215 protein-coding genes, 3 tRNA genes, 2 pseudogenes and 1 riboswitch (1 of these 221 only partly in view) are annotated in these 224,976 nt (G+C 61.2%); of the genes and pseudogenes, 89 read left to right on the top strand and 131 right to left on the bottom strand.

The genetic code is table 11. The annotated features are described in order from the left end of the window. Positions 1-660, bottom strand: the 5' portion of a protein-coding gene (locus H621_RS0112635; protein WP_028943756.1) for an ATP-binding protein. 231 nt of this gene lie to the left of the window's left edge; 660 of the gene's 891 nt are visible here — the first part of the coding sequence; the start codon lies at positions 658-660; the stop codon falls past the left edge of the window. An 82-nt stretch (positions 661-742) separates the two neighbouring features. On the opposite strand from H621_RS0112635, the gene H621_RS0112630 reads away from it, so the two are divergent. Continuing rightward, positions 743-3,103 (top strand): response regulator, encoded by a 2,361-nt coding sequence (locus H621_RS0112630; RefSeq protein ID WP_028943755.1) that lies wholly within the window; start codon positions 743-745, stop codon positions 3,101-3,103. Here H621_RS0112630 and H621_RS0112625 read toward each other — a convergent pair. Both H621_RS0112625 and msrB read right to left on the bottom strand, forming a co-directional pair. After that, entirely contained in the window at positions 3,096-3,581 is a 486-nt protein-coding gene (locus H621_RS0112625) for a glutathione peroxidase (protein WP_028943754.1), read from the bottom strand. The two genes, H621_RS0112630 and H621_RS0112625, sit on opposite strands and share 8 nt — an antisense overlap. A gap of 16 nt (positions 3,582-3,597) precedes the next feature. Continuing rightward, positions 3,598-3,990 (bottom strand): peptide-methionine (R)-S-oxide reductase MsrB, encoded by a 393-nt coding sequence (msrB, locus tag H621_RS0112620; protein ID WP_028943753.1) that lies wholly within the window; start codon positions 3,988-3,990, stop codon positions 3,598-3,600. Between the two features lie 167 nt (positions 3,991-4,157). Between msrB and H621_RS0112615 the strand changes: the two genes are divergently transcribed. Together H621_RS0112615 and htpX are read left to right on the top strand one after the other, a co-directional pair. Further along, the gene (locus H621_RS0112615; protein ID WP_028943752.1) at positions 4,158-5,369 is read left to right on the top strand and encodes a pyridoxal phosphate-dependent aminotransferase; all 1,212 of its coding nucleotides are present in this window, start codon (positions 4,158-4,160) and stop codon (positions 5,367-5,369) included. Positions 5,370-5,592: 223 nt separating this feature from the next. Then, positions 5,593-6,480: a protease HtpX gene (htpX, locus tag H621_RS0112610; protein WP_028943751.1), complete on the top strand. Its 888-nt coding sequence runs from the start codon at positions 5,593-5,595 to the stop codon at positions 6,478-6,480. A gap of 44 nt (positions 6,481-6,524) precedes the next feature. Here htpX and H621_RS0112605 read toward each other — a convergent pair whose 3' ends face one another. Beyond that, positions 6,525-7,175, bottom strand: a complete 651-nt coding sequence (locus H621_RS0112605; protein ID WP_028943750.1) for a thiopurine S-methyltransferase — start codon at positions 7,173-7,175, stop codon at positions 6,525-6,527. A 104-nt stretch (positions 7,176-7,279) separates the two neighbouring features. Here H621_RS0112605 and H621_RS0112600 point away from each other — a divergent pair, with 104 nt between their 5' ends. Continuing rightward, positions 7,280-8,047 (top strand): DODA-type extradiol aromatic ring-opening family dioxygenase, encoded by a 768-nt coding sequence (locus tag H621_RS0112600; protein ID WP_028943749.1) that lies wholly within the window; start codon positions 7,280-7,282, stop codon positions 8,045-8,047. Positions 8,048-8,146: 99 nt separating this feature from the next. Here the strand turns inward: H621_RS0112600 and H621_RS0112595 are convergent, their stop codons facing one another. Beyond that, positions 8,147-9,808 carry a DEAD/DEAH box helicase gene (locus tag H621_RS0112595; protein WP_028943748.1) on the bottom strand — a complete coding sequence of 554 codons (1,662 nt, stop codon included), beginning with the start codon at positions 9,806-9,808 and terminating at the stop codon, positions 8,147-8,149. A 357-nt stretch (positions 9,809-10,165) separates the two neighbouring features. Next, the gene (locus H621_RS0112590) at positions 10,166-10,921 is read right to left on the bottom strand and encodes a spermidine synthase (protein WP_028943747.1); all 756 of its coding nucleotides are present in this window, start codon (positions 10,919-10,921) and stop codon (positions 10,166-10,168) included. A 129-nt stretch (positions 10,922-11,050) separates the two neighbouring features. On the opposite strand from H621_RS0112590, the gene H621_RS0112585 reads away from it, so the two are divergent. After that, the gene (locus tag H621_RS0112585; protein WP_028943746.1) at positions 11,051-12,397 is read left to right on the top strand and encodes a class II 3-deoxy-7-phosphoheptulonate synthase; all 1,347 of its coding nucleotides are present in this window, start codon (positions 11,051-11,053) and stop codon (positions 12,395-12,397) included. Here the strand turns inward: H621_RS0112585 and H621_RS0112580 are convergent. Next, positions 12,378-13,619 (bottom strand): winged helix-turn-helix domain-containing protein, encoded by a 1,242-nt coding sequence (locus H621_RS0112580; protein WP_028943745.1) that lies wholly within the window; start codon positions 13,617-13,619, stop codon positions 12,378-12,380. The two genes, H621_RS0112585 and H621_RS0112580, sit on opposite strands and share 20 nt — an antisense overlap. Before the next feature lie 58 nt (positions 13,620-13,677). After that, the gene (locus H621_RS0112575) at positions 13,678-13,908 is read right to left on the bottom strand and encodes a DUF1127 domain-containing protein (protein ID WP_028943744.1); all 231 of its coding nucleotides are present in this window, start codon (positions 13,906-13,908) and stop codon (positions 13,678-13,680) included. 97 nt (positions 13,909-14,005) lie between these two features. On the opposite strand from H621_RS0112575, the gene H621_RS0112570 reads away from it, so the two are divergent. Further along, positions 14,006-14,860 (top strand): LysR substrate-binding domain-containing protein, encoded by an 855-nt coding sequence (locus H621_RS0112570; RefSeq protein ID WP_028943743.1) that lies wholly within the window; start codon positions 14,006-14,008, stop codon positions 14,858-14,860. Here H621_RS0112570 and H621_RS0112565 read toward each other — a convergent pair. After that, on the bottom strand, positions 14,850-15,599 hold the full coding sequence (locus H621_RS0112565) for a sulfite exporter TauE/SafE family protein (RefSeq protein ID WP_028943742.1): 750 nt from the start codon (positions 15,597-15,599) through the stop codon (positions 14,850-14,852). The two genes, H621_RS0112570 and H621_RS0112565, sit on opposite strands and share 11 nt — an antisense overlap. A gap of 111 nt (positions 15,600-15,710) precedes the next feature. Here H621_RS0112565 and H621_RS0112560 point away from each other — a divergent pair, with 111 nt between their 5' ends. The 3 genes from H621_RS0112560 to H621_RS0112550 all read left to right on the top strand — a co-directional run bounded on the left by H621_RS0112560 (position 15,711) and on the right by H621_RS0112550 (position 17,737). Then, positions 15,711-16,664, top strand: a complete 954-nt coding sequence (locus H621_RS0112560; protein ID WP_028943741.1) for a LysR family transcriptional regulator — start codon at positions 15,711-15,713, stop codon at positions 16,662-16,664. A 58-nt stretch (positions 16,665-16,722) separates the two neighbouring features. Next, positions 16,723-17,184, top strand: coding sequence for a MarR family winged helix-turn-helix transcriptional regulator (locus tag H621_RS0112555; protein WP_028943740.1), 462 nt, complete (start codon positions 16,723-16,725; stop codon positions 17,182-17,184). A 124-nt stretch (positions 17,185-17,308) separates the two neighbouring features. Beyond that, positions 17,309-17,737, top strand: coding sequence for an organic hydroperoxide resistance protein (locus H621_RS0112550; RefSeq protein WP_028943739.1), 429 nt, complete (start codon positions 17,309-17,311; stop codon positions 17,735-17,737). A gap of 85 nt (positions 17,738-17,822) precedes the next feature. Here H621_RS0112550 and ltrA read toward each other — a convergent pair whose 3' ends face one another. The 3 genes from ltrA to earP form a co-directional block, all read right to left on the bottom strand. Next, positions 17,823-19,244, bottom strand: a complete 1,422-nt coding sequence (gene ltrA / locus H621_RS0112545) for a group II intron reverse transcriptase/maturase (protein ID WP_028943738.1) — start codon at positions 19,242-19,244, stop codon at positions 17,823-17,825. Between the two features lie 471 nt (positions 19,245-19,715). Beyond that, entirely contained in the window at positions 19,716-20,285 is a 570-nt protein-coding gene (efp, locus tag H621_RS0112540; RefSeq protein WP_028943737.1) for an elongation factor P, read from the bottom strand. A 48-nt stretch (positions 20,286-20,333) separates the two neighbouring features. Further along, positions 20,334-21,467: an elongation factor P maturation arginine rhamnosyltransferase EarP gene (gene earP, locus H621_RS0112535; RefSeq protein ID WP_028943736.1), complete on the bottom strand. Its 1,134-nt coding sequence runs from the start codon at positions 21,465-21,467 to the stop codon at positions 20,334-20,336. Positions 21,468-21,588: 121 nt separating this feature from the next. On the opposite strand from earP, the gene H621_RS0112530 reads away from it, so the two are divergent. Both H621_RS0112530 and H621_RS0112525 read left to right on the top strand, forming a co-directional pair. After that, complete coding sequence (locus H621_RS0112530; protein WP_028943735.1) at positions 21,589-21,978, top strand: hypothetical protein; 390 nt, start codon at positions 21,589-21,591, stop codon at positions 21,976-21,978. 7 nt (positions 21,979-21,985) lie between these two features. Then, positions 21,986-22,468, top strand: a complete 483-nt coding sequence (locus tag H621_RS0112525) for a GreA/GreB family elongation factor (RefSeq protein WP_028943734.1) — start codon at positions 21,986-21,988, stop codon at positions 22,466-22,468. A gap of 19 nt (positions 22,469-22,487) precedes the next feature. On the opposite strand, the gene H621_RS0112520 is transcribed toward H621_RS0112525, so the two are convergent. Further along, positions 22,488-23,420 (bottom strand): LysR family transcriptional regulator, encoded by a 933-nt coding sequence (locus tag H621_RS0112520; RefSeq protein ID WP_028943733.1) that lies wholly within the window; start codon positions 23,418-23,420, stop codon positions 22,488-22,490. 123 nt (positions 23,421-23,543) lie between these two features. Between H621_RS0112520 and H621_RS0112515 the strand changes: the two genes are divergently transcribed. Further along, a complete protein-coding gene (locus tag H621_RS0112515; RefSeq protein ID WP_028943732.1) occupies positions 23,544-24,293 on the top strand; it encodes a 3-oxoacyl-ACP reductase family protein in 750 nt (249 codons plus the stop codon). 5 nt (positions 24,294-24,298) lie between these two features. Here the strand turns inward: H621_RS0112515 and H621_RS0112510 are convergent, their stop codons facing one another. Further along, on the bottom strand, positions 24,299-25,186 hold the full coding sequence (locus H621_RS0112510; RefSeq protein ID WP_028943731.1) for a LysR family transcriptional regulator: 888 nt from the start codon (positions 25,184-25,186) through the stop codon (positions 24,299-24,301). Positions 25,187-25,292: 106 nt separating this feature from the next. Between H621_RS0112510 and H621_RS0112505 the strand changes: the two genes are divergently transcribed. The 3 genes from H621_RS0112505 (at position 25,293) to H621_RS0112495 (ending at position 29,302) form a co-directional block, all read left to right on the top strand. Continuing rightward, the gene (locus H621_RS0112505) at positions 25,293-26,486 is read left to right on the top strand and encodes an MFS transporter (protein ID WP_028943730.1); all 1,194 of its coding nucleotides are present in this window, start codon (positions 25,293-25,295) and stop codon (positions 26,484-26,486) included. Between the two features lie 103 nt (positions 26,487-26,589). Continuing rightward, a complete protein-coding gene (locus tag H621_RS0112500; protein WP_028943729.1) occupies positions 26,590-26,970 on the top strand; it encodes a hypothetical protein in 381 nt (126 codons plus the stop codon). 202 nt (positions 26,971-27,172) lie between these two features. Beyond that, positions 27,173-29,302 (top strand): TonB-dependent siderophore receptor, encoded by a 2,130-nt coding sequence (locus H621_RS0112495; protein ID WP_028943728.1) that lies wholly within the window; start codon positions 27,173-27,175, stop codon positions 29,300-29,302. 163 nt (positions 29,303-29,465) lie between these two features. Here H621_RS0112495 and H621_RS0112490 read toward each other — a convergent pair. Next, positions 29,466-29,555, bottom strand: a tRNA-Ser gene (locus H621_RS0112490). Positions 29,556-29,844: 289 nt separating this feature from the next. On the opposite strand from H621_RS0112490, the gene H621_RS0112485 reads away from it, so the two are divergent. The 3 genes from H621_RS0112485 to H621_RS0112475 all read left to right on the top strand — a co-directional run bounded on the left by H621_RS0112485 (position 29,845) and on the right by H621_RS0112475 (position 32,418). Continuing rightward, positions 29,845-30,534 carry a crotonase/enoyl-CoA hydratase family protein gene (locus H621_RS0112485; protein ID WP_028943727.1) on the top strand — a complete coding sequence of 230 codons (690 nt, stop codon included), beginning with the start codon at positions 29,845-29,847 and terminating at the stop codon, positions 30,532-30,534. 124 nt (positions 30,535-30,658) lie between these two features. Continuing rightward, positions 30,659-31,381 carry a lysophospholipid acyltransferase family protein gene (locus tag H621_RS0112480; protein ID WP_028943726.1) on the top strand — a complete coding sequence of 241 codons (723 nt, stop codon included), beginning with the start codon at positions 30,659-30,661 and terminating at the stop codon, positions 31,379-31,381. Between the two features lie 65 nt (positions 31,382-31,446). Continuing rightward, positions 31,447-32,418: a magnesium and cobalt transport protein CorA gene (locus tag H621_RS0112475; protein ID WP_028943725.1), complete on the top strand. Its 972-nt coding sequence runs from the start codon at positions 31,447-31,449 to the stop codon at positions 32,416-32,418. Positions 32,419-32,427: 9 nt separating this feature from the next. Here H621_RS0112475 and H621_RS0112470 read toward each other — a convergent pair whose 3' ends face one another. Beyond that, positions 32,428-33,156 (bottom strand): amidotransferase, encoded by a 729-nt coding sequence (locus H621_RS0112470; protein ID WP_028943724.1) that lies wholly within the window; start codon positions 33,154-33,156, stop codon positions 32,428-32,430. Positions 33,157-33,680: 524 nt separating this feature from the next. Between H621_RS0112470 and H621_RS0112460 the strand changes: the two genes are divergently transcribed. Further along, complete coding sequence (locus tag H621_RS0112460; protein ID WP_028943723.1) at positions 33,681-34,484, top strand: cytochrome c; 804 nt, start codon at positions 33,681-33,683, stop codon at positions 34,482-34,484. A 3-nt stretch (positions 34,485-34,487) separates the two neighbouring features. Here the strand turns inward: H621_RS0112460 and H621_RS0112455 are convergent, their stop codons facing one another. The 6 genes from H621_RS0112455 to H621_RS0112430 form a co-directional block, all read right to left on the bottom strand. Continuing rightward, positions 34,488-35,285, bottom strand: a complete 798-nt coding sequence (locus H621_RS0112455) for a transglutaminase family protein (protein WP_028943722.1) — start codon at positions 35,283-35,285, stop codon at positions 34,488-34,490. Beyond that, positions 35,282-36,232, bottom strand: coding sequence for an alpha-E domain-containing protein (locus H621_RS0112450; protein ID WP_028943721.1), 951 nt, complete (start codon positions 36,230-36,232; stop codon positions 35,282-35,284). Before H621_RS0112450 ends, H621_RS0112455 begins: the two co-directional genes overlap by 4 nt. A 3-nt stretch (positions 36,233-36,235) precedes the next feature. Next, a complete protein-coding gene (locus H621_RS0112445) occupies positions 36,236-37,645 on the bottom strand; it encodes a circularly permuted type 2 ATP-grasp protein (protein WP_028943720.1) in 1,410 nt (469 codons plus the stop codon). Positions 37,646-37,809: 164 nt separating this feature from the next. Further along, positions 37,810-38,142, bottom strand: coding sequence for a ribonuclease E inhibitor RraB (locus tag H621_RS0112440; RefSeq protein ID WP_028943719.1), 333 nt, complete (start codon positions 38,140-38,142; stop codon positions 37,810-37,812). Between the two features lie 189 nt (positions 38,143-38,331). Continuing rightward, positions 38,332-38,568: a hypothetical protein gene (locus tag H621_RS0112435; RefSeq protein WP_028943718.1), complete on the bottom strand. Its 237-nt coding sequence runs from the start codon at positions 38,566-38,568 to the stop codon at positions 38,332-38,334. Between the two features lie 141 nt (positions 38,569-38,709). Beyond that, the gene (locus H621_RS0112430; RefSeq protein WP_028943717.1) at positions 38,710-40,794 is read right to left on the bottom strand and encodes an LTA synthase family protein; all 2,085 of its coding nucleotides are present in this window, start codon (positions 40,792-40,794) and stop codon (positions 38,710-38,712) included. 232 nt (positions 40,795-41,026) lie between these two features. Between H621_RS0112430 and H621_RS0112425 the strand changes: the two genes are divergently transcribed. Then, on the top strand, positions 41,027-41,500 hold the full coding sequence (locus H621_RS0112425) for a methylated-DNA--[protein]-cysteine S-methyltransferase (protein WP_028943716.1): 474 nt from the start codon (positions 41,027-41,029) through the stop codon (positions 41,498-41,500). Positions 41,501-41,559: 59 nt separating this feature from the next. Here the strand turns inward: H621_RS0112425 and H621_RS0112420 are convergent, their stop codons facing one another. After that, entirely contained in the window at positions 41,560-41,751 is a 192-nt protein-coding gene (locus H621_RS0112420; protein WP_028943715.1) for a PLDc N-terminal domain-containing protein, read from the bottom strand. 129 nt (positions 41,752-41,880) lie between these two features. Here H621_RS0112420 and H621_RS0112415 point away from each other — a divergent pair, with 129 nt between their 5' ends. Continuing rightward, entirely contained in the window at positions 41,881-42,822 is a 942-nt protein-coding gene (locus tag H621_RS0112415) for a ZIP family metal transporter (RefSeq protein WP_028943714.1), read from the top strand. Here the strand turns inward: H621_RS0112415 and H621_RS0112410 are convergent. Both H621_RS0112410 and H621_RS0112405 read right to left on the bottom strand, forming a co-directional pair. Then, entirely contained in the window at positions 42,819-43,349 is a 531-nt protein-coding gene (locus H621_RS0112410; RefSeq protein ID WP_028943713.1) for a hypothetical protein, read from the bottom strand. The genes H621_RS0112415 and H621_RS0112410 overlap by 4 nt on opposite strands. Before the next feature lie 60 nt (positions 43,350-43,409). Continuing rightward, positions 43,410-43,934, bottom strand: a complete 525-nt coding sequence (locus H621_RS0112405; RefSeq protein ID WP_028943712.1) for an ankyrin repeat domain-containing protein — start codon at positions 43,932-43,934, stop codon at positions 43,410-43,412. 274 nt (positions 43,935-44,208) lie between these two features. Here H621_RS0112405 and H621_RS0112400 point away from each other — a divergent pair, with 274 nt between their 5' ends. Beyond that, positions 44,209-44,481: a DUF3509 domain-containing protein gene (locus H621_RS0112400; protein WP_028943711.1), complete on the top strand. Its 273-nt coding sequence runs from the start codon at positions 44,209-44,211 to the stop codon at positions 44,479-44,481. A 43-nt stretch (positions 44,482-44,524) separates the two neighbouring features. Here H621_RS0112400 and H621_RS0112395 read toward each other — a convergent pair whose 3' ends face one another. The 3 genes from H621_RS0112395 to aroC are packed head-to-tail and all read right to left on the bottom strand — an operon-like array spanning position 44,525 to position 47,363. Further along, positions 44,525-45,043 carry a 1,2-dihydroxy-3-keto-5-methylthiopentene dioxygenase gene (locus tag H621_RS0112395; protein ID WP_028943710.1) on the bottom strand — a complete coding sequence of 173 codons (519 nt, stop codon included), beginning with the start codon at positions 45,041-45,043 and terminating at the stop codon, positions 44,525-44,527. Between the two features lie 41 nt (positions 45,044-45,084). Next, positions 45,085-46,233, bottom strand: coding sequence for an MFS transporter (locus H621_RS0112390; RefSeq protein ID WP_028943709.1), 1,149 nt, complete (start codon positions 46,231-46,233; stop codon positions 45,085-45,087). Positions 46,234-46,271: 38 nt separating this feature from the next. Beyond that, entirely contained in the window at positions 46,272-47,363 is a 1,092-nt protein-coding gene (gene aroC / locus H621_RS0112385) for a chorismate synthase (RefSeq protein WP_028943708.1), read from the bottom strand. A gap of 133 nt (positions 47,364-47,496) precedes the next feature. Here aroC and H621_RS0112380 point away from each other — a divergent pair, with 133 nt between their 5' ends. Further along, complete coding sequence (locus tag H621_RS0112380; protein WP_028943707.1) at positions 47,497-48,459, top strand: alpha/beta hydrolase; 963 nt, start codon at positions 47,497-47,499, stop codon at positions 48,457-48,459. A gap of 107 nt (positions 48,460-48,566) precedes the next feature. Beyond that, complete coding sequence (locus H621_RS0112375; protein WP_028943706.1) at positions 48,567-49,358, top strand: hypothetical protein; 792 nt, start codon at positions 48,567-48,569, stop codon at positions 49,356-49,358. Positions 49,359-49,413: 55 nt separating this feature from the next. On the opposite strand, the gene prmB is transcribed toward H621_RS0112375, so the two are convergent. After that, positions 49,414-50,322: a 50S ribosomal protein L3 N(5)-glutamine methyltransferase gene (gene prmB, locus H621_RS0112370; RefSeq protein WP_028943705.1), complete on the bottom strand. Its 909-nt coding sequence runs from the start codon at positions 50,320-50,322 to the stop codon at positions 49,414-49,416. Positions 50,323-50,511: 189 nt separating this feature from the next. Between prmB and H621_RS0112365 the strand changes: the two genes are divergently transcribed. From H621_RS0112365 to H621_RS0112345, 5 genes are all read left to right on the top strand, one after another. Further along, the gene (locus tag H621_RS0112365; RefSeq protein WP_028943704.1) at positions 50,512-51,102 is read left to right on the top strand and encodes a cysteine hydrolase family protein; all 591 of its coding nucleotides are present in this window, start codon (positions 50,512-50,514) and stop codon (positions 51,100-51,102) included. A gap of 75 nt (positions 51,103-51,177) precedes the next feature. Then, positions 51,178-51,498 carry a hypothetical protein gene (locus H621_RS0112360; RefSeq protein ID WP_028943703.1) on the top strand — a complete coding sequence of 107 codons (321 nt, stop codon included), beginning with the start codon at positions 51,178-51,180 and terminating at the stop codon, positions 51,496-51,498. 52 nt (positions 51,499-51,550) lie between these two features. Beyond that, positions 51,551-52,108 carry a Smr/MutS family protein gene (locus tag H621_RS0112355; protein ID WP_028943702.1) on the top strand — a complete coding sequence of 186 codons (558 nt, stop codon included), beginning with the start codon at positions 51,551-51,553 and terminating at the stop codon, positions 52,106-52,108. Positions 52,109-52,177: 69 nt separating this feature from the next. Then, entirely contained in the window at positions 52,178-52,723 is a 546-nt protein-coding gene (gene folE / locus H621_RS0112350) for a GTP cyclohydrolase I FolE (protein ID WP_028943701.1), read from the top strand. A 59-nt stretch (positions 52,724-52,782) separates the two neighbouring features. Continuing rightward, entirely contained in the window at positions 52,783-53,151 is a 369-nt protein-coding gene (locus tag H621_RS0112345; RefSeq protein WP_028943700.1) for a glutathione S-transferase N-terminal domain-containing protein, read from the top strand. Positions 53,152-53,168: 17 nt separating this feature from the next. Here the strand turns inward: H621_RS0112345 and H621_RS0112340 are convergent, their stop codons facing one another. After that, positions 53,169-53,771 carry a glutathione S-transferase family protein gene (locus H621_RS0112340; protein WP_028943699.1) on the bottom strand — a complete coding sequence of 201 codons (603 nt, stop codon included), beginning with the start codon at positions 53,769-53,771 and terminating at the stop codon, positions 53,169-53,171. Between the two features lie 145 nt (positions 53,772-53,916). Between H621_RS0112340 and H621_RS0112335 the strand changes: the two genes are divergently transcribed. Next, positions 53,917-55,110, top strand: coding sequence for a benzoate/H(+) symporter BenE family transporter (locus tag H621_RS0112335; protein WP_028943698.1), 1,194 nt, complete (start codon positions 53,917-53,919; stop codon positions 55,108-55,110). Positions 55,111-55,166: 56 nt separating this feature from the next. Here H621_RS0112335 and H621_RS0112330 read toward each other — a convergent pair whose 3' ends face one another. After that, positions 55,167-56,558 (bottom strand): aminotransferase-like domain-containing protein, encoded by a 1,392-nt coding sequence (locus tag H621_RS0112330; protein ID WP_028943697.1) that lies wholly within the window; start codon positions 56,556-56,558, stop codon positions 55,167-55,169. Positions 56,559-56,670: 112 nt separating this feature from the next. Between H621_RS0112330 and H621_RS0112325 the strand changes: the two genes are divergently transcribed. Then, positions 56,671-57,840, top strand: coding sequence for an MFS transporter (locus tag H621_RS0112325; RefSeq protein WP_028943696.1), 1,170 nt, complete (start codon positions 56,671-56,673; stop codon positions 57,838-57,840). On the opposite strand, the gene H621_RS0112320 is transcribed toward H621_RS0112325, so the two are convergent. Beyond that, positions 57,833-58,594, bottom strand: a complete 762-nt coding sequence (locus H621_RS0112320) for an SDR family oxidoreductase (RefSeq protein WP_028943695.1) — start codon at positions 58,592-58,594, stop codon at positions 57,833-57,835. The genes H621_RS0112325 and H621_RS0112320 overlap by 8 nt on opposite strands. A 230-nt stretch (positions 58,595-58,824) precedes the next feature. Between H621_RS0112320 and H621_RS0112315 the strand changes: the two genes are divergently transcribed. Beyond that, a complete protein-coding gene (locus H621_RS0112315; RefSeq protein WP_028943694.1) occupies positions 58,825-59,829 on the top strand; it encodes an NADP-dependent oxidoreductase in 1,005 nt (334 codons plus the stop codon). Here the strand turns inward: H621_RS0112315 and pyrF are convergent. Then, positions 59,819-60,520, bottom strand: a complete 702-nt coding sequence (pyrF, locus tag H621_RS0112310) for an orotidine-5'-phosphate decarboxylase (RefSeq protein WP_028943693.1) — start codon at positions 60,518-60,520, stop codon at positions 59,819-59,821. The two genes, H621_RS0112315 and pyrF, sit on opposite strands and share 11 nt — an antisense overlap. A gap of 178 nt (positions 60,521-60,698) precedes the next feature. On the opposite strand from pyrF, the gene H621_RS28045 reads away from it, so the two are divergent. Then, positions 60,699-60,866: a DUF2897 family protein gene (locus tag H621_RS28045; protein WP_010224101.1), complete on the top strand. Its 168-nt coding sequence runs from the start codon at positions 60,699-60,701 to the stop codon at positions 60,864-60,866. 31 nt (positions 60,867-60,897) lie between these two features. Here H621_RS28045 and H621_RS28955 read toward each other — a convergent pair. From H621_RS28955 to mtnA, 24 genes and pseudogenes are all read right to left on the bottom strand, one after another. Next, positions 60,898-61,146, bottom strand: a pseudogene (locus H621_RS28955) (SDR family NAD(P)-dependent oxidoreductase); the annotation flags it as partial. A 114-nt stretch (positions 61,147-61,260) separates the two neighbouring features. Further along, positions 61,261-61,587 (bottom strand): ComEA family DNA-binding protein, encoded by a 327-nt coding sequence (locus H621_RS0112300; protein ID WP_028943692.1) that lies wholly within the window; start codon positions 61,585-61,587, stop codon positions 61,261-61,263. A gap of 194 nt (positions 61,588-61,781) precedes the next feature. Then, on the bottom strand, positions 61,782-63,779 hold the full coding sequence (locus tag H621_RS0112295) for a polysaccharide biosynthesis protein (RefSeq protein ID WP_167332110.1): 1,998 nt from the start codon (positions 63,777-63,779) through the stop codon (positions 61,782-61,784). Positions 63,780-63,865: 86 nt separating this feature from the next. Beyond that, positions 63,866-65,041, bottom strand: a complete 1,176-nt coding sequence (locus H621_RS0112290) for a DegT/DnrJ/EryC1/StrS family aminotransferase (RefSeq protein ID WP_028943690.1) — start codon at positions 65,039-65,041, stop codon at positions 63,866-63,868. A gap of 100 nt (positions 65,042-65,141) precedes the next feature. Continuing rightward, on the bottom strand, positions 65,142-65,768 hold the full coding sequence (locus H621_RS0112285) for an acetyltransferase (RefSeq protein ID WP_028943689.1): 627 nt from the start codon (positions 65,766-65,768) through the stop codon (positions 65,142-65,144). After that, positions 65,765-66,361, bottom strand: coding sequence for a sugar transferase (locus tag H621_RS0112280; RefSeq protein WP_028943688.1), 597 nt, complete (start codon positions 66,359-66,361; stop codon positions 65,765-65,767). Before H621_RS0112280 ends, H621_RS0112285 begins: the two co-directional genes overlap by 4 nt. A gap of 47 nt (positions 66,362-66,408) precedes the next feature. Next, a complete protein-coding gene (locus H621_RS0112275) occupies positions 66,409-67,632 on the bottom strand; it encodes a glycosyltransferase family 4 protein (RefSeq protein WP_028943687.1) in 1,224 nt (407 codons plus the stop codon). 5 nt (positions 67,633-67,637) lie between these two features. Next, positions 67,638-68,768, bottom strand: coding sequence for a non-hydrolyzing UDP-N-acetylglucosamine 2-epimerase (gene wecB, locus H621_RS0112270; protein WP_028943686.1), 1,131 nt, complete (start codon positions 68,766-68,768; stop codon positions 67,638-67,640). 23 nt (positions 68,769-68,791) lie between these two features. Beyond that, complete coding sequence (gene wbjC, locus H621_RS0112265) at positions 68,792-69,910, bottom strand: UDP-2-acetamido-2,6-beta-L-arabino-hexul-4-ose reductase (RefSeq protein ID WP_028943685.1); 1,119 nt, start codon at positions 69,908-69,910, stop codon at positions 68,792-68,794. 3 nt (positions 69,911-69,913) lie between these two features. Continuing rightward, entirely contained in the window at positions 69,914-70,948 is a 1,035-nt protein-coding gene (locus tag H621_RS0112260) for a polysaccharide biosynthesis protein (protein ID WP_028943684.1), read from the bottom strand. Then, positions 70,941-72,152: a glycosyltransferase gene (locus tag H621_RS0112255; protein ID WP_028943683.1), complete on the bottom strand. Its 1,212-nt coding sequence runs from the start codon at positions 72,150-72,152 to the stop codon at positions 70,941-70,943. Before H621_RS0112255 ends, H621_RS0112260 begins: the two co-directional genes overlap by 8 nt. Before the next feature lie 90 nt (positions 72,153-72,242). After that, complete coding sequence (locus H621_RS0112250; RefSeq protein ID WP_245219061.1) at positions 72,243-73,229, bottom strand: EpsG family protein; 987 nt, start codon at positions 73,227-73,229, stop codon at positions 72,243-72,245. A gap of 37 nt (positions 73,230-73,266) precedes the next feature. Next, the gene (locus H621_RS0112245; RefSeq protein WP_028943681.1) at positions 73,267-74,268 is read right to left on the bottom strand and encodes a hypothetical protein; all 1,002 of its coding nucleotides are present in this window, start codon (positions 74,266-74,268) and stop codon (positions 73,267-73,269) included. Between the two features lie 79 nt (positions 74,269-74,347). Continuing rightward, positions 74,348-75,598: an oligosaccharide flippase family protein gene (locus H621_RS27070; protein WP_051270525.1), complete on the bottom strand. Its 1,251-nt coding sequence runs from the start codon at positions 75,596-75,598 to the stop codon at positions 74,348-74,350. Positions 75,599-75,671: 73 nt separating this feature from the next. Then, positions 75,672-76,724, bottom strand: coding sequence for an LPS O-antigen chain length determinant protein WzzB (locus H621_RS0112235; RefSeq protein ID WP_028943680.1), 1,053 nt, complete (start codon positions 76,722-76,724; stop codon positions 75,672-75,674). Between the two features lie 411 nt (positions 76,725-77,135). Further along, positions 77,136-77,402 (bottom strand): lipopolysaccharide assembly protein LapA domain-containing protein, encoded by a 267-nt coding sequence (locus tag H621_RS0112230; protein ID WP_036989753.1) that lies wholly within the window; start codon positions 77,400-77,402, stop codon positions 77,136-77,138. Further along, a complete protein-coding gene (ihfB, locus tag H621_RS0112225; RefSeq protein WP_028943678.1) occupies positions 77,380-77,697 on the bottom strand; it encodes an integration host factor subunit beta in 318 nt (105 codons plus the stop codon). The genes H621_RS0112230 and ihfB overlap by 23 nt, the downstream gene beginning before the upstream one ends. A gap of 261 nt (positions 77,698-77,958) precedes the next feature. Continuing rightward, the gene (rpsA, locus tag H621_RS0112220) at positions 77,959-79,638 is read right to left on the bottom strand and encodes a 30S ribosomal protein S1 (protein WP_028943677.1); all 1,680 of its coding nucleotides are present in this window, start codon (positions 79,636-79,638) and stop codon (positions 77,959-77,961) included. Positions 79,639-79,764: 126 nt separating this feature from the next. Continuing rightward, positions 79,765-80,451 (bottom strand): (d)CMP kinase, encoded by a 687-nt coding sequence (gene cmk / locus H621_RS0112215; RefSeq protein ID WP_028943676.1) that lies wholly within the window; start codon positions 80,449-80,451, stop codon positions 79,765-79,767. Further along, a complete protein-coding gene (locus H621_RS0112210; RefSeq protein WP_245219060.1) occupies positions 80,448-82,655 on the bottom strand; it encodes a bifunctional prephenate dehydrogenase/3-phosphoshikimate 1-carboxyvinyltransferase in 2,208 nt (735 codons plus the stop codon). Before H621_RS0112210 ends, cmk begins: the two co-directional genes overlap by 4 nt. 77 nt (positions 82,656-82,732) lie before the next feature. Further along, on the bottom strand, positions 82,733-83,827 hold the full coding sequence (pheA, locus tag H621_RS0112205; protein WP_028943674.1) for a prephenate dehydratase: 1,095 nt from the start codon (positions 83,825-83,827) through the stop codon (positions 82,733-82,735). Beyond that, positions 83,827-84,912: a 3-phosphoserine/phosphohydroxythreonine transaminase gene (gene serC, locus H621_RS0112200; protein WP_028943673.1), complete on the bottom strand. Its 1,086-nt coding sequence runs from the start codon at positions 84,910-84,912 to the stop codon at positions 83,827-83,829. The genes pheA and serC overlap by 1 nt, the downstream gene beginning before the upstream one ends. 99 nt (positions 84,913-85,011) lie before the next feature. Continuing rightward, positions 85,012-87,639 (bottom strand): DNA gyrase subunit A, encoded by a 2,628-nt coding sequence (gene gyrA, locus H621_RS0112195; protein ID WP_028943672.1) that lies wholly within the window; start codon positions 87,637-87,639, stop codon positions 85,012-85,014. Between the two features lie 278 nt (positions 87,640-87,917). Next, positions 87,918-88,994: an S-methyl-5-thioribose-1-phosphate isomerase gene (gene mtnA, locus H621_RS0112190; protein ID WP_028943671.1), complete on the bottom strand. Its 1,077-nt coding sequence runs from the start codon at positions 88,992-88,994 to the stop codon at positions 87,918-87,920. 109 nt (positions 88,995-89,103) lie between these two features. Here mtnA and H621_RS0112185 point away from each other — a divergent pair, with 109 nt between their 5' ends. From H621_RS0112185 to H621_RS0112170, 4 genes are all read left to right on the top strand, one after another. After that, a complete protein-coding gene (locus H621_RS0112185; protein ID WP_028943670.1) occupies positions 89,104-90,435 on the top strand; it encodes a TRZ/ATZ family hydrolase in 1,332 nt (443 codons plus the stop codon). Positions 90,436-90,497: 62 nt separating this feature from the next. Then, a complete protein-coding gene (gene ubiG / locus H621_RS0112180; protein WP_028943669.1) occupies positions 90,498-91,196 on the top strand; it encodes a bifunctional 2-polyprenyl-6-hydroxyphenol methylase/3-demethylubiquinol 3-O-methyltransferase UbiG in 699 nt (232 codons plus the stop codon). Positions 91,197-91,198: 2 nt separating this feature from the next. Further along, positions 91,199-91,870, top strand: a complete 672-nt coding sequence (gene mupP, locus H621_RS0112175; RefSeq protein WP_028943668.1) for an N-acetylmuramic acid 6-phosphate phosphatase MupP — start codon at positions 91,199-91,201, stop codon at positions 91,868-91,870. Positions 91,871-91,944: 74 nt separating this feature from the next. Then, positions 91,945-92,685 carry a YciK family oxidoreductase gene (locus H621_RS0112170; protein WP_028943667.1) on the top strand — a complete coding sequence of 247 codons (741 nt, stop codon included), beginning with the start codon at positions 91,945-91,947 and terminating at the stop codon, positions 92,683-92,685. Positions 92,686-92,687: 2 nt separating this feature from the next. Here H621_RS0112170 and H621_RS0112165 read toward each other — a convergent pair whose 3' ends face one another. The 7 genes from H621_RS0112165 to H621_RS0112135 form a co-directional block, all read right to left on the bottom strand. Then, the gene (locus H621_RS0112165; protein ID WP_028943666.1) at positions 92,688-93,473 is read right to left on the bottom strand and encodes an iron-containing redox enzyme family protein; all 786 of its coding nucleotides are present in this window, start codon (positions 93,471-93,473) and stop codon (positions 92,688-92,690) included. A gap of 37 nt (positions 93,474-93,510) precedes the next feature. Next, positions 93,511-95,967 (bottom strand): EAL domain-containing protein, encoded by a 2,457-nt coding sequence (locus tag H621_RS0112160; RefSeq protein ID WP_028943665.1) that lies wholly within the window; start codon positions 95,965-95,967, stop codon positions 93,511-93,513. A 107-nt stretch (positions 95,968-96,074) separates the two neighbouring features. Beyond that, positions 96,075-97,907, bottom strand: a complete 1,833-nt coding sequence (locus H621_RS0112155; RefSeq protein ID WP_028943664.1) for an ABC transporter ATP-binding protein — start codon at positions 97,905-97,907, stop codon at positions 96,075-96,077. Further along, positions 97,900-98,532, bottom strand: coding sequence for a DsbA family protein (locus H621_RS0112150; protein ID WP_028943663.1), 633 nt, complete (start codon positions 98,530-98,532; stop codon positions 97,900-97,902). Before H621_RS0112150 ends, H621_RS0112155 begins: the two co-directional genes overlap by 8 nt. A gap of 3 nt (positions 98,533-98,535) precedes the next feature. Further along, positions 98,536-99,474, bottom strand: a complete 939-nt coding sequence (trhO, locus tag H621_RS0112145) for an oxygen-dependent tRNA uridine(34) hydroxylase TrhO (protein WP_028943662.1) — start codon at positions 99,472-99,474, stop codon at positions 98,536-98,538. A 107-nt stretch (positions 99,475-99,581) separates the two neighbouring features. Continuing rightward, positions 99,582-99,881, bottom strand: coding sequence for a BolA family protein (locus tag H621_RS0112140; RefSeq protein WP_028943661.1), 300 nt, complete (start codon positions 99,879-99,881; stop codon positions 99,582-99,584). Between the two features lie 15 nt (positions 99,882-99,896). Beyond that, on the bottom strand, positions 99,897-100,421 hold the full coding sequence (locus H621_RS0112135) for a DUF2059 domain-containing protein (RefSeq protein WP_028943660.1): 525 nt from the start codon (positions 100,419-100,421) through the stop codon (positions 99,897-99,899). Between the two features lie 156 nt (positions 100,422-100,577). Between H621_RS0112135 and H621_RS0112130 the strand changes: the two genes are divergently transcribed. Continuing rightward, a complete protein-coding gene (locus H621_RS0112130) occupies positions 100,578-101,972 on the top strand; it encodes a class II fumarate hydratase (protein WP_028943659.1) in 1,395 nt (464 codons plus the stop codon). Position 101,973: 1 nt separating this feature from the next. On the opposite strand, the gene H621_RS0112125 is transcribed toward H621_RS0112130, so the two are convergent. Further along, complete coding sequence (locus tag H621_RS0112125) at positions 101,974-102,930, bottom strand: DMT family transporter (RefSeq protein WP_028943658.1); 957 nt, start codon at positions 102,928-102,930, stop codon at positions 101,974-101,976. A 230-nt stretch (positions 102,931-103,160) separates the two neighbouring features. After that, a complete protein-coding gene (gene pap, locus H621_RS0112120) occupies positions 103,161-104,654 on the bottom strand; it encodes a polyphosphate:AMP phosphotransferase (protein ID WP_028943657.1) in 1,494 nt (497 codons plus the stop codon). Positions 104,655-104,792: 138 nt separating this feature from the next. Here pap and mnmC point away from each other — a divergent pair, with 138 nt between their 5' ends. The 5 genes from mnmC to H621_RS0112095 all read left to right on the top strand — a co-directional run bounded on the left by mnmC (position 104,793) and on the right by H621_RS0112095 (position 111,985). Next, on the top strand, positions 104,793-106,793 hold the full coding sequence (mnmC, locus tag H621_RS0112115; protein ID WP_028943656.1) for a bifunctional tRNA (5-methylaminomethyl-2-thiouridine)(34)-methyltransferase MnmC2/FAD-dependent 5-carboxymethylaminomethyl-2-thiouridine(34) oxidoreductase MnmC1: 2,001 nt from the start codon (positions 104,793-104,795) through the stop codon (positions 106,791-106,793). Positions 106,794-106,954: 161 nt separating this feature from the next. Beyond that, entirely contained in the window at positions 106,955-108,742 is a 1,788-nt protein-coding gene (locus tag H621_RS0112110) for an N-acetylglutaminylglutamine amidotransferase (protein WP_028943655.1), read from the top strand. Positions 108,743-108,745: 3 nt separating this feature from the next. Continuing rightward, positions 108,746-110,491 (top strand): N-acetylglutaminylglutamine synthetase, encoded by a 1,746-nt coding sequence (ngg, locus tag H621_RS0112105; protein WP_028943654.1) that lies wholly within the window; start codon positions 108,746-108,748, stop codon positions 110,489-110,491. 14 nt (positions 110,492-110,505) lie between these two features. Then, entirely contained in the window at positions 110,506-111,690 is a 1,185-nt protein-coding gene (locus tag H621_RS0112100) for an osmoprotectant NAGGN system M42 family peptidase (RefSeq protein ID WP_028943653.1), read from the top strand. A 67-nt stretch (positions 111,691-111,757) separates the two neighbouring features. Further along, on the top strand, positions 111,758-111,985 hold the full coding sequence (locus H621_RS0112095; RefSeq protein WP_028943652.1) for a YheU family protein: 228 nt from the start codon (positions 111,758-111,760) through the stop codon (positions 111,983-111,985). Here H621_RS0112095 and csrA read toward each other — a convergent pair whose 3' ends face one another. The 3 genes from csrA to H621_RS0112080 all read right to left on the bottom strand — a co-directional run bounded on the left by csrA (position 111,986) and on the right by H621_RS0112080 (position 113,599). Continuing rightward, positions 111,986-112,168 (bottom strand): carbon storage regulator CsrA, encoded by a 183-nt coding sequence (gene csrA, locus H621_RS0112090; protein ID WP_028943651.1) that lies wholly within the window; start codon positions 112,166-112,168, stop codon positions 111,986-111,988. Positions 112,169-112,303: 135 nt separating this feature from the next. Next, positions 112,304-112,636 carry a YnfA family protein gene (locus H621_RS0112085; protein WP_028943650.1) on the bottom strand — a complete coding sequence of 111 codons (333 nt, stop codon included), beginning with the start codon at positions 112,634-112,636 and terminating at the stop codon, positions 112,304-112,306. A gap of 147 nt (positions 112,637-112,783) precedes the next feature. After that, positions 112,784-113,599 carry an SDR family oxidoreductase gene (locus tag H621_RS0112080; RefSeq protein WP_028943649.1) on the bottom strand — a complete coding sequence of 272 codons (816 nt, stop codon included), beginning with the start codon at positions 113,597-113,599 and terminating at the stop codon, positions 112,784-112,786. Between the two features lie 232 nt (positions 113,600-113,831). On the opposite strand from H621_RS0112080, the gene H621_RS28035 reads away from it, so the two are divergent. Beyond that, complete coding sequence (locus H621_RS28035; protein WP_010224169.1) at positions 113,832-113,984, top strand: DUF3309 family protein; 153 nt, start codon at positions 113,832-113,834, stop codon at positions 113,982-113,984. 50 nt (positions 113,985-114,034) lie between these two features. On the opposite strand, the gene H621_RS0112070 is transcribed toward H621_RS28035, so the two are convergent. The 3 genes from H621_RS0112070 to H621_RS0112060 all read right to left on the bottom strand — a co-directional run bounded on the left by H621_RS0112070 (position 114,035) and on the right by H621_RS0112060 (position 117,041). Continuing rightward, positions 114,035-115,693 carry a cation acetate symporter gene (locus H621_RS0112070; protein ID WP_028943648.1) on the bottom strand — a complete coding sequence of 553 codons (1,659 nt, stop codon included), beginning with the start codon at positions 115,691-115,693 and terminating at the stop codon, positions 114,035-114,037. Beyond that, entirely contained in the window at positions 115,690-116,001 is a 312-nt protein-coding gene (locus tag H621_RS0112065; protein WP_028943647.1) for a DUF485 domain-containing protein, read from the bottom strand. Before H621_RS0112065 ends, H621_RS0112070 begins: the two co-directional genes overlap by 4 nt. A 191-nt stretch (positions 116,002-116,192) precedes the next feature. Continuing rightward, positions 116,193-117,041 carry a glycine betaine ABC transporter substrate-binding protein gene (locus H621_RS0112060; RefSeq protein ID WP_028943646.1) on the bottom strand — a complete coding sequence of 283 codons (849 nt, stop codon included), beginning with the start codon at positions 117,039-117,041 and terminating at the stop codon, positions 116,193-116,195. A gap of 223 nt (positions 117,042-117,264) precedes the next feature. On the opposite strand from H621_RS0112060, the gene H621_RS0112050 reads away from it, so the two are divergent. Further along, complete coding sequence (locus H621_RS0112050; protein ID WP_028943645.1) at positions 117,265-118,821, top strand: glycoside hydrolase family 17 protein; 1,557 nt, start codon at positions 117,265-117,267, stop codon at positions 118,819-118,821. A 22-nt stretch (positions 118,822-118,843) separates the two neighbouring features. On the opposite strand, the gene H621_RS0112045 is transcribed toward H621_RS0112050, so the two are convergent. Then, positions 118,844-119,206, bottom strand: a complete 363-nt coding sequence (locus H621_RS0112045) for a hypothetical protein (protein ID WP_028943644.1) — start codon at positions 119,204-119,206, stop codon at positions 118,844-118,846. 242 nt (positions 119,207-119,448) lie between these two features. Here H621_RS0112045 and H621_RS0112040 point away from each other — a divergent pair, with 242 nt between their 5' ends. Beyond that, positions 119,449-120,747, top strand: coding sequence for an alpha/beta fold hydrolase family protein (locus tag H621_RS0112040; RefSeq protein WP_028943643.1), 1,299 nt, complete (start codon positions 119,449-119,451; stop codon positions 120,745-120,747). After that, entirely contained in the window at positions 120,740-121,525 is a 786-nt protein-coding gene (locus H621_RS0112035; RefSeq protein WP_028943642.1) for an MlaA family lipoprotein, read from the top strand. The genes H621_RS0112040 and H621_RS0112035 overlap by 8 nt, the downstream gene beginning before the upstream one ends. 126 nt (positions 121,526-121,651) lie before the next feature. On the opposite strand, the gene H621_RS0112030 is transcribed toward H621_RS0112035, so the two are convergent. After that, on the bottom strand, positions 121,652-122,797 hold the full coding sequence (locus H621_RS0112030; RefSeq protein ID WP_028943641.1) for a patatin-like phospholipase family protein: 1,146 nt from the start codon (positions 122,795-122,797) through the stop codon (positions 121,652-121,654). Positions 122,798-122,867: 70 nt separating this feature from the next. After that, positions 122,868-123,800 carry a lipid A biosynthesis lauroyl acyltransferase gene (locus H621_RS0112025; RefSeq protein ID WP_028943640.1) on the bottom strand — a complete coding sequence of 311 codons (933 nt, stop codon included), beginning with the start codon at positions 123,798-123,800 and terminating at the stop codon, positions 122,868-122,870. Between the two features lie 111 nt (positions 123,801-123,911). Between H621_RS0112025 and minC the strand changes: the two genes are divergently transcribed. The 7 genes from minC to H621_RS0111990 all read left to right on the top strand — a co-directional run bounded on the left by minC (position 123,912) and on the right by H621_RS0111990 (position 130,568). Further along, positions 123,912-124,670 (top strand): septum site-determining protein MinC, encoded by a 759-nt coding sequence (minC, locus tag H621_RS0112020; protein ID WP_028943639.1) that lies wholly within the window; start codon positions 123,912-123,914, stop codon positions 124,668-124,670. A gap of 95 nt (positions 124,671-124,765) precedes the next feature. Continuing rightward, positions 124,766-125,578 carry a septum site-determining protein MinD gene (gene minD / locus H621_RS0112015; protein ID WP_028943638.1) on the top strand — a complete coding sequence of 271 codons (813 nt, stop codon included), beginning with the start codon at positions 124,766-124,768 and terminating at the stop codon, positions 125,576-125,578. Between the two features lie 3 nt (positions 125,579-125,581). Beyond that, entirely contained in the window at positions 125,582-125,836 is a 255-nt protein-coding gene (minE, locus tag H621_RS0112010) for a cell division topological specificity factor MinE (RefSeq protein WP_010224188.1), read from the top strand. Between the two features lie 128 nt (positions 125,837-125,964). Then, positions 125,965-126,600 (top strand): RluA family pseudouridine synthase, encoded by a 636-nt coding sequence (locus H621_RS0112005; protein ID WP_028943637.1) that lies wholly within the window; start codon positions 125,965-125,967, stop codon positions 126,598-126,600. A gap of 127 nt (positions 126,601-126,727) precedes the next feature. Continuing rightward, on the top strand, positions 126,728-128,017 hold the full coding sequence (locus tag H621_RS0112000; protein ID WP_028943636.1) for a M18 family aminopeptidase: 1,290 nt from the start codon (positions 126,728-126,730) through the stop codon (positions 128,015-128,017). Between the two features lie 181 nt (positions 128,018-128,198). Continuing rightward, positions 128,199-128,363, top strand: coding sequence for a hypothetical protein (locus H621_RS28730; RefSeq protein WP_167332108.1), 165 nt, complete (start codon positions 128,199-128,201; stop codon positions 128,361-128,363). A 48-nt stretch (positions 128,364-128,411) separates the two neighbouring features. Continuing rightward, positions 128,412-130,568 carry a mechanosensitive ion channel family protein gene (locus H621_RS0111990; RefSeq protein WP_028943635.1) on the top strand — a complete coding sequence of 719 codons (2,157 nt, stop codon included), beginning with the start codon at positions 128,412-128,414 and terminating at the stop codon, positions 130,566-130,568. On the opposite strand, the gene phnR is transcribed toward H621_RS0111990, so the two are convergent. Then, a complete protein-coding gene (phnR, locus tag H621_RS0111985) occupies positions 130,565-131,278 on the bottom strand; it encodes a phosphonate utilization transcriptional regulator PhnR (protein ID WP_028943634.1) in 714 nt (237 codons plus the stop codon). The two genes, H621_RS0111990 and phnR, sit on opposite strands and share 4 nt — an antisense overlap. A gap of 293 nt (positions 131,279-131,571) precedes the next feature. Between phnR and H621_RS0111980 the strand changes: the two genes are divergently transcribed. The 6 genes from H621_RS0111980 (at position 131,572) to H621_RS0111955 (ending at position 136,818) form a co-directional block, all read left to right on the top strand. Then, the gene (locus H621_RS0111980; RefSeq protein WP_028943633.1) at positions 131,572-132,636 is read left to right on the top strand and encodes an ABC transporter substrate-binding protein; all 1,065 of its coding nucleotides are present in this window, start codon (positions 131,572-131,574) and stop codon (positions 132,634-132,636) included. Positions 132,637-132,718: 82 nt separating this feature from the next. Beyond that, a complete protein-coding gene (locus tag H621_RS0111975) occupies positions 132,719-133,525 on the top strand; it encodes an alkaline phosphatase family protein (RefSeq protein ID WP_028943632.1) in 807 nt (268 codons plus the stop codon). Between the two features lie 5 nt (positions 133,526-133,530). After that, on the top strand, positions 133,531-134,364 hold the full coding sequence (locus H621_RS0111970; protein WP_167332112.1) for an ABC transporter permease: 834 nt from the start codon (positions 133,531-133,533) through the stop codon (positions 134,362-134,364). Then, positions 134,351-135,148, top strand: coding sequence for an ABC transporter permease (locus tag H621_RS0111965; protein WP_028943630.1), 798 nt, complete (start codon positions 134,351-134,353; stop codon positions 135,146-135,148). The genes H621_RS0111970 and H621_RS0111965 overlap by 14 nt, the downstream gene beginning before the upstream one ends. Position 135,149: 1 nt before the next feature. After that, on the top strand, positions 135,150-136,139 hold the full coding sequence (locus H621_RS0111960; RefSeq protein WP_028943629.1) for an ABC transporter ATP-binding protein: 990 nt from the start codon (positions 135,150-135,152) through the stop codon (positions 136,137-136,139). 25 nt (positions 136,140-136,164) lie between these two features. After that, the gene (locus tag H621_RS0111955; RefSeq protein WP_028943628.1) at positions 136,165-136,818 is read left to right on the top strand and encodes an HAD family hydrolase; all 654 of its coding nucleotides are present in this window, start codon (positions 136,165-136,167) and stop codon (positions 136,816-136,818) included. Positions 136,819-136,884: 66 nt separating this feature from the next. Here H621_RS0111955 and H621_RS0111950 read toward each other — a convergent pair whose 3' ends face one another. Then, the gene (locus H621_RS0111950; RefSeq protein ID WP_028943627.1) at positions 136,885-137,847 is read right to left on the bottom strand and encodes an NAD(P)H-quinone oxidoreductase; all 963 of its coding nucleotides are present in this window, start codon (positions 137,845-137,847) and stop codon (positions 136,885-136,887) included. A 140-nt stretch (positions 137,848-137,987) separates the two neighbouring features. Between H621_RS0111950 and H621_RS0111945 the strand changes: the two genes are divergently transcribed. Both H621_RS0111945 and H621_RS0111940 read left to right on the top strand, forming a co-directional pair. Next, positions 137,988-140,075 carry a carboxy terminal-processing peptidase gene (locus H621_RS0111945; RefSeq protein WP_167332107.1) on the top strand — a complete coding sequence of 696 codons (2,088 nt, stop codon included), beginning with the start codon at positions 137,988-137,990 and terminating at the stop codon, positions 140,073-140,075. A 124-nt stretch (positions 140,076-140,199) separates the two neighbouring features. Further along, positions 140,200-141,972, top strand: coding sequence for a bifunctional diguanylate cyclase/phosphodiesterase (locus H621_RS0111940; protein WP_028943625.1), 1,773 nt, complete (start codon positions 140,200-140,202; stop codon positions 141,970-141,972). Here the strand turns inward: H621_RS0111940 and H621_RS0111935 are convergent. The 10 genes from H621_RS0111935 to H621_RS0111890 all read right to left on the bottom strand — a co-directional run bounded on the left by H621_RS0111935 (position 141,954) and on the right by H621_RS0111890 (position 152,900). Continuing rightward, positions 141,954-142,337 (bottom strand): hypothetical protein, encoded by a 384-nt coding sequence (locus H621_RS0111935; RefSeq protein WP_036989745.1) that lies wholly within the window; start codon positions 142,335-142,337, stop codon positions 141,954-141,956. The two genes, H621_RS0111940 and H621_RS0111935, sit on opposite strands and share 19 nt — an antisense overlap. Next, positions 142,319-142,657 carry a helix-turn-helix domain-containing protein gene (locus H621_RS0111930; RefSeq protein ID WP_028943623.1) on the bottom strand — a complete coding sequence of 113 codons (339 nt, stop codon included), beginning with the start codon at positions 142,655-142,657 and terminating at the stop codon, positions 142,319-142,321. Before H621_RS0111930 ends, H621_RS0111935 begins: the two co-directional genes overlap by 19 nt. Before the next feature lie 99 nt (positions 142,658-142,756). Next, on the bottom strand, positions 142,757-143,197 hold the full coding sequence (locus tag H621_RS0111925) for a YkvA family protein (protein ID WP_028943622.1): 441 nt from the start codon (positions 143,195-143,197) through the stop codon (positions 142,757-142,759). A gap of 282 nt (positions 143,198-143,479) precedes the next feature. After that, positions 143,480-144,202 (bottom strand): BamJ family beta-barrel-assembly machinery protein, encoded by a 723-nt coding sequence (gene bamJ, locus H621_RS0111920; RefSeq protein WP_028943621.1) that lies wholly within the window; start codon positions 144,200-144,202, stop codon positions 143,480-143,482. A 226-nt stretch (positions 144,203-144,428) separates the two neighbouring features. Further along, positions 144,429-145,361 carry a pca operon transcription factor PcaQ gene (gene pcaQ, locus H621_RS0111915; RefSeq protein ID WP_028943620.1) on the bottom strand — a complete coding sequence of 311 codons (933 nt, stop codon included), beginning with the start codon at positions 145,359-145,361 and terminating at the stop codon, positions 144,429-144,431. Between the two features lie 44 nt (positions 145,362-145,405). After that, positions 145,406-145,774: a nitrite reductase small subunit NirD gene (gene nirD / locus H621_RS0111910; RefSeq protein WP_028943619.1), complete on the bottom strand. Its 369-nt coding sequence runs from the start codon at positions 145,772-145,774 to the stop codon at positions 145,406-145,408. Further along, the gene (gene nirB / locus H621_RS0111905) at positions 145,774-148,332 is read right to left on the bottom strand and encodes a nitrite reductase large subunit NirB (RefSeq protein WP_028943618.1); all 2,559 of its coding nucleotides are present in this window, start codon (positions 148,330-148,332) and stop codon (positions 145,774-145,776) included. Before nirB ends, nirD begins: the two co-directional genes overlap by 1 nt. A 277-nt stretch (positions 148,333-148,609) precedes the next feature. Continuing rightward, a complete protein-coding gene (locus H621_RS0111900; protein WP_028943617.1) occupies positions 148,610-152,398 on the bottom strand; it encodes a bifunctional nitrate reductase/sulfite reductase flavoprotein subunit alpha in 3,789 nt (1,262 codons plus the stop codon). Between the two features lie 333 nt (positions 152,399-152,731). After that, positions 152,732-152,808: transfer RNA gene (locus H621_RS0111895), tRNA-Asp, on the bottom strand. A gap of 16 nt (positions 152,809-152,824) precedes the next feature. Then, positions 152,825-152,900, bottom strand: a tRNA-Val gene (locus tag H621_RS0111890). 159 nt (positions 152,901-153,059) lie between these two features. Between H621_RS0111890 and rdgC the strand changes: the two genes are divergently transcribed. Continuing rightward, complete coding sequence (gene rdgC / locus H621_RS0111885) at positions 153,060-153,980, top strand: recombination-associated protein RdgC (protein WP_028943616.1); 921 nt, start codon at positions 153,060-153,062, stop codon at positions 153,978-153,980. A 218-nt stretch (positions 153,981-154,198) separates the two neighbouring features. Further along, a complete protein-coding gene (gene sugE, locus H621_RS0111880) occupies positions 154,199-154,516 on the top strand; it encodes a quaternary ammonium compound efflux SMR transporter SugE (protein WP_028943615.1) in 318 nt (105 codons plus the stop codon). A 15-nt stretch (positions 154,517-154,531) separates the two neighbouring features. On the opposite strand, the gene H621_RS0111875 is transcribed toward sugE, so the two are convergent. Beyond that, the gene (locus H621_RS0111875) at positions 154,532-156,406 is read right to left on the bottom strand and encodes an MFS transporter (protein WP_028943614.1); all 1,875 of its coding nucleotides are present in this window, start codon (positions 156,404-156,406) and stop codon (positions 154,532-154,534) included. A gap of 79 nt (positions 156,407-156,485) precedes the next feature. Further along, positions 156,486-157,634, bottom strand: coding sequence for a TDT family transporter (locus tag H621_RS0111870; RefSeq protein ID WP_028943613.1), 1,149 nt, complete (start codon positions 157,632-157,634; stop codon positions 156,486-156,488). Between the two features lie 182 nt (positions 157,635-157,816). Here H621_RS0111870 and H621_RS0111865 point away from each other — a divergent pair, with 182 nt between their 5' ends. After that, positions 157,817-159,028 (top strand): MFS transporter, encoded by a 1,212-nt coding sequence (locus tag H621_RS0111865; protein ID WP_028943612.1) that lies wholly within the window; start codon positions 157,817-157,819, stop codon positions 159,026-159,028. Here H621_RS0111865 and H621_RS0111860 read toward each other — a convergent pair. Then, positions 158,998-160,194 carry an MFS transporter gene (locus H621_RS0111860; protein WP_028943611.1) on the bottom strand — a complete coding sequence of 399 codons (1,197 nt, stop codon included), beginning with the start codon at positions 160,192-160,194 and terminating at the stop codon, positions 158,998-159,000. The two genes, H621_RS0111865 and H621_RS0111860, sit on opposite strands and share 31 nt — an antisense overlap. Before the next feature lie 92 nt (positions 160,195-160,286). Here H621_RS0111860 and H621_RS0111855 point away from each other — a divergent pair, with 92 nt between their 5' ends. Further along, positions 160,287-160,829, top strand: coding sequence for a TetR/AcrR family transcriptional regulator (locus H621_RS0111855; protein WP_028943610.1), 543 nt, complete (start codon positions 160,287-160,289; stop codon positions 160,827-160,829). A gap of 140 nt (positions 160,830-160,969) precedes the next feature. Next, positions 160,970-164,446 carry a PAS domain-containing hybrid sensor histidine kinase/response regulator gene (locus H621_RS0111850; protein ID WP_028943609.1) on the top strand — a complete coding sequence of 1,159 codons (3,477 nt, stop codon included), beginning with the start codon at positions 160,970-160,972 and terminating at the stop codon, positions 164,444-164,446. Here the strand turns inward: H621_RS0111850 and H621_RS0111845 are convergent. Both H621_RS0111845 and H621_RS0111840 read right to left on the bottom strand, forming a co-directional pair. Continuing rightward, positions 164,418-165,806, bottom strand: a complete 1,389-nt coding sequence (locus H621_RS0111845) for a DNA recombination protein RmuC (protein ID WP_167332111.1) — start codon at positions 165,804-165,806, stop codon at positions 164,418-164,420. The genes H621_RS0111850 and H621_RS0111845 overlap by 29 nt on opposite strands. A gap of 179 nt (positions 165,807-165,985) precedes the next feature. Further along, positions 165,986-166,414, bottom strand: coding sequence for a tetratricopeptide repeat protein (locus H621_RS0111840; protein ID WP_028943607.1), 429 nt, complete (start codon positions 166,412-166,414; stop codon positions 165,986-165,988). Positions 166,415-167,373: 959 nt separating this feature from the next. Between H621_RS0111840 and H621_RS0111835 the strand changes: the two genes are divergently transcribed. The 3 genes from H621_RS0111835 to H621_RS0111825 all read left to right on the top strand — a co-directional run bounded on the left by H621_RS0111835 (position 167,374) and on the right by H621_RS0111825 (position 169,744). Continuing rightward, positions 167,374-167,598, top strand: a complete 225-nt coding sequence (locus H621_RS0111835; protein WP_028943606.1) for a hypothetical protein — start codon at positions 167,374-167,376, stop codon at positions 167,596-167,598. 257 nt (positions 167,599-167,855) lie between these two features. After that, complete coding sequence (locus tag H621_RS0111830; protein ID WP_028943605.1) at positions 167,856-168,338, top strand: hypothetical protein; 483 nt, start codon at positions 167,856-167,858, stop codon at positions 168,336-168,338. A 146-nt stretch (positions 168,339-168,484) separates the two neighbouring features. Next, positions 168,485-169,744 (top strand): OmpP1/FadL family transporter, encoded by a 1,260-nt coding sequence (locus H621_RS0111825; RefSeq protein ID WP_028943604.1) that lies wholly within the window; start codon positions 168,485-168,487, stop codon positions 169,742-169,744. Between the two features lie 45 nt (positions 169,745-169,789). Here the strand turns inward: H621_RS0111825 and H621_RS0111820 are convergent, their stop codons facing one another. Beyond that, positions 169,790-170,722 (bottom strand): LysR family transcriptional regulator, encoded by a 933-nt coding sequence (locus H621_RS0111820; protein WP_028943603.1) that lies wholly within the window; start codon positions 170,720-170,722, stop codon positions 169,790-169,792. A gap of 117 nt (positions 170,723-170,839) precedes the next feature. Between H621_RS0111820 and H621_RS0111815 the strand changes: the two genes are divergently transcribed. After that, complete coding sequence (locus H621_RS0111815; RefSeq protein WP_028943602.1) at positions 170,840-171,097, top strand: DUF2798 domain-containing protein; 258 nt, start codon at positions 170,840-170,842, stop codon at positions 171,095-171,097. A 9-nt stretch (positions 171,098-171,106) separates the two neighbouring features. Here H621_RS0111815 and H621_RS0111810 read toward each other — a convergent pair whose 3' ends face one another. The 14 genes from H621_RS0111810 to cobO form a co-directional block, all read right to left on the bottom strand. Continuing rightward, positions 171,107-171,658: a glutathione peroxidase gene (locus H621_RS0111810; RefSeq protein ID WP_028943601.1), complete on the bottom strand. Its 552-nt coding sequence runs from the start codon at positions 171,656-171,658 to the stop codon at positions 171,107-171,109. 43 nt (positions 171,659-171,701) lie between these two features. Next, positions 171,702-171,824, bottom strand: a complete 123-nt coding sequence (locus H621_RS29115; RefSeq protein WP_256585814.1) for a hypothetical protein — start codon at positions 171,822-171,824, stop codon at positions 171,702-171,704. Further along, the gene (locus tag H621_RS0111800) at positions 171,821-173,023 is read right to left on the bottom strand and encodes an MFS transporter (RefSeq protein ID WP_028943600.1); all 1,203 of its coding nucleotides are present in this window, start codon (positions 173,021-173,023) and stop codon (positions 171,821-171,823) included. The genes H621_RS29115 and H621_RS0111800 overlap by 4 nt, the downstream gene beginning before the upstream one ends. A 65-nt stretch (positions 173,024-173,088) precedes the next feature. Further along, positions 173,089-173,493 carry a MarR family winged helix-turn-helix transcriptional regulator gene (locus H621_RS0111795; RefSeq protein ID WP_028943599.1) on the bottom strand — a complete coding sequence of 135 codons (405 nt, stop codon included), beginning with the start codon at positions 173,491-173,493 and terminating at the stop codon, positions 173,089-173,091. A gap of 50 nt (positions 173,494-173,543) precedes the next feature. After that, positions 173,544-174,272, bottom strand: coding sequence for an adenosylcobinamide-GDP ribazoletransferase (locus H621_RS0111790; RefSeq protein WP_028943598.1), 729 nt, complete (start codon positions 174,270-174,272; stop codon positions 173,544-173,546). 1 nt (position 174,273) lies between these two features. Next, on the bottom strand, positions 174,274-174,843 hold the full coding sequence (gene cobC / locus H621_RS0111785) for an alpha-ribazole phosphatase family protein (RefSeq protein WP_028943597.1): 570 nt from the start codon (positions 174,841-174,843) through the stop codon (positions 174,274-174,276). Next, positions 174,840-175,895 (bottom strand): nicotinate-nucleotide--dimethylbenzimidazole phosphoribosyltransferase, encoded by a 1,056-nt coding sequence (gene cobT / locus H621_RS0111780; RefSeq protein ID WP_028943596.1) that lies wholly within the window; start codon positions 175,893-175,895, stop codon positions 174,840-174,842. Before cobT ends, cobC begins: the two co-directional genes overlap by 4 nt. After that, the gene (cobU, locus tag H621_RS0111775; RefSeq protein WP_028943595.1) at positions 175,892-176,413 is read right to left on the bottom strand and encodes a bifunctional adenosylcobinamide kinase/adenosylcobinamide-phosphate guanylyltransferase; all 522 of its coding nucleotides are present in this window, start codon (positions 176,411-176,413) and stop codon (positions 175,892-175,894) included. The genes cobT and cobU overlap by 4 nt, the downstream gene beginning before the upstream one ends. Position 176,414: 1 nt before the next feature. Further along, entirely contained in the window at positions 176,415-177,869 is a 1,455-nt protein-coding gene (locus H621_RS0111770; protein WP_028943594.1) for a cobyric acid synthase, read from the bottom strand. After that, complete coding sequence (gene cobD, locus H621_RS0111765) at positions 177,866-178,858, bottom strand: threonine-phosphate decarboxylase CobD (RefSeq protein WP_028943593.1); 993 nt, start codon at positions 178,856-178,858, stop codon at positions 177,866-177,868. The genes H621_RS0111770 and cobD overlap by 4 nt, the downstream gene beginning before the upstream one ends. Beyond that, positions 178,851-179,759, bottom strand: coding sequence for an adenosylcobinamide-phosphate synthase CbiB (cbiB, locus tag H621_RS0111760; RefSeq protein ID WP_028943592.1), 909 nt, complete (start codon positions 179,757-179,759; stop codon positions 178,851-178,853). Before cbiB ends, cobD begins: the two co-directional genes overlap by 8 nt. Further along, entirely contained in the window at positions 179,759-180,406 is a 648-nt protein-coding gene (gene bluB, locus H621_RS0111755; protein ID WP_028943591.1) for a 5,6-dimethylbenzimidazole synthase, read from the bottom strand. Before bluB ends, cbiB begins: the two co-directional genes overlap by 1 nt. Further along, positions 180,403-181,698, bottom strand: a complete 1,296-nt coding sequence (locus tag H621_RS0111750) for a cobyrinic acid a,c-diamide synthase CobB (RefSeq protein ID WP_028943590.1) — start codon at positions 181,696-181,698, stop codon at positions 180,403-180,405. Before H621_RS0111750 ends, bluB begins: the two co-directional genes overlap by 4 nt. After that, positions 181,695-182,306 carry a cob(I)yrinic acid a,c-diamide adenosyltransferase gene (gene cobO, locus H621_RS0111745; RefSeq protein WP_028943589.1) on the bottom strand — a complete coding sequence of 204 codons (612 nt, stop codon included), beginning with the start codon at positions 182,304-182,306 and terminating at the stop codon, positions 181,695-181,697. The genes H621_RS0111750 and cobO overlap by 4 nt, the downstream gene beginning before the upstream one ends. Before the next feature lie 163 nt (positions 182,307-182,469). Then, a riboswitch (cobalamin riboswitch) is annotated at positions 182,470-182,694 on the bottom strand. A 148-nt stretch (positions 182,695-182,842) separates the two neighbouring features. Here cobO and H621_RS0111740 point away from each other — a divergent pair. Then, entirely contained in the window at positions 182,843-183,421 is a 579-nt protein-coding gene (locus tag H621_RS0111740; RefSeq protein WP_028943588.1) for a hypothetical protein, read from the top strand. Positions 183,422-183,489: 68 nt separating this feature from the next. Next, a complete protein-coding gene (locus H621_RS0111735) occupies positions 183,490-184,806 on the top strand; it encodes a PQQ-dependent sugar dehydrogenase (protein WP_028943587.1) in 1,317 nt (438 codons plus the stop codon). 88 nt (positions 184,807-184,894) lie between these two features. Here H621_RS0111735 and H621_RS0111730 read toward each other — a convergent pair whose 3' ends face one another. From H621_RS0111730 to H621_RS0111710, 5 genes are all read right to left on the bottom strand, one after another. Next, positions 184,895-185,425 carry a C40 family peptidase gene (locus H621_RS0111730; RefSeq protein WP_028943586.1) on the bottom strand — a complete coding sequence of 177 codons (531 nt, stop codon included), beginning with the start codon at positions 185,423-185,425 and terminating at the stop codon, positions 184,895-184,897. 134 nt (positions 185,426-185,559) lie between these two features. Further along, positions 185,560-186,192, bottom strand: a complete 633-nt coding sequence (locus H621_RS0111725; protein ID WP_028943585.1) for a C40 family peptidase — start codon at positions 186,190-186,192, stop codon at positions 185,560-185,562. 127 nt (positions 186,193-186,319) lie between these two features. Next, positions 186,320-187,024: a DnaA regulatory inactivator Hda gene (gene hda, locus H621_RS0111720; protein ID WP_028943584.1), complete on the bottom strand. Its 705-nt coding sequence runs from the start codon at positions 187,022-187,024 to the stop codon at positions 186,320-186,322. A gap of 157 nt (positions 187,025-187,181) precedes the next feature. Next, the gene (locus H621_RS0111715; protein ID WP_028943583.1) at positions 187,182-188,255 is read right to left on the bottom strand and encodes an AI-2E family transporter; all 1,074 of its coding nucleotides are present in this window, start codon (positions 188,253-188,255) and stop codon (positions 187,182-187,184) included. Between the two features lie 25 nt (positions 188,256-188,280). Then, positions 188,281-189,348 carry a DUF2066 domain-containing protein gene (locus H621_RS0111710; RefSeq protein WP_028943582.1) on the bottom strand — a complete coding sequence of 356 codons (1,068 nt, stop codon included), beginning with the start codon at positions 189,346-189,348 and terminating at the stop codon, positions 188,281-188,283. 343 nt (positions 189,349-189,691) lie between these two features. Between H621_RS0111710 and purM the strand changes: the two genes are divergently transcribed. The 4 genes from purM to H621_RS0111690 all read left to right on the top strand — a co-directional run bounded on the left by purM (position 189,692) and on the right by H621_RS0111690 (position 192,537). Next, positions 189,692-190,750: a phosphoribosylformylglycinamidine cyclo-ligase gene (gene purM / locus H621_RS0111705; protein ID WP_028943581.1), complete on the top strand. Its 1,059-nt coding sequence runs from the start codon at positions 189,692-189,694 to the stop codon at positions 190,748-190,750. Then, positions 190,750-191,403 (top strand): phosphoribosylglycinamide formyltransferase, encoded by a 654-nt coding sequence (gene purN / locus H621_RS0111700; protein WP_028943580.1) that lies wholly within the window; start codon positions 190,750-190,752, stop codon positions 191,401-191,403. Before purM ends, purN begins: the two co-directional genes overlap by 1 nt. 8 nt (positions 191,404-191,411) lie before the next feature. Next, complete coding sequence (locus H621_RS0111695) at positions 191,412-192,122, top strand: DUF3108 domain-containing protein (RefSeq protein ID WP_028943579.1); 711 nt, start codon at positions 191,412-191,414, stop codon at positions 192,120-192,122. A 232-nt stretch (positions 192,123-192,354) separates the two neighbouring features. Further along, positions 192,355-192,537: a hypothetical protein gene (locus H621_RS0111690; RefSeq protein ID WP_028943578.1), complete on the top strand. Its 183-nt coding sequence runs from the start codon at positions 192,355-192,357 to the stop codon at positions 192,535-192,537. 46 nt (positions 192,538-192,583) lie between these two features. Here H621_RS0111690 and H621_RS0111685 read toward each other — a convergent pair whose 3' ends face one another. From H621_RS0111685 to H621_RS0111655, 7 genes are all read right to left on the bottom strand, one after another. Next, complete coding sequence (locus H621_RS0111685) at positions 192,584-193,123, bottom strand: DUF2058 domain-containing protein (protein WP_028943577.1); 540 nt, start codon at positions 193,121-193,123, stop codon at positions 192,584-192,586. Positions 193,124-193,148: 25 nt separating this feature from the next. Next, positions 193,149-193,979 carry a nucleoside triphosphate pyrophosphohydrolase gene (mazG, locus tag H621_RS0111680; protein WP_028943576.1) on the bottom strand — a complete coding sequence of 277 codons (831 nt, stop codon included), beginning with the start codon at positions 193,977-193,979 and terminating at the stop codon, positions 193,149-193,151. A 78-nt stretch (positions 193,980-194,057) separates the two neighbouring features. Then, positions 194,058-196,298 carry a GTP diphosphokinase gene (gene relA, locus H621_RS0111675; RefSeq protein WP_028943575.1) on the bottom strand — a complete coding sequence of 747 codons (2,241 nt, stop codon included), beginning with the start codon at positions 196,296-196,298 and terminating at the stop codon, positions 194,058-194,060. A gap of 99 nt (positions 196,299-196,397) precedes the next feature. Next, the gene (rlmD, locus tag H621_RS0111670) at positions 196,398-197,756 is read right to left on the bottom strand and encodes a 23S rRNA (uracil(1939)-C(5))-methyltransferase RlmD (protein WP_028943574.1); all 1,359 of its coding nucleotides are present in this window, start codon (positions 197,754-197,756) and stop codon (positions 196,398-196,400) included. Then, positions 197,756-198,658: a cysteine synthase CysM gene (gene cysM, locus H621_RS0111665; protein WP_028943573.1), complete on the bottom strand. Its 903-nt coding sequence runs from the start codon at positions 198,656-198,658 to the stop codon at positions 197,756-197,758. Before cysM ends, rlmD begins: the two co-directional genes overlap by 1 nt. Before the next feature lie 35 nt (positions 198,659-198,693). After that, a complete protein-coding gene (locus tag H621_RS27060; protein WP_245219058.1) occupies positions 198,694-200,112 on the bottom strand; it encodes a histidine kinase sensor domain-containing protein in 1,419 nt (472 codons plus the stop codon). A gap of 1 nt (position 200,113) precedes the next feature. After that, positions 200,114-200,827 (bottom strand): response regulator transcription factor, encoded by a 714-nt coding sequence (locus H621_RS0111655; RefSeq protein ID WP_028943572.1) that lies wholly within the window; start codon positions 200,825-200,827, stop codon positions 200,114-200,116. Positions 200,828-201,044: 217 nt separating this feature from the next. Here H621_RS0111655 and H621_RS27055 point away from each other — a divergent pair. The 4 genes and pseudogenes from H621_RS27055 (at position 201,045) to H621_RS0111635 (ending at position 205,731) form a co-directional block, all read left to right on the top strand. Then, positions 201,045-203,795 (top strand): annotated as a pseudogene (locus H621_RS27055) (response regulator). Positions 203,796-203,871: 76 nt separating this feature from the next. Further along, positions 203,872-204,861, top strand: a complete 990-nt coding sequence (locus H621_RS0111645; protein ID WP_028943571.1) for a 2-hydroxyacid dehydrogenase — start codon at positions 203,872-203,874, stop codon at positions 204,859-204,861. A 31-nt stretch (positions 204,862-204,892) separates the two neighbouring features. Beyond that, entirely contained in the window at positions 204,893-205,330 is a 438-nt protein-coding gene (locus H621_RS0111640; protein ID WP_028943570.1) for a hypothetical protein, read from the top strand. Next, the gene (locus H621_RS0111635; RefSeq protein WP_167332106.1) at positions 205,309-205,731 is read left to right on the top strand and encodes an META domain-containing protein; all 423 of its coding nucleotides are present in this window, start codon (positions 205,309-205,311) and stop codon (positions 205,729-205,731) included. The genes H621_RS0111640 and H621_RS0111635 overlap by 22 nt, the downstream gene beginning before the upstream one ends. A gap of 75 nt (positions 205,732-205,806) precedes the next feature. Here the strand turns inward: H621_RS0111635 and H621_RS0111630 are convergent, their stop codons facing one another. Further along, positions 205,807-206,271 (bottom strand): TlpA disulfide reductase family protein, encoded by a 465-nt coding sequence (locus tag H621_RS0111630; protein WP_028943568.1) that lies wholly within the window; start codon positions 206,269-206,271, stop codon positions 205,807-205,809. Between the two features lie 86 nt (positions 206,272-206,357). Between H621_RS0111630 and arsC the strand changes: the two genes are divergently transcribed. From arsC to H621_RS0111615, 3 genes are read left to right on the top strand one after another with little or no spacing between them, the layout of a single operon-like run. After that, complete coding sequence (arsC, locus tag H621_RS0111625) at positions 206,358-206,711, top strand: arsenate reductase (glutaredoxin) (RefSeq protein WP_028943567.1); 354 nt, start codon at positions 206,358-206,360, stop codon at positions 206,709-206,711. Continuing rightward, complete coding sequence (gene wrbA, locus H621_RS0111620; RefSeq protein WP_028943566.1) at positions 206,708-207,313, top strand: NAD(P)H:quinone oxidoreductase; 606 nt, start codon at positions 206,708-206,710, stop codon at positions 207,311-207,313. Before arsC ends, wrbA begins: the two co-directional genes overlap by 4 nt. Then, positions 207,306-207,716, top strand: a complete 411-nt coding sequence (locus H621_RS0111615) for a DUF2069 domain-containing protein (RefSeq protein WP_028943565.1) — start codon at positions 207,306-207,308, stop codon at positions 207,714-207,716. Before wrbA ends, H621_RS0111615 begins: the two co-directional genes overlap by 8 nt. A gap of 63 nt (positions 207,717-207,779) precedes the next feature. On the opposite strand, the gene H621_RS0111610 is transcribed toward H621_RS0111615, so the two are convergent. Beyond that, the gene (locus H621_RS0111610; protein ID WP_028943564.1) at positions 207,780-208,451 is read right to left on the bottom strand and encodes a DNA-3-methyladenine glycosylase I; all 672 of its coding nucleotides are present in this window, start codon (positions 208,449-208,451) and stop codon (positions 207,780-207,782) included. A 5-nt stretch (positions 208,452-208,456) separates the two neighbouring features. Next, positions 208,457-209,281, bottom strand: coding sequence for a tRNA 2-thiocytidine(32) synthetase TtcA (gene ttcA, locus H621_RS0111605; RefSeq protein WP_028943563.1), 825 nt, complete (start codon positions 209,279-209,281; stop codon positions 208,457-208,459). 271 nt (positions 209,282-209,552) lie between these two features. Between ttcA and H621_RS0111600 the strand changes: the two genes are divergently transcribed. Beyond that, positions 209,553-210,152 (top strand): Yip1 family protein, encoded by a 600-nt coding sequence (locus H621_RS0111600; RefSeq protein WP_028943562.1) that lies wholly within the window; start codon positions 209,553-209,555, stop codon positions 210,150-210,152. Positions 210,153-210,298: 146 nt separating this feature from the next. Next, positions 210,299-210,793: a SprT family zinc-dependent metalloprotease gene (locus tag H621_RS0111595; protein WP_028943561.1), complete on the top strand. Its 495-nt coding sequence runs from the start codon at positions 210,299-210,301 to the stop codon at positions 210,791-210,793. Positions 210,794-210,895: 102 nt separating this feature from the next. Here the strand turns inward: H621_RS0111595 and H621_RS0111590 are convergent, their stop codons facing one another. The 4 genes from H621_RS0111590 to H621_RS0111575 form a co-directional block, all read right to left on the bottom strand. Next, positions 210,896-212,218: a dicarboxylate/amino acid:cation symporter gene (locus H621_RS0111590; RefSeq protein WP_028943560.1), complete on the bottom strand. Its 1,323-nt coding sequence runs from the start codon at positions 212,216-212,218 to the stop codon at positions 210,896-210,898. Positions 212,219-212,506: 288 nt separating this feature from the next. Next, positions 212,507-213,853 carry an ATP-binding protein gene (locus H621_RS0111585; RefSeq protein ID WP_028943559.1) on the bottom strand — a complete coding sequence of 449 codons (1,347 nt, stop codon included), beginning with the start codon at positions 213,851-213,853 and terminating at the stop codon, positions 212,507-212,509. Continuing rightward, positions 213,850-214,527, bottom strand: a complete 678-nt coding sequence (locus tag H621_RS0111580) for a response regulator (RefSeq protein ID WP_028943558.1) — start codon at positions 214,525-214,527, stop codon at positions 213,850-213,852. The genes H621_RS0111585 and H621_RS0111580 overlap by 4 nt, the downstream gene beginning before the upstream one ends. A gap of 93 nt (positions 214,528-214,620) precedes the next feature. Continuing rightward, positions 214,621-215,223 carry an outer membrane beta-barrel protein gene (locus H621_RS0111575; RefSeq protein WP_028943557.1) on the bottom strand — a complete coding sequence of 201 codons (603 nt, stop codon included), beginning with the start codon at positions 215,221-215,223 and terminating at the stop codon, positions 214,621-214,623. Positions 215,224-215,363: 140 nt separating this feature from the next. On the opposite strand from H621_RS0111575, the gene H621_RS0111570 reads away from it, so the two are divergent. After that, positions 215,364-216,065 carry a 4'-phosphopantetheinyl transferase family protein gene (locus tag H621_RS0111570; RefSeq protein ID WP_028943556.1) on the top strand — a complete coding sequence of 234 codons (702 nt, stop codon included), beginning with the start codon at positions 215,364-215,366 and terminating at the stop codon, positions 216,063-216,065. A gap of 3 nt (positions 216,066-216,068) precedes the next feature. Here the strand turns inward: H621_RS0111570 and fhuF are convergent, their stop codons facing one another. The 3 genes from fhuF to H621_RS0111555 are packed head-to-tail and all read right to left on the bottom strand — an operon-like array spanning position 216,069 to position 218,949. Next, a complete protein-coding gene (gene fhuF, locus H621_RS0111565; protein WP_051270521.1) occupies positions 216,069-216,614 on the bottom strand; it encodes a siderophore-iron reductase FhuF in 546 nt (181 codons plus the stop codon). Then, positions 216,611-218,227: an ATP-binding protein gene (locus H621_RS0111560; protein ID WP_028943554.1), complete on the bottom strand. Its 1,617-nt coding sequence runs from the start codon at positions 218,225-218,227 to the stop codon at positions 216,611-216,613. Before H621_RS0111560 ends, fhuF begins: the two co-directional genes overlap by 4 nt. Next, a complete protein-coding gene (locus H621_RS0111555; RefSeq protein WP_028943553.1) occupies positions 218,224-218,949 on the bottom strand; it encodes a response regulator in 726 nt (241 codons plus the stop codon). The genes H621_RS0111560 and H621_RS0111555 overlap by 4 nt, the downstream gene beginning before the upstream one ends. 781 nt (positions 218,950-219,730) lie before the next feature. Here H621_RS0111555 and H621_RS0111550 point away from each other — a divergent pair. Beyond that, positions 219,731-222,613, top strand: a complete 2,883-nt coding sequence (locus tag H621_RS0111550) for a ribonucleoside-diphosphate reductase subunit alpha (protein ID WP_028943552.1) — start codon at positions 219,731-219,733, stop codon at positions 222,611-222,613. A 192-nt stretch (positions 222,614-222,805) separates the two neighbouring features. Further along, positions 222,806-224,053, top strand: a complete 1,248-nt coding sequence (locus tag H621_RS0111545; RefSeq protein WP_028943551.1) for a ribonucleotide-diphosphate reductase subunit beta — start codon at positions 222,806-222,808, stop codon at positions 224,051-224,053. A 174-nt stretch (positions 224,054-224,227) separates the two neighbouring features. Here the strand turns inward: H621_RS0111545 and H621_RS0111540 are convergent, their stop codons facing one another. Together H621_RS0111540 and H621_RS0111535 are read right to left on the bottom strand one after the other, a co-directional pair. Beyond that, positions 224,228-224,506 (bottom strand): helix-turn-helix domain-containing protein, encoded by a 279-nt coding sequence (locus H621_RS0111540; protein ID WP_028943550.1) that lies wholly within the window; start codon positions 224,504-224,506, stop codon positions 224,228-224,230. A 140-nt stretch (positions 224,507-224,646) separates the two neighbouring features. Next, on the bottom strand, positions 224,647-224,976 hold a 330-nt coding region (locus H621_RS0111535; RefSeq protein ID WP_028943549.1), incomplete at its 5' end, for an IS3 family transposase.

The raw sequence follows: 224,976 nt of genomic DNA, 5'->3' as shown, positions 1-224,976 counted from the left end.
ACGATCCGACAAGGCAATCTTGTCTTCTACCGCCTCGTTGGGGTGCAGCTCGCCGTCAACCATCTTCCAGTTTTCATTGTCGCTCTGCTTCTCCGGCACCAGGTGCCGGCGGTTCGAGGTGGCGTACAACAGCACGTTGTCCGGTGCTTGCTCAAGCGAACCGTCGAGCACGCTCTTGAGCACCCGATAATCACCTTCCCCGGCTTCAAACGACAGATCATCGCAGAACAGTACGAAGCGCTGAGGCAGCTTGCTCAGTTGCTCGACCACGCGCGGCAGGTCGGCCAGGTGATCGCGTTCGATCTCGATCAGGCGCAAGCCTGCCTCGGCGTGCTCAGCCAGCAAGGCGCGCACCAGCGAAGACTTGCCCGTGCCGCGCGAACCCCACAGCAACGCATGGTTGGCGGGCATCCCGTCGAGGAACTGACGCGTGTTGCGCCCCAACTGGTTGCGCTGCACGTCAACGCCAATCAGGTCCGACAGGCGCATATCCAGGCTGACCTCCAGCGGCAGCAAGTAGCCGCTGCGACCGTCGCGCTGCCAACGTGCAGCCAGGCAGTGGTTCCAGTCGATCTGCGGACGTGGTGCGGGCAGCAAGGGTTCGAGGCGAGCGAGCACCGTTTCGGCGCGCTCCAGAAAAGCATTCAAACGAGAGTCCACAACAGCTCCTCAAGACAAATTCAAGGACAACGGCGCAACTGAATGCGTGACAGGGCATGCCAGCAGCCGGGGTTGATCGGCTATGCTTGCGCAGCGCACGGAACGTGAAACTGGCTCGGGGCTCATGGATATAAAGTTCACCAATCGCCTGTCCTACAAGCAAGCCCGACTGACGGTCCTGGTCGGCTTCATCCTCGGGACCTTGCTCAGTCTCATCCAGATCGGTATGGATTATGCCAGTGAAGATGCCTCCATCAACCGTGAGATGCAGGCATTACTGAAAATCAGCCATAACCCGGCTTCACGCATTGCCTACAACATAGATGCCGAACTTGCCCAGGAGTTGACGGGCGGACTGCTGCAATCGCCAGCGATCACCCGGGCCTGGCTGATCGACAACAATGAAACCGTACTGGCCGACGTCCATCGACCACGCCAGGAAAGCAGCTACCGCTTTATCAGTGACTTTCTGTTCGGTGAAAGCCGACAGTTCCAGGACCCCTTGTTCTTCAGCCACATGCCAGACGAGTACCTGGGTACCTTGTACCTGGAGGTTGATACATTTGCCTTCGGCAATCGCTTTCTCGAACGGGCCGAAATCACCCTGCTCAATGGCTTCGTACGCAGCCTGGTCTTGACCTGCATCCTCCTTGCCCTGTTCTACTTCATGCTGACCCAACCGCTGGTGCGGGTGATCAGCGCCCTGGCCAAGAGTAATACCCGCCACCCCGCACAATCGAAACTGTCGTTTCCGCCGGGCCACGAACACGATGAGATTGGCGTACTGGTCAAAGTGGCCAATCAGCAATTCGTCAGCATGAGCACTGAAATCCAGCAGCGACGCAATGCCGAGAATCGCCTGACCGACTATCTCAACGAGCTGGAAAACATTGTCTCGGCGCGCACCCTCGAGCTCAAGGCCAGCAATACCCGCCTGAGCCAGTCCAACGAGGAGCTTGAACAGGCAAGGCGCCAGGCCCTGGATATGGCGCAAGCCCGGGCGGCTTTCCTGGCCAACATGAGCCATGAAATCCGCACCCCGCTCAATGGCCTGCTGGGCATGATCGCTCTGTGCCTGGACAGCCCGCTCAATGCCGAACAACGCCAGCAATTGTCCATCGCCCATGATTCAGGAAAAGTGCTGGTGGAACTGCTCAACGATATCCTCGACCTCTCCAAATTCGATGCAGGCCAGCTGGAGCTTGAACGCATACCGTTCGACATGGGCGCCCTGGTCGAAGACACCGCCAACCTGCTGTCACAAAATGCAGCGCCCAATGTCGAGCTCACTTGCCTCATCGACCCGCAGTTTCCCTCCATGGTCCTGGGCGATCCCACACGCGTGCGGCAGATAGTCAGCAACCTGCTGTCCAACGCACTCAAGTTCACCCGTTTCGGCCGTGTCGACGTGCGCCTGGGCGCCTATACCGGCGGTGTACGCCTGGAAGTGTGCGACACAGGCATCGGCATTCCGAGGGAAGCCCAGGTGCGCATTTTCCAACCATTCACCCAGGCCGGTGCCGGCATCACCCGCCAGTACGGTGGCACAGGCCTCGGCCTGGCACTGACCAACAACTTGTGTGAAGCCATGCAGGGGCGTCTTAGCATCAGCTCGGAAGCCGGCTTCGGCAGCCAGTTCTGTGCCGAGCTGCCCCTGCCCACCCACAGCCTGGCTGTACCGGCCGAGCGCTTGCGCGGTCGTATTGCCGCCATCAGCAATGCCGCCAGCGGCCTGGCCGAGTTGCTGGAAACCGTGCTACCCGACTGGGGACTGGATTATCAGCGCTACGACAGCCCCGACGAACTGAACAGTGCCGCACCCGATCTTCTGATCACCGATAACCTGGACTGTCTGTTCAGCCTGCGTCCGCAGATCACGACGCCGATTTTGCTGGTGACCGCCTACGGCAACTTTCTCCCCGGCGAACAGGCGGCGCAGCTGGCGCCGCTTCAACAACAAGCCCGTCCCCTGGCACGCAACGCCCTGTACCAGACCCTGCGACGCACTCTGATTGGCAATGACAGCACCCACCTGTCGGCACACGACGGTGCCCTGCTCAGCGAACGCCGCGCACGCATTCTGTTGGTGGAAGACAATCCGGTGAATCAATTGGTGGCCAAGGGCATGCTGGCCAAACTGGGTTGCGAAGTGAACATCGCCGCCCACGGCGCCGAGGCACTGGAGCAGTTGCATGCCACACCGTTCGACCTTGTCTTGATGGACTGCAACATGCCGGTCATGGACGGCTATGAGGCCAGCCGCAGAATCCGCCAGAGCGGACACTGGCCCGACCTCCCCATCGTCGCCCTGACCGCCAACGCCATGCCCGAAGAGCGCGAGCGTTGCCGGGCGGCGGGCATGAACGACTACCTGGCCAAGCCTTTTCGACGAGAAGAACTACTGGCCCTGATCGACCATTGGGTTCCCTTGACCGCTACCTGAGCAACTTCTCGATGGAGGCAGCCAAGGCCTCGGGCTTGGTACTGGGTGCATAGCGCGTGACACGACCGCTGGCCGGATCGACGAGGAACTTGGTGAAATTCCATTTGATCCTTTGCGAGCCGAGCAACCCTGGCGCGCGCTTTTTCAGCTCTACGAACAAGGGGTGCGCCTGGGCCCCGTTGACCTCGATCTTGCGAAACAGCGGAAAGCTCACACCGAAGTTCTTCTCGCAGAATTGGGCAATCTCCCGCGTATCGCCCGGCTCTTGCTTGCCAAACTGATTGCACGGGAACCCCAACACCACCAGGCCGCTGTCGCGATAGCGTTGCCAAAGCTGTTCGAGACCCTTGTATTGCGGGGTAAAACCGCACTGGCTGGCGGTGTTGACCACCAGTAGCACCTTGCCCTGGAAATCCCCCAGGACCTTCTGCTCACCGCCCAGGGTAATGCAGGGAAGGTTCAGCAACGCGTCGGCCATGGCCGCATCTCCTCAGTTAGCGTGGAACCAGGTCCAGACAGACCGAGTTGATGCAATAGCGTAGCCCGGTCGGCGGCGGCCCGTCGGGGAATACATGACCCAGATGGGCATCGCATTGGGCACAGGTCACTTCGGTGCGAATCATGCCGTGGGAAGTATCACGAATCTCGACCATCGCGCTGTCCTGGATGGGCGCGTAGAAGCTCGGCCAGCCACAACCGGAGTCGAACTTGGACTTTGAATCGAACAACGGGGCAGTGCAGCAGATGCAGTGGTAGACGCCGTCGGTCCTGGTCCCGTTGTATTTGCCGCTGAATGGGCGCTCCGTGCCTTTCAGGCGGCAGACGTTGTATTGCTCGGGGTCGAGCATTGCACGCCATTCATCCAGGGTTTTCTCGATCTTGTCCATTTGCAGGCCTCGGCAGACTAAAAACCCCGCGCTGCGTCTTTTCCACAACGCGGGCGGCACGTATATTATTGCGCCTCATCAGACATCAGTCTGGCACCCGCGTTACACGCATTTCAAACGTTTTCACAGCGCAGTGCGCGGCGATCTTTTCTAATCGGGATCACATCATGCAGGTCAGCAAATCGAACAAGCTCGCCAATGTCTGCTATGACATTCGCGGCCCGGTGCTCAAGCACGCCAAACGCCTGGAAGAGGAAGGCCACCGCATCCTCAAGCTGAACATCGGCAACCCGGCGCCCTTTGGTTTCGAGGCGCCGGATGAAATCCTCCAGGATGTCATCCGCAACCTGCCGACGGCCCAAGGCTACAGCGACTCCAAGGGCCTGTTCAGCGCGCGCAAGGCGGTAATGCAGTATTACCAGCAAAAGCAGGTTGAAGGCGTCGGCATCGAAGACATCTACCTGGGCAACGGTGTTTCCGAACTGATCGTGATGTCGATGCAGGCCCTGCTCAACAACGGCGATGAAGTACTGATCCCGGCTCCCGACTACCCGTTGTGGACCGCCGCCGTGAGCCTGGCTGGCGGCAACCCGGTGCACTACCTGTGCGACGAGCAGGCCGACTGGTTCCCCGACCTTGACGACATCAAGTCCAAGATCACCTCCAACACCAAGGCACTGGTGATCATCAACCCGAACAACCCGACGGGCGCCGTGTACTCGCGCGAACTGTTGCTGGGCATGCTCGAGCTAGCACGCCAGCACAACCTGGTGGTGTTCTCGGACGAGATCTACGACAAGATCCTCTACGACGAAGCCGTGCACATCAGCACCGCGTCGCTGGCCCCGGACCTGCTCTGCCTGACCTTCAACGGCCTGTCCAAATCCTACCGGGTGGCAGGCTTCCGTTCGGGTTGGCTGGCCATCTCCGGGCCCAAGCAACATGCCCAGAGCTACATCGAAGGCATCGACATGCTGGCCAACATGCGCCTGTGCGCCAACGTGCCGAGCCAGCACGCCATCCAGACTGCCCTGGGCGGCTACCAGAGCATCAATGACCTGGTCCTGCCGCCTGGGCGCCTGCTCGAGCAGCGCAACCGCACCTGGGAGCTGCTCAACGACATTCCCGGCGTCAGCTGCGTCAAACCGATGGGCGCGCTCTACGCCTTCCCACGGATCGACCCGAAAGTCTGCCCCATTCACAACGATGAGAAGTTCGTTCTCGACCTGCTGCTCTCGGAAAAGCTGCTGATTGTCCAGGGCACGGCGTTCAACTGGCCATGGCCGGATCACTTCCGCGTGGTCACCCTGCCAAGGGTCGACGACCTGGAGCAGGCCATTGGCCGTATCGGAAATTTCCTAAAGACATATCAGCAGTAATCTGCAAGCACATGGGAAGCGCCCGCGCCTTACGGCGTGGGCCTTTCAGATCAAGCCCCCACCTTTTACAGGACTCGGCGCTCTGGCGCGCGGGATAGCGGAATTCGGCTGTAATACAGGAAAGTACACAGTTTGAAATAGTCGCCCGGTTGAATCACTGGGGCCCGCACCTTATATACCCCGCATACGTGACATTTTTATCCGTCAGGAGAACGTAACAACCATGATGCGCATCTTACTGTTTGTAGCCACCAACCTTGCGGTTGTGCTGATTGCCAGCATTACCCTGAGCCTGTTCGGCTTCAATGGGTTCATGGCGGCAAACGGGGTTGACCTCAAGCTCGACCAGCTGCTGATTTTCTGCGCCGTGTTCGGCTTTGCCGGCTCGTTGATCTCGCTGTTCATCTCCAAGTGGATGGCGAAGATGAGCACCGGCACCCAGATCATCAGCCAGCCGCGCACCCGCCACGAACAATGGCTTTTGCAAACCGTCGAAGAGCTGTCCCGCGAGGCCGGTATCAAGATGCCGGAAGTGGGCATCTTCCCGGCCTACGAGGCCAACGCCTTTGCCACCGGCTGGAACCGCAACGACGCCCTGGTTGCCGTCAGCCAGGGCCTGCTGGAGCGTTTCTCGCCCGATGAAGTGCGCGCCGTACTGGCCCACGAGATCGGCCACGTGGCCAATGGCGACATGGTGACCCTGGCGCTGGTACAGGGCGTGGTCAACACATTCGTCATGTTCTTCGCCCGCATCATCGGCAACTTCGTCGACAAGGTGATCTTCAAGAACGAAGAAGGTCAGGGTATCGCCTATTACATCGCAACCATCGTTGCCGAATTGGTCCTGGGCATCCTGGCCAGCATTATCGTCATGTGGTTCTCGCGCAAACGTGAGTACCGTGCCGACGAAGCCGGTGCCCGCCTGGCCGGCACCAGCGCAATGATTGGCGCCCTGCAGCGCCTGCGCTCGGAGCAAGGCGTGCCGGTGCACATGCCCGACACCCTGAACGCCTTCGGCATCAATGGCGGCCTCAAACAGGGCCTGGCCGGCCTGCTGATGAGCCACCCACCGCTGGAAGATCGTATCGAGGCCCTGCGCCGCCGCGGCTGATCGACACAGCAATGAAAAAGGGCGACTTCGGTCGCCCTTTTTTATCAACGCTGCAAGCGGTACACCCGCTCGAACAGCGTCTTCATCCCCGCCTGCACAAACTTCGGACTCTGCTCAATCACATCCCACGCCTCCAGCGTCTTCGGCTGCCAAGTGGCAAACAGCCGCTGCACCTCCTGGTCGGGCACCGAGAAAGGCGGCCCGTCCAGGCGCTGCTGGTCATAATCCAGGGTAATCATCAGGCCTTTGCAGCCTTGGGGCATGCAGTCGTTCAGCAGCGCAGCATAGCGTTCACGCATGGCCGGCGGCAGGGCAATCACCGCGGCACGATCATAAAACCCGGCACAGTCGCTGACGTCATCCTTGCGCAAGGCAAAGAAGTCGCCACACCACAGCTCCAGGCCGTCGTGCCGATACACCTTGAATGCCCCACGCTGGCTGACTTCAGGCTGCAACTGCTGCTCGGCAAAAAAATCCTCGATGGCGCGCTGGGACAGCTCGATACCGAGCACCTGGTGCCCTTGCCCCGCCAGCCAGGCCAGGTCCAGGCTTTTGCCACACAACGGCACCAGCACCTTGCTGCCCGCCGCCAGGCCCAGCGAGGCCCAGTGCCTTTGCAGGTAGGCGTTGACCTGCCCCTGATGAAACCCGATCTGATTGTCTGCCCAGCGCTTGTGCCAGAACTCCGCTTGCATGGCATACCTCGAATTTTTCGATCAAATAATGCTAAAACTTATATTAGATTTAGATCAATGACCTGATTGAAGATAGAGCCATCTTAACCTTCAGGACCTTTGCCATGCTCCCCAGCCTGTTTATTTCCCATGGATCACCCATGCTGGCCCTGGAACCTGGTGCCAGCGGCCCTGCCCTTGCCCGCCTGGCCGCCGCACTACCCAGGCCCAAGGCCATCGTGGTGGTGTCGGCGCACTGGGAAAGCCGTGAGCTACTGGTGAGCAGCAGCCCGCAGCCCGACACCTGGCATGACTTTGGCGGCTTCCCAGCGGCCCTGTATGCCCTCCAGTACCCGGCCCCGGGTGAGCCTGCCCTGGCGCAGCGCATAAGCGAACTGCTGTGCAGCGCAGGGCTGCCCGCCCGCCTCGACCCGCAACGCCCGTTCGACCATGGCACCTGGGTACCGTTGTCGCTGATGTACCCCAATGCGGACATCCCCGTGGTGCAGATCTCCCTGCCCACCCAGCTCGGGCTGAAACTGCAGGAAATGGTCGGCCGCGCAGTGGCCGGCTTGCGTGAAGAGAACATCCTGCTGGTGGGCTCAGGCAGCATCACCCATAACCTGGGCGAGCTCGACTGGCGCGCCGGCCCCGATACCATCGAACCCTGGGCCAAGGCATTTCGCGACTGGATGATTGAAAAACTTGCGGCCGGCGACACCCAGGCCCTGCACGATTACCGCCACCAGGCACCGTTCGCCGTGCGCAGCCATCCGAGTGACGAGCACCTGCTGCCGCTGTACTTTGCCCGGGGTGCGGGCGGGCAGTTCGGCATTGCTCACCAGGGGTTCACCCTCGGAGCCCTCGGGATGGATATCTATCGATTCGAGTAGGAGCGGGCCTGCCCCGCGATAGCGATTTGCCCAGCAGCCCGCCCCCACCAGGCAAAAAAAATCCCCGAACATGTCGGGGATTTTTTTATGGCTCGCGGATCAGTCTTCGCGGTAGCGGCGCAGTTTCAGCTGCTTACCGGCAACACGAGTGTCCTTGAGCTTGGCCAGCAGACGCTCCAGACCTTCTTCCGGCAGCTCGACCAGACTGAAGCTGTCGCGCACTTGGATGCGGCCGATCGCTTCGCGGGCCAGGCCGCCTTCGTTGAGAATGGCGCCCAGCAGGTTCTTGGCAGCGATACCGTCACGCGCGCCCAGCGCGGTACGGCAGCGTGCACGACCTTCGCCCAGCGGCATTGGCGCACGACGCTCACGCTCGCCACGCTCTGGACGCTCGCCAGTGCGCTCACGCGGGGTATAGGTCGGAACCAGCGGCTGCTCTTTCTCGACAGCTTCCAGGGTCAGGGCCTGACCGTTGGTAGCCTTGCGCAGCAGAGCGGCGGCCAGGGCACGCGGGCTGCAACCGATGTCGGCGGTCAGGCGATCGAGCAGTTCACCGTGGGTCGACTCGGCGTCGGCTACCAGCGGCGCCAGGCTGTTGGTCAGCTTCTTGATGCGAGCATCGAGAACGGCCTGGGCGTTCGGCAGGCGAACTTCGGCAACCTTCTGACCAGTAACACGCTCGATCACCTGCAGCATGCGGCGCTCGCGCGGGGTGACCAGCAGCAGCGCACGACCTTCGCGACCGGCACGGCCAGTACGGCCGATACGGTGAACGTAGGACTCTGGATCGTATGGCATGTCAACGTTGAACACGTGAGTGATGCGCGGTACGTCCAGACCACGGGCAGCAACGTCGGTCGCAACCACGATGTCCAGGCGGCCATCCTTGAGCGAGTCGATCACGCGCTCACGCTGGTTCTGGGCAATGTCACCGTTCAGCGCAGCGGCTTTGTAGCCTTTGGCTTCGAGGGCACTGGCCAGGTCCAGGGTCGCTTGCTTGGTACGTACGAAGGCGATCAGCGCGTCGAACTCTTCCACTTCCAGCAGGCGCAGGACAGCGGAAACCTTCTGATCGGCGTGGACCATCAGGTGAGCTTGTTCGATCGCGGTAACGGTCTGGGTCTTGCTCTGGATCTTGACGTGCTTCGGGTCACGCAGGTGACGCTCGGCAATCGCGCGGATCGAAGCTGGGAGGGTGGCCGAGAACAGAACGGTCTGACGGGTTTCCGGCATGGCCTTGAAGATGACTTCCAGGTCATCCATGAAGCCCAGCTTGAGCATTTCGTCAGCTTCGTCGAGCACCAGGTGGTTGACGGTCGCCAGGACTTTTTCGTCGCGACGCAGGTGGTCGCACAGACGGCCTGGGGTAGCAACGACGATTTGCGCGCCATTGCGGATTGCTTTGAGTTGTGGGCCCATTGGGGCACCACCGTATACGGCCACCACGGTTACGCCCGGCATCTGCTTGGCGTAGGTTTCAAAAGCGGTGGCTACTTGCAGCGCCAACTCACGGGTTGGCGCCAGGATCAGGGCTTGCGGCTCGCGCTTGCTCGGGTCGATGCGGTTCAGGATAGGCAGTGCGAAGGCAGCGGTTTTACCGGTACCTGTCTGCGCCTGACCGATCATGTCGTGACCGGCGAGAATAATCGGGATCGATTGCTGCTGAATGGCCGATGGCTCTTCGTAGCCGGTAGCCAGCACAGCAGCAACAATGCTCGGATGAAGATCGAGAGCGGCGAAGCCGCCGGTTTCCTGGGTCATGGGTCTGCCTCTAAGTGCATCCGCAAAGACCCATGCTCCAAAGCTGCACATGCCTTGTAAGACCCGAAGGTCACCCTGGCAGCTTTGTCGGCGGGGATTTGCGAAAACGATTGAAGAAAAATAGGAACGTCTAAGGAGAGTCCGCGGTGCGGACGCGCAGCCGAAGCTGGCTTCGGGGAATTGCACTACCTAAACGAGGTCCGGTAAAAGACCGGCGCGTACTATACCTGAATTCGGAATTTACGGGAGATTTTTTTATTGCAACACGCCAGCGCCAGACCCCGTTCAAACGGCGTCTGGGGTGGTAACGCTGCTGGCGGCTGAATCGTTTTTCTGCCGACAGCTCAACGGCGCGCCTCAGGAGGCCGGTCGAATCGCTGCGATGAGCGGTTGCAACGAGTAACCCAGGCGTGGCGCCAGGGCGTCGGCGCGGGCATTGAGCCCGGCCAGGTCCAGCTCCTGATCAAGATCGGCCGGTACCATGAGGATCACATTGCCCTCCTTGACCGGCAGCTCCCAGTAATGACGATGGTACAGCCCGCGCAACAAGGCTGCACCCAAGGGCTTGCCATCATCGCCAGCCCACTGGTTGATCACCAGCCAGCCGCCAGGATTGAGGCGCTTCTGGCAGTTTTCCAGAAAACGCCAGGCCAGGTGCGCCACTCCTGGGCCGTGATCGGTATAGAGGTCGACGAAAATCAGATCGGCAGGTTCAGCGCTGTCCAGCAGCTCCACCGCATCACCTATGCGGATATACAGACGCGGATCGTCGTCCAGGCCAAGGTACTCGATGGCCAGACGCGGTACATCGGGACGCAGTTCAATGGCCTCGATGTCTTCGAGCGGCAGAAACTTCATGCAGGCCTGGGTCAGCGTACCCGCCCCGAGGCCCAGAAACAGCGCGCTCTCGGGCTCGGCATGGCCCAACGCGCCGATCAGCATGGCACGGGTGTAGTCATACTCCAGCCAGCTCGGATCGGCCGTAAACACGCAGCTTTGCTCGATGGCCTCGCCGAACTCGAGAAACCGATAGTCATCGACTTCCAGCACACTGATGGTGCCGTAGTCATCCTTCACCTGGGCCAGCAGCCGCTCCACCCGTTCCTCTGTCATGCTGTCTCCCGGCACACGCCGCTACCCCAGGCAAAAACCGCCATTGTCCGTCAATGGCGCCAGTGCAACAAGGCGCGCGGCAACTGTTAACATGGCACACAGCCCTTTTACGACAAGATCGAGCCCGTGATGAACCAACCCTGGAGTCCTGACAGCTGGCGCGCCCTGCCGATCCAGCAGCAACCGACCTACCCCGACGCTGCCCATCTGCTCAACGTCGAGCAGACCCTCGCCAGCTACCCGCCGCTGGTCTTTGCCGGCGAGGCCCGGGAGTTGCGTCGACAGTTTGCCGAAGTGACCCAGGGGCGCGCGTTCCTCCTGCAAGGGGGCGATTGCGCCGAAAGCTTCGCCGAGTTTTCGGCAGCGAAAATTCGCGACACCTTCAAGGTTCTGCTGCAGATGGCCATTGTCATGACTTTTGCCGCCGGCTGCCCGGTGGTCAAGGTCGGACGCATGGCCGGCCAATTTGCCAAGCCCCGCTCGGCGGGTGATGAGACCATCGGCGGCGTCACACTGCCGGCCTACCGTGGCGACATCGTCAACGGCATCGGTTTTGACGAAAAAAGCCGTGTGCCGGACCCCGAGCGCCTGCTGCAGGCCTACCACCAGTCCACCGCCAGCCTCAACCTGCTGCGCGCCTTTGCCCAGGGCGGTTTTGCCGACCTGCATCAAGTACACAAGTGGAACCTGGACTTCATCGCCAACTCGGCCCTGGCCGAGAAGTACAGCCAACTGGCCGACCGCATCGATGAAACCCTGGCCTTCATGCGTGCCTGCGGCATGGACAGCTCGCCGCAGCTGCGCGAAACCAGCTTCTTCACCGCCCACGAAGCCCTGCTGCTGAACTACGAAGAAGCCTTCGTGCGCCGCGACAGCCTGACCAACGACTACTACGACTGCTCGGCGCACATGCTCTGGATCGGGGATCGCACCCGCCAGCTCGATGGTGCCCACGTCGAATTCCTGCGCGGGGTGAACAACCCGATCGGGGTAAAGGTCGGCCCGAGCATGAATACCGAAGAACTGATTCGTCTGATTGACGTGCTCAACCCGGACAACGACCCCGGGCGCCTCAATCTGATCGTGCGCATGGGCGCAGAGAAGGTTGGCGATCACTTGCCAGCACTGATCCGCAGCGTCGAGCGTGAGGGTCGCCAGGTACTGTGGAGTTCGGACCCGATGCATGGCAACACCATCAAGGCCAGCAGCGGCTACAAGACCCGCGACTTCGCCCAGATTCTCAGCGAGGTCAAACAGTTCTTCCAGGTGCATCAGGCCGAGGGTAGCCATGCTGGCGGCATCCACATCGAAATGACCGGACAGAACGTCACTGAATGCATCGGCGGCGCCCGCCCGATCACCGAAGATGCCCTCTCGGACCGCTATCACACCCACTGCGACCCGCGCATGAACGCCGATCAGTCGCTGGAACTGGCCTTCCTGATCGCCGAGACCCTCAAGCAAGTCCGCCGCTGAACACACTGCGGGCCAGCGCCGGGCGCAAACGCTCGGCACTGGCCCGCGGGCAATTCAGTTGAACCTGTGACAAGCCCAGCCAGGTCGCCATGCGCCACAAATTATCGGCCAGTGCCTGAATCCCACCCTCGTCCAGGCCGTGCGCTTCCTCGTGTACTGCATGGATCGCCAGGCGGTCGCTGGCGCGCTCGGCACGCAAGTCCACCCGCGCAGCGATCCGCTCGTCATGCAGGAACGGCAACACGTAATACCCATACACCCGCTTGTGCGCCGGGGTGTAGATCTCCAGCCGATAGCGAAAGTCGAACAATCGCTCGGTGCGCTCACGCGCCCACACCAGCGAATCGAAAGGCGAAAGCAAGGCACTGGCGGCCACCTTGCGCGGCAAGCGCACATCACTCATGCAGTACGCCGGCTGCGGCCAGCCCTGCACCGAACATACTTCAACGACCCCCTCCTCCACCAGTTCAGCCAGGCGCGCACGGCTATCAGCGGGACTCAGGCGGTAGTAGTCCCGCAGGTCCTTCTCCGTTCCCACCCCCAGGGCATTGGTCGCTTGCAACAACAACCCTCGCTGGGCCTGGGCTTCATCCAGCGGCGGCTGCTGCAGCAACGCCTGAGGCAGGACCCGCTCGGGCAGATCGTACAGGCGCTCGAAACCGCGGCGACCGGCCACCGTGACCAGTCCGGCGGCGAACAACCACTCCAGCGCGTGCTTTTCCGCGCTCCAGTCCCACCAAGGGCCGGCACGCTCCTCTCGGGTCGACAGGCTGCCAGCCCCCAGTGCGCCCTGCTCCGTCACCGCCGCCAACACCCGGGCAATGGTCGGTTGTTGCTCACGACCAAAGCGGGCCAGTTGCTGGTAGATGCCCTGCCCCTGGCGCGCCCGGTCCATGCGCCAACGCAGCAAGGGATAGAGCGCCAGCGGTAGCAGCGAGGCTTCATGGCCCCAGTACTCGAACACTTTGCGTTGGCGGTTACGCCCCCAGGCGAGTTGGTCGAGCAAGGCCTGTGGATAACTGCCCAGGCGAGAAAACAGCGGCAGGTAATGGGAGCGCACCAGGGCATTGACCGAGTCGATCTGCACCACACCCAGGCGCTCGATCACCTGCGACAGGTGAGCGGCACGGACCTGAGCGCGCGGCGCACGGGCAGCGAAACCCTGGGCCGACAAGGCCAGACGACGTGCCTGCGCATGAGAAAACGATTGAGTGGCGGGCATGCCCGGCTCCTTCTGAACAAGCCCACTCAAGGTAATCCCGCCCTGTGTGGGGCGCGACTCATTTTTTCAGGGGGTCATCCCAGAACGGGCGCTCCACTTCCTGCAGCACATCGGCGCGGCTCATGCCGATATCCTGCAGCGCCGCATCACTCAGGCGCGCCAGCTCCATGCGCTGGCGATGCAATTGCCGCCAGCGTCCCAACTGCTGCACCACGCCGTGGACCAGGGGAGTGAACCAGCCCTGACGGGACTGGGGATACATCAGAATGAGCATTTTCTGACCTTTCATCGTCGTACCCTCCGTGTTGGATGACGTCAGTGTCAGCCCGGGTCTAAGATCAATCCAACGAATGTTCCTGATGCAATACATCTAGGAGATTGATGCCTTGTCCCAGTACCAGAGTATCGATTCCGAGGTCCTGCGCACGTTTGTGGCGATCGCCGAACACGGGGGGTTCACCCGCGCCGGGGAGGTGGTCAACCGCACTCAGTCGGCGGTCAGCATGCAGATGAAACGCCTGGAAGAGGACATCATCCAGCGTCAGCTATTCGAACGGGACGGGCGCCAGGTACGTCTGACCGCCGAAGGCCAGGTGCTGCTTGGCTATGCCCGGCGCATCCTCAAGCTGCATGGCGAAGTCTTCAACACCCTGCGCATGCCCCATATGGTCGGAACGGTGCGCATTGGCACACCGGATGACTATGCCATGCGATTCTTGCCGGGCATTCTGTCCAGCTTCGCCCAGGCCTACCCGTTGATCCAGGTGGAGGTGCATTGCGAGAGCTCTCGCCAATTGATGCAGCGCCAGGACCTGGACATGACCATCATCACCTGCGAACCCGGCCATGAGGTCGGCCAGCTGCTGCGTCGCGAGCGTGCGGTGTGGGTGCAGGCGCAAGGCTTTTGCCCGCACGAACACACGCCCCTGCCACTGGCGGTGTTCAACACCGACTGCTGCTGCCGGACCTGGGCCTGCAACGCCCTCGACGCGCTCGGAAAGGAATATCGCATTGCCTACACCAGTGCCAGCACCCCGGCGATCATGGCGGTGGTCAGCGCCGGCCTGGCCGTCACGGCCCAGTTGCAGAGCCTGATCACCAGCGACCTGCGAATCATCGGCGAGGCCGAGGGCCTGCCGGAGTTGCCGACCGCAAGCATCATGCTGCTGCGCAACGGCCCCCATCAGTCGCAGATGATCGACTGCATGGCGGATTACATCGTCGAAGGCTTCAGATCTTGAGGGCGAGCATCACTGCGCAGACCACCAGGAAACCGCAAAACAGCGTGCGCAAGACTCTTTCCGGCAAGGCGTGAGCCAGCTTCACCCCCCAGCTGATGCTGAGCAGCCCGCCAATCGCCAATGGTATGCCCATGCTCCACTGCACATGCTGGTGGAGACCATAGGTGAGCAATGTCACCGCGGTACTCGGCGCTGCCAGGGCCAGCGAAAGCCCCTGGGCAACCACCTGGGTGGTACCGAAGACACTGGTAAGCACCGGCGTTGCCACCACGGCTCCACCCACACCGAACAGGCCGCCCAGCACACCGGCGCCCCCACCCAGCACCCCCAGCCAAGGCCAGCCGTGACGCATCTCACTGCTAGGCTGCGCCTTGGGCATGAACATCCGCACCAGGTTCCAGGCCGCCAGAGCTACCAGAAACAGCACGAAGCCAAAGCGCATGGCTTGGGCATCGACACCTACAGCCCAGATCGAACCCAGCCAGGCAAAGGCGAAACTGGCGATCGCCAACGGCAAGGCATGGCGCAGTTCGATCCGATTACGCTGGTGATAACGCCACAACGCCAGCAGCACGTTAGGTACAACCATCACCAGCGCCGTGCCCTGGGCCAGCTGCTGATCAAGTCCAAACAGCACACCGAGCGCGGGAATCGCGATCAATCCCCCGCCGATACCGAACAATCCTCCGACGGTTCCCAGTGCCGCGCCCAGCGCTATGTACATCGCCCACTCGATCATTGCTGCCTCTCAAGAAATCCAATCGGTGCATGCTACCGACCCGATGCTAGCGGGGAAACGCACAGCAACGCACAATGGCTATGCAATTTACGCAAAAGCAGATCTCGCGAAATGAACCCTGACACCCTGACCGAACAACTCAGCCTGTTCCTGGACGTGCTGGAAACCGGCAGCTTTTCCGCCACCGCCCGCCGACACCCGCTGACCCCATCGGCGGTAGCGCGGCGCATCGACACCCTGGAAAGCGCCATTGGCAGCCGCCTGTTCGTGCGCAGTACCCATGCCGTACGCCCCACCCCAGCGGGCAATGCCTTCGCCGAGCGAGCGCGGCGCATCGTCGAAGAGCTGCGCCTGGCCCGCGCCGAAGCCGTGTCACTGAGCAATGCTCCGGAGGGCCTGATTCGCATCGACGCCCCGGCAGCATTTGGCCGTCGCCACCTGGCACCCGCCATTGCCGACTTTCTGGTGGCCTATCCCGGGCTCGATGTACAGCTACGCCTGATCGACAGCTTTGTGGACCTGCACGGCTCGCACCTGGGCGAAGTCGACCTGGTACTGCGCGCAGGTCCGCTGGCGGACACCCGCCTGGTGGCCACTTCCCTGGCCAAGATGGTGCGCATTGCCTGTGCCAGCCCCGCGTACCTGGCTGCCCGCGGCATTCCTGCCACACCGGCCGAGCTACCCGACCACGACGGCCTGGACTGGGACGGCCTGGCGCCGCCCTTCGCCTGGCGCTTCGCGGTGGAGGGCCAACTGCGCCTGTACCGCCCGACGCGGATGCGCATGAGTGCCAACAACGCCGAAACCTTGTTGTTCGGCGCCCTCGCCGGCCTGGGCATCGCCCACTTGCCCACCTGGCTGATCAGCGACTACCTGTTGCGCGGTGAGCTTTTGCCTCTGTTTTGCGAAAGCGGCCTGCCACCGGCCGAGTCCAGCGGCATTTACGCCTTGCGCCTGGAACATGAAACGAACTCTCGCAGCCGTTTGCTGCTCGAATTCCTCAAGAGCCGCTTCAGCCCGGTGCCCCCTTGGGACTTGGCCGTGCAAAGCGAGCTGCGCTGGTAATAAGTGCGCTAATGAACAGCGTGCTAAATTCAAAGGATCAACTGATCAAAGGAACTGCATGAACGCCGATACCCAAGCCCCAGGCCCGTGCGACGAATTGCTTCTGAACAACCAGGTGTGCTTCGCCCTGCACTCCACCTCGCTGCTCATGACCAAGGTCTACAAACCATTGCTGCAAGCGCTCGGCCTGACGTATCCACAGTACCTCGCCATGCTCGTGCTCTGGGAGCAGGACGGCTTGACCGTGGGTGAAATCAGCCACCGCCTGCTGACCGACCCCGGCTCGCTGACGCCGCTTCTCAAGCGCCTCGAAGCCGAGGGGCTGCTCAAGCGTACTCGCAGCCGCGACGATGAACGGGTGGTGCTGGTGCAACTGACCGAACAGGGTCAGGCCCTGAAGGAGCAGGCCAAACGCGTCCCACCGTGCATCCTCGGCGCCAGCGGACAGAGCCTTGAGCGCCTGCAACAGTTGCAGGCCGAACTGCTGGAGCTGCGGGCCAACCTGCAACAAAGCCTTTGAGGTCTATGCTGTGAGTGACCGTTCGTAGCAAGGTCGAAAAATTAACTTGCGCACTAAATAACTGCGCGCTAAGTTAATTCCCGTACCCACTCAGCGCCACGGCGCAATCCATGCGAGGCTCAAGATGCAAAAGGTCACTCCGCTGTACATTGCAGAGGCTACCTCCACCGGCGGTCGCGATGGTCGGTCCAAATCCAGCGACGGCATTCTCGATATCGCCCTGGCCACGCCCAAGGAGCTGGGCGGCGCAGGCGGCGCTGCTACCAACCCCGAGCAACTGTTTGCCGCCGGCTACTCGGCCTGCTTCATCGGCGCACTGAAGTTCGTTGCCGGCCAGCAGAAAAAAGCCATTCCTGCCGACAGTTCGATCAAGGCCCGCGTGGGCATCGGCCAGATCCCAGGCGGATTCGGCCTGGACATCGACTTGCATGTGAACCTGCCCGGCCTCGAACAAGCCGATGCCCAGGCCCTGGTCGACGCCGCGCACCAGGTGTGCCCGTACTCCAACGCCACCCGCGGCAATGTTGATGTACGCCTGCATGTCACGGTCTGAGGGTAAAACCCAGGATCGAGTAGGAGGCGGGTTCACACCCGCCGTCCTCTCACCCCACCGTGCGTACGGTTCCGTACACGGCGGTTCAGGTTATGCGGCTAAGCCGGTTGATCGTATCCAGTATCGAGACCAGTCCGAGTCGATCCCATAGTTTCTTCGGCAGCGCCTGATTCATATGTGGCGCCCCCGAATTCCACCACGGGCCTCGGCCGTTATAGGCCGATTTACAGGCACGCTCTTCGCTTAAGCCCAGACGCATCAAGTTGCCCGCCCTCGTAGAGGGCCGCTTCCATTGGCGCCAGATGGCGCAGCGGAGTTTGTGCCTGATCCAGCCATCCAGTTCCTCAAGTGGCCGTTTGCTCTGGCTGAGCTTGAAGTAACCCGCCCAGCCTCGTAGGACAGGGTTTATCCGCTCGATGGTGTTCGCCATCTTGTGGCCCCGCGCTCTGCGCAGCAGCTCTGCGAGCCGGACGCGCAGGCGACCCAGGCTCATCGTTGCCACCCGCAGCCTCGGCTGCTGATGCCAGCTCATCCCATAGCCCAGGTAATCGCACTTCCAGGCCCTTGCCACTTGGCTCTTGCTCCGATTCACCGTCAATTTCAGACGCTGAATCAGGAAACGCTCGACACTGGCCAGCACCCGTTCGCCAGCACGAGGACTGCGCACATAGATGTTCGCGTCATCGGCATAGCGCACGAAACGATGGCCCCGTCGTTCCAACTCCCGGTCGAGTTCATTGAGCAGGATGTTCGACAGCAGCGGCGAGAGCGGGCCACCTTGCGGCGTCCCCTCCTGTCGTTGACTGACAACCCCGCCCGACATGACTCCGGCTTCGAGGTAACGACGGATAAGTCTGAGCACGCGCTTGTCTTCGACGTGACACTCGACGCACGCCATCAGGATGTCGTGGTTGACCCGATCAAAGAATTTCTCCAGATCAATCTCCACGCACCAGCGATGCCCCGACGCCACATGGGTGCGGGCCATCTCGACAGCGTGGTGAGCGCTTCTACCCGGACGGAAGCCGTAGCTGTAGTCCGAGAACAGCGGATCGAAGAGCGGCGTGAGTTGTTGCAGCAGGGCTTGCTGGATCAGGCGATCCACGACGCTGGGAATACCCAACTGCCGAGTACCGCCCTGCGGCTTGGGAATCTCAACCGCACGCACTACTTGGGGATGGTATTCGCCGGCCAACAGCCGGGCTTTGAGGACTGGCCAATACTGATTCACGTAGCCCGCCAACTCGGCCACCGTCATGCCATCGGCACCCGGCGCTCCCTTGTTGCTGACCACACGTTGATACCCACGCCTGAGGTTGGCCGGTGCAAGCACCCGCTCCATCAGCGTGTCCGGCTCCGCGTTCGTCCACGCCACTGACGCCGTCGATACCTTTGCACTGTCAGACACCATCCTCGGCTTCTGGCCGGGACTCTGAATAACAGTTTCCGTTTTGGGAAATTTCTGCATTTCGGCTACCAACGAGACAGTGACGCCTACTGGCGGCATAACCTGTTCGGCCCTTGGTGGCGCGGTTAACCGCCACTTACTACGGCTTCGGCTGACTTCTGCACGCTCATCCCGTCGCCTCTCGACGCTCGGTAGCACAGTGGCAAACGTGCAGATCTCCCAGGGTAATTCGCGTGACCTTCTTGCTTATGCCTGTCGGATTTACGTCACAGCGTTCCGTGCAAGTATTGGGCTTTGACGATTATGGCCGCCTTACCCCGCTGCGCCGCCCTATCCGCTTCCTGTTCGTCAGGCCAGCATTTTGCCTCGGGCTTCCTTCAGATTCGCAGTCACCCGCGACACCCTTGCCTCTGGCTAACACTTCCCCTTGCCGGGTGTGTAGAGGACTTTCACCTCCAAGTCACCAGCGTGGCCACCACAGCCAAGCTGGTTGCGCTAGCGCGCAACGCGCCATGCCTGGCGCACCATAAAAAAACCCGGCCAAGGCCGGGTTTTTAGTGGGCGCAAGAATTACTTCTTGGAACGGCCCTTGAAGCTGCCATCGCGAGTGTCGATGTCGATCATCTCGTCGATTTCAATGAAGTCGGCAACCTGGATTTCAGTACCGTTGCTCAGCTTGGCTGGCTTCATTACCTTACCCGAAGTGTCGCCGCGAGCAGCGTTTTCGGTGTAGACAACCTTACGGCTGATGGTGGTCGGCAGTTCAACCGATACCAGGCGCTCTTCGAAGAAAACGGCTTCGCAGACGTCAGTCATGCCTTCTTCGATGTAGGGCAGAACGGCCTCGATGTCTTCGGCGTTCAGCTCGTACATGGTGTAGTCGGTGGTGTCCATGAAGGTGAAGGTGTCACCACTGATGAACGACAGGGTCGCTTCTTTGCGATCCAGGATCACGTCGTCCAGCTTGTCGTCCGCACCGTAAACGGTTTCGGTCTTGTAGCCGGTCAGCAGGTTCTTCAGCTTGGTCTTCATGATCGCGCTGTTACGGCCCGACTTGGTGAATTCAGCTTTCTGGACCAGCCACGGGTCGTTATCGATCCGCAGTACGGTACCGGGTTTCAGTTCTTTACCAGTTTTCATTGCGAGATATCCGAATTTGGATGGATTTACAAAAATCGAGGCCGCGTATCATAGCCAATTTCGATAAAACTGTACCAGCGCCGTGGCAAGGTCCGGCTGAGCGGCCTGTGCCGCGCTCCAGCGGCGGGCATGCTGGTCGAGCTCGTTCCAGTGCTCTAGCACCTGTTGCCAGGCCTGGCCCATGTCGCGATCCATGTTCCAGGCGCGCCACAACTCGACGATGGCCGTCTTGGCTGAAGGCGACAGCCCTGCGACGTAGTGATCTAGGAACGCTTCGAGCTTTTCCCAGTGGGCGTACTCTTCCTGCACATAAATATGCCAGAGCAGCGGCCGCCCCGCCCATTGCGCGCGAATAAACGAATCCTCGCCGCGCACGGCATTGAAATCGCAGCACCACAACAGCTGGTCGTATTCATCCTGACTGACGAAAGGCAGGATCTGCACCGTCAGCGCGCCGCGCGTGGCCACGCTGCCCACCTGCAGGGTGCCCTCGCCCAGCCAGGCCTGTACATCTCCAAGAATACGACCCTCGGGCACCAACAGATGGTTGGCACGACTGTCGGCAGCCAGGGCATCGAGCCAGCTGGCCAGGCCCGAATTTTCGTACGCGAACAGCGAAATCAGGCGAGCATCGCCGACCGGAGCGACGCCCAGCCCCTGGAGAAACGCTGCTCGTGCAGCCGGAGCCTGCTCGAACGCCTCACGCCGCGCCAGCAAGCTCGCCTCACGCAACAGGCCTCCGGTCCTGGACGTAAAGCCCGGGAAGAAAAACACCTTGCGCAAGCCATTGGGCTGGGGTGATGGCAAGCCATGGCAGCCTTCGACCCAGTCTTCTGCACTCAGGTATTCAAGGTTCAGCCATAACGGAGCGCGGGGACGGTCGAGCATGGCCTGTACATAGGCGGCCGGCAGCTGACAGGCGAAGGCACCGATTACAACGTCCGCCACGGACGTTTCCTGCCACTCAGGCAGCCAGTGGCAAACTTCAACCCCTTGTTGCCATTGATGCGCAGCGCCGGGCACGGCCTGGGGGCAGATACGTTCGAAGGCCGTCAGGTCATCCACCCACAGGCGCACTTCGACATCCTGCTCGGCCACCAGTTGCCGGGCCAGGCGCCAGGTCACGCCGATGTCGCCATAGTTGTCGACGACACAACAGAAGATGTCCCAATGCGCTTTCATCGCGGGCCCCTTGGCAAAAGCGCCGATTGTCCGGGTAAATCATCGCAGACAAAAGCCTGGCAGGAAAAAAACCTGTTGGCCGTGCGAGAATGGCCGACCGTGTCCTGGCCAGGAGGCCGTCATGCCCCGTCCTCGCGAATTGAAGATCACCCTCAAGCCTGTGCAATTGATTCTGTGTGTGGCCCTGGGCCTGTGGCTGGGCGCCCTCGCCATTGCCCTGAGCCTGTGGCTGGCATGGCGCCTTCTGCCTGAAACCGCGCAGCCCCTGACCCAGCAGGTCGTACCGCCAACCGAGGCTCCGGCAAGCGTCACACCGGAAGTTGACCAGCAAACCCGGATGTTCGAGCAGTACAAACGGATACTGCGCAATCAGGAAGTGCAACAGGCCGAGGATCAGGCCCAAAGCAGTATGCGCAACCTGTCCAACCCCAAGTGCCAGTTCTGGCTGCAGCAAAACCGTAACGCGCCGACCGAAAAGAGCCGCGCCCTTGTCCTGGAACTCTGTAACTGACGCCATCATGAACAAAGCCGAACTGCTCACCCGCATCATCGAGACCTTGAGCCTGGACCTGGACGTGGTTCAACGGGCGGCGCAGACCGCCTATGAAACGGCCACCGCCGAAGAGAACATTGCCGAGAACAAGTACGACACCCTGGGCCTGGAGGCCTCCTACCTGGCGACCGGGCAAGCCCGGCGCATGGAAGAGATCCGCCAGGCACGAGCCGCCTACCTGCAGTTGGTGCTGCGTGACTACGACTCGTCATGCGGTATCCAGGTCAGTAACCTGGTTACACTGGAGGCCGACAATGGCAGTTGCCAGCGCTTGTTTCTCGGACCAGAAGCTGCGGGAATGAAGATTGGCCAGGGGGCCGAAGTGGTGACAGTGATCACTCCGCGCTCGCCTCTGGGCCAAGGCTTGATTGGCAAAGGAGTTGATGAAGAAGTCAGCCTGGTGCTGGGGGGCAGGCAGCAGCATTTTTGGGTGGTTGGGGTCTGCTGATCGCGGGGCAGGTCCGCGCCTACCGATTGAGGCTTGCGTCGAACTTCTGTGCCAGGCCCTGGGCTGCAAACTGCTCGAGGACGAAATCCACGAAGGCTCGCGTCTTGCCCGGTAGCAGCTTGTGCTCTGCGTAGTAGAGCGAGATGTTACCGTCATCCACATACCAGTCCGGCAGTACCCGCACCAGGCTTGCCGCCTCAAGGTAGGGCACCGCGAACGGCATGCTCACCAGTGCCACGCCCAACCCCTGCTGCGCAGCCGCGCAGGCAGCCTCCGAGTCACTCATGGTCATGCGCACCCGAATGTTCAACGGGCTTTGTTCCTGCTGCTGATTGGTCAATGGCCAGGAACGTACCCGCCCGGTCTGCGGTGAACGTATGAGGATGCCGTCCAATGCCTGCAAATCGCCGGGCTGCCTGATCGGCGAGTGGCGCTCGATGAACGCCGGGGCCGCCACCAGAATCCGGTGTGCCGGGGTCAACTTGCGCGCCACCACCCCCTGGGGCAGATCAAAGCCGCCACCGATCGCGGCATCAAAACCCTGGCCGATCAGGTCGACCTGACGATTATCGAAGTGCCAGTCCGGGCTGATGGCCGGATAGCGCTGCAGAAATTCGCCCAACAGCGGCACGATGTACAAACGCCCGAACACCGTGCCCATGCTTACCTTCAAGGTGCCGGTCGGCTGCCCCTCAGCGCTGGCCAGGTTGGCCACCGCATACTGGATGGTCTGCAGGCTCCCCGCCACCTCCCCCAGAAACCGCTGGCCGGCTTCGGTCAGGGTCAAGCGTCGGGTGCTGCGCTGGAACAGGCGCACGCCCAGGTTCGCCTCCAGGCGTGCGACGTTCTTGCCCACCGCCGCCGGCGTCAGGCTCAAGCGGCGGGCAGCCTCGGCGAAGCTGCCCACTTCTGCACTGCGCACAAAGCATTCGAGACTGCTGAAGGTTTCCAAGGCGACAATTCCATACTTGTGGTTTACACAGACTATAGCGATTACCGGCTATTCAGAGGGTAATACGGCGCCGATACTGGGCGTCATCCAAGGCATTCGGCCTTGTTCTTTCGGGAGCACAGCATGTCGACCCAAATTCGCCTCAACGGCAAAGTGGCCCTGGTCCAGGGCGGTTCACGCGGTATCGGCGCCGCAATCGTCAAACGCCTGGCCGCCGAAGGCGCCCGTGTCGCCTTTACCTACGCCCACGCCACCGAACAGGCCCAGGCGCTGCAACAAAGCATCATTGCCAACGGTGGCAAAGCCCTCGCCATCCAGGCTGACAGCGCCGATGCCAGCGCCGTGCAGCAAGCCGTGCAAACCACGGTGGATACGTTTGGCAGGCTGGACATCCTGGTCAACAACGCCGGTGTACTGGCCGTTGCGCCCTTGCTGGAGTTCGACCTGAACGACTTCGACCGCACCCTTGCGGTCAACGTGCGCAGTGTCTTCGTTGCCACGCAGGCCGCGGCCCGGCATATGGGCCAGGGCGGACGCATCATCAACATCGGCAGTACCAACGCCGAACGCATGCCCTTTGCCGGTGGCGGCCCCTACGCCATGAGCAAGTCGGCGCTGGTCGGCCTGACCCGCGGCCTGGCAAGGGACCTCGGCCCATTGGGCATCACCATCAACAATGTGCAACCCGGCCCGGTGGATACCGAGATGAATCCGGCCAAGGGCGAGTTCGCTGAAAGCCTGATGGGCTACATGGCAGTGGGGCGATACGGCGAAGTCGAAGAAATCGCCAGCTTCGTTGCTTACCTGGCCAGTCCCGATGCGGCTTATATCACCGGTGCCAGCCTGACCATCGATGGCGGCTTCGCTGCCTGATGCAGTCAACCTCCTTGCTTGGCGTCCAGGCTTTGTTCAATCATCTGAACAAACGCCCTGGCGGCCGGAGTAGGGTTTTTCGACCAGATCACATAGAGGTGGCGCCGCGGTGCATCGCGTACGGCTGCAATGGCCACCTCCCTGAACGACTCGGCAATACGCGCCGGCACCAACCCCACTGCCAGCTTGCGCTGGACGAATTTCTCGACCAGGCGAACATTGGTCACCTCGAACTGCACTCGATGGCCCAAGCCGGCAGCAGCGAACGCCTCGTCGGTCTGGCGACGGGCGCCCGTTCCCGCCGGAAAATCCACAAGCGGCTGGTTTTCCAGGTGCGCCAACGACAAGCCCTCGACCACCACCAGTGGATGATCCAGGGCCAATACCGCCACCAACTCCTCTTCGGCCACAAGACGGTACTCGACGCCTTCAAGGCGCTCCCCCGGCCACACACCGATGAACCCCACATCCAGTCGCCGCTCGCGTACGTCAGCAATCAGCAGTTCGCTCTTGGCCATCAGCCAGCGGATATCCACTCGTGGATACTGGCGATGAAAACCGGCCAGCAAGTCGACCAGGTCCAGTTCGGTCAGCGAGGTAATCTCGCCGATGGACAACTGCCCACGCACCTCGCCACAGGCGGCAGCCACGTCTTCGGCAATTCGCCGGGTGGCCTCCAGTGCGGGCCGGGCGCTCTGCACGAATGCCTCGCCCGCTGGAGTCAGGCGTACCCGCCGCGAGCTACGCTCGAACAGGCTGACACCAAGGGTTTCCTCCAGCCGGGCGATCTGGTGACTGAGGGCCGACTGCACGACGTGGCAACGCTCTGCGGCGCGGGTGAAGCTGCCGGTATCCACGACTGCGAGGGCATATTCGATTTGCTTGAGGTTCATGGATCAATCTATTTTCAAGATGGATAGAATGAAAACGATACATTGGCGTCATGCTAGCGTATTTCCGATACTGTCACTTCCTAACTGCCACTGATCGAGACGGTCCATGACCACCTCCACCTCCCCCTTGAGCCGCGGCCTGATCCTGCTGATGGCGACTGCCACCGGCCTCGCCGTAGCCAGCAACTACTACGCCCAGCCGCTATTGCACAGCATTGCCGAGCATTTCGGCCTGACCACTGCCAGTGCCGGGGCCATCGTCATTGCCGCCCAGTTGAGTTATGGCGCCGGCTTGTTGCTGCTGGCGCCTTTGGGCGACCTGTTCGAGCAACGCCGACTGATTGTCAGCATGATTGGCATCAGCACGCTGGGGCTGTTGATAAGTGCCTTCTCGCCAAGCCTTTTCTGGCTGTTGCTGGGCACGACGCTGACCGGTCTGTTCTCGGTGGTGGCCCAGGTGCTGGTGCCCATGGCTGCCGGCCTGAGTGACCCGAGCCAACGGGGCCGAGTGGTTGGAACCTTGATGAGCGGGCTGTTGCTGGGCATTCTCCTGGCGCGCACCGCCGCCGGCTTCATGGCCGAGCTCGGCGGCTGGCGCAGCATTTACCTGCTCGCCGCCGCATTGATGGCAGTGTGTGCCATTGCGTTGTATCGCGCGCTGCCTGAGCGGCACCAGCATGCCGGGCTCAACTACCCGGCACTGATCGGTTCTGTGTTTCGCCTGTTCGTCGATGAGCCAGTGCTACGCCTGCGCTCGCTGCTCGGCTTGCTGGCCTTCAGCCTGTTCGCCCTGTTCTGGACTCCCCTGGCCTTTCTCCTGGCGGCCGAGCCCTATCACTATTCCGACGCGGTCATCGGCCTGTTCGGCCTGGCGGGTGCTGCCGGTGCGCTCTCGGCCAACTGGGCCGGCCGGCTGGCCGACCGCGGCAAGGGGCCGTTGGGGACGACGGTCGGGCTGCTGGCGTTGCTGCTGTCCTGGATCCCCCTGGGTTTTGCCCAGACATCACTGGTGGCCCTGTTGATCGGCGTGCTGTTGCTGGACCTGGCCGTGCAACTGGTGCATGTGAGCAACCAGAATGCGGTGATCGCCCTGCGTCCGGAAGCGCGCAACCGCCTCAACGCCGGCTACATCACCTGCTACTTCATAGGCGGAGCGCTGGGGTCGTTGCTCGGCACCCAACTGTTCCAGGCCCATGGCTGGAATGCCATTGTGATTGCCGGCCTTGTCATCGGCAGCTTGGCCTTGCTGGTCTGGAGCCTGGCCGAACGCCAGCGCAATCTGGGCGCGCGCACGGCGTGAGCGGCACCGCTCAGGCGACCCTCCGTCGCCTGAGCATTGACTTGTAGCCGCCCCGAGCGCTGAGTAGGGATTGGTCAACAGCCCCTTCAAATCGGATGACACAATGACAAGACTCACGGTCCAGTCCGGCGATTTCTTGCAAGGTGAGGGCGAATTTCGCAATGGATCGCTCACACTCAAGACCTGCCGCAGCCCCAACCCCGGGGAAAAAATCGCCCTTACCCGTATCCGCGACCTTATCGTTGCCAATCAGGAGTCCAGTCGCCGCCTGGGCAGCGCCTTGGGTTGGGGCGTGGCGGGGGCGCTGGTGGCAGGCCCCGTCGGCCTGATTGCCGGCCTCTGGCTGGGCGGCAAGGAAGAGGAGGTGACCTTCCTCGCTACCTTCAAGGATGGTCGCAAGCTGATGGCCATCACCGACGGCAAGACCTGGTCGAAAATCAACGGCCAGTGGCGCCGGCAAGTGTTGCCCGCCACCAACCGCTGAATCGCCCTGCGCCTGGTTCGTCATTGATACCAAGCACTGCGCAAACAGGGGCACCGCGACCCGGTCACCCCTGCTAAGATGCCCGCCCGCCTGCCTGGCGCAATGCCGGCAAGCCTGACTCCCCATCCGTTCTTCGAATTCACCCCGGACCGCATCGAGGCATAACGGTGCGCCTGCTGCATGCCATCAAGGAGCCTTCTGCATGTCCCTGCCCCGCCCTCACCTGTCCTTGAGCCTGCTCGGTTTGAGCCTGGCCCTGCCCGCCTCGCACAGTTTGGCGCAGGACAGCATCACACTGGCCCCCGTGAAGGTGTCCGAGGTGTACAGCGACGGCTATCAGGTTGATGACGCGTCGGTGGCAGGTTTTGCGCCAGCCCCCTTGCTGGAGACGCCCGCGTCGGTTGCCGTGTTCAGCCAACAGTTGATCGTCGATCGCCAGGTGCGAACACTCAGCGAACTCCTGCAAAGCGACGCCTCGGTGGGCGAAAGCTACGCGCCGATCGGCTACTACGAGAACTTCAACGTGCGCGGCTTCGAGCTCAATGCCGCCAGCAGCTACAAGATCAACGGGCAGACCATCGCGGGCGAGCAGAGCGTTGCGCTGGAAAACAAGCAGCAGGTGGAATTGCTCAAGGGCTTGTCCGGCTTGCAAAGTGGCGTCGCCGAACCAGGCGGCCTGATCAACTACGTCACCAAGCGCCCTGAAGACGTACGCTCGGTGACGGTGTCGAGCAACGAGCAAGGTGAGCGCTACATCGCCACCGACCTGGGTGGCTGGTTCGGCAGCGAGCGTCAGTTCGGCCTGCGCGCCAACCTTGCCCATGAAGACATTCGCTCCTATGTCGATCATGCCGACGGCAAGCGCGACTTTGCTGCCCTGGCCTTCGACTGGCAGATCAACCCCGACGCGCTGCTGCAACTGGATGCCGAGTACCAGCACCGTGAGCAGCGGTCGGTGCCGGGTTATCAATTACTCGGCGGCAACAGCCTGCCCCATGACATCGATCCTCACGACCGTCTGGCCTACCAGCAATGGGCCAACCCTGTGAGCATCGACTCGCGGAACCTGGGCGGGCGCTTCGAGTACCGCTTCAACGACAGCTGGACCGGCACCCTGAGTGCCTCGCACAGCAAGGTGGTGATCGACGACTACAGCGCTTTTGCCTGGGGTTCCAGCGAAGGTGCGTACTTCAGCAGCGCGGGTGACTATGACATCTACGACTACCGCAGCCCCGACGATACCCGCCGCACCGATGAAGCACAGGCAGCACTCAATGGCCGATTTGACGCACTGGGCCTGGGCCACGAACTGACCGTAGGGGCCAGCGCCCAGCGTCGTACCCTGGATCAGCGCCCGTATTTCAACGAATGGATCGGCAGCGGCAATATCTACCAGCAGACACCGATACTCGAACCGTCCGACAAAACAGTGGGCCATAGCACCCGCCGCCTGGACAGCCGCCAGTACGGGGGGTTTGCCAGCGACCGGATCAGTTTCAACGAACAGTGGCAAACAGTCCTGGGCGCACGCCTGGTGCGACTGGATGAAAAGACCTTTGCTGAAGACGGCACCCCCGGCCGGCACACCCGCGACTATCAACTACTGCCCAACGCCGCATTGATCTACAAGCCGCGTGCGGATATCTCCCTGTACACCAGCTACAGCAAGGGGATCTCCACGGGCGGTACCGCACCGTGGTTTTCCACCAACGCTGCCGAGATACTCGCCCCGACCCTGTCCCACCAACTGGAGGTCGGCATCAAGCGCGACTGGCAGCGCATGAGCCTGAGTGCGGCACTGTTCCAGCTGCGCCAGGCTTATCAATATTCACAGCCGGACGGCGCAGGCAACTTCACCTACGTGCAACAGGGGCAACAGAAAAACATCGGCCTGGAGCTGGGCGCCAGCGGCTGGTTGACCGAGCGCCTGCAGATCAACGCCAGCGCTGCGGCCATCCGCGCGCGGGTGAAAAACACTGGCACCGCCGACTTCGAAGATCACCAGGCGATCAACGTGCCCAACTTCCGCGCCACCTTGCAGGCCGACTACAACCTGCCGATCCCGGGCCTGGCTGTGCTGGGCGGGGCCCGCTACAGCGCCAGCAAATACGCCAATCAGGCCGGAACGGTAGAAGTGGGCAGCTATGCGGTATTTGATTTGGGCAGTCGCTACAGCACGCGGATCGGTGGCTACGACACCGTGGTACGCCTGATGGTGGATAACCTGTTCGACAAGCGCTACTGGCGGGACGCCGGGGAATACCTGGGCGATGGCTACCTGTTCCAGGGCGCGCCGAGGACGGCACGGCTGTCGGCGTCCGTAAACTTCTAACAACGCCGAGACAACGGCTACCGGTTGCAATCCAGCGCCTGTAGCCGCTGGCGCTAGCCTGCGATCGGCCGTGATTCCGTGCAAGACACAAGACAATGGCTTCTAGATGGAGCCTGAATGCAAAAAGCCCCTGGTCTTTTCAGACCAGGGGCTTTTCTAAAAGTGGCGGTGAAGAAGGGATTCGAACCCTTGATACAGTTTCCTGTATACACACTTTCCAGGCGTGCTCCTTCAACCGCTCGGACACTTCACCGGGTATCGTCAGGCCGTTCAGCCCGTCGAGGTGCGCTAATGTAGTCGAAAGCGATCCGCTTGGCAAAGGTTTTTTTCAGAATATTCATGCGCTTAAGCCAGATAACGAAAACAACCGAGGCAGATGGCATAGCTGCCAATCTCTGGCGTGCTTCGGCAGGCCCCACCTTGACCCTCCCGCTGGCCAAGGCAAAGTGGCAGCAACGCTGACCGGCCAGTCAGTCACAGCGCTTTACCTCGCTGCCCGGCCTGAGTAACGTCTGCTCCACTCCCCTTTTAGGAACCCTGTCATGAGTGAGCTGATTTCCTACCACCTCGAAGACGGCATTGCGACCCTGACCCTCAGCAACGGCAAGGTCAACGCCATCTCGCCTGACGTCATTGCCGCCTTCAACGGCGCCCTGGACCAGGCTGTGCAAGATCGCGCGGTGGTGATTATCACCGGTCAGCCCGGAATTCTCTCCGGCGGCTATGACCTCAAGGTAATGACCGCCGGCCCCAAGGAAGCCGTCAGCCTGGTGACTGCAGGCTCGACCCTGGCCCGGCGCATGCTCTCGCACCCCTTCCCGATCATCGTCGCCTGCCCAGGCCATGCCGTGGCCAAAGGGGCGTTCCTGCTGCTGTCGGCCGACTATCGCATCGGCGTCGAAGGCCCGTTCAGCATCGGCTTGAACGAAGTGCAGATCGGCATGACCATGCACCATGCCGGTATCGAGCTTGCCCGTGACCGCCTGCGTCGCTCCGCGTTCCACCGCTCGGTCATCAACGCCGAAATGTTCGACCCGAACAGCGCCGTGGATGCCGGCTTCCTCGACAAGGTGGTGCCTGCCGAGCAACTGCAGGAAGCAGCCCTGAGCGCTGCGCGCCAGTTGAAGAAGATCAACATGAACGCGCACAAGCACACCAAACTCAAGGTGCGCAAAGCCCTGCTCGACAGTCTCGACGACGCGATCATCCGTGACCAGGAACACATGGGGTAATCCCCCCTACCAAGGCCTGATTGCATAAAGTTACGTAATCAGGCCGTTACGACCTCATTGAGCGTTTGCCCGCGCAAGTGCACACCCGTACACTGCGCCGCGTTTGCCTGGTGTGAGTCGTAAAATGCTTTTTCTTGTACGCATGCTCCTGTTGGGGCTGCACTTTGTTGTCATCGGAATTGTCGGTGTGCTGATCGGCCTGTGCCGGCCATTCAACCCGGACAACAGCCGTATCTATGCGCGCCTGTACGGGCTGCCCGCCACCTGGCTGATGCACCTCGATGTCAAGGCCGAGGTCGGCCCGCTGTTCGACCAACCGCCTGGCTGTGTGATCGTTGCCAACCACCAATCCAACCATGACCTGTTCGTGCTCGGCCACGTGGTGCCGCCGCGCACCGTGTGCATCGGGAAGAAAAGCCTGAAATGGATTCCACTGTTCGGCCAGTTGTTCTGGCTGGGCGGCAACGTGCTGATTGACCGCGGCAACGCCTACCAGGCTCGCCGCGCCATGCAGACCACCACGCGCACCTTGTGTGATAAACACACCTCTATCTGGGTATTCCCCGAAGGCACCCGCAACGCCGGCGATCAGTTGATCCCGTTCAAGAAGGGCGCCTTCCACATGGCCGTTGAGGCCGGTGTACCAATCGTGCCTGTATGCGTCAGCCGCTACGCCCGGCGCCTGAGCCTCAACAGCTGGCGCCGCAGCAAAGTCATTATCCGCTCCCTGCCCCCCATTGCCACCAGCGGCCTGACCCAAGAGGACGTGCCTGCCCTGGCCGAGCAATGCCGGATTCAGATGCAGCGCTGCATCGACCTGATGGAGACTGAATTGCAACAAGCCTGAGTGGTTGCTCAATCCTGTGTGTCAGACCAAGCTACTGGCACGAAAATCAGAAGAAGCGAACCACCATGGGACGAGTCGTTGCGGCGGCGGTGTACAGCGCCGGCAGAAAGGTCACCAACATCAGCCTTGATGAAGGCAGCCAGTGGGCCAGTAAACCTGGGCACTTCGTCTGGATCGGGCTGGAAGAGCCCGATGCCCAGGAACTGGCAAACCTGCAATGCCAGTTCAACCTGCATGAACTGGCAATCGAGGACGCGCTGGAGAAACACAGCCGGCCCAAGCTCGAGACCTTCGGCGACGCGCTGTTCATTGTCACCTACTCGCCCGTGCGCCACGAAGGCAAGCTGGAGTTCATCGAAACCCACATCTTCGCTGGCAACGGCTACATCATCACCTGCCGCAATGGCCACTCCAAGTCCTACGCCCTGGTGCGCCAACGCTGCGAAGCGCGTCCGCTGCTGCTCGAACATGGCGAGGATTTCGTGCTCTACGCCCTGCTCGACTTCGTCACCGAGAACTATCAACCGATCGGCGAAGCCATCCACGGCGAAATCGAAGAGCTGGAACAAAGCGTACTGAGCAACTCGCTCCAGGAAGAAGACATCCGCCGCCTGCACAGCCTGCGCCGCGACATCCTGCGCCTGCGCCGGTATGTAGCGCCTATGGTAGAGGTCAGCGAAGAACTGCAGCGCCTGACCTTCCCCTTCATCGACAAGAACATGCGCCCGTACTTTCGAGATGTGCAGATTCACGTCACCCGGCAGATGGAAGACCTGGCCGGGATCCGTGATATCGCCAGCCAGACCATCGAGATCGGCATGCTGCTGGAATCGTCACGCCAGAGTATCGTGCAACGCAAGTTCGCCGCCTGGGCGGCGATCCTGGCATTTCCCACCGCAGTGGCGGGCATCTACGGGATGAACTTTCAGAACATGCCGGAACTGAGCTGGCACTACGGCTATTTCGCCGTGCTGGGCGGGATCGCCGTGGGCTGCACGGCGTTGTTCGCAAGCTTCAAACGGTCCGGCTGGTTGTAGCGAACAGCCTCAGGCCGAAGTGCCGTGGGGCTTGTGGGCAACGAATCGCATCATCCATTCGGCGACCGTGCTGCCCTGGTGCTCGTGCGCCAGGCTGTCGATACCTTTGCGATAAATCTCCTGGCCGAGGTTGTCCTGACGCAGCTCAAGCAAAGCACGCGAATAGTCGTGGATAAACTCCGGGTGGCCCTGGAAGCACAGCACTTGATCGCCGATGTGATAAGCAGCATTCGGGCAGAAATCGCTGGATGCAATCACCGTGGCGTTTTCCGGCAGGCGGGTCACTTGGTCCTGGTGGCTGATCAACAGGGTCAATTCTTCGACTTGCGGGCTCATCCAGGGTGCCTTGGCGTTCATCACATAGCGATGGGTACCCACCCCCCAGCCCTGGGTGGCACGTTCGCTCTTGCCGCCCAGCAGCAGCGCCAGCAACTGATGACCGAAACAAACGCCCAGCAACTTGTCGCCGTGCTGGTAGCGAGCGAGCAGGAACGTTTTGAGCTTTTCGATCCAGGGATCATCACCGAACGAGTCGGCCTTGCTGCCCGTCACCAGGTAGGCATCAAATACCTGGTCGTCTTCCGGGTATTCGCCGTTCAACACGTTATAGACGCGAAACTCTGCGGCGATCGGCTGGCGGGTGAACAGTTGCTCGAACATCCGTCCGTAGCCCTGATACTGATCGACCAGCTCGGGTCGCAGGACGTCGGTTTCCAGGATGCAGATGCGTAACGACATAGATTTAGTCCTGAACGACAAAAGGCGGGATTGCCCCCTAGAGCCTGCCCCGAATAAGGCCTGCAAGCAAGTAGGATGCACTGACGAACGGTCACCTGTAGTGGGTCCAGGCGCTGAATGCTCGCAAGCGTCTAGCAAGGGGAAATGTTGCTGGATGGCACTTGGCCTCATAGCCAAAAAACACTGTAATGAATAGAAACATACGAAAGCGTTCTAAAACATAACTGACGTTGACCCTAAGGTTAGTTGTATACCCATTAGCAAAGGTTCGCGTCTGGACGTCAAACCGCGTTACCCGTTTGCCGGATCGACGACAAGGAAGCCACTGGGCACTCAGGAATAACAACAAGAAGGCGGTCAGCCATGTTCAAACAACCCAAAGTACGTCAAGCCGGGCTCATTCTCTTCGCCACGACATTGCTGTTGATTGTGCCGAACCTGTCACGCCTGTTCGGCTGACCTCTCTATGGCCATATGCGATGGCGCGCAGGTACTCTGCCAGCCCTGATGGTTGGAGTCTGCCCATGCGCCGCTGCCTCACCCTGCTGCTGACCCTGCTCTGCCTGCCGCTACAGGCGGCGCAGTTGACCTTGGACCTGGGCACTGCCAGCCGTCAGTGGCAAAGTGCCGAGCTGCTCGCGCACCCCCAGGCGCGGGATATCGAGATTCCCGACGATGTGTCCTACAAGAAAACCATGCGCTACCGCGCCATACCCCTTGCGGTACTGCTTGAAGGCATAGCTCCCGACGATCACCTGCAAGCGGTGGCCGAGGACGGCTTTGCCGCCGAGATGCCCGCCGCACCTTTGCTCGAAAAAGGGCCCGCACGCGCCTGGCTGGCCATTGAGGACCCAGCACACCCTTGGCCCCCATTGGGTCGGAACAAACCCAGTGCCGGCCCGTTCTACCTGGTCTGGACTCAACCACAGGCTGGGCGTATCAGTCCGGAACAGTGGCCCTTCCAGGTTGCCAGCATTCGCCGCCTGGCAGCGGCGGCCGAACGCTTCCCCGCATTGCGGCCCGCTGCGGATCTGGCCAGCGGCGATCCAATCATTCTGGGGTTCGCCCTGTTCCAGAAGAACTGCCTGGCCTGCCATCGCCTCAATGGCGCCGGCGATGCGCAGTTCGGTCCCGACCTCAACGTGCCGCACAACCCTACCGAGTACTTCCAACCGACCTTCCTTCGCCGCTACATCCGCGACCCGCAGAGCCTGCGCCAGTGGCCGCAAGCCAGAATGCCCGGCTTCAGCAATGCGGTGCTCAGCGACCAGGAACTGGATGCACTGCTGGTCTATCTTGCACACATGGCCACCCGCAAGCCCCCCTGACGCCTATTGCTGCTGAGCGGTAAAGGCAGGGGTTACCAACACCTTGGCATGCATCTGCTCGAAGCCTCCGCCGCGCCGCATGCCGCGCACCGGGCAGGCATCCAGATAATCCAGGCCCACCGCAAGTTTCAGGTGACGCTCGGGGCGGTCCAGCTGGTTCGTCACATCGAAGCTGTACCAGGCGTCGTCGAGCCAGGCCTCGGCCCAGGCATGACTGGCCATCTGCTGGCTGTCACTGTCGAACAGGTAGCCCGAAACGTAGCGCGCCGGTACACCCAGGCTGCGCACGCAGGCGAGGAAAGCATGAGTATGGTCCTGGCACACACCGGAACCGGCGGCGAACGCCTGGGCTGCACTGGTATCTACCGCCGTGCTGCCTGGGCGATACGCCATGCGCTGGTTCAACGCATTCATCAATTCGATCAGCGCCGAGCGGTCCCTGCGCTTGCGGCATTGCTGGCTGGCAAAGGCGCGCAAGGCTTCATCTGCTTCGGTCAAACGGGTAAAGCGCAGGAACGGCAACGGTGATTGTGCTTCATGCTCGGCTTCGCGGCTCTGGTCGATTTCCACCAGGCCGCGGGCACCGATGATCAGGTCCGAGTGCGGTTCGTCCAGGCTCAAGACGTGGAGGATATTGCCGAACGGGTCCAGCTGTGCCCGCACCGGGCGCGGCAGGTCCAACTGCCAGACGAGTACCTGCTGGCGCTCGCTGTCGTGGGGCGTCAGGCGCAGGTACTGGATACTGGCCCGAACCTGGTCCTCGTAGTGATAGGCAGTTTCATGGCTAATGGTCAGTCTCATACGGCCTCCAGGTACGCGCTGTGAATGGCATTGCCCAACTGGCGCACCAGCGGGATGTAATGGGTCAGCCAGGGGTGCAGGCCTTCGGCAAGGATCTCGTCGATGCCGGTGTAGCGCAGCCGCGCATCGACTTCGGCTGCCAGGCGCTGCGCCGCACGACCATTGCTGCCCGGCAGGCTGGCCAGGATCAGGTCGATCTCTTCAGTGCAGGCACGCAGCGAGCGCGGTACGTCGGCGCGCAGCAACAACAGTTCGGCCACATGCCGTGCCGCGGGGGCGTCGCGATAGATCTCGGTGTAAGCCTCGAATGAGGACAGCGCTCGCAACAAGGCACTCCACTGGTAATAACCCCGGGCGGAGCTGTCGCTGACCGCCTCGGCCTCCTCGCCAAGCATCTCGTAGCGGGCGTCCAGCAGGCGCAGGGTGTTGTCGGCACGCTCGATAAACGTGCCCAGGCGGATGAAGCGGAATGCATCATTGCGCATGATCGTGCCGTAGGTGGCACCGCGAAACAGGTGGGAACGCTCCTTGATCCATTCGCAGAAGCGGCTCATGCCATAACGACCCAGGCCTTGCTCGGCAATGCCGCGAATCTCGAGCCAGGTGGCGTTTATGTTTTCCCACATGTCGGCGGTGATTCGCCCACGCACCGCATGGGCACAGGCGCGGGCCGCCCCCAGGCAGCTGTAGATGCTGGCCGGGTTGTCCGGGTCCAGGGCGAAGAAATCCAGCAGGCGTTCGGCGTGCAGCTGGCCATGGCGCTCCAGGTAGTCGTCCAGGGTACCGGTGATCAACAGCGGCATGGCCACTTCGTCCAGCCCATCGCCCCGGCCGTCCTGGGGCATCAGCGACAGCGAATAACTGACATCGAGCATCCGCGCGAGGTTTTCCGCCCGCTCCAGGTAACGCGACATCCAGTACAAATCAGAGGCAGTTCTACTCAACATGACTTAATCCTCGACCACCCAGGTGTCCTTGGTTCCGCCGCCCTGGGAGGAGTTGACCACCAGCGAACCTTCACGCAACGCCACCCGGGTCAGGCCGCCGGGCACCACACGGGTTTCCCGCCCACTGAGCACGAAGGGACGCAGGTCGATGTGACGCGGCGCAATACCGTTTTCCACGAAGGTCGGGCAGGTCGACAACGACAGCGTCGGCTGGGCGATATAGGCCGCGGGCCGGGCCTTGATTCGTGCGGCAAAGGCTTCAATTTCAGCACGGGTCGATGCAGGCCCCACCAGCATGCCGTAGCCGCCCGAGCCCTGGGTTTCCTTGACCACCAGCTCCGGCAGGTGCGCCAGCACGTGCGACAGTTCTTCGGGCTTGCGACACTGCCAGGTCGGCACGTTCTTGAGAATGGGCTCTTCGTCCAGATAGAAGCGGATCATGTCGGTGACGTAGGGGTAGATCGACTTGTCGTCGGCTACCCCGGTACCGATGGCATTGGCCAGCACCACATTGCCGCAACGATAGGCCGAGAGCAGCCCTGGCACCCCAAGCATCGACTCGGGATTGAAGGCCAGCGGATCAAGGAAGGCATCGTCCAGGCGCCGGTAGATCACATCCACCGCCTTGGGACCGTCGGTGGTGCGCATGAATACCCGCTCGTCACGCACGAACAGATCCGCCCCCTCGACCAGTTCGACGCCCATCTCCCGGGCCAGGAAGGCATGTTCAAAAAATGCACTGTTGAAACGCCCGGGGGTGAGTACCACCACGCTTGGGTTATCCAGAGGGCTGGCGCTTTTGAGGGTGTCGAGCAGCAGGTTGGGATAGTGGTCGATCGGCGCAATGCGCTGGGCCGCGAACAATTCGGGGAACAGCCGCATCATCATCTTGCGGTCTTCCAGCATGTAGCTCACGCCACTGGGAGTACGCAGGTTGTCTTCGAGCACGTAGTAGCTGCCGTCGCCATCGCGCACCAGGTCGACCCCGGAGATATGCGCATAGATATCGCGGTGCAGGTCCAGCCCCTGCATTGCCAACTGGTATTGCTCGTTGGCCAGCACTTGTTCGGCGGGAATGATTCCGGCGCGGATGATCCGCTGGCCGTGGTAGAGGTCGGCCAGGAACAGGTTGAGCGCCTTGACCCGCTGTATACAGCCACGCTCCACCACCCGCCACTCACTGGCCGGGATGCTACGGGGAATAGTGTCGAAGGGGATCAGGCGCTCGGTGCCCTGCTCGTCGCCGTAGAGGGTGAACGTGATGCCGGCGCGGTGAAACAGCAGGTCGGCTTCGCGCCGACGTTGCGCCAGCAGTTCAGGCGGGGTATCGGCCAACCAGCGGGCGAATTCCCGGTAGTGCGGACGGACGTGGCCGTCTGCGCTGTACATCTCGTCATAAAAGGTGCGGATCATGCCGAACTCCTTGTCACCCGTGCACCTGAGCTATCGCAAGCCCCGTGCCAGCGGCATAATTCCTTGTATTTCAATAGGTTGTATTTGAAACGCAAAACGGTTGCACCAAGTCTGTGCAACCGCTTCGCTTTCGTTGCATCCAACGCTTCATTGCGAAGCGTTGTTCAGGCCAGCGGGCGTTCCTGTTTCACGCCCCAGCCTTCGATCTCCCCACCCAACGGCGCAATCACCGCTTCGAAGTCCTGCTCGAATTCGTCAATACCGCCATAGGTGGCATACATCACTTTGCTCAACTCCAGGTGCCAGGCACCGTCATCGCGTTCGCGCACCTGTGCGCTGAGCGACTCCCCGCGAAACTGTCCTGCTGCCCGTCGTGCCCGTGCCTCATCGGGAAATACCGCATAAAACTCGATGGGATGAATCTGGGCGAAGTTGAAGCCGCCCTCTTTCATCTGTCGCAATACGGTGCTGCTGATGTCCTCGTATTGGCTGCTCATGAATCGTCCTCCTCACTACCGATGGATAGACTTTCAGTGCAAAACGCACCTGCCCGCCACACAAGCCGTGCGGGGGCAATTCGAGCTGATGCATGACGTGGATCGGCAAGCCCAGGCTGTTGCAAATAACGGCCCGACCTTGATTGCAGCGTAGCGTCAAGTTGACATATGTGCCAGAAAACAGCCGGTTCAGGGCTTTTCCGTGATCGCGGTGATCTCCACACCGCTCTGCTCTTTGAGCCATTTGGCGGTGGGTGCAGTAGCACGGTCCTGGAAATCATTGAGATCCAGTTCGTCCATGACTGGAAAGAGGTGGGAACGAATCAGCCGCGCGGCCTCTTCGACACTGGGCTGTTGCTCACAGGTGACGGGCAGCGAGGTACGCTCGCCTTTTTGATCAACAAACGTAATTTCCCACGCTTTCATTGGATTCTCCTCAGTACGGACACTCAGGGTGAATCGGCTTACCTTCCGTTGACCCGCAGCACGGGTGAATGTTCAGCCGCTGCGCGTCATCGGCAAAAAAAAGAGGCCCGGGGGCCTCTTTTTTCAGTACAGCACTCGCACTTACTCAGGCGTGCCGTGAACGACACCTGCGGTGTTGTCCAGCAGGCTCTTGGTGGCGGTCTGGATGAACGACTCAAGCTTGTGGGTCAGGTCCTTCTGGTCCGGGCTTTCGATCAGCTCGGCCTTGAAGTTGGCGCCCAGCTCGTAGCGGTACATGCGCGGCGACATGTCCTTGGACTCGATCAGAATACGATCGCCCTTGACCAGGCCGACAACCTGCTCGCTGCCCGAAGGCTTGATCATGCCGAAGCCCTCATCGCCAGCCGGCAGGTTGAGCAGGTCACGGCCCCAGCACTGGTGACGGGTTTCGCCGCCCAGGCGGCCCATGATGGTCGGCACGATGTCGATCTGGGTGCCCACGGCGTGGTTCACCGCACCGAACTTCTCCTGAATGCCGGGGGCAATCAGCAGCAGCGGTACGTTGAAACGCCCCAGGTCCAGCTCGGTCACTTGCTGGTGGTTGCCAAAGCCATGGTCACCAACGATAACGAACAGGGTTTCGTTGAAGTACGGCTCTTTGCGCGCCTTCTCGAAGAACTGGCCCAGGGCCCAGTCGGAGTAGCGCATGGCGGTCAGGTGCTGATCAAGGCGGCCCTGGCCGGTCACAGGTTCTACCGGCAGATCCTTGGGCAGCGCGTATGGCGTGTGGTTGGACAGGGTTTGCAACAGCGCATAGAACGGCTTCTTGCCATAGTTCTTGGCCAGCTCTTCGGCGCCTCGGTCGAACATGTCCTGGTCGGACACACCCCAGGTCGGGTCGGAGAACACCGGGTTGACGAAGTCATTGCGGCCGATGAAGGTGGTCATGCCCTGGTTGCCGAAGAAGCCCGACTGGTTATCCCAGGCAAAGTCGCCGTTGTAGACATAGACATCGTCGTAATCACGGGCGCTGAGCAAGGCCGGCAGGCCGGACAACTTGTGGCCGCCTTCGGGGGTCTGCATCAGGTACTCGAAACCTGGCAGGTTCGGGTAGCAGGCCATGGTGGCGAACATGCCCTGGTGGGTATGGGTACCGTTGGAGAAGAAGCGGTCGAAAAGCAGGCCTTCCTTCGCCAGTTTGTCAAAGTACGGGGTGATGTTGTTCGGGCTGCCCAATGCGCCCACCGAGTGGCCGGCGAAGCTCTCCATCAGGATCACCACGACGTTCTTGATCGGCAGGGTATTGTTGGCCGGCGGAGTGAAGTCACGGCGCACGGCGGCGCTGTCGGCATCGACCAGCTTGTCGTTGTCGGTCAGCAGCATGTCGCGCACGGTCTGGGTGGCCAGGCCTTGCTCGATGGTCGACTTCCAGATGTTGGCACGGTCTTCACCGAACCGGCTCTTGGCCGCATCGATCAAGGTCAAAGTGCCGTTGAGACCCAGCTGGTTGACGAAGTTCGAATCGGTGGTGAAGGCATCGCCCCAACGCATGGGCGGGCCTTGGCGCAGGGTGCCGCGGGCAGCGATGACCGCGACCAGCAGGATCATGAAGAACACCACGCCGCGCACATACCAGGGCGCCACGCTGCGGCTACCGGCCACTTTGCTTTCATAGGCGCCGTGCGGACGGGTCAGGCGGTCGATGCCCTTGAACACAAGGCTCAGCAGCCAGGTACCGATAATCCATGCCAACAGGTAGCGTACCACCGGGAAGCCGTACCAGAGCATGCTCAGGACGGTCTTGGGATCTTCCTTCACGTACTGGAATACCAGGCCGTTGAGACGCTGGTGAAACTCGCGGTAGAAGTCCAGCTCCATCAGGCCCAGGAACATCACGATGCTCGAGGCGATGGTCAACCATGCGCGGAACAGGCCACGGGCGGCCATGGCGCGGGCACTGAGGATGGCCAGCAGCAGCGGGATGCTCAGGTACACCACGACCCGCAGGTCGAAACGCAAACCATTGAGGAAGCCCTCGGCGACGGTGGACATCGGCGTGTCGCCAATCATGTCGCTGTTGTAGATCAGCAGTGCCAGGCGTACCAGGCTGAGCATCAGCATGATCGCCAGGCCGCACAGCAGCGTGTAGGCCAGGTGCGATTTTAGCGTTGGTTGCAGCGGGCGCGACGCAGCCCGCTGGTCACTCAAGGCGTCCGTGTTAGCCATCGATTGGAAGATCCCTAGGATTGATTCAAGAAGGCGAAAAAACGAATCGGCAAATGTGCACTAAACCCGAGGGCAATGCACGGCCATTCGGCGAATGGATAATTGCGCGCGCGGATTTTCCATAATCGAATGTGAAAATTTCGTTGTCCTGCCTGCCGCTGGCGTTACCGATGATGACAAGTCCGCGGTGTGCGGTATCTTTGCCTATTACTCCGGCAACCGGCTTCCTGTCATGTATTACCGCTACCTGCCCAGCCCGCTCGGCCCGCTGTTACTGGCGGCAGATGAACATGGACTGCACCTGGTCCACATGGACGCCGCGCAGCCTTGGGAACTGCCAACCCAATGGCAGCTTGCGGGCAATCAACTGGATGAGGTGGCGCGTCAGCTGGATGAATACTTTGCCGGCACACGGGAGCAGTTCCAGGTCGATCTGGCACCCCAGGGCACAGCGTTTCAGCGCGAGGTCTGGGCTGCCCTGCAACGCATTCCCTACGGTACGACCTGCAGCTACGGCGACCTGGCGCAGCAGATCAAGCGCCCGCGGGCCGTTCGTGCAGTCGGTACCGCCAACGGTGCCAACCCGATCTCAATCATCGTGCCGTGTCACCGGGTGATCGGCAGCAACGGGACGTTGACGGGGTATGCCGGGGGTGTCGAGCGCAAGCAACTATTGCTGGAGCTCGAAGGGGCATGGTTGATTTGAAGAACAGGAGTCGCGAGACAAGCCCGCTCGTACACACGCGGGCTTGCCTCGCGATACGATTACAACCGCACATTCCCTCGCGGTCCGGCAATTGCCCAGATAATCAGGCCGAGCACCGGCAGCAGCAGGATCAACAGAATCCAGAGGATCTTGGCCCCCGTGCCGGCACCGCTTTTGACCACATTGATGATCGCCCAGATATCCAGCGCGAGGATAATCAGGCCTACCAGGCCATTGAAGGTGGAACCCATGGTCTCGCTCCCTTGATCGCGTCTGCCCAGAAGAATAGCTGGCTATAAGCCTCATAGAGGCGTTTCGTTGGCTGCGCCGTGACAACGCTGGTTACACTCGATCCATCGAACTGTTTCAGTGAGGTCTTTATGCCCCCCGTCCAAAGCTCCAGCGGCCCAGCTCCGATTTCCCTCTGGAGCGCATGGTTGCAACAGGCGCAAACCACACCCTGGCTGAGCGCCGGATTGGGCCTGAGCCTGGTGGTGGTACTCGGCCTGTTGCTGGCCAGCGCCTGGAACGCCGTACACGGCGACCACCAGGAAAACCTGCATATGGCCATGCTCGGCGGCCTTGCGGGGTTTGCCGCTACGGCACTGGGCGCGATCATGGCTGTGGTACTGCGTGAAGTCAGCGCTCGTAGCCAGGACGTGATGCTTGGCTTTGCCGCCGGCATGATGCTCGCCGCCAGTTCTTTCTCGCTGATACTGCCGGGCCTGGACGCCGCCCGCGAGATCACCGGCAACGGTCCCTACGCAGCGCTGACGGTGGTGGTCGGCATGGGCCTTGGGGTCTTGTTGATGCTGGGCCTTGACCGCTTCACCCCGCACGAACACGAAAGCACCGGCCCTTGCGGGCCGCAAGCCGAACGGATCAATCGGGTGTGGCTGTTCGTGCTGGCGATCACCTTGCATAACCTGCCCGAAGGCATGGCTATCGGTGTGAGCTTTGCCAATGGGGATCTTAATGTCGGACTGCCGCTGACCAGCGCCATCGCCATCCAGGACATTCCCGAAGGCCTGGCGGTAGCCCTGGCCCTGCGCGCCACCGGGCTTTCGACCCTGAAAGCGGCGCTGGTGGCCATTGGTTCCGGGCTGATGGAACCCATTGGCGCGGTCATCGGTCTGGGCATTTCCACCGGTTTTGCCATTGCCTACCCCGTGAGCATGGGCCTGGCGGCCGGCGCGATGATCTTCGTGGTGTCCCACGAGGTGATCCCGGAAACACACCGCAACGGCCACCAGACCTCAGCCACCCTCGGCTTGATGGGCGGCTTTGCCGTAATGATGTTCCTCGATACCGCGTTGGGTTAAACGTGTACCGCCACCCGCAGCGCCTCCAATGCAGGCGCTGCGGCAATTCCCGCTTCGGCGCACAGCTCCAGCACCCGCGACAGGTCATCGTTGCCGACCAGCACCATCTGTAGCTCATCATCAAGCAACTGGCTGAAGTTCATTAGCACATAGCCCCCCGCCTCCTTGTTCATCGCCCCCATCTGCACCTGAATGCGATTGAGTGCAGTCAACGGCTCGACCTTGGCCAATTGCTTGGGCTTGAGATTGAACGGGACGCTCTTGTCGAAAGAGTCGACGATCTGGGCGAACAGGTCCTGGTAGGTATCGGCCTGGAACAGCACAGTGTCCGGCAAGCTGCCGACGATGATCCATTCACCCAGGGGGAATGGAAAACTGTCGTCGTAGTTGATGTCCGGGTTGGCGGCGAGGAAGGCTTGGGGGTCGGCGTAGGCCTGGTCGGCTTCGTCGGCGATACGCTCGATATCGTCTTCGCGCATGCAGCCAGCGCTGATTTTGCCGATGAGTTCGACCAGTTGGGATTTCATGAAGGGGCCCTGCGACGATAAAAAAAGTCGCCAAGGATAGCCGCAAAAGGCCCCTGGGGGTTAACCGAGCAGCGCCTGCAGCTGCGCAGCAGTGTCAGTGGCACCCATGGTCTGGGCCGCTGCGAGTGCCGTGGTGCCCTGGGCATCCCGGTGCGCAGGATCGGCACCTTTGCCCAGCAGGTACTCGACGATGCTCGTGCGGTTGAACATGGCGGCCAGCATCAGTGCGGTGCGTCCATCAGCCGAGGTAGCGTCGACTTGCGCGCCCTGCTCCAGCAACAACTGAATCATCTCCAGGTTGCCCTTGAATGCCGCGCCGGCGATCGGCAACTGGCCCTTATCGTTGGCGATCTGCGGGTCGGCGCCATGGTTCAGCAGCACCCGCACTGCTTCCTGGTGGCCGTGATAGCTGGCGAGCATCAACAAGGTATCGCCATTGCCATTGCGCAGGTCAACCGGCAGGCCTTTTTCCAGCAGGCGGTCGAGCATGCTGGCATCGCCCTGTCGGGCACGATCGAATACCTGTTCGGCAAACTCCGCCGCTTCGTCATCATTCATCTGCACGGGCGTATGTGGATCAGACATGGGGAACCTCCTGGTGGCCGGTAAAGCCCAAGTCTTTGTCACCCACAGCTCCAGGTCAATGTCTGATAAGTCATTGCCACGACAGCGTAAATCTATTGGCCAAGTCATCATGCAAAATGCACTGTGCAAACTGCACGACCCTGCAGAATGCACGGCAAAAATTTTGAATAGTTATTTCAAGTCACTGTTTTTAATTGATTTTTTACAAAACACAGAACTGGCACGGTCACTGCACTCATCCCTCCATGTCTGCCATCTACAGTCAGGAGCTGATATGGACCTCATCCAGGAAAAATTCGCCTCGGTATTCTCCGCCTATGACGTGACCACCCAGCCGCGCCCCGACGGCGGCATTCTGCTGACGTTGCGTGCGGCCGATGGCAAACAGATCAAGCGCTCGCTGTCGTACGGCCAGTTGCACTGTGCCGAACAGCTGTCCTGGGCCATCAGTGCCATTCGCCGCGACTTGGCCGAACAGGCCAGTGAGTTGCCAGTGATTTCGATGCTGCAGAGCCAGCAGCGGTTTGCGTTGCCGACGTATCGGTGAGTGAATGCAGCGCGGGGCAATGTCTCGACTTGCCCCGCTATTTTCAATCGTCTAGCCGGGGAAACCGTTCAGCGAACTTCTCGCCGGTAAACGTCACCACCCCGCCCTCTTGGCTGCTGCCCAGGGCGATCGCCACAAATCGTGGCTCCTCGCCCATATCAACCCAATGGCGAGTGCCTGCCGGCACACAAATCAGGTCATTCTTCTCGCACAGCACCGCATAGATGTAGTCGTCGATATGCAGGGTGAACAAGCCACGGCCGGCAGCGAAAAAGCGCACCAGGTCCTCGTCCCGGGTGTGCTCGTCGAGCAAGCTGGCCTCTACTTCGCGGACAACATCGACGCCAGCGTAGCCGCGCTCGGTCATCAAGGCATCGATATCTTGCCGATAGGCAGCAATCACTTCTTCATGGCTGGCACCCGACTGTAGCGGTGCCTGCGCCTGCCAACGCTCGAAGCGCACGCCCCGCTCAGCCAGGGTGGCAGCGATATCTTCAAGATGGGTCAGGACTTTGTTCGGGATATCCGGGGTGGACTGGTGATACACGGTCAGGCTGCTCATCGGGGCAACTCCTTATTCCGGCCAATGGTCACGGCCAAGGCTCAAGCCCTGTCCTCTTTCATTCGAGTTGCAATGATAACGGCTGCCGCCAGGGCGGCGACGCTGGCAATACTAAAGGTGGTAGCCGCACCCAGCAGGTTCCAGCTGTAGCCCGAATACAACGCACCCAGCGCACCACCAGTCCCGGCCAGGGCAGCGTACAAGGCCTGTCCTTGCCCCTGCTGGCGCGCACCAAAACTGCGCTGCACAAAGGCGATAGCGGCGGCATGGAAACTGCCGAACGTGGCCGCGTGAAGCAGTTGGGCAAACAGCAGCACGCCCAAATGCTCGGCAAAATTGCCCAGCAGCAGCCAGCGCAGGGCAGCCAGGGCAAAACTGGCCATCAGCACCCGGCGCAACGACACGCGGGCCAGGATCCAGCTCATGGCCAGGAACATCAGCACCTCGGCAACAACCCCCAGGGCCCAGAGCATGCCGATGATGCCGCGGCTGTAGCCCAGGTGCTCCAGGTGCAATGTCAGGAAGGTGTAGTACGGGCCGTGACTGAGTTGCATCAGCGCCACACAAGTGTAAAACGCCGCTACACCCGGACGGGTCAGTTGCTTGAGGAAGCCTCCCCCGCTGCTGCGTTCGTTCTGCCCAGGCGGCTGGGCGTTCGGCACCCACAGGCTCGCCAGCACAATGCCGGCCATGATGATCACCAGCGCCAGCGGATAGACATCCAGGCTCAGGCCATCGAACAAACGCCCCAGGCCAACCACAGTCAGAATGAAACCGATCGATCCCCATAACCGAATCTGGCTGTAGCGAGAGGTCTGGCCCTGTAGATGGGCCAGGGTAATGACTTCGAACTGCGGCAACACTGAATGCCAGAAGAAGGCATGCAGCGCCATCACCAGCGCCAGCCAGGCATAGCTCTTGCCGAAGAAGATCAAGGAAAAGGTCGCCAGCGTGGCCAGCGCCCCCAGGCGCACGATCAGCAGGCGCTGACCGCTGCGATCACCCAGCCAGCCCCAGAGGTTGGGGGCAATACAACGCATGAGCATGGGGATGGCGACCAACTCGCCGATACGCGCACTGGAAAAGCCCAGGTGATCGAAATACAGCGCCAGAAAAGGCGCTGTGGAACCGAGCAAGGCAAAGTAGAACAGGTAGAAACTGGACAACCGCCAGTAGGGAATCGGCGCCACGGCTCAGCAAGCCGCGGCGCGATTGGCAAGTGCCGGCATTACAGTTGGCCCAGCACCGGCGTGGCGACTTTCACATCGGCATTCTGCCCGCGATGACGCAGCAGGTGATCCATCAACACGATGGCCATCATTGCTTCGGCGATGGGTGTTGCACGGATGCCGACGCACGGGTCGTGACGGCCCTTGGTGATCACTTCCACCGGATTGCCGTGGATGTCGATGGAGCGACCCGGCGTAGTGATGCTCGACGTCGGCTTCAAGGCCAGGTGGGCAACGATTGGCTGGCCGGAGGAAATCCCGCCGAGAATACCGCCGGCGTTATTGCTGAGAAAACCTTCGGGGGTCATCTCGTCGCGATGCTCGGTACCGCGCTGGGCGACGCTGGCGAAACCGGCGCCGATCTCGACGCCCTTGACCGCATTGATGCTCATGAGGGCATGGGCGAGCTCTGCGTCCAGGCGGTCGAAGATCGGCTCGCCCAGGCCTGGCATGACGCCTTCGGCGACCACGGTGATCTTGGCACCTACCGAGTCCTGGTCACGGCGAAGCTGGTCCATATAGGCCTCCAGCTCCGGGACCTTGTCGGGATCAGGACTGAAGAAGGCATTCTGCTCGACCGAATCCCAGGTCTTGAACGGGATTTCGATCGGGCCGAGCTGGCTCATGTAGCCGCGGATCTGGATGCCCTGGGTCGCCAGGTACTTCTTGGCAATGGCACCGGCCGCCACGCGCATGGCGGTTTCGCGCGCCGAGCTGCGGCCGCCACCACGGTAGTCGCGCTCACCGTACTTGTGGTGGTAGGTGTAGTCGGCGTGGGCCGGGCGGAACAGGTCCTTGATCGCCGAGTAGTCCTTGGACTTCTGGTCGGTGTTGCGGATCAGCAGGCCAATCGAGCAGCCCGTGGTACGCCCCTCGAACACGCCCGACAGAATTTCGACTTCATCGGCTTCCTGGCGTTGGGTGGTGTGCCGGCTGGTGCCGGGCTTGCGCCGGTCAAGGTCGTGCTGCAGGTCGGCCAGCGAGATCTCCAGGCCCGGCGGACAGCCGTCGACAATGGCGACCAACGCCGGACCATGGCTCTCGCCAGCGGTGGTGACAGTGAACAGCTTGCCGTAGGTATTGCCGGACATGCAGGACGCTCCGCGAATCAGCCTGATTTGAACAAGGCCGCCAGTATACGCAGGCTAACCATTCAGTTCATCCCTGACGGCGAACCTTCTGCCACACCCCCGGTCCAAACTCCACCTTCCCGATAGTGGCCTCATGATGTTGCGCGTACTTGCGATAGTCGCCCTGCTGTTCAGCGGCCTGGCCCAGGCCTCCGCCCCCACGGTGCTGCAGCGCCCGATCAGCCTCGATACGGGCAGCGGCACGCTGTACGGCAGCTTGCTGTTGCCGCGTACCGAGGAGCCGCCGCCGGTGGTGCTGATCATTCCAGGCTCCGGGCCGACCGATCGCAATGGCAACAATCCCGACGGCGCCAACACCGACAACCTCAGGCAACTGGCCCTGGTGCTGGCGAAAAATCGCATCGCCAGCGTGCGCTATGACAAGCGCGGTGTGGCCGCGAGCCAGGCGGCCACGCCAGATGAACGCGACCTGAGCGTTGAAGGCTATGTCGCCGATGCGGTGGCCTGGAGTCGCAAGCTCAAGGCCGACCCTCGCTTCGGCTCCTTGATCCTGCTCGGTCACAGTGAAGGCGCGCTGATCGCCAGCCTTGCCGCAGGCCCCGGCGGTGCCAGCGCGCTGATCAGCGTGGCGGGCAGCGGCCGGCCGGTCGACGAGGTCATGCGGGCACAACTGGTCGACCGCCTGGCGCCACGCTACAAGCCGGCTGCTGCCAAGGCCCTCGATGCGCTCAAGGCTGGTCACACGACGCTCGATGTCCCACCACCCCTGCGGGACCTATTGCGTGCCTCGGTGCAGCCTTACCTGATCTCGCTGTTTCGCCAGCATCCGGCCATAGCGTTTGGCAAGGTGAAGGTGCCGGCGTTGATTGTCCAGGGCACCCATGATGTCCAGGTCGATGTCAGCAATGCCGAACGCCTCAAGGCCGCCAAGCCGGACGCCGAGCTGGCACTGATCCAGGGCATGAACCACATGCTGCGCATTGCCCCTGCCGATGCCAGCCAGCAACGTGACAGTTACCTAAATCCGAAATTGCCACAAGCCAGCGAACTCGGAGAGCGGATCGTCGACTTTATCCACAGGCTGCCTGCTGCCTGAACGGCATTCACCGAAATTGTGTCTCCAGTCCCGGGCGATCCTGCCGATAAAGCCGGTGCTGGCATCGTGATTGTGTCCAGCCTGCTGCGCACAAGAGGATCGCCATGATGACTGAAGCCGCCCCCCAGGACGCCCCCGACACCCAAGAGGAAGCGCCGGAACCCGCCCCACTGCCTTGGGCAGATGTGACCCCGGAGCATTTCCAGATGCTGCGCCTGGCGCCGCTACCGACCGACCGCAACTGCGGCGCACGGCCCCTGCGCTTTGTACAGTACGGGTATGCCGAGCGGCACAACAAGGACACCAGCTTGTTGCGCATGGCGATCCAGTTGCCCGGACAAAAAGTGCGCAAGGAACAGAACCATCTGGACATCTGGGTCGACCACCTGGAAAAGCGCGTACACATCGGCCCCGACAGTGGCCTGCAGATCGAGCCGCTCAACCGTGGCCTTGGGCGCTTCATGCTCGCCCACGCGGTGAGCTGGGCGCAGCGCAAATGGTCGCACTACCGCGTTGAAGGCGGCGCGCTGGCGAACAAGGATGCGTTGAACGATGACACCCGCCTGCGCCGCGATCATGTTTTGAACAGTCACGGCCTGGCAGTGGAGTACGCGGACGCCCAGCACCTGAAGGGGCGCTACGTCGAGCTGCAGGTCGGTGAGCTCAAGGGCGGCTGGAGCACCGAGAAAGTTCAGCGCGTGGAGATACTTGAGGCTGCGCAAATGCTTCAGCAGGCTGAACAGACCCTGCAGGAAAAAGAAGCACAACTGCGCGAACGCGATGAGCGGGTAAGCAAGTACCGTCGTGAAGACAGCGGCCTGCGATTCACCATCACCTGCCTGGTGGCGTTCGCTGTGTTCCAGGCCGGACTGTTGATCTGGATCGCCACCCACCGCTGAACGCAGCGCGGGGCAAACCCGCTCCTGCAGGAGCGGGCTGCCCCGCGATCAAACCTTACACTTTCGAAGCAAACAATCCCTGATGCTTCCGGCACTGATCCGCCGTGAGCATGAACACCCCGTGTCCACCGCGTTCGAACTCCAGCCAGGCAAAATCCACTACTGGATAAAGTGCCTGGACGTGAACCTGGCTGTTGCCCACTTCAACGATCAGCAAGCCTTTTTCAGTCAGGTGGTCGGCGGCCTCGGCCAGCATGCGCCGTACCAGGTCCAGGCCATCGTTGCCACAGGCCAGGCCCAACTCGGGCTCGTGGTGATACTCCTCAGGCATGTCGGCGAAATCCTCGGCATCGACATACGGCGGATTGGACAGGATCAGGTCGAAACGCTGCCCCGGCAATCCTTCGAAGCCGTCGCCCTGAACGGTGTAGACACGTTCCTCCAGACCATGGCGTTCGATGTTCTGATTGGCCACCTCCAGCGCTTCGAACGACAAGTCGGCCAGTACCACTTCGGCGTCCGGGAACACCTCGGCACTGACGATGCCGATGCAGCCGGAACCAGTGCACAAGTCAAGAATGCGCGCAGGCTCGCTGGCCAGCCACGGCTCGAAGCGCTTTTCGATCAGTTCGCCAATGGGCGAGCGCGGAATCAGCACGCGCTCGTCGACGATGAAGGACATGCCACAGAACCACGCCTCCCCCAACAGGTAGGCGGTGGGCACACGGTCTTCGATGCGTCGCTTGAGCAAGCGCTGCAGGTGCACCAACTCGTCATCCTCCAGTTGGCAGTCCAGGTAGCTGTCGGCAACTTCCCAAGGCAGATGGACCGAACCCAGCACCAGCAGACGCGCCTCGTCCCAGGCGTTGTCGGCGCCATGCCCGAAAAACAGGCCACGCTCATGGAAGCGGCTGACAGCCCAACGGATATGATCGCGCAGGGTGCGCAGGCGAGAAGTGATCACGACAGACTCCTTGAAAGACGACCTGCAATTCTAACAGCCCGGTCACAGAAAAGGTCGCCGAAAACGACACGTAGGAGAATTGCCGGAGTGGCTGCAGGCCACTAACCACGCCGCTTGTACGCGAAGCGATTCACATAAGTGCTCAGGCAGGGGACAATAGGTGAAAAGCCCTATCCAAAGGAGCCCTTGATGTCTGTTCCAACGACGATGTTCCACCTCAGCGGCCGCGGCTATCCGCCGGCCAAACTGAGCAATGCCAGCCTGGTCATTATCGACGCGCAAAAAGAGTACCTCAGCGGTCCACTGGCGCTGTCTGGCATGGACGAGGCTGTGAAGAACATCGCTAAAATGCTCGAGGCTGCCCGCAAGGCCGGTCGGCCGATCATTCACGTGCGCCACCTGGGCACAGTCGGCGGCCTGTTCGACCCCCAAGGTTCGCGCGGCGAGTTCATCCCGGGCCTCGAGCCCCAGGGTGACGAAGTGATCATCGAGAAGCGCATGCCCAACGCCTTCAAGAACACCAAGCTGCATGAAACCCTGCAGAGCTACGGTCACCTGGACCTGATCGTCTGTGGATTCATGAGCCACTCCAGCGTCAGCACCACCGTGCGCCGGGCGAAGGACTATGGTTACCGTTGCACCCTGATCGAGGATGCGTGCGCCACCCGCGATCTGCCGTTCAAGGATGGCGTCATTGCCGCTGCGCAGATCCAGCAGAGCGAGATGGCGATCATGGCTGACAACTTCGCCTGCGTGGCGCCGACCAGCAGCCTGATTTGACAGGTCGTCCGACGGGCTGGCGGAACCAGCTGGCGGCGTTTGAGTCCAACTGCGGATATCCATAGAGGAATCGGCATGAAGTTGAACGACGGTTTCGATGCCAAGCGCTTGCGCCAGCGTCAACCACGCAATTGGGGCGCTCGCCTGGCGGCGGCTTTTTCGGCGTTGCTGGCCACTGCGGGCGTGTTGCTGGCCATGGCTGGCGCCGCCAGCCTGCTGGGCAATCCGGAAGCGCTGGCCGAGCTCAATGCCAATCGGGCCGGTGCCGCGGTAATTCTCGCGGCTGGCCTGGTGCTGCTTTACCTGGGTATCTGGGTCTGGCGTCGCAGCCGTCTTCGCCTGCGGCGCAGCCGCGAACTGAACCTGTCGCCCCACCTGATGAAGAAACACGATTGACTGCAACCTGCGGGGGAGTCGCGTAAACTACGCCGCCCAGGCGGAGGCTTACATGCAAGACGACGATTTTTCCCTGTTCAAAAGCGAGATGCGCGGCGTCAAGCCGATCAAGCATGATCGCGCCGAGGTCGGCAAACCCAAGGCCGACCGCAAGCAATTGGCTGGCCTGCGCCAAGCCGCCACGGTACGCAGCGACCAGACGGTGATCGACGGCCTCTCGGACCAGTTTGTCATTGATGTCGGCCCCGAAGATGACCTGCATTGGAGCCGTGACGGCGTCCAGGAAAGCCAGATGCGCAAGCTCAAAGCCGGCCAGATCGGTTTTGAAGGCAGCCTTGACCTGCATGGCATGAATGTGGAAAAAGCCCGCGAAACACTGTGGGCGTTCCTCGCCGAGGCGACCCGCTTTGAAGTGCGCTGCGTACGCGTCACCCACGGCAAGGCAGTACGCCTGGATGGCAAGAAGCCGATGATCAAAAGCCACGTCAACACCTGGCTGCGTCAGCACCCTCAGGTTCTGGGTTTTACCTCGTGCCAAGCCCGCCACGGCGGCACCGGCGCGGTGTATGTGATGCTCAAACGAACCATGCTCGAAGGCCGTGACGAGTAACGCCGTACTTGCAGCGCCGCCACAGCCGCCGTACCCTTCGCGTTTGCGATAATTCCCACAGGTAGATCCATGTCCCTGGAACAGAACTACACCGCTATCCTCGGCCAGCTCGGCGAGGACGTCTCCCGCGAGGGCCTGCTCGACACGCCCAAGCGGGCTGCGAAGGCCATGCAGTACCTTTGCCGCGGTTATGAACAAACGCTCGAAGAAGTGACCAACGGCGCCCTGTTCAGCTCCGACAACAGCGAAATGGTCCTGGTCAAGGACATCGAGCTGTATTCGCTGTGCGAGCACCATATGCTGCCGTTCATCGGCAAGGCCCACGTGGCCTATATTCCCGATGGCAAGGTCCTGGGCCTCTCCAAGGTAGCCCGTATCGTCGACATGTACGCACGTCGCCTGCAGATCCAGGAAAACCTCAGCCGCCAGGTGGCCGAGGCGATCCAGAAGGTCACCGGCGCCCTGGGCGTGGCAGTAGTCATCGAAGCCAAGCACATGTGCATGATGATGCGCGGTGTGGAAAAGCAGAACTCGACCATGATCACTTCGGTGATGCTCGGCGAATTCCGCGAAAACGCCGCGACCCGCAGCGAGTTTCTCAGCCTGATCAAGTAATCGGGCACGCTTGCAAGCCGACCCTCGAAGGTCGGCTTTTTTCATTCCGAGGAGTTGCCATGATCGTCAAAGCACTGCGTGTGGGCCTTGGCCAGTTGATCGTTTTCGCCGACTGGGCAAGCCGCCCGGCCAAGCTCAAGCGCGACCCGGCCGCCCAGGCCCTGGTCGAGCAACAGGCCAAGAGCCTGAGCCTGTATCAGTTCCACGCCTGCCCGTTCTGCGTGAAAACCCGCCGCACCCTGCACCGCCTGAACGTGCCGGTAACCCTGCGAGACGCCAAGAACAATGAGCAGGACCGCCAGACCCTGCTCACCGAAGGCGGCAAGGTCAAAGTGCCGTGCCTGCGTATCGAAGAAGACGGCAAGACCACCTGGATGTACGAGTCCAAGGTGATCATCGACTACCTCAACAAACGTTTCGCCGCCTGACAGGCAACCCGCGCCGGCTAGCCGATCATGCCCACATGACGGGGATGGCTGGCCACTCGATCCAGCCATGCCTGGATGCCCGGATACGCATCCAGGTCGAAACCGCCCTGCTGGGCGACATGGGTGTAGGCATAGAGCGCAACGTCGGCGATCGAGTAGCGATCCCCGACCAGATACGGCGTTAACTGCAGCTGTTTCTCCATGACCCGCAGTGCCTTGTAGCCGCCCTTGTGCAAGGTCTTGTATTCCTCCAGGCGCTCTTGTGGCAGCCCCAGGTAAAACTGGATGAAGCGCGCCACGGCAATGTACGGCTCATGGCTGTACTGCTCGAAGAACTGCCACTGCAACACCTGGGTACGCAAACGCGGTTCGGTAGGCAGGTACTCGCTGCCATCGGCGAGGAAGTTGAGAATCGCGTTGGACTCCCACAGGTAAGTACCGTCCTCGAGCTCGAGCACCGGTACCTTGCCATTGGGGTTCATGGCCAGGAACGCCGGGGTTTCCGTCTCGCCCTTGAGAATATCCACCGAGTGCCACTCATAGGGCAGGTCGAGCAAATGCAACATCAGCTTGACCTTGTAGCAGTTGCCCGACTGGTAATCACCGTAAACCTTGTACATCACTTCCCCCATTCAATGGCTGAAACGTGCCCGCCCACATAGTTGGCGACTGTACGGCTAATTGCAATGGTTGCTGTATGGCAAAGATCAAGGACCTGCACGGTAGTCTGAAAAATCTGCTTACACCCAGAACAAGGATTGCCCCATGCCCGACGCCAGTTCTGCGCAATTGCGCCCGTTGGCCGACTCCTCCCCTTCGGCCGTAGTCGCCGGTTTTATCGCCATGATGACCGGCTACACCAGTTCCCTGGTGCTGATGTTCCAGGCCGGACAAGCCGCCGGCCTGACCAGCGCGCAGATTTCCTCGTGGATCTGGGCCCTGTCGATCGGCATGGCCGTCTGCAGCATTGGCCTGTCGTTGCGATACCGCACGCCCATTACCGTCGCCTGGTCGACACCGGGTGCCGCCCTGCTGATCACCAGCCTGGGTGGGGTGAGCTACGGCGAAGCCATCGGTGCCTACATCACCTGCGCCGTGCTGGTGGTAATCTGCGGCCTGACCGGTAGCTTTGAACGCCTGGTCAAGCGCATCCCCGCCTCGCTGGCGGCGGCCTTGCTGGCGGGCATCCTGTTCAAGATCGGCAGCGAAATTTTCATTGCCGCGCAGCATCGGACCACACTGGTGCTGGGAATGTTCTTCAGCTACCTGATTATCAAGCGCCTGTCGCCACGCTATGCGGTGCTCGCCGCGCTGGTGGTCGGTACCGCGCTGTCGGGGACAATGGGCCTGCTGGACTTCAATGGCTTCAGCCTGGAGGTGGCCACGCCGGTATGGACCACTCCAAGCTTTTCCCTGGCGGCTACCATCAGCATCGGTATCCCCTTGTTCGTGGTGGCCATGACCTCGCAGAACATGCCCGGCGTTGCCGTGCTGCGCGCCGACGGTTACTCGGTACCCGCCTCACCGCTGATCTCGGTGACAGGCCTTGCCTCGTTGGTGCTGGCGCCCTTCGGCTCCCACGGGATCAACCTGGCCGCCATCAGCGCGGCCATCTGCACCGGGCCCCACGCCCATGAAGACCCGAACAAGCGCTACACCGCCGCCGTGTGGTGCGGGATTTTCTACGGCATTGCCGGCGTCTTCGGCGCCACCCTCGCCGCCCTGTTCGCCGCGCTGCCCAAGGAATTGGTGCTCTCGATTGCCGCCCTGGCCCTGTTCGGCTCGATCATGAACGGCCTGACCGTGGCCATGAACGAGGCCAAGGAACGGGAAGCTGCACTGATCACCTTCATGGTGACCGCGTCGGGCTTCACCTTGTTCTCGATTGGCTCGGCGTTCTGGGGGATCGTCGCGGGCGTGCTGACGCTACTGATTCTCAACTGGCGCAAAACTGTGTAGGAGCGGGCTTGCCCGCGATGCGATGCGACGGTTGGATCGCGATCGCGCAGGGTGCCCTACATGGAGCACCCTGCGCGCTGCATGAACGCTTGCGCCCGCTCATCCTGGGCGTAGGCGACGTTTATCCGCAACCAGTCACTGGCAGCCCCCAGTGGATCGAAAGCACTGCCCGACGCCAGCAATACCGAACAGGCCTGCGCTTCACGCGTGAGCGAGGCAAAGTCACGGCCTGGACTGCGTGCCCAGACAAACATGCCGCCATAAGGTTCGGTGAACACCTCCCAACCAGAAGCCTCCAACTGCACCAACGCCTTGGCCATGTGCTGGGCCAGACGCACGCGCAGGCGCGCCACGCTTTTGCGGTACGTCCCGGTGGCCAGCATCTGCGCCACCACCTGCTCGGCAAAGCGTGAGGTCCCCAAGCCCGTGACCATCTTCAATTCGGCCAGGCGCGCGATCAGCGCAGGGGGTGCCACCAGGTAACCCACCCGCAGCGAACTGCTCAAAGTCTTGGAGAAACTGGCCAGGTAGATTACCCGTTGTTCGGCGTCCAACGTGGCCAGGCGTGTCACCGCGCCGTCCTGGAAGTCGGCATAGATATCGTCTTCGATGATCTGTACATCGTATTCACGGGCCAGTTCCAGCAGGCGATAGGCAACCTTGGGTGCCAGGCTGCTGCCGGTGGGGTTGTGATACAAGCTGTTGATGTACAAGCAGCGTGGGCGATGGCGCTCGAGCATGGCTTCCAGCACCTGAAGGTCCGGACCACTGGCGGTTCGCGGCACTTCCAGCATTTCGATCTGGTGCTGGCGTAGCAAGCGGTACAGATTGTAGTAGCCCGGGCGCTCCACCAGCACTTTGTCTCCCGGCTTGAGCAGCGCCCGCACGAGCAGATCGAGCGCATGGCTGGCACCTTGGGTGGTGAGGATCTGTTCCGGGCCAACCTGGATACCTATCTGCCCCAACCCTTTGTGCAACTGTGCACGCAGGCTGGCCAATCCCAGCGGCGGGCAATAGTCGATCAGGTCCTCCACCGCGCCACGGCTGACCTGGCGCACCGCCAGGGCAATGGCGTCGGTGGCGCGCCAGCTGGAAGGCACCCAGCCGCAGCAGAGGTTGAGCAACTCGGCATGGCCGTCACTGAATTGCTGCCAGCGCCCCTCAACCGCCTCATCGCGTAATGGCTGGTCGAACAACGGCTCGATCAGCCTGTGTTCAGCGACAAAAAAACCGGCGCCATGGCGTGCCTCCAGGCAACCTGCCGCCACCAGCCGGTCATAGGCCTCGATCACGCACGACTGGCTGAGCCCCTGCTCCCGTGCCAACTGACGGATCGAAGGCAAGCGACTCCCAGGACGCAAGCGCTTTTGCGCTATCCAGGCCTGCAATTGGGTCGCCAGCTGTTGCACCAGTGGCGTCGTTGATTGGCGGTCGATCATCAAGTTCATGGCGAAGTGTTCGTCTTTTTTGTCCGAACAGTTAATCACAAATCCTGAAAGGGTGTGCCTTGTGCAGCCCGGATGAACGCCGGATAGTCGAGCCATCATCAAGGAGCCCCTCATGCCCACCCAGCGTAACCCTGCCCTGCTGGCTTTTGCCCTGTGCCTGATCACCTTCGCGGTCAACCTGCAGGCACCGTTGTATACGGCATACGCCGAACTGTCCGGATACGGTGCCGGCGCCACTGCGATTGCCTTCTCGGGTTATGTGCTGGGTGTGTTGCCGGTACTGCTGTTGCTCGGTGGACTCGCCGATCGGATCGGCCGTCGAGCGTTGATCCTCGTCGCCCTGAGTCTTTCCATCCTCGCCACGCTGACGATGCTGCTCGCTCCCGGCCTGAAAACCCTGGGGCTGGCGAGATTGTTACTCGGCATCGGTACCGCGCTGGCGTCCGCCACAGGCACCGCATACATGAGTGAGCTGATGCATCGCGGCGATAATCATCGCGCCGCGTCCTGGGTCACAGCCAGTACGTCGCTGGGCTTTGGCCTGGGTGCTGCGCTGACTAGCGTATTTCTGCTCAACGGAGCGAGCCTCAGACCCGGCAGCTTCTATCTGCACCTGCTGCTTGCTTGCCTGGCCATGCTGGCTGTCTGGCGATTACCCGACCAGCCCCCAGCAGCGCGAGCGCCACTCCTGCGCTTGCCCTACTACCCTGCCGGCAGCCTGGCCTACGGCCTGGCAATCCTGCTGGCATGGGCCTGCGTAGGTCTGGTCATTGCCTTGTTGCCATCAATCCTCAAGCAACACGGACTGGCCAACTGGGCCGGGTTTTCGACATTCTGCGTAATCAGCTGCGGCTTGCTGTTCCAACCCTGGGCACGTCGATTGTCACCGCTGCGCGCCACGGCGATCGGGCTGATGGTGCTGCCCTGCAGCTATGCGCTGCTGGCCTGGGGCGCGGATCGCGGTGAACTGATCGCCGTACTGCTTGGCACCGTTGCCGCCAGCAGCGCCTGCTATGGCTTTATCTATCTGGGCGGCCTGTCGGCAGTGAACCACCTGGCCGGCAAAGAAAAAACCCGCGCGAGCGCAGGCTTTTTCCTGTTGGCTTACTTGGGCTTCAGCCTGCCGGTAATCCTGACCGGCATGCTGGTTGACCGCCTTGGCGCCAGTTTCGCCCTGCTGGTGTTTGGCCTGGCACTGCTGGTCGGTTGCCTGATGGTCGGAATGCTCCTGCTGCGCAGTCAAAAAAGCCTGCCGTCACCCGCTATTGCGCCGGTTAAATAGCGGTGGCGCCCCCATCGACGGCCAGCGCCTGACCTGTGGTGAACGCTGCGCCGTCACTGCACAAGTACAGCACCGCGCTGGCAATCTCCTCGACCTTGCCGATACGCCCCACCGGGTGCATGGCTGCTGCAAACTCGGCCTTGCGCGGATCTGCCTCGTAGGCGCGACGGAACATGTCGGTGTCAATCACCGCCGGGCACACGGCATTGACGCGGATTTTCTTCTTGGCGTACTCGACGGCTGCCGATTTGGTCAGGCCGATCACTGCGTGCTTGGAAGCGCTGTAGATACTCATCTTCGGAGCCGCCCCAAGACCGGCCACCGAAGCGGTGTTGACGATCGCACCGCCGCCTTGAGCCAGCATCAACGGCAGCTGATGTTTCATGCACAGCCAGACACCTTTGACGTTGACGCCCATGATCGCGTCGAACTCGGCTTCGCTCCCCTCTGCCAGTCGCCCCTGCTCGATCTCGATACCGGCATTGTTGAAGGCATAGTCCAGCCTCCCGTACACCCCGACCGTACGCGCCAACAACTGCTGGACATCAGCCTCCCGCGTTACATTGCAGGCCACGAATATCCCCTCGCCCCCTGACGCGAGAATCAACTCGACCGTACCCTCGCCACCCGCGCTATCCAGGTCAGCCACCACCACCTTCAAGCCTTCTGCAGCGAACGCCAGAGCAGTCGCCCGGCCGATACCCGCAGCGCCACCGGTAACCAGGGCAACCTGGCCGAAAAAAGTCATGCTCATCGCTAGCTCCTGCAACATCGTGAGGTCTGTGGCCAGGAGTCTAGCCAGCGACGGCCCCTGCTTGGCAGCATCATCAGGGCGCCGGTTGGAGGGTCATCGGCTCGGTTTATTATCGAGCCAGGTTTGAATCACCCCGATGGATCACCCTCCATTCGCCAAGTGGGTATGCCTTGCCGGAATGCCTTTCAAGGTCTATCAACAAGCTTTGCCCTTAACGCGAGAGCCCAGCCATGACCTCCCACACCAATCGCCGTTTCCTCCTCGCCAAGCGCCCTGTCGGAGCGGTCAGCCGTGACGATTTCACTTTCGAGCACGTCCCCGTCGGTGAGCCCGGCGAAGGCCAGGTGCTGGTCAAAAACCTCTACCTGTCCCTGGACCCGGCCATGCGCGGCTGGATGAACGAGGGTAAGTCCTATATTCCACCGGTTGGACTCGGACAGGTCATGCGCGCGCTGGGCGTGGGTGAAGTGATCGCCTCCAAACATCCGGGCTATGCCATTGGCGATCACGTCAATGGCCCGCTGGGTGTGCAGGATTACTTCCTGGGAGAGCCCCAGGGCTTCTACAAGATCGACCCGAAATTGGCGCCACTGCCGCGCTACCTCTCGGCCCTGGGAATGACCGGCATGACCGCGTACTTCGCCCTGCTTGACGTCGGCGCACCGAAATCTGGCGAGACCGTGGTGATCTCCGGGGCCGCGGGTGCCGTAGGGAGCATTGCCGGGCAGATCGCCAAGATCAAAGGCTGTCGCGTGGTCGGCATCGCTGGAGGAGAACAGAAATGCCAGTACCTCAAGGACGAGCTGGGCTTTGACGGTGTAATCGACTACAAGGCCGAGGACGTGCTGGAGGGCCTCAAGCGCGAATGCCCCAAAGGCGTAGACGTTTACTTCGACAACGTGGGCGGCGACATCCTCGATGCCGTACTCAGCCGTCTGAATTTCAAGGCGCGGGTGGTGATCTGCGGCGCGATCAGCCAGTACAACAACAAGCAGGCCGTCAAAGGACCGGCCAACTACCTGTCACTGCTGGTGAACCGTGCGCGAATGGAAGGCTTTGTGGTGATGGACCATGCCGCCAACTACGCCAAGGCGGCACAGGAGATTGCCGGTTGGCTTGCAACCGGCAAACTGAAAAGCAAGGAGGACGTCGTCGAGGGCCTGGAAACCTTCCCCGAAACACTGCTCAAGCTGTTCAGCGGGGAAAACTTCGGCAAGCTGGTACTCAAGCCCTGATCTGGGCAACCACGTCAGCCAGAGCCTGAGCGGGGTTCGCAGCCTGGCTGATCGGGCGACCGATCACCAGGTAGTCGGAGCCGGCATCCAGGGCCTGGCGCGGAGTCAGGATACGGCGCTGGTCATCCTGGGCACTGCCCGCTGGACGGATACCCGGAGTCACCAGTTGCAGGGACGGGTGCGCGGCCTTGAGCGCGGGCGCTTCCAGAGCCGAACACACCAGCCCGTCCATGCCGGCTTTTTCGGCCAGGGCAGCCAAGCGCAATACCTGCTCTTGGGGCTCGATATCCAGACCGATACCGGCCAGGTCCTCACGCTCCATGCTGGTCAGCACGGTCACACCGATCAGCAACGGCTGCGGCCCGCTTCGCTTGGCCAACTCTTCACGGCAAGCGGCCATCATGCGCATGCCACCGGAGCAGTGCACATTGACCATCCATACACCCATTTCCGCTGCCGCTTTAACGGCCATGGCGGTGGTGTTGGGAATGTCATGGAATTTAAGGTCGAGGAACACCTCGAAGCCCTTGCCGACCAGCGCTTCGACAATGCCAGATGCGCTGCTGGTGAACAGCTCCTTGCCGACCTTTACCCGACACAGGGCAGGATCAAGTTGATCGGCCAGCTTCAGGGCGGCTTCACGAGTAGGGAAATCCAGGGCGACAATGATGGGCGTCTGGCAGGCGGACATGGGCTGGTCTCTTGGCAAGTCTTGAACGGCGCGCATTGTAAACGAAGCGGCGCGCCATGGGGGGCCGATGATCGCGAATTGGCCCGGTTCTGGACATCTCCCTATAATTGAACCAATGAATGATGCATTTGCTCATACATGAAGGAGCGGTGTCATTTTCCGCTCAGAGGAGAACTACATGCCCTGGTATGCCTGGTTGATTCTGGTACTGGCAATCGGCTCCATTGTTGGCGGCTTGATGCTGCTGCGCGACACTGCAAAAAAACTGCCCCTGACCGAGGAGCAGCTTAAACGCGTACATGAGCGCAACGCGGAGATGGATGCAAAGGATGCGCAGGACCGCTGAGCTGGCGCGTTGATTCGCCAGACTCAAAGCATCACTTATAACGTGCTGCAGCAGAACTGCGTGACAAATTCGGCCCAAGGGCATCGCGCGCCTGGATGTACGCTTCCCAATGAGCGGCGACTTCAGATAAAGACAGGACAGTTAGCCGTTCCTTACTCTCCAGGCCACTCAAGGCGGCATCGACCATCTTCCCTACTTCCGTCACCATCCGTGGGTCGATATGGGCAACATCCGGGCCCGAGCGCTCCCATATTTCGGTGCGGGTAACCCCGGGCAACAGGCCTAACCTGTCGGAACAAAATATTATTACCAAAATATTTATAGAAATTCAGCCGACCAAAGGCCCCGTCACACAAACAATAAGGCCGGTCACAGACCGGCCTTATTGGAGACGCTAGTTGATCGTGAGCATTTCGCGGTTGCGATCGAGCAACGCCTTGCCGATACCCTTGATCTCAAGCAGCTCATCCACCGATGCAAATGCCCCGTGTTCTTCGCGATAGGCGACGATGGCTTCGGCCTTGGTTTTGCCGATTCCGGACAGGTTGGATTGCAGAGTGATGGCGTCGGCGGTGTTCAGGTCGAGCCGTGGAGCTTCCTGTTGGGTCGCGACGATCGGTGGAGGGGTGGCAACAGCAGTGGTTGCGGGTGCGGCGCTGATCGAAAAAGTAGCGCTGGCCAGGAGGGGGAGAAGCAGGTATGACAGGACAGTATTACGCATGGGTGGCACTCCTTGGGTAGGTTTCTGAGGCAGCTTTTCCATTGGCTGCTTTTGAAACCTAGACCGAAGATGCCGAGAATCAAACCCATTGCTCGACGCATTCATTACAAAATCGATCACGCTGCCCCGGCGGCATACCTGCACGCTCAGAAAAATCGCCGTGCCGGAAGCGACTCACGGCAAAGCAATATTCTTTATGGGTCAAGTCGACGCTGCTGGTAAATCCAGTCGACAATCTCGCCATCGGGTGCGTAACCGCTGACAGTTTCCCGAAGCAACTGCCTCACCCGGCTGTAATCATCCTGGGAAACTGCTGCAAGCAACTGGTCCAGTTTTTCCTTCATCACATCCCACGCCAGATAATCTTCCTGGGCGCTCATGATCATTGGATGACGTGTAGCAACGACGTTGTCACCAATGAGTAGCTCTTCGTAGAGTTTTTCACCGGGCCGCAATCCGGTGAACTCAATAGCGATATCACCATGGGGGTTCCGATCGGAACGAACACTCAAGCCTGAGAGGTGAATCATTTTCTCTGCCAACTCGATAATTTTTACCGGTTCACCCATGTCGAGTACAAAAACATCTCCACCCTGTCCCATCGAGCCAGCCTGGATCACCAATTGAGCTGCTTCCGGGATGGTCATGAAGTAGCGAGTTATCTTCGGGTGCGTGACCGTCAGCGGCCCTCCGGCCTTGATTTGCTTATGGAACAGAGGAATGACCGACCCGGAAGATCCGAGTACATTTCCAAAACGAACCATGGTGAAACGGGTTTTATTCACCTGCGATACATTTCCTGCATCACCGAACAGTACCGGAGCCAGCTCCCGGCTCAATGCTTGCAACGTCATTTCAGCCAGGCGCTTAGTGCTGCCCATTACATTTGTCGGGCGTACTGCCTTGTCTGTCGAAATCAGCACAAAATTGGCAATCCCTGCCTGCAATGCTGCCTGGGCGGTATTGAGTGTTCCAATCACGTTGTTCAATACGCCTTCGGCGATATTATGTTCGACCATCGGAACATGTTTATACGCGGCAGCGTGATATACCGTATCCACACGCCAGGTCTTCATGATATCGAGCAATTGCGGCTGATTGCGGACCGAACCGAGGATAGGCAGCAAGCGTGTCGGAAGCGACTCCCGGGTCACACGTTGTTCCAACTCCGTCAGGATGCTGTAGAGGTTAAATTCGCTGTGCTCGAACAATATCAGCACCTTCGGGCCCAGGCCGAGAATCTGCCGACAAAGCTCCGAACCAATTGACCCTCCTGCCCCGGTAACCAACACTGACTGCCCAACAATACAGCGCTCAAGGAGGTCTTCCTGGGCTGGTACTGCGTCTCGGCCCAGCAGGTCGGCAATATCCACCTCCTGGATGTCGTCAACCTTGACACGACCACTCGCCAGATCCATGAAGCCGGGTACGCTTCGCACATGTAACGGAAAGCCTTCGAGAAAACCCAATATTTCCCGTCGACGACCACGTGGTGCAGAAGGAATGGCCAGGAGTACTTCCTGGGCGCCAGTAGCATCAATCATTCGCTGAATACTGCGAGGCGCATAAACCTGCAATCCGGAGATGACTCGATCAGCAATGCTGCCGTCATCATCGATAAAAGCAACTGGACGCATGACCTTACCCATGCGCAATGCCGCTACGAGCTGATTGCCGGCAGCGCCAGCACCGTATATGGCCACTTTGGGCAACCCATCATCACGATTGGTGAATGGCACATGCTGAGCGGCCGTAAACCAGTCCCCCAGAAAATACTGACGCATCGCCAAGCGCAAACCGCCGACCATGATCAAGCTCAGCCACCAGTAATTGAATATGATTGAACGAGGCACCACGTTCTGGTGATTACTGTACCAATACACCACAACGCCCAATATCAGTGCGGAGAGGCTCACCGCTTTGATGATCGCGATCAGTGCGTCATTACCGAAATAACGCATGACCGCCCGGTACATACCAAACCGTATAAACAGGGGAATTGCGACAACCGGCGCGCACACAAATAGCCAAACATGCTCGACAATCGGGTTGGCCATCTCATCGATGCCCAAGCGCACCATGAATGCCAGCCAGAGAGCGATCCAGACCAACAGAGTGTCTGCAGTAACCTGAATCAGCCGCTTTTGACGGCGAGGCAGGCCTAGAAGCCAGTTACGAAAATGATCAATCATCCTGAGTGAGCCCCACCACAATCCCCTGAGTACTTGTGATACGTGATCCAAACCTTTCAATGGCCGCGTAAAGGCGAGTCCACAGTCTAACGAGACGCCTGCGCCATCACCGCCTGCAACACAGCACAGGTCTTCTCCATCTCCGCTTCCGTCAAGGTTGGGTGAACAAGGAACATAAGACTCGTGTCCCCCAACTCCTGGGCAACCGGCAGCCGATGCTCAGGGCGCCAGCCGGTATTGTCGAATGCTTTTTCCAGGTAGACCTCAGAACAGGAGCCGGCAAAACAGGGCACGCCACGCGTAACAATCTCAGCAATAACGCGATCTCGCGTCCAACCTTCGGCCAGTACATTTGGATCAACGAAGACATAGCACTTGTATGCGGCGTGAGTAACATCAGAACTGACAGCTGGTACCCGCAACCCAGGCACCATTGAAGCGCATGCCCATATCTTTTCAGCATTCTTCAGACGAGAAGCTTGCCAGGTGGGCATACGCTCCAACTGGATACGACCAATCGCCCCCTGGACCTCCAGCATGCGCCAGTTGGTACCGAAGCTTTCATGCAACCAGCGGAACCCCGGAGCATGTTCGCGCTCGTACACCGCCTCCCAGCTCTTACCGTGGTCCTTGAACGCCCACATGTCGGCCCAGAGCTTGCGATCGCTGGTGGTTACCATGCCGCCCTCGCCCCCCGTGGTCATGATCTTGTCCTGGCAGAACGACCAGGCGCCAACATGACCAATCGAACCCACCGGACGCCCTTTATAGCGCGCGCCATGGGCCTGGGCACAATCCTCGATCACTTTCAGGTCGTGCCTGGCCGCCAATGCCATGATCGGATCCATGTCACAAGGCCAGCCGGCAAGATGTACGCAGATAATGCCCCGAGTACGAGGTGTCATCACTGCTTTGATGGACTCGGCGGTGATGTTCTGGGAGTCTCGGTCGACGTCCGCGAAAACCGGTACCGCGCCCGCATTGACAATACTCGAGACCGACGCAAGGAAAGTACGCGAGGTGACGATGACTTCATCACCTACTCCTATACCAAGCGCATGCAGGGCCAGATCCAGAGCAACAGTGCCGTTGGCCAGCGCAATCGCGTATTCAGTACCCACCCAACTGGCGAAAGCCTTTTCAAACTCCCGACACTCCTGTCCGGTCCAGTAGTTGACCTTGTTGGACAGCACAACATTGCGAACGGCGTCGGCTTCTTCTTCAGTGAAGGACGGCCAAGGAGAAAAGGGAGTATTCAACACAGCAATTACCTGCTATTCAGAATTTGAGAGGAGCTGTCGGGATTGCACTGGCCGCCCGTATGTTCGAGCCCTGACCATCCTTCATGAACTGAGACTTTTTTCAAGCATGGCCAAGAGCGCGCGCAGGCACCCCGGCCACCGTCATGTTATCAGAGATATCATTTACTACAGCGGCCCCAGCGCCAACAACCACCCGGGTGCCAATATTCAATACCTGCCGTACACATGCTCCAATGCCTATCCAGCTCAGGTCGCCAACCTTGACCATGCCTGCCAGCCTCGCACCAGGGCAAACGTGGACACAGTCGCCCAGCTGGCAGTCATGATCGACGCTGCTGCCGGTATTCAAGATGCAACCTTCGCCGATCCTGGCATAGGCATTCACCACTGCCGTGGCGAACACCACAGTGCCTGCCCCGAGCGATGCGTGACGGCTTACCACTGAACCTGGGTGTTGAAGCACCGGCAACCGGGCACCCACGACCTTGAGCTCGTTCAACTTGCGTTGACGGATATCATTATTGCCGATTGCCACCAGAACACCCTGGTAGTCCTGCACGCGTGCGAGCAGGTCCGCCGTTGTTCCAACTACCGGCCAAGTTCCGTTGGTTACAAGTCCCGGCCACGCGTCATCAAAAAATTCGATGGTGTCCCAACCACAGCACTCGGCTGTGTCGGCTACGACCTTGCCGTGGCCACTGGCACCGATAATGGCAAGTTTTTTCATTTTTTGGTGCCGGTAAACTTGGACATCGTGACCTCACCATCAGCGCAAATTCCGTCCCGGACCAGCACTTTCTTGATAGTCAGAAAGATAATCTTTATATCAAGCCACAGCGACTGGTTGTCGACATACCAGACATCCAGCTTGAACTTATCTTCCCAGGACAATGCATTACGACCGTTGATTTGCGCCCAACCGGTAACTCCAGGGCGCGCTTCATGGCGACGCAACTGTTCGCCGTCGTACAGCGGCATGTATTCCATCAACAGCGGTCGTGGCCCTACGAGGCTCATGTCACCTTTGATCACGTTCCACAGCTCGGGCAACTCGTCCAGACTGCTTGAACGAAGAAAACTACCGAAGGGGGTCATGCGTTGCGAATCCGGCAGCGGGTTACAGTTGGCATCAACTGCATCACGCATGGTACGAAACTTGACCATTTCAAACGGCTTGCCATGCAAGCCTGGCCGAACCTGTCTGAACAGGACCGGCGAACCCAGGCGCTTGCGGATCAGGTAGGCAACGATCGCAATAACTGGCGACAGCAGGATGAGCCCTACTCCCGCAACGACAATATCGAAACAACGCTTTAACATTAGAAACCCCTGCCCCTACCCTTCCAAGCTTGAAAGCACTGCGTCGGTCATTTTTTCGCCAAGCGACGGAAGTGCGCGCCAAATCGCTCGACCCCTACCCGCAGCGACAGTTGTTGTTGATAATACGCGCGCCCCTTATGCCCCATGGCCAGGCGCTCCTCCCTGATCGAACGCAGCAACGCCTCGGCGGCCTGAGCAATGGACTCGGGGTTCTCCGATTCGCTGACAACGCCGCAGCCCGCCTCACGCACCAGATCGGCAGCATCCCCATCCACAGCCATGAGTAAGGGCTTGCCGGCAGCCATGTAAGCCTGGGTTTTTGACGGGATGGTAATGGTGAACAGCGGGTCTTTTTTCAAGTGCACCAGCAAGGCGTCGGCATGGGCAAGGTAGGCCCCGACGTCCGTCATCGGCACACCTGGCAGGAAGGTCACATTATCGAGCCCACTGGCCTTGGCCATTTCCTGGAGCCGGGCAACCTCGACGCCACCGCCGAGGAAAACGAATATCACCTCCGGGGCACGAGCTTTCAGCAGCTGTGCCGCCGCCATCACCGCTTCAAGCGATTGCGCCTTGCCCATGTTCCCGGCGAACAATATTCGAAACCGGGAAACATCCGGGAAGTTGGCTGGCTGTGCCGCGTCCGGCGCACAAACCATGTCTTCGGCACACCAGTTGTAGATCACGTCGATCTTGCATGCCGGCACGTTCCGCTCAATCAGCAGCCGCTTGAAGCCAGGCGACAAAACGACCACCTGATCGACACGGTTGTACACCCAGTCACACACACCCGAAACAATCCTGAGTGCTTTTTCGTTGGAAAACATCCCTGTCGCCCGCAGTGTGTCCGGCCACATGTCCTGGATGTCGTAGACCACCGGAACACGCCGCAGCAAACGGATGCAGGCTGCGGCGATCCCTACCGTCAGCGGCGGGTGGTAGGCATAGATGACATCTGGCTTTTTCGCGCCAAACAATCCATAGAGCAGGCTACTCGCAGCAAAGCTGACATAGTTGAGCACACGCCCAATGCCGCTCTGCCCATGGCTGGGATACAGCGGTACACGGGTGACCTTGACGCCGTCGATCACCTCGCGCTGCAGGAGCTTGACCCGATACCCGGGATACAGCTTGCCGCCCGGGTAATTGGGGAATCCGGTCACGACTTCAACTTCGAAGCCTTGTGCGACCAGCTCTCGTGCAAACACCAGCCCTTTGAAGGTCGGTTCAGGGTCAAACCACTGTGTGAGCAATAGAACGCGAACGCCCATCCCGATCAGTACCTTCTCCAGACTGTGCGCATTACATAGTCTCGATAGCTATGAATGATGCGCACGACTTTCTCGGAGACATTCGGCATGCTGTAGTCTTCCACCAGCCGGAAGTCACGCACAGAACCGCGCTGCTGGGAGTCGACCAATTGCAGGCCTTGCAACACGCGCTCGAGCTCCAGACCAACCATCATCACCGCAGCCTCCTCCATGCCTTCCGGGCGCTCATGGGCTTCGCGCAGGTTCAGCGCAGGGAAGTTCAGGATCGACGACTCTTCGTTGATGGTACCGCTGTCCGACAGTACCGCCTTGGAGGCCAACTGCAGCTTGTTGTAGTCAGTAAAGCCCAGTGGCTTGAGCAGACGGACGTTGGAGTGAAAGGTCACGCCCAGGGCATCGACGCGCTTTTGAGTGCGCGGGTGGGTCGATACGATCACCGGCAGGTCATACTGCGCCGCAACGGTGTTGAGGACGTCCACCAGCTTGAGGAAGTTTTTGTCGGCTTCAATGTTTTCTTCGCGATGGGCACTGACCACGAAGAACTTACCTTCCTGCAAACCAAGACGCTGCAGAACATCCGAACTATCGATTCGTGGGCGATAGTGCGAAAGCACTTCAAACATCGGACTACCGGTCTTGACCACCATGTCGGGAGAGAGGCCCTCACGCAGCAGGTAATCCCGGGCGATGGTGCTATAGGTAAGATTGATGTCGGCCGTATGGTCAACGATCCGCCGATTGATTTCCTCGGGCACGCGCATATCGAAGCAACGATTGCCAGCTTCCATATGGAAGGTAGGGATCTTGCGACGTTTTGCCGGAATTACCGCCATACAGCTGTTGGTGTCGCCCAGCACCAGCAGAGCTTCAGGCTCGACTTCTGTCAGCACCCGGTCCACAGCAATGATCACATTGCCAATGGTTTCCGCACCGGACGCTCCGGCAGCGTTAAGGAAATGGTCAGGTTTACGAATACCCAGATCCTGGAAGAAGATCTCGTTGAGTTCGTAATCGTAGTTCTGGCCGGTATGCACCAGGATGTGTTCGCAGTGCTCATCGAGCTTGGCCATCACCCGCGCCAGGCGAATGATTTCCGGACGAGTGCCCACCACTGTTACAACTTTCATTTTCTTCATTGCAATTTCCTGTAAACAGCGGCTCAGGCTTCGGTGCCCACCGGCCGAGCGTAGGTATCCGGGTGCTCGCGGTCAAAAATCTCATTAGCCCAGAGCATGACGATCATCTCGTCCTCGCCCACGTTGGTGATGTCGTGCGTCCAGCCTGGCACCGTTTCAACGATTTCTGGTTGCTCGCCGGTGGTGAACAACTCGTAAAATTCGTCGGAAACAATGTGACGGAAACGGAAACAGGCCTTGCCCCGAATAACCAGGAACTTCTCCGTTTTGGAGTGATGGTAATGGCCACCGCGGGTAATACCAGGATGCGCGGTGAAGTACGAGAACTGGCCAGCGTCCGGCGTTTTGAGCATTTCCACGAAGACGCCACGCGGATCCCCGTACTTGGGAACCTCATACGTAAAGCGATCAGGCGTCAGGTAGCTCAGGTAAGTCGAATACAGCGCCCTTAGCAGCCCGGTGCCTACCGACTCGGTAATCATGCTCTTGCGACTGTCACGAAATGCGGCCAACTGATTCGCCAGCTCACCGACGGTGATGCTGTACTGAGGCTCGACGCTGACAAACGGCTCCCCTGCCAGCTTGCCATCCATCACGGCAATGAAATGGCTGACAACATCGTCGATGTAGACCAGATTAATGCGCGCGCTTGGGTCGTTGATCTGGATCGGCAGATCCTTGGCGATGTTGTTGCAGAAGGTCGCCACCGCCGAGTTGTAGTTCGGTCGTGCCCACTTCCCGAATACATTAGGCAGGCGGAACAGGTGCACAGCAGAGCCATGCTCGGACTTCAGGTCAAGTAAGACCTGCTCGGCACCACGCTTGCTACTGCCATAGGGGTTATTCAGTTCGGCCTGGCTGGACGATGTGTAAAGCACAGGCGTCTTGCGGCCACTGGCCTTGACCGCGCCACATACGGCGCGGGTCAGGTCGGTGTTGCCGGAATGGAACTCCTGCGGGTCCTGCGGGCGGTTGACACCTGCCAGGTGAAACACAAAATCCACTTGCGCAACCAAGCCTGGCAGACTCGCCAGTGAATCCTCGCGAGTAAAGCGCAGCACTTCGACGTCGCTGCGCTCCCCCAGGTGAGCGATCAAATTTTGACCGACAAAACCGTTGGCACCTGTAATCAGAACCTTCATCGCTTATTCCTCGGGCGTTGCGTGTTCGCCACGCTGAATCGCACGCATGAAGTCCAGTTTGAGCAGCAACTGCTGCATGCCCTGCACATCCAGACGTTCGGTATTATGCGAGTTGTAGTCTTCAGTGCGGGAAATCTTGGTTTCGCCCTGCTCGACAAACTTGGCGTAGTTCAGATCACGCAAGTCAGGCGGAACGCGGAAGTAATCGCCCATGTCTTCTGCACACGCCATTTCTTCACGGCTGAGCAGTGCTTCGTAGAGTTTTTCGCCATGGCGAGTACCGATGACCTGGATAGGGTGCTCCGGCTTACCGACCAGATCAGTCAGTGCGCGAGCCAGGACTTCGACGGTCGCTGCTGGCGCTTTCTGCACGAACAGGTCACCGTTGTTACCGTGCTTGAATGCATACAGGACCAGGTCCACGGCGTCGGCGAGCGTCATCATGAAACGCGTCATGTTCGGATCAGTCAGGGTCAGGGCCTTGCCGGCACGGATCTGATCGATAAACAGCGGAATTACCGAACCGCGGGACGCCATCACGTTGCCATAACGGGTGCCGCAGATAACGGTCTTAGTGTCATCGACGTTACGCGACTTGGCCACCATGACTTTCTCCATCATTGCCTTGGAGATCCCCATGGCATTGATCGGGTACACGGCCTTGTCGGTGCTCAGGCAGACAACGCGCTTGACCTCGTTCTGAATAGCGGCTTCAAGCAGGTTTTCGGTACCCAGAACGTTGGTCTTGACCGCTTCCATCGGGTGGAATTCGCAGGAAGGCACTTGTTTCAGGGCGGCGGCGTGGAAGATGTAATCCACGCCACGGGTGGCGTTCAGTACACTTTGGTAGTCACGAACATCGCCGATGTAGAACTTCAGCTTGGAACTACCATAGCGCTTGCGCATGTCATCCTGCTTTTTCTCGTCGCGGCTGAAGATACGGACTTCGGCGATATCGGTATCGAGAAAACGCTTAAGCACAGCATTACCAAAAGAACCAGTACCACCGGTGATCAGCAGCTTTTTGCCTTTAAACATGACATTTCCCTTTAATAGCATCCAACAATTTAGCGACCTGCATATCAGGCATTTTATTTTCGACAATAAACTGCTTGGCCAGCGCACCCTTGCTGACAAATTCACTATCAGCGAGCTTTGACAGCTCCAGCAACTTCATCTTCAGGCCATCACTGCCCGGCGGAACAAGATAACAAAAATCGTAATATTCTTCAGGAATACCATCGAGCGTGTACATTAGGACAGGAACCCCGGACGACATGTACTCGATGATCTTGGATGGGAATGAGTACTTCGTATAGACAGAGTCGTTATCTCGCGGGTTAACCAGCAATGCCGCATTACGCTGCAACTTCAAAACCGACTCGCGATCCAGCTGTCCAAAATACCTTACACCCGACTGTACAGCAGCAATCTGTTCTACATACTTGCGATCATCACCGTCACCGCAGATAAAAAGCTCGTAGTCACTGACACCCGAAGCCACATAAGAGTCGACCAGGTTTCTTATGCCGTAGCGGCGATCAAGAGTGCCGGTGTACAAGAAATACTTTTTCCGCTCTACCGCGTCAGTCAAGGCGATATAACGCTTATCGGCGATGCCTTCAATGACCACCTTTTTGATGCCGTCATCGAATTCCCCCAGCATGTCCTTGGTGATTGCCGAAATGCTGTCTGCGCGATTGACAATAAAGTAAGAGATGCGCGATAGCATATTGTATGCGAATTTCGCCAGTCCGCGTCGTACAGCCATGTACTCAGGAAGATCCGGAACGATAACACAAAAATGCGTATCGCTGCGCAGAGACTTGACCACGTAGCAGGCCAGCAGGAACGGCAAGTGCATGGAGTAGCAAACCAATACCTGAGGCTTGCCTTTGTCAGCTTTCATTTGCAGCAGAATCGCCTTGACGGCACGCACGACCTTGTGCAGGTTCTTCACGATCGTCAGATTGAAGAAACTGACATTCATGATGGTAACGCGATCCAGGGTTTCCCGCTTCGCAGCAGGCTGATAGAAAATATCGCTATAACGCCGGGGATAAGCGCCAATAAATGGCAGATTTATCACCGTCAGCGAATCGACAGACGGGCTTTGCGAGAAGCCCTGAATGTAGTTTTTCTGGAGCGTGTCTGCGGCGTGCTGCATTCCGCCCTTAGACTTCTGAACAATATTGTTCTTGTCGCTGTCACTAAAAATCCCACCCAGGAACAGTACTCTCATCACGCCCTCACCTGAGCAATTACCAAACGCAATCGATCGACCACCTGTCGACCGACAACACCAGACACCCTCAAGCCCTTGCCCATCCCATCAATTCCAAAGCAGATTGTTCCTGAGCAACGGCAGCACCGAAAAATGCGCAACCGGAACAATATAAAACAAAACCAGATAACCTGCAAAAAACAGCAAATACAGACCGAGAAAGAAATAGCTTCGCCGCCTCAAGAACAACGAATTAACACAGTACAACATATTGAAGAATACAATAGTTCGGAATAGCCGAACAAATATCTCAGACTCAAAATACAACACAACGAAAAACAGGGAAAACAAGTTGAGATTCAAAATAAATACAAGCTCTTTATCCCGCCCCGCCGCATCAAACACCTGCCGAAGACTTAGCCGCTCGGCAAAAACAGCAAAAAGCACCAGCGTGACCGAAAACACGTGCACAGCCAAGTTAGCCAACGAACTTTTCAATGAAGTATCATAATAACTGAAATGACTGGCGAGACTAGCAGGCAATGGCACACAGTAACGCACAAGAATATAGACACAGATAAAGGAAAAGAAAATAAAGAAGAAACGCCAAAAAGATACAACCCTATTCACGGGCATGACAATGAAGAACAGGAAGAGCAGCGCTGACTGGTGAATAGAGGCAGCCAAGATAATCAACAGCACATACTTTAACCGGCTATACGATTTATTCTCGAATAACACAAGCATTGCCTGAAGAAAAATAGCAAAAGAAAGAGAGTTTCTGACCAGCACGAAATCGAGCGGAAAGAAACACACAAGATAGATCAGCAAGGATGCCAGCGGAGCCAAAGCACGCTTTAGCACATATCGCCAGACCAGTAACAGGGTCACAAACGATATGATGACCTGAAACCCTTGATAAGAAAGTCCTGCGTGGCTGAAAAAGATATTCAGATAACCATAACCTACTTCTTTCCCCCAGCTGGCAAGCGTGTCTCGCGTATGATAATACAGCTCATACGCCTCTCGATCACCGTTCCAGTAGTTCCATCCATAGAGCATCCACATCGCCAGAAAAACAGGCAAAGCGAACACGATGGACAACTGTCTTCTTCTTTCCATATCGCCTGCTTTATTTTAATTTGTTCTTAATAAAACTAGATATGCTTTCTGACTTACTAACACCCAACGCACCTCTGATCACCCTGGACACAATCGAACGCAGCGAGAAGAACTGAGGGTCGAGGATAATTTTCGCAACCGCCACTTCAAAGGTCTTATCGATAAGCAACACTTCAGGATGCTTCAATGGAAACTCCATTGACCGGGTGGGCAAGCCGCAGAACCTTTCCACCATGGGATTTTCCATCGAGTGACCACCATGGGTGGAGTCAAGATCAACACCAATATTCGTGATTTGATTGTTTTTGGGTACGATGGCATACAGGTTGTGAGCACGTACCGAAAAACTCATCTGGTAGTCCCATGAGTAGAATCGCCCGCTTTTCTCTTTGGCATCCACCTCATAGTCCAGATTGTAGCTATCCTGATAGTAGAGTTTCTTGTACACGTACTCATCCTTTATTCTGTTGCGAATATAGTCATTACGCCACAGGACCAACTCACCATCGTAGAACCTTGTGAACTTGTAAGACCAGGAAGCCCATCCGCACGGCATCATGTTCTTGGTGAATACATAGCTGGAACCATCTTCAGGCTCATAGGTCTTCAAATAGTTCGTGCCACATACCCAAAGAACACGCGTGTCATGCTTGTAGCGAAGCAACATCTCCCGGCAAAACGCAAAGAATGTTACCTCTGGAAGGTTGTCATCTTCGAGAAATATTGCATGCTCTTCTCGCTGAAAAACCCACTTGGCGCCTTCACCAATATTTGCGTACACGCCAATGTTGTTTTCTTCGTACTTGCGGATAATTTCGCAATCCCAAGTGATAGCAGCTTCAATCGCCTGGCGACACTGGGCTACCTGCGCCTTCTCTTCATCGTTGCGACCGCCATCCGAGAGTAGGTACAGCTTGGCCGGGGCAACCTTGGCAATCTGCTTGATGACCTCCAGCGGCTTGTCAATGCGCTTGAACAAAAGCAGAACCACTGGAATATCAAATTGTTCCATTGCTGCCACACCCCTCTCCTAACCTTTGATTACCTGAGGACCCAACTACCACCCGCAGCGGCACCGGCAATCGGCAGGCTTAATAATCCTGAACTTTCTTGACCAGCGAATAACTATACATAATCTCGAGCATCGCTGAACTCACCAACGCCAGCACCACCGAATAGATACTCCAGTTCAAGGACAGATAAACAGCGCAGAAACCATAGAACGAAATAACTGAAACCACCTGATTCCTGAGCACGAAGTCATACCGTTGACGCGGTACAAATATGAAGTAGATATGACTACCGACGATGAGGAACGTCATGATATTGATACTGAGCAACATTGAGAGGTAATAGGCTTCCTCCATATCGTGCACAGATACCAAGCGCACCACCCAGTAGCCACCCAGCGCCACCGAGAGCATGCACAGCAGACCGATGAAGATCTCAACCTTGATGATTTTATTGATAAGGTTTCTTTGTGCGCTTTTCACCATCATCGGGAAAAGGGCTGCATTGATGTTGGAGGCCAACAGACTGGGCACTGAGAAAATCTTGTTGGCGAGGTCATAGATCGCCACTTCTTTCATGCCGAAGAAAGAACCGATTATGATTTCTATACTTTTCTGCTTGAGCGTATTGGTTGCACTGGACCAGAAAAACGGCTGCACCTCACGCAACAAGGCAATAACGCCTGAAAACGCCGGCCACTTCAGCGCAGACCGCGTATGCCTTAATGCCAGGTAGAACGCTACAACGGAAGCCAGTACGTTGGTGGCCACAACTATAAACGTATAGGTGTCGACATCATCAACATCCTTCACCAGCAGATAAATGACCGGCAACGACAGCAACTTCAACGAGAGCTGGACGGTAGTAAGTATTTTCATTTGTTGCATGCCATGAAAATACCAGAGCGGCAAAAATATGCACGACAGCGTGTTGGCAAAACACATGATGAAAATCCATGCATTCGCCTTCATGAACGGAACCAGCAGGAGCAAGGCAACAAACACCGCCACTGCCAGGAGCTCCAGCACGACTTTAGTCACAGTCACGGAAGACAGCAGCGACGCATGCAAGGCCTTATCGTCCTGGCTCAGCGACACCAGCTTGGCGGCATGCATGTCGAATCCAAAGTTTATAAAAACCATGAAATAAGCTGCAATGCTGGTGGCAAACACAAAAAGCCCAAAATTATCAATACCAACATTATTGATAACAAATGGATAAATCAGCAAATAAAAGAATGAGTTCGCCACTTGCAGGATAGTCATGTGGGAATAATTACTTATTACCTTGACATTATCCCTGTAGAGCTGCTTGACCTGAGCCAGATTCAACAAATCACCTCACAAAACCTATAAACCTGGACATCAGGCCAATCTAGAACTCTAAATTATTTCATTTTTCGTCTTATACTGCGCGCCGACTCCCCATCCTTTCAGACAAGAAAAAGCGAACCAATGCCACGAAGACACCCAAGCCAAGCCCCAGCACCAGACCCAGCGCCATGATCATCAGCTTCCTCGGCTTGATCGGCTGATCGGGAGGATCAACGATCCCATCCTGACGAAATACTGTGACGCTCGCAGGATTGATCTCGAGCGTGCGATAGAAGGCAATGCTTTCCTGGTTCTGGCGCAAGTGACTGATAAATGGATCGTCCGACTGACGGCTTTCCAGGTTTTCAATCTCTGCCTCAAGTGCTTTAGTGCCGCGCATGTACATCAAGGAGCTATCCATGCCGGAGGATACTTCCGCCGCTAGTCTCCCGCTGATGATTGGCGGCTTCTCCAGCCCAATTGACTTCGCTACACGCAGAGCCTCTTTGAGCTGGACAATCTGGTCTTCACGCTCTTTTCGGGAGCTTGCACGGTAATGATCAATTTGTTTTTCCAAATTGTCAGCCTTGACCAGTGCATCGCTTTTGATATTCTTGAGTACCTCTTCCTTGGCCTTGTCGCTGGCCAAGGCTGCAAAGGCCTCAACCCATTCTACGGCCTGCTTCGGATCAGCGACATTCGATGTAATCGAGAAACGGGTCGGGTCATCCTTACGAACAGGCTCAACGATCAACGAATTGCTGAATTGAGTGAATCGAGAATTCTGAGAGCCCCCACGTTGTGCATCCGTCAGGCTTGGCATATACAGCTTGCGATACAACTCCCAACGCAGTGTTTCGGACTGCAAGTGCGCCAGGTAGACAGCATAGACTTCCTTTACCTGCAGGAAACCCAGGCCACTATCTCCGCCCCGGCCAAAATTGAGATTTGCAATGTCATTCTGGGTAGGAGGCTGAATAATCAATTCTGCTTCGTAGATAGGCGTGGCTTTCCAGGCATAGCCCGCCGCCGCCAGGAACACCACGACTGCACACAGCAGGATAAGCAGCTTTTGCCTCCATAGCCCCTTGAACACTTCCGTCAGGTCTATTTCGTCATTCTGTACCAGGCGCTCACTAACCATTTTTACTCTATTTTCCTTGTATACAGCTCACCAGGCTTTATCAACGCGGGCTCGCTGACCGGAAAGAGGCACAGGCGCGCGCAAACTTAGGTGACAGTGGTAATTCGCTCAAGACCAACCCGAAAAACCAGAAAGGTCTGACTCAGTTCGCAAGCATTCCTAAAGACAAGCCAAAAATGACCTACACACTAAGTTCGTGTGGCGCGCTTAGAATATCTGATACTGACATATCAGCAAAGCAAGCTTTTCTGACTTACCAGCGACTTAATAGTTCATTGACGAGCGACCCCGACTGTCGGCTAATAGCACAATATCGCTAATAAGAATCCTTATCGATGGCTAGGATAAATACCCCTGAGGCAGTGCGCAGACACGCGAAATCTATGCACCAGAAAGAATCGAAACCACCCCCTAGCGGGGGGATCGCGCTGACTGCCTGATCTTGTGACGAGCGCGCCACACTAGCAATGCCCCCAGAACCGGCCCGAGCAAGAGCCCCAACACCAAGGCCATTACCAAGAGCAAAGCAACTGGCATTGGTGGCAATGCGAACCCCAGAAACATCAGGCTGATTACCTGCTGGTTTTCGAGGGTGAACACCAGGACAAGGGCAACCAAAAGCAACAGCAGCAAAACCAACAATAGGCGATTGACCTTATGCACGCCCAACGCCTCCATGATCTGTACCCGCCTCTTCCTCATTCACCCGATCCCGCAACTCCTTCCCCGGTTTGAAGTGCGGTACAAACTTGCCATCCAGGCTCACCGACTGGCCGGTCTTCGGGTTGCGCCCTACTCGCGGTGCACGGTAGTGCAGAGAGAAACTGCCAAACCCCCGGATCTCGATCCGATCACCGGTCGCCAGACATTGAGACATTTGTTCAAGCATAGTCTTGATGGCCAGCTCGACATCCTTGGATGAGAGCAGCCCTTGATGGGTGACAATACGTTCGATCAGCTCCGACTTCGTCATATTTTTCCCTTCTTTATCAAGCAGCTAGATCATTGCTTCATAGTTTTTAGCATGACCTGAGGGATTTGAACAGGGCGCTTATTGACTTAATCGAAGAATCTTGCGTAGCCCCCGTCAAGGATAAACACCCCTCTGCGCGCGACATCATCACAAACCCAGCCAGCACAAGGGTTACAGCGAGCCACCCTCTAGCAGAACAAGGCCAAACGCCAGGCACAAAAAAGGGCGACCGAAGTCGCCCTTTTTCTATCCAAGCAGAACTTAGTTCTGTTTGGCCATTGCCTGACGCAGCAGCGCAGCCATGGTGGTGTCAGCAGCAGCTTCCGGAGCAGTTTCTTTCAGGCTCTGGATAGCTTCACGCTCTTCAGCATCGTCTTTCGACTTGATGGAGAGGCTGATCACGCGGCTCTTACGATCAACGCTGATGATCTTGGCTTCGATCTCTTCGCCTTCCTTCAGGACGTTACGCGCGTCTTCAACGCGGTCACGGCTGATTTCGGAAGCCTTCAGAGTGGCTTCGATGTCGTCGGCCAGGGTGATGATGGCGCCTTTGGCGTCAACTTCTTTTACAACACCCTTAACGATTGCACCCTTGTCGTTCGCTTGAACGTACTCGGAGAACGGATCGCTTTCCAGCTGCTTGATGCCCAGCGAGATGCGCTCACGCTCTGGATCAACAGACAGGATGACGGTGTCCAGCTCGTCGCCCTTCTTGAAGCGACGCACGGCTTCTTCGCCGACTTCGTTCCAGGAGATGTCCGACAGGTGAACCAGACCGTCGATGCCGCCGTCCAGACCAATGAAGATACCGAAATCGGTGATCGACTTGATGGTGCCGGAGATCTTGTCGCCCTTGTTGAACTGGCCAGAGAAGTCTTCCCATGGGTTCGACTTGCACTGCTTGATGCCCAGGGAGATACGACGACGCTCTTCGTCGATGTCCAGAACCATGACTTCCACTTCGTCGCCGACTTGTACGACTTTCGAAGGGTGGATGTTCTTGTTGGTCCAGTCCATTTCGGAAACGTGCACCAGACCTTCCACGCCTTCTTCCAGCTCTGCGAAGCAGCCGTAGTCGGTCAGGTTGGTTACACGCGCCATTACGCGAGTGCTTTCTGGGTAACGAGCTTTGATAGCAACCCATGGGTCTTCACCCAGTTGCTTCAGGCCCAGGGATACACGGTTACGCTCGCGATCGTACTTCAGAACCTTGACATCGATCTCATCGCCAACATTGACGATTTCCGATGGGTGCTTGATACGCTTCCAGGCCATGTCGGTGATGTGCAGCAGGCCATCGACGCCACCCAGGTCCACGAATGCGCCGTAGTCGGTGAGGTTCTTGACGATACCCTTGACCTGTTGGCCTTCCTGCAGCGATTCCAGCAGAGCTTCGCGCTCGGCGCTGTTTTCGGCTTCCAGGACACTGCGACGGGAAACGACAACGTTGTTGCGCTTCTGGTCCAGCTTGATGACCTTGAATTCCAGCTCTTTGCCTTCCAGGTGGGTGGTGTCGCGCACTGGGCGGACATCAACCAGGGAGCCCGGCAGGAACGCACGGATACCGTTAACGTCGACAGTGAAGCCGCCCTTAACCTTACCGTTGATAACGCCCTTGACCACTTCTTCGGCGGCGAAAGCTGCTTCCAGAACAATCCAGCACTCGGCGCGCTTGGCTTTTTCACGGGACAGTTTGGTTTCGCCAAAGCCGTCTTCGACCGCGTCCAGCGCAACGTGAACTTCGTCACCGACCTTGATGGTCAGCTCGCCAGCTTCGTTGTAGAACTGCTCGAGCGGGATGACGCCCTCGGACTTCAGGCCAGCGTGTACGGTAACCCAGTCGCCGTCGATGTCGACAACGATACCGGTGATGATCGCACCCGGCTGAAGATTGAGGGTTTTCAGGCTTTCTTCAAAGAGTTCTGCAAAGCTTTCGCTCATTTTAATTCCTGTAGATTAGGGCGAGACATACGCCCATCAGCCACATTCCAGACAATGTGGGTTTCGTTCATATAAAAGGAAAGCCAGCAGGACGTTGACTGGTGCCCCTGCTTGCCTCCCTGGTTATCAGGCGATATCGCGCAGGGCGATCTCGCTCTTGATACGTTCCAGCACCTGCTCGATGGACAGCTCCGTGGAGTCCAGCTGGATCGCATCGGCCGCCGGCTTGAGCGGGGCCACTGCGCGCTGGGTGTCGCGTTCGTCACGCGCACGAATCTCATCTAGCAGACTCGACAGACTAACATCTTCACCCTTGGCCTTCAACTGCAAGTAACGGCGACGAGCACGTTCCTCGGCACTGGCGGTCAGAAAAACCTTCAGCGGAGCGTCAGGGAACACCACAGTGCCCATGTCGCGGCCGTCGGCAATCAGGCCTGGTGCCTCTTGAAATGCGCGCTGACGCTGGAGCAAGGCATCGCGAACCGCTGGCAGCGAAGCTACCATCGAGGCGCCGGCACCAACGGTTTCGGTACGAATGACATTACTGACATCCTCACCCTCTAGAATGATCTGCTGCAACTTGCCAGGTTCTGCAGCGATGAACTGCACATCCAGGTGCGCAGCCAGCGTAACCAGCAGCTCTTCGTTGGTCAGGTCAACGCCATGATTGCTCGCGGCAAAGGCCAGCAAGCGATACAGAGCCCCCGAATCAAGCAAACGCCAGTCCAGCTCACGCGCCAAAAGGCCAGCGACGGTACCTTTACCCGAACCACTTGGACCGTCGATGGTAATGACTGGCGCTTTCAGGTTCACGACTTGCCCTCTTCTGCAACACGGATCCCGACTTCGGCACACAAGGCCAGGAAGTTCGGGAAGGAAGTAGCGACGTTGGCGCAATCATGGATGCGGATCGGCGCAGTAGCGCGCAGCGAGGCCACGCTGAAAGCCATAGCGATACGATGGTCGCCATGCCCGTGCACTTCGCCGCCACCGATTGGGCCGCCGTCAATGATGATGCCGTCCGGAGTCGGCTCGCATTTTACACCCAGGGCCAGCAGACCATCAGCCATGACCTGGATCCGATCGGACTCCTTGACCCGCAACTCTTCCGCGCCACGCAGTACAGTACGGCCTTCTGCGCAAGCTGCAGCCACGAACAACACCGGGAACTCGTCGATGGCCAGCGGCACCAGATGCTCAGGAATCTCGATCCCCTTGAGCTGGGCACCGCGCACATGCAGGTCGGCAACCGGCTCACCACCAACTTCGCGCTGGTTCTCCAGGGTGATATCGCCACCCATCAGGCGCAGGATATCAATCACTCCAGTACGTGTCGGGTTGATACCTACATGCTCGAGCACCAGCTCCGAACCCTGGGCAATCGACGCCGCAACAAGGAAGAACGCCGCAGAGGAGATATCTGCCGGTACTTCAATATGGGTTGCATTCAGCTTGCCGCCCGACTCGAGAGAGGCGGTAGGACCGTCAACATTCACGCTGTAACCGAAGCCACGCAGCATACGCTCGGTATGATCGCGGGTCGGGGCCGGCTCGGTGACGGTGGTCTTGCCTTCAGCGTACAGGCCTGCCAGCAGCAGGCAGGATTTCACCTGGGCACTGGCCATTGGCAGCGTATAAGTCAGCGCCTTGAGCGTGTGACCGCCACGAATGGTCATCGGCGGACGCCCTTCCGCTGCAGTCTCGATCACCGCACCCATTTCCCTCAGCGGGTTGGCGACACGGTTCATCGGCCGCTTGGAGAGCGAGGCATCGCCAGTCAGCACGGTATCGAACGGCTGAGCGGCCAGCAGACCGGCCAGCAGGCGCATCGAAGTACCGGAATTACCCAGGTAAATCGGGCCGGGCGGCGGCTTGAGGCCATTGAGGCCAACACCATGGATCGTCACACGACCATGGTGCGGACCTTCGATGACCACACCCATGTCACGGAACGCTTGCAGGGTCGCCAGGGCGTCTTCACCTTCAAGGAAACCTTCGACTTCGGTGGTGCCTTCAGCCAGAGAGCCAAGCATGATCGAGCGATGGGAAATCGATTTGTCGCCTGGTACGCGAATACGGCCAGACAATTGGCCACCAGGATTTGCCAGGAAAATCAGGTCATTGGAGTTCATAGCGTCCACATAGGCCCGACGGGCCAGGATTTTGCTGAAATGCTCGCGGGCAACCCTGGCGCGCGTGAAAACGCCCAGCAATTGGTGCCCATCCCCTGCATCGACCGCGTCGCGCAAGGCGTCGAGGTCGCTGCGAAATGTATCCAGTGTGCGCAGGACAGCTTCGCGGTTAGCGAGAAAGATGTCGTGCCACATGACCGGGTCGCTACCCGCGATTCTTGTAAAATCGCGGAACCCCCCGGCAGCGTAACGGAAGATATCCAGGTTTTCATTGCGCTTGGCCAGGGAGTCAACCAGACCAAAAGCCAACAAATGCGGCAGGTGACTGGTCGCCGCCAGCACTTCGTCGTGGCGCTCGACCTGCATGTGCTCGACGTCCGCATCCAGAGTGCGCCACAGACGATCGACCAGGGCCAGTGCAGCCGGATCGGTTTCTGCCAATGGGGTAAGAATGACTTTATGGCGACGGAACAGTGCGGCATTGGAGGCCTCCACTCCGCTCTGTTCGGAGCCGGCAATCGGATGGCCGGGCACGAAGCATGCCAGCCGCTCGGCAAACGCCTCGCGAGCGGCACGCACTACATTGCCCTTGGCGCTTCCGACATCGGTCAGCACTGCACGCCCGAGATCAAGCTGGGCCAGGCGAGCCAGGAGCTTTTCCATGGCCAGGATCGGTACCGCCAACTGGATGACATCGGCTCCGACACAGGCAGCGGCAAGGTCTTCTTCGCAGCGATCGACCACCCCCAGCTCCACCGCCACCTTGCGCGACTGCGGATCCAGGTCGACACCGACCACCTCGCGACACAAGCCGCTTTCTCGCAGCCCCTTGGCAAAGGAGCCACCGATGAGCCCCAGACCGACCACAACCAGCCTGCCAATGATCGGCTCGACCTTGCTTACCACATGTTCAACCACGGAGCTGGACCCTGTTCAATACTGCTTGTTCGCCATTCATTACCTCAAAGTACCGCTTTGGGATACGAACCCAGCACCTTGAGGGCCACGGCTTCCTGGCTGATTTGCTCCAGCACGGCCTTGATCAGCGGATCACGGTGATGTCCCATGAAGTCGATGAAGAATACATAGGTCCATTTTCCGCTGCGCGAAGGGCGGGTTTCGATACGCGTGAGGTCGATACCGTTCTGGTGAAACGGCACCAGCAGCTCGTGCAGAGCGCCCGGCTTGTTGCTCATCGACACAATGATCGAGGTCTTGTCGTCGCCGGTCGGCGGCACTTCCTGACTACCAATCATCAGGAAGCGCGTGGAGTTATCCGGACGGTCTTCAATCTTCTCGGCCAGACGAGTCAAGCCGTACAGGCCTGCGGCCATATCGCCCGCGATCGCTGCCGAGTTCCACTCACCCTTGACGCGCTTGGCCGCCTCGGCATTGCTTGAAACAGCAACTCGCTCAACGTTGGGGTAATGCGCATCCAGCCACTTGCGGCACTGGGCCAGCGATTGGGCGTGAGAGTAGATGCGACTGATGCTGTCGGTCTTGGTGTTCTCGCCCACCAACAGGTGGTGGTGAATACGCAGCTCGACTTCGCCACAGATGACCATGTCGTGTTCGAGGAAGCTGTCCAGGGTGTGGTTGACCGCACCCTCGGTGGAGTTCTCGACCGGAACCACGCCGAAGTTGACAGCGCCGGCCGCCACCTCACGGAACACTTCGTCGATCGCGGCCATCGGCTTGCTGATCACTGCGTGACCGAAGTGCTTCATGGCCGCGGCCTGGGTGAAGGTACCCTCAGGCCCGAGGTAAGCGACCTTGAGCGGCTGCTCAAGCGCCAGGCACGAGGACATGATTTCACGGAACAACCGCGCCATCTCTTCGTTGCCCAGCGGCCCCTGATTACGCTGCATGACGCGCTTGAGCACTTGCGCTTCACGCTCGGGACGATAGAAGATCGGCTCTTCGCCGGCCGGCAATTCAGCCATCTTCACCCGCGCAACTTCCTGGGCGCAGCGGGCACGGTCACTGATCAGCTCGAGAATTTTCTCGTCGAGGCTGTCAATGCGCACCCGCAGCGCCTTGAGTTCCTGCTCCGACATCAGCCGTGCTCCTTCTCGAATTCGGCCATGTAGGCGACCAGCACCTCTACAGCATCCAGCCCCAGGGCGTTGTAGATCGAGGCACGCATGCCGCCAACTGAACGATGCCCCTTGAGGTTGAGCAGGCCACGCGCGTCAGCACCAGCCAGGAAGGCCTTGTCCAGACGTTCGTCAGCCAGGCGGAACGGCACGTTCATCCATGAACGGGCATTGAGGCTGATCGGGTTGGTATAGAAGTCGCTGCTGTCGATGAAACCGTACAGGCGGTTTTTCTTGGCGCGGTTGCGCTGCTCCATCGCCTCGACGCCGCCCTGCTCCTTCAGCCACTCGAACACGAGGCCCGAGAGGTACCAGGAATAGGTGGCAGGGGTGTTGTACATCGAACCGTTGTCGGCAGCGACCTTGTAGTCGAGCATGGTCGGGCAGCTGCTGCGGGCGTGACCCAGCAAGTCTTCGCGAACGATGACCACCACCAGGCCGCTTGGGCCGATATTCTTCTGCGCGCCGGCATAGATCAGACCGAAATCGGAGACATCGATCGGACGCGAGAGGATGTCCGACGACATGTCGACCACCAGCGGCACATCACCGGTCTGCGGCACCCAGTCGAACTCCAGGCCGCCGATAGTTTCATTCGAGGCATAGTGAACGTAGGCGGCGTTGGGGGTGAGGTTCCACTCGTTCTGGCCTGGAATGGCCAGGTAGTCATAAGGCTTGGCGCTGGCAGCAACGTTGATGTTGCCGAAACGACGGGCTTCCTCGATGGCTTTTTTCGACCAGATACCGGTTTCGATATAGTCGGCAGTGCCATTCTCGGGCAGCAGGTTCAGCGGGATTTCAGCGAACTGCTGGCTCGCACCACCCTGCAGGAACAGTACTTTGTAGTTGGCGGGAACGGACAGCAGGTCACGCAGGTCTTGCTCGGCCTTTTCGGCGATCGCCACGTAGTCGTCGCTACGGTGGCTCATCTCCATCACGGACAAGCCCTTGCCATGCCAGTCCAGCATTTCGGCCTGGGCGCGCTGCAGTACAGCGTCAGGAAGCGCAGCAGGGCCTGCGCAGAAGTTAAAGGCTCGTTTGCTCACATCCACTCTCGCTCTGCTCTTGATGTCCGTGGAGCGGGCCGGACGGCGCAAGCACTGCGCCGTCACGACCACCCCACCAGGGTTGCGCTACTGCGTTGTTTATTCCTGCGGCGCCTCTTCGTCACCAGCGGCCCGGGCCTCTGGTGTCTCGACGGCGTCAGCATCGCCCTCGTAATCCTCGTCGCCTTCCTCTTCGGACGGCTCCTGGACACGCTCCAGGCCTACCAGGGTCTCGTCGCTTGCCAGCTTGATCAGGGTTACACCCTGGGTGTTGCGACCCAGGCTGGAGACCTCGCCGACGCGAGTACGGACCAAGGTGCCCTGGTCGGAGATCAGCATGATCTCTTCACCATCCTGCACCTGTACCGCACCGACCAGGCGGCCGTTGCGCTCATTGCTGACCATGGCGATGACACCCTGGCCGCCACGCTTGTACTCGGGGAACTCGCCGATTTCAGTACGTTTGCCGTAACCACGCTCGGAGGCGGTGAGGATCTGGCTCCCCTCCTCCGGAATGATCATGGAGATCAGTTTCTGACCTTCGGCCAGGCGCATGCCGCGCACACCGCGGGCGGTACGGCCCATGGCGCGAACGTCGGACTCCTTGAAGCGAGTGACCTTGCCGGCGTCGGAGAACAGCATGACCTCACGCTCGCCATCGGTGATGGCAGCGGAAATCAACACGTCGCCTTCGTCCAGTTCCAGCGCGATCAGACCAACACTACGCTGGCGGCTGAAGGACTCCAGCGGGGTCTTCTTGACGGTACCGTTGGCAGTCGCCATGAAGATGAAGTGACCTTCGGTGTACTCCTCGACCGGCAGCATGGTCGAGATGTACTCGCCCTCGTCCAGCGGCAACAGGTTGACCAGCGGTCGACCGCGCGCGGCACGGGAGGCTTCGGGAATTTCGTAGGTCTTGAGCCAGTACACCTTGCCCTTGCTGGAGAACAGCAGCAGCGTGGTGTGGCTGTTGGCGACCAGCAGGTGCGAGATGTAGTCCTCGTCCTTGACGCCAGTGGCCGACTTGCCTTTGCCACCGCGACGCTGGGCCTGGTAGGCGGCCAGCGGCTGGGTCTTGGCGTAGCCGCCATGGGAAATGGTCACGACCCGGTCTTCTTCCGGAATCATGTCACCCAGGGTCAGGTCCAGGCGGGCATCGAGAATTTCGGTGCGACGCACATCGCCGTACTCGGCGCGGATCAGCTCCAGTTCTTCGCGGATCACTTCCATCAGGCGCTCGGCGCTGCTCAGGATGCGGATCAGCTCGCCGATCTGGTTGAGGATCTCCTGGTACTCGGCCAGCAGCTTCTCGTGCTCAAGGCCGGTCAGGCGGTGCAGACGCAGGTCAAGAATGGCCTGGGCCTGCTCTGGGGAGAGGAAGTACTTGCCGTCGCGCAGGCCGAATTGCTCGTCGAGGTTCTCCGGACGGCAGGAGTCGGCACCGGCGCGCTCGACCATCACCTGCACGGCGCTGGATTCCCAAGGCGTGCTGATCAGCGCTTCCTTGGCCTCGGACGGGGTTGGCGAAGCCTTGATCAGGGCGATGACCGGGTCGATGTTGGACAGGGCAACGGCCTGGCCTTCAAGGATATGGCCGCGCTCGCGGGCCTTGCGCAGTTCGAATACGGTACGGCGGGTCACCACTTCGCGGCGGTGACGGACGAAGGCCTCGAGCAGGTCCTTGAGGTTCAGCACCCGTGGACGACCATCGATCAGCGCAACGATGTTGATGCCGAAGACGCTCTGCAGCTGGGTCTGGGCATAGAGGTTGTTGAGGATGACCTCTGGAACCTCGCCGCGACGCAGCTCGATGACGATACGCATGCCGTCCTTGTCGGACTCATCGCGCAGCTCGGTGATACCTTCGAGTTTCTTTTCCTTGACCAGCTCGGCGATCTTCTCGATCAGGCGCGCCTTGTTCAGCTGGTAAGGCAGCTCGGTAACGACGATCTGCTGGCGACCACCGACCTTGTCGATGTCTTCGACAGTGGAGCGTGCGCGCATGTAGATGCGGCCACGACCGGTGCGATAGGCCTCGATAATGCCCTGGCGACCGTTGATGATGGCGGCCGTCGGGAAGTCTGGCCCCGGGATGAACTGCATCAGCTCATCGACCGTGATGTCGGCGTTGTCGATCAGTGCCAGGCAGCCGTCGATGACTTCACCGAGGTTGTGCGGCGGAATGTTGGTCGCCATGCCCACGGCGATACCGCTGGAACCGTTGACCAGCAGATTGGGGATCTTGGTCGGCATGACCGCCGGAATCTGCTCGGTGCCGTCGTAGTTGGGCACCCAGTCGACGGTTTCTTTGTGCAGGTCGGCCAGCAGTTCATGGGCCAGCTTGGTCATACGTACTTCGGTGTATCGCATGGCCGCGGCGTTATCGCCGTCCACCGAACCGAAGTTGCCCTGGCCGTCGACCAGCAGATAGCGCAGCGAGAACGGCTGCGCCATACGGACGATAGTGTCGTAGACCGCGGTATCACCGTGCGGGTGGTACTTACCGATCACGTCACCGACCACACGGGCGGATTTCTTGTACGGTTTGTTCCAGTCGTTACCCAGTTCACTCATCGCATACAGAACGCGGCGATGCACGGGCTTCAAGCCATCACGCGCATCGGGCAGTGCACGCCCGACAATGACGCTCATCGCGTAGTCGAGGTAGGACTGTCTCAGTTCGTCTTCGATATTGACCGGGAGGATTTCTTTGGCCAGTTCGCCCATGAGAAGCCTGATTCCTTTTTCTGGTGAAACCTCGTCACATCCATATGGGACGAACGAAGCTCGCCGCTGCAAAGTGTCTCCTTGCAACGACTTACGACAAATCAACGAGTTAAGCCATGGATCTGCGCAGTAAAGACGGCCCCGCGGGGCCACCTTGGAAACCGTCGGATGTTACCACAATCGCCCAGGCGGTGGGAGTGCGGTGTGGCACTACTACCCTACTGCTCGTCAGTAACGCCCGTTAGCCGCCGCAGGAGGCCGCAAGCGAGGAAAAAGACTCAATGCAAGCGCTTGCGGCACATCAGTTGCGCCATTTTTACCGTGTCTGGCCGTTCAACAACGCCCTTCTCGGTCACGATCACATCAATAAGGTCTGCCGGCGTCACATCAAATACAGGATTGAACGCCTCTACATCGGCACCTACCCGCTTGCCAGCGACCTCCAGCAGTTCACTGCCACTGCGTTCTTCGAGCAAGATGTCTTCGCCACTTTCCAGGTTCATGTCGATACTTGAACTCGACGCCACGACCATGAAGCGCACCCCGTGGTGCATCGCGTTGACCGCCAGCTGGTAAGTTCCGATCTTGTTGGCCACGTCGCCGTTGGCGGCGATGCGATCGGCACCGACTATGACCCAGGTAATGCCCTTGGTCTTCATCAGATGAGCAGCAGCAGAGTCGGCATTGACCGTCAGCGCAATGCCCTCCTCGGCCAGCTCCCAGGCGGTCAGGCGCGAGCCTTGCAACCAGGGCCGGGTTTCGTTGACGTAGACCCGCTCGACCATACCCTCCATAAAGGCTGCTCGAATCACCCCCAGGGCGGTGCCGAAACCGCCAGTGGCCAGCGCACCGTTGTTGCAGTGGGTCAACAGGGCTTGCTCATTGCCCTGGTGCTTGCGAATCAGGTCGCCCCCCATCTGCGCCATGGTCAGGTTAGCTTCGCGGTCACTGTCATGGATAGCGATGGCTTCGGCCTCCATGATCGCGGCCACATCCTCACCCTCCTTGATCCGCATCAGGCGCTCGCGCATGCGATTGAGTGCCCAGAACAAATTGGCGCCGGTGGGGCGAGCGTGGACGAGCAGCTCGAAATCTTCTTCCAGGGCCATTTCCCAATCATCGCCTTCAGCCAGGCGCTGGCGAACGGCCATGGCAAGCCCATAGGCAGCGCTGATACCAATGGCAGGGGCGCCGCGCACCGTCATCGAGCGGATGGCCTGGGCCACCTCGGCAGCACTCGAACAGGCCCGCCAGGTCTGCTCGAAAGGTAAAACGCGCTGATCGAGCAGGTACAGGACGCCATCACGCCAATCGATGGCGTTCACCTTCTCTGCTGCCAGTAGTCGATCGCGCATGCCTCACCCCGTCATTCGGACATCAAAAGCGGGCGATTATAGCGAGCCCCAGGCGCGGACGCTCGGGTATACTTCGCCTCCAGCCCAAGTACCCCAGGGAAATCCTGCCATGCCCAAACCCGCTACGCCGCTCGACCTGCTGCTCCTGCCGACCTGGCTGGTGCCTGTCGAACCTGCCGGGGTGGTATTGAAGGATCATGGCCTGGGGATTCGCGAGGGGAAGATCGTGTTCATCGGCCCCAGGGCCGAGGCTGAACGCTTCGATGCCAGCGAAACGCGCGAGCTGCCCGGCTGCCTGCTAAGCCCCGGCTTGGTCAATGCCCACGGCCACGCGGCCATGACCCTGTTCCGCGGCTTGGCCGATGACCTGCCACTGATGACCTGGCTCGAAGAACACATCTGGCCGGCTGAAGGTCGCTGGGTCGACGAGGCGTTCGTTCGTGATGGCACCGACCTGGCCATCGCCGAACAGATCAAAGGCGGCATTACCTGTTTCTCCGACATGTATTTCTTCCCCAAGATCGCCAGCGAATGCGTACACAATAGTGGCATTCGCGCACAGGTTGCCGTGCCATTGCTGGATTTTCCGATTCCTGGCGCGCGCAGCACCGAAGAGGCTCTGCAGCTGGGTGTCGAACTGTTCGGCGACCTGCGCCACCACCCACGCATCACCGTCGCCCTGGGCCCGCACGCACCCTATACGGTGAGCGATGAGAACCTGGAGAAAATCCGGGTAATCGCCGAGGAACTGGACGCGCCGATCCACATGCACATTCATGAAACCGCCTTTGAAGTGGAGCAATCCCTGGCCACCCGCGGCGAGCGCCCGCTGGCACGTCTCGCCCGCCTGGGCTTGCTGGGCCCGCGCCTGCAGGCAGTACACATGACCCAGGTCAGCGACGAAGACCTGGCCCTGCTGGTAGAAAGCAACACCAGCGTGGTGCATTGCCCGGAATCCAACCTCAAGCTGGCCAGCGGTTTTTGCCCGGTCGAGCGCCTGTGGCAAGCCGGGGTGAATGTCGCGGTGGGCACCGATGGTGCCGCCAGCAACAATGACCTCGACCTGCTCGGCGAAACGCGGACCGCGGCCCTGCTGGCCAAGGCCGTAGCCGGTTCGGCAAGCGCCCTGGACGCCCACAGAGCGTTGCGCATGGCCACCCTCAACGGTGCCCGCGCGCTGGGCCTGGAAGCAGTGATCGGGTCACTGGAAATCGGCAAGGCCGCCGACCTGGTCGCCTTCGACCTGTCGGGCCTGGCCCAACAACCCATCTATGAACCTGTTTCACAACTGATTTATGCCAGTGGCCGCGACTGCGTAAAGCATGTGTGGGTCGCTGGCAAGCAATTGCTTGACGAACGCCGCCTGACCCGCCTGGACGAACAGGCCCTGCATGCCAAAGCGTGCGCCTGGGGCCAGCGGATCGGCGAACGTACCGAATGACCGGCCGGCAGCGAAGTCTGCCGGCCCGTAGCACCTTTATCAAAGTTTCAGAGGACTGTTCCATGAGCAACGTCGACCACGCCGAAATCGCCAAGTTCGAAGCCCTGGCCCACCGCTGGTGGGACCGTGAGAGCGAGTTCAAGCCACTGCACGACATCAACCCGCTGCGGGTCAACTGGATCGACGAGCGGGTCAAGCTGGCCGGCAAGAAGGTTCTCGATGTCGGCTGCGGCGGCGGCATCCTCAGCGAGGCCATGGCCTTGCGCGGCGCCACCGTGACCGGTATCGACATGGGTGAAGCGCCCTTGGCCGTGGCCCAACTGCACCAGCTCGAATCCGGGGTACAGGTCGAGTACCGCCAGACCACAGCCGAAGCCCTGGCCGAAGAAATGCCCGAGCAGTTCGATGTGGTCACTTGCCTCGAGATGCTCGAGCACGTGCCAGACCCGTCCTCGGTCATCCGCGCCTGCTATCGCATGGTCAAACCGGGCGGCCAGGTGTTCTTCTCGACCATCAACCGCAACCCCAAGGCCTACCTGTTCGCGATCATTGGCGCCGAATACATCATGAAGCTGCTGCCGCGCGGCACCCACGATTTCAAGAAGTTCATCCGCCCCTCGGAGCTGGGTGCCTGGAGCCGCGAGGCCGGCCTGAATGTCAAAGACATCATCGGCCTGACCTACAACCCGTTGACCAAGCACTACAAGCTGGCCAGCGATGTCGACGTCAATTACATGATCCAGACCCTTCGCGAGGAATGAACATGCGTTTGCGAGCAGTACTTTTCGACATGGACGGCACCCTGCTCGACACGGCGCCGGACTTCATCGCTATTTGCCAGGCCATGCTTGCCGATCGCGGCCTGCCTGCCATTGACGACCAGCGGATCCGTGACGTGATCTCCGGCGGCGCCCGGGCAATGGTCGAAGTCACCTTCGGCATCACGCCTGAAGTGGCAGAATTCGAGGCCTTGCGCCTTGAGTTCCTCGAGCGTTACCAGCGCGACTGCGCAGTCCACAGCAAACTGTTCGACGGCATGGCCGAGCTGCTGGCCGACATCGAGAAAGGCAACCTGCTGTGGGGCGTGGTGACCAACAAGCCGGTGCGCTTCGCCGAACCCATCATGCAGCGCCTGGGCCTGGCCGAGCGCTCTGCCCTGCTGATCTGCCCTGATCACGTGAAGAACAGCAAGCCCGATCCCGAGCCGCTGATCCTCGCCTGCAAGACCCTGAACCTGGACCCGGCCAGTGTCCTGTTCGTCGGCGACGATCTGCGCGACATCGAGTCGGGCCGCGATGCCGGCACCCGCACGGCAGCGGTACGCTATGGCTATATCCATCCAGAAGACAATCCCAACAACTGGGGTGCGGACGTGGTGGTCGATCATCCGCTGGAGCTGCGCAAGGTGCTTGATAGCGCGCTTTGCGGTTGCTGACCCATAAAAGCATCGCGGGTCAAGCCCGCTCCCAGCGCTCCGTGATGCCGCACCACAATTGAAGAGGTAACCCCATGTTCGATTACTCCGCCCGCCCCGACCTGCTCAAGGGCCGGACCATCCTGGTCACCGGCGCAGGTCGCGGAATCGGCGCAGCTGCCGCCAAGGCCTATGCCGCGCACGGCGCCACCGTCTTGCTGCTGGGCAAGACCGAAGGCAACTTGACCGAGGTCTACGACCAGATCGAAGCCGCCGGCCACCCGAAGCCTGCCGTCATTCCCTTCAACCTGGAAACGGCCCTGCCACACCAGTACGACGAACTGGCGGCCATGATCGAAAACGAGTTCGGCCATATTGACGGCCTGCTCCACAACGCCTCGATCATTGGTCCGCGCACACCGCTGGAGCAGCTTTCGGGCGACAACTTCATGCGCGTCATGCAGATCAACGTCAACGCCATGTTCATGCTGACCAGCACCCTCCTGCCGCTGCTGAAGCTGTCCCAGGATGCGTCGGTGATCTTCACCTCCAGCAGCGTCGGGCGCAAAGGCCGAGCCTACTGGGGTGCTTATGGGGTGTCGAAGTTCGCCACCGAGGGCCTGATGCAGACCCTCGCCGACGAACTTGAAGGCGTGGCGCCCGTACGGGCCAACAGCGTCAACCCAGGCGCCACCCGCACCAGCATGCGCGCCCAGGCCTATCCGGGCGAGAACCCGGAGAACAATCCGCTGCCAGAGCAGATCATGCCGGTCTACCTGTACCTGATGGGCCCAGATAGCACCGGTATCAATGGTCAGGCGTTCAACGCCCAGTAAGCTCAGCCCTCTGCCAGTTCCGCCTGATGCCGGGCGGGCTGGCGCTGCTCCTGCTGCATGCAGCGCTCAAGGAACAGGAACATGCAGTCGTAACTCTTGCAGATTGCCCGGCGCAGCTCGGTCTGCAATGCCCGGGACGGGTTGTTGCCCGCCAGGGTACAGACGATTTCCAGCGCTTCCCACGGGTGCGAGTCATCGTACTGGGCATGCATCTTCAACCACTTCATCGCCCGCTTGCGCCCCTCCTCCGGGAAACCCTGGGCATAAGTGCCGGTCGAGCAGACCAGGGCCGACCATTCTCCCGTGGCCCCTTCGATCGCATAGTTGGTTGCCGCGATGGCAATCACCAATGCGTCGGCGGTGCAGGTATGCCAACACCAATCGCTCAAGGCATTGAGTTCGGTCGGCACCTCCTGGGCCTGCAGGTCCTGCAGACTGACCCCATGGGCCTGGCTCCAGTAAACCCAGTAATCGGCATGATTGAGCTCGACTCGAATGTTGCGCATCAGCCAACGCCGCGCCATGTCCTCCCCAGGATGGCGGGCGTAGCGGGTCTTGGTCAGGTTCTTGGCCATGTAGAGGGAAAACTGCTCAACCACGGGCCAACCACCGATCAGGTATTGGCGCAGGGTACGGGCGCTCAGCCGGCCGTCCCGCATGCGATGGTAAAGCTCGTGCTCCACCACCCGAGACTTGCTCGGTTGACAGTCCTTGATCATCTGCTGAGCCCAGAGCGGGTAACTGCTGGGGTCCATCAACGGACCAGTTCGAATAAACGCGTCAATCACTCTCAACTCCTTGTTCCTTGTGATTATTGGCAGATGCTCAGCGAAAGGCTCCTGGCGCCCTGGATAACAGGGGCCTTGCAGCAATCCGCTGGCGCCGAAGGCTATCGCAGGTAAATACCTGCGGTCGCTCGATCAGGTAACCCTGGGCGTAATCGACGCCTATTTCCTGCAGGGCCTGTTCAATCAGCGGGGTTTCGACGAACTCGGCGATGGTGCGCTTGCCCATGACATGGCCGATATGATTGATCACCTCCACCATGGCCCGGTTGACCGGATCATCGAGCATGTCCTTGACGAAGCTGCCGTCGATCTTGAGGAAGTCGACAGGCAAGTGCTTCAGGTAAGCGAACGAAGACATCCCGGCGCAAAAGTCATCCAGCGAGAAACGACAGCCCAATCCCTTGAGCTCGTTGATAAAGCGAATGGCGCTGCCGAGGTTGGCTATTGCGCTGGTTTCAGTGATCTCGAAACAGATCAGGTGAGGCGGAATGGCAAACTCGCCAAACAGACGCTGCAGGTACTCAAGGAATTTGTCGTCGCCGATACTGCTGCCCGACAGATTGATTGCGCACATGGCCAACGGGCCTTCCCGACGCTCATCGAGGCATTGGCGGATGACCGTGAACACACTGCGCACCACCCAACGATCCAGCGCGGTCATTAGCCCGTAACGCTCGGCGGCGGGAATGAAGCTGTCGGGCAGAATGATCCGCCCACCCTCATCGTGCAGGCGCAACAGGATTTCCAGGTGGCCGGCGCCCCCATGGCAGCCGAGCGCGGCGATTTCCTGGGCATACAGGCAAAAGCGATTCTCTTCCAATGCCACATGAAGTCGCTGGATCCAGGCCATTTCACCGAAGCGCATGGACAGCTCGCTGTCGTCGGCATGATAGACCTGCACGCGGTTGCGGCCTTTCTCCTTGGCCATGTAGCACGCCATGTCGGCTGCACGCAGGGAAGCTTCCAGCGTTGCCGGCGCCTGAGTGATGTGTACCAGCCCAACGCTCACAGTGGTCATGAACGGGCGCCCCTTCCAGACAAAATGCAAGCTCTGGACCGCCAGGCGCAAGCTTTCGGCGATACGTTCGGCCTGCTCCTGCGGGCAGTTCTCAAGCAGAATGCCAAACTCGTCGCCCCCGAGCCTGGCCAGGGTATCGCCCTCTCGCAGCCCAGCTTGCAGCACGGCGCAGATGTGCCGCAGCAACTCGTCCCCTGCGGCATGGCCACAGGTGTCGTTCACCAGCTTGAACTGATCCAGGTCCAGGAACATCAGGGCATGGCGAGCCGGCTTGCGCGCCAGGGCATTGAGCGCCAGTTCAAGGCGGTACTCGAACTCCCGGCGGTTGGCCAGCCCAGTCAAGGCATCATGGGTAGCCTGCCAGGACAGGTTGGCGATGTACTGGCGCTCCTGAGTCATGTCATGCAGCACCAGTACGATGCCACTGACCCTGCCTTCGGCCATGATCGGTGCGCCCACCAGCGCCACCGACACAGTGCTGCCATCAAGCCGTTGAATCAGCTTGATGTGCTCGCTTCCACCCTTGAGACCACCGCTGAGGATGTGATCGAGCAGCGTCCGGCCATCTTTCTCGGCATTCTCGTCCAGCAAACTGAACAAGGCGGCCAACGGCAACCCCTGGGCCTGGGCGGCGTGCCAGTGCGTCAACTGCTCGGCCGCCGGATTCATATAGGCGATGCACCCATCGACATCAGTGGTGATCACACCGTCGCCGATCGACTCCAAGGTGACCTGCGCCCGCTCCTTCTCCACTTCCAGGGCAGTGGCAAATGCCTGACGCTGGGCCAGCAGCTTGCTTGAACGCATCCAGGCCAGGGCAATCAGGAACAGTGCAGTCGCCAGGTTGGTCAGCAACAGCACTCGCAACAGCATGCGCGAACCTTCACCCAAGGCATCGCTGAAGGCCCGCGCGGCGGGAGTGACATCCTCATTGATTTCGGCGATGCGCGCCTTCCATTGGGTCACCGCGTAAGCATCGGCCCGGCCCGAACGGAAACCCTCATGCATTTGTACAGCTACTTCATCCAGTTGACTAAGGTAGCCATCGCCCACTGCCCAGAGCGCGATGGCCTTCTTCAGGTAACTCACCTGGCCAAAGTTCAAATACAACCAGATCAGGCCCGGGACATCGTCGGGGTGGTTTCCGCCCTGCAAAATGCCACGGCGCGCCGCGTCCAGGTCCGGGGTGGGCAAATCCAGGGCGACCCGCAGTTCATGCCCGCCTTGCGGCACGGCAATGGCTTTGCGGTACTTGCGAAAATCAGCCAGGTCACGACTGTCGGCATACAGTGTGAGGTAATAGATGGCGTCCTTCTGCCCCTTGGACCAGAGGCTCTCCCCCGCCACATAGCCGCGCACCGCCGACAACGCGTAAAGACTGATGCTTCCCAGCAACGCCTGAAACAGCACCACGGCAACAAATGGCCAGATAATGCCCAACAACCGCGGCGCTTCGAGAGTCCGTTTTCGCTTCATGAGGTCCCTTGCACATAGAGCTGAATGAATCTCTACCTACAACCCCACAGCCTAGGCTATTTGCCATTGAATCTGGAGAGCTTTTCTCATTTACATGACGGGCACGCTCAACTCTGTTGCAAATGCCCATACAGCTTGGCGTATAAGCCGCCACCGGCGATCAGTTGCTGGTGATCGCCATCCTCGGCCACGTGCCCACCGTCGAACACCAGCACACGATCTGCCTGCTTCACCGCCGACAATCGGTGGGCAATGATCAGCGTGGTGCGCGCACTGAGAAAACGCGTCAATGCCAGGTGCAGGTTGTACTCAGTGGCGGCATCCAGGGCCGACGTGGCCTCGTCGAGAATCACCACCTTGGGCTCGGCCAGCACCATCCGCGCAATTGCCAGGCGCTGGCGCTGGCCCCCCGAAAGGCGCACGCCCGAACGCCCGACCACGGTATCCAGGCCGTGGGGCAAGGCGGCAATGGTGGTGTCGAGCTGGGCGATATTGAGTGCCTGCCAGCAGGCTTCGTCGCTGCTGTCGCGCCCCATGGTGAGGTTGGCACGAACGGTGTCATTGAACAGCGACGGATGCTGCAGCACCACTGCCACATGCTCACGCAGGGTTTCCAGGCCAATGTCCTGCAAGGTCGAGCCACCAAAGCGAATGGTCCCTGCCTGGGCGCTGTAGAGCCCGAGCAACAATTGCACCAGGGTACTCTTGCCGCCACCACTGGCACCGACAATGGCCACCTTCTCCCCAGGCGCGATCGACAGGTTCAACTGGTCGAGCACCGGTTCATCGGCGTAGGCAAAGCGCAGGCCTTGAACCTCGATACCCACCGTGTCGCGCCCCTTGAACGGATCGACACCCCCGGGATACTGCGGCTCGTCGGCACGTGCCAGCAGCTCGTTGAGCCGGCTCAAGGCACCGCCGGCGGCGTAGTAGGCGTACTGCAGATTGAGGAGTTGCTCGACCGGGCCAATCATGAACCACAGGTAGCTGAACACCGCCAGCATCTGGCCAATGGACAGGTCGGAAAACAACACGGTAAGCATCGCCGCCGCGCGGAAGATATCGATGCCGAACTGGAAGAGCAATCCACTGGCCCGGCTACTGGCATCGCTTTTCCACTGCGAGGCAACCGCATAATTGCGTACCTCCTGGGCACGCATGCCCAAGCGCCCGAGGAAATAGCCCTGGCGATTGCTGGCGCGGATCTCCTGGATGGCGTCCAGGGTTTCCGTCAGGGCCTGGGTGAAGCGCGAGGTACTGTCGTTTTCCAGTTTCTTCAGGTGCTTGACCCGTTTGCCCAACTGCACCGTGGCGAAGATCACCAGGGGGTTGAACAGCAGGATCAGCATCGCCAGCTGCCAGTGCATCCAGATCAGGATGGCGGCGGTGCCGGTCAGGGTCAGCATGGCCACCAGGAAGCGGCTCAAGGTCTCGCCGACAAACTTGTCGAGGGTGTCCAGGTCGGTGACCAGGTGGGTCGTTACCGTGCCACTGCCCAGGCTTTCATACTCTTTGAGCGAAATTCGCTTGAGCCGCTCGATCAGGCGGATACGCAGGCGATAGACAATGTCCTTGGCCAGGCCCGCAAACAACTTGGCCTGTACAACGTTGAAGGCCAGTGCGGCACAACGCAGCCCCAGGGTTACCACCAACATCAGACCGATGTAGCCAGCGGCGACCTGCCAATTGGCGGGAAGGAACTGGTTCATCCACTTGAGCGCGGCATCACCATGGCCCAGCAGGACTTCATCCACCAACAGGGGCAACAGCAAGGGAATGGGCACACTGCACAGCGCCGCCAATACAGCGACACCATTGGCAACCCACAAGGCTTTTTTATGGTGCAGGGCCAGGCGGCGGATTTCCGCCCAGCTCAGACGATCGGCAACGGTGGGGGCAGGCCCCGGCACAGGGTCGGGCGACCCTGGCAGGTCAAGCACAGGCGGCCTGCTGTAGCCAGCGCCCGAGCAGCGGGCTCAGGGACTCCACTGGCTGGTAGCCATTGGTGAGCAGCGCCAGTTGCCCGTTGCGCTCGGCAAGCAAGGTGGGAAAGCCCGCGATCCCCAGGTCCTGCACCCAGGTGAAGTCAGCCGCAGTGGCTGCGCGCACCTCGGTACTGGCAAAGCGCTCGGCAAACACCGAGCGCTCAAAACCGGCCTGCTCGGCCAGTTCAACCAGCTTGGGGGCCAGGGTGACGTCTTCGCCACCTTGGTAGAACGCCTGCTGGATCGCGCCGAGCAATGCCCAGGTGCGCTGCGGGTCAAGGCCACGGGCGGCCACCAGGGCACGGCAGGCAGGCTCGGTGTCGTAGACAAAACCGTCCGGCATCGCGCCCTCAAGGGTGAAGGGTTGGCCCGTTGCCTCGTTGACCGCCTGCCAATGCTCCAGGATATAGCCCCGGGTCGATGCATCCAGTGCGCTGCTGCCTGTACGCAACCCACCTGGCACCAGGTGAGTTTCGACCCCGGCGTCCAGCGCCTGGGCAATCAGGGCCTGGGCCACGGGTGCGAACCCCCAGCACCAGGAGCACATCGGGTCCATCACATAAAGCAGGCGTGCAGACATCAATCAGGCCTCGGCAGCTTTGCGGTAATTGTGGCCGATCGGGTGCGGCATGTTGCGGGCCTTGGCCAACTCGATCTGCTTCTGCCGGTCAATGGCGCTGCGTCTGGTCTTTTCGCTCAGGCTGTCCCAGCAATGCGGGCAACTGATACCTGGCGAGTAGTGTTCGGACGCTCGGTCTTCCACGCTGATCGGGGTGCGGCAGGCATGGCACTGGTCATAATCGCCTTCGGTCAGGTCGTGACGCACAGTGACCCGGTTGTCGAAGACGAAACAGTCGCCCTGCCAGCGGCTTTCATCCTGTGGCACCTCTTCAAGGTATTTCAGGATCCCGCCCTTAAGATGATAGACCTCTTCAAAACCTTCACCGAGCATGTAGCTGGAGGCTTTTTCGCAACGGATGCCACCCGTGCAGAACATCGCAACCTTCTTGTGGCGCGACGGGTCGAAGTTGGCCTTGATGTACTCGGGGAACTCGCGGAAGGTGGTGGTCTTGGGGTCGATCGCGCCGTCGAAGGTGCCAATGGCCACTTCGTAGTCGTTGCGGGTATCGATCAGCAACACTTCCGGATCGCTGATCAGCGCGTTCCAGTCCTTGGGCTCGACGTAGGTGCCGACCTTGTGGTTCGGGTCTACCCCCTCCACGCCCAGGGTGACGATTTCTTTCTTGAGCTTGACCTTGGTGCGATAGAACGGCTGTTCGTCGCAGTAGGATTCCTTGTGGTCGATACCTACCAGGCGGGCATCGCTGCGCAGCCAGGCCAGCAGGCCGTCGATACCTTCACGGGTACCGGACACCGTGCCATTGATACCTTCCTCGGCCAGCAACAAAGTGCCCTTGATGCCATTGGCGGTCATGCTTTCGAGCAGCGGTTCACGCAGCTCGACGTAATCTTTCAGGGTGACGAATTTATACAGCGCCGCCACGACGATAGCTTGGGTCATGCAAGAACTCTCCAGGTGGTTGCCCTCGCAAAGGGCGGACCGGATGACAAAAAAAACGCGCCGACGAGCGGCGCGTTGCACATTCTAGCAAAAACCTGACGAGGAAATCAGTGTTTGCTGCCACCTGCACAGGTGGGTGAAGCAGGCGCTGCGCCCACCTTCTGCCACTCCCCGGGGGTATAGGTGTGCAGGGCCAGGGCATGAAATTGCCCCATCAGCTCACCTAGCGTGGCGTAGACCTTCTGGTGGCGCTTTACGCTGTTCAGACCCTCGAACTGCTCGCTGACCAGCACGGCCTTGTAGTGGGTTTCTTGCCCACGGCTGTGCATATGGCTTTCGTCGAGCACCGAAAGGTGCTGGGGCGCAAGCGCGGCCAGGCTTTGTTCAATCTTCTGCTGCATGGACATGGACGGCTCCGCGATTTACTTCTTCGCCGGAGCGGCGGCCTTGCCGGCGTTCGGGTCGAGTTCTTTGGTCATGTCAGCCAACAGTTTGTTGACTACCGGCACGGCGCTTTCCAGCTTCTGTTGGGTCAGCTGGGCCGACTGCTGGGTAACTTGAGGCATTTTTTCCAGCACTTTCTTGCCCAGTGGCGACTGGTAGAAGGCAACCAGGTCCTTGAGCTCGCTTTCGGTGAAGGTGCGGGTGTACAGCTTGACCATGTCCGGCTTCAGCTTGTTCCAGCCGATAGCCTGGTCCAGGGCGGCGTTGGCCTTGGCCTGGTAGCTGTCGAGCACGGCTTTTTTCGAGGCTGGGGCCTTGGTCTGTTCAAAACGCTGGGCAAACATCTGTTGCACCTGCATGTAAACCGGGGTGCCGAGCTTGTCAGCGTGCGCCATCATGAGGAATTTTTCGGCACTGGCGTTGTGGCTGGCGGTATCGGCAAGCACCTGGCCGCTGGCGCAGACCAGCGCAACAGCGGTGCAAAGGGCGCGAAGACGGGTCATCGGAATTCCTTCATTAGACAGAGGAGGTAGTACCCCGGAGTAGAGCATTCTGCGCCGACTCGGGCACGTCGCTCAAGTGGGTCGACGAGCAATGGAACCGCTGCGACGAAAAGGGACCTAAACTGCGAATTCAGACCACAAGGGAGTGAGCGCAGCATGAGCCGTATCGAAACTGACAGCCTGGGTCAGGTCGAAGTTCCTGACCAGGCCTATTGGGGTGCCCAGACGCAACGCTCGCTGATCAACTTCGCCATCGGCAAGGAACGCATGCCGCTGGCAGTCCTGCATGCCCTGGCGTTGATCAAGAAAGCCGCCGCACGGGTCAACGACCGCAATGGAGACCTGCCGGCCGACATTGCCCGGCTGATCGAACAGGCCGCCGACGAAGTGCTCGACGGCCAGCTCGACGACCAGTTCCCGCTCGTCGTCTGGCAGACCGGTAGCGGCACCCAGAGCAATATGAACGTCAACGAAGTGATCGCCGGGCGCGCCAACGAACTGGCCGGCAAGGGACGCGGCGGCAAGATTCCGGTCCATCCCAACGATCATGTCAATCGCTCCCAGAGCTCCAACGACTGTTTCCCCACCGCCATGCACATAGCCGCCGCCCAGGCGGTCCAGCACAAGTTGCTGCCGGCAATCACTGAGCTGTCTTCGGGGTTGGCGGAGCTGTCGGCACGCCACCAGCACCTGGTGAAGACCGGCCGCACCCACATGATGGATGCGACGCCGATCACCTTCGGCCAGGAAGTCTCTGCTTATGTAGCCCAGCTCGATTATGCCCAGCGGGCGATCCGCTCGGCCCTGCCGGCCGTGTGCGAACTGGCCCAGGGCGGAACCGCGGTAGGCACCGGGCTCAATGCCCCGCACGGCTTTGCCGAAGCCATTGCCGCAGAACTAGCTGCGCTCTCCGGCCTGCCCTTCGTCACCGCACCGAACAAGTTTGCGGCACTGTCTGGCCACGAGCCGTTGACCACCCTGGCCGGTGGCCTGAAAACCCTGGCGGTGGCACTGATGAAGCTGGCCAACGATTTGCGCCTACTCGGCTCCGGCCCCCGCGCCGGTATCGCCGAAGTGCGCTTGCCTGCCAACGAACCAGGCAGCTCGATCATGCCGGGCAAGGTCAACCCGACGCAATGCGAGGCCCTGTCGATGCTGGCCTGCCAAGTGCTGGGCAACGACACCGCCATCGGCTTTGCCGCGAGCCAGGGCCACCTGCAATTGAACGTGTTCAAACCGGTGATCATCCACAACCTGCTGCAATCCATCGAGTTGCTGGCCGATGGCTGCAGCAACTTCCAGCAGCACTGTGTGGCCGGCATCGAGCCGGATGCCGAGCAGATGGCTGCGCACCTGGAGCGCGGGTTGATGCTGGTGACTGCCCTGAACCCGCATATCGGCTACGACAAGGCCGCAGAAATTGCCAAGAAAGCCTACAGCGAAGGCACTACCCTGCGTGAGGCAGCCCTGATCCTGGGCTACCTGAACAACCAGCAGTTCGACCAGTGGGTCCGCCCGCAAGACATGCTCGAACCTGGCAAGAAAGGCTGAATCAACGCGCCAGGCGCAAGCGCCTGGCGCGCCAGCCGGCCATCAGCGATGGGCCCAGCGCCGTCAGCGCCGAGCCCAGCACCACCACCAGTGCGCCGATATAGCCCAACGTATTGATCTGCTCGGCCTGCACATAGTCAGGCCAGAACCAGGCCGCCAGCGCCACGGCGACAAAGGTCACCAGCGGTGTGAGCGCCAGGGTTGCACTGACCTTCGAGGCCTCCCAGTGGGCCAGCGCTTCGGCAAAGGCACCGTAGGCCACCAGGGTGTTGAGGCAGCAGGCAAGCAACAGCCAGCCTTGCAGCGGGCTCAACTGAAGCGCTTCTAGGGGATGTACCCACGGCGTCAGCAACGCGGCGCAGCACAGGTAGATCACCATCATGACCTGCAGCGAATTCCACACGGTCAGCAACTGCTTCTGGCTCAAGGCGTAGAACACCCAGATCGTGGTTGCCAGCACAATGGTCAGTACACCCGTGGTATAGACACTCAAGGAGCTCAGCAACTCTTCCAGGCGCTGATTGAAAAACAAGCCAAAACCCGTGAGCAGGATGGCAAGGCCCATGCCTTGACCGAAGGTGAAGCGCTCCTTGAACAGGAACACACTGGCCACCAGCAGCATCACCGGCCCCAACTGAACCACCAGTTGCGCGGTACCGGGGCTGAGCAGGTTGAGCCCCATCAGGTACAGCACGTAGTTACCCACCAGGCCACACGTGGCCAGCGCCACCAGCCCCCAGCCCTTGCGCCCGAGTCGGTTGAACGAGGGCAGCCTCCTGCTTGCCGCCAGCCAGGCGAACAACAGCCCCCCGGATACCAGCAAGCGGAACCAGGTCACGGTGATCGGGTCCATCACCTGCAGTACCTGTTTGAGCTTGATGGGCAGGATGCCCCAGAGCAAGGCCGTCAATAGCGATAACGACAGGCCATAGACCCAGCGTCCGGAAGAAATGTGCATACCAGCCTCAATTGCCCTGTGGTAGGGGGAGACTGAATTCTACGGGTGGGTGTGGAGGGCCGACAGGTACAATTGCGGAAAAGATTTCAGTACTTCATTCCTTGAGCTCATCCTGGCTGGCGACTGCGGTGCAGTCGGTCACAGCCTCGTTCCTCGCCAGCGGCTACAGGCCTGGTCCTTGTAGCCGCTGGCGTAAGCAGCGCTCGTGTTGCTGTGGAAGACAGCAGCGCCTATTTCTTGTCTCTCTTGAATGCGGCTTCGAGTGCATCGTTGATAGTGCGCAGCACCTTTACCCGCGCCCAGCGCTTGTCATTGGCTTCGACCAGGGTCCAGGGCGCGATCTCGGTACTGGTGCGATCGACCATGTCACCCACCGCCTCGGCGTACTGATCCCACTTGTCGCGGTTACGCCAGTCTTCCTCGGTGATCTTGAAACGCTTGAAGGGAATCTGCTCGCGTTCCTGGAAGCGTTCCAACTGGGTCTGTTCATCGATCGACAGCCAGAACTTGACCACCACAACACCGGCGCTGACCATCTGCTCTTCAAAGTCGTTGATCTCGCCGTAGGCACGCATCCAGTCTGCCTGGCTGCAAAAACCCTCGACCCGCTCCACCAGCACCCGGCCGTACCAGGAGCGGTCGAACACGGTGAACTTGCCACGGGCCGGAAGGTGTCGCCAGAAGCGCCACAAATAAGGTTGCGCCCGCTCCTCTTCGGTCGGTGCAGCGATGGGCACGATGCGGTACTGGCGCGGGTCCAGCGCGGCGGCCACACGGCGAATGGCGCCGCCCTTGCCCGCCGCGTCATTACCCTCGAATACCGCGATCAATGCGTGACGGCGCATGCGTTTGTCACGCAGCAGCCCCGCCAGGCGAGCCTGCTCGATAATGAGTTGTTCCTGGTAGTCGTCCTTGCTCAGGCGCAGGGTCAGGTCCAGGCTGCCGAGCAGGCTGCGCTGGTCGATGGCGTGGCCCAAAGGGGCAATGTTGGCCAGGTGGACCGGCGCATGCTGGGCCTTGAGTGCCGCCTGGAGCCCTTCAAGCAGGATGCGGCCGACCGCCAGGCTGCGGTAGTGAGGGTCGAGCCCCTCGATCACGTGCCAGGGGGCGTAGTCGCGGCTGGTCTGGCGCAGCACCCGTTCACCGAAGCGTACGAAGCGGTCATAGGTTTCCGATTGCTGCCAATCCAGCGGGCTGATGCGCCAACTGTGCAGCGGATCGTCCCGTAGTGCCTTGAGCCGGGCCTTCATCTGTTTCTTGGACAGGTGGAACCAGAACTTGAAGATCAGCGCGCCTTCATCGCAGAGCATTTCTTCCAGGCGCTCGGCGCCGCGAATGGCCTGGTCGAGTACGGCATCCTTGAAATGGCCATGCACACGCCCCTGGAGCATCTGGCTGTACCAGTTTCCGAAGAAAATCCCCATGCGCCCCTTTGCCGGCAGGGCTCGCCAGTAGCGCCAGGCGGGTGGTCGGGCCAGTTCTTCATCGGTCTGCTGGTCAAAGGTGCGCACTTCGATCAGGCGCGGGTCCATCCACTCGTTGAGCAGTTTTACGGTTTCACCCTTGCCGGCACCTTCGATGCCATTGATCAGAATGATCACCGGAAAACGCGCCTGCTGCTTGAGCTCGAACTGTGCTTCGAGCAAGGCTTCGCGCAGCGCCGGCACCTCGGCCTCGTAGGTTTCTTTGTCGATGGAGTGACCAATTTCAGCGGATTCGAACATACCAGGCTCCCTACTTGGATATGCAAGGTTAGCGGATCCGCGCCGGCTTTGTCGGTGGACGCAAAGATTGCGCCGGGTCAAATCTACAGGGGGCTGTCGATCAGCTAAAATGCCGCTCTAGCCTGACCCGAGCCGACCATGACCGATGTAATCCACTATGCCCAGATCGACTGGGACGACCAGGGCCGCCCCCATTCGCGCCAGTTCGATGACATCTACTTTTCCAAGGACCAGAGCCTGGAAGAGACCCGCCATGTGTTCATCGACCAGAACGACCTGCGCCAGCGCTTCAGTACGCTGGCGCCGGGCCAGTGCCTGGTGATCGGTGAAACCGGGTTCGGCACCGGGCTCAATTTCTTCTGCGCCTGGCAGTTGTTTGTCGACTGTGCAGCCCCCGACGCCCGCCTGCACTTCATCAGTGTGGAAAAGTACCCGCTGAGCCGCACCGACCTGACCCGCGCCCTGGCCCTGTGGCCAGAACTGGCGCCCTTCAGCGCACCGCTGCTGGCCCAGTACGTAGCGGTACACGAGGGTTTCCAGACCTTCAGCTTCGATCAAGGCCGGGTACAGCTGACCTTGATGATCGGCGACGCCCTGGAGCAACTGCCGCAACTCGACGCCCAGGTCGATGCCTGGTTCCTCGACGGTTTCGCCCCGGCGAAAAACCCGCAGATGTGGACGCCGGAACTGTTCACTCACGTCGGACGCCTGTCGGCTGCCAATGCCACCCTGGGCACCTTCACCAGCACCGGCTGGGTACGGCGCGGCCTGATCGCGGTGGGCTTCGAGATGAAGCGCATTCCCGGCATCGGCAAAAAGTGGGAGATCCTGCGCGGCGCCTTTCGTGGGCAGCCAGCAGGCCTTGAAGTACCCACACCAGCTCCCTGGTTCAGTCGCCCAGCGCCCCTGCCCGGCCCACGCCATGCCTTGGTCGTCGGGGCCGGCCTTGCCGGATGCGCAACCGCGGCGAGCCTGGCGCGGCGAGGCTGGAAAGTGACGGTACTGGAGCGACATGCAACGCCTGCGGCCGAAGCCTCCGGCAACCCACAAGGGGTGCTTTACCTCAAGCTCTCGGCGCACGGCACCGCATTGTCGCGCCTCATCCTCAGCGGTTTCGGCTATACCCGGCGCCTGCTTGAATGCCTGCAACGCGGCCGCGACTGGGACGGATGCGGGGTCTTGCAACTGGCTTTCGACGCCAAGGAAGACCAGCGCCAGGCCCTGCTGGCCGAAGCCTTCGACCCGCAATTGCTGCAGCGCCTGGAGCGTGAACACGCCGAAGCAGTGGCGGGCGTAACCCTGGCCAGCGGTGGTCTGTTCTACCCCGATGGTGGCTGGGTCCACCCGCCCGCCTTGTGCCAGGCACAACTGCAGCACCCGAACATCACCTTGCTGACCCACCACCAGGTGCTGCAGCTACGCAAGGTCGACGGTCTCTGGCAAGCCTGGGAAAGCGAGAAACTGCTGGCCAGCGCACCGCTGGCGGTACTGGCCACTGCCGCCGATATCCACCGGTTCGAACCTTGCGCCACGCTGCCGCTCAAGCGAATCCGTGGCCAGATCACCCGCCTGCCTGCCACCGCGCAAAGTCAGGTGCTCGCGACGGTAGTGTGCGCCGAAGGCTATGTGGCGCCACCGCGTGAAGGCGAGCACACCCTGGGTGCCAGCTTCGACTTCCACAACACCGACCTGACCCCTACCGCAAGCGAGCACATCGGCAACCTGGCCTTGCTGGAACAAATCTCCAGCGACCTGGCCGAGCGCCTGGGCGCCCATCACCTGGACCCGCACACCCTGCAGGGCCGTGCCGCGTTCCGCTGCACCAGCCCCGACTACCTGCCCATCGTCGGCCCGCTGGCCGATCGCCAACCGTTCGACCAGCATTACGCGGTGCTGGCCAAGGACGCCCGCCAGATACCCGACACACCCTGCCCCTGGCTCGAAGGCCTGTACGTCAATAGCGGCCATGGTTCACGCGGCCTGATCACAGCGCCCCTGTCGGGCGAACTGATCGCCGCCTGGGTCGACAACGCCCCGCTGCCGGTGCCACGCAGCGTCGCCGAAGCCTGCCACCCCAACCGCTTCATGCTCCGCGAGCTGATCAGGGGGAAAAAAGCAGCGGCAAGCGGCAAGCCCTGAGCTGCAAGTGAAGATAAAAGCGGCTGGCTTGCAGCTTGCCGCTTGAAGCTTATTACTGCGGCTTATAACGCATTGATATAAAACTCTCGCTATCCGCATCGGTCAGTTTCCATGTGCCTGGGTTCAGGCACCTTCCCCAACGGCAAAACCGGTAAGGACTTATGTGCGGATTAGCTGGAGAGTTTCGTTTCACCCCTGTTGCCCACCCACCACGCCCGGCGGACCTCGCCGCGGTCGAGCGGATCACCCATCACCTGGCTCCTCGCGGCCCCGACGCCTGGGGCTTTCATAGCCAAGGCCCGATCGCCCTGGGCCATCGCCGCCTGAAGATCATGGATCTGTCCGACGGCTCGGCCCAACCCATGGTCGATAACCAGTTGGGCCTGTCGCTGGCCTTCAACGGTGCCATCTACAACTTCCCGGAACTGCGCAGCGAGCTGGAAAGCCTCGGCTATGCCTTCTACTCCGATGGCGACACCGAGGTGCTGCTCAAGGGCTATCACGCCTGGGGCACCGAGCTGCTGCCGCGCCTCAACGGCATGTTCGCCCTGGCGATCTGGGAGCGCGACACCCAGCAGCTGTTCCTGGCCCGTGACCGGCTGGGTGTCAAGCCGCTGTACCTGTCGCGCAATGGCGAACGACTGCGCTTCGCCTCAAGCCTGCCAGCCCTGCTCAAAGGCGGCGACATCGATCCGATGCTCGACCCCGTGGCACTGAACCACTACCTCAACTTCCACGCGGTGGTGCCAGCACCGCGCACGCTGCTGGCCAATGTCGAGAAACTGCCGCCGGCCACCTGGATGCGTATCGACGCCCAGGGCCGGGTTGAGCAACAGGTGTGGTGGCAACTGCACTACGGCCCGCGCACCGATGAGCAGCACTTCACCCTGGAAGACTGGCGCGACCGAGTGCTGGACAGCACCCGTGAAGCGGTGGCGATTCGTCAGCGGGCGGCGGTGGAAGTTGGCGTACTGCTCTCTGGTGGTGTCGATTCAAGCCTGTTGGTTGGCTTGCTGCGCGAGGTGGGCGTGGAGGATCTATCGACCTTCTCCATCGGCTTTGAAGATGCCGGCGGCGAGCGTGGCGATGAGTTCCAGTATTCCGACTTGATCGCTCGTCACTACAGCACCCGCCATCACCAATTGCGCATCGACGAGCGGGAAATCATCGAGCAATTGCCGGCAGCCTTTCGTGCCATGAGCGAGCCAATGGTCAGCCATGATTGCATTGCCTTCTACCTGCTCTCGCGGGAAGTGGCCAAGCACTGCAAGGTGGTGCAAAGCGGCCAGGGTGCCGATGAACTGTTCGCGGGTTATCACTGGTACCCGCAGGTGGATGGCGCCCCGGATGCTCATGCTGCCTACCGCAATGCGTTTTTCGACCGCAGCTACGACGACTACGCCGCCACCGTGCAGCAACCCTGGCTGCTCGATTATGACGCCGCCGGCGACTTCGTCCGTCAGCACTTCGCCCAGCCGGGGGCGAGTGACGCAGTAGACAAGGCACTTCGCCTGGACAGCACCGTGATGCTGGTCGATGACCCGGTAAAGCGGGTCGACAACATGACCATGGCCTGGGGCCTGGAGGCCCGCACACCGTTCCTCGACTACCGCCTGGTTGAGTTGTCGGCGCGCATTCCGGCGCGCTTCAAACTGCCCGACGGTGGCAAGCAGGTGCTCAAGGAGGCGGCACGCCTGGTCATTCCCGGCGAAGTCATCGACCGCAAGAAGGGGTACTTCCCGGTGCCCGGGCTCAAGCACCTGCAGGGGGCGACCCTGGACTGGGTACGCGAGCTGCTGCTGGACCCAAGCCAGGACCGCGGCGTGTTCGAACCCGCCGCCCTGGACCGCCTGCTCAGCGACCCGCATGGCCAGCTGACGCCGCTGCGGGGGTCGAAACTCTGGCAACTGGCAGCCTTGAACCTGTGGCTCAGCGAACAAGGAATCTGATCGATGAAAGCCCATGCCTCACCCTATGGCCAGCGCCTGGTGCGCGGCCAGGTGCCGACCTATGAGCGTTTGCAGGCACAGTTGGCCGGCGATGGCAGTGATCCCCACGAGCAACCGCGCTCGTTGCATTGCGGCTGGGGTCGCCTACTGATCGGCCACACCTACCCGGACCCGGCCAGCCTTGCCACTGCGCTGCAGGACGAGCGCCCCGGCGAACGCGATATCGCCCTGTACGTGGCAGCGCCGCAACAAGTGCTGGCCCAGGCGCCTCATCAACTGTTCCTCGATCCCTCCGACACCCTGCGCCTGTGGTTCAGCGACTACCGTCAGGCCCAGCGCGTGTTTCGCGGCTTCCGTATCCGTCGCGCGCAGAGCGACAGTGACTGGCAGGCGATCAACGCGTTGTACCTGGCCCGCGGCATGCTGCCCATTGATCCTGCGCTGCTCACCCCGCGCCACCTGGGCGGGCCGGTGTACTGGCTGGCCGAAGATGAAGACAGCGGCGCGGTAATCGGCAGCGTCATGGGCTTGAACCATGAAAAAGCCTTTGCCGACCCCGAGCACGGCAGCAGCTTGTGGTGCCTGGCAGTCGACCCGCAGTGCACCCGCCCCGGGGTCGGCGAAGTGCTGGTGCGCCATTTGATCGAGCACTTCATGAGCCGTGGCCTGAGCTGCCTGGACCTCTCGGTGTTGCACGACAACCGCCAGGCCAAGCGCCTGTACGCCAAACTGGGGTTTCGCACCCTGCCCACCTTCGCCGTCAAGCGCAAGAACGGCATCAACCAGCCGCTGTTCCTGGGACCCGGCCCGGAAGTAGGCCTCAATCCGTATGCCCGGATCATTGTCGAGGAGGCGTATCGACGTGGTATCGATGTGCAGGTCGATGATGCCGATGCCGGGCTGTTTACCCTCAGCCTGGGGGGGCGGCGGATACGCTGCCGCGAATCGTTGAGTGACCTGACCAGCGCCGTGAGCATGACCCTGTGCCAGGACAAGAGCCTGACCCACAAGGCACTCGGCAATGCCGGCCTGCAACTGCCCGCCCAGCAACTGGCGGGCAATGCCGACGACAACCTGGCCTTTCTGGAAGACCACGGCGCAGTAGTGGTCAAGCCACTGGATGGCGAACAGGGTCAGGGGGTCGCGGTCAACCTGACCACGCTTGAGGAAATCAATCAGGCAATCGAAAACGCCCGCCGCTTCGACAGCCGCGTACTGCTCGAAAGCTTTCACCAGGGCCTGGATTTACGCATCGTGGTTATCGGCTTCGACGTGGTGGCTGCCGCCATTCGCCACCCGGCCCAGATCGTCGGTGACGGCCAATTGGCGGTAGGGGCGTTGATCGAAGCGCAAAGCCGCCGGCGCCAGGCGGCCACCGGCGGTGAGAGCCGCATCCCGCTGGACGACGAGACCCTGCGTACCTTGCATGCCGCCGGCGTCGATTACGAGACGGTACTGCCCGCCGGCCAGCGCCTGGCCGTGCGTCGCACCGCCAACTTGCACACCGGCGGTTGCCTGGAAGACGTCACCGAACGCCTGCACCCGGTCCTGGCCGACGCCGCTGTAAGGGCGGCCCGCGCCCTAGATATCCCGGTGGTCGGCCTGGACCTGATGGTCGAGGCGGCCGACCAGCCCGAACACGTCTTCATCGAAGCCAACGAACGCGTCGGCCTGGCCAACCATGAACCGCAACCTACCGCCGAACGCTTCGTCGACCTGCTGTTTCCACACAGCCGGCCGGCCCCATGATCACAGGAGGCCGCATGACCGAAAAACTCCCGGAGCCAGACCTCACCTACCTGCAAAAAGTGCTGCTGGAGATGCTCGCCATTCCCAGCCCCACCGGTTTTACCGACACCATCGTGCGCTACGTCGCCGAGCGCCTGGAGGAGCTCGGCATTCCCTTTGAGCTCACCCGGCGAGGCACCATTCGCGCCACCCTCAAGGGTCGTAAAAGTTCACCGGACAGGGCCGTATCCGCCCACCTGGACACCATTGGCGCCAGTGTGCGCGCCATCCAGGACAACGGTCGCCTGTCGCTGGCGCCGGTGGGCTGCTGGTCCAGCCGGTTTGCCGAAGGCAGCCGGGTCAGCGTGTTTACTGACAACGGCGTGTTGCGGGGCAGCGTCCTGCCCTTGATGGCCAGCGGGCATGCCTACAACACCGCCATCGACCAGATGCCGGTGAGCTGGGAGCATATTGAATTGCGCCTGGACGCCTACTGCACCACCCGGGCCGACTGCCAGTCGCTGGGAATCGATATCGGTGACTTCGTGGCGTTCGACCCGCTGCCGGAGTTCACCGAAAGTGGCCATATCAGTGCCCGTCACCTGGACGACAAGGCTGGCGTGGCCGCGTTGCTGGCCTCACTCAAGGCGGTGGTCGACAGCGGTGCACAACCCCTGATCGACTGCCATCCGCTGTTCACCATCACCGAGGAAACCGGCTCCGGTGCCGCAGCCGCCCTGCCCTGGGATGTCAGTGAGTTCGTCGGAATCGACATCGCCCCGGTCGCTCCGGGCCAACACTCCAGCGAACATGCGGTGAGCGTGGCGATGCAGGATTCGGCCGGCCCCTATGACTATCACCTGTCACGCCACTTGCTGAAGCTCGCTCGCGAAAATGAGCTGCCGGCTCGCCGTGACCTGTTTCGCTATTACTTCAGCGACGCTCATTCGGCGATCACTGCCGGCCACGACATTCGCACCGCATTGCTGGCCTTCGGCTGCGATGCTACCCATGGCTACGAGCGCACCCACATCGACAGCCTGGCCGCCTTGAGTCGATTGTTGACCGCCTACCTGCTGAGCCCACCGGTATTTGCCAGCGACTCGCACGCCACCGGCAGTTCGTTGGAAAGCTTCAGCCATCAGTTGGAACATGACGCGCAGATGGAAACCGAAACCCGGGTGCCTGCGGTCGACAGCCTGATCGGCAACAAGCACTAGCGCCTACACAGTCAGGGCAGCTTTGGCGTAGCATACCGTCACATTTCGCCAAACCTGCCCTGTGCCCATGCTGATTCCCTACGAACAACTGGAAGCCGAAACCCTCACCCGCCTGATCGAGGATTTCGTCACCCGCGACGGCACCGACAACGGTGACGACACCCCACTGGAAACCCGCGTGCTGCGGGTGCGTCAGGCGCTGGCGAAAAAGCAGGCGTTCATCCTGTTCGATCTCGAAAGCCAGCAATGCCAACTGTTGGCCAAGCACGATGTGCCCAAGGAACTGTTCGACTGACTACTGCTCGGTCTTGGCCTTCTGCGCGGCGATCTGTTGGTGGATTTCCGCCCGGTGTACGTCGACATGACGGGGTGCGCTGATACCAAATCGCACCACATTCCCGTCGACCGACAACACCTTGACCTTTATGTGATCGTCTATAGCGATGATTTCGCCTATTTCGCGGCCTATTACCAACATGCTCCGATCCTCCACTGTGCTGAGAGCTCGGAGACTGCACCGGGTACCTGCGCCCTTCAATACTCTGATGAATAATTAGCCTATTCCCACCAGAATCAGCGATTTTACCTACAAATGCCCCGTTTCTTTACACAGTCAGGCGCTCTGCAAGCGTGGCCCAAACACAATGATGCTGGCACCCAGCACACAAAGCAGCGCACCGATCCAGTCGCTGCCCAGTGGACGCACACGCTCGACAAATGCCAGCCAAAGCAATGAGCTGACGATGTAGATGCCGCCATAGGCGGCATAGGCGCGCCCGGCATAGGCGGCCTCGACACGCGTGAGGATCAGCGCGAACAGGGTCAGGCTGAGCAATGAGGGGGCTATCCACCAGGCACTCTTGCCCAACCGCAGCCACAAGTAGAAGCCGTAGCAACCGGCGATCTCGAAGATCGCCGCGAGGAAAAACCACAAGTAGTTGATCACTTCAGTAATCCTGGCCCAATTGAAAAACGGCCTAGGGTAACTGATTCTGCCGCTGCCGCAGGCGCGATCCACCGCAAGGCGACCGTGAACACCGCAGGGCGACTGCTGCGCAGCCGACCGCAGCCTGGCGCCAGCGGCTACAGGGCTTCAGCCTTGGCTGGGCTTTGCCTTGGCGCGCATCTTCTCGGCCATGACAGCCATCTCGTCATACAGCCGTTGCGGGGCACGCTGCTTGAGCGTCCAGGCTTCGCGCCCCAGCTCGTGAGGCAGGATCATGAACGCGCCAGCGGCAACCTGTTGATAGATGTAATCGGCGATATCGGCAGCCGTAATCGGCGAGCTTTCCAGCAACTTGCCCACCTGGGCCTTCATCGCCGGGGTCGGTCCACGGAACGAATCGAGCAGGTTGGTCTGGAAGAACGACGGGCACACTACATGCACCGCAACTTCCTGCTGGCGCAATTCGACCAGAAGGCTTTCAGAGAGGGCCAATACCCCCGCCTTGGCCACGTTGTAGTTGCTCATGGCCGGCCCCTGCATCAATGCCGCCATCGAGGCGATGTTGATGATCCGCCCCTTGCTGCGCTCCAGCAGCGGCAGGAAGGCCTTGCAGCCCTTGACCACGCCCATCAGGTTGATCGCGATCTGCCAGTCCCAGTCTTCCAGTGACAACTCCGAGAAGAACCCGCCTGCAGCAACACCGGCGTTGTTGACGATCACGTCGATGCCGCCGAACTTCTCTTCACAGGCCTGGGCCAACGCAGTGAGCTGGCTGTAGTCACGTACATCGCAGCGCTGCACGAAGCCCTGGCCGCCTGCTTCCCTGACCAGCGCCAGGGTTTCTTTGAGGCCGGCCTCATTGACATCGGCCAATGCCAACTGCCATCCCTCGCGTGCCCAGCGCAATGCGATCTCACGACCGAGCCCGGAACCTGCACCAGTAATCATCATGCGGTTTTGCATAGCGGGACGCCTTGTACTGTTCTGGAAAGTTAGCGCCAGTGTAGCGAAGGCAATGGCCGCACCCACGCTGTATCAGGATGCTGAATAGCGGGGGCAAACAGCGGTGATAGCGGTTTATTAAACTTTTCTTTGTTGGCAGGAGTCGGAATTTACAGGCGGGCATGAAACGCATGACCGAACACAAGGATTTGATCCCAGACGCCTACCCTCTCAGCCAAACAAGGACACTGCCATGGGCACCATACTCATCATCATTCTGATACTGCTGTTGATCGGTGGTTTACCTGTCTTCCCGCACTCCAGAAGTTGGGGTTATGGCCCCTCAGGCATCATTGGTACGGTATTGATCATCCTCTTGATTCTGCTATTGCTCGGCAAAATCTAGGCATTAAAAAGGCAGCCTCACGGCTGCCTTTTTCATTGTGCCCCGCTAGATCAATGCGAGACCGCACCGCTGGCACCCAGGCCAGTCTGCGAGCGAACGAACTGCGGGAAAAACAGCGCACGCTCTTCATCAGCCGCCTTGGACTTGTCAGTGACCGAGAAGAACCAGATCCCTGCAAAGGCAATGATCATCGAGAACAGTGCCGGGTACTCGTACGGGTAGATGGCTTTCTCGTGACCGAGGATCTGTACCCAGATGGTCGGGCCAAGAATCATCAGCGCCACGGCACTCACCAGGCCCATCCAGCCGCCAATCATGGCGCCACGGGTGGTCAGCTTCTTCCAGTACATCGAGAGCAGCAGTACCGGGAAGTTGCAGCTGGCAGCGATCGAGAACGCCAGGCCTACCATGAAGGCGATGTTCTGGCTTTCGAACAGAATGCCCAGCCCGATTGCCAGCACCGCCAGGGCGATGGTGGTGATCTTCGAGACGCGGATTTCATCCTTCTCGTTGGCCTTGCCTTTCTTGATCACACTGGCGTACAGGTCGTGGGATACCGCCGAGGCACCGGCCAGGGTCAGGCCTGCCACTACTGCCAGGATGGTCGCGAACGCCACCGCCGAGATGAAGCCCAGGAACACACTGCCACCCACGGCATCAGCCAGGTGTACCGCCGCCATGTTGTTGCCGCCGATCAGGGCGCCAGCAGCGTCCTTGAAGTCCGGGTTGGTGCTGACCAGCAGGATTGCGCCAAAGCCGATGATGAAGGTCAGGATGTAGAAGTAGCCGATGAAACCGGTGGCATACAGGACGCTCTTGCGGGCTTCCTTGGCATCGCTGACGGTGAAGAAGCGCATCAGGATATGCGGCAGGCCGGCGGTACCGAACATCAGGGCCAGGCCGAGGGAGAATGCCGAGATCGGATCTTTGACCAGGCCGCCCGGGCTCATGATCGCTTCACCTTTGGGGTGAACCTTGATGGCTTCGGAGAACAGGGCATTGAAGTCGAAGTTGACGTGTTTCATCACCATCAGCGCCATGAAGCTGGCACCGGAGAGCAGCAGAACGGCCTTGATGATCTGTACCCAGGTGGTTGCGAGCATGCCGCCGAACAGCACGTACATGCACATAAGGATACCCACCAGGATCACCGCAACGTGGTAGTCCAGGCCGAACAGCAGCTGGATCAACTTGCCGGCACCGACCATCTGCGCGATCAGGTAGAACGCCACCACCACCAGCGAGCCCGAGGCCGACAGGGTGCGGATTTCTTTTTGCCCGAGGCGGTAAGAGGCCACGTCGGCAAAGGTGTATTTACCCAGGTTACGCAGGCGTTCGGCGATCAGGAACAAGATGATCGGCCAGCCAACCAGAAAGCCGATCGAGTAGATCAGTCCGTCGTAGCCGGAGGTGAACACCAGGGCGGAAATACCCAGGAAGGACGCTGCCGACATGTAGTCGCCGGCAATCGCCAGACCGTTCTGGAAACCAGTGATTCGGCCACCGGCGGCGTAGTAGTCAGAAGCCGATTTGTTACGCTTGGAAGCCCAGTAGGTGATGCACAGGGTGGCACCGACGAAGGCGACGAACATCAGGATCGCCGCAACGTTCAAAGGCTGCTTGTGCACCTCGCCGGTCAGGGCGTCGGCGGCCCAGACGGCAGGTGCAAAAATGCCGAAGGCCAGAGTTGCCAGAAGACGCCGGATCATTGCTGAGCCTCCTTGAGGATCGCTTTGTTCATCTCGTCGAACTCACCGTTGGCGCGACGTACATAGATCGCTGTGAGCACGAAGGCAGAGAGAATCAAGCCGACACCCAGGGGAATTCCCCAGGTCACGGAAGACTCGGGACTGAGCTTGGCACCCAGAATTTGCGGGCCATAGGCGATCAACAGGATGAAAGCAGAGTAGAGGCCGAGCATGATCGCCGAGAGAATCCAGGCGAAACGTTCGCGTTTTGAAACCAGCTCCTTGAACCGCGGGCTGTTTTGTATCGAGAGGTAAATGCTGTCGTTCATTGTTTTTGTCCTCGCAGCACAGATTAGGTAGAACCCACTCCACTTTATGCTGCCTTTGGACGCGCTCCAGACGACCTTAGTCTTAGATGCAACAGAGTTTTACCGAATCGGTAACAACCTTGAACGACAAGGCCGCAGCGCCATTTCGGCAGCTGCGGCCCTGGAAGGTGCCAGACAGAGGCTTTAAGCCATTATTTGGTGATCCACTCGGCGACGCGTTCCGGGTGCTTGGCTACCCAGTCCTTGGCGGCGGCTTCGGGTTTTGCGCCCTCTTGAATGGCCAACATGACCTCTCCGATTTCATCCTTGGACTGCCACTGGAACTTCTTGAGGAACTCGGCGACTTCCGGTGCCTTGGTTGCCAGCTCCTTGCTGCCGATACTGTTGACGGTTTCGGCGGCGCCATAAACGCCTTTCGGGTCTTCGAGGAAACGCAACTTCCATTTGGCGAACATCCAGTGCGGCACCCAGCCGGTGACGGCAATGGGCTGCTGTTTGGCATAGGCGCGGCCCAGTTCCGAGGTCATGGCGGCGCCTGAGCTGGCCTGGAGTTTGTAGCCACTCAGGTCGTAGTCCTTGATGGCCTGGTCGGTCTTGAGCATGACGCCGGAGCCGGCATCGATACCGACGATCTTTTTCTTGAAGCTGTCGTCGCTCTTGAGGTCGGCCAGCGATTGCGCCTTGACGTATTCGGGGACGATCAAGCCGATCTTGGCGTCCTTGAAGTTGGGGCCATAGTCGACCACGTTGCTTTTGTTCTTGGCCCAGTACTCGCCGTGCGTCACTGGCAGCCAGGCCGAAAGCATGGCATCGAGCTTGCCGGTGGCGACTCCCTGCCACATGATTCCGGTGGCCACAGCCTGCAGTTTGACGTCGTAACCTAGCTTCTGTCTGATCACTTCGGCGGCTACGTTGGTGGTTGCCACACTGTCGGACCAGCCATCGACGTAGCCGATGCTTACTTCCTTGGCCATCGCCTGCCCCACACCGATCGCCATTGCCAGGGCGGTACCCACCCCCAGGAGTCGTCGCATTTTCATCAAAGCTTCCCCTCGTCACGTCACGGAAGCTTCATCATCAACCTCGGGTGCCTGTAGTCCTTCTCTGACAACGACGTCGAAACAGCGAGAAACGACATCACATGGCCAGCAACCCCTATCGTTACATCAAGCAACATCCGCTCGTGCGAACTTTGCATGCAGGGCTTTAGCCTGTGCCATTTGCGGGTAGTATTGCCGGCTTTGCTCCCTGACGGCCCGATCCATGTCCCCGACTGCCCGCTTCCCGTTGCTGCCCTACCTGTTTGCCTGCCTGCTCGGCCTTTTCGCGCTGGGAGGACTCTGGTACGGCCTGGGCAAGCCGGTGGTACTGCCGGATGCGGCCAGCGCCACGCACAAGCTGCAGTGTGCGTCATACACCCCGTTCGACAAGGACCAGTCACCGTTCGACCAGCCGTTCCAGTTGCGGCCGGCACGCATGGATGCCGACCTCGCCTTGCTCTCCCAGCGCTTTGAGTGCATCCGCACCTACTCGGTGACAGGTCTTGAAGCCATACCCGACCTTGCCCGCAAGCATGGCCTCAAGGTCATGCTCGGCGCCTGGGTCAATGCCAATCCGGTAGACACGCAAAAAGAGATCAAAGGCCTGATCGCCGCTGCCAATGCCAATCCCGATGTGGTCAAAGCCGTGATCGTCGGCAACGAAGTCCTGCTGCGCAAGGAAGTCACCGGCGCGCAACTGGCCAACCTGATCACCCAGGTCAAGCGCCAGGTCAGCGTGCCGGTAACCTATGCCGATGTCTGGGAGTTCTGGCTGCAGTACCCCGAAATCGCTCCGGCCGTGGACTTCCTGACCATTCACTTGTTGCCCTACTGGGAAGATGATCCGCGCGGCATTGAAGATGCCCTGCACCATGTCGGCGAGATCCGCCAGGTGTTCGGCAACCGCTTTGCTCCCAAGGACATCGTCATTGGCGAAACCGGCTGGCCGAGCGAAGGCCGCCAGCGCGAAACCGCCCTGCCCAGCCCGGTCAACGAAGCGCGCTTTATCCGTGGTTTTGTCGCCATGGCCGAACAGCACGGCTGGCACTACAACCTGATCGAAGCCTTCGACCAACCCTGGAAGCGCGCCAGCGAAGGCGCCGTGGGCGGCTACTGGGGACTGTACGATGCCGACCGCCAGGACAAAGGCATTCTTGAAGGCCCGGTGAGCAACCTATCGCTGTGGCCGCAATGGCTGGCCGCCTGCAGCCTGCTGTTTGTCGCCACACTCTTGCTGGCAGGCCGCGTGCGCAGCACCCGAGCCGCCCTGCTCCTGCCACTGCTGGCAGCCCTGGGCGCAGCAAGCCTGGGATTGTGGGGCGAGCTGGTACGCATCAACAGCCGATTCGCCGGCGAGTGGGTGTGGGCAATGCTGCTGGCTGGCCTGAACCTGATCGTACTGGCCCATGGTGCCCTGGCGCTGGCCGCCCGGGATGGCTGGCGTGAACGGGCTTTCTCCTGGCTCGAGGCGCATGCTGGCTGGTGGCTGGCTGGCGCAGGCTTTGCCGCTGCGGTGAGCATGCTGGCGCTGGTGTTCGACCCGCGTTACCGCAGCTTCCCGAGTGCGGCACTGGTGCTGCCGGCGGTTGTCTACCTGCTGCGTCCGGTGAAGGGACCTCGGACTGAAATCGGCCTGCTGGCATTCATCGTCGGTGCAGGGATTGCGCCGCAATTGTTCCAGGAAGGGTTGAGCAACCAGCAGGCGCTGGTGTGGGCAGGCGTGAGTGTATTGATGGTCGCAGCGTTGTGGCGCAGCTTGCGGGTTCGCACACCGGCGTGAACATCGGTCCTGCGCCGGGGTTTCAGCTTGAACGCCGTACCAACCGCAGCGCCGCCAGCACCACGGCAAATACCGCGAGGCTGGCGCTGTACAACACCAACGCGGGAATCCCGACCACCAGTGCCACTACCGCCACCCGCCACCCCGTCCGGGCAGGTATCACCTGCGCCAGCAACGCCAGCCCCAGCGCGGTCCAGGCAATCACCCTGAAATGAATCAACAAACCCAGCGTCGAGCGGGCCTGGCATTGCCACAGCTGCGCCTGCTCGACACAGGTGCCGACCCATTGGGCATCTTCCATCAACCCATAGCGCACCCCATAGCTTGCCGCCAGCCACATCGGCAGGCACAGCAACAACAGGATCAGCGGCAAGCGGTGAGACATGAGACACTCCGGAGTCGTCGAAATCGGCGCCCAGCATAATGGCCCGGGTCGTCTATGCAAGGCAAAAGCGCGAACCTCAGCTACTTTGAACTGAAGATAAATGGAACCAATTGTTGCCGTACCACGGCTGCAAACGGCACCATCTGGGACGATAAATGCCGGAGCGCCAGGCAACTTTGCAAGGGACACGACGGTCCTAGCCTGCGTAACGCACTTTGCTGCTGCTTTTTTGGGGATTCGTGATGCTTCGATTACTGCGCCTTGCTGCCCTTTCGGGCGGCCTTTTCTTGAGTGCGTCCGCTTCGGCGCTGGATATCGACGCTGCCAGCTACGGCTACCCGCTGACCAACCCGTTCGAGGCCACCATCGCCACCACACCGCCGGAGTTGCGCCCGGAGCTGCCCAGCGACGATGACATCGATCAGGCCGACTACAGCCTGAACATGCGCCCGGAGCGCGGCTTCAAGCTTCCGGACAATTTCTGGGCGGTGAAGCAGCTCAAGTACCGCCTGGCCGAACAGGACCACCCGGCACCGCTGATCTTCCTTATCGCCGGTACCGGCGCGCCCTACTCCAGCAGCATCAACGAATACCTCAAAAAGCTGTACTACAAGGCTGGCTATCACGTGGTGCAGTTGTCATCGCCCACCAGCTTCGACTTCATCATCTCGGCGTCGCGCTATGCCACGCCCGGCATCAGTGGTGAAGATGCCGAGGACCTTTACCGCGTCATGCAAGGCGTACGCGCGCAGCACCCACGCCTGCCGGTGACCGAGTACTACCTCACCGGCTACAGCCTGGGCGCCCTCGATGCAGCGTTCGTCAGTCACCTGGACGAAACCCGGCGCAGCTTCAACTTCAAGCGGGTGCTGCTGCTCAATCCGCCGGTGAACCTCTACACCTCGGTCAGCAACCTCGACAAGCTGGTGCAAACCGAGGTCAAGGGCGTCAACAACAGCACCACCTTCTACGAACTGGTGCTCAGCAAGCTGACGCGCTACTTCCAGCAGAAGGGCTACATCGATCTCAATGACGCCCTGCTCTACGACTTCCAGCAGTCACGCCAGCACCTGACCAACGAGCAGATGGCCATGGTCATCGGCACCTCGTTCCGTTTCTCGTCGGCCGACATCGCGTTCACCTCGGACCTGGTCAACCGCCGCGGGCTGATCACCCCGCCCAAATACCCGATAACCGAAAGCAGCAGCCTGACGCCGTTCTTCAAGCGTGCCTTGCAATGCGACTTCGACTGCTACCTGACCGAACAGGTCATCCCCATGTGGCGTGCCCGCACCGATGGCGGCAGTTTGTTGCAACTGGTCAATCAGGTCAGCCTGTACGCGCTCAAGGACTACCTGCAGACCAGCTCGAAGATTGCCGTCATGCACAATGCCGACGACGTCATTCTGGGCCCGGGTGACCTTGGTTTCCTTCGTAGCACCTTTGGCGATCGCTTGACCGTTTACCCTCACGGCGGCCATTGCGGCAACCTCAACTACCGCGTCAACAGCGACGCCATGCTGGAGTTCTTCCGTGGTTAAACGTCTTCTGCTTGTTTCTGCATTTCTGGCCAGCGGACTGGCCCAGGCGGACGAAACCGCACCGCGTGCCAGTGTGGTCGAGGCCGATGGCTTCACCGAGCCACTCAAGGAACTGAAGTTCAACCCCGGCCTCGACCAGCGCGAGTTCGAACGCTCGACCCTGGCAGCGCTCAACGTCTATGACCCGTTCGAGCCGATGAACCGCCGGCTGTACCACTTCAACTACCGCTTCGACCAATGGGTATTCCTGCCCGTGGTCAACGGTTACCGCTACATCACCCCGTCCTTTGTGCGCACAGGTGTCAGTAACTTCTTCAGCAACCTCGCCGATGTACCCAACCTGCTCAACAGCCTGTTGCAGCTCAAGGGCCAGCGGTCGATGGAGATCACCGCGCGCCTGTTGCTCAACACCACGATCGGTGTCGGGGGCCTGTGGGATCCGGCGACCAAGATGGGGATACCGTATCAGGGCGAAGACTTCGGCCAGACCCTGGGCTACTACGGCGTGCCTGAAGGGCCTTACCTGATGCTGCCGATCCTGGGACCGTCGAACCTGCGCGATACCGGGGGGCTGGCGGTGGACTTCGTCGCCGAGGACCAGATCAACTTCCTCAATGTGGCCGAGGTCAGCCGCGACCATCCGGAAATCGTTGTCCTGCGTGCCGTCGACAAGCGCTACACCACCCGTTTCCGCTACGGCCAGCTGAACTCGCCGTTCGAGTACGAAAAGGTGCGCTACGTCTATACCGAGGCGCGCAAGCTGCAGATCGCTGAGTAACGGCTGCCGCGAAGCATCACACCTGTTGGAGCCGGCATTGTCGGCGATGGGGGCAGTACGGCTTGCGCAGCTTCCGGTGTCTGGATTACGACCGCTTTGCGGTCGATCGCAGCCTGTCGGCAGCGGCTACAGCCCCAGGAAGCTGCACAACTCCCGTCGCTTGGCCAGCGCATCGCGACGCCCCAACTCGATCAGCTCGCTGCAATAACCGGCCTCGAACAACAGATAGCTGAGCACCCCGGCACCGCTGGTCTTGGTCGCTCCCGGCCCGCGCAAGAACAGGCGCAAGGCGGCTGGCAGGTCGCGTCGATGGCGGGCGGCAATCTCGTCCAGCGGCTGGCTTGGCGCAACCACCAGCACGTCCACCGGCGCCAGGCCCAGGCGTCGACGCTCCAGGTGTTCCGGCATCAGGTGGCTCAGGTGATTGAGGCGCTGCAGCAACTCGATGTCGTCTTCCAGGCTGTCGATGAAGGTACTGTTGAGCATGTGCCCGCCGATCTGCGCCAGGCTCGGTTGCTGGCCGCTGTAGATACGTGGCCGAGGCCCGCCATCGGTGGGCCGCTGCGGGTTGCCGCTGACACCGACTACCAGCACCCGGCTGGCCCCCAGGTGCAGCGCCGGGCTGATTGGCGCCGATTGGCGCACGGCACCATCACCGAAGTATTCCTCGCCCAGCTTGACCGGTGCGAACAGCAACGGAATCGCCGAACTGGCCAGCAGGTGCTCGACGCTCAAGCGAGTCGGCAGGCCGATGCGCCGGTGACGTAGCCAGGGGTCGATGGCGCCCTTGCCCTGAAAGAACGTCACCGCCTGGCCAGACTCATAGCCGAAGGCGGTCACTGCTACGGCGTGCAAGTGCTGCTGCTCGATGGCGTGGGCAATGCCGCTCAAATCCAGGTGCTCATTGAGCAGGCGACGCAGGGGGGAGCTGTCAAGCAGCGCCACCGGCACTGGCGCGCCCAACCCCAGCAGACTGTGGCCAACGAAGCGGCTGGCCTGGCGAATCACCCCGGGCCAGTCGCTGCGCAGCACCTGGTGGCTGCGAAAGCCCTGCCAGAAGCCGGTCAGGCGGCGGATCGCGTCGCCAAAGTGCATCGCACCGCTGGCGAGGGTCACCGCGTTGATGGCGCCGGCGGAGGTGCCAACGATCACCGGAAAGGGATTGGCCGCACCCGCTGGCAGCAAGTCGGCAATGCCGGCCAGCACGCCAACCTGGTAGGCGGCACGGGCGCCACCGCCAGAGAGGATCAATCCGGTGATCGGTGCTGGCATGAGACCTTCCTGGTAGTGGTAGTGATTTCAATCGCGGGGCAAGCCCACTCCCGCAGCCCCCGCGATCACTTCAACGTCGTTTTTCGTATAGCTTCGGCGCCCCCGGCGGCCTCGACTTGAAGCGCCGATGGGCCCACAGGTACTGCTCCGGGCACTCGCGCAAGGCCACTTCGATCCACTGGTTGATCCGCAGGCAATCGACTTCTTCGGTCTCGCCGGGGAAATCCTGCAGCGGTGGATGAATCACCAACCGATAGCCGCTGCCGTCCGCCAGGCGCTGCTGGGTGAACGGAATCACCCGGGCCTTGCCCAAGCGCGCGAATTTGGTGGTGGCGGTCACCGTCGCAGCCTGGATGCCGAACAGCGGCACGAACAGGCTCTGCTTGGCGCCATAGTCCTGGTCGGGTGCGTACCAGATGGCGCGTCCGCTGCGCAGCAGCTTGAGCATGCCGCGCACGTCTTCACGTTCCACCGCCAGCGAATCGAGGTTGTGGCGCTCGCGACCGCGGCGCTGGATGAAGTCGAACACCGGGTTGCCGTGCTCGCGATACATGCCGTCGATGGTGTGCTCCTGCCCGAGCAAGGCAGCGCCGATTTCCAGGGTGGTAAAGTGCAGCGCCATGAGTATGGCCCCCTGGCCATCACGCTGGGCAGCCTGCAGATGCTCCAACCCTTCGATGTGCGCCAGGCGCGCCAGGCGGGCCTTTGGCCACCACCAACTCATGGCCATTTCAAAGAAGGCGATGCCGGTGGAAGCGAAATTTTCCTTGAGCAAACGCTTTCGCTCGACGGACGGTAGTTCAGGGAAGCACAACTCCAGGTTGCGCGCGGCAATGTACCGGCGCTCACCAGCGACGCGGTACATCAGGGCACCCAGGGCACGGCCGATCACCAGCAATACCCGGTACGGCAGCTGCACGATCAGCCACAGCAGCCCAAGGCCCAGCCACAACGGCCAAAAGCGTGGGTGCAGAAAATAAGGTCGAAATTGCGGGCGATCCATTAAAGATTCCGGAAAGACAAGGGCCGGGCATTCTACAACGGTTCGGCACGGGTTGCGGCTAACCGGCGTTCTCGTTATAAGTCTGGGCACTTTTTCGTTACAAGTCGCCCAATGCAGACCATGAGCCCAACTCAATCGCCAGACTCCGCCCCCGTGTTCCAGCTCAAGGGCAGTATGCTTGCCATTACCGTGCTCGAGCTGGCGCAGAACAACCTTGAAGGCCTCGACCGACAGTTGGCGGCCAAGGTCGCCCAGGCGCCCAACTTCTTCAGCAATACCCCGCTGGTACTGGCCCTGGACAAGCTCCCGGTCAGCGAAGGGGCGGTCGACCTGCCCGGGCTGATGCGCATCTGTCGCCATCACGGCCTGCGCACCCTGGCCATTCGCGCCAACCGCATCGAAGACATTGCCGCAGCCATCGCCATCGACCTGCCCGTGCTACCGCCTTCCGGCGCCCGCGAGCGCCCCGTGGAGCCGGAACCCGAGGTGAGAAAGCCCGAGCCTGCGCCTGCCCCGCCGCCACCGCCTGAACCTGCAATCAAGCCGACCAGAATCATCACCACCCCCGTGCGCGGCGGCCAGCAGATCTACGCCCAGGGCGGCGACCTGGTAGTGGTGTCATCGGTCAGCCCCGGCGCGGAACTTCTCGCCGATGGCAACATCCATGTGTACGGTGCAATGCGTGGACGGGCGCTGGCCGGGATCAAGGGCAATACCCGGGCGCGGATCTTCTGCCAGCAGCTCACCGCCGAAATGGTCTCGATCGCCGGGCAATACAAGGTCTCCGAAGACCTGCGCCGCGATCCGCTGTGGGGGACCGGCGTGCAGATCAGCCTGTCCGGTGACGTGTTGAACATCACCCGTCTTTAACGGATACTGCCGCCATTTTCCGCGCAATTTTTTCACGATTGCCGATTTTTGTATTTTTGGGACTCGACGTCCTTTTTCATTAGGGGTGAAACACCTTGGCCAAGATTCTCGTGGTTACATCCGGCAAGGGTGGTGTGGGTAAGACCACCACCAGCGCCGCTATTGGTACCGGCCTCGCACTGCGTGGCCACAAGACTGTCATCGTCGACTTCGACGTCGGCCTGCGTAACCTCGATCTGATCATGGGCTGCGAACGCCGCGTGGTGTACGACTTCGTCAACGTCGTCAATGGCGAAGCCAACCTGCAGCAGGCCCTGATCAAGGACAAGCGCCTTGAGAACCTGTACGTCCTGGCCGCCAGCCAGACCCGCGACAAAGACGCGCTGACCCAGGAAGGCGTGGAAAAAGTCCTCATGCAGCTCAAGGAAGACTTCGAATTCGTGGTCTGCGATTCCCCGGCCGGCATCGAGAAAGGTGCTCACCTGGCGATGTACTTCGCCGACGAAGCCATCGTCGTGACCAACCCGGAAGTCTCCTCGGTACGTGACTCGGACCGCATGCTGGGCCTGCTGGCGAGCAAGTCGCGCCGCGCCGAGCGCAACGAAGACCCGATCAAGGAACACCTGCTGATCACCCGCTATCATCCAGAGCGCGTGAGCCAGGGCGAAATGCTTGGCGTCGAAGACGTCAAGGAAATCCTCTCGGTCGCTCTGCTGGGCGTGATTCCTGAATCCCAGGCGGTGCTCAAGGCATCCAACCAGGGCGTTCCGGTGATCCTCGACGACCAGAGTGACGCGGGCCAGGCCTATAGCGACACCGTTGACCGCCTTCTGGGCAAAAATGTGGAACATCGGTTCCTTGATGTGAAGAAGAAGGGATTCTTCGAGCGCCTGTTTGGAGGCAACTGACCAATGAACCTTTTTGACTTCTTTCGTGCCAGCAAAAAAGTAAGCACCGCGTCGGTCGCGAAAGAGCGTCTACAGATCATCGTGGCGCACGAACGCGGCCAACGTAGTACACCGGACTACCTGCCAGCCTTGCAGAAGGAACTGGTGGAGGTGATCCGCAAGTACGTCAACATCGGCTCCGATGATGTGCAGGTCGCTCTGGAAAACCAGGGCAGCTGCTCGATCCTGGAACTCAACATCACCCTGCCCGATCGTTGATCGGCGCCTACGGGTAACCTGCCACGGCGTGTGGGAGCGCGCTGGCCTCGCGATGCGATGTGACTGACATATCGCTATCGCGGGGCCAGCCGCCCCCACACGCCGTTGGCGTTTACAGAGAACACGCAATGCCGCTGTCCAATGTTCATATCCTCTTCGAGGATGATGCCATCCTCGTGGTCAACAAGCCGACCCTGCTGCTCTCGGTACCCGGGCGTGCCGACGACAACAAGGACTGCCTGATCACCCGCCTTCAGGAAAACGGCTACCCCGATGCCCTGATCGTCCATCGGCTGGATTGGGAAACCTCGGGGATCATCCTCCTGGCCCGCGATGCCGACAGTCACCGCGAATTGTCTCGCCAGTTCCACGACCGTGAAACCGAAAAGGCCTACACCGCCTTGTGCTGGGGCCAGCCGGAACTGGACAGCGGCAGCATCGACCTGCCCCTGCGCTACGATCCGCCCACCAAGCCACGCCATGTGGTCGACCACGAGCAGGGCAAGCACGCCCTGACGTTCTGGCGCATCCTGGAGCGTTGTGGCGACCATTGCCGGGTAGAACTGACGCCAATCACAGGCCGCTCGCACCAGTTGCGTGTACACATGCTGTCGATCGGTCATCCGCTGCTGGGTGACCGCTTGTATGCCTACCCTGCAGCACTGGCCGCCCACGAGCGCCTGTGCCTGCATGCGAGCATGCTCAGCTTTACCCACCCGGTTTCCGCTGAGCGTTTGCGCTTTGAGTGTCCGGCGCCGTTCTGAGTGATCGCATCGTGGGGCAAGCCCGCTCCCACTGTGGCTTGTGGGAGCGGGCTTGCCCCACGATGCTGACACCACAAAACCCCCACCAAGTACGTTAAACTCGCGCCACTGCTGTCTGGAGTGACCTATGCGCGATGCACTGAATCAAGGCCTGATCGATTTCCTCAAGGCTTCCCCCACGCCCTTCCATGCCACCGCCGCCCTGGCCCAGCGCCTGGAAGCTGCCGGTTACCAGCGCCTGGACGAGCGCGACAGCTGGGCCACCGTGTCCGGCGGTCGCTACTACCTGACTCGCAACGACTCCTCGATCATCGCTTTCAAACTCGGCCGTCATTCGCCGCTGCTCGATGGCATCCGACTGGTCGGCGCCCACACCGACAGCCCGTGCCTGCGGGTCAAGCCGCAGCCCGAGCTGCAGCGCCACGGCTTCTGGCAACTGGGCGTCGAAGTCTACGGCGGCGCCCTGCTGGCCCCGTGGTTCGACCGCGACCTGTCCCTGGCCGGGCGTGTGACCTTCCGCCGCGACGGCAAGGTTGAGAGCCAACTGGTCGATTTCCAGCTGCCGATTGCGGTGATCCCGAACCTTGCGATCCATCTCAACCGTACCGCCAACGAAGGCTGGGCGATCAACCCGCAGACCGAACTGCCGCCGATCCTGGCCCAGGTGGCCGGTGACGAACGTGTCGACTTCCGCGCCCTGCTGACCGAGCAACTGGCCCGCGAGCACGGCCTGAACGCCGATGTGGTACTCGATTACGAGCTGAGCTTCTACGACACCCAGAGCGCTGCCATGATTGGCTTGCACGGCGAATTCATCGCCGGGGCGCGCCTCGACAACCTGCTGTCCTGCTATGCCGGCCTGCAGGCCCTGCTCAATGCCGACAGCGACGAAACCTGCGTGCTGGTGTGCAACGACCACGAAGAAGTCGGCTCCTGCTCGGCCTGCGGTGCCGATGGCCCGATGCTCGAGCAGACCCTGCGCCGCCTGCTGCCCGACGGTGACGACTTCGTCCGCGCCATCCAGCGCTCGCTGCTGGTGTCGGCCGACAACGCCCATGGCGTTCACCCCAACTATGCCGACAAGCATGACGGCAACCACGGCCCCAAGCTCAATGCCGGCCCGGTGATCAAGGTCAACAACAACCAGCGTTACGCCACCAACAGCGAAACCGCCGGTTTCTTCCGCCACCTGTGCATGGCCGAAGAAGTGCCGGTGCAGAGCTTCGTGGTCCGCAGCGACATGGGCTGCGGCTCGACCATCGGCCCGATCACTGCCAGCCACCTGGGTGTGCGCACGGTGGACATCGGCCTGCCGACCTTCGCCATGCACTCGATCCGCGAACTGTGCGGTAGCCATGACCTGGCGCACCTGGTGAAGGTGCTGACGGCGTTCTATCGCAGTCGCGACTTGCCTTGATTGCGTAGCGCCTGCCTCGCCGGCACGCCAGCTCCCACGTACTGCATACACCAGACCTGATGGGAGCTGGCTTGCCAGCAATGAGGCCGGCCCAGGCAAACTGCCTGATCCCGGTCAAGCCCCCTCCCGCTGTTTCCCGCTATGCTTGCCTCATAACCGTCAGATCCAAGGACCTTGCCGCATGTCAGCTTTCCAATCCCTGTTCCTTCCAGTCATCGCCGGCCTGATCCTGCTGACCGTGGGTTTCAACATGCGCGACCGCAACATCGGTGTGTTCATGATGTGGATCGGTACCCTCGGGATGATCGGGATCATGTGCTGGAAGATCCTCGAGAAACTCAACTGACAAATACACTACACTCGGGCGATTGATCGTTTTGAGGTTGATTGTCCGGTGCCTGTCTTCTTCCGCGTTTTAACCCTGTTCCTGGCGTTTTTCATCGTGGCGCCCTCGCACGCCGCCGGCCTGCCGAGCCTGCTCGGTGGCAGCAAGGCGCAGCCCGAGGCCACCGAGCCGCTGGCGCAGTCACTGGATGAAGTGATCAAGTCGCTGGAAAACGACCAGCAGCGGGCCAAGCTGCTGGCCGACCTGAAAAAGCTGCGCGACAGCACCAAGCAGGCCCAACCCAGCGCCGAACAAGGCGTACTCGGCCTGATCGGCTCGACCTTCGGCGAACTCGAAAAACAGTTCAGTGGCGAGGCAAGCCCCTTCAACCGCTGGACCCGCGAACTGGAACTGGCCAAGATCGAACTCGATGCGCGCATGGTTCCCCTGCACGAATGGCCACCCATTCTGTTCGGCTTCGCCGCCATCATCGCCATCTGGAGCCTGGTGGCCTACGCCCTGAACTGGGCCAGCCATCAAGTACGGCTGCGCTTTGGCCTCACTGAAGAGCTGCCACAACACCCGCGCACCTGGGACCTGGTGCGTTTCGCCTTGCGCAAACTCGGGCCGTGGCTGGTGGCACTGGTGATCACCGTGTACCTGAGCTTCGCCCTGCCCTCGTCACTGGGCAAGTCGATGGCCATGGTGCTGGCCTATGCCCTGGTGGTAGGCACGTGTTTCTCGGCCATCTGCGTCATCGCCTTCTCGCTGCTCGACGGCCCTCACCGCCATCGCGCCTTGCACATCCTTCGTCACCAGGCTTTTCGGCCACTGTGGTTGATCGGCAGCTTCGCCGCTTTTGGCGAGGCGATGAACGACCCGCGCATGGCCAGTGCCCTGGGCGATCACCTGGCCCACACCCTGGCAACCCTGGCCAATATTCTTGCCGGGCTGTCTTCCGGCCTGTTCATCCTGCGTTTCCGGCGCCCGATCGCCCACCTGATCCGCAACCAGCCGCTGTCCCGGCGCCTGACGCGCCGGGCCTTGAGTGACACCATCGAAATCCTCGGCACCTTCTGGTACTTGCCTGCCCTGGTACTGGTAGGGATCTCGCTGATTGCCACCTTTGTCTCCGCCGGCGATACCAGCACCGCCTTGCGCCAGTCATTGATGTGTACGGTGTTGCTGATCCTGTGCATGGTCATCAACGGCCTGGTACGCCGCCACGGGCTCAAGCCCCTGCGCGCCCATCGCCGTCATGCCGTGTATGGCGAGCGCCTGCGCAACTTCGGCTACACCCTGGTACACATGACCATCTGGCTGGTGTTCATCGAATTGGGGCTGCGGGTCTGGGGCCTGTCGCTGATCACCTTTGCAGAGGGCGAAGGTCATGAAGTGGCGGTGCGCCTGTTCGGCCTGGCCGGTACCCTGATCGCCGCGTGGCTGGTGTGGATCCTCGCCGACACGGCGGTGCACCATGCCCTGACTCGCTCACGCAAAGGCCTGGCCAACACCCGCGCGCAGACCATGATGCCGCTGATCCGCAACGTGCTGTTCGTGACTATTTTCATCATTGCGGTGATTGTCGCCCTGGCCAACATGGGCATGAACGTCACCCCGTTGCTGGCCGGTGCCGGTGTGATTGGCCTGGCGATCGGCTTCGGTGCCCAGTCACTGGTGGCCGACCTGATCACCGGACTGTTCATCATCATCGAAGACTCCCTGGCCATCGACGACTATGTCGATGTCGGCGGCCACCTGGGTACGGTCGAAGGCCTGACCATCCGCACGGTGCGCCTGCGCGATATCGACGGTATCGTCCACACCATCCCGTTCAGTGAAATCAAGAGCATCAAGAACTACTCCCGCGAGTTCGGCTACGCAATCTTCCGCGTGGCCATCCCCCACAGCATGAACATCGACCAGGCCATCACCTTGATCCGCGATGTCGCCCAGAAGCTGCGCAACGATCCGTTGATGCGCCGCATCATCTGGTCGCCGCTGGAGCTGCAAGGGGTGGAGAGCTTCGAGTCAGGCTCGGCCGTCCTGCGCGCTCGCTTCAAGACCGCACCGATCAGGCAATGGGAAGTGTCGCGGGCGTTCAACCTGGCGCTCAAGCGTCAACTCGATGAAGCCGGGCTGGACCTGGCCACCCCACGCCTGAGCGTGCAAGTGATCACCGCCGGCGCCGGTACTCCGTTCAGCGAAGCCGAGGCAAAGGCCTAGCCCGCCTGGGCCTTGATCCGGATCGCGTCGTGGCGCCAGTACTCCAGGTCGCAGTCGATCAAGCGCCCCTGCTGGTCACTGTTGACCCGGGAGATGTGCAACCCCGGGCTTCCCGTGGAAACCTTGAGCACCGTCGCTGCCGCCAGCGGCAACGCCGTGGGCAGAATCTCGAAGCGTACCCGGCCGTAGTGGATTGCGTAGTGCCGCGCATACAGTTCGGTCAACGACTGGCTCAAATCATGTTCAAGAATGCCGGGGAAGTACTCAGGGTTGAGGTAATGCTCGGCATACAGCACCGCACGCCCGTCGATACGCCGCAGGCGGCAGATCTGGATCACGCTCGACAACGGCGATAGCTGCAAGCGCGCACACACCGAAGCCGCCGCCGGTTGCAGGCGCGCCGATACTAGCTCGGTACTGGCCTCCCGCCCCTGGGCACGCACCATCGCATGGAAATGACTGCGCTCGTTCAGGTCGTATGTGAGGCGCTCCGGCGCCACGAACCAGCCGCGCCGATCCTCCCGATAGATCAGCCCGCGTGCCTCCAGTTGCACCAGCGCCTCACGCAAGGTGATGCGCGTGGTATCGAACACCTCACTGAGTTTGCGCTCGGCGGGCAGCTTGCAACCGGGCGGCAGAAGGCCATGCTCGATCTGCTCCTGCAGGGCATGGCAGATAGCTGTTACTGCTCGGGGTGGCAGTGGCGGCATCAAAGGTTACCTATCTGGACTAGTCCAGCACCGGCAGCGCACACAAATGGCGCCTACAGGGCTATGAGAATAGAGCAAGCCTAGGCACTACAGATGAATGCCAGATGACAGCCAGGGTGGTCTACGCTTGATTTTCAGGGGCGCAGACCCTGGCCGGGCGGTCGGTATGGACATCAAATTGTCATGCACCATGCCTACCTTGGCTCAGGTATTGCTGACCTAGACCAACCGAATCGCAATTACGTCCAACACCACCATTCGCGTTTTGCAAGGCACCCACCAAGGAGCTTCGGATGAAACAGCTTTTTCTGGCGTCACTGCTAGGCTCGACCATCGCCCTGTGTACTTCGGCAATGGCTGCCGACACCGACCTCAAGGCCCTGGAGGACGCCGCCCGCAAGGAGGGTGCCGTCAACAGCGTGGGCATGCCCGATGCCTGGGCCAACTGGAAAGGTACCTGGGAAGACCTGGCGAAAAAATACAGCCTCAAGCACATGGACACCGACATGAGTTCGGCCCAGGAAGTGGCCAAGTTCGACGCCGAAAAAGACAACGCCAGTGCCGACATCGGTGACGTGGGCGCCGCCTTCGGCCCGATTGCCGTGGCCAAGGGCGTGACCCAGCCGTACAAGCCCAGCACCTGGGAGCAGGTGCCGGACTGGGCCAAGGACAAGGACGGCCACTGGGCCCTGGCCTATACCGGCACCATCGCCTTCATCATCAACAAGCAGTTGGTAAAAGAAGCCGACATGCCCAAGACCTGGCATGACCTGGAAAAAGGCAAGTACAAGGTCGCCATCGGTGACGTCGGCACTGCCGCCCAGGCCGCCAATGGGGTACTGGCTGCCGCCATCGCCTACAAGGGCGACGAGAAGAACATCGAGCCGGGCCTTCAGCTGTTCACCAAACTGGCCCAGCAAAAACGCTTGTCGCTGGCCAACCCGACCATCCAGACCCTGGAAAAGGGTGAGATCGAGGTGGGCGTGGTCTGGGACTTCAACGGCCTGAGCTACCGCCAGCAGATCGACCCTGACCGCTTTGAAGTGCTGATTCCTTCCGATGGCTCGGTGATCTCCGGCTACACCACCATCATCAACAAATACGCCAAGCACCCTAACGCCGCCAAACTGACCCGCGAGTACATCTTCAGCGATGCCGGGCAGACCAACCTCGCCATCGGCCACGCCCGGCCGATCCGCGCCGAGCACCTTAAACTGCCGGCCGATGTACAGGCCAAGCTGCTGCCCAACGAGCAGTACAAAGCCGTGCAGCCGATCAAGGATGCCGCGGCATGGGAAGCGACCTCCAAGAAACTGCCGCAGATGTGGCAGGAGCAAGTGATCATCGAGATGGAGTAAGCCTTTGTCGCGGGGCAAGCCCGCTCCCACCACAGGAGCCGGCTTGCCCCGCGACAGCTTCCCGCCAACCCCCGGAGCTACCATGAAGCACAACGTCATCCTGGTCCTGCTCGATGGCCTCAACCATCAGGTCGCCCACCACGCCATGGGCCACCTGCATGCCTATGTCGAAGCCGACCGCGCAGCCCTGTACCGCCTGGAATGCGAGCTGCCAGCGCTGTCGCGTCCGCTCTACGAATGCATTCTCACCGGTGTAGCGCCCATCGACAGCGGCATCGTGCATAACAACGTGACCCGCCTGTCCACCCAGCGCAGCATCTTCCACTATGCCCGCGAAGCCGGCCTGGGCACGGCGGCAGCGGCCTATCACTGGGTCAGCGAGCTGTACAACCGCTCGCCCTTCGTTCCGCTGCGCGACCGCCACACCCATGCCCCCAAGCTACCGATCCAGCACGGCCTGTTCTACTACGCCGATCACTACCCCGACTCGCACCTGTTCGCCGATGCCGAGTACCTGCGTCGTCGTCATGCACCGAACTTTCTGCTGGTACACCCGATGAACATCGACGACGCCGGCCACCGCCACGGCCTCGACAGCAGCCAGTACCGCAACAGCGCCCGCAGCGCCGACATCCTGCTGGCCGACTACCTGCACAGCTGGCTGCAGGAGGGCTACCAGGTGATCGTCACGGCCGATCACGGCATGAACAACGACCGCTCGCACAATGGCCTGCTGGCCGAGGAACGCGAAGTCCCCTTGTTCGTTTTCGGCGAGGCCTTCAGCCTCGATCCGGCCGCCAAGCCCTTGCAGACAGAACTGTGCGGGACGATCTGCGAATTGCTCGGCGTGCCCCACGACAAGCCCGTGTGCAGGGAGCTGCTCAAGTGAACTCGATCAAGCGCACACGGTGGCTGGCGTCGCTGTTCCTGCTGCCATTTGCGTTGTTCTTCATCATTTTCCAGATTGCCCCGCTGGCCTGGGTGGCGATTCACAGCCTGCAGGCCGAAAGCGGCTGGGGCCTGGAGAACTTCAGCAAGGTGTTCAGCTCCAGGTTCTACCGCCAGGCCATCCAGCACAGCCTTGAAATCAGTTTCTGGTCGAGTGTGTTCGGCATCCTGATCGCTATTCTCGGCAGCTACTCGCTGCGCAAGGTCGACTCGCGCCTGCGCGACTTCGTCAACGCCTTCGCCAACATGACCAGCAACTTCGCCGGTGTACCGCTGGCCTTCGCCTTCATCATCCTGCTCGGCTTCAACGGTGCATTGACCTTGCTGCTGAAACAGGCCGGGATCATCGAAGACTTCAACCTCTATTCAAAAACCGGCCTGATCATTCTCTACACCTACTTCCAGATTCCCCTCGGGGTGCTGCTGCTCTACCCCGCCTTCGACGCCCTGCGCGAAGACTGGCGCGAGTCGGCTGAACTGCTCGGTGCCAATGCCTGGCAATACTGGCGGCATATCGGCCTACCGGTGATGGCCCCGGCCTTGCTGGGCACCTTCGTGATCCTCCTGGCCAATGCACTGGGTGCCTACGCGACGGTCTATGCGCTGACCACGGGCAATTTCAACGTGCTGCCCATCCGTATTGCCGCATTGGTAGCAGGGGACATCTCCCTGGACCCGAACCTGGCCAGCGCCCTGGCAATTATCCTGGTGGGGCTAATGACCCTGGTGACCATCGTTCACCAATGGCTGTTGAAGAGGAGCTACCATGTCACGCGTTGAACCGGGCACGGCCCGCCTCTACCACCGCCTGATGGTCTACCTGCTGTTCCTGATCCTGTTGTTGCCCCTGGCTGGCACCCTGCTCTACTCCCTGGCCACCAGTTGGTCGGCGAGCCTGCTGCCCAGTGGACTGACCTTCAAGTGGTACCTGGCGCTGTGGAGCGACCCCCGTTTCCTGGCGGCCTTCGGCCAGTCGCTCCTGGTGTGCGTCGGCGCACTGCTGCTATCGGTGCTGCTGATCCTGCCGCTGTTGTTCGTGGTCCATTACCACTTTCCACGGCTCGATGCGCTGATGAACATCCTCATCCTGCTGCCCTTTGCGGTGCCGCCGGTGGTGTCGTCGGTGGGCTTGCTGCAGTTATATGGTTCTGGCCCCATGGCCATGGTCGGTACCCCGTGGATCCTGATCGGCTGCTACTTCACTGTGGCACTGCCGTTCATGTACCGGGCCATTACCAACAACCTGCAGGCGATCAACCTGCGCGACCTGATGGACGCGGCCCAGTTGCTGGGTGCCAGCACCTTCCAGGCGGCGTTCCTGGTGGTGCTGCCCAACCTGCGCAAGGGCTTGCTGGTGGCCTTGCTGCTGTCGTTCTCGTTCCTGTTCGGCGAATTCGTGTTCGCCAACCTGCTGGTGGGTACCCGCTACGAGACCCTGCAGGTGTACCTGAACAACATGCGCAACAGCAGCGGCCACTTCAACAGCGCCCTGGTGATTTCCTATTTCTTCTTCGTGCTGGTGCTGACCTGGGCAGCCAACCGCCTGAACAAGGACAAATCCTGATATGAGTTTTGTCAGCGTACAGAATCTGCAAAAAAGCTACGGCGCCAGCCCGGTGTTCACCGACATCAATTGCCACATCGAGCGCGGTGAGTTCGTCACCCTGCTGGGCCCATCGGGCTGCGGCAAATCCACCCTGCTGCGCTGTATTGCCGGCCTGACGGCCGTCGACAGCGGCAAGATCCTCCTCGACGGCAGCGACCTCGTCCCCCTGAGCCCGCAAAAGCGTGGCATCGGCATGGTATTCCAGAGCTATGCACTGTTCCCCAACATGACCGTGGAACAGAACGTAGCCTTTGGCCTGCGCATGCAGAAGGTCAATGCCGACGACAGTCGCAGCCGGGTCCGCGAGGTATTGCAACTGGTCGAACTGCAGGACTTCGCCAGCCGCTACCCGCACCAGCTGTCTGGCGGCCAGTGCCAGCGCGTGGCCCTGGCGCGCTCGCTGGTCACCCGCCCGCGCCTGCTGCTGCTGGACGAGCCGCTCTCGGCACTGGATGCGCGGATCCGCAAACACCTGCGCGAACAGATCCGTCAGATCCAGCGCGAACTGGGCCTGACCACCATTTTCGTCACCCATGACCAGGAAGAAGCGCTGACCATGTCTGATCGCATCTTCCTGATGAACCAGGGTCGCATCGTCCAGAGCGGCGATGCCGAAACCCTTTACACCGCCCCGGTTGACGTCTTTGCCGCGGGTTTTATCGGCAACTACAACCTGCTCGATGCCGACAGCGCCAGCCGCCTGCTGCAGCGCCCGGTCAGCAGCCGCCTGGCGATTCGACCGGAAGCCATCGCCCTGAGCCTGAGCGGCGAACTCGAAGGCCAGGTGCTGAGTCACAGCCTATTGGGCAACGTGATCCGTTACCGGATCCAGGCTCGCGGGGTAGAGTTGCTGGTCGATGTCCTCAACCGCTCGTCTGCCGATCTGCACGCAGACGGCCAGCGGGTATCCTTGTCGATCGATCCCACCGCCCTCTGCGAAGTCGCCTGAGGGTTGCACAGGAGTTTTTCTGAACATGGCACTAGCGATTTTCGATCTGGACGAAACCCTGATCCACGGTGATTGCGCCTCCTTGTGGAGCGAACAGATGGCCCGCCTCGAGTGGGTCGATGGTGAATCCTTCCTGCGCCGCGACCGGGAACTGATGGATGCCTACGGCAAGGGCCACCTGGCCATGGAAGACTACATGGCCTTCAGCCTGGAGCCGGTGGCCGGACGCAGCCTGGAAGAGGTCGAGCATCTGGTCGAACCCTGGGTCGAGGACTTTATCGAGCCGATCATCTTCAGTGATGCGTGCAAGTGCATTGCCCAGCATCGTAAGCAAGGCGACCGTATCCTGGTGATTTCTGCCTCCGGCACCCACCTGGTGGGGCCGATCGCAGCGCGCCTGGGCATCGACGAATACCTGGGGATCAACCTTGAGGTCGAAAATGGCGTGTACACCGGCAAGACCACCGGTGTGCTGACCTACCGCGAAGGCAAGATCACCCGGTTGCTGGAGTGGCTCGATCAGGAAGAGGAAAACCTCGAGGGGGCGAGCTTCTATTCAGACTCGCGCAATGACCTGCCGCTGCTGCTGAAGGTGGACTACCCCCATGTGGTCAATCCCGACCCGGTGTTGCGCGAACATGCAGAGAAGAACGGCTGGCCGATTCATGCCTGGACGTGATTGAAACAAGCATCCGAGGCAAGCCCGCTCCCACCGCAGGAGCGGGCTTGCCTCGCGATCTACGGCCTATACCAGGCTTTCGTCGATCACCAGCACCAACTTGCCCGACACCTGGTTGCTCGCCAGTTCGGCAAACGCTGCCTCGGCATCCTTGACCGGGTACGCCTTGGCCAATTGCGGCTTGAGCCGACCTTCGGTGAACAACGGCCACACCTGCTGCCCCAGGTCACTGAGCAGATCCGCCTTGAACTGATCGTCGCGGGTGCGCAGGGTCGAGCCCAGCACCTGCACGCGCTTGACCAGCAATTGCGCCAGGTCCAGCTCTGCTTTGCGCCCGCCCATCAAGCCAATGATTACCCAGCGCCCGTCACGGGCCAGCAACTTGAGGTTGAGCTCGGCATAGTTCGCCCCGACCGGGTCGAGGATCACATCGAACGGGCCGAAGTCGTTGAGGCTGTTCAGGTCATCACCGCGCACCACACCGGCGCTGGCGCCCAGCGACTCGCAGTAAGCCAGGCGCTCGGCCGAACCGACACTCACCCAGCAGGGGCTGCCGAACGCCTTGCACAGCTGGATCGCCGCCGACCCCACGCCACTGGCCCCTGCATGCAACAGCACCTTCTCGCCCGGCTTGAGCCCGGCCAGTTGGAACACATTGAGCCAGGCCGTTGCATACACCTCCGGGATCGCGGCAGCCTCTGCCAGGCTCAGACCTTCGGGCACCGGCAGCACATGACGGGCATCGACCACCACCTCCTCGGCCATGCCGCCACCGGCCAGCAGCGCGCACACCCGATCCCCCACCTGCCAGGACGACCCGGCACCCACTTCGGTAATCACCCCGGAACACTCCAGCCCCAGAAACTCACTGGCGCCCGGCGGCGGCGGGTAAAGCCCGGCGCGCTGCAGCAAGTCGGCACGATTGAGGCCGGCTGCGGCCACTCGAATTCGTACTTGACCGATATCGCAAGCTGGACTTGTCGTCGCAACCCACTCCACATGTCCGTCAACGCCTTGCAATGCTTTCACAGTGCCTCCATAGTTGAGTCATGACTGAGCCCGGGAGCTGTAGCCCCGGGCTTTTTGCATTATGCGTCCGGTTTTCATGGAACCGGCGAATCCAAAGACGGCCTAATATGCGTGATCAATTGTCCCTACGTCGAATCAGCATGAAGCATTTTCTGCCAAGCACCACCCTCGCCCTGTTGATCGGTCTGGGCAGTCTGCCGTTGGTGGGCAGTGCTTGGGCCAGCAACAGCTGGGACAAACTCCAGCCCGGGCGTGACGAAGTGGTCGCCAGCCTCAACGTGGTCGAGCTGCTCAAGCGCCACCACTACAGCAAACCACCGCTCAACGACGCGCGCTCGGTCATCATCTACGACAGCTACATCAAGCTGCTCGACCCGGCCCGCAGCTATTTCCTGGCCAGCGACATCGCCGAGTTCGACAAGTGGAAGACCCAGTTCGACGACTTCCTCAAGAGCGGCAACCTCGATCCTGGCTTCACCATCTACAAACGTTACCTGGATCGGGTCAAATCGCGCCTGGACTTCGCCCTCGCCGAGCTGAACAAGGGTGTCGAGAACTTCGACTTCAGCACCAAGGAAACCCTGCTGATCGACCGCAAGGACGCCCCGTGGCTGAAGAACCAGGCCGAACTCGACGACCTGTGGCGCAAACGGGTCAAGGACGAAGTGCTGCGCCTGAAGATCGCCGGCAAAGAGCCCAAGGCCATCCAGGAGCTGTTGACCAAGCGCTACAAGAACCAGCTCACCCGCCTCGACCAGACCCGCGCCGAAGATATCTTCCAGGCCTACATCAACACCTTCGCCCAGTCCTACGACCCGCACACCAACTACCTGTCGCCTGACAACGCGGAAAACTTCGATATCAACATGAGCCTGTCGCTCGAAGGTATCGGCGCCGTGCTGCAAAGTGACAACGACCTGGTCAAGATCGTGCGCCTGGTACCGGCCGGCCCTGCCGCCAAGACCAAGCAAGTGGCCCCTGCCGACAAGATCATCGGCGTAGCCCAGGGCGACAAGGAAATGGTCGATGTCATCGGCTGGCGCCTGGACGAAGTGGTCAAGCTGATCCGCGGCCCGAAAGGCTCGGTGGTTCGCCTTGAAGTCATTCCGGCGACCAACGCCCCGAATGACCAGACCAGCAAGATCGTGCCGATCACCCGCGAGGCGGTGAAGCTTGAAGAGCAGGCGGCGAAAAAATCCGTGCTCAAGCTCAAGCAGGATGGCCGCGACTACAAGCTCGGCATCATCGAGATCCCGGCCTTCTACCTGGACTTCAAGGCATTCCGTGCCGGTGATCCAGAGTACAAGAGCACCACCCGCGACGTGAAAAAACTGCTCACCGAACTGCAGAAGGAAAAAGTCGACGGCGTGGTCATCGACCTGCGCAACAACGGCGGCGGTTCCCTGCAGGAAGCCACGGAGCTGACCAGCCTGTTCATCGACAAGGGCCCGACCGTACTGGTGCGCAACAGCGACGGCCGCGTCGACGTGCTTGAAGATGAAAACAACGGCGCCTTCTACAAAGGCCCGCTGGCCCTGGTGGTCAACCGCCTTTCAGCCTCGGCCTCGGAAATTTTCGCCGGCGCCATGCAGGACTATCACCGCGCGCTGATCCTCGGTGGCCAGACCTTCGGCAAGGGCACCGTGCAGACCATCCAGCCGCTCAACCATGGCGAACTGAAGCTGACCCTGGCCAAGTTCTACCGGGTTTCCGGGCAGAGTACCCAGCATCAGGGCGTGCTGCCTGACATCGACTACCCGTCGATCATCGACACCAAGGAAATCGGTGAGAGCGCCCTGCCAGAGGCCATGCCATGGGACACCATCCGCCCGGCCATCAAGCCTGCGGTCGACCCGTTCAAGCCGTTCCTGGCCCAGCTCAAGGCCCGTCACGATAGCCGTACGGCCAAGGACCCGGAGTTTGTCTACATCCGCGACCGCCTGGCGCTGACCCAGAAGCTGATGAACGAAAAAACCGTGAGCCTCAACGAAGCCGAGCGACGCGCCCAGCACGCCGATATCGAAAGCAAGCAGTTGGCACTGGAGAACACCCGTCGCAAAGCCAAGGGCGAAGAGCCGCTCAAGGAGCTGAAGAAAGAAGACGAAGACGCCCTGCCCGCCGAGCCGGACGACACCAAACCCGAGGACGACGCCTACCTGAGCGAGTCCGGGCGTATCCTGCTCGACTACCTCGGGTTGAACTCGGCGGTGGCCAAGAACAACCGCTGAAACGGTAATGGCAAAATAATGTGACCGTGCCGCCATTGGGTCATTAAACAGTCACGAATCTGTCGTGAAATAAAGGGACTGAAGCCGTTGGCTCCAGTCCCTTTATTTCAAGGTAGTGCTGCCCATGACCGTGACCGAACAGCTCAGCGCGTTGAGCACCATTCTGGCTCAAAGCGGCTTGCACAGTCTGTTCCAGCCCATTGTCTGCCTGTCGCAGCGACGCATCCTCGGCTACGAGGCCTTGAGCCGCGGCCCCTCCAACAGCCCCCTGCACTCACCGATCAACCTGTTTGCCGTCGCCCGCCAGGCCGGACGCCTGACCGAGCTGGAGGTGGCCTGTCGGGAAAGCGCCTGCCGCCGCTTCAGCCAGCAGCAACTGGAGGGCAAGCTGTTTCTCAACGTCTCTCCCGAATCGCTGCTGGAACCCCAATACCAGTCCGGGCGCACCCTGAAAATGCTCCACGACCTGGGGCTCTCGCCCAGCCGGGTAGTGATCGAGTTGACCGAGCAGACCCCCACCGACGACTTCCAGTTGCTGTTCAATGCCCTGCACCACTACCGCGACATGGGTTTTTCGATTGCCCTTGATGACCTGGGCGCTGGATATTCGAGCCTGCGGCTGTGGTCGGAACTGCGCCCGGACTACGTCAAGATCGACCGCCATTTCATCGATGGCATCCACCAGGACGCAGTCAAGCGCGAGTTTGTCGGCTCCATCCTGCAGATTGCTCGCGCATCGCGGGCCCAGGTGATCGCCGAAGGCATCGAACTTGCCGAGGAGCTCCAGGTGCTGACCGACATGGGCGTCGATCTGGTCCAGGGCTATCTGCTCGGCCGCCCCCAGGAGCAGGCGTCACGGGACATCCAGCAGATGCTCGGCAGCACGAGCCGCGAGGTACAGGTACTGAACGACGACTGCGGCAACCTGGCCGCGCTGCTCAACGAGCAACCTGCGGTGGCGCACGGCACCCCCACCGCACAAGTGCTGGAGTTGTTCCGCCGCCAGGCCAACCTCAACTCGGTGGCGGTGCTGAACGAGCGACGCCAGCCCTGCGGAATCGTCCACCGTCACTCGTTGTCTGATGCGCTGCTCAAGCCGTTTGCGACCGACCTGTTCGCACGCAAGCCGATCAGTCGCCTGATGAGCGATGATTTCCTGGCCGTAGAGCTGGTGCAGTCGCTGCAAAAGGTCAGTCGCCTGCTGACCAGCCGCGCCCGCCAGCGTATCGAAGAAGACTTCATCATTACCCACAACGGCCGCTACCTGGGCCTGGGCCGGGTGATTGATGTGCTCAAGCTGATTACCGAACAGAAGATCCAACAGGCACGCTATGCCAACCCGTTGACCCTGCTGCCAGGTAACGTACCGATCCAGCAATGCCTCACTCGCCTGCTGCAACAGCAGCGCGAGGCGGCGATCTGCTATGTGGATATCGACAGCTTCAAGCCATTCAACGACATCTATGGCTACGCCCGCGGCGATGAAGTGCTGCTGTGCCTGGCGCAGTGCCTGAACGAACGGGTCGACCCCAACCACGACTTCGTCGGCCACATTGGCGGCGATGATTTCATGCTGGTGCTGGGCTCCGCAGATTGGGAGCGGAGGTTGCAGTTACTGCTGGAAGACTTTCAGAAACAGTGTCGACGCTTCTACCGCGCCGAGCACCTGCAGGCAGGTTGCTTCATTGCCCCCAACCGCCAGGGCCAGCGGCAGGAGTTTGCGCTATTGTCGCTGTCGATCGGCGTGGTGCATCTGCACCCGCAAGCCTGCGCCGGCCTGGATGCAGGGCAACTGGCTGAACTGGCCTCGCAGGCCAAGCACCAGGCCAAGGACCTGTCCGGGCACAGTGTCTATCGAATCGACACTGTCCCTGACGCTCAAGCTTCCTCGGGGTAGCTGTACTCGAACACGCGGACCACTTCGGAGGCATGCCAGGACGCGGCGGCCATACCGTCGGAAGGCCCGGAAAAACGCCCCAGCCGCTCGACACACTCAAAAAAGCCCGTGCGCGGCAAGCGGCTGGCACCCTGGCTGATCACCAGCGAGCTGCGCAATGGCTGCTCGGCTCGGGCGTCCAGTGCTGCCAGATGTTCAAGCGCAGCGGTCAGTGTCTGCATGGCAGGGCTCGGCAGTTGCAGGCGTTCGAGCAAAGCACGGTAGGTCAACAAGTGGCGCTGGCGACGGGCCAGATCCAGCTCGCCAAGCAGGCCATCCCAGTGCTGGCGACTGATGCGTACGCTGCTCACGACGGTTCGCTCCATCCGGCCACCCCCAACTCCCAGGCCAGGCTGCGGCGAATGGCGGCATCCGGCTGGCGTTCGCCGCTCTCGATCAGCGCCAGGTACACCGGGCTGATGCCGACGCTGCGCGCCAATTGCTCCGGCGCCAGGCCCTTGCCTTCACGCAAACGCGCCAGCTCGCTGAAACTTGGCAAGCTGGCGCTTTGGGATGGGGTGGATTCTGTGTGCTCGACGGCGACCTGCTCGGCTTGGCCGGCGGCCTTGAGCAGTGCCTGGTACTGCTCCCAGGGTACAACCGCGTACTCGGGTTGACCGTCTCGGCTGATGACCTGAATACTCATTACAACCCCCTTGTAGGACTACGACATGTAATCCGTAGGCATAACCCTTATGCCAATTATATTACCAGCCACAAGGGTGTGCAGGGGAGCGCGGTGTAATCAGCTTTTTTCCTGCTCCAGCCGCAGGGATTCGGCGGTAGCGGGGAGTCGCTCGACAACCCGCAGCTTCTCGGGCGCCTGCCGCGTCCGCCAGGCATTGAACGCCTCCAGTTCATCGGAAACGGCTTTCAGCACCCAGGCCAGCACGGCGATGTCATCGAGAAAGCCCACACCCAGCAGCCAGTCGGGAATGGCGTCCAGGGGGCTGACGAAATACAGCAACCCCGCTACCACGGTCACCAGCGCTTTGGGGCTGATGGCGCGGTACTCCCCCCGCCACCAGGCCAGGCACAGGGCCTGCAGCAAACCCACATCTTCACGCAGCTTGCCAAGCCTTGGCCCTTTGCGCGCCACGGCAAAAATCAGTGCCGGCAGACGGCCACGGCTGAGCAGGCGCTCGGCCAGGGGCAGAAAGCGGGCAAAATTCCACGGTGCTTTCATATGGCCTCCAGGGACCAGCCAGGGAAAGGTTATCCACAATTATTGTGGATAACCTTGTGAACAGAGCGAGATTTGCCCCTCGAGGCGCCCGCCAGGCAAGGGCCGGGGTCAAATCGGGCGTTTTTTACACACCTGTTTCAATGGCGCAAACGTTTTGCCCATCGTGCGCCTTTTCGGCGTTCGTTGCAGCTTTTCAGACCTTGCCTTGCCTTCGGGGTTCGATGCAATCGCCAGAAACGACAACGCCCCGTCGAGACGGGGCGTTGTCGTTAACGCGGCAGCTTACTCGGCTGCGGCGTCGGCTTCAGGCTTGGCCTGATCCTTGATGCCCAGCAGTTCCAGCTCGAAAACCAGGACCGAGTTGGCCGGGATCATCGGGCTCGGGCTCTGGGCGCCGTAGGCCAGGTCAGCCGGGATGAACAGTTTGTACTTCTCGCCCACGTGCATCAGTTGCAGGCCTTCGACCCAACCCGGGATCACGCCGCTGACCGGCAGGTCGATCGGGCTGCCACGCTCGACGGAGCTGTCGAAGACCTTGCCGTCGATCAGCTTGCCTTCGTAGTGGACAGTGACCACGTCAGTCGGCTTTGGCTGGGCGCCGTCGGCCTTCTTGATCACTTCGTACTGCAGGCCGGAAGCGGTGGTCACGACACCGGTCTTCTTGCCGTTTTCTTCAAGGAATTTCTTGCCAGCGGCAGCCGACTCTTCGCTCATCTTGACCAGACGCTCTTCAGCGCGCTTCTGCAAGGCAGCAAAGGCTTCGACCAGTTCATCGTCCTTGATCTTCTGCTCTTTGTTGCCAACAGCATCTTCGATGCCTTGAGCAACTGCTTTCGAATCAAGGTCGTCCATGCCTTCCTGAGCCAGGCTTTTGCCCATGTTCAGGCCAATACCGTAGGAGGCTTTCTGTGCCGGAGTCTTGAGCTCGACGCTGGTCTGCGAATCGCAACCCGCCAGGACCAGACTAACCAGGGCAACCGCAGCCGCCAACCGATGCTGTTTCATGCTATTTCCTTGTTCATGCGCCGATAGGGCAATCGAGTAAAGCCGCGAGCTTATCAGGCGGCCACGACCAATGGCTACCGGCATGAGAGCAACAAAAGCCGGATAAGTTCAGCCAGTTAAAACCTTCTTCATACAAAGCTGCAGCCAGTGGCCAGTATTGACGGGGCATGGCGCTTGAGCAAATTTGCGCGCAGTTTTTGTAGCAGTTTGTAATAAGGACAGGATTTCAGGGGTAGCTGCCGTCGCGGTACTGCGCGGCCACTTCGCGCAGCACTTCGCACAACCAGCGGGCCGGCAAACTCAGTGGCAACGCGGCGTTGCTGCAGATGCCCACCGAACCGCCCGGCTCTTGCACACCCAGGTCCAGTTCGCACAACTCGCCCCGGCCCAGATCGACCCGCACGGCGTCACGCGGCGCTACCCATACGGCATCGCTGCCTTGCACATAACGGCGACTCAGGGCTGGCGACAGGGTTTCCAGGCGCTGCAGCGGTTGCTCGATGGCGCACTGCACGAACAGACTGTCGGCGTGCTTGCGGATGGTCGTACCGGCCAGCGGCAGTACCAATGGATAGCGGCCGACCTGGCTACGCTCGACAGGCTGACCGGCCAGCAGCGGATGTCCCGGACGCACCACCAGCGACATCGACTCGCTGTACAGGTGCTCGAACAACAAGCCCTGGATCTGCGGGCTGTCGGTCATGCGCCCGATCACCAGGTCCAGCTCGCCGACATGCAATTGCGCCAGCAAATGAGCGCTGGGGCCGGTGGCCACGCTGACCACCAGGGCCTCATGGCGCTGGTGCAGGCGACAGAGCACCTCGGGCATCAGCAGGCTTTCAACCGTAGACAGCACACCGACACGCACCTGTGGCGGTGCATGCTCCTCACCCCGCAAGGTACTCACACCCTCACGCAGGGCCTGGACGCTGGGCCCGGCATAACGCATGAAACGCACCCCGGCCGGGGTTAGTTCGACGCCTTGCTTGCTGCGCTCGAACAGGCGTGTCTGCAGCAGGTCTTCAAGCTCCTTGAGGGTCTTGGAGATGGCAGGCTGGCTGATCGCCATGGCATCGGCAGCCTTGGCGAAACTGCCCTGGCGGGCAATTTCGAGAAAGCACAGCAGGTGGCGGAATTTGATACGGGTGTCGAGGTTCATCGCCGGAGTTTATCGGCGCGGGCTTTCGCGGAGCAAGCCCGCTCCTACGGGGCTTGTCCGATCTCTACCTGATCACCACACAAGCGCACCGGCCACACCTGCAACGCCTGCCCCGCATCCTCCAGGCAACGACCGTCACTCAAGCAGAAGTGCTGCTTGTACAAGGGCGCCGCCACCACCAGTTCGCCGTTCAGATGCCCCACCAGTCCACGGCCAATCACATTGGCGCCGGACCTGGGGTCGACGTTATCAACGGCATACACCGGTGTGCTCTGCCCTGGCAGGTAGAACAGCGCCACCTGCCGTCCCTCGAACCACACCACCACTCCCGATTGCGCCACCAGGTCATCGCGGTTGCACACGGCCTGCCAGTGTCGGGCTTGCAGGTTTACAGCAACAGTGGACACGCTCATCACAGCACCTCTTCAGTGGTCGGGATCAAGTGAAGTTCAGCGGCGCCGATCGGTCGGCGCTGGCCACGCTCGCGGACAAAATGCACGCCTGGGTCCGGGCGCTGGTCGTTGACGAAGGTACGGAAACGCTTGAGTTTTTCCGGGTCCTTCAGGGCATTCGCCCATTCGCATTCGTATCGGTCGACCACCAGTTGCATCTGCGCTTCAAGCTCCGCGCCCAGGCCCAGGCTGTCGTCGAGAATCACGTGCTTGAGGTAGTCCAAGCCGCCCTCGAGGCTTTCACGCCACACCGAGGTGCGCTGCAATTTGTCGGCAGTACGGATGTAGAACATCAGCACCCGGTCGATGGTGCGGATCAGCGCGGCATCGTCCAGGTCGGTAGCGAACAGTTCGGCATGCCGTGGACGCATGCCGCCGTTGCCGCAGACGTACAGGTTCCAGCCCTTCTCGGTGGCGATCACACCGATATCCTTGCTCTGCGCCTCGGCACACTCACGGGTGCAGCCCGATACCGCGAACTTGAGTTTGTGCGGTGAGCGCAGGCCCTTGTAGCGGTCTTCCAGGGTCAGGGCCATGTGTACGCTGTCCTGTACGCCATAGCGGCACCAGGTGCTGCCGACACAGGATTTGACCGTGCGTGTGGACTTGCCATAGGCATGACCGGTCTCGAATCCGGCCTCGATCAGTTCGCCCCAGATGGCCGGCAACTCGTGAAGCTGGGCCCCGAACAGGTCGATGCGCTGGCCGCCGGTGATCTTGGTGTAGAGGTCGTACTTCTTCGCCACCTGGCCAATGACGATGAGCTTGTCCGGGGTGATTTCGCCGCCCGGGATGCGCGGTACCACCGAGTAGGTGCCGTTCTTCTGCATGTTGGCCATGAAAGTGTCGTTGGTGTCCTGCAGCGGTACCAGCGACGGGTCCATGATCGGCTGGTTCCAGCACGAGGCCAGGATCGAGCCAACGGTGGGTTTGCAGATGTCGCAGCCCACATGGCCGCGGCCATGTTTGGCGAGCATCTCATCGAAACTCAGGATGCCCTCCACCCGCACCAGGGCGTAGAGCTCCTGGCGGGTGTAGGCGAAGTGTTCGCACAGGCTCTTGTCGACGCTGGCACCGCGGGCGATCAACTCATGCTCGAACACCTGCTTGAGTAGCGCCGCGCAGCCACCGCATCCGGTACAGGCCTTGGTCTGCTGCTTGAGCGCACCCAGTTCGCCGCAGCCGTTGTCGATGGCGCTGCAGATCGCGCCCTTGCTGACGTTGTGACAAGAACAGATGGTTGCGCTGTCGGGCAAGGCATCGGCGCCCAGGGTTGGCGCACCGGTCGATTGCGGCAAGATCAGCGCAGATGGATCGGCAGGCAATGCGATGCCGTTTTGTGCGTACTGCAGCAGCGTATCGTAGTAACTGTTGTCGCCCACCAGCACCGCACCCAACACGCGCTTGCCGCTGGCATCGACCACCAGACGACGGTACGCCGAGTTGGCTTCGTCGATAAAGCGATAGCTGCGCGCCCCCGGCGTCGCACCCTGGGCATCACCTATGGAGCCGACATCGACACCCAGCAACTTGAGCTTGGTCGACATGTCGGCACCGGTGAAGCTGGCGGCCTCTTCACCGGCCAGTGTCGCGGCCACATTGCGCGCCATGGTGTAGCCCGGCGCGACCAAACCGAACACGCTGCCATTCCACGAAGCACATTCGCCGATGGCGAAGATCTGCGCATCGCTGGTGCGGCAGTTACTGTCGATCACCACGCCTCCACGGGCGGCGATTTCCAGGCCGCTGCTGCGACCCAGCGCATCCCGCGGGCGGATGCCGGCGGAGAATACGATCAGGTCGGTTTCAAGACTCTCACCGCCATCGAAGTTCATCCGGTAGCGGTAGTCATCGCCGGCAACCACCGATTGGGTTGCCCGTGACAGATGCACCCCAACGCCCAGTGCCTCGATCTGCGCACGCAGAGCCGCGCCGCCTTCAGCGTCGAGCTGTACCGGCATCAGGCGCGGGGCAAACTCCACCACTTGAGCTTCCAGGCCCAGGGACTTGAGGGCGTTGGCCGCCTCAAGCCCCAACAGCCCGCCACCGACCACCACCCCGCGCCGGGCACCCGTTGCAGCGGCGCGGATGGCGTCCAGATCATCCAGGGTGCGGTACACCAGGCGCGAAGCGCCCTCACACCCCTCGATGGGCGGCACGAAGGGATAAGAGCCGGTGGCCAGGATCAGTTGGTCATAGGCATAGCGTCCAAGCGGGGTCACCACCTCGCGGCGCTCGCGATCGATCGCCACCACCGCCTCCTGCAGGTGCAGGCTGATGCCGTGTTCGGCATACAACCCCACTGCACCCAGGGCCAAGGTTTCGGCATCGCTGCCGTTGAAGTACTCCGACAGGTGAACCCGGTCGTAGGCGCGTTGACGCTCCTCACCGAACACCTGCACCTCGAAACGGCCCAAGGCTCCTCGCTCGATCAGTTGCTCGACGCAGTGATGCCCCACCATGCCGTTGCCAACGATGATCAGTTTTTCTCGCTGGGCGATGGTCGTTGCTGCATTCATACCCGATCCTCACTCAAGGCCATTCACGGTGGCTGTACTGCCGGGGCTAACCCCGAAAAACAAAAAAAGGCGCCTGGAGCCGAAGCTCCAGGCGCCTTTGCCTGGTCGTTTTGTGTAGTTCCGGTGCAGATCGCCATTGACCCGCGAGAACGTTGTATTTCGATAAAAGCAGGGAGCGTGCCAACTGCCGAACACCCCGTGAACCGGGGGTTTGGCCGTTCAGCCGGCCGTCATCACCGACCCAGGCTGGTGCAGCACTCCCCCTTATGGGGCACCCTCAATACACGTCGCGCAGGTAGCGCTTGCTGCGGCTCAGTTCGCTGACATAGGCATCGGCTTGATCGGCACTGAGCGCACCGTGCTCGCGGCTGATCTGCTTGAGCGCCGCCTCGACATCCTTGGCCATGCGTTCGGCATCGCCGCACACATAAAAATGACCGCCCTCCTCCAGCCAGCGCCAGAGCTCGGCGCCCTGCTCGATCATGCGTTGCTGCACATAGATCTTCGCCGACTGGTCACGGGAGAAAGCGGTGTCCAGGCGAGTGAGATGCCCCTCGCGCTGCCACGCCAGAAGCTCATCGCGGTAATAGAAATCGGTGGCCGCTTTCTGTTCACCAAAGAACAGCCAATTGCGTCCGCTGGCGCCCTGCACCTGGCGCTCTTGAAGAAAGGCGCGAAACGGCGCAACACCGGTACCAGGGCCGACCATGATGACAGGCGCGTCGTTGTCTTTGGGCAAGAGAAAATGTTGCGTCGGCTGGGTGAAGATTCTCGCACTGCCCTGCCCAAGGCGATCGGCCAGGTAGGTCGAGCACACGCCTTTGCGCTGGCCATAGCGGACCGTGGACATCGTCAAATGCACCTGGCCTGGGTGGAAGCCGGGGCTTGAACTGATCGAATAGAGCCTTGGCTGCAAGGGCTTCAACAGGCTGAGCCAGGTGTCCAGCTGCAGTTGCACCGGGTAGGCCTGAAGCAGGTCGACCAGTTGCCGGCCCCACAGCCAGTCCTTGAGCGCGAGCGTGTTTTGCGGCATCAGCAGTTGGCGCAACGGCGCATCATCAATGTGGCTGGCCACAGCTTCCAGCAAGGCCGGCGTGATGCGGGCAATTTCCAGGTGATCGGTCAACGCCTCGAACAGCGGCATGTCGGCCAGGCCCTTGAGGCTGACGCAGCGGTTGCCATCCAGCCCGCTGGCCGCCAGAAACGCCTCTACCAGCGCCGGGCAGTTACGCGGCCAGACACCCAGTGCATCGCCAGCCTGATACCTGAAATCACTGTCGGCCAAGTCGAACACCACTTGCCGGGTTTCCTTCCCGGCACCCGGACTGTTGAGCAGGCGATTGTCCAGCAGGCGCGCCGACAGCGGTGCCTGCTTGCTGAACCCCTCACGGGCAGCAGGGGCCATGCCGCCCAGCGCCGATGCGCCTTGATGGCCGAACTTGGCCAGCAGCGCCTGCAGCCATTGCCCCGCGGGCTCCAACGGATCGCCTTCGCAATCGACTCGCTCCAGCAGGCGCCGACCACCCAGGTCTTGCAGGCGCTGGTCGAGCTTGCGACCGAAACCACAGAACTGCTGGTAACTGGAATCCCCCAGGGCCAGTACCGCATAAGGCAGGCCCGCACACCGCCGGGAATGCTCACCATGCAGCCCCTGCCAGAAGGCCGCGCCGCTGTCCGGTGCGTCGCCATCGCCAAAGGTGCTGGCGATCAGCAGTAAGCTGGCGGGGTTGTCCAGTTGCTCAAGCGCCACATCTTCCATGCAACTGAGCTGCACCGGCAGCCCGACCTGGCGCAGGTGTTCGGCGCAGCGTTCGGCCAGCGCCTGGCCGTTGCCGGTTTGCGAGGCCCAGAGCAGCAGATGCTGATCGCGAACAGACACCAGCGGTGCCACTTCAACTGCTTCGATACGCTCACCGGCAACCCGGCTCAAGGCCACCGCGCAGTACTTGAAGGCCGGCTGCAACGACACCGGGTCTACCGCATCGCTGGTGACCGCGTTGATCGCGAGGTTGTCGCCAAACGTATCGTTCCAGTGAAACGGCGCAAAGCAGTTGCCCGGCAGTACCCGCGTGGTGATCCGTGCCGGCAGCACCGCCTGGCCACGGCGCGAGCGCACCTGTACCTGATCCTTTTCGGCGATGCCCAGGCGCGCGGCGTCCTCGGGATGAATCTCCACAAAAGGCCCGGGGTCGAGTTTGTTCAAGGCCGCCACCTTGCCGGTCTTGGTCAGGGTGTGCCACTGGTGCTGGACGCGCCCGGTGTTAAGCACCAGGGGGAAATCGTCATTCGGCATCTCTGCGGGCGGCAGGCAAGGCCGTGCGAAGAAACGCGCCTTGCCGTTGCTGGTAGCGAAGGCGATGGCGGGCACCTGCCCCTGCCCATCACGCAGCAGCGCCTGGCTGACACCGTCGTTGCGATAGCGCAGCGGGCTGCGTGGATTGACGCGCTGCGGCTCGCACGGCCATTGCCGCGGCGCCTCGCGCAAGGCGCTATAGCTGGCGCCGCGCAGGTCATAACCAGTGGCCGGGTTCCAGGCCTGGCGAATTTCCTCGAAGACCGCCTCCGCACTGTCGTAGCTGAAAGCTTCGGCATAGCCCATGGCACAGGCGATCCGGGCGATAAGCTGCCAGTCGGGCAGGCTCTGGCCCGGCGGTTCGACTGCCTTGTTCATCAAGGTCAGGTTGCGCTCGGAGTTGACCATTATCCCCTCGCCTTCGGCCCAAAGTGCGGCAGGCAGGAGGATGTCGGCATAGCGGTTGGTTTCGGTATCGAGGAAGGCATCCTGGGTGATCACCAGTTCCGCCGCCTGCAAACCATCGATGACCTGCTGGCGATTGGCGACGCTGGCCACCGGGTTGCTGCAGATAATCCAACAAGCCTTGATCGAGCCTGCGGCCAGGCTGTCGAACAGAGCTACGGTGCCGTCACCGGTCTCACTGCGCAGGCTGTCTGCGGGGAGGTTCCACAACCGTTCGACAAAGGCGCGATCCGCATCCACCAGGGCAGAACGCTGGCCCGGCAGGCCCGGCCCCATGTAGCCCATCTCGCGCCCGCCCATGGCATTGGGCTGTCCGGTCAACGAAAAGGGACCACTGCCCGGCCGGCAAATAGCGCCGGTGGCCAGGTGCAGGTTGCACAGCGCGTTGGTCTGCCAGGTGCCGTGGATGCTCTGGTTCAGGCCCATCGTCCAGCAACTCATCCATTCCGGAGCCTGACCGATCCAATGAGCGGCCGTGCGGATGTCGGCTTCGGCAAGGCCAGTGATGGCAGCGACCCGCGCGGGGGTGTAGTCCTCGAGAAAGGCCGGCATCGCCTCCCAGCCGTCGGTATGGCGGGCAATGAAGTCGGCATCGCTATGGCCATTGCTGTGCAGCAGGTGCAGCAGGCCATTGAGCAAGGCCAGGTCCGTACCGGGCTTGATCTGCAGGAACAGGTCGGCCTTGTCGGCGGTGGCACTGCGCCGGGGGTCGACGACAATCAAGCGGGCGCCGGCCTTGAGCCGGTCAAGCAGGCGCAGGAACAGAATGGGGTGACAGTCGGCCATGTTCGCGCCAATCACCAAGAACACATCGGCGCGGTCAAAATCCTGATAGCTTCCCGGCGGGCCGTCGGCACCCAGTGACTGTTTATAGCCGCTGCTGGCGCTGGCCATGCACAGCCGTGAGTTGGATTCGATATGGCGGCTACGAACAAAGCCCTTGGCCAGTTTGTTGACCAGGTACTGGGCCTCCAGCGACATCTGCCCAGACACATAGAACGCCAGGGCATCCGGGCCATGCTCGTCGATAATTGCGCGTAGGCGCCGGGCGGCCTGCTCGATAGCAGTATCGATGCCGGTCTGCACCGGATCGCGCTGGCGCAGTTCTCGGACATAGGCGTGCCCCATACGCCCAGACTCGCGCAGCGGCTGATGCGATGTCAGGCCCTTGGTGCATAATCGGCCAAAATTGCTGGGATGCTGTTTGTCACCGCTGACGTTGGTCACCCGGTTGCCTTCAACCGTCATGACAATGCCACAGCCCACACCACAATACGGGCAAACACTGCGCACGCTGGTGCTGCTCATCTGCCTACCTCCTGCTTGCGCAAACAAAAAGGCGCCCTGCTGTTCTGGCTTGTGAAAACAAGTCAGGGCAGCACGGCGCCTTTGTCGTGAACGGAGCAATCTGCGTTGATTGCCGGATAGACAGGCAGTAGCAAAGGTCGCGCCAGCTTGCGCAGCCCTTTAATCGCGGGGTTTCGAGCGTAACACAGCGCCACGGACGCACCGCCTTGGGGACGTGCGCACCATGCAGAGGCATGCGGGGTGGAAAAGCCGAACGGCAGAAACAAAAAAAGCGACCCTAAGGTCGCTTTCTTTGTGGCTTCCGGGTGTTCAGTGGGCCCTGGAAGCTAAATATGGCGCAGCGGACGGGACTCGAACCCGCGACCCCCGGCGTGACAGGCCGGTATTCTAACCGACTGAACTACCGCTGCGCGATACACTGAGAAGTGGTGGGTGATGACGGGATCGAACCGCCGACCCTCTGCTTGTAAGGCAGATGCTCTCCCGGCTGAGCTAATCACCCTTCGTCTCGGTGTGGCGCGCATTCTACGGAGCACCGAACACTCTGGCAAGCACTTTTTTAAAAAAATTTTTCAGGCGTTCCAAAGACTTAGCGGACTTGGCCTGAAGTGCCCGCTCGGAGAATAATGCCCTCCTTATGTGTTGAGGAGAGATTCACCCCATGTGGTTCAAAAACCTGCTGACCTATCGCCTGACCCAGGATGTCCCGTTCGATCCCGAAGCACTGGAAACCGCTCTGGCCAGCAAGCCGGCGCGTCCTTGCGCCAGCCAGGAGTTGACCACTTACGGTTTCGTCGCGCCGTTCGGCAAAGGCGAGGATGCTCCACTGGTACATGTCAGCGGTGACTTCCTGCTGATCGCGGCACGTAAAGAAGAACGCATCCTGCCCGGCAGCGTGGTGCGTGATGCGGTCAAAGAGAAGATCGACGAGATCGAAGCCGAACAGATGCGCAAGGTCTATAAGAAGGAGCGCGACCAGATCAAGGACGAGATCATCCAGGCCTTCCTGCCGCGTGCCTTTATTCGCCGTTCGATGATCTTCGCTGCCATCGCCCCCAAGCAAGGCCTGATCCTGGTCAACTCGGCCAGCGCCAAGCGTGCCGAAGATCTGCTCTCGACCCTGCGTGAAGTGATGGGCTCGCTGCCGGTACGCCCGGTCACCGTGAAGATCGCCCCGAGCGCGACCATGACCGACTGGGTCAAGACCCAGCAAGCGGCCCCGGATTTCTATGTACTGGACGAGTGCGAACTGCGCGACACCCACGAAGACGGCGGCATCGTGCGCTGCAAGCGCCAGGACCTGACCAGCGACGAGATCCAGCTGCACCTGGGCACCGGCAAAGTGGTGACCCAGCTGTCCTTGGCCTGGCAGGACAAACTGTCGTTCGTGCTCGACGACAAGATGGTCATCAAACGCCTGCGCTTTGAAGAGCTGCTACAGGACCAGGCCGAAGAGGACGGTGGCGACGAAGCCCTGGGGCAACTCGATGCCAGCTTTACCCTGATGATGTTGACCTTCGGCGAATTCCTCCCAGCGCTGTTTGAAGCACTGGGCGGTGAAGAGATTCCGCAAGGGGTCTAATCAAAGCAGGAGCGGGCTTGCCCCTCGATGGTGATGTGCAGGTCGCATCGCTTCGCGGGGCAACCCGGCTCCCACCGCAACTGTGCAAGACAGTTGCTTCCAGCTGGCTTGCTCATCATTTACAAGTTGGGCACTATATTGCCCACTGTGAGGACGGCCTCACGACGCACCGCGTGACCGCTTCGGGGACGGCCCCATCAACCTGATGGAGACTCCGCATGTCCTGGATCATCCTGTTTTTCGCCGGCCTGTTCGAAGTCGGCTGGGCTGTCGGCCTTAAATACACCGACGGTTTCACTCGCCCCCTTCCCACTGTTCTGACTGTCGCTGCCATGGCCATCAGCCTCGGCCTGCTGGGCCTTGCCATGAAAGAGCTGCCCCTGGGCACGGCCTACGCCATCTGGACCGGTGTCGGTGCGGTCGGCACGGTGATCGCCGGCATCATCCTGTTCGGTGAATCCATGGCGCTGGTGCGCCTGCTCAGCGTTGCCCTGATTGTCACCGGCCTGATCGGCCTCAAGGTCAGCGCCAGCTGACCTTGCCCTTCGCTGTCAGCGCAGTTCGCCTCGCAACTGGCTGACGCGCTCTCGCAACAGTGCCGGCTGCGCTACGTCTACCGGGACTGCTGCACCGGCCACCAGGGTCACCCTGGACCACAAGCGCCGAAAGAAACCCTTGCCCGGATCGCGGCTGAAAAAGCTGCCCCACAAGCCCTGCAAAGCCAGCGGAATCACCGGTACCGGTGTCTGTTCGATGATCCGGCTTACCCCGCCCTTGAACTCATCGATCTCACCATCACTGGTCAGCTTGCCCTCCGGAAAGATACACACCAGTTCACCCTCGGCCAGGCAATCGGCAATGCGCTTGAACGCCCGCTCGTAGATCTCGCCATCTTCATGGCGCCCGGCAATGGGAATGGCACCTGCGGTACGGAAGATGAAGTTGAGCACCGGCAGTTGGTAGATCTTGTAGTACATGACAAACCGGATGGGCCGGCGCACTGCCCCGCCAATCAGCAAGGCATCGACAAACGACACGTGGTTGCACACCAGCAGCGCCGCACCCTCCTCCGGAATCTGCTGCAGGTCGCGGTGCTCGACCCGGTACATGGAATGGCTGAGCAGCCAGATCATGAAGCGCATGGTGAACTCGGGGACGATCCTGAAGATGTAGGCGTTTACGCCAATGTTCAGCAACGACACCACCAGGAACAACTGGGGAATGGTCAGTTCGGCCAGGCTCAACAACGCGATGGTGACAATTGCCGAGACCACCATGAACAACGCATTGAGAATGTTGTTGGCGGCGATCACCCGCGAGCGCTCGTTAACCGCGGTACGCGACTGGATCAAGGCATACAGCGGCACGATGTAGAAGCCGCCAAAGACGCCAAGACCGACAATCGCCAGCAAGATCCACCATGCCTCGGTCATGCCCAGCAGAGTCAGCCAGTCATGGGGCGTTGCCGCTGCCGGCACATCGCCCGAATGCCACCACCACAGCAGGCCGAACAGGGTCAGTCCAAAGGAGCCGAACGGCACCAGGCCAATCTCTACCTTGTGCCCACTCAAACGCTCACACAACAGCGACCCCAGGGCGATGCCCACCGAGAACAAGGTCAACACCAGGGTGACCACGGTCTCGTCACCGTGTAGCCAGTCCTTGGCGTAGGCCGGAATCTGCGTCAGGTAGATCGCACCGACAAACCAGAACCAGGAGTTGCCGACAATCGAACGTGACACCGCAGGGGTCTGGCCAAGCCCCAGGCGCAAGGTGGCCCAGGATTGCGTAAAGATGTTCCAATCCAGCTTCATCTGTGGCGACGCTGCGCTCGCGCGCGGAATCCACCGGCTCGACAGGTAGCCCAGCGCGGCCACCAGCACCACGGCGCAGGCCACCACCGGCGCATAGTGGGTGCTGGACATCATGACCCCGGCGCCAATGGTCCCGGCCAGGATCGCCAGGAATGTGCCCATCTCCACCAGGCCGTTACCCCCAACCAGCTCTTGCTCGCGCAAGGCCTGCGGCAGGATCGAATATTTGACCGGACCGAACAGTGCCGAGTGCGTCCCCATGGCGAACAACGCCAGCAGCATCAACGCCAGGTGGTTGGTCAGAAAACCGATGGCACCCACGGCCATGATGCCGATCTCGGCCAACTTGATCAGGCGGATCAGCGCGTCCTTGGCGAACTTTTCGCCAAATTGCCCGGCCAGGGCGGAAAACAGGAAGAACGGCAGGATGAACAGCAGCGCACACACGTTGATCCAGATCGAACGGTCACCGTCGATCGCCAGTTTGTAGAGAATGGCGAGGATCAACGACTGCTTGAACAGGTTGTCGTTGAAGGCACCCAGCGACTGGGTAATAAAGAAGGGCAAAAATCGCCGCTTGCCAAGGAGGCTGAATTGCGAGGTTTGACTCATCGTCCGTGTACCTGAGTGGGGCTTTGTCATTGGAGGCGCGCAAGCCGAACAAAGCCACAATCACTCAGGTAAATGCAATCTACTTGTTGAGCCCGGCAATGCAGGGTGACACGAACAACTCACCCCGCCAGGCGCCGCGCAAGGTCAGACTGCCGACCAGCAGCCACAGGCCGGCCAGGGCCACTACCAGCACCAGCCCCATGCTGTGGAAGAAGGCCAGCCCCAACCAGGCGCCCAGCTTGAGCGTTGCCAGGGTGTACACCCCCAACGGGAAGGTGAAACCCCACCAGCCCAGATTAAAGGGCATGCCGTGACGGATGTAGCGCAGGGTAATCAGCACCGCGGTGAGCAACCACCACAGTCCGGCCCCCCACAACACAATGCCGGCGACCAGTCCCAGGCCACGGGCAATCTCACCCAGGCCACCCAGGCCATTGGCAGCGAACACGGCTGGGGCATCGGCGCCCAGCACCAGCATGCCCAGTGCCCCGGTACCGATCGGGCCCAGCGCCAGCCAGCTCGACGCAGCCATATTGGCGTGGGGCAACTTGTGCAAGGCCATGCGCAGCATGAGGATGGTCAAAATGCTGAAAGCCACTGGCAACGACACCGCCCACATGACATAGCTGGTGATCAGCACCAGGAACTGGCTCTGCGCATCGATCAGGTGCGGCGCCAACAGGCCGCCGCTGGCTGCCGCTACTTCGGCGGCGACCACAGGCAGCAGCCAGACGGCAGTCATCTGATCGATGCTGTGCTCCTGGCGGGTGAACATCAGGTAGGGAATGGCCACGCCGCACAACAGGGCCAGGCCCACATCGAACCACCACAGCGCTTCGATCCACGGCACGATGCCCTCGCCCCAGCGATTGATGCCGAACAGCAAGGCGCCGTTGAGAATGGTGGCCAGCCCCATGGGAATGGTGCCGAAAAACATCGATACGGTGGAGTGGGCGAAAATCCGCCGTGCCTCATCGAAAAACAACACCCAGCGCGCGGTGTATAGCACGCTGAACAGGACGAACAGGCCCACGGTCAACCACCACAGCGCTTCGGCCAGGCTGTGCAGACGTTCCATTCCCACCTGCATCAGCGCCAGCGCGAGCACCCCGGTGCCCATGGTCGCGGCGAACCAGTTGGGGGTGAATTGACGGATCACTTCACGCGGGTGAGCCAGGCGGTTCAGTGGGCGCAAAGATGAAGTGGCGTGTTGTTGCAGGCAAGTCATGGTCGGTTCTCCTGTCCTCCGGTGAGGTCAACCAATCTTATGCGCTCAAAGAATATCCATATAACGGGTATTTTCTCTATCTGTTATCTATTTCATAGATATAGAACATCCTGTTACACCCCTTCTACAGGAAGGTATGCTGGGCGTTGGCGGCTCCACGCAATAACAACAAGGACGTGACAATGTTCGACGCCATGAAGCGCTATGCACCCCAGGTTCGCCTGCTGCTCGCAACTACGTTTACCCTCACCCTGGCCCGGGCGATCACCCTGCCCTACCTGGTGGTTTACCTCTCGGAAAATTTCGCCCTGGATGTCAGCGGTATCGGCCTAATAATCGGCGGTGCGCTGATTGTCGCCTCGCTGCTGAGCCTCTACGGCGGCTACCTGATCGACACCCTGCGCAGTTTCACCGTGATCATCGTCTCGACCCTGACCTTCACCGTAGCGTTCATCGGTGCGGTGATCAGCCGCGAACTCGGCTTGTTTTTCATCTGCCTGGTGCTGATCAACCTGGCCCTTGCTGTGGTCACTATTGCCGCCAAGGCCGGCTTCTGTGCGCTGTTGCCGCTGGAGCAACGCGGCGAAGTGTTCGCGATCAAATACACCCTGAACAACGTGGCCTATGCAGTGGGGCCGTTCATCGGCGTGGCGTTGGTAATGTTCGACTATCACTGGCCCTTTTTGCTCTCGGCCCTCCTGGGCCTGGCAATGTGCCTGTGCTACCGGCGCTGGGGCGAACGCTCGGCACGGACGCAGCTCGATGACAGCCCCCAGGCCGGCTTCCTCAGTGTGGGCGTGCAAATGATCAGGGATCGACGGCTGATCTACTTCACCCTGGGCGGTGCGCTCAGCGCCGTGGTGTTCGGCCAGTTCACCGCCTACCTGTCGCAATACCTGGTAGTGACCAGCAACGCCAGTGAGGCCGCCCGCTATATCAGCTACCTGGTAGCCACCAACGCCGTAACCGTTATTGCCCTGCAGTACGTCATCGGTCGACGCATCAGTACCCGTCGCCTGATTCCCTGGCTGATGGCCGGCATGACGCTGTTCCTGGTCGGGCTGCTGGGGTTTTCCATGGCCCAGTCACTGCTGGCCTGGTGCCTTGCCATGGTGGTCTTCACCCTGGGCGAGATCATCGTGATCCCGGCCGAGTACATGTTCATCGACAGCATTGCCCCGGAACACCTGCGCGGGGTGTATTACGGCGCGCAGAACCTGTCCAACCTCGGCGCGGCACTTGGTCCGGTGATCTGCGGGTTCGCCCTGGCCCACCTGGTACCGGTGGCTACCTTCTATCTGTTGATCGGCGCGGTGTTGCTGGCAGCGCTGTTCTACTCTCTGGGCGCTCGCACCAGCCCTCGTCAGGTTGAGCAGGCTGTCACCGAACGTTGACCGAACAGGCCGGTACAGGCCAGCAGGCACAATGCCAACAGGCCAATCAGATACCCTTCGCTAGTGAACATCAGGCCGAACTGACGTACCAACAGGCCTGCCAGCAGCGCCGGCAGGCTGAAGGCCAGGTAGCTCAGCACGTAATAGGCTGCCATCAAGCCGGCCCGCTCATGGGCCTGGGCCAGTGGCAGGGTACTGCGCAAGGCGCCGAGAAATCCGGCGCCAAAACCACAGCCAGCCACGAGTGTGGCGACGAACAGCCCCCCGAGCAGGCCACTTTGCAACGCCAACAACATCAACACGGCACCACTGCCTAACAGCAGCGTCCCCAACCGTAGCACCCGCAACGGCGCCCACCGGCGCACGCTGAAAATCGCCAGTGCCCCGCTCAAGGTCAAGGTAGCAACCACCGCACCACCGGTAAGGCTGGAGGTGGAGCCGGTGGCCGCACGTACCATTGACGGCAACAGCGACAGAGAGAACCCACCCAGGGCCCAGACCGCCACGTTCACTGGCAGCATCCGCCACACGGCGCGCCGGGCCTGGGGCGGTACGCTCATGGTGGGACGCAATGCCGCGAGCGCACCTGGCTGACGGGTGACGCTTTCCGGCAAGCGAGCCAGCAACAATGCCAGCAACACGAACAGTCCCAATAACAGCCAGTAGGCCAGCCGCAGTGGCCAGGCGGCGTACGCCACCAGCAGGCTGGTACCCAGCGCACCACAAGCCATTCCCAGCAGCGGCGCCAGGCTGTTGACCAGCGGCCCCTGATCGCGGTCGGTGTCGAGCAGTGCCGCGCCCAGCACGCTGGTTGCCATGCCAGTGGCAAAGCCCTGCAACACCCGCGCCGCGAGTAGCCAGGCGACGCTGTCGGCGACGATGAACAGCGCCATGGCCAGGCTTTCGAGCAATAAGGCCGCCAGGATCAGGGGACGACGGCCCAGGTAATCCGACAGCGATCCCACCGTCAGCAACGCCGCCAACAGGCTCAGGGCGTACACGGCGAAAATCAGGGTCAGGGTTGCTGCCGAGAACTGCCAGGCCTCCTGATACAGGTGATACAGCGGTGTCGGCGCACTGGACGCGGCCAGAAAACCGAGCAGGCCAACAGCCAGGTACAACGCGGAAAAACGACGGGACAGTGGCGAGGGGGACGCGAGGGTCATGGGCGAGCTCCAGCAAAAGCTAACTGTTAGCTTTTGCAAAGTCTGCGCGCCTCCACGCCTTAACGCAAACCCTTTGTGTTAAGGTCTGACGCATGCCAATAAAAGAAGGGATTCGCACGGGTGGCCGCAGTGCCCGTGTGCAGGAATCAGTCCATGCGGCCGTTCGCGCCTTGCTTCAGGAGCAAGATCGCTCGACCCTGACCGTTCCACAGGTTGCCGCCCGCGCCGGTGTAACACCCTCGACCATCTACCGACGCTGGGGAGAGCTGGTCGCCCTGCTGGCCGATGTTGCCCTCGAACGCCTGCGCCCGGATACCGCGCCCGCCGACACCGGCAGTTTGCGCGGCGACCTGCTGGCCTGGGCCGAACAGTACCTGGACGAAATGAGCTCGGACGTTGGCCGCAACATGATGCGCGACGTGATCAGCAGCGCCTGCCCTGGCTACTGCACGCGCATCCTGCGCAGCCAGTTGCAGGTGATTCTGGCGCGGGCCGAACGCCGCGGCGAAGCCCTGCCAGACCTTGACCGGCTGCTCGACCTGCTGGTGGCGCCCACGGTATTTCGTATCCTGTTTGCCGAAGCCCCACCGAGCCTGGAACAACTGCACGGGCTGGTCGACCTGGCCCTGGCCTGAGCCACCCTGCGACGCTCTGCCACTGCGACCATGGTCGGCGCTGACGAAGCGCCAACGGCGTGCCAGACTGATTGATCGAGGTTCGCCGTTACGCCTGCGTTGCCCCAACGGCTGTTCCACCTTTTCGCTTCGGAGTAGTCATGTCGCTGTCCAGTGGGCTGATCGCCGTGGTCGCCCTGGCCTATATGGCCATCATGTTCGCTATCGCATTCTATGGCGACCGTCGCAGTACGCCGCTGCCCCCGCGCCTGCGCGCCTGGGTGTACAGCCTGTCGCTGGCCGTGTATTGCACCAGCTGGACCTTCTTTGGCGCCGTCGGCCAGGCCGCCGAACAACTCTGGGCATTCCTGCCGATCTACCTGGGCCCGGTGCTGTTGCTGCTGTTCGCCCCCTGGGTGCTGCAGAAGATGGTGCTGATCAGCAAACAGGAAAACATCACCTCGATTGCCGACTTCATCGCCGCCCGCTACGGCAAGTCCCAGACGCTGGCCGTGGTGGTGGCGCTGATCTGCCTGGTCGGGGTGCTGCCCTATATCGCCTTGCAGCTCAAGGGCATCGTACTGGGCGTCAACCTGCTGATCGGTGCCAGTGCCGATGCCACCGGCAGCCGGGTGCAGGACACCGCGCTGGTGATATCGCTGGTGCTGGCGCTGTTCACCATTGTCTTCGGTACTCGCAGCCTGGACGTGACCGAACACCACCGTGGCATGGTCCTGGCCATTGCCTTCGAGTCGCTGGTCAAGCTGTTGGCCTTCCTGGCCGTCGGCGCCTTCGTGACTTTCAACCTGTATGACGGTTTCGACGACCTGTTCACCCAGGCCAGGCTTGCCCCGCGCCTGGAAACCTACTGGCAGGAAACCATCAACTGGCCGTCCATGGTGGTGCAGACCGGGGTGGCGATGATGGCGATCATCTGCCTGCCGCGGCAGTTCCACGTCACCGTGGTCGAGAACATCGAGCCGCAAGACCTGCGCCTGGCCCGCTGGGTGTTCCCCGCCTACCTGATTCTCGCCGCACTGTTCGTGGTGCCGATCGCCCTGGCCGGGCAGATGCTGCTGCCGGCATCGGTGATCCCCGATTCCTTCGTCATCAGCCTGCCCCTGGCCGAAGCCCACCCGGCGCTGGCGCTGCTGGCTTTCATCGGTGGCGCCTCGGCGGCAACCGGCATGGTGATCGTGGCCAGCGTGGCGCTGTCGACCATGGTTTCCAACGACATGCTGCTGCCCTGGCTGTTGCGCCGCAACAACGCCGAGCGGCCATTCGAAGTGTTCCGCCACTGGATGCTCTCGGTACGCCGGGTGACCATTGTCGCCATCCTCCTGCTGGCGTATGTGAGCTACCGCCTGCTGGGCTCCACAGCAAGCCTGGCAACCATCGGCCAGATCGCCTTCGCCGCGGTGACCCAACTGACGCCGGCCATGCTCGGCGCCCTGTACTGGAAACAGGCCAACCGTCGCGGCGTGTTTGCCGGCCTGGCCGCCGGAATCTTCCTCTGGTTCTACACCCTGGTACTGCCGATTGCCGCCCATAGCGTGGGCTGGTCGCTGGACCTGTTCCCGGGTCTTGCCTGGTTGCATGGCAATCCGCTGGACCTGCCGATCACACCGTTGACCCAAGGGGTGGTGCTGTCGCTGGCAGGCAACTTCACCCTGTTCGCCTGGGTCTCGATTCTTTCTCGCACGCGGGTCTCCGAGCACTGGCAGGCCGGTCGCTTCATCGGCCAGCAAACCAGCGCCCGGCCCAGCAGCCGCTCGTTGCTGGCGGTGCAGATCGACGACCTGCTTCATCTGGCCGCGCGCTTTGTCGGTGAAGAGCGGGCACGCCAGAGCTTTATTCGCTTTGCCTATCGCCAGGGCAAGGGTTTCAACCCCAACCAGAATGCCGACGGCGACTGGATCGAACACACCGAACGCCTGCTTGCCGGTGTGCTGGGCGCCTCTTCGACCCGCGCCGTGGTCAAGGCAGCCATCGAAGGCCGCGACATGCAGCTTGAAGATGTGGTGCGCATCGCCGACGAAGCCTCGGAGGTGCTGCAGTTCAACCGAGCCCTGTTGCAGGGCGCGATCGAGAACATCAGCCAGGGCATCAGCGTGGTCGACCAGAACCTGCGCCTGGTGGCCTGGAACCGTCGCTACCTGGAGCTGTTCAACTACCCAGACGGCCTGATCAGCGTCGGCCGGCCCATCGCCGACATCATCCGCTACAACGCCGAACGCGGCCTGTGCGGCCCGGGCGAAGCCCAGGTCCATGTTGCCCGGCGCCTGCACTGGATGCGCCAGGGCCGCGCGCACACCTCCGAGCGCCTGTTCCCCAATGGCCGGGTGATCGAGCTGATCGGCAACCCCATGCCCGGCGGCGGGTTCGTCATGAGCTTCACCGACATCACCCCCTTCCGCGAGGCCGAACAAGCGCTCAAGGAAGCCAACGAGGGCCTGGAGCAGCGGGTGACCGAGCGTACCCACGAGCTCTCGCAACTGAACCAGGCACTGACCGAAGCGAAAAGCCATGCCGAGGCCGCCAACCAATCCAAGACTCGCTTCCTGGCCGCCGTCAGCCATGACCTGATGCAACCGCTGAACGCCGCGCGGCTGTTCTCCGCTGCCCTCTCCCACCAGGGCGAAGGGTTGTCGGCTGACGCCCAGCAACTGGTCCAGCACATGGACAGTTCACTGCGTTCGGCCGAAGAGTTGATCAGCGACCTGCTGGATATCTCGCGCCTGGAAAACGGCAAGATCACCCCCGACCCCAAGCCTTTTGCCCTCAATGAGCTGTTCGACACCCTGGGCGCCGAGTTCAAGGTATTGGCCCAGCAACAAGGCCTGGACTTCCGCCTGCGCAGCAGCCGCCTGCGGGTACAGAGCGACATGAAACTGCTACGGCGGATTCTGCAGAACTTCCTGACCAATGCCTTCCGCTATGGAAAGAGCCCGATTCTGCTGGGCGTGCGCCGCCAGGGCGACACGCTCTGGCTGGAAGTCTGGGACCGCGGCCCTGGCATTGCCGATGACAAGCTGCAGGTGATCTTCGAGGAATTCAAACGCCTGGACAGCCATCAGACCCGCGCCGAAAAAGGCCTGGGCCTTGGCCTGGCAATTGCCGATGGCTTGTGCCGGGTACTCGGCCATCCACTGGAAGTGCGCTCCTGGCCCGGCAAGGGCAGCGTATTCCGGGTCAGTGTGCCCCTGGCTACTGCCCCTGCCGCGGCGGTGGCTACTCCGACCGAACAGGCCGGACAACCGCTGGCAGGCCTGCAGGTGCTGTGTGTCGACAACGAGGACAGCATCCTCATCGGCATGAGCAGCCTGCTCAGCCGCTGGGGTTGCAAGGTACACACCGCCCGCAACCGCCAGGAGTGCGAGGCCCTGCTCGCAGAAGGGCTGCGCCCGCATCTGGCGCTGGTTGACTACCACCTGGATGACGGCGACACCGGCACCGAACTGATGGCCTGGCTACGCACCCGCCTGGGTGAGCCGGTGCCGGGGGTGGTGATCAGTGCCGATGGGCGCCGCGAGATGATTGCCCAGGTTCACGCCGCCGGCCTCGACTACCTGGCCAAGCCGGTCAAGCCGGCCGCCTTGCGCGCCCTGCTCAATCGGCATCTGAGCCTGGTCCAGTAAGGGCGCTGGCAGACAGCGGGTCGCCCTCGCCCATGGCCCGCTCCAGCAGATCGGCCGGCAGGCTCTTGCTGGCCCGCGCGCCCAGGAGCTTGAGCTGCTCGCTGCGGCTGATCAGGTTGCCACGCCCTTCGCAGAGCTTGTTGCGTGCCGCGCTGTAGGCCTTGTCGACCTGCTGAAGGCGGTTGCCCAGTTCGTCCAGGTCCTGGATGAACAGCACGAACTTGTCATAGAGCCAGCCGGCACGCTCGGCGATTTCCCGAGCATTCTGACTCTGGCGCTCCTGCTTCCAGAGGCTGTCGATAACTCGCAGGGTGGCCAGCAAAGTAGTGGGGCTGACAATCACGATCTGCCGGTCGAAGGCTTCCTGGAACAGGTTCGGCTCGGCTTGCAGCGCAGCAGAAAACGCTGCTTCGATAGGCACGAAGAGCAGCACGAAGTCGAGGCTGTGCAGCCCTTCCAGGCGGTTGTAATCCTTGCCCGACAATCCTTTGACATGGTTGCGCAACGACAGCACATGTTGCTTGAGCGCCGCTTGGGCAATCTCGCTGTCGTCAGCCGCAACATACTGCTGGTAGGCGGTCAGGCTGACCTTGGAATCGACCACCACCTGCTTGTCGCCCGGCAGCATGATCAAGACGTCGGGCTGGAAGCGCTCACCGTCGGCACTCTTGAGGCTGACCTGGGTCTGGTATTCACGCCCCTTCTCCAGGCCTGCGTGCTCCAGCACTCGCTCGAGAATAAGCTCGCCCCAGTTGCCCTGGGTCTTCTGGCCCTTGAGGGCCTGCGTCAGGTTGTTGGCTTCATCGCTCAGGCGCAGGTTGAGTTGCTGCAGGCGCTCCAGCTCCTTGGCCAGGGAGAAGCGTTCCCGGGCCTCTTGCTGGTAGCTGTCTTCAACGCGTTTTTCAAAGGCCTGGATGCGCTCCTTGAGCGGATCGAGCAGTTGGCCGAGATGCTGCTGGCTGGTCTGGGCGAAGCGTTGCTCGCGCTCATCGAAGATCTTGGTGGCCATTTCAGCGAATTGGGCGCGCAGCTCATCACGCGAGCCCTGCAGGTCGGCCAGGCGCTGCTGATGGCTGTCCTGCTGTTCGCGCAATTCGGCACTCAGGGCTGCGCTGTGGGCATCGAGGCGCCGCAGTTCGGCTTCACGGGCGGTGCGTTCGATCTGCCAGGCGTGGGCGGCATCGCGGGCATTGTCACGATCGATCTGCAACAGCTCCAGCTCACGGGCCTGGGCGGCAAGGGTCGCTTGCTTGGCGGCATTGGCCTGGCTCAGGTCGCTGATTTCGTCACGACTGGCATCGAGCTGAGCGAGCAAGCCTTCCTGGGCCATCTGGGCACTGCTCAATCGCTCCTCCAGCAATGCCGCCTGCGCTTCACGGGCGGCAAACCGGCGCTGCTGCTGAAACACCCACCCCAGGCACGGCACAGCGGCCGCCACGATACCCAGCACGATACTGGTCAGATCCAACGCCATTGCCACCTGCACACCCCCACCTGAAATCAACGCTTGAGCTTATCAGCCTTGCCGCTGAACTGCAGTCAGGCGTCTGGCAGTTGCTTGAGCAGGCGCCGGGCTTCCTGGGAGCCCTGCGACGCCGCCAGTTCCAGCCAGTAGCGGGCCTGCTCGGGTTCGTTGAACTGAGGTTGGGCGCACAGCCGGCCATATTCAAGCTGGGCGCGCCGGTCGCCGGCGCGGGCGGCCTGGCGGAGCAAGTCATGGCCGATACGGCGGTCACGGGCATTGCCGCAGTCACGGCAGAGCATTTGCCCCAATCGGCTTTGCGCCACCACCACGCCTTGGCGCGCAGGCTGCTTGAGCAGTCGACCGGCAAAATGCTTGACGTTGGGGTTGTCGCCCAGGCGCGGGTTGTCGAGCAGCCACAAGGCAACCTTCAAAGAGAAGCGCTTGGGCTCTGGCAAGGGCGGCTGAACAGAAGAAATTGCAGGGATTTTGGCGCGAAACTTCATAACAGACAGCGAAGGCAACTCGAAAGGCGCGCCACTCTACTCCATTTTTCAGACAATGACCCGAGCGCACCCAAAACTTTTTTTCAAAATATTTCCGTGTTTATTTATTGACACCGATTGGGGAAATTTCCCCCTACCAGAAACCTACGTGAAGATTGTCGGACACGTCGGAAAAAGCTGGCACGCCCGTCCTAGAGCAAGCGCTCGGGACAATCCACAGAAGCTGTGGATAACTCGGTGGACAACCCCCTTATGGACCCCGCAAACCCCTATGGAATGGGGCTTTGGCTCAAACTGACGATTTTTTCACCAGCTAAAATAAGTGTTTTTTTTCATTGACTTAAGTTCCCAGCCAAGTCATTGGCAGCCTCGGACGAGGCTGTTGCAGAGCTGTAACATCGATTGCTCCACGTGTGTACAAGCGCCCCAAAGAAAGGCAGTTCCCTGCACGAATTTGGCACGTTCCCTGCCACAACCCATGGGAACGGCCTCTTCACAGACAACGCGAAACGCGACATACTGGCCGGCTCCCCGAAACAAAAGCACCCAAAGCTTGCCAAGATCCGTCTTGTACGGTAGTCTTGCCGCCGTTAGTACCAAGCTGAAAGTCAATTCTGGCCAAAGCAGTCCTTGCAGCGCCCTACCCACCCCTGGATAGCGCCTGTTGAAACCAGGACCGGCCCACTTGATGGTTCCCAGGTAAATCACTTCTTACTCTGACCGAACCAACCTGCAGATTGATCAGGATCTTCACCCGCGGATTCAGAACCTCGACCCGGTGTGTTGCCTGCCCTCTGACGTACCTACCAGTCAGCCCCAGCGCCACATGATAAATGCGCCCAAAACTGGCTGCCCTGTTCCAGACAGGTTCATCGCCCAGGCCTAAATGCCCGCGTTACTGGAACGTTTTAAGTGTGCACGGATCGAACCCGTGTCTATTGCAGGAACATCTAATAACTATGACTCATACAATCCATACTCAGGCTGCGATTCGCACCCTCTCCCAGGCATTTGCCCCACTGAGCTGCTTGATCCTGGCGTCGCGCAAAGGCGGCTTCAGCTTCACCTTGGTCAATGAGCACGGCATTGCCCGTCACAGCGAGCGTCTATACCCCGAGCAGTACAGCGAAGCCGAGCCGCTGCAAGCGGTCATCGAGCGCACCCGCCAGGCCCTGGTTGCCTGATCCGCGCTTCGCTGCAACAGCTCAAGCCCCGCCCTCTCGCGGGGCTTTTTTATGCCTGGCTGCAGGAGGTTGCTTAATTGCTGCAGGGCATATGATTTATAACTAAAAGCCACAAATGTTTTAAAAACAGGCCTTTACAGCGCGAATATGACACTACACTTCAACTCAAGCGGCATAGGCCGCTTCCGGCGGGCCTGACCGACTCACCAGCTGCCAAGCTCCAGCGTCCGCCGGCCAAATTCCAGTTCGAGGGCATTATGGGTATCGCCGCGAGCGAGTTGAGCCAGTTTGTGATCCGCCCGACCCTGATTTACCTGGGCCGTCACTGCGCGAGTGCCGAAGCATTGTTACTCGGTGTTGCCGCCAGCCAGTCCGCACTCGGCTCGGCCCTGCATGATCGACGTGGGCACGGCCTATACCGCATTGGCGAACTGCGCCACCAGTCACTCTGGGACCAGTTCCTGGCCCGCGACCCGGACCTCGCCAGCCTGGTCCGCGGCCTCGCCAGCCAGCATGCCTTCCTCGCCGGCCCGCACCTTGAACTCACGGTAAACCTGCGCTACGCCACCGCCATTGCCTGGATGTTGATCGAAGAACAGGCACCAGAACTCCCTCCTGCAGATGACTTGCTCGGGCTTGCGCGCATCTGGCGCCAGACCTTTCACCCCCAGGGCCGCCTGCGCGATTTCACCAGCGCATGGCAAACCTGCATCGCCCCTGTGACTCTTCAGGCCTGCTGATAGTCACTGCACACCTTAATCGGAAAATACCCGCCATTTTGGTCGGATTGTCCTACAAAACCGCTCTATCTCCTGCGATACAGCCTATAGCGCTGCGGGCGAAATGTTGGTAATTTCCGCCCCGGAGATCCCAAGGAGTTCTAATAATGAAAAAAGTAATGCTCAAAACCTCTCTCAGCCTCGCCGTCACACTCGCCTCGACTCAACTGTTCGCCAGCGGCTTTGCCCTCAACGAACAAAGCGTCAGCGGCATGGGCACAGGTTTCGCGGGTCGTTCTTCCTCTGCCGATGATGCCAGCACCGTATTCGGCAACCCTGCCGGTATGTCACGCCTGAAACGCGAACAAGTGACTGTCGGCGCCGCCGCCGTCATCGCCAAGTCCGATATCTCGGGCAGCGGCACCTTTGGTGGCAGCAACGATGGCGACATGGTGCCCTTCGTTGGCGTGCCCATGGGCTACTACGTCAAGCCCATCGATGACAAATGGACCGTCGGTTTCGGCGTCTATGCACCCTTCGGCCTGGTGACCGAATACGAAGACGAAGCGCAGAGCCGCTACTGGGCCAAGAAAAGCTACGTCGAAGTCATCACCTTCCAGCCTACTGTCAGCTACGCCTTCAACGACAAGGTCTCGATCGGTTTCGGCCCGACCTTCAACCGCATCAAGGGCGAACTGAGCTCGAACATCCTCAACCCACGTACGCCTGGCTTCAACGATGGCGAAGTGAAGATCAAGGGTGACGACACTGCCGTCGGCTACAACATCGGTGTCCTGGTACAAGCTACCGACAGCACTCGCTTGGGTCTGACCTACCACTCGATGGTCGACTACAAGCTCGAGGGCAACACCAAGGTCAACTCGGCCCTGATCGGCCCGTTCAGCGGCAGCAAGTTCGACGCCGAACTGAAGATCAAAACCCCGGAATCGGTAGACCTCTCGGTTACCCACGAGCTGGATGACCAGTGGACCCTCTACGCGGGCAGCACCTGGACCCGCTGGAGCCGCCTGGAAGCGATCACCGTCAACAACGAAGTGCCTGCCCCGCTGGCTGGCCAATTCGGCACCATCAGCGAAGAGCAGAACTGGCACGACACCTGGGCTCACGCCGTCGGTGCCTCGTACAAGCTGAACAAAGAGTGGGTCCTGCGTACCGGCTTCACCGTCGACCAGTCGCCGACCAACAACCACGACCGCTCGCCACGCATCCCGACGGGCGACCGCCGTGTGTTCAGCCTGGGCGCCGGCTACAGCCCGACCGACGACATGACCATCGACCTGGCCTACTCCTACCTGTGGGAAGAAGACACCAAGGTCAACCTGGCCAGCCCTACCAAGGGTGCCTACAAGGCCAAATACGAGAACAGCGCTCACGGTATCGGTGCATCGCTCACCTACCGCTTCTGATTCAACGCTGGCAACACAAAAAAACCGCCTTTCTCGGCGGTTTTTTCATGCCTGCTCACACGGCCAGGCTTGCGTGAGATTGCTTTGCAGGTAGTCCATGAACACCCGCACCTTGGGGGTCATGGCAAAGCGATCGGCCACGCACAGGTAGATGTCCATTGGCTCGGTATGCGCATAGGGCCGCGTCGGCTGTGTGTATTCAAACAGCGGCACCAACTGCCCGCGCTCGATAAAGGGACGCGCGACGAACTCGGCCAGGCGTGCAATACCGCCATGGTTGACCGCCATCTGGGTCAATACATCAATATCGTCGCTGATCAGCACATTGCCGAATTCGGCATCAAAACGCAGCCCGTCGCGAACAAAGCCCCAGCGCAAGAATCGTCCATCAACCGGGTAGCGGAACACCAGGCAGCGATGCTCCGCCAATTGCTCGGGCGCTGCCGGCCATCCCGCTTGCGCGAGGTACTCGCTTGAAGCGCAACAAATGAACGGCACCCGGGCGATCCGTCGTGCCAGCAGCCCGTCTTCAAGCTGGGGCTTGATACGAATACTGACGTCCACACCCTCCTGGGCATGGTTGACCCGCCGATCATTCGTAATCAGTTCAATCGAAAGCTGCGGATAGCGGGCGCTGAAAGCAGGAATCAGCGGGGCCAGCACATGACGCCCGAAGGCCGACGATGATGCGATGCACAAGCGCCCCCTGGGCTCGCACTCCGGCGTGGTCACCGCCAACTGCGCCAACTCGAGGTCGCGCTCGATATGCTTGACCTTCTCATAGTAGAGCGTGCCACTGGGAGTAAGCGCCATGCTGCGCGTGGTACGCGACAGCAGCCGAACATCCAGGTGCGATTCGAGACGGGCGATATTCTGGCTCACGGCGGCAGCGCTCAAACCCAGGCTGCGGGCACCACCGGCAATGCTGCCGGCTTCCACCACTTTGATGAAACTCTTGATCGAGCCCAGCAGATTCATACGGTCCTGTCCGGCATTCGTAAGAATCCCTTTATAAAGACCTAAGCCGGTCTCGTCTACCTGGGTGCGCGGTGAGCTTGTTAGGCTGCGCAACCCACCTCATCACAAGGAGCCCGCATGACCACACAGACTCGCAGCCGTCGCAAGCTCGGCCCTCGCGCCACCCCGTATGTGTTTGCCTTCTACATGTCGGCGATCATGGCCCTACTGATGTGCTTCGTGATCACCGCCGCCACTGCCGGTATCGACGATCACTACCTGGGCCACGTGCTCAAGGCCTATCAACTGGCCATGCCGGTCGCCTTTGCCTGTGTGCTGGTAGTGCGCCCGGTCGTGCTCAAGCTGGTTGCCTGGACCGTCCACCCACACCACTGACGCTGCAGTTCACGGCTGCGAAGCGATGGCTTTCTCGATAGCGGCCGTGAACGCCGGATCATCCGGCTTGGTCAGGCTGGAGAAATTGGCGATCACCTTGCCCTGGCGGTCGACCACGTATTTGTAGAAATTCCATTTCGGCGCAACGCTCTGCTCGGCCAGTTCCTTGAACAGTGGCGTAGCGTCTTTGCCGCGGACCGGCTGGGCCTTGGTCATGGTGAAGGTAACGCCGTAGTTGGCATAGCAGACCTTGGCGGTCTTTTCAGCGTCGGCGTCTTCCTGCTTGAAGTCGTTGGACGGTACGCCCAGCATTTCCAGGCCCTGCTCGTGGTAGGTCTTGTACACCCCTTCCAGGCCCTCGAACTGAGGGGCAAAGCCGCAGTAGCTGGCCGTGTTGACCACCACCAGTGGCTTGCCGGCAAAGCGTTGGCACAGGTCGATCTGCTCCTTGCCGCGTAGTTCCGGCAGGCTGCCCTTGAGCAGCGCCGGGCAGTCGGCGGCCTGCGCAGAGGCTGCTGCCATCAGAGTGAACAGTGGAACCAACATCCAGCGTGCGCGCATCGTCATCTCTCCTTTGAACCGGCGTGGAAACGCCAGATTACTCCTAGCACACGCCCATGCCCAACTGCATCAACGCCAGGCCGCCCTTATGCCAACCCCACCAGACCAGCGCCAACAGCAGCAGCGCTGCAACGGCGAGCAGGCCGCGCAGGGCAAGCCGGCTCATGCCGCTTGCGCCTGCAGGCGTGCTACGGGGCGCTCGCGCACCGGCCAGTTGAGCGCTGCCGCCAGCAGGCTGAGCAGGATCGAGATCTGCCAGACCAAGTCGTAATTGCCGGTCTGGTCATACACCACTCCGCCCAGCCAGCCGCCAAGGAAGGCGCCCAGTTGATGGAACAGGAAGACGATACCGCCGAGCATCGACAAGTTGCGCACACCAAAGAGCGTTGCCACCGTGCCGTTGGTCAACGGCACCGTCGACAGCCACAGCAGCCCCATGGCAATACCGAACAGGTAAGCACTGAACTGGGTCACCGGCGCCCACAGGAACAGCACGATCACCACCGCGCGCAGCAGGTACAGCGCTGTCAGCAGGCGCGGCTTGGACATGCGCCCGCCAAGCCAGCCGGCGGTGTAGGTGCCAACGATATTGAACAGCCCGACCAGCGCCAACACCGTGGTACCGATGGTGGCCGGCAGGTGCTGGTCGACCAGGTAGGCCGGCAGGTGTACACCAATGAACACCACCTGGAAGCCGCAGACAAAAAAGCCCAGGGCCAGCAGCCAGAAGCCAGAATGCGAACACGCCTCGCGCAGGGCCTGGCCGAGGGTCTGCTCGGCGCCATGGCTGGGCAGTGGACGGTCCTTCAACAGGCCCACCAACGGCACGATGAACGCCACCAGCAAGCCCAACACCAGCAAAGCCGCCGACCAACCCAGCCAGCCGATCAGGCCGAGGGTACCCGGCAGCATGGCGAACTGGCCGAAGGAGCCGGCGGCACTGGCGATGCCCATGGCCATGCTGCGTTTTTCAGCAGGCACGGCGCGCCCGACCACGCCGAGAATCACCGAGAACGAGGTTCCGGACAGGCCGATACCGATCAGCAGGCCCGCACTCAGTGACAGAGTCAGCGCCGAATCGGACATCCCCATCAACACCAGCCCGGCGGCATAGAGGATACCGCCGACGATCACCACCTTTGCCGCCCCCAGGCGATCGGCCAGGGCGCCGGCAAACGGCTGGGCCAGGCCCCAGATCAGGTTCTGCAGGGCAATGGCAAAGGCGAACACTTCACGGCCCCAACCGAAGTCGGCGCTCATGGGCGCCAGGAACAGGCCGAAGCCATGCCGCACCCCTAGCGACAACGCCAGGATCAACGCAGCCCCCAGGAGAATCCAACCACTGGTTCGCCATACCGATGTCATTATTGATTTCTCCAGAAAGCCGCAAGGGTCTTACGGGTATATACCCGCTTACAGTCGTAAAAAGCTCAGGACAACAGCTCCAGCAGGCGCACCAGTTCATCGCGCTGGCCTTCACCCAAGGTCGCGACCAGGCATTTCTGCGCTTGCTCCCAGGCAGGTTCTGCAGCCTGCAACCTCGCCGCGCCCTGCTCGGTCAGCAGCACCAGGCGATTGCGCAGATCCCGTCCTTCGGCCAGCGCCACCAGGCCTTCGGCCTCCAGCACCTTGAGGTTGCGGCCCAAGGTGCTGCGGTCCAGCCCCATGGCCTCGGCAAGGGTCGAGATACTGGGCTGGTCGAGCCGGCGCAGGTGCCGCAGCAGGGAAAACTGCGCGACATTGATCCCGAAGCCTTCAAGGGCTTCGTCATAATGTCGGCTGACCCCACGGGCAGCACGACGCAGATGGGTGCAGATGCATTCACTGGTCAACATAATGCGTGTATATACCCGCAATGCCTGAACGGCAAGCTTTTCCTGCCGAGTTACAGCGCCAGGGTGATCAACACCACCAGCTCAAGCAGCTCCACCAACGCCCCCGCCGTGTCGCCGGTGGTGCCGCCCAGGCGGCGGATCATCAGTTGGCGCACGGCAAAAAATGCCAGCGCTGCCGCAATCAAAACCCAGGCGCCCTTCAGCCCTGCCAAAAGCACACATGCGCCTGCGCTGGCGAGCAACACCCACCCAGCACTGCGGCGCGGCAGGTGATCGGCCAGTGCCTGCCCCAGGCCACCGGCGCGGACATAGGGCGTAGTCAGAAACAGCCCCAACAACGCTGCCCTGCCGGTCAGCGGCACCAGCACCAACAGAATGCCCTCCCCGCTCTCGATCAATGCCAGCAACGCGCAGAACTTGAGCAACAGCACCAGTATCAGGGTGACCACGGCGATCGGCCCGCTGCGCGGGTCTTGCATGATCAGCAAGGTGCGCTCGCGGTCACCGAAACCGCCCAGCCAGGCATCGGCGCTGTCGGCCAGGCCGTCCAGGTGCAACGCGCCACTGAGCAGTACCCAGGCGCTGAGCAGCAAGGCGGAATGCAACAGTAGCGGGCTGCCATCGAGCACGGTATCGAGCCCCCACAGCAACCCACCGAACAACAGGCCTACCAGCGGGTAACAGAGCACCGAGCGCCCCATCTGTTCGGGCGCGGGCAGCCCCGACAAGCGTACTGGCAGGCTGCTCAGGAACTGCAGGGCAATCCAGAAGGGCAGCATGTCAGTGCGCCTCGCGCAGGGTGCCGTCGGCATGCACTTGCAACCGGCACAAGGCGCCATGGCCGACTTCGACCTGCAACAGCTGCTCCCGCGGCAGGCCCCGGGCTTGGGCCAGCAACAGCCGCATCACGCCGCCATGGGTGACCAGCAATACATGCTGACCCGCATAGGCACGCTGCAGTTGGGCGACGGCTGCCTGTACACGCAGGGCAAACGCGCTGACCGGCTCGCCCCCAGGGGGCGTGTAGCTGTACGGATCAGCCCAGAACTGACCCAGTTGTTGCTCATGGGTAAGCATCAGGTCAGCAGCACTGCGCCCCTCCCACTCGCCGAAATGCAACTCCTGCAGCCCCGGCGCCCACTGCACAGGGAGTTGCCATTGCCCACCCAGGGTCACGGCAAACCGCGCACAGCGCTGCAACGGCGAGCTGACCAGCGCATCCCAGGGCCCTTTGCCGGCAATGGCCGCATGCATCTGCTCCCAACCCTTGGCGGTCAGGGCGTCGTCCAGGCTGCCGCGCAGTCCGCCAGCCAACTCGGTTTCGCCATGACGCAACAGGTCGATGATCATGTCGGACGGTCCGCCACGGCAGCTTCGGCGAAGGTCGCCATCTGCCCGTGAAGGTCGCAGGCCAGGCGCAACACCGGCACGGCCAGCGCTGCGCCGCTGCCTTCACCCAGGCGCAAGCCCAGCTCCAGCACGGGCTCTGCACCCAGTTCGGCGAGCACTCGCCGATGGCCAGGCTCAGCGCCCCGATGACCAAACAACAGCCAGTCGCGGCAAGCAGGATTCAGCCTCACCGCCACCAATGCCGCAACGGTACAGATAAAACCATCGACCAATACCACGACCCCCTCCTGGGCACAGCCCAGGTAGGCCCCGACCAGGGCTGCGATTTCAAAACCGCCCACGCACAGCAATGCCTTGAACGGATCATCCACCAGCGTGCCGTGCAGCAACAGGGCCTGCTCGATGACCTGAGCCTTGTGCCGCACACCTGCGGCATCCAGGCCGGTGCCCGGCCCGCTCAGCTCGATGGCCGGGCAGCCGAGCAAGGCGCAGGCCAGGGCGCTGGCTGCGGTGGTGTTGCCGATGCCCATCTCGCCACCAATGAATAATTGCGAACCCGCGGCCGCTGCACGCAAGGCACTCTCGCGCCCGCCCTGCAACGCTTGAAGCGCTTGCTCGGGGGTCATCGCCGCGGTCCTGGCGAAGTTCGCCGTACCCGCGCCGACCCGCAAGTGCAGCACGCCCGGCAGCGACAACACCGGGTCGATAGTGCCCAGGTCCACAACTTCCAGCCGGGCATCGAGCTGGCGCGCCAGCACACTGATGGCTGCCCCTCCGCCGACGAAGTTCTGCAGCATCTGCCCGGTCACGGTCTGCGGATAGGCCGAGATGCCTTCGGCGACCACGCCATGGTCTCCAGCGAAGATTGCGATGTGTACCTTCGCAAGACTCGGCTTGAGCTGCCCCTGAAGGCCTGCCAGTTGTACCGCGATCTGCTCCAGCCGTCCCAACGAGCCTGCAGGCTTGGTCAGTTGCTGCTGGCGCTCCAGCGCCTGCTCCCGGAGGGTGTGATCGACAGGACGGCAGGCTTCAATCCACCAGGTCTGACTCATGGTGCATTTCCTTTGAGGGTAAGGGGCAAGCCGGCAACCGTGAGCACCACGCGCTGACAGCGCTCGGCAATGGCCTGGTGCAACCAGCCGGCCTCATCGACGTAGCGACGGGTCAGTTCGCCCAGCGGCACGACGCCCAGGCCGCTCTCGTTACTGACCAGAATGATCTCCCCTGGCAGTTCAGCCACACAATCGAGCAGCGCAGCACGTTCACGGGCCAGGCGCTCGGGGTTATCCAGCATCAATAGATTGGTCAGCCACAGGGTCAGGCAGTCCACCAGCAGGCAGCGGTCGTCGTGGGCGTTGGTTCGCAGCACGTCAGCCAGGGCCAGGGGTTCCTCGATCAGGCCCCACGTGGCTGGCCGGCGTTCCCGGTGCAGTTGCACCCGGGCATTCATTTCGCCATCCAGCGGCTCGCTGGTGGCGATGTAGGTCACCGGCAAACCACTACGCTCGGCCAGTTGTTCGGCCAGGCGGCTCTTGCCCGAGCGAGCGCCACCGAGGATCAGGTTGAGCATGTCAGTTCAGTCCGCAGAGTTGACGTAGGTGCGTGGTATCCAGGTGCTGCTCCACCAGGTCGGCCAGGCGCTCGATATCGCGTTCGCGCAGGGCCTGGTAGTCAACGTGCTCGACCTCATGCAGCCCGGCCCAGCGCAGCAGCGACGCACACGACTGCGGGTGTTCAAACAGACCGTGCAGGTACGTCGCCAGAACCTGCCCGTCGGCACTGATGGCGCCATCGCTGCGCCCATCGGCCAACTGCACGGCAGGACGCGCCAGGGCCGGCCCCTGGGTGACGCCAGCATGAATTTCATAGCCGCCAATGGGCACCTGCTCCAGCTGCAGGGTGCCGGAAACATTGCGCAGTTGCTTTTCGGCTTCCAGTACCGTGACGAAGTCGAGCAGGCCCAGGCCCTCGCTGCTGCCTGCCGGCCCTTCGAGGCCCAGCGGATCCTCCACGCGCCGCCCCAGCATCTGCAGCCCTCCACAAATGCCCAGGACCTTGCCGCCGTAGCGCAGGTGACGGTTGATCGCCTGGTCCCACCCACGGGCACGCAACTGCGCCAGGTCACCACGCACGCTCTTGGAACCGGGGAGGATGATCAGGTCGGCTGGCGGGACCGAGTCGCCCGGGCCGATGAACTGGAGGTCAACCTGCGGGTGCAGGCGCAGAGGGTCGAAATCGGTGTGGTTACTGATGCGCGGCAGCACCGGCACGATCACCTTGAGCGCACGAGCGGCCTTGTCACCCTGGCGCTGGTCGATACCGTCCTCGGCCTCCAAGTGCAGGTCCATCACATACGGCAGCACGCCCAGCACCGGTTTGCCAGTGCGCGCCTCAAGCCAGTCCAGCCCAGGTTGCAGCAAGGCGATATCACCGCGAAAGCGATTGATGACAAAACCCTTGACCCGCGCCTGCTCGCTGGGCGACAGCAGTTCCAGGGTGCCGACCAGATGCGCGAACACACCGCCACGATTGATGTCGGCAATCAGGATCACCGGGCAGTCCACAGCCTCGGCAAAGCCCATGTTGGCGATGTCGCCGGCGCGCAGGTTGATCTCTGCCGGCGAGCCAGCCCCTTCGACCATCACCACCGGGTACTGGGCGCTCAAGCGTTGATGGGAGTCGAGTACCGCCTGCATGGCGATGACCTTGTAGTCGTGGTAGGCCACCGCATTCATGCTGGTGACCGCGCGACCGTGGACAATCACCTGGGCGCCGGTGTCGCTGTTGGGCTTGAGCAACACCGGGTTCATGTCGGTGTGTGGCGCCAGTCTGGCTGCCTGCGCCTGCACGGCCTGGGCCCGACCGATCTCGCCGCCATCGGCAGTCACTGCACTGTTGAGCGCCATGTTCTGCGGTTTGAACGGCACTACCGCCACGCCCTGGCGCAACAGCCAGCGGCACAGCGCGGTCACCAGTGTGCTTTTTCCGGCATCGGAGGTGGTGCCCTGCACCATCAGGGTACTCATGGGTGTTCCTTGCGATAGTCGTTGAAGGCCCGGGTCAGGCGCTGGAAGTCCTCGTCCGTGGCCGGCAGGCCAAAGCGCAGGCTGGCCGGGGTGGCGAACAGACGCAGCAGAATGCCGCGCCGGGCCATGAAGTCATGCAATTGGGCGACATGTTCGGTGACCCGGTACTGAAACAGGTCACATCCGCCCGTGGGAGCAAAGCCTGCGGCGCTCATCACACTGGCCAGGCGCTGGCTGGCGTCGGCACAGCGCGCGATCTGCCTGCGGTGCGCGGCACTGTCGAGCAGGCAGGCCTGGCCAAGAATGCGGGTCGGCCCGCTGACAGTCCAAGGCCCCAGCAGTTCGGCAAGCCGCTGCAACATCCGCTGCTCGGCCAGCACGAAGCCCAGGCGCACACCGGCCAGCCCAAAAAACTTGCCGAACGAACGCAGCACGATCAGCCCGGGGCGCCCGGAGTGGGCGGCGATGCTGTGCTGCGGGGTGTTGTCCATGAAGGCTTCGTCCACCAGCAACCAGCCGCCGCGTTGCGCCAGGCGCGCATGCCAGGCCAGCAACTGCTCGCCGGGTACCTGCCGGCCGGTGGGGTTGTTCGGGTTGACCACTACCAGCACATCGAGGCTGTCGAGTACCTGCTCGACCTGCTCTTCCTGCAGTTCCATCAGGCGGTGTCCGGCACGCCGCCAGGCTTCGGCGTGCTCGGCATAACAAGGCGACAACACCCCGACCGTGCCCAGCGTACGTAACTGCGGCAATGCCTGGATCGCGGCCTGGGAGCCGGCGACCGGCAACACCGGCGCCGCACCGTAGTAGGTCGCTGCAGCCTGTTCCAGGCCATCGTCGGTTTCAGGCAGGCGCGCCCAGGCGCGCAGAGGAATTTCGGGGATGGCGAACGCCCAGGGCGCGATACCGCTGGAGAGGTCCAGCCAATCTTCCCGGGCGATGCCGTACTGCTGGATGGCGCGCTGCAGGCGCCCGCCGTGTTCAAGCATAGAATGCTGCCCCCAGACACAACAGCAGCAACCAGAGCCACACACCCTGGCACACCAGGCGCCAGCCGCGCTCGATGGCATCGGCATCGGCCATCGGGCCTTCACCCAGTTGCGGGCGCTCGTGCAACTCACCGTGATACACCGCCGGGCCACCCAGTTCAACACCCAATGCCCCTGCCCCGGCCGCCATCACCGGGCCGGCATTGGGGCTGTCCCACAAGGGCGCCTGGCACCGCCAGCATTTGAAGGCCAGGCGGGTCTTGCCCAACAGCGCATAGGTCAACGCCACCAGCCGGGCCGGCACAAAGTTCAACACATCATCGATACGCGCCGCGGCCCAGCCAAAACGCTCGAACCGTTCGTTGCGATAACCCCACATGGCATCCAGAGTATTGCTCAGGCGATAGAGCACCACGCCCGGCGCACCGGCCACCACAAACCAGAACAAGGCGGCGAACACTGCATCGCTGCCGTTCTCCAGTACCGATTCGGTGGCCGCGCGGGCCACGGCAGGCTCGTCCAGCTCGCGGGTTTCGCGACTGACCAGAAAGCCCACGCGCCGCCGGGCCTCATCCAGGTCGCCACGGCGCAGGGCATCGGCCACTGGGGTCACATGCTCACCCAGGCTGCGCAGGCCCAAGGCGCAATACAGCGCCAGTACCTCGACCAGCCAGCCAATGTAGGGCAGCCAGGACAACAAGGTGGCCAGCAGCGTCAACGGAATCACCGCCAGGAACCAGGCCGTTACACCATGGCTGCGCCAGCCACGACCGCCAGCATTGAAGCGCTGCTCCAGGCGCCCGGCAAAGCGGCCGAAGGCCACCAGCGGATGTCGACGCCGGGGCTCTCCCCACAGCGCATCCAGCGCCACGCCGGCAACGGTCAGCAACGCCACACTCATCAAGACTCTCCCCACTGGTTTTCAAACAACAGGTCGCTCAACGGACGCACCGTGGTCCAGCCCTCGAGCACCAGCATCGGCGCCGGATAGAACACTTCGACCGGCCCCAAACACAGAATCGCCAGCGGCTTGGCGCCGCTCGGCATGCCCAGCAGGTCGGCCAGTGCCTGCGGCTCGAACAGCGACACCCAGCCCATGCCCAGGCCTTCGGCGCGGGCGGCCAGCCAGAGGTTCTGGATCGCGCACGACAGCGAAGCCAGGTCCATTTCCGGCAAAGTCCGACGACCGAAGATGTGTTTCTCGCGGTCATCCATCAACGCCGCCACCAGCACTTCGGCGCAGTCGTTGATGCCTTCGACCTTGAGCTTCATGAAATCGTCGGAGCGCTCACCGAGTGCCTCGGCGGTAAGCACCCGCTCCGCTTCCACTTGTGCCTGGATACGCTGGCGCAGGCTGCGGTCGGTGATTCGAATGAAGCGCCACGGCTGCATCAGGCCAACACTGGGGGCCTGATGAGCGGCTTCAAGCAAGCGCGCCAGCAACTCGGGCGCGACCTCGCCCTTGGTGAAATGGCGCATGTCGCGACGCTCGCCAATGGCGCGGTACACCGCGGCACGTTCAGCGTCGGTAAAGGCATGCTCGTTCATGGTGCCAACAGCGCCGCCGACGCCCGGGGATTGGAGGCAAAGTAGAAATGCACGTAAGAGGCTGTCAGCCGCCCGCAGCGGTAGACCGCCTCGGCACCGCGGCCGCCATTGGGGCTCTGGCCACGGGCAATGGGTTCAAGCTCGGTGCTGGTCAGGGAGTGGTGATAGGTGTGCCCCCGCAGAGCACCTTCCGGTAGCTCGACCGCTTGCAGGGCCAGCGCCGCCAGGCGTTTTTGCATCACCGCTTCGCCCGCCAGCAAGCCCAGCAATTCGGCACGCTCGCCCGCGACGTCGGTCAGGGCATCGAGCAGGTAAAGCATGCCGCCGCACTCGGCGAGCAAGGGCTTTCCGGCTTGATGATGGGCGCGAAGGGTTGCCAGCATCGAGGTGTTGGCGGCCAGGGCCTGGTGGTGCAGCTCCGGATAACCGCCCGGCAGGTACAGGCTGTCGGCAGGCGGAAGCTCGCGGTCATGCAGCGGCGAAAAGAACACCAGCTCCGCGCCCATGGCCCGCAGCAGGTCGAGGTTGGCACCATAGGTGAAGGCAAATGCCTCGTCGCGGGCTACCGCAATCGTCACACCGTCGAGCAAGGGCTCGATCACCTGCTCAGTGGGCCCGGCAAATGCCACGGCTGGCGGCAGCGCCGACTCGCAACTGGCGGCCAAGGCAGCCGCCGCGGCGTCGAGGCGAACATCCAGGTCATTGAGCTCGCTGGCCTGGACCAGGCCAAGGTGACGGCTTGGCAATTCGATGCCGGTCTCCCGCGACAGGCCGCCGTACCAGCGCAGCCCCTCGGTCAGGCTGCCTTCAAGCAACTGGGCGTGACGCAGGGTGCCAACCCGGTTGGCCAGCACGCCGGCAAAGGGCAGATCCGGTTGATAACGCGCCAACCCCAGGGCCAGGGCACCGAAGGTCTGGGCCATGGCCGTGCCATCGATTACCGCCAGCACCGGCACGCCGAAATGGCGGGCCAGGTCGGCGCTGGACGGCGTACCGTCGAACAGGCCCATGACCCCTTCAATCAGGATCAGGTCGGCCTCGCCCGCGGCTTCCCACAACAGGCGCCGGCTTTCCTGTTCGCCGACCATCCACAGGTCGAGCTGGTACACCGGGGCGCCGCTTGCCCGCTCCAGAATCATCGGATCGAGAAAATCCGGACCGCACTTGAACACCCGGACCTTGCGCCCCTGGTTGCGATGCAGACGCGCCAGGGCGGCGGTCACGGTGGTCTTGCCCTGCCCCGAGGCAGGCGCTGCGATCAGGACCGCCGGGCAGTGCCGGGTGTCGGTCATAGTTCGACGCCCTTCTGGGCACGGATGCCGGACTGGAACGCGTGCTTGATCATGCCCATCTCAGTCACGGTGTCGGCCAGTTCGATCATTTCATCCTTGGCACCACGCCCCGTGACGATCACGTGCTGCATGGGCGGGCGAGCCTGCAGGTCGCTGAGCACCTGGTCCAGATCCAGGTAGCCATGCTTGAGGGCGATGTTCAGTTCATCGAGCACCACGAAGGCAATGCCCGGGTCCTGCAGCAACTGTCGGGACACCGCCCAGGCCGCTTCGGCGGCGGCGATATCACGCTGGCGGTCCTGGGTCTCCCAGGTAAATCCCTCGCCCATGACGTGGTAGCGCACCTGCTCGGGAAAGCGCCGGAAGAACAGCTCCTCGCCGGTACTGTTGCGGCCCTTGATGAATTGCACCACGCCACACTGCATGCCGTGGCCCATGGCCCGGGCGAGCATGCCGAAAGCCGAACTGCTCTTGCCCTTGCCGTTACCGGTGAGCACCAGCAGCAACCCGCATTCGTTGGGGGCGTTGGCGATACGCTCGTCGATTACCGCCTTCTTGCGCAGCATGCGCGCCAAGTGGCGTTCGTCACGCTCGGTGGATTCAGTCATCGAAGTCTCCGCAAACCACTGTCGGCCAGCTCGCAACGAGCGTAGCAGCACGTGGCTGCAGGGTTCGCGGCAAACAGAGGACGACAGATGTATGGAAATGGCAGACGAAGAAAGGCGCAGGGCTGCGGCGCAAGCCGAAGAAACCGCGCATCACCCTCCGTGATGCCGTTGACTGTTTCAGGCCGGTCTCCGGGCTTGTGAGCGGGGTCATGAACACCCGGGACCGCGCGCCTTCCCGGGTGTTTTCACCCAGTGGCCATGCGCGGCCTTGACTCACTTACCGTTGCGGGGGCAGCGCCGGATTCGCACGCCTTTGCGTGCCCACCGGCTTCCCAGTTTCACCCTGCCAGGCCACGGCCTGCAGAGCACCTGAAACAAGTCGCGAAGGTTAGAGGGTTGCACTCGGAGCGTCAATCAACGGCGCGCCACTGGCCTGGATCAATGCCGTCTTTGTCATCTTGTGTCACGTTGCGTTAGGTGATATCAAATAGCCACAAATGGCTGTACTCGATCACAACGACAAAGGAGAGCGCAGCATGAAAGGCCTGATTATCAACAACCCGCGCCTGGAATTTTTGCGTCCGACTCTGGAGAGGTGGATCGATTGCATCGATCGCTTCAACCAGACCCTGGGCGATGGCGAAGCCCATTACTGGCATGGCGCCCAGGCCAACCTGGGGCTGCTGTCGGCTGCGGCCTGGCAAGCAGAGATGGTGACCCTGCAGCATCACCAGAGCAAAAAACAGCGCGACGAAGGCGAGCGCGAAGGCCACTGCGACCTGTATATCGCCAGCCGCGAAGAGGCGGCTTACCTGCAAGCCAGCCAGCGCTGGCCGCGCATTGCCAGGCTGGACCTGTCCGGCGCCCTGCAGGAAACCGCCAACGCTGCACGCCAAGTGGCGGCACCCAGCCAACTCAAGGTTGCCGCCCTGTTCGCCAGCCCCTGGAAAGCGGGCCAGCACGCCAGCCCCGAAGAGCTGCAGGACCTGGTCGACGACCTGCAAAAGCACACCGCCTGCGCCATTGCCTGGTACTTCCCCTACGCCTATCGCAAGCTGCACAACGAAGCAGGCCAGTATCACCCGGGCGTGGCACTGCTGCTCAAGCAGGCCTGAACAAGGGAACCTCCCCAGCCCTGCGTGCCTCTACCCTCAACGAAGGCCATCTTTGCGAGGGACACGACATGGGCACAACCCGGATTGTATTGCTGCTGGCGGTGGGTGCCGCTTTGGGCGGCTGCGGTGAGACAGCGCGGCTGGATGTCGGCGAAGGGTTCGGCCCCTCGCCGCAACTGCCCGAACCGAACAAGACCTTGATCCCCACCGTCAACGTCGCACCTGCCATCGGCTGGCCCGAGGGTGCGACGCCTGTCAGTGCCCCAGGCACACAAGTGGCGGCCTTTGCCGAAGGCCTGGACCATCCGCGCTGGCTCTATGTGTTACCCAATGGCGACGTACTGGTGGCAGAGACCAACGCTCCGCCCAAGCCAGATGACGGCAAGGGTATCCGTGGCTGGGTGATGAAGAAGGCAATGAGCCGCGCCGGTGCCGGCGTGCCCAGCGCCAACCGCATCAGCCTGTTGCGCGACAGCGACCATGACGGGATCGCCGAGACCCGCACTACATTCATCGAGAATCTCAACTCACCGTTTGGCATGACCCTGGTCGGCAACCACTTGTATGTGGCAGCCACTGACCGCTTGCTGCGCTTCGACTACCAACCCGGCGCCACCTCGATCAACGGCCCCGGAACGCCGGTGACCGACTTGCCTGGCGGCCCGCTGAACCATCACTGGACCAAGAACGTGATTGCCAGCCGCGACGGCAAAAAGCTGTACGTGACGGTGGGCTCCAATAGCAACGTCGGCGAGAACGGCATGGACCAGGAAGAAGGCCGCGCCGCTATCTGGGAAGTCGACCCGGCCAGCGGCAACAAACGCATCTTCGCCTCCGGCCTGCGCAACCCCAACGGCATGGCCTGGGAGCCACACAGCGGGCAATTGTGGACTGCAGTCAACGAGCGCGATGAGATCGGCAGCGACCTGGTGCCCGACTACATCACCTCGGTCAAGGATGGCGGCTTTTATGGCTGGCCCTACAGCTACTTCGGCCAGCATGTCGATCAACGGGTCAGCCCGCAGGATCCGCAGCAGGTTGCCAAGGCCCTTGTCCCCGACTACGCCGTGGGGCCGCACACCGCGTCACTGGGCCTGACCTTCGCCGAACCCGGCGTGCTGCCACCTCCGTTCGACCAGGGTGCATTCATTGGCCAGCACGGCTCCTGGAACCGCAAACCGCACAGTGGCTACAAGGTAGTCTTTGTGCCCTTCAGCACAGCGGGCAAACCGGCGGGCAAGCCGATTGATCTGCTGACCGGGTTCCTGAACGACGAAGGCAAGGCCATGGGACGGCCGGTGGGAGTGATCAATGATCAGCGTGGCGCATTGTTGGTGGCCGATGATGTGGGGAACAAGATCTGGCGGGTGAGCAAGGCCAGGTAGAACATCGCGGGGGCAAGTCGAGCCGCTCCCGCCGCCACCCCCACGAAGCTTGTGCAAGACAGTGGCTCACACCTGCCCTGCGATGGGTTCAGGGATTACGCGCCAATGCCTGCGGCAACACCCGCTTGGCATTGAGGTAGGCCTTCTGCCAATAACTGTTGGACAGGTAGTCCAGCCGCACCGTGCCCCCTGCAGACGGGGCATGAACGAAACGTCCCTCGCCCACATAGATGCCAGCATGGCTCACCTGCGAACCACCGCTGGTGGCAAAGAACACCAGGTCACCCGACTGCAGAGCGTTGCGCTCGACCGTGGGCGCACGAATGCCGATCATTTCGCGGGTGGAGCGAGGCAACGAAATGCCGGCAGCATCGCGATAGACGTAGCCGATCAGGCCACTGCAATCGAACCCCGAATCCGGTGTATTGCCACCCCAGCGATAGGGCGTCCCCACCAGGCCCAGCGCGCGAAACAGCACATCTTCAGCGACCGGGGAGAAATAGACCTGAGGCGCCATGACCACGGGCTCGACCACCTTGGGCGGAGACGGGGCATGGCTCGAGCAGGCACCGAGCAGTGCCAGCAGGGAAATTAAAGCGAAGCGCGCCTTCATCGCCATGGTCAGAACATCCTGTCGGAAGCCGTCCGGCGGGAAGGCCGGAAATAGTTGAGAATTTAGATTAGACGACTTCTGTAAACACGCACGGCGACGCGCTTTTCAGCTACGTCGCCGTGAGTACTACACACGCTTGATCAGTTGCGCGAAATGGTGGTGGCGGTCGGTGCCATCGCCAGTGCGCGCTTTGCTTCGATAAAGGTCTTGCTCCAGTAGCGATCACCGAGCTTGTCGATGCGCACGCCACCGCTGCGGCGGCTGCTGGAGTGGATGAACTGGTCATCGCCCAGGTAGATACCGGCGTGGCTGACACGGCCACGGCCGTTGGTGCTGAAGAACAGCAGATCACCAGGCTTGAGATTGTTGCGCGAAACCAGCGGCGCTTTCACGTTGATCATTTCGCGGGTGGAGCGCGGCAGGTTCAGGCCGGCCTCTTCGCGAAACAGATAACCGATGAAACCGCTGCAATCAAAACCGGTGTTCTCGGAGGTGCCGCCGAAACGGTAGCGGGTACCGATCAGAGACATGCCACGTTCGAGAATGTTGTCAGCCAGGGCTGGCAGCTGGTAGGGCTTGCTGCTGGCGAAATCCTGGAGTTCTTCTTCAGTAGCCAGCTCTTCCTCGAACACCGATGCGGTGGAGGACTTGGACAGAACCTGAGCGGTTACCGGCTGGTGGACCTGCTGCTGCGATACTGGACCTTGGGTCGCGCAGCCAAAGAGCAGGGTCACGAGTGCGAGGGGCACGAGGGGTGCGAAGCGATTCAGCATGGGCACGACCGTGTCTTGGATTTGATAGAGGGGGAAACTATGCCTTCTATCGGGTCGATTTGCAAATTCAATCGAAAAAAATGTGACTTTTATGTGCCGAGGCTCTGGAGTGCCCTTCCCGTGCCTTTTACCAGCCCAAAGTTTCCTTCAAAAACGGGATAGTCAGCTTGCGTTGCGCCTGCAAGGACGCTTGGTCGAGGCGCTCGAGCAGATCGAACAACGCGCTCATGCTGCGGGTACCGCGGGTGAGAATGAAATGCCCGACTTCGTCGGTGAGGTGCAGGCCGCGTCGTGAGGCACGCAGCTGCAAGGCACGCAGCTTGTCTTCGTCCGACAAGGCACGCATCTGGAAAATCAGCGCCATGGTCAGGCGCGACTTGAGGTCAGCCAGCTTGATCGGCAGTTCACGGGGGGAGCTGGAGGCCGCCAGCAGCAGGCGGCGACCGCTGTCACGCAGGCGATTGAACAGGTGGAACATGGCTTCTTCCCACTCCGGCTTGCCGGCGATCACATGCAGGTCATCCAGGCAGACCAGTTCGTACTGTTCCAGGTTATCCAGGAGTTCGACACCACGGTCGAGCAGTTGCGCCAGCGGCAGGTACACGGCAGGTTCGCCCAGCTGCTCGAAGCGCAGGCAAGCTGCCTGCAGCAAGTGCGTACGCCCGACACCTTGCTTGCCCCAGAGGTAGATCAGGCTTTCGGTCCAGCCGGCGTCGGCTTCGCAGAGTCGCTCGACGTAGCCCAATGCGGCGGCGTTGGCACCCGGGTAGTAGTTGATGAAGGTGGCGTCATCTCGCAGGCGCACACCTAGGGGCAACTGGATCGGTTTCATGCTGGCTGGGCAGTTCCGAAGAACCACAAGGGGCCTTTTGTGAAAAGTCTGCAAAGTTTATACCCGTGGCGCCAGTCGCACAATCGGCGTGGACCACATGTAAAATCAAAGGCTTGCATCGACGACAGACATTCGATGCTAGCCCTTGGCTATCAACCTAGAGATCCGGGTCGATTTCACCGCCGTAAATATCCGACTCTTTATAGAGGTCGTGCATGTGCCGCAACAGCACCATGATCACGGCGGCCACCGGCAACGCCAGCAGCACCCCGGTGAAACCGAACAACTCGCCGCCGGCAAGAATGGCGAAAATCACTGCCACCGGGTGCAGGCCGATTCGATCCCCTACCAGCAGCGGGGTCAGGACCATGCCCTCCAGGGCCTGGCCGACCATGAACACCGCCGCGATACCGAGCAATGGATACGGGTCGCCACCGAACTGGAACAACCCGGCGATCATCGCCGCGCCAATTCCGACGATGAAGCCCATGTACGGCACGATGGCCGCGAGCCCCGCCAGCACCCCGATCAACAGGCCAAGCTCCAGCCCCACCAGCATCAGGCCGGAGGCATAGATAACACCCAGCGCCACCATCACCAGTAACTGGCCGCGGACAAACGCGCCCAGCACTTCATGGCATTCACCCGCCAGCGCCACCGCCTGCGCCTCGCGCTGGCGCGGCAACAGGCCTCGGATCTTGGCCATCATCAGGTCCCAGTCGCGCAACAGATAGAAGCTCACCACCGGAATCAGCACCAGGTTGGCCAGCCAGGCCAGCAGGGCCAACCCCGAGGCCGTGGCATGGGAGAGAATCATGCCGACAATGTCGGAGGTCTGCCCCATATGCCCGCTGATGGCGGCCTTGATCTTGTCGAACTTCCAGAAGCCATCGGCCAGCCCCAGGCGGGCCTGCACGAAGGGCAAGGCCTCGTGCTGCAACCAGTCGAGCATCTGCGGCGCCAGCTCATAGAGGCGTACCAACTGTTTGGCCAGCATCGGCACCAGCACCAGCAGCAAGAGCGTGAGCAACAGGGTAAACAGTGCAAACACCACTACCACGCCCCACGTACGAGACAGCCCTGCCCGCTCCAGGCGATCGACCATCGGGTCAGCCAGGTAGGCCAGCAGAATGCCGACCAGGAACGGCGAAAGGATCGGGTGCAGCCAGTACAACAGCGCAGCACACAGCAACGCTACGCCGAGCCACACCCAGCGACGCATATCAGTCATTAAAGGCTCCAGGCCAGATCAGCAATTACCAACGAAAACGCAACCCGTTGAACGGTTTTGGCGCAACAGCCTGGGTCGCCCCGGGATTAGCCGGGTCGGTGCCAGGTGCAGGTGCAGGTGCAGGTGCAGGTGCAGGCGACTCGGCGGGCAGTTCCTGGAGCTTGGCCAGGCCCAACTGGGCGCGCAACTGATCGCTGTTGCCCGTGACCTTGTAGGTCATGGTGTCGCCCTCGACCAACTTGATCCGCGCACCATAGGGTTCCAGTACCCGCCCCAGCTCGGCGTAGCGCGCAAGGTTCATGCCCTGGACCTGGACCTGCATATCGCTGCTGGCACCCGGGCGGGTGACAAAGCGTGGCGCCAGGCGGCTGCTCACCGCCAGCATCACCGCATCCGCCAGAGCGGCCTGATCGGCGGCTTCAACCTTGCCCTGCTCCAGTTGCTCGCCCAGCCACAGGCGCCAAGTACCCTGCCACTTGCCGTCGGCTTCGGTGGCATGCACCGCCAGTAGCGCATCGGCGCCATAGCGCTCGGAAGCACCGCGCAGCGGCGCAGGGTCCGCGCCCTCGAGGTTCTTGGCGGTCCCGACCAATTGTTCATTCAGATCAGCCAGCGGCAGGCGCAGCGGCAGGCCCCGGTGCTGCGCGGCGCGGCGCAGGGGTGCTGCGCTGCTCTGGCCATCGCCCACCAGGCTCGAGCCTTCGATGCTGTCGTTCAACCACCACGTCAGGATCGACGGCCGGTTGTTGCCCCACAGCGCCAGCCCGGCCTGGCGCAAGGTGCGCTCGGTACTGCCGGGGTCGAAGTCCACCAGCACGGTTTCAGGTGGGCCGGCCTCGAAGCCGAACTGGCTGATGATCTGTTGCGGGTCCTTGCGCAACCCCGCCAGGGCTGGGCTCTGCGCGGCCTTGGGGTCGCCGGTCAGGCGCAACACGAGGGTTTCAAGGGCTTTTCCGGTGGCCTCGGTGCGGGCTTCGGCACCTTGGCCATTGACCGGTTCACGGACCTGATACAGGCCGGAGACAGTCTCGGCCTGGGCGCACAATCCAAACAAGGCAAGACAGCCAACGGCCAGGTATTTACGCAAATGCATGGAGGATTCCTGTCCTGGTAATAAAGAAGCGGTGCTCATGGGCCTGTGCGGGTATGACAGCAGCACCCTGAAAAACATTCGGCCCGGGCCATAATTTCGCCTCATCGCCTTTGCTATACCTTATACAGCCTATGCCCCGGCAACCAGTCGCGGGCCGCCAAAGCGTCTTTTTTAGCTGATCAGGGCCCCTGCCGTCGGCCTGAGGATGGCCGCTACCGGGCAACCCTGATAAAATCGCGCGCCTTCGCAGACCGGCGACGGTCAGGCAGCCGGATTACCCTCCGCCTTGCCTGGCAGGTCACGGTCGATTCCCCCGAATCCCTCCCCCCTAAAGGCCTGGATCATGAGCAAGCAACCCTCCCTGAGCTACAAGGACGCCGGTGTAGACATCGACGCCGGTGAAGCATTGGTCGAACGCATCAAAGGCGTTGCCAAGCGCACGGCGCGCCCGGAAGTCATGGGCGGCCTGGGCGGTTTTGGCGCCCTCTGCGAAATCCCGGCCGGCTACAAACAGCCGGTTCTGGTCTCCGGTACCGACGGCGTCGGCACCAAGCTGCGCCTGGCGCTGAACCTGAACAAGCACGACAGCATCGGCCAGGACCTGGTCGCCATGTGCGTCAACGACCTGGTGGTCTGCGGCGCCGAGCCACTGTTCTTCCTCGACTACTACGCCACCGGCAAGCTGAACGTTGACGTCGCGGCCACCGTGGTCACCGGCATCGGCGCTGGCTGCGAACTGGCAGGCTGCTCGCTGGTAGGCGGTGAGACCGCTGAAATGCCTGGCATGTACGAAGGCGAAGACTACGACCTGGCCGGCTTCTGCGTCGGCGTCGTGGAAAAGGCCGAAATCATCGACGGCTCCAAGGTTGCCACCGGTGACGCCCTGATCGCCCTGCCGTCGTCCGGCCCGCACTCCAACGGCTACTCGCTGATCCGCAAGATCATCGAAGTTTCCGGCGCCGACATCGAGAGCATCCAGCTCGACGGCACGCCACTGACCGAACTGTTGATGGCCCCTACCCGCATCTACGTCAAGCCGCTGCTGCAGCTGATCAAGGAAACCGGCGCGGTCAAGGCCATGGCCCACATCACCGGTGGCGGCCTGCTCGACAACATTCCGCGCGTTCTGCCAAAAGGCTCCCAGGCTGTTGTTGACGTTGCCAGCTGGGTACGTCCGGCGGTATTCGACTGGCTGCAACAACAAGGCAACGTCGACGAGCACGAAATGCACCGCGTACTGAACTGCGGCGTCGGCATGGTCATCTGCGTGGCCCAGGACCAGGTCGAAAATGCCCTGAACGTTCTGCGCACCGCTGGCGAGCAGCCATGGGTCATCGGCCAGATCGGCGTTGCCGCCGAAGGCGCAGCCCAGGTCGAACTGAAGAACGTCAAGGCGCACTGATGCCGAGCAAGCCTTGTGATGTCGTGGTGCTGCTGTCTGGCACCGGCAGTAACCTGCAAGCCTTGATCGACAGCATCCGCACCGGCGACAGCCCGGTGCGGATCCGCGCGGTCATCTCCAACCGTGCCGACGCCTACGGCCTGCAGCGTGCGCAGCAGGCCGGCATCGACACCGCCGTACTCGACCACAAGGCCTTCGAGGGCCGCGAGGCCTTCGACGCGGCACTGGTAGAACTGATCGACGGTTACCAGCCACAGCTGGTGGTGCTGGCCGGTTTCATGCGTATTCTCAGTGCCGGCTTCGTCCGTCACTACCAAGGTCGCCTGCTGAACATCCACCCGTCCCTGCTGCCCAAGTACAAGGGCCTGCATACCCATCAACGCGCCCTCGAGGCAGGTGACAAGGAGCACGGCTGCAGCGTGCACTTCGTGACCGAGGAACTCGACGGCGGGCCGCTGGTCGTACAGGCAGTAATACCGGTAGAGTTGGATGACACGCCAGAAACCCTGGCGCAAAGGGTTCACAGCCAGGAACATCAGATTTACCCGCTGGCCGTGCACTGGTTCGCCGAAGGCCGTTTGCGCCTGGGTGAACACGGTGCTCTACTGGATGACCAGCCCTTGGCGGCCAGCGGCCACTTGATTCGACCCTAGGAGATAATATGCGTCGTGCCCTGCTCTTAGCTCTAGCCGTGCTCGCACTGCCGCTGCAGGCAGCTGATCTGAAGCCCTTCTCGGCCAGCTACACCGCCGACTGGAAACAGCTGCCCATGAGCGGCACCGCCGAGCGCAGCCTGGAAAAGAACGCCAACGGTACCTGGAGCCTCAACTTCAAGGCATCGATGATGATCGCCAGCCTGACCGAGCAAAGTACCCTGCGCCTGGACAAGGACACCTTGCTGCCACAGTCCTACCACTTCGAGCGTGGCGGCCTGGGCAAGGCCAAGAAAGTCGACCTGGACTTTGACTGGACCAGCAAGAAGATCACCGGCTCCGACCGTGGTGACGCGATCAACCTGCCACTCAACCGTGGCGTGCTGGACAAGTCAACCTATCAGCTGGCCCTGCAGCATGACATCGCAGCCGGCAAGAAAAGCGTGAGCTACCAGGTGGTCGACGGCGACGAAATCGACACCTATGACTTCCGCGTCCTGGGCACCGAAAAAGTCACCACCAAGACCGGCCAGGTCGATGCCATCAAGGTCGAGCGCGTACGCGATCCGAGCCAGAGCAAGCGCATCACCGAGCTGTGGTTCGCCAAGGACTGGGACTACCTGCTGGTGCAACTGCGCCAGGTCGAAACCGACGGCAAGGAGTACGTGATCGTGCTGCAGGACGGTACGGTGGACGGCAGGTCGGTCAAAGGCAACTGAGTGACCCGTTGTATCCCGAACCCCGCCCCGTGCGGGGTTTTTTGTGCCTGTGTGGGCGCGGGCTTGTCCCGCGACAGCATGCCCTCAGGCCCATCGCATCACGGCCCAAGCCCGCCCCACACAAGTACATGAAAGATGTTTCATGGGCCAAGCATTTACTTAGCCAGCTATCAAACTCTATAAAAGAGACCTGCGACACGGTGCCGCAGTTAACTGAAAGTGGAGTTTGCAGATGACTGTCAAAGTAACTGAGCGCGATGAAACCAAAATGACCTACGAAAGCCTTGCAGCAGGCCTGCGCATCTGGGATGTGCACCAGCAGAACGAATGGGTCGGCATGTTCCACGATGAACATGAAGCCCACAACTACCGTATCGAACTGGAATTCCTCGAAGCCCGCCAGCAACAGGAATAACCCCCTCCAGAAAACACAAACCCCGCCGAAGCGGGGTTTGTCGTTGTTACCACATCAGATCGTCAGGGATCACGTAGGCGGCGTAGGGATCATCGGCGTCCGGCGCTTCCACCTGGGTGTTGAGCAGGACAATGCGCTTGGGGTCGCGCTCCTGGATCTTCAGTGCCGCTTCGCGCGGAATCACTTCATAGCCACCGCCGTGGGCAACGATGGCCAGCGAACCGCTGCTCAGCTTACTGCGCATCAGGGCGTTGACCGACAGACGCTTGACCTTCTTGTCGTCGACGAAGTTGTAGTAGTCCTCGGTGGTCAGCTTGGGCAGGCGCGACACTTCGATCAACTGCTTGACCTGGGCGGCACGGGCCTTCTGCTCGGCCTTCTCCTGCTGCTGGCGGTTGAGCTCCTGGTCGCGCTTGGCTTTTTCGGCCATGGCATCGCGGGCCAGACGCTGCTGGGTGTCGTCGACTTCGACCTGGCCTTTGTGCTCCAGGCGTTTTTGCTTCTTCTGCTCTTTACTGACCTGCTTGACCTGCTTCTGGTTGACCAGACCGGCTTTGAGCAATTGGTCGCGAAGGGAAAGGCTCATCGTTCACTCACTTATGTGCTTCAGCTCAGCCGCAGCTGGGCAGGTTCTTTTCTTGACGTTTGGCTTCGCCCCAGAGCGCGTCCATGTCTTCGAGGGTGCAATCTTCAATCGGACGGCCCATGTCGCGCAATGCCTGTTCGATGAAACGAAAGCGTCGTTCAAATTTCTGGTTGGCCCCGCGCAGGGCGTTTTCCGGATCGACCTTCAGGTGCCGGGCCAGGTTGACCGTGGCGAACAACAGGTCGCCCAGTTCGTCGGCCAGCGCCACGCTGTCGTCTTCGGCCATGGCCTGGAGCACTTCATCGAGCTCCTCACGCACCTTGTCGAGCACCGGCAATGCATCGGGCCAGTCAAAGCCGACCTGAGCCGCGCGCTTTTGCAACTTGGCCGACCGGGACAGCGCGGGCAAGGCAGCCGGCACATCATCGAGCAGCGAAAGCTGTTCGGGAATGCCCTTCTCCGCCCGCTCCTGGGCCTTGATCTGTTCCCAGCGCTGCTTGACCTGGGCTTCGTCGAGCTTCGGTGTATCCAGCGGCGCATACAGCTCGCCGGTGGGGAACACATGCGGATGACGGCGGATCAGCTTGCGGGTGATGCTGTCGATCACGCCGGCGAACTCGAAGCGGCCTTCTTCCCGAGCCAGTTGGCTGTAGTAGACCACCTGGAACAACAGGTCGCCCAACTCGCCCTGCAGGTGCTCGAAATCGCTGCGCTCGATGGCATCGGCCACCTCGTAGGCTTCTTCGAGGGTGTAGGGGATGATGGTCGCGTAGGTCTGCTTGAGGTCCCACGGACAACCATACTGCGGGTCACGCAGCCGGGCCATGAGGTGGAGCAGGTCGTCTAGGGTGTACATCGTTGTTCTCTGCTGTGGTCGCATCGCGGGGCAAGCCCGCTCCTACTTTAGGAGCGGGCTTGCCCCACGATAACGACTTTAGGGCGTACGGTTACGCCGCGTCTCGATGATGTTCGGCAACTGCGAGATCCGCCCCAGCAAGCGCCCAAGCGCATCAAGGCCCGGAATCTCGATGGTCAGCGACATCAGCGCGGTGTTGTCTTCCTTGTTCGAGCGGGTGTTGACCGCCAGTACGTTGATCCGCTCGTTGAGCAGAACCTGGGAGACATCACGCAGCAAGCCCGGACGGTCGTAGGCACGGATGATGATATCCACCGGATAAGTTTGCACCGGCACCGGGCCCCAGCTGACCTGAATGATCCGTTCCGGTTCGCGCCCTGCCAGCTGCAGCACCGAGGCGCAGTCCTGTCGGTGGATGGTCACGCCACGGCCGACGGTGATGTAGCCGACAATTGCGTCGCCCGGCAACGGCTGGCAGCAACCGGCCATTTGCGTCAGCAGGTTGCCGACACCCTGGATCTGGATATCGCCGCGCTTGCCCGGCTTGTAGCCGGTGGCCTTGCGTGGCACCAACTCGACGTGGTCGCTGCGCTCAGGCTCGACCAGTTGCTGGGCCGCATTGACCAGGTGCGCCAGGCGCAGGTCGCCAGCCCCGAGGGAGGCGAACATGTCTTCGGCAGTGCGCAGGTTGGCCTTGTCGGCAAGCCGGTCGAAATCAACCTGCGGCAGGCCCAGGCGATTGAGTTCACGTTCGAGCAGGGTCTTGCCGGCGGCGACGTTCTGGTCGCGCGCTTGCAACTTGAACCAGTGGACGATCTTGGCCCGCGCACGCGACGTGGTGACATAGCCCAGGTTCGAGTTCAACCAGTCTCGGCTGGGGTTGCCGTGCTTGCTGGTGATGATCTCGACCTGCTCACCGGTCTGCAGGCTGTAGTTGAGCGGCACGATGCGCCCGTTGATCTTCGCGCCCCGGCAGTTGTGACCGATTTCGGTGTGTACCCGGTAGGCGAAGTCCAGCGGCGTGGCGCCCTTGGGCAGGTCGATGGCATGGCCATCCGGGGTGAAGACGTACACCCGGTCCGGCTCGATATCGACTCGCAGCTGTTCGGCCAGCCCCCCGATGTCGCCCAACTCCTCGTGCCACTCCAGCACCTGGCGCAGCCAGGAGATCTTCTCTTCGTAGTGGTTGGAGCTTGGCTTGACGTCGGTGCCTTTGTAGCGCCAGTGCGCACATACACCCAGTTCGGCTTCTTCGTGCATGGCATGGGTGCGGATCTGCACCTCGAGCACCTTGCCCTCAGGGCCGATCACCGCAGTGTGCAAGGAGCGGTAGCCGTTCTCCTTGGGGTTGGCAATGTAGTCGTCGAATTCCTTGGGGATATGCCGCCACAGGGTATGCACGATTCCGAGCGCGGTATAGCAATCGCGCATCTCCGGAACCAGCACGCGCACCGCGCGCACGTCGTAGATCTGGCTGAACTCCAGGCCCTTGCGCTGCATTTTGCGCCAGATCGAATAGATGTGCTTGGCCCGGCCGCTGATGTCGGCCTTGACCCCGGTGGCCAGCAGCTCGTTCTGCAACTGGTTCATCACGTCGCTGATAAAGCGCTCGCGGTCCAGCCGGCGCTCGTGCAACAGCTTGGCGATCTGTTTGTACTGATCGGGTTCCAGGTAGCGGAAGGACAGGTCTTCCAGCTCCCACTTGATATGACCGATGCCCAGGCGGTGCGCCAGCGGGGCGTAGATGTCGAATACTTCGCGGGCGACGCGATGACGCTTCTCATCGTCAGCCCCCTTGACCGCGCGAATGGCGCAGGTCCGCTCGGCCAGCTTGATCAGTGCCACTCGGACATCGTCGACCATCGCCACGAGCATCTTGCGCAGGTTCTCGACCTGCGCCTGGGAACCAAGCACCAACGACTGGCGCGGGCTGAGACTGGCGCTGATCGCGGCCATGCGCAGCACACCGTCGATCAACTTGGACACTACCGGGCCAAAGCGCTGACCGACTTCGGCCAAGGTCACCTTGCCTTCACGTACTGCGCGGTAGATCACTGCCGCGACCAACGAATCCTGGTCGAGCTTGAGGTCGGCAAGAATTTCGGCAATTTCCAGGCCGGCCTGGAAGCTTGAGGTACCGTCGGCCCAGGAATGCTTGGCCGGGTTGCCCTTTTTCTCGACTTCCTGGGCGAACTCGCAAGCCCCCTTTAGGGCCTCACGGTCCAGCGCCAGGTCGACGCTCACCACATGATCCAGCCATGCTTCGAGATTGATACTGCCGTCGGTGTTGACCGGCTGGTGCACTCTCACCTGTACCATCTTTGTTTACCTTTCCCTACAGCGCATACGTGATGCGCTTGATCTCACTGGTGCTGCCCCTGCCGGACCCAAGGTGCAGCGCCGAACGCGCCAGCCTTGCTAGCCCGCTTCGAATAACGCCATGGCTTCGACATGCGCCGTCTGAGGAAACATGTCGAGAATCCCGGCACATTTTAACCGGTACCCCTGCCTGACCAGCTCAAGCGTGTCACGGGCCAAGGTCGCCGGGTTGCACGATACATACACCAGACGTTTCGCCCCAAGGTCTGAGATTTTTCTCACAACCTCGTAGGCACCGTCTCGGGGTGGGTCCAAGAGTACCGCAGAAAAGCCTCCAGCGGCCCAGCCAGAGGCAGACAAAGGCTGCGATAAATCGGCCTGAAAAAATCGGGTGTTATGCAAATTGTTGCTCCGAGCATTGGCCTCTGCTCGCTCCACCATTGCCTGCACACCTTCGACCGCCACGACTTCACGCGCCTGGCGGGCCAGCGGCAGGGCAAAGTTGCCCAGGCCACAGAACAGGTCCAGTACGCGCTCATCCGCTTGCGGCGCCAACCAGGCCAGTGCCTGCTCGATCATTGCCGTATTGACCACAGCGTTGACCTGAACGAAGTCGCCCGGCCGGTAAGCCAGCTCCAGGTCCCACGGTGCCAGGGCGAAACCCAGGGTCTGACCGGCATCGACCGGGGAAGGTTCACCGTCACCCTGCAGCCACAGCTGCACCTCTGCCTCGTTGCAAAATGCCTGCAGGCGGGCCAGGTCGCCCTCGCCCAACGGGCCGGTATGACGCAACAGCAAAGCCACCGCCGTGCCACTGAACAACTCGACATGACCGACCACCTGCGGCTTGCTCAAGCTCTGCAGAAGCATAGGCAGGTGACGCATGATCGATTGCAAGGGTTGTACCAGTACCGGGCAATCATCAATGGCGACGATGTCCTGGCTGGCTTCGGCACGGAAACCGACATCGAGTTTCTTTGCCTTGGCATCCCAGCGCACGGCCACCCGGGCACGACGCCGGTAGCCAAACTCCGGGCCGCTCAGCGGCGTCGCCCACCGTTCGGGCACGACCCCGGCAACCCGCTGCAGCTGTTCTGCCAGCAGTCGCTGCTTGAGGGCCAGTTGATCAACATGGGGCAGGTGCTGAAGATTGCAGCCGCCGCAACGGTCAAAATGCTTGCAGGGCGCTTCGCGGCGATCCGGGCTTGCCGTGAAGACCCGCTCCAGGCGCGCTTCAACGACCTTGCCATGGGCATTGAGCACACGTGCCTCGACCTCTTCCCCGGCCAGCGCACCGCTGACGAACCAAGTGCGTCCTTCGAGAAAGGCAATGCCACGGCCGTCACCGGCCAGGCGCTCGATACGCAGGCGCTGCTTCTTGCCGGTAGGCACTTGGGGAGTGCGGCTGCCGCCGGCCGGCTGAAAGCGCAGGCCGCTGTTGCGTTTACTTTTGGACATCAGTTCGCCGCGTCAAAAATGCCGGTCGACAGGTAACGGTCGCCACGGTCGCAAATGATCGCCACGATGACGGCGTTTTCCAGCTCGTGGGACAGGCGCAACATCGCCGCCACTGCACCACCGGAGGACACGCCGCAGAAAATGCCTTCTTCTCGGGCCAGGCGACGCGTGGTTTCTTCGGCTTCGCTCTGCGCCATGTCGACCACGCGATCAACGCGATCGGCCTGGTAGATCTTGGGCAGGTATTCCTCGGGCCAGCGACGGATACCCGGAATCGCCGAGCCTTCCATTGGCTGCAAGCCTACGATCTGCACGGCCGGGTTCTGCTCCTTGAGGTAGCGCGAGCAGCCCATGATGGTGCCAGTGGTACCCATGGAACTGACGAAATGGGTAATGGTGCCCTGGGTCTGGCGCCAGATCTCGGGGCCGGTGCTCACATAGTGGGCTTCAGGATTGTCGCCATTGCCGAACTGGTCGAGCACCAGGCCACGACCTTCAGCCTGCAGCCGATCAGCCAAGTCGCGAGCACCTTCCATACCTTCTTCCTTGCTGACCAGGATCAGCTCGGCGCCATAGGCGGTCATCGCAGCCTTGCGCTCGGCACTGGAGTTGTCGGGCATGATCAGGATCATCTTGTAACCCTTGATCGCCGCCGCCATGGCCAGGGCGATCCCGGTGTTGCCCGAGGTCGCTTCGATCAGGGTGTCGCCCGGTTTGATCTGCCCGCGCAACTCAGCGTGGGTGATCATCGACAACGCCGGCCGGTCCTTGACCGAACCTGCCGGGTTGTTGCCTTCAAGCTTGAGCAGGAGGGTGTTACTGGTCTGGCCGGCAATGCGTTGCAGGCGGACCAGAGGCGTGTTGCCGACGCAATCGGCGATGGTTGGGTACTGCAAGGTCATGGCGTAGTTCGCAATCCAGACTGCGGGGGCGCCTATCATACCGGCAAACCGGTTTTGCCCATATCACGCAATGTGTTGGTGTTATAGCTCCCAGCTATAAGCTGCGGGAATGGCGATGCGACGGGCAAAAGGATATTCAAGCGCAGCCCCTGCCCGTTGTTCTGTGCCCAGAGCCGCCCCCCCTGGCGCACGACAGCGTTGCGGGCAATGCTCAAGCCCAGGCCAAAACCACCATCTCCAGGACGCGAGCCATCAAGCCGGGTGAACGGCGCAAAGATCCGCTCGAGGTCCGCCTCGGCTACCCCGCCGCCCTGGTCTTCAAGCCATAGCAGCCAGTGATCGCCCTGGCGCCGACCGTCCAGGCGGATCACCCCGTTGGCCGGTGAATGGCGAATGGCATTGCGCAAAATGTTCTCGAACGCCTGGGCCAGGCTGTTGAGATTGCCCTGTACCCAGCAGGACGCATCCAGCGCGCAATGCAATTGCCCGGCGGGCCAGGTACTTTCAAAACACGCATCCTCGGCCAGCATTTCCCACAGGGCCTGGACCTGGATCGGTTCCTTGCTCGGCGGTGCCCGCTCGGTATCGAGCCAGGCCAGTTGCAGGGCGTCCTCGACCAGGCGCTGCATGCAGTCGACCTCGCGGCCCAGACGTTCACGCAGTTGTTCGGCATCAGCCTCCCCTTCGCAGGCCACCCGCAGTCGGCTCAGGGGTGTGCGCAGTTCATGGGAAAGATCGCGCAGCAGTTGTTGCTGAAGCGCCACCGTCCCTTGCAGGCGCTCGGCCATGTCATCGAATGCCCGGCCCAGTTCGCCCAGCTCGTCATTACGGCTGGTGGTGCTGCTGGCCACCCGCGCCGAAAGCTGATCGGCGCGCCAGGCTTTGGCCTGCTCGCGCAACTGGATAAGCGGCATGATCAGCATGCGGTACAAGCCCACGCACAGCAGCAGGGTGAACAGCCCGGGAATGATGCCGTTGGTCATGATCTGCCAGAACAACCGGTACTGCCCGGGAAGCAAGCGCTGCGGCAACTCGATGACCAGCAGCCCCTGCTCCGGGTGCTCCACAAAAGGCAGGCGCATCCAGGGCAAGCCGGTCACCCGTCGACTCACGGGCCAATCGATACCGCGCAGAAAGGTCATTTTGCGGCTTTGATCAGGCGTCAAGGGCGTACTGCTCAACGATTGCAGGTCAGGCCCGACCACTGCCATCCAGATCGACTCCCTGGCGGCCATGGTCGCCAGCCAATCATCGACCCCTTGTCGCCCACCCCGCTTCCAGGCCTGCTCGGCCTCGGCGGCATAGGTGGCAAGCGTGCCCCGGGCTTCATCGGAGAGAAAGGCGTTCTGGGTCTCCATGTGTCGGCCCCAGGTCCAGCTCAGGCCGATCATCAACAGGCAGAAACCGACCAGCAAAATCGCCAGTTTCCAAAACAGCGAATGACGATTGGGCACCTTAGCTGACCTCACTGGCGCTGAGCACGTAGCCCTTGCCCCAGACGGTACGCACCTCACGTTCCTGGTAGCCGATGGCCTTGAGTTTGCGGCGGATCTGACTGACATGCATATCCAGGCTGCGGTCATGACGGGCATATCCGCGCTGCAGGACCTGCTGATAAAGGAAGGGTTTGCTCAATACTTCTTCATGACTGCGGTGCAGGATGTCGAGCAACCGGAACTCGCTCAAGGTCAGCCCGGCCCACTGCCCGGCGCAACACACGTCACAGGCATGCTCGTCGAACTGCAGCTCGCCGCTGCCTGAGCTGATGGGTTGTTGATGTCGGCGCTCGAGCGCCACGCGCCGCAGGATCGCTTCAATCCGCACCTTGAGCTCCGCCATGCTGAAGGGCTTGGGCAAATAGTCGTCAGCACCACGCTGGAATCCGGTGATGCGGTCTGCTTCGGCACCCAGGGCAGACATCAGGATCACCGGTATCGAGGTGCTTTCGCGCAGTTTTGCCAGCACATCCAGGCCATTCAGGCCGGGCAGCAGGATGTCCATCAGCACCACGTCAAAACGCGACTCGCGGGCAACATCCAGGCCCTCGCGACCGTTCTTGCACCAGGTGACCGAGAAGCCGCCACGCTGCAGCTCTTCGTGCAAATAAGCCCCCAGGACCGGATCGTCCTCGATGGCAAGAATGTTGGAAGCATTAATAGCGGGATTCATTGGCGGGTGCTAGCAATTCTCAATCACGCGATTATTGGGTAATTGCTCCCGCCAGGCAACCTGTAACTGCTCGTGTATACGCCACCTGGGCACCCAACTACGTCAAAAGTAGATACAAATGAGTGCATTGCACTGAAAGGCGCGGTACTTTTCCGACTTGGTCTGTCAGCTACGCCTGACGGGGCCCTACAGCAACTGCCGGGCACAGGAGAGTCGCGTGCTGAATCGTTTGGGAATCCGAAGCCGCGTGCTGCTGCTTGCCTTGTTACCCGCCAGCCTGATGGCGTTGGTACTGGGCAGCTATTTCACCTGGCTGCAGCAAAGCGAGCTGCAAACCCAACTGCTGCAACGCGGCAAGATGATCGCCGAACACCTGGCGCCGCTGGTAGCCCCGGCGCTGGCTCGCCACGCCCCTGCGCAACTGGAACACATTGCCGCCCAGGCCCTGGAGCAGACTGACGTACGTGCCGTGGCCTTTCTCGACCCGGACCGCAACCCCCTCGCCCACGCCGGCCCCACCATGCTCAACCAGGCACCGGCCGGAGGCGGCACGCAATTGCTGCAGCGCAGCGGTAATGACGCGACCCGTTACCTGTTGCCGGTGTTCGGTTACCACCGCGACCTGGCTGGCGAACATGTTCCAAACGAGGCCGACAAACTGCTGGGCTGGGTGGAAATCGAACTGTCCCACGATGGCACGCTGCTGCGCGGCTACCGCAGCCTGTTCACCACCCTCCTGCTGATCTTTTTCGGGTTGGTCGCCACCACACTGCTGGCCATGCGCATGTGCCGCACGATCAACGGCCCGATTGGCCAGATCAAACATGCCGTGACCCAACTCAAGGAGGGCAACCTGGAAGAACGCTTGCCACCCATGGGCAGCTACGAACTCGACGAGCTGGCTGCGGGTATCAACCGCATGGCCGAAACCCTGCACAATGCCCATGAAGAGCTGCAACACAGCATCGACCAGGCCACCGAGGACGTACGCCAGAACCTGGAAACCATCGAGATCCAGAACATCGAGCTGGACATGGCGCGCAAGGAGGCCCTTGAGGCCAGCCGGATCAAGTCCGAGTTCCTCGCCAACATGAGCCACGAGATCCGTACACCGCTCAATGGCATCCTCGGCTTTACCCACCTGCTGCAAAAAAGCGACCTGACCCCACGCCAGCTCGACTACCTTGGCACCATCGAAAAGTCCGCCGGCAGCCTGCTGGGGATCATCAACGAGATCCTCGACTTCTCCAAGATCGAGGCCGGCAAGCTGGTGCTCGACAGCATTCCGTTCAACCTGCGCGACCTGATCCAGGACACCTTGACCATCCTGGCCCCCGCCGCCCACGCCAAGCAACTGGAGCTGGTCAGCCTGGTGTACCGCGATACGCCGCTGTCGCTGGTCGGCGACCCGCTGCGGCTGAAGCAGATCCTGACCAACCTGATCAGCAATGCCATCAAGTTCACCCGCGAAGGCACCATCGTTGCCCGGGCCATGCTTGAAGAAGAACAGGATGACAGCGTGCAATTGCGCATCAGCGTCCAGGACACCGGCATCGGCCTGTCCAGCCAGGATGTACGGGCGCTGTTCCAGGCCTTCAGCCAGGCGGACAATTCGCTGTCGCGCCAGCCTGGCGGCACAGGCCTGGGGCTGGTGATTTCCAAGCGCCTGATCGAGCAGATGGGCGGGGAAATCGGGGTCGACAGCACCCCGGGGGAAGGTTCGCAGTTCTGGATCAGCCTGCGCCTGCCCAAGGCCCGCGACGACGCCGAAGACATGCCGCTGCAACCGCTGCTCGAACGCCGGGTGGCCATAGTCGATGCGCACGAACTGGCCCGCCAGGCGCTGGCGCATCAACTGGAGGACTGCGGCTTGAACGTCAGCACCTTCATTTCCATCGACCCGCTGCTGCACGCCGTGGCCAATGCGCGCATGGCCGGACAACCCTTCACCCTGGCCGTCCTGGGGGTGAACCTGGACAGCGTGTCGCCAGAGCGACTCGGCCAGTACATCGCTCAGCTGGAGCGCCTGGATTGCCAGGCACTGGTGCTCTGCCCGACCACCGAACAGGCGCTCTACCACCCTTACTTGCCCAACGCCCACAGCCAGTTGCAGGCCAAGCCAGCTTGTACGCGCAAGGTGCGTCGGGCCCTGGTGGAACTGGTCCAGCCGCGGCGCAGCCACGAGATCAAAGTCAGCACCAATCAACCCTTGCCCAAAGTACTGTGCGTGGACGACAACCCCGCCAACCTGCTGCTGGTGCAAACACTGCTCGAAGACCTGGGTGCCGAGGTGCTGGCGGTCGACAGCGGCTACGCCGCAGTACAAGCGGTGCAGGACGAACGCTTCGACCTGGTGCTGATGGATGTACAGATGCCTGGCATGGACGGTCGCGAATGCACCGAACAGATCCGCCAGTGGGAAACCAGCCAGAGCGGGCCACCCTTGCCCATCGTCGCCCTCACCGCCCACGCGATGGCCAATGAAAAGCGAGCGTTGTTGCACAGTGGCATGGACGACTACCTGACCTAGCCGATCAGTGAGCGCCAACTGGCCCAGGTGGTGCTCAAATGGACGGGGCAAACCCTGGGGGCGATGCACCATGAGCGCCTGCAGGAACGCATCCCCGACAGCAGCGAACTGAAGGTTCTGGATCCGGAAGAAGGCTTGCGCCTGGCTGCTGGCAAGCCGGACCTGGCCGCCGACATGCTGGCCATGCTGCTGGCGTCGCTGGAGGCTGACCGCGAGGCGATTCGCGCAGCACGTGAGGCCGCAGACCGCAACGGTATGATCGAGCGCGTTCATCGGCTCAATGGCGCCTCGCGCTACTGCGGGGTGCCACAACTGCGAGCCGCCTGCCAGCGCAGCGAAACCTTGCTCAAGCAAGACGACCCGGAAGCGCTGCGCGCCCTGGATGAACTGGACCGGGCCATTACCCGCCTCACCGCCCAGGCACGTCTGAGCGCTTGATCCCTGGCTGATCTGAGGCAAGGCGATGGTCTTGCCCGGTGGTTAGACTCTCCGCCAACCGACTCAGGATGACCCCATGCGCGTATTGTTTTTCAGCAGCCAGTCCTATGACCAGGACAGCTTCACCCAGGCCCCGGCAGCGGATGGTCTTGAACTGCACTTTCAACCGGCACGCCTGACCGAAGACACCGCAGCCTTGGCCAACGGCCACGAAGTGGTCTGCGCCTTTATCAATGACGATCTCGGCGCCCCGGTGCTGGAGCGCCTGGTTGCCGGCGGTACCCGCCTGATCGCCCTGCGCTCGGCCGGTTTCAACCATGTCGACCTGACAGCGGCCAAGCACCTTGGCCTTGCTGTGGTGCGGGTGCCAGCCTACTCCCCGCATGCAGTAGCCGAACACGCGGTGGCGCTGATCCTGGCCCTCAATCGACGCTTGCACCGGGCCTACAATCGCACCCGCGAAGGCAACTTCAGCCTGCACGGCCTGACCGGTTTCGACTTGCACGGCAAAACCGTCGGCGTGGTCGGCACCGGTCAGATCGGCGCTGCCTTTGCCCGCATCATGGCCGGATTCGGCTGTCAGTTGCTGGCCTACGACCCCTTCCCCAACCCCGAGTTGCTGGCCCTGGGAGCACGTTACCTGGAGTTGCCGGAACTGCTGCGCCAGGCACAGATCATCAGCCTGCACTGCCCGCTGACCGAGCAGACCCGCCACCTGATCAACCCGCAAAGCCTGGCCGACCTGCAACCGGGCGCCATGCTGATCAACACCGGTCGCGGCGCACTGATCGACACCCCGGCATTGATCGAGGCCTTGAAAGACGGTCAATTGGGCTACCTGGGCCTGGATGTCTACGAAGAAGAAGCCCAGCTGTTTTTCGAGGACCGCTCCGACCAGCCGCTGCAAGACGACGTGCTCGCGCGCCTGTTGACCTTCCCCAACGTGATCGTCACCGCCCACCAGGCGTTTCTTACCCGCGAGGCGCTGGCAGCGATCGCCGCAACGACGCTGGAGAACATTACCCGCTGGGCGGCAGGCAATGCGCAAAACTTGGTCGAGGGTTGATGCTAGGATACGCGGCAGATTTGGAGGACCCATGGTCGAACACGATTTCCGCTACACCCTGTTTAATCCGCAACACACCCTGATCGAATGCCGCGCCCTGGTGCCGGGTCGCTATCAAGTGACCGGCAACGGCGGCTCGATCAAGAAGAGCGACGTCCTGCTGGTGACCCTCAAGGGCAGCAAGGATCTGTCCATGCGCCTGACCGTCGAAACCGTCCGCCACCTGATCAACCCGACCGGTCAATGGGTCGCGGTGGCCAGCGGGCCGGTGTTCGGCGAACTGGCGATCCACCAGTGGCAAGTCAACTGCGACAACTGCCAGGCCAGCCTGGACTTCGAGTTTGCCGTGGACGCCAAGCTCGGTAAAAAAGCCCAGCAACCAGCCGCCAGCGCGCGTATCGCCGAGCTGGGCTGGATCAGCCGTGGCGACAAGCACCTGTGCCCGACATGCAAGGAGTCTGCCCAGTGAAAACCCTGCTGCTCTGCGCCATGGTCGGCACGGCCCTGCTGGGCTGCGCCGCTGAGCCGATGAAGCTGGAACAGGAACGCAGCTACTTGCTGGAGTGGATTGGCGAACGTCCGCTGATGGACTACAGCCACCTGACCCTGACGCTTGCAGCGGATGGGCGTGCCTACGGCAATGGCGGCTGCAATCACTGGTTCGCGCCTTACCAGCTTGACGGTGACAAGCTCACCTTCGGCAAGGTTGGCAGCACCCGCAAACTCTGTGCGCCGGCACTGATGGAGCAGGAAAAGCGCTTCTTGCAGGCGCTGGAGACCGTGCAGCGCTGGGACATCTCGCCGATCGAACAGGTGCGGTTCTGGCCTGCCGAGGGCAAGCCGTTGCGGTTTTGGCCTGAAGAAGGCTGAAGCCTTCGCGGGGCAAGCCCGCTCCCACCGGAAACCGCAGTGGGAACCGGCTTGCCCCGCGAAAAAAGCCGCCCATCAAGCCCCTTTGAGCGCCTTGATCTTCTCGGTCAGCCCTTCAAGCGTCTGCTCGCCCATCAACTGCTCACGCACCTTGCCCTTGTCGTCGATGATGTAGGTCACCGGCAACGCTTCGCTACGTGGCAGTTCATAACGCTCGGCCGGGTCCTCGGCCAGCACGGTGAAGCCGATGCCCAGGGCCTCAGTGGCCTTTTTCAGTTCCTCTCCCTGCAAGCCGTCGAAGTTCACCCCGAGCACCGTCACGCCCTGGGCCCGCCACTGCTTGGCAGCGGCGTTGAGTTCCGGGATTTCGGTACGGCAGGGGCCACACCATTCAGCCCAGTAATTGAGCACCAGCCAGTGCCCGTCGATCTGCTCGGCTTTTACAGTCTGTCCGTTCTGGTCCAGGCCATAATCTGCACCGCATCCACCGAGCAACAGGCTCGCGGTGATGGCCAGTGCTGCTGCCAAACGCCTTGTCATGGGTCAATCCTTCTCGAAGATTCAAGCAAAATGCGAAGTCGCTGCGGTTAGAATAGCCGCCACACCCTGCTGGATGCGACCCGAACATGACCGACCTGACCCTCTATCACAATCCGCGCTGCTCCAAATCCCGTGGCGCGCTGGAGTTGCTCGAAGCCCGCGGCCTGGCCCCGACCGTGGTCCGCTACCTGGAAACGCCACCAAGCGCCGCCGAACTCAAGGCCCTGCTCGGCAAGCTGGGCATCGGTGCGCGCCAGCTGCTGCGCAGCGGCGAAGATGAGTACAAGGAACTGAACCTGGCCGATACCAGCCTGAGCGAAGCGCAGTTGATCGACGCCATGGCCACGTACCCCAAACTGATCGAGCGCCCGATCCTGATCGCCGGCGACAAAGCCGTGATCGGCAGGCCACCAGAGAAGGTGCTGGAGATCCTGCCGTGAGTGCGCCCTACATCCTGATCCTGTTCTACAGCCGCCACGGCTCTACCAGCGAAATGGCCCGGCAGATTGCCCGTGGCGTCGAGATGGCCGGCCTGGAAGCACGCATCCGCACGGTTCCGGCGATCTCCGCCGAGTGTGAAGCGGTCGCCCCCGACATCCCGGACACCGGCGCGCTCTACGCCTCCCTGGACGACCTGCGCCACTGCTCGGGCCTGGCCCTGGGCAGCCCGACACGCTTTGGCAACATGGCTGCTCCGCTGAAGTACTTCATCGACGGTACCAGCAGCCTGTGGCTCAGTGGCGGCCTGGTCGGCAAGCCGGCGGCTGTGTTCACCTCCACCGCCAGCCTGCACGGCGGCCAGGAATCGACCCTGCTGTCGATGCTGCTGCCGCTGATGCACCACGGCATGCTGATCATGGGCCTGCCCTACAGCGAGTCGGCGCTGCTCGAAACCCGCGGCGGCGGCACCCCGTATGGCGCCAGCCACCACGCCGGGGCCGATGGCAAACGTGACCTGGACGCCGATGAAATCGCCTTGTGCCGTGCCCTTGGCCAACGCCTGGCCACCACCGCCAAACTGCTGGAGAACGGCCGTGGCTAAAAAGCCCAAGGTTCTGCCCTCGATCGAGTGGCTGGCACCGCGCCTGCGCCTGAGTCGGGCGCTGAGCCTGGCCAGCTTTTTCGGCCTGATCGCCCTGCTGACCCTCAACAACCTGCTGTTTGCCGACCTGCATGGTGCGCGCACCGGTGTGATCCTTGCGGTCGAGTTGGTGCCACTGGCGCTGCTGCTGCCAGGGATTTTGCTGGGCAACGCGCGCGCACACGCCTGGACCTGCTTCGTGGTCAACCTGTACTTCATCAAGGGCGTACTGGCCGCATTCGACCCGGCACGAGCAGTATTCGGCTGGCTGGAAGTGGCGATCAGCCTGGCGCTGTTTGTCAGTGCCCTGCTGTATGTGCGCTGGCGGTTCCAGTATGACCGACGGTTGGCGGGGGAAGGTTGAGCTTCGCGGCGCAAGCCCGCTCCTACAGGTCTTGTGGGAGCGGGCTTGCCCCGCGATGGCGTATCAATGATTGACCGTATGCGCCAGCATCACCGACAACTGACACAACGGCCGCCCACTTTCGGCATGCCACTGGTTGAATGCTGCCTGCACCTGGGCCAGGTCACGCTGGCTGGTCGGCGGTTTGTCGATGATGTCCTGGGCAATCAGCGCCGCAGCCATGTCATTGGTGGGGATGAAGGTGTCCTTGCCAACCATGCGCAAGAAGCGTGGCGCTGACAGCCCGCCCATCTGGTTGCCATGCTTGGCCAGGTACTTCCACAGCCCGACGATATCGTTCACCGGCCAGTCGGCGATGAACGCGCCGAAACTGCCGTGCGCCTTCTCGACGTCCAGGATCATCTGCGCATTGCGCGGCACGCTCTTGAGCTTGCCCAGGTGGCGGATGATCCGCGTGTCCTGCATCAGCCGCTCCAGATGTTCGGCGCCCATCAGTACCACTTTGTGCGGATCGAACCCAAAGAACACCTGTTCGAAGGCCGGCCACTTGGCGTCCACCAGGCTGTGCTTGAGCCCGGCGCGAAACACCCGCAAGGCCAGGGTGGAGAGGTAGCGGTCGGCACTGATGGCGCGCAACTGCTCCGGCGTTTTCGCCTGGGGCAGGTGCGCTTCGAGCGCGGCAGCCGAACCGAAGCGGTTCAGGCAGTACTCATGCAGCCATTGGTAATCACGCATGCCAGTCAGATGTTCAGCACGTCAAGAAAACGTGCAGGCGCCGTCTCGTCGATCTTCAGGTTGACGAAGTCGAACAGGTTGCGGTCAGCCAGCTGCGACGGCACGACGTTCTGCAGGCCACGGAAGATGCTCTCGGTACGGCCCGGGGTCTTGCGCTCCCACTCCACCAGCATGTCCTTGACCACCTGGCGCTGCAGGTTTTCCTGAGAGCCACAGAGGTTGCATGGGATGATCGGGAATTCCTTCATGTCCGAGTAGGCCTGGATGTCCTTCTCGCTGCAGTAGGCCAGCGGGCGGATCACGACGTTTCGGCCGTCATCGGCACGCAGTTTGGGCGGCATGGCCTTGAGGGTGCCGTTGAAGAACATGTTGAGGAAGAAGGTTTCGACGATGTCGTCGCGGTGGTGCCCCAGGGCCATCTTGGTCGCGCCGATCTCGTCGGCGAAGGTGTACAGGGTGCCACGGCGCAGGCGCGAGCACAGCGAACACGTGGTCTTGCCCTCCGGGATCAGCTCCTTGACCACCGAGTAGGTGTCTTTCTCGACGATGTGGTACTGCACGCCCAACGACTCCAGGTACGCCGGCAGCACGTGCTCGGGGAAGCCCGGTTGCTTCTGGTCCATGTTCACCGCGACGATCTCGAACTTGATCGGCGCCACTTTCTGCAGGTGCAGCAGAACATCGAGCATGGTGTAGCTGTCTTTGCCGCCAGACAGGCAGACCATGACCTTGTCACCGTCTTCGATCATGTTGAAGTCGGTAATGGCTTCGCCGGCGAGACGACGCAGGCGTTTTTGCAGTTTGTTCTGGTTGACCGAAAGGGTGCCCATAGCGCTTGAAATCCGCGAGGTGTGACAAAAGCGGCATATTTTACGCACAAACTGACGGCAGGCGTAGGCCAATCCGATAAAGACTGCAAGGTGATTAGCCGAGCGCCTGACAGCGCGATTTGCTCTAAAAAGCCGGCTTTGAGCGGCGAACTCCTTCCTATACTGCGACATAAGGCCACTTCAAAGGTGACCTCGATCCTCTGGCCCCCAACCCTTGGGGTCGCAAGCGCTCCGCTGGGGGGCGATGGCAACAACGAAAGGAGTGACTGGCATGATCCATCACGTTGTTGGGCTATTTACCCATCCTGATCAGGAATGGAAGGAGATTCGTGGCGAGGAAGAAAGCATCAGCCACATGTACCTGACCCACACCCTGATACTGGCGGCAATCCCGGCGGTATCAGCGTTCATCGGTACAACCCAGGTCGGCTGGGTCATCGGCGAGCGCGCCCCGGTCATGTTGACCCAGGAAAGCGCGCTATGGATGACCATCATGTCGTACCTGGCCATGCTCGGTGGCGTCGCGGTCATGGGCGCGTTCATTCACTGGATGGCTCGAACCTACGATGCCAATCCGAGCCTCGCCCGCTGCATCGCATTTGCCACCTATACCGCAACGCCGCTGTTTATCGGCGGCCTCGCGGCACTGTACCCACACCTGTGGCTGGGGATGGTCGTCGGCACGGCAGCCGTGTGCTACACGGTGTACCTGCTCTATGTCGGACTGCCGACCTTCATGAACATCCCTTCGGACGAAGGGTTCCTGTTCTCAAGCTCGGTACTGGCAGTCGGCCTGGTGGTGTTGGTCGCCATCATGGCCTTCACTGTGATCATCTGGGGACTGGGCGTGGGGCCCGTCTATACCAACTAGAAGCCCTTATTAGAAATTAGAAAGCAGCAACATAGGCGCAGTAACCTTCAGGCCGCCGCAAGGCGGCCTGATGCTGTGCGCTGACAGGTGGCTCGGCAGCGCTGCATGGGTTGCGGCATAATTGCCGGCCAGGAGTGTTCCCCGATATGCCCGAACTGCTCAAATTCCGCGTCGAAACCTGTTATCAACAAGCCGAAATTTTCTTCAAACGCCCCTTCGCACGCCCTGAAGTCAGCTTCAAGCTGCGCGGCCAGAAGGCCGGCGTGGCCCACCTGCATGAAAACCTGCTGCGCTTCAACCTGCAGCTGTACCGCGAGAACAGCGAAGATTTTCTCAAGCAGACCGTGGCCCACGAAGTAGCCCACCTGGTCGCCCACCAACTGTTCGGCGACCGCATTCAGCCCCATGGCGAGGAATGGCAGTTGATCATGCGCGGGGTCTATGAGCTGCCGCCCAATCGCTGCCACAACTATGAAGTGAAACGCCGCACGGTGACGCGCTACATCTATCGCTGCCCGTGCCCCGAAAGCGATTTCCCCTTCTCGGCCCAGCGCCACAGCCTGGTGCGCCAGGGCCGCCGGTACCTGTGCCGACGGTGTCGGCAGACATTGGTATACAGCGGCGAAATGCGTGTGGAGTAGCCGCTGCCGACAGGCTGCGATCGACGGCGCAGCGGGCTACACAGGCAAGAACCACAAAAAAGCCCATCCGAAGATGGGCTTTTTCATTTCACCACTCGCCCGTTAGCGGGTAGACACTTCAGCGACACCCAGGTCATCGACCGGGCCAACCTCGACCAGCGGCGAACCACCGGAAGCCAGCTCGGACTGCAGTTTGTCTTCGTCCAGCTCGTTGACCCACTTGGCCACGACGACGGTGGCAACCGCGTTGCCGATCAGGTTGGTCAGGGCGCGGGCCTCGGACATGAAGCGGTCGATACCGAGGATCAGCGCAAGGCCGGCAACCGGCAGGTGGCCTACCGCCGACAGCGTCGCGGCGAGCACGATGAAACCACTGCCAGTCACGCCAGCTGCACCCTTGGAGGCCACCAGCAGCACCAGCAGCAGGGTGATCTGGTGAGTGATGTCCATGGTGGTGTCGGTGGCCTGGGCGATGAACACCGCGGCCATGGTCAGGTAGATCGAGGTGCCGTCGAGGTTGAACGAGTAACCGGTAGGAATCACCAGGCCTACCACGGATTTCTTCGCGCCCAGGCGCTCCATCTTGGTCAGCATGCGTGGCAGGGCCGACTCGGACGACGAGGTACCCAGCACGATCATCAGCTCTTCACGGATGTAGCGGATCAGCTTGAGGACGCTGAAGCCGTGCGCACGAGCGATACCACCAAGGACCACGACGATGAACAGCACGCAGGTGACGTAGAAGCAGGCCATCAGGTAGCCCAGTTGAACCAGCGAGCCAACGCCGTACTGGCCGATGGTGAAGGCCATGGCACCGAAGGCACCGACCGGCGCCAGCTTCATGATCATGTTGATGATGTTGAACATGACATGGGCGAAGCGATCGATCAGGTCCAGCAGCGGCTTGCCGTAGGCACCCAGGCGATGCAGGGCGAAACCGAAGATCACCGAGAACATCAGCACTTGCAGGATATCGCCGTTGGCGAACGCGCCGACCACGGTGTTGGGAATGATGTTGAGCAGGAAGCCGACCGTGGTCTGCTGTGCGCCGGCGGCGGCATAGGCGGCCACGCTGCTGGCGTTCAGGGTGCTGACGTCGATGTGCATGCCAGCGCCAGGCTGGACCACGTTGACCACGACCAGGCCGATGATCAGGGCAATGGTCGAGACAATTTCGAAGTAGAGCAGCGCGTAGCCACCGGTCTTGCCGACCGATTTCATGCTCTGCATGCCAGCGATACCGCTGACAACGGTGCAGAAGATGATGGGGGCGATGACCATCTTGATCAGTTTGACGAACCCGTCACCCAGCGGTTTGAGGGCAACGCCGGTTTCGGGGTAGTAGTGGCCCAGCAGGATACCGATGGTGATCGCTACTAACACCTGGATATACAGCGATTTGTACAGTGGCTGACGCGTCGTCATGGCTAATTCCTCAAGTGTACCGACCGATCCTTCCCAGGACCCGGGCTGTACCTAAAGCGCGAACCCTCCTGCACTGGAGGGATTTGTTGTGTCGAGCTGCCTGGCAGAACTCTGCTAGGGCAATAGCAAGCCCGATGCCAAAATGCGCTTTATCGGTGCAGGCCCCATATTTACTGGGGCCGGGTGCACAATGAGGTTGCAGCGGTGCCGTGCGACTTGGCGGATTTCCGCCCGACACCTTTTGCAAAAGAATGATGTTGGCGGTAATCCGCCCAGGGTGATGGCGGTTCAGTCCAGGGGAAAGTGGATGCGAAATGCAGCGCCGCCCAGCGGCGAGTCATCGAGGGTAAGGCTGGCGTCATAGCTTTCGATGATGTCCTTGACCACTGCCAGGCCGATGCCCTGCCCCGGGTTCTGCCGATCCAGGCGCTCACCACGCTGGAGGATACGTTCGCGCTGATCGGCAGGGACGCCCGGGCCGTCATCCTCGACGCACAGTTCGACGTACGACGGCCCGCTGTGCAGGCTGATCCGCACCTCGCCCAGGCAAAGCCGGTAGGCGTTCTCCAGCAGGTTGCCGAGCAATTCGAGCAAGGCCCCCTGCTCCATGGGCACCTGGGCCGGGTCAGGAACATCGAGGCTGATGCTCACTTGCTTGTCACGGTAGACCTTGGCCAGGGTGCTGCACAAGCTGTCGAGCAATGGCCGCAGCGCCACCTGATGACGTACCAGGCCACTTTTGCGCAAGCTGGCACGCTGCAACTGATAGTCGATCTGCTGGCTCATGCGCTCGATCTGACTTTGCAGTATCCGCGCCTGCTCACGGTCTTCGCGGCGCTCCCCCATGCTTTCGCTCACCCCCTGCAGCACCGTCAGGGGCGTTTTCAGGCTATGCGCCAGATCGCCGAGGGAATCGCGGTAGCGACGACGCTGCTCGCGCTCGCTGTGCAGCAGTCGGTTCAACGAGCCCGTCAGGCGTAGCAGCTCTCGCGGGTGCTCGGTGCTGAGTCCGTCTCGGTTGCCAGCCTCGACCTCATCCAGCTCGTGACTCAGTTGGCGCAGCGAGCGCAGTCCCCAGGTCAAGCCGGCCCACAGCAGCACCAGCAAGGCCAGCAGCGCCGCCCCGAAACCCAGGTACAGGCGCTCGCGCAGGCCCTTGAGGGTTTGCTGGTATTCGCGTACCGGTTGCAGCGCGACAATGCTGAAGGCCGCCGACTTGCCGCCCAGCAGCTTGACTTCAACGTCATAAACGAAGAATTCCTCGCCATCGGCCTGGCGGATCCGCGCAAACTCGTTGCCGCGCCCGTCGTAACGAGGGGTGTAGTTGATGTTCTCGTCGGCGGTAGACCGCGAACGCCAGACCAGCTTGCCCTCGCGGTCATAGATGTACCCCAGCAGACGGCTATCGGGCAGGTTGAATTTCTCATCCGGCAGCAGTTCGGGCATCTGCAACTGGTGGTTCTCGATACGCGCGGCAGAAATCAGGGTGGTTACATCGGAGGCCAGGCGCTTTTCAATGGACTCCTGCAAGGCCAGACTGAATGCCTTTTGCAAGGCAGGCAGCAGGCCCAGCATGAACAACACTGCCAGTAGCGCAGCGGCTACCATCAGCCGCAGGCGGAGCGAGCGAATCACCGGCAGCGCTCGGTGAACAGGTAGCCCAGGCCCCGGACAGTATCAATGGGTTTGAAGCCATTGGTGCCCTCCAGCTTGCGACGCAGACGACCGACCAGTACTTCGATCACATTCGGATCGCGCTCATCGTCATCCGGATAGAGCTGCTCCATCAGGCGTTCCTTGGCCACCACTTGCTGGTGATGGCGCATCAGGTATTCCAGAATGCGGTACTCGTAGGCAGTCAACGCCAAGGGTTGCTCGTCGAGTGTCGCCTGCTTGCGATTGAGATCCAGCAGCAAGGGCCCGGCAGCGATGGTCGACTGGATAAAGCCGCTGGAGCGGCGCAGCAAGGCATTGAGTCGGGCTTCCAGCTCTTCGAACTGGAACGGCTTGACCACATAGTCGTCGGCGCCGGCAGCCAGGCCCTCGACCTTGTCCTGCCAGTTGCCCCGTGCCGTCAGGATGAGAATTGGAAAACTCTTGTCCATCGAGCGCAGCCGGCGGATCAGGTCCAACCCGCTCATGCCAGGCAGGCCAAGGTCGATCACCGCCAGGTCATGGTTGAACTGTTCGACGTGATAGAGCGCCTCCTCGGCGTTGGCTACCGCCTCGACCACATGCCCACTTTCCATCAAGCGGCTGTACAAGTGATGACGCAAGAGTGCCTCATCCTCGACCACCAGCAGTTTCATACGCTCCTCCCTATACGCCCCGACACACCCGCTCAAGAATAACAGCGAACCGGCCATGCACCTGCAGGCCGGTCCGAAGATCGCCCGTCAAAATCAGAATGCGTAGTTGGCCGAGAGGTAGGTCTGCGCGCTGCTGTCCAGGCGCAGGGTGCCGACTTTCGGGCCACCGTGCTCGGCCAGTTCGGTGCTGGCGTTGCTGCGCAGGTAACGGTAGCCCAGCTCGACCGAGGCGTTGTCGGTCACTTGTTGCAGCAGGCCGGCTTGCAGGCCGATGGCATAGCCGGTGTCGGTGTCGCGGCTATAGCCTGACGACTCCTGGCTGAGTTTGGTCAAACCGGCACTGGCACCGCCGAAGAGCTTGGTGGTAGCGCCCAGCGGGTAGAACACGTCATAACTGCCCAGCAGGTTTTCCTGGCGCAGTTTCAGGCCGCTGTGGTCGCTGGAGACGTTGTCGTAGGTGAGGTAGTAGCGACGCTGGTCGTTCATCTGGCCGAGGCGCACGCCCCAGGTGTCGTCCTTGTGGATGATGCCGTCGGTGTTCAGGTGGTCGGTGTTGCTGCTGAGCAAGCCGGACTTCTTGACCTTGTCGCTGGTCTGGCCATAGGTGACGCCAGCGAAGGTGGTGTCGGCAGCCTGGGCAGTTGCGGCAGCGCCGAGGAAAGCGACAGCGAGGAACAGCGAGTTGAGTGTTTTCATCGTGTTTACTCCAGTTGAGGCCCGGTGAGGGTGTGGACCCTAGAGTAAGCAGCGAGCCCTGAACGGCCCCTGAACCGAGCCTGAACCTCGGCTGAACAACAGGCTGGAAAGGTTGGAGGCGCCGCGGCACAATGCCTGGCATGAACCGACTCCCCGCCTGCTGTGCCCCCCTGCAGAATCACTGGCCCCTGCCTCGCCCCATCCCTGGCGCCGTACTGGTCAGTTGCGCGTTCGACCCCGCCCGGCTCGGCAACGACGACTTCGACCGCGCCAATATCGAGCGAACCGCCAGCCTGCAGCGCTCGGTGGCCAAGCGTCAGGCCGAGTACCTGGCCGGCAGGGTCTGTGCCCGGGCGGCGTTGCAACAGCTGGATGGTCGCGAATACGTGCCCGGCACCCACGAGGACCGTTCCCCCCTCTGGCCGGCCGGCATCAGCGGCTCGATCACCCACGGCAAAGGCTGGGCCGCCGCCGTGGTGGCGCATCAGACAGCCTGCCGGGGGCTGGGCCTGGACCAGGAGAGCCTGCTCAGTGACGAGCGCGCCACACGCCTGGCCCGGGAGATCCTCACCGAGGCCGAGTTGCAGCGCATGGACCCGCAGCACACAGGCCTTGTGGTGACGCTGACCTTTTCATTGAAGGAAAGCCTGTTCAAGGCGCTGTACCCGATCGTGCTGCAGCGTTTTTACTTCGAACATGCAGAAGTGCTGGAGTGGTCGGCTGACGGCCACGCCCGCCTGCGCTTGCTGACGGACCTTTCGCCGCAGTGGCATCACGGCCGGGAGTTGGAGGCGCAGTTCTGCCTGCAGGGCGAACAACTGCTCAGTCTCGTCGCGGTCTGAGCCTCAATCCGCCAACGGACAATGCTCGCAGTGCCCGACCCAGTCCACCTTGTAGCTCAGGCAGCAGGTACGCCGACGCCGCTTGCCCGAGGCGCCCAGGCTGACCGCGGCAAACAGCGGGCTGCCCGGTGTGGTCAACAAGCGCCCCAGGCCGACGTCACCTCCGGCCTGTTGCAGCATTTGATCCAGGCAATCGCCGGCATTTCCCCATAGCACCGCTGGCGACACCGCGCCAAGCGTCGCCAGGCGTTGCACCAGGGGCTCCAGGTGCTGGCCGATGGCCTCGTCCAGCCCTTCGCAGTACCGCCCTTGCCCACTGAAAGCTGTCGGCAACCCGCGAACATCCAGCGCGACGGCGGCTTCGGCAAATACCGGCAGACTTGCATCGCCCAGCAGCGTCTGCCAGACCGCCGCAAAGTAGTACTTCGACCACTGCGACACCAGCACCGGGCGCTGGGCTGGCATCAACTGCGGGCCATAGAGATCGAGCAGCAATTGATCGAAGCGCAGCGGTGCCAGCACCTGATCCAGGCGCACCGGCTCACTCATGCCGGGTCCTGCTTGCGCGGCCAGCTCAGGCTGAAACGCGCCCCCCCGAGCAACTCGCTGCGCCCCACCGATGCCCGTCCTTTATGCCAATAGATGATCCGGCGCACGATCGACAAACCCAGGCCGTGCCCGCCCGAGGCACGGGTGCGACTGTCGTCCAGGCGGGTAAAAGGCGTGAAGATGCGATCCCAGACGCTTTCTGGGATACCCGGGCCATCGTCTTCGACATCGATGCGGCAACGCTGCGCCCCTAACTGGTAGCTGAGGCTGACCTGGGACTCGGCATGGCGCATGGCGTTGCTGACCAGGTTCTGCAGGGCACGATGCAGGTAGCGGGGTTCGGCCTCGACCCAGGCGCCCTGCCCGTCCGATGCCTGCTCCCCCAGCTGGCAAGGCCCGCGCACCACCTTGACGTCGCTGCGCAAGGGAGCCAGTTCGTCGATGACCTGGTCAAGCAGGGCATCGAGATCAACCCGCTGGAAGTTCAAGGCGGGCGCCCCTTGCTCGAGGCGCGCGTAGGTGAGCATCTCGTCGACCAGCTTGTCCAGTTCCTGGATGTCGCCGTCCATGCCGCTCAAGTACTTTTCCCGCGCCTGGTCATCACGCGCGGTGGCGATCATTTCAAGGCCGAAGCGCAACCGCGCCACCGGCGTGCGCAGCTCATGAGAGACGGCACGCACCAACTCACGCTGGATGCTCAATGATCGCTGCAGATGCGCCGCCATACCGTTGAACGCTGCGGCCAGTCGCCCTACCGAGTCGGCATCATCACTCGCCACACGGGTTTGCAGACTGCCTTGGGCGATACGCGTGGCAGCGGTTTCGAGGTCGGAAAGGCGCCGTTCGAGCTGGCGTACCAGCAAATAGACAATCAGCCCGATCAGGCACAAGCCAAGCACTGCAATCAGCGCCAGTAACTGCGGGGGGTACGGATTCATCTGGTACAGCGGCCCCAACTCCAGCACCCAGGGCGTGCCGACCATTCCGGCGAACACCCGGATGGAGTCGCCATCCTTGCCCAGGGCCATCACCGTATCGCCCTCATCGACACGTCGGCGCTGGTCCTCATCCATGTCGGTCTGTTCAAGCCGGCGCAGGCCCAGCTCGAAGCCGAACCCCTTGTTCTGCTTCAGCTCGGCCAGGCGCTGGCGCTGCTCGCCGACCGGAAAACGCACCAGCTCATCGGCCAGCAGGTAAATAGTGGCACGCGCCAACTGCTCGCTGATCTGCTGCACCTCGCCAATCAGCAGAAGTTCCTGGGTACCTACCTGGCGCATGACCTTCGCTGCATGAGGCCCGATCTTCTCCACCAGCACCTGCCCACGCTGCAACTGACTGCGTTGCCCGCCCTCCAGGCGCGCCGCCGTGAAAGTCTGCAGTTCCAGCGGAATCCCCAGCAGACGTTCCCAGATCAACAGCGCGCGCTTGCGCTCGACCTCCCCAAGGGGCGCCAGGTTGTCGGCCATCAGGGTGAAGGTACCGTGGGCCAGGCGCTCGCGGTATTGAGCGGCGCGCACCTCGTTGAGCAGATGCACGCTGAGCACACCGAGCACTGCCACCAGCACCAGCGCAGCGAGCATCCCGCCATAGATGCGCAGGAAGATCGAGTTCATCGCACCTGGCCCATGGCCTCGGCCGCCTCGCGCACGAACAGGTAGCCCTTGCTGCGAATGGTCTTGATCATCCGTGGGTGCTCCGGGTCATCGCCTATTTTCGGGCGGATCCTGGAAATACGCACATCGATGGAGCGGTCCTGGCCGTCGTAGCCCACGCCACGCAGGGAGGTGAAAATTTCTTCTCGGGACAGGGTCCGCCCGGCATTGCTGACCAGCAGCCAGAGCAGATCGAACTCGGCACTGGTCAGCTCGATCCCGTCCTCCTGCAACCAGGCCTCGCGCAAGATGTTGTCCACCCGCAGCGGTCCGAACTGCAGCACCTGCGGTGGCTCACTGTCGGCGGGCACTTCACTGCGCCGCAGCAAGGCATTGATGCGTGCCAGCAACAGGCGCGGACGCACCGGTTTGCACACATAGTCGTCGGCCCCCAGGTCCAGGCCCTGGACCTGGTCCAGGTCATCGCTGCGTGCCGTGAGCATGAGGATTGGCCCCGGGTAGTGCTGGCGGACCTTGCGGCAGATGCTCAGGCCGTCCTCGCCCGGCAGCATCAGGTCAAGGATCACCAGGTCAGGCTGCCCGGCGATGATCCGCGCTGCCGCCTGCGCCCCATCACCTTCGACATCGACGTCGAAGCCGTTGGCCTGCAGGTACTCACGGGTCAGATCGGCCAAACGCTGGTCATCCTCGACGATCAACACCCGACTGCGCTGCTGCTCCACGGCTCACCTCGACGGCTTGTTGTTATTGGAACGTGCCCCTGGGTGCAACTTCACCAAAAGGCAATATCGGCTCCGGATACTACGTCGGGCACCGACGCCTGCCAACCATCGTCACTAGCGGCAAATGACCACGGCCGGGATCGCTCGGAAGGGCGTGAGTTTTGTGTTAGGGTGCGCGCCCGAAAATTCCCAGCCGAGCCACCGTGCCGGTGAAAAAAAGGGTGACGGACGGTCATCTGGCGCTAAGACGCGGCCTACAAGGCGTTGGCCCAAATCACACACAAAATACGCACAAGTTATCCACAGCGCACGACCTTGCAATACCCCCGGGACCGCATTATCTTGTATCCCTATCGCAAACAAACACTACATCTTGGGGTTTGAACAAAATCCCAAGCACAAGTCGAGCAAAGAACTCAAGCCCTCCAGCAGTGCTTTTTTTGCTTGAACTTTAGAAGAAATCTGCAGCCAAACCGCTCCTGCGGAGGCGACCGTTGCAAGCCCTTGGGGGGCGTTGTTTCGGGTATGGGTGTTGCAAGTCTTTGCCACACCCGACAGCAACAGTTTTGAGTCGTGTATTCAAAACCTTTGACTTCGGCCAGGGAGCGGCACTCAGTTGCCCTTTAATTCCTGATCTGTCCCGAAGTGAGTATGCCCGACCTGTTCGGCATGCCGGAGCATCGTGTTCCCGCGTGTCGCCAGGGTCGGTTGTTGGGCTTTCGGACGGAACGGCGGGCGCCCACAAGGCGCCTAAATAAACATAGAGAACGTGGAGACACCCATGCAAACCGACACAACTCGCGAGAACCCGCAGGCCAAGGCGCCGCAGGCCGCCGATTCGAATCAGGATCTGGCTGCCACCGCCCCAGGCCAACTGCGCGTGATCAAGCGTAATGGCACTGTCGTCGCCTACACCGACGACAAGATCACCGTGGCTATCACCAAGGCGTTCCTTGCAGTTGAAGGCGGCACCGCTGCCGCGTCGTCGCGTATCCACGACACCGTTGCACGCCTGACCGAACAGGTCACCGCTACCTTCAAGCGTCGCATGCCATCGGGCGGCACCATCCACATCGAAGAGATCCAGGACCAGGTCGAACTGGCCCTGATGCGTGCCGGCGAGCAAAAAGTTGCCCGCGACTACGTCATCTACCGCGACCAGCGCGCCAAGGAACGTGCCACCCGCGGCAGCGCCGACGACGCCGCCGTGCAGCCGCACCCGAGCATTCGCATCACCCTGGCCGACGGCAGCCTCGCGCCACTGGACATGAACCGCCTGAACACCATCATCTCCGAGGCCTGCGAAGGCCTGGCCGAAGTCGATGGCGACCTGATCCAGCGCGAAACCCTGAAGAACCTGTACGACGGCGTGGCCATCAAGGACGTCAACACTGCCCTGGTGATGACCGCCCGTACCCTGGTCGAGCGTGAGCCGAACTACTCCTTCGTGACCGCCCGCCTGCTGATGGACACCCTGCGTGCCGAAGGCCTGGGCTTCCTGGGCGTGGCCGAAAGCGCCACCCACCACGAAATGGCCGACCTGTACGCCAAGGCCCTGCCGGCCTACGTCGCCAAAGGTGTCGAGTTCGAACTGCTCAACCCTGCCCTGGCCGACTTCGACCTGGAGAAACTGGGCAAGGCAATCGACCACGAGCGCGACCAGCAATTCACCTACCTGGGCCTGCAGACCCTGTACGACCGCTACTTCATCCACAAGGATGGCGTGCGCTTCGAGCTGCCTCAGGTGTTCTTCATGCGTGTGGCCATGGGCCTGGCGCTGGAAGAGAAAGACAAGGAAGCCCGTGCGATCGAGTTCTACAACCTGTTGTCGTCCTTCGACTACATGGCCTCGACCCCGACCCTGTTCAACGCCGGTACCCTGCGTCCACAGCTGTCGAGCTGCTACCTGACCACCGTGCCGGACGACCTGTCGGGCATCTACCACGCGATCCACGACAACGCCATGCTGTCGAAATTCGCCGGTGGCCTGGGCAACGACTGGACCCCTGTGCGCGCACTGGGCTCTTACATCAAGGGCACCAACGGTAAATCCCAGGGCGTCGTACCGTTCCTGAAAGTGGTCAACGACACCGCCGTCGCCGTCAACCAGGGTGGCAAGCGCAAGGGTGCTGTCTGCGCCTACCTGGAAACCTGGCACCTGGACATCGAAGAGTTCATCGAACTGCGCAAGAACACCGGTGATGACCGTCGTCGTACCCACGACATGAACACCGCCAACTGGATCCCTGACCTGTTCATGAAGCGCGTCTTCGATGACGGCAAGTGGACCCTGTTCTCGCCTTCGGAAGTGCCAGACCTGCACGACCTGACCGGCAAGGCCTTCGAAGAGCGCTACGAGTACTACGAAGCCCTGACCGAGTACAACAAGATCAAGGTATTCAAGACCATCCAGGCCAAAGACCTGTGGCGCAAGATGCTGTCGATGCTGTTCGAAACCGGCCACCCATGGTTGACCTTCAAGGACCCGTGCAACCTGCGCAGCCCGCAGCAGCACGTGGGCGTGGTCCACAGCTCGAACCTGTGCACCGAGATCACCCTGAACACCAACAAGGACGAGATCGCGGTCTGCAACCTGGGTTCGATCAACCTGCCGAACCACATCGTCGATGGCAAGCTGGACACCGCCAAGCTGCAACGCACCGTGAACACCGCGGTGCGCATGCTCGACAACGTGATCGACATCAACTATTACTCGGTGCCGCAAGCGCGTAACTCGAACTTCAAGCACCGTCCGGTCGGCCTGGGCATCATGGGCTTCCAGGATGCGCTGTACCTGCAGCACATTCCTTACGGTTCCGACGCTGCCGTCGAGTTCGCCGACAAGTCGATGGAAGCGGTCAGCTACTTCGCCATCCAGGCATCCTGTGACCTGGCCGACGAGCGCGGCGCCTACGAGACCTTCCAGGGCTCGCTGTGGTCCAAAGGCATCCTGCCACTGGATTCGCAACAGATCCTGATCGAGGCCCGTGGCCAGAAGTACATCGACGTCGACCTGAACGAATCGCTGGACTGGGCACCCGTCCGTGCCCGCGTACAAAAAGGTATTCGTAACTCGAACATCATGGCCATCGCGCCGACCGCGACCATCGCCAACATCACTGGCGTATCGCAGTCCATCGAGCCGACCTACCAGAACCTGTACGTGAAATCGAACCTGTCGGGCGAGTTCACCGTGATCAACCCGTACCTGGTTCGCGACCTCAAGGCCCGTGGCCTGTGGGACCCGGTCATGATCAACGACCTGAAGTACTACGATGGTTCGGTACAGCAGATCGAGCGCATCCCGCAGGAGCTCAAGGAGCTCTACGCCACTGCCTTCGAAGTGGAAACCAAGTGGATCGTCGACGCCGCCAGCCGCCGTCAGAAGTGGATCGACCAGGCTCAGTCGCTGAACCTGTACATCGCCGGCGCTTCGGGCAAGAAGCTGGACGTCACCTACCGCATGGCCTGGTACCGTGGTCTGAAAACCACCTACTACCTCCGTGCCCTGGCCGCGACCAGCACCGAGAAGTCCACCATCAATACCGGCAAGCTCAACGCCGTCTCCAGCGGTGGCGACAGCGCCCCGGTCCAGGCAGCAGGCCCAGCGCCAGTGCCAAAGGCCTGCGCGATCGACGAGCCGGACTGCGAAGCCTGCCAATAAGGCTCGGTGGGAGCGGACTTGTCCCCTCCCCCTCTAGAGCCCAATAAAAAAGGCCGGAGCAATCCGGCCTTCTCCGAGGAGCCCCGCTCCCGGAAGTATTCAAGTTTTTGCGTGCACTGCTGTACCCAACGCAAGCAACGCAACCAAGATCCACCGGCCATACTGAACATGGCCCTCAAGCAGGAGCACACCATGCTGAGCTGGGACGAATTCGATAAAGACGAAGGCGAAGAAGCCGCCAAAGGCACCAACGCCACTCAAGCCGCTGCCGCTGGCATCGACAAGCTCGACAGCGCAGGCGGTGTCGCCGCACTGGAAGCCCGTGCCGTGACCGCTGCCGACTCGGACGCGGTAAAACGCGCCAAGGCTGCCCTGGACGACCTCGACATCGCCGAAGGCCTGGCTGAGCTGGAAGGCTCTGCCGCCCGCGTCGCCGTTGACGAAAAGCGCATGATCAACTGCCGCGCCGACCTCAACCAGCTGGTGCCTTTCAAGTACGACTGGGCCTGGCAGAAGTACCTGGACGGTTGCGCCAACCACTGGATGCCGCAAGAGGTCAACATGACCGCGGACATCGCCCTGTGGAAGAACCCTGAAGGCCTGACCGACGACGAGCGTCGCATCGTCATGCGCAACCTGGGCTTCTTCTCCACCGCCGACTCCCTGGTTGCCAACAACCTGGCCCTGGCCGTGTACCGCCTGATCACCAACCCCGAGTGCCGCCAGTACATCCTGCGCCAGGCCTTCGAAGAGGCGATCCACACCCACGCCTACCAGTACTGCATCGAGTCGCTGGGCATGGATGAAGGCGAGATCTTCAACATGTACCACGAGATCCCGTCGGTCGCGAAGAAAGCCGCCTGGGGCCTGCGCTACACCCGCGCGATCTCCGACCCGGAATTCAACACCGGCACCGTCGAGACCGACAAAGAACTGCTGCGCAACCTGATCGCCTACTACTGCGTTCTGGAAGGCATCTTCTTCTACTGCGGCTTCACCCAGATCCTGTCGATGGGTCGTCGCAACAAGATGACCGGCGTTGCAGAGCAGTTCCAGTACATCCTGCGTGACGAATCCATGCACCTGAACTTCGGTATCGACGTGATCAACCAGATCAAGATCGAAAACCCGCACCTGTGGGATGCCGAAATGAAGGAAGAAGCCTCGCAGATGATCCTGCAGGGTACCCAGCTGGAAATCGAATACGCGCGCGACACCATGCCACGCGGCGTACTGGGCATGAACGCGGCGATGATGGAAGACTACCTCAAGTTTATCGCCAACCGTCGCCTGTCGCAGATCGGTTTGAAGGAAGAGTACCCAGGTACCACCAACCCGTTCCCATGGATGAGCGAAATCATGGACTTGAAGAAAGAGAAAAACTTCTTCGAGACCCGGGTTATCGAGTATCAGACTGGCGGGGCGTTGAGCTGGGATTGATTCCTCGCTCCCCTTATTTTTCAGCGAGAACCGAACGAATTTCAAATTTTCCGAATTCTCGCACCAAATAAGCGCATGAAATGAAAAAGCCACCTGGGCCGCAAAGGCCAAGGTGGCTTTTTCGTATAAGGCTTCGGATGTCCGCACTGGACACTGCCGAATCCTGCAGAATGGCTAGGCTCCCACCCGTTTCAGGTCTTTTATTTCATCTCGAATTTTAGCCAGAAGCGTTTCCACATCTCCTTCCTGGCCGACCTGCATCAAGACAATCAACGTCGCAGGATTCACCCCTAGTCGCTCCGCAAATTCTTCCATTTTTTCAATTGTTGGGCTGCGAATGCCACGCTCAACTGTGGAGACGAAAGACTGGCTCGCCCCCAACTGCTCTTGTGCGATCTCCTTTCGTAACCGCACCTCCTTAAGCGCGGAGCCAAAAGCCAACTTGCGTTCCATTTGGTTACCCACAAAAGGAACGATAAAGCCCTGATATGGACTTAAACACTATGCTGCATGCAGCATATGTGAGAAAATTCGTTGCACTTCCAATAATTCAGTATTACCCCACTACATCATCGTGAATCGCCCCGGGTTTTCTAGACACTCTCCAGGCTCGCTGTGTAACGCTTTTCAAACTCTACCGGTGACAACTGATTGTTGAAACCATGACGTCGTTTTGGGTTGTAAAACATTTCGATGTAATCGAACACATCACCACGAGCATCCTGGCGTGTGGTGTAGATTTTCCGCTTGATCCGTTCCCGCTTTAACAACTGGAAAAAGCTCTCCGCTACGGCGTTGTCGTGGCAGTTGCCTCGACGACTCATGCTGGCAACCAGGTTGTTAGCCTTCAAGAAGCTTCGCCAGTCTGAGCTGCTGTACTGGCGGCCCTGATCCGAATGAATCATCACCTCTTGCTTCGGTTT

The organism is Pseudomonas vranovensis DSM 16006 (assembly GCF_000425805.1).
Classification (GTDB): Bacteria; Pseudomonadota; Gammaproteobacteria; order Pseudomonadales; family Pseudomonadaceae; genus Aquipseudomonas; species Aquipseudomonas vranovensis.
Note: the sequence above shows the minus strand (reverse complement) of the source record. Positions and strands in the feature narration are given on the sequence as shown.

Excerpts from the sequence above, each read along its gene's own strand:
- H621_RS0112630 (WP_028943755.1), top strand. The coding sequence starts at position 743 with ATGCTTGCGCAGCGCACGGAACGTGAAACTGGCTCGGGGCTCATGGAT.
- H621_RS0112625 (WP_028943754.1), bottom strand. The coding sequence starts at position 3,581 with ATGGCCGACGCGTTGCTGAACCTTCCCTGCATTACCCTGGGCGGTGAG.
- msrB (WP_028943753.1), bottom strand. The coding sequence starts at position 3,990 with ATGGACAAGATCGAGAAAACCCTGGATGAATGGCGTGCAATGCTCGAC.
- H621_RS0112615 (WP_028943752.1), top strand. The coding sequence starts at position 4,158 with ATGCAGGTCAGCAAATCGAACAAGCTCGCCAATGTCTGCTATGACATT.
- htpX (WP_028943751.1), top strand. The coding sequence starts at position 5,593 with ATGATGCGCATCTTACTGTTTGTAGCCACCAACCTTGCGGTTGTGCTG.
- H621_RS0112605 (WP_028943750.1), bottom strand. The coding sequence starts at position 7,175 with ATGCAAGCGGAGTTCTGGCACAAGCGCTGGGCAGACAATCAGATCGGG.
- H621_RS0112600 (WP_028943749.1), top strand. The coding sequence starts at position 7,280 with ATGCTCCCCAGCCTGTTTATTTCCCATGGATCACCCATGCTGGCCCTG.
- H621_RS0112595 (WP_028943748.1), bottom strand. The coding sequence starts at position 9,808 with ATGACCCAGGAAACCGGCGGCTTCGCCGCTCTCGATCTTCATCCGAGC.
- H621_RS0112590 (WP_028943747.1), bottom strand. The coding sequence starts at position 10,921 with ATGACAGAGGAACGGGTGGAGCGGCTGCTGGCCCAGGTGAAGGATGAC.
- H621_RS0112585 (WP_028943746.1), top strand. The coding sequence starts at position 11,051 with ATGAACCAACCCTGGAGTCCTGACAGCTGGCGCGCCCTGCCGATCCAG.
- H621_RS0112580 (WP_028943745.1), bottom strand. The coding sequence starts at position 13,619 with ATGCCCGCCACTCAATCGTTTTCTCATGCGCAGGCACGTCGTCTGGCC.
- H621_RS0112575 (WP_028943744.1), bottom strand. The coding sequence starts at position 13,908 with ATGAAAGGTCAGAAAATGCTCATTCTGATGTATCCCCAGTCCCGTCAG.
- H621_RS0112565 (WP_028943742.1), bottom strand. The coding sequence starts at position 15,599 with ATGATCGAGTGGGCGATGTACATAGCGCTGGGCGCGGCACTGGGAACC.
- H621_RS0112560 (WP_028943741.1), top strand. The coding sequence starts at position 15,711 with ATGAACCCTGACACCCTGACCGAACAACTCAGCCTGTTCCTGGACGTG.
- H621_RS0112555 (WP_028943740.1), top strand. The coding sequence starts at position 16,723 with ATGAACGCCGATACCCAAGCCCCAGGCCCGTGCGACGAATTGCTTCTG.
- H621_RS0112550 (WP_028943739.1), top strand. The coding sequence starts at position 17,309 with ATGCAAAAGGTCACTCCGCTGTACATTGCAGAGGCTACCTCCACCGGC.
- ltrA (WP_028943738.1), bottom strand. The coding sequence starts at position 19,244 with ATGCCGCCAGTAGGCGTCACTGTCTCGTTGGTAGCCGAAATGCAGAAA.
- efp (WP_028943737.1), bottom strand. The coding sequence starts at position 20,285 with ATGAAAACTGGTAAAGAACTGAAACCCGGTACCGTACTGCGGATCGAT.
- earP (WP_028943736.1), bottom strand. The coding sequence starts at position 21,467 with ATGAAAGCGCATTGGGACATCTTCTGTTGTGTCGTCGACAACTATGGC.
- H621_RS0112530 (WP_028943735.1), top strand. The coding sequence starts at position 21,589 with ATGCCCCGTCCTCGCGAATTGAAGATCACCCTCAAGCCTGTGCAATTG.
- H621_RS0112525 (WP_028943734.1), top strand. The coding sequence starts at position 21,986 with ATGAACAAAGCCGAACTGCTCACCCGCATCATCGAGACCTTGAGCCTG.
- H621_RS0112515 (WP_028943732.1), top strand. The coding sequence starts at position 23,544 with ATGTCGACCCAAATTCGCCTCAACGGCAAAGTGGCCCTGGTCCAGGGC.
- H621_RS0112510 (WP_028943731.1), bottom strand. The coding sequence starts at position 25,186 with ATGAACCTCAAGCAAATCGAATATGCCCTCGCAGTCGTGGATACCGGC.
- H621_RS0112505 (WP_028943730.1), top strand. The coding sequence starts at position 25,293 with ATGACCACCTCCACCTCCCCCTTGAGCCGCGGCCTGATCCTGCTGATG.
- H621_RS0112500 (WP_028943729.1), top strand. The coding sequence starts at position 26,590 with ATGACAAGACTCACGGTCCAGTCCGGCGATTTCTTGCAAGGTGAGGGC.
- H621_RS0112495 (WP_028943728.1), top strand. The coding sequence starts at position 27,173 with ATGTCCCTGCCCCGCCCTCACCTGTCCTTGAGCCTGCTCGGTTTGAGC.
- H621_RS0112485 (WP_028943727.1), top strand. The coding sequence starts at position 29,845 with ATGAGTGAGCTGATTTCCTACCACCTCGAAGACGGCATTGCGACCCTG.
- H621_RS0112480 (WP_028943726.1), top strand. The coding sequence starts at position 30,659 with ATGCTTTTTCTTGTACGCATGCTCCTGTTGGGGCTGCACTTTGTTGTC.
- H621_RS0112475 (WP_028943725.1), top strand. The coding sequence starts at position 31,447 with ATGGGACGAGTCGTTGCGGCGGCGGTGTACAGCGCCGGCAGAAAGGTC.
- H621_RS0112470 (WP_028943724.1), bottom strand. The coding sequence starts at position 33,156 with ATGTCGTTACGCATCTGCATCCTGGAAACCGACGTCCTGCGACCCGAG.
- H621_RS0112460 (WP_028943723.1), top strand. The coding sequence starts at position 33,681 with ATGCGCCGCTGCCTCACCCTGCTGCTGACCCTGCTCTGCCTGCCGCTA.
- H621_RS0112455 (WP_028943722.1), bottom strand. The coding sequence starts at position 35,285 with ATGAGACTGACCATTAGCCATGAAACTGCCTATCACTACGAGGACCAG.
- H621_RS0112450 (WP_028943721.1), bottom strand. The coding sequence starts at position 36,232 with ATGTTGAGTAGAACTGCCTCTGATTTGTACTGGATGTCGCGTTACCTG.
- H621_RS0112445 (WP_028943720.1), bottom strand. The coding sequence starts at position 37,645 with ATGATCCGCACCTTTTATGACGAGATGTACAGCGCAGACGGCCACGTC.
- H621_RS0112440 (WP_028943719.1), bottom strand. The coding sequence starts at position 38,142 with ATGAGCAGCCAATACGAGGACATCAGCAGCACCGTATTGCGACAGATG.
- H621_RS0112435 (WP_028943718.1), bottom strand. The coding sequence starts at position 38,568 with ATGAAAGCGTGGGAAATTACGTTTGTTGATCAAAAAGGCGAGCGTACC.
- H621_RS0112430 (WP_028943717.1), bottom strand. The coding sequence starts at position 40,794 with ATGGCTAACACGGACGCCTTGAGTGACCAGCGGGCTGCGTCGCGCCCG.
- H621_RS0112425 (WP_028943716.1), top strand. The coding sequence starts at position 41,027 with ATGTATTACCGCTACCTGCCCAGCCCGCTCGGCCCGCTGTTACTGGCG.
- H621_RS0112420 (WP_028943715.1), bottom strand. The coding sequence starts at position 41,751 with ATGGGTTCCACCTTCAATGGCCTGGTAGGCCTGATTATCCTCGCGCTG.
- H621_RS0112415 (WP_028943714.1), top strand. The coding sequence starts at position 41,881 with ATGCCCCCCGTCCAAAGCTCCAGCGGCCCAGCTCCGATTTCCCTCTGG.
- H621_RS0112410 (WP_028943713.1), bottom strand. The coding sequence starts at position 43,349 with ATGAAATCCCAACTGGTCGAACTCATCGGCAAAATCAGCGCTGGCTGC.
- H621_RS0112405 (WP_028943712.1), bottom strand. The coding sequence starts at position 43,934 with ATGTCTGATCCACATACGCCCGTGCAGATGAATGATGACGAAGCGGCG.
- H621_RS0112400 (WP_028943711.1), top strand. The coding sequence starts at position 44,209 with ATGGACCTCATCCAGGAAAAATTCGCCTCGGTATTCTCCGCCTATGAC.
- H621_RS0112395 (WP_028943710.1), bottom strand. The coding sequence starts at position 45,043 with ATGAGCAGCCTGACCGTGTATCACCAGTCCACCCCGGATATCCCGAAC.
- aroC (WP_028943708.1), bottom strand. The coding sequence starts at position 47,363 with ATGTCCGGCAATACCTACGGCAAGCTGTTCACTGTCACCACCGCTGGC.
- H621_RS0112380 (WP_028943707.1), top strand. The coding sequence starts at position 47,497 with ATGATGTTGCGCGTACTTGCGATAGTCGCCCTGCTGTTCAGCGGCCTG.
- H621_RS0112375 (WP_028943706.1), top strand. The coding sequence starts at position 48,567 with ATGACTGAAGCCGCCCCCCAGGACGCCCCCGACACCCAAGAGGAAGCG.
- H621_RS0112365 (WP_028943704.1), top strand. The coding sequence starts at position 50,512 with ATGTCTGTTCCAACGACGATGTTCCACCTCAGCGGCCGCGGCTATCCG.
- H621_RS0112360 (WP_028943703.1), top strand. The coding sequence starts at position 51,178 with ATGAAGTTGAACGACGGTTTCGATGCCAAGCGCTTGCGCCAGCGTCAA.
- H621_RS0112355 (WP_028943702.1), top strand. The coding sequence starts at position 51,551 with ATGCAAGACGACGATTTTTCCCTGTTCAAAAGCGAGATGCGCGGCGTC.
- folE (WP_028943701.1), top strand. The coding sequence starts at position 52,178 with ATGTCCCTGGAACAGAACTACACCGCTATCCTCGGCCAGCTCGGCGAG.
- H621_RS0112345 (WP_028943700.1), top strand. The coding sequence starts at position 52,783 with ATGATCGTCAAAGCACTGCGTGTGGGCCTTGGCCAGTTGATCGTTTTC.
- H621_RS0112340 (WP_028943699.1), bottom strand. The coding sequence starts at position 53,771 with ATGTACAAGGTTTACGGTGATTACCAGTCGGGCAACTGCTACAAGGTC.
- H621_RS0112335 (WP_028943698.1), top strand. The coding sequence starts at position 53,917 with ATGCCCGACGCCAGTTCTGCGCAATTGCGCCCGTTGGCCGACTCCTCC.
- H621_RS0112330 (WP_028943697.1), bottom strand. The coding sequence starts at position 56,558 with ATGAACTTGATGATCGACCGCCAATCAACGACGCCACTGGTGCAACAG.
- H621_RS0112325 (WP_028943696.1), top strand. The coding sequence starts at position 56,671 with ATGCCCACCCAGCGTAACCCTGCCCTGCTGGCTTTTGCCCTGTGCCTG.
- H621_RS0112320 (WP_028943695.1), bottom strand. The coding sequence starts at position 58,594 with ATGAGCATGACTTTTTTCGGCCAGGTTGCCCTGGTTACCGGTGGCGCT.
- H621_RS0112315 (WP_028943694.1), top strand. The coding sequence starts at position 58,825 with ATGACCTCCCACACCAATCGCCGTTTCCTCCTCGCCAAGCGCCCTGTC.
- pyrF (WP_028943693.1), bottom strand. The coding sequence starts at position 60,520 with ATGTCCGCCTGCCAGACGCCCATCATTGTCGCCCTGGATTTCCCTACT.
- H621_RS28045 (WP_010224101.1), top strand. The coding sequence starts at position 60,699 with ATGCCCTGGTATGCCTGGTTGATTCTGGTACTGGCAATCGGCTCCATT.
- H621_RS0112300 (WP_028943692.1), bottom strand. The coding sequence starts at position 61,587 with ATGCGTAATACTGTCCTGTCATACCTGCTTCTCCCCCTCCTGGCCAGC.
- H621_RS0112295 (WP_167332110.1), bottom strand. The coding sequence starts at position 63,779 with ATGATTGATCATTTTCGTAACTGGCTTCTAGGCCTGCCTCGCCGTCAA.
- H621_RS0112285 (WP_028943689.1), bottom strand. The coding sequence starts at position 65,768 with ATGAAAAAACTTGCCATTATCGGTGCCAGTGGCCACGGCAAGGTCGTA.
- H621_RS0112280 (WP_028943688.1), bottom strand. The coding sequence starts at position 66,361 with ATGTTAAAGCGTTGTTTCGATATTGTCGTTGCGGGAGTAGGGCTCATC.
- H621_RS0112275 (WP_028943687.1), bottom strand. The coding sequence starts at position 67,632 with ATGGGCGTTCGCGTTCTATTGCTCACACAGTGGTTTGACCCTGAACCG.
- wecB (WP_028943686.1), bottom strand. The coding sequence starts at position 68,768 with ATGAAGAAAATGAAAGTTGTAACAGTGGTGGGCACTCGTCCGGAAATC.
- wbjC (WP_028943685.1), bottom strand. The coding sequence starts at position 69,910 with ATGAAGGTTCTGATTACAGGTGCCAACGGTTTTGTCGGTCAAAATTTG.
- H621_RS0112260 (WP_028943684.1), bottom strand. The coding sequence starts at position 70,948 with ATGTTTAAAGGCAAAAAGCTGCTGATCACCGGTGGTACTGGTTCTTTT.
- H621_RS0112255 (WP_028943683.1), bottom strand. The coding sequence starts at position 72,152 with ATGAGAGTACTGTTCCTGGGTGGGATTTTTAGTGACAGCGACAAGAAC.
- H621_RS0112245 (WP_028943681.1), bottom strand. The coding sequence starts at position 74,268 with ATGGAACAATTTGATATTCCAGTGGTTCTGCTTTTGTTCAAGCGCATT.
- H621_RS0112235 (WP_028943680.1), bottom strand. The coding sequence starts at position 76,724 with ATGGTTAGTGAGCGCCTGGTACAGAATGACGAAATAGACCTGACGGAA.
- H621_RS0112230 (WP_036989753.1), bottom strand. The coding sequence starts at position 77,402 with ATGGAGGCGTTGGGCGTGCATAAGGTCAATCGCCTATTGTTGGTTTTG.
- ihfB (WP_028943678.1), bottom strand. The coding sequence starts at position 77,697 with ATGACGAAGTCGGAGCTGATCGAACGTATTGTCACCCATCAAGGGCTG.
- rpsA (WP_028943677.1), bottom strand. The coding sequence starts at position 79,638 with ATGAGCGAAAGCTTTGCAGAACTCTTTGAAGAAAGCCTGAAAACCCTC.
- pheA (WP_028943674.1), bottom strand. The coding sequence starts at position 83,827 with ATGTCGGAGCAGGAACTCAAGGCGCTGCGGGTGCGCATTGACAGCCTC.
- gyrA (WP_028943672.1), bottom strand. The coding sequence starts at position 87,639 with ATGGGCGAACTGGCCAAAGAAATCCTCCCGGTCAATATCGAAGACGAA.
- mtnA (WP_028943671.1), bottom strand. The coding sequence starts at position 88,994 with ATGCGCGATCGACTACTGGCAGCAGAGAAGGTGAACGCCATCGATTGG.
- H621_RS0112185 (WP_028943670.1), top strand. The coding sequence starts at position 89,104 with ATGCCCAAACCCGCTACGCCGCTCGACCTGCTGCTCCTGCCGACCTGG.
- ubiG (WP_028943669.1), top strand. The coding sequence starts at position 90,498 with ATGAGCAACGTCGACCACGCCGAAATCGCCAAGTTCGAAGCCCTGGCC.
- mupP (WP_028943668.1), top strand. The coding sequence starts at position 91,199 with ATGCGTTTGCGAGCAGTACTTTTCGACATGGACGGCACCCTGCTCGAC.
- H621_RS0112170 (WP_028943667.1), top strand. The coding sequence starts at position 91,945 with ATGTTCGATTACTCCGCCCGCCCCGACCTGCTCAAGGGCCGGACCATC.
- H621_RS0112160 (WP_028943665.1), bottom strand. The coding sequence starts at position 95,967 with ATGAAGCGAAAACGGACTCTCGAAGCGCCGCGGTTGTTGGGCATTATC.
- H621_RS0112150 (WP_028943663.1), bottom strand. The coding sequence starts at position 98,532 with ATGTCTGCACGCCTGCTTTATGTGATGGACCCGATGTGCTCCTGGTGC.
- trhO (WP_028943662.1), bottom strand. The coding sequence starts at position 99,474 with ATGACCCAAGCTATCGTCGTGGCGGCGCTGTATAAATTCGTCACCCTG.
- H621_RS0112140 (WP_028943661.1), bottom strand. The coding sequence starts at position 99,881 with ATGTCCATGCAGCAGAAGATTGAACAAAGCCTGGCCGCGCTTGCGCCC.
- H621_RS0112135 (WP_028943660.1), bottom strand. The coding sequence starts at position 100,421 with ATGACCCGTCTTCGCGCCCTTTGCACCGCTGTTGCGCTGGTCTGCGCC.
- H621_RS0112130 (WP_028943659.1), top strand. The coding sequence starts at position 100,578 with ATGAGCCGTATCGAAACTGACAGCCTGGGTCAGGTCGAAGTTCCTGAC.
- H621_RS0112125 (WP_028943658.1), bottom strand. The coding sequence starts at position 102,930 with ATGCACATTTCTTCCGGACGCTGGGTCTATGGCCTGTCGTTATCGCTA.
- pap (WP_028943657.1), bottom strand. The coding sequence starts at position 104,654 with ATGTTCGAATCCGCTGAAATTGGTCACTCCATCGACAAAGAAACCTAC.
- mnmC (WP_028943656.1), top strand. The coding sequence starts at position 104,793 with ATGACCGATGTAATCCACTATGCCCAGATCGACTGGGACGACCAGGGC.
- H621_RS0112110 (WP_028943655.1), top strand. The coding sequence starts at position 106,955 with ATGTGCGGATTAGCTGGAGAGTTTCGTTTCACCCCTGTTGCCCACCCA.
- ngg (WP_028943654.1), top strand. The coding sequence starts at position 108,746 with ATGAAAGCCCATGCCTCACCCTATGGCCAGCGCCTGGTGCGCGGCCAG.
- H621_RS0112100 (WP_028943653.1), top strand. The coding sequence starts at position 110,506 with ATGACCGAAAAACTCCCGGAGCCAGACCTCACCTACCTGCAAAAAGTG.
- H621_RS0112095 (WP_028943652.1), top strand. The coding sequence starts at position 111,758 with ATGCTGATTCCCTACGAACAACTGGAAGCCGAAACCCTCACCCGCCTG.
- csrA (WP_028943651.1), bottom strand. The coding sequence starts at position 112,168 with ATGTTGGTAATAGGCCGCGAAATAGGCGAAATCATCGCTATAGACGAT.
- H621_RS0112080 (WP_028943649.1), bottom strand. The coding sequence starts at position 113,599 with ATGCAAAACCGCATGATGATTACTGGTGCAGGTTCCGGGCTCGGTCGT.
- H621_RS28035 (WP_010224169.1), top strand. The coding sequence starts at position 113,832 with ATGGGCACCATACTCATCATCATTCTGATACTGCTGTTGATCGGTGGT.
- H621_RS0112070 (WP_028943648.1), bottom strand. The coding sequence starts at position 115,693 with ATGATCCGGCGTCTTCTGGCAACTCTGGCCTTCGGCATTTTTGCACCT.
- H621_RS0112065 (WP_028943647.1), bottom strand. The coding sequence starts at position 116,001 with ATGAACGACAGCATTTACCTCTCGATACAAAACAGCCCGCGGTTCAAG.
- H621_RS0112060 (WP_028943646.1), bottom strand. The coding sequence starts at position 117,041 with ATGAAAATGCGACGACTCCTGGGGGTGGGTACCGCCCTGGCAATGGCG.
- H621_RS0112050 (WP_028943645.1), top strand. The coding sequence starts at position 117,265 with ATGTCCCCGACTGCCCGCTTCCCGTTGCTGCCCTACCTGTTTGCCTGC.
- H621_RS0112045 (WP_028943644.1), bottom strand. The coding sequence starts at position 119,206 with ATGTCTCACCGCTTGCCGCTGATCCTGTTGTTGCTGTGCCTGCCGATG.
- H621_RS0112040 (WP_028943643.1), top strand. The coding sequence starts at position 119,449 with ATGCTTCGATTACTGCGCCTTGCTGCCCTTTCGGGCGGCCTTTTCTTG.
- H621_RS0112030 (WP_028943641.1), bottom strand. The coding sequence starts at position 122,797 with ATGCCAGCACCGATCACCGGATTGATCCTCTCTGGCGGTGGCGCCCGT.
- H621_RS0112025 (WP_028943640.1), bottom strand. The coding sequence starts at position 123,800 with ATGGATCGCCCGCAATTTCGACCTTATTTTCTGCACCCACGCTTTTGG.
- minC (WP_028943639.1), top strand. The coding sequence starts at position 123,912 with ATGCAGACCATGAGCCCAACTCAATCGCCAGACTCCGCCCCCGTGTTC.
- minE (WP_010224188.1), top strand. The coding sequence starts at position 125,582 with ATGAACCTTTTTGACTTCTTTCGTGCCAGCAAAAAAGTAAGCACCGCG.
- H621_RS0112005 (WP_028943637.1), top strand. The coding sequence starts at position 125,965 with ATGCCGCTGTCCAATGTTCATATCCTCTTCGAGGATGATGCCATCCTC.
- H621_RS0112000 (WP_028943636.1), top strand. The coding sequence starts at position 126,728 with ATGCGCGATGCACTGAATCAAGGCCTGATCGATTTCCTCAAGGCTTCC.
- H621_RS28730 (WP_167332108.1), top strand. The coding sequence starts at position 128,199 with ATGTCAGCTTTCCAATCCCTGTTCCTTCCAGTCATCGCCGGCCTGATC.
- phnR (WP_028943634.1), bottom strand. The coding sequence starts at position 131,278 with ATGCCGCCACTGCCACCCCGAGCAGTAACAGCTATCTGCCATGCCCTG.
- H621_RS0111980 (WP_028943633.1), top strand. The coding sequence starts at position 131,572 with ATGAAACAGCTTTTTCTGGCGTCACTGCTAGGCTCGACCATCGCCCTG.
- H621_RS0111975 (WP_028943632.1), top strand. The coding sequence starts at position 132,719 with ATGAAGCACAACGTCATCCTGGTCCTGCTCGATGGCCTCAACCATCAG.
- H621_RS0111965 (WP_028943630.1), top strand. The coding sequence starts at position 134,351 with ATGTCACGCGTTGAACCGGGCACGGCCCGCCTCTACCACCGCCTGATG.
- H621_RS0111960 (WP_028943629.1), top strand. The coding sequence starts at position 135,150 with ATGAGTTTTGTCAGCGTACAGAATCTGCAAAAAAGCTACGGCGCCAGC.
- H621_RS0111955 (WP_028943628.1), top strand. The coding sequence starts at position 136,165 with ATGGCACTAGCGATTTTCGATCTGGACGAAACCCTGATCCACGGTGAT.
- H621_RS0111945 (WP_167332107.1), top strand. The coding sequence starts at position 137,988 with ATGAAGCATTTTCTGCCAAGCACCACCCTCGCCCTGTTGATCGGTCTG.
- H621_RS0111940 (WP_028943625.1), top strand. The coding sequence starts at position 140,200 with ATGACCGTGACCGAACAGCTCAGCGCGTTGAGCACCATTCTGGCTCAA.
- H621_RS0111935 (WP_036989745.1), bottom strand. The coding sequence starts at position 142,337 with ATGGAGCGAACCGTCGTGAGCAGCGTACGCATCAGTCGCCAGCACTGG.
- H621_RS0111930 (WP_028943623.1), bottom strand. The coding sequence starts at position 142,657 with ATGAGTATTCAGGTCATCAGCCGAGACGGTCAACCCGAGTACGCGGTT.
- H621_RS0111925 (WP_028943622.1), bottom strand. The coding sequence starts at position 143,197 with ATGAAAGCACCGTGGAATTTTGCCCGCTTTCTGCCCCTGGCCGAGCGC.
- bamJ (WP_028943621.1), bottom strand. The coding sequence starts at position 144,202 with ATGAAACAGCATCGGTTGGCGGCTGCGGTTGCCCTGGTTAGTCTGGTC.
- pcaQ (WP_028943620.1), bottom strand. The coding sequence starts at position 145,361 with ATGAACCTCGACACCCGTATCAAATTCCGCCACCTGCTGTGCTTTCTC.
- nirD (WP_028943619.1), bottom strand. The coding sequence starts at position 145,774 with ATGAGCGTGTCCACTGTTGCTGTAAACCTGCAAGCCCGACACTGGCAG.
- nirB (WP_028943618.1), bottom strand. The coding sequence starts at position 148,332 with ATGAATGCAGCAACGACCATCGCCCAGCGAGAAAAACTGATCATCGTT.
- H621_RS0111900 (WP_028943617.1), bottom strand. The coding sequence starts at position 152,398 with ATGAGCAGCACCAGCGTGCGCAGTGTTTGCCCGTATTGTGGTGTGGGC.
- rdgC (WP_028943616.1), top strand. The coding sequence starts at position 153,060 with ATGTGGTTCAAAAACCTGCTGACCTATCGCCTGACCCAGGATGTCCCG.
- sugE (WP_028943615.1), top strand. The coding sequence starts at position 154,199 with ATGTCCTGGATCATCCTGTTTTTCGCCGGCCTGTTCGAAGTCGGCTGG.
- H621_RS0111875 (WP_028943614.1), bottom strand. The coding sequence starts at position 156,406 with ATGAGTCAAACCTCGCAATTCAGCCTCCTTGGCAAGCGGCGATTTTTG.
- H621_RS0111870 (WP_028943613.1), bottom strand. The coding sequence starts at position 157,634 with ATGACTTGCCTGCAACAACACGCCACTTCATCTTTGCGCCCACTGAAC.
- H621_RS0111865 (WP_028943612.1), top strand. The coding sequence starts at position 157,817 with ATGTTCGACGCCATGAAGCGCTATGCACCCCAGGTTCGCCTGCTGCTC.
- H621_RS0111860 (WP_028943611.1), bottom strand. The coding sequence starts at position 160,194 with ATGACCCTCGCGTCCCCCTCGCCACTGTCCCGTCGTTTTTCCGCGTTG.
- H621_RS0111855 (WP_028943610.1), top strand. The coding sequence starts at position 160,287 with ATGCCAATAAAAGAAGGGATTCGCACGGGTGGCCGCAGTGCCCGTGTG.
- H621_RS0111850 (WP_028943609.1), top strand. The coding sequence starts at position 160,970 with ATGTCGCTGTCCAGTGGGCTGATCGCCGTGGTCGCCCTGGCCTATATG.
- H621_RS0111840 (WP_028943607.1), bottom strand. The coding sequence starts at position 166,414 with ATGAAGTTTCGCGCCAAAATCCCTGCAATTTCTTCTGTTCAGCCGCCC.
- H621_RS0111835 (WP_028943606.1), top strand. The coding sequence starts at position 167,374 with ATGACTCATACAATCCATACTCAGGCTGCGATTCGCACCCTCTCCCAG.
- H621_RS0111830 (WP_028943605.1), top strand. The coding sequence starts at position 167,856 with ATGGGTATCGCCGCGAGCGAGTTGAGCCAGTTTGTGATCCGCCCGACC.
- H621_RS0111825 (WP_028943604.1), top strand. The coding sequence starts at position 168,485 with ATGAAAAAAGTAATGCTCAAAACCTCTCTCAGCCTCGCCGTCACACTC.
- H621_RS0111820 (WP_028943603.1), bottom strand. The coding sequence starts at position 170,722 with ATGAATCTGCTGGGCTCGATCAAGAGTTTCATCAAAGTGGTGGAAGCC.
- H621_RS0111815 (WP_028943602.1), top strand. The coding sequence starts at position 170,840 with ATGACCACACAGACTCGCAGCCGTCGCAAGCTCGGCCCTCGCGCCACC.
- H621_RS0111810 (WP_028943601.1), bottom strand. The coding sequence starts at position 171,658 with ATGCGCGCACGCTGGATGTTGGTTCCACTGTTCACTCTGATGGCAGCA.
- H621_RS29115 (WP_256585814.1), bottom strand. The coding sequence starts at position 171,824 with ATGAGCCGGCTTGCCCTGCGCGGCCTGCTCGCCGTTGCAGCGCTGCTG.
- H621_RS0111800 (WP_028943600.1), bottom strand. The coding sequence starts at position 173,023 with ATGACATCGGTATGGCGAACCAGTGGTTGGATTCTCCTGGGGGCTGCG.
- H621_RS0111795 (WP_028943599.1), bottom strand. The coding sequence starts at position 173,493 with ATGTTGACCAGTGAATGCATCTGCACCCATCTGCGTCGTGCTGCCCGT.
- H621_RS0111790 (WP_028943598.1), bottom strand. The coding sequence starts at position 174,272 with ATGCTGCCCTTCTGGATTGCCCTGCAGTTCCTGAGCAGCCTGCCAGTA.
- cobC (WP_028943597.1), bottom strand. The coding sequence starts at position 174,843 with ATGATCATCGACCTGTTGCGTCATGGCGAAACCGAGTTGGCTGGCGGA.
- cobT (WP_028943596.1), bottom strand. The coding sequence starts at position 175,895 with ATGAGTCAGACCTGGTGGATTGAAGCCTGCCGTCCTGTCGATCACACC.
- cobU (WP_028943595.1), bottom strand. The coding sequence starts at position 176,413 with ATGCTCAACCTGATCCTCGGTGGCGCTCGCTCGGGCAAGAGCCGCCTG.
- H621_RS0111770 (WP_028943594.1), bottom strand. The coding sequence starts at position 177,869 with ATGAGTACCCTGATGGTGCAGGGCACCACCTCCGATGCCGGAAAAAGC.
- cobD (WP_028943593.1), bottom strand. The coding sequence starts at position 178,858 with ATGCTTGAACACGGCGGGCGCCTGCAGCGCGCCATCCAGCAGTACGGC.
- cbiB (WP_028943592.1), bottom strand. The coding sequence starts at position 179,759 with ATGAGTGTGGCGTTGCTGACCGTTGCCGGCGTGGCGCTGGATGCGCTG.
- bluB (WP_028943591.1), bottom strand. The coding sequence starts at position 180,406 with ATGAACGAGCATGCCTTTACCGACGCTGAACGTGCCGCGGTGTACCGC.
- H621_RS0111750 (WP_028943590.1), bottom strand. The coding sequence starts at position 181,698 with ATGACCGACACCCGGCACTGCCCGGCGGTCCTGATCGCAGCGCCTGCC.
- cobO (WP_028943589.1), bottom strand. The coding sequence starts at position 182,306 with ATGACTGAATCCACCGAGCGTGACGAACGCCACTTGGCGCGCATGCTG.
- H621_RS0111740 (WP_028943588.1), top strand. The coding sequence starts at position 182,843 with ATGAAAGGCCTGATTATCAACAACCCGCGCCTGGAATTTTTGCGTCCG.
- H621_RS0111735 (WP_028943587.1), top strand. The coding sequence starts at position 183,490 with ATGGGCACAACCCGGATTGTATTGCTGCTGGCGGTGGGTGCCGCTTTG.
- H621_RS0111730 (WP_028943586.1), bottom strand. The coding sequence starts at position 185,425 with ATGGCGATGAAGGCGCGCTTCGCTTTAATTTCCCTGCTGGCACTGCTC.
- H621_RS0111725 (WP_028943585.1), bottom strand. The coding sequence starts at position 186,192 with ATGCTGAATCGCTTCGCACCCCTCGTGCCCCTCGCACTCGTGACCCTG.
- hda (WP_028943584.1), bottom strand. The coding sequence starts at position 187,024 with ATGAAACCGATCCAGTTGCCCCTAGGTGTGCGCCTGCGAGATGACGCC.
- H621_RS0111715 (WP_028943583.1), bottom strand. The coding sequence starts at position 188,255 with ATGACTGATATGCGTCGCTGGGTGTGGCTCGGCGTAGCGTTGCTGTGT.
- H621_RS0111710 (WP_028943582.1), bottom strand. The coding sequence starts at position 189,348 with ATGCATTTGCGTAAATACCTGGCCGTTGGCTGTCTTGCCTTGTTTGGA.
- purM (WP_028943581.1), top strand. The coding sequence starts at position 189,692 with ATGAGCAAGCAACCCTCCCTGAGCTACAAGGACGCCGGTGTAGACATC.
- purN (WP_028943580.1), top strand. The coding sequence starts at position 190,750 with ATGCCGAGCAAGCCTTGTGATGTCGTGGTGCTGCTGTCTGGCACCGGC.
- H621_RS0111695 (WP_028943579.1), top strand. The coding sequence starts at position 191,412 with ATGCGTCGTGCCCTGCTCTTAGCTCTAGCCGTGCTCGCACTGCCGCTG.
- H621_RS0111690 (WP_028943578.1), top strand. The coding sequence starts at position 192,355 with ATGACTGTCAAAGTAACTGAGCGCGATGAAACCAAAATGACCTACGAA.
- H621_RS0111685 (WP_028943577.1), bottom strand. The coding sequence starts at position 193,123 with ATGAGCCTTTCCCTTCGCGACCAATTGCTCAAAGCCGGTCTGGTCAAC.
- mazG (WP_028943576.1), bottom strand. The coding sequence starts at position 193,979 with ATGTACACCCTAGACGACCTGCTCCACCTCATGGCCCGGCTGCGTGAC.
- relA (WP_028943575.1), bottom strand. The coding sequence starts at position 196,298 with ATGGTACAGGTGAGAGTGCACCAGCCGGTCAACACCGACGGCAGTATC.
- rlmD (WP_028943574.1), bottom strand. The coding sequence starts at position 197,756 with ATGTCCAAAAGTAAACGCAACAGCGGCCTGCGCTTTCAGCCGGCCGGC.
- cysM (WP_028943573.1), bottom strand. The coding sequence starts at position 198,658 with ATGACCTTGCAGTACCCAACCATCGCCGATTGCGTCGGCAACACGCCT.
- H621_RS0111655 (WP_028943572.1), bottom strand. The coding sequence starts at position 200,827 with ATGAATCCCGCTATTAATGCTTCCAACATTCTTGCCATCGAGGACGAT.
- H621_RS0111645 (WP_028943571.1), top strand. The coding sequence starts at position 203,872 with ATGCGCGTATTGTTTTTCAGCAGCCAGTCCTATGACCAGGACAGCTTC.
- H621_RS0111640 (WP_028943570.1), top strand. The coding sequence starts at position 204,893 with ATGGTCGAACACGATTTCCGCTACACCCTGTTTAATCCGCAACACACC.
- H621_RS0111635 (WP_167332106.1), top strand. The coding sequence starts at position 205,309 with ATGCAAGGAGTCTGCCCAGTGAAAACCCTGCTGCTCTGCGCCATGGTC.
- H621_RS0111630 (WP_028943568.1), bottom strand. The coding sequence starts at position 206,271 with ATGACAAGGCGTTTGGCAGCAGCACTGGCCATCACCGCGAGCCTGTTG.
- arsC (WP_028943567.1), top strand. The coding sequence starts at position 206,358 with ATGACCGACCTGACCCTCTATCACAATCCGCGCTGCTCCAAATCCCGT.
- H621_RS0111610 (WP_028943564.1), bottom strand. The coding sequence starts at position 208,451 with ATGCGTGATTACCAATGGCTGCATGAGTACTGCCTGAACCGCTTCGGT.
- ttcA (WP_028943563.1), bottom strand. The coding sequence starts at position 209,281 with ATGGGCACCCTTTCGGTCAACCAGAACAAACTGCAAAAACGCCTGCGT.
- H621_RS0111600 (WP_028943562.1), top strand. The coding sequence starts at position 209,553 with ATGATCCATCACGTTGTTGGGCTATTTACCCATCCTGATCAGGAATGG.
- H621_RS0111595 (WP_028943561.1), top strand. The coding sequence starts at position 210,299 with ATGCCCGAACTGCTCAAATTCCGCGTCGAAACCTGTTATCAACAAGCC.
- H621_RS0111590 (WP_028943560.1), bottom strand. The coding sequence starts at position 212,218 with ATGACGACGCGTCAGCCACTGTACAAATCGCTGTATATCCAGGTGTTA.
- H621_RS0111580 (WP_028943558.1), bottom strand. The coding sequence starts at position 214,527 with ATGAAACTGCTGGTGGTCGAGGATGAGGCACTCTTGCGTCATCACTTG.
- H621_RS0111575 (WP_028943557.1), bottom strand. The coding sequence starts at position 215,223 with ATGAAAACACTCAACTCGCTGTTCCTCGCTGTCGCTTTCCTCGGCGCT.
- H621_RS0111570 (WP_028943556.1), top strand. The coding sequence starts at position 215,364 with ATGAACCGACTCCCCGCCTGCTGTGCCCCCCTGCAGAATCACTGGCCC.
- fhuF (WP_051270521.1), bottom strand. The coding sequence starts at position 216,614 with ATGAGTGAGCCGGTGCGCCTGGATCAGGTGCTGGCACCGCTGCGCTTC.
- H621_RS0111560 (WP_028943554.1), bottom strand. The coding sequence starts at position 218,227 with ATGAACTCGATCTTCCTGCGCATCTATGGCGGGATGCTCGCTGCGCTG.
- H621_RS0111550 (WP_028943552.1), top strand. The coding sequence starts at position 219,731 with ATGCAAACCGACACAACTCGCGAGAACCCGCAGGCCAAGGCGCCGCAG.
- H621_RS0111545 (WP_028943551.1), top strand. The coding sequence starts at position 222,806 with ATGCTGAGCTGGGACGAATTCGATAAAGACGAAGGCGAAGAAGCCGCC.
- H621_RS0111540 (WP_028943550.1), bottom strand. The coding sequence starts at position 224,506 with ATGGAACGCAAGTTGGCTTTTGGCTCCGCGCTTAAGGAGGTGCGGTTA.